We start from the raw sequence: 225,415 nt of genomic DNA, 5'->3' as shown, positions 1-225,415 counted from the left end.
ACGTCCTCCGTGTGGACGTAGAACTCGACCGTGTTCGCGCCCTCGTCCACCTGCTTCAGGGAGAACGGCGACAGCGCCGGCGGTCCCGTACGGATCAGCGCGATCAGTTCCTCGTACGGCTTCTCCGCGAACTCCGCCTGCACCCGGTCGAGCCGGGCCTTCAGCATCGGCACCACCGTCCCCGCCGCCGCGTCGGGACGCCGCTCCCGTACCACCACATGGGCCGCGAGGTCCCGCGTCCGCCAGCCCGCGCACAACGTCGGCGCGTCCGGGCCCGCCGCCTCCAACAGGTCCGCCAGAAGGAGCCGTTCACGCTTCGCATGGGTCGACATGCCCGCCAGCGTACGGTGATACGGATCGGTCCGCCCAGTGGACGGCGACCCGGGAAAAGTCCCCGATCGCGGCACAATGGCCGCATGACCAGCACGCCCCGGACCCCCAGCGACCTCGACCCGGCCCTCGCCGCCCGCCTCAAGCGCAGCCCCGACGGTCTCATCCCCGCCATCGCCCAGCAGCACGACACCGGCGAGGTGCTCATGCTCGGCTGGATGGACGACGAGGCGCTGCACCGCACCCTCACCACCGGCCGCGCCACCTACTGGTCGCGCAGCCGCCAGGAGTACTGGGTCAAGGGCGACACCTCCGGGCACGTCCAGCACGTCAAGTCCGTCGCCCTCGACTGCGACGCCGACACCGTGCTCGTCAAGGTCGACCAGGTCGGCGCCGCATGCCACACCGGCGCACGGACCTGCTTCGACGCCGACGTGCTCCCGGTCTCCCAGTAAGGTCAGCCGCCATGGATCTCGAGACGTTCCGCAAGCTGGCGGCCGACCGCCGCGTCATCCCCGTCAGCCGCCGCCTCCTCGCGGACGGCGACACCCCGGTCGCGCTCTACCGCAAGCTCGCCGCCGAACGCCCCGGCACCTTCCTCCTCGAATCCGCGGAGAACGGCCGCACCTGGTCGCGGTACTCCTTCATCGGCGTCCGCTCCCACGCCACCCTCACCGTCCGCGACGGCGAGGCCCACTGGCTCGGCGTCCCGCCCGTCGGCGTCCCCGTCGACGGCGACCCGCTGGCCGCCCTGCGCGCCACCGTCGAGGCCCTGCACACCCCGCGCGACCTCGCGTCCGGGATGCCGCCCTTCACCGGCGGCATGGTCGGCTACCTCGGCTACGACATCGTCCGCCGCCTGGAGCGCATCGGTGACTCCACCGCGGACGACCTGCGGCTTCCCGAGCTCACCATGCTCCTGACCAGCGACCTCGCCGTCCTCGACCACTGGGACGGCACGGTCCTGCTGATCGCCAACGCGATCAACCACAACGACCTCGACACCGGCGTCGACGAGGCGTACGCCGGCGCCGTCGCCCGCCTCGACGCCATGGAGGCGGACCTCGCCCGCCCCGTCGAGACCGTGCCCGTCGCCCTGCCGCGCTCCGAACTGCCCGAGTTCTCCGCCCTCTGGGGCGGCACGGCGTACCAGGACGCCGTCGAGGACATCAAGGAGCGCATCCGCGCCGGCGAGGCCTTCCAGGTCGTGCCCTCCCAGCGCTTCGAGACCCCCTGCACCGCCTCCGCCCTCGACGTGTACCGGGTCCTGCGGGCCACCAACCCGTCCCCGTACATGTACCTCTTCCGCTTCGAGAACGGCTTCGACGTCGTCGGCTCCTCGCCCGAGGCGCTGGTCAAGGTCGAGGACGGGCACGCGATGGTCCACCCCATCGCCGGCACCCGCCCCCGCGGCGCCACCCCGCAGGAGGACCACGACCTCGCCGAGGAGCTCCTCGCCGACCCCAAGGAGCGCGCCGAGCACCTGATGCTCGTCGACCTCGGCCGCAACGACCTGGGCCGCGTCTGCGAGCCCGGCTCCGTCGAGGTCGTCGACTTCATGTCGATCGAGCGGTACTCGCACGTCATGCACATCGTCTCCACGGTGACCGGCCGCGTCGCCGAGGGGAAGACCGCCTTCGACGTGCTCACCGCCTGCTTCCCGGCCGGCACCCTCTCCGGCGCGCCCAAGCCCCGCGCGATGCAGATCATCGAGGAGCTGGAGCCCACCCGGCGCGGACTGTACGGCGGCTGCGTCGGCTACCTGGACTTCGCCGGCGACTCCGACACGGCCATCGCCATCCGCACCGCCCTGCTCCGCGACGGCACCGCGTACGTGCAGGCCGGAGCCGGTGTCGTCGCCGACTCCGACCCGGTCGCCGAGGACACCGAGTGCCGCAACAAGGCCGCCGCGGTGCTCCGCGCCGTCCACAGCGCGAACCGGATGCACGCACGCTGACGGCGTAGGGGATAGTGGGGTATGTGAGTGCTGTACCCGTACCCCAGCCCCGCGCCGCCGGCGCAGGCGCCCCCGCCGCCCGCTCCGGCGGCCGTCGCAGCCTGGCCGCGGCCCTCCTCCTGGGCGCCCTCGGTGCCGCCGTCGTACTGCTCTCCTCGGGCCAGATCTGGGCCGAGGGCACGGCCGCCGTCGGTGGCGGCACCGTGCCCGTCGAGGCCGAGGGCGGCACCGTGACCGGCGTCCCGACCGCCCTGGCCGTCGTCGGCCTGGCGGCCCTCGTCGCCGTCTTCGCGGTCCGCCGCACCGGCCGCGCCCTGGTCTCCGGACTGCTGGCGCTCAGCGGCGCCGGCGCCGTCCTGGCCGCCCTGCTCGGCGCCTCCGACAGAGCCGCGCTGAACGCGGAGGCCGCCCGCATCACCGGCGACGCCGCGGCGGGCGTGCAGCAGCTCGGCCACACCGCCTGGCCGTACGTCACGGCCGGCGGCGCCGCGCTCATCCTGCTCGCCGGACTCCTCGCGCTCCGCTTCGGCAGCGGCTGGCCCGCGATGGGCGGCCGCTACGAGCGGACCGGAGGCCCCCGTTCGGCCGCACGCCGTCCGGCCGGCGCGAGCGTCGACCCGGACCGTCCCGAGGACCTGTGGAAGGCCCTCGACCGCGGCGAGGACCCGACGCGCGAAGCGTGACCCCGGTGCACCCAGTGACCCAGCGTGCGGGACAATGGCGACGAGTGTCCGCGCACGTGGGCCTCACCCAGAGCCACAGCGAGCTACAGCTATCGAGGAGCAACTCATGGCGGGCCAAGCCCACGGACACACCCCTGCCGCCTGGACCGGTGTCGTCATTTCCTTCATCGGCTTCTGCGTTGCCAGCGTCTTCATGGTCGCGGCCAACGTGGCCGGCTTCTGGGCCGGCGTGGCCCTGATCGGCCTGGGCGCCGTGGTCGGCGGCGTCATGAAGATGATGGGGCTCGGCACGCCGAAGGAGACCGAGGCCCAGGCCGCTGCCCGCGCCCGCGCGGCCGCCGCCGCCACGGCCCGCATCACCGCCTGACGCCCGGCCGACGAACGCGACCGACGAAGGCGCGGCCCGGTACACGCACCGGGCTGCGCCTTCGCGCCGTTACGGGGAGAATCACCGCGTGGACCCGAACCCGACACCTTCCGTGACCGCCGACGCCCCGGCCTGGCCGCAGGGCGGGCGGTACGTCCCGCCCCCGCCGCCCCCGCCCTCCTCCCGCCCCCTCGGCCGGCGGCTGCTGGCCCCGCTGGGCACCCTGGCGGGCGTCGCGGCGGCGTTCGCGTACGTCGGCACCGTCGACCCCAACGAGCCCGGCCACTACCCGGTCTGCCCGCTGCTCCGCCTCACCGGCGTGTACTGCCCCGGCTGCGGCGGACTGCGCAGCGCGCACGCCTTCGTCCACGGCGAGTTCGGCACCGCGTTCGGGTCCAACGCCCTGGCCGTGATCGGCTACGGCGTGTTCGCCGTCCTGATCGTCCTGTGGCTGATTCGCGCCGTCCGCGGACTGCCCGTACGGACCGGTCTGCCCAACCGCTGGTGGTGGGCGATCGGGGCGCTCGTGGCGGTGTTCACGCTGGTCCGGAACCTGCCGTTCGGGGCCGCGCTCGCCCCCTGAGCGCCTCCGGAGTGATCCCAGCACGTGGGACGCTCGTCAACCGGATGCGAGCGCTACGCCGTCGTGCGGATACCATCGACTTGGCTGAACAAGACCGCACGAACTGTCACCGTCCCGGAAGGGGGCCTCTCGCGTGAGTGTGCTCGACGAGATCATCGAAGGCGTGCGCGCCGACCTCGCAGAGCGGCAGGCGCGGGTCACCCTCGACGAGCTCAAGGAGCGCGCCGCGAAGGCGCCGCAGGCCAAGGACGGCGTCGCCGCACTGCGCGGCGACGGCGTCAAGGTGATCTGCGAGGTCAAGCGCTCCAGCCCGTCCAAGGGCGCGCTCGCCGCGATCGCCGACCCGGCCGGACTCGCCGCGGACTACGAGGCGGGCGGCGCGGCCGTCATCTCGGTCCTGACCGAGCAGCGCCGCTTCGGCGGCTCGCTCGCCGACCTGGAGGCCGTCCGGGCCCGGGTCGACATCCCCGTGCTGCGCAAGGACTTCATCGTCACCGCGTACCAGTTGTGGGAGGCCCGCGCGTACGGCGCCGACCTCGCGCTGCTGATCGTGGCCGCGCTGGAGCAGGAGGCGCTGGTCTCCCTCATCGAGCGCGCCGAGTCCATCGGCCTGACGCCGCTGGTCGAGGTGCACGACGAGGACGAGGTCGAGCGTGCCGTCGAGGCGGGCGCACGGGTGATCGGCGTGAACGCGCGCAACCTGAAGACCCTCGAGGTCGACCGCTCCACGTTCGAGCGGGTCTGCCCGGAGATCCCGGACGGGATCGTCAAGATCGCGGAGTCCGGCATCCGGGGCCCGCACGACCTGATCGCGTACGCCAACACCGGCGCGGACGCCGTGCTGGTGGGCGAGTCCCTGGTGACCGGTCGCGACCCGAAGGCGGCCGTGGCCGACCTGGTCGCCGCCGGTGCGCACCCGGCGCTGCGGCACGGGCGGAGCTGATCCCGTGTCCCGTCGTGACGCCGCGCGTATCGCCGTCGGGCCCGCAGCCGCGCCTCTGGCGCGCGGCTGCCGCCCGCGCGGCTGCCGCGCGCCGGCCCGACGGGTCCACGGCCGGCAGTGCCGCTACGTGATCGGCGACGAGCCGGGCCAGGTCAACGGCATGCGATGGCGCGCGACGCCCGCGCACATTCCTTCCTCCTGACCCCCTGGGCCGTGCGGCCCGCAGTGCCTGCGGCCCGCACGCCCACCCCCGTGTGGGCAATCGTCCGCTCGGCGGGACGGGTGGTGGACGTCCACCCGGAGGATCCGCCCTGCGGCGAACCGCCGCTGTGCCCACCCGTTCCGCCCTGCGGAACGATTGCCCACAGCGAGGGGGAGCCCCGCAGGCGGCGGGCCCGGCGTTGCCGGGAGGGCGGCGTGTGCGCGCATACCGTGACCATCACCCGAACGTCACCCGGGGCACCCGCCCCGCGAGGAGCGCATCGCATGTCCAGCACGTCCAGCGAGTTCTTCATCCCCGACCCGGAGGGTCAAGTCCCCACCGCCGAGGGCTACTTCGGCGCATTCGGCGGAAAGTTCATCCCCGAGGCCCTGGTCGCCGCGGTCGACGAGGTCGCCGTCGAGTACGACAAGGCCAAGGCAGACCCCGAGTTCGCCCGCGAGCTCAACGACCTGATGGTCGACTACACGGGCCGGCCGTCCGCCCTCACCGAGGTCCCCCGGTTCGCCGAACACGCCGGCGGCGCCCGTGTGTTCCTCAAGCGCGAGGACCTCAACCACACCGGCTCGCACAAGATCAACAACGTGCTCGGCCAGGCCCTGCTCACCAAGCGCATGGGCAAGACCCGCGTCATCGCCGAGACCGGCGCCGGTCAGCACGGCGTCGCCACCGCCACCGCCTGCGCCCTCTTCGGCCTCGAGTGCACCATCTACATGGGCGAGATCGACACCCAGCGCCAGGCGCTGAACGTCGCCCGGATGCGCATGCTCGGCGCCGAGGTCATCCCCGTGAAGTCCGGCAGCCGCACCCTCAAGGACGCCATCAACGAGGCGTTCCGCGACTGGGTCGCCAACGTCGACCGCACGCACTACCTCTTCGGCACCGTCGCCGGACCCCACCCCTTCCCGGCCATGGTCCGCGACTTCCACCGTGTCATCGGGGTCGAGGCCCGCCGCCAGATCCTGGAGCGGGCCGGCCGGCTCCCCGACGCGGCCGTCGCCTGCGTCGGCGGCGGCTCCAACGCCATCGGCCTCTTCCACGCCTTCATCCCGGACGCCGGCGTCCGCCTGATCGGCTGCGAGCCGGCCGGCCACGGCGTCGAGACCGGCGAGCACGCGGCCACCCTCACCGCCGGCGAGCCCGGCATCCTGCACGGCTCGCGCAGCTACGTCCTGCAGGACGACGAGGGCCAGATCACCGAGCCGTACTCCATCTCCGCCGGCCTGGACTACCCCGGCATCGGCCCGGAGCACTCGTACCTCAAGGACATCGGCCGCGGCGAGTACCGCGCGGTCACCGACGACGCGGCCATGCAGGCGCTCCGGCTGCTCTCCCGCACCGAGGGCATCATCCCGGCCATCGAGTCGGCGCACGCCCTCGCCGGCGCGCTCGAGGTCGGCAAGGAGCTCGGCAAGGACGGGCTGCTCGTCGTCAACCTCTCCGGTCGCGGTGACAAGGACATGGACACGGCGGCCCGCTACTTCGGGCTGTACGACAACGGGGCCGAGGGGGACCAGAAGTGACCACCGGGAACATCCACCTGCTCAGCGACACCCTGGCCGCGGCGAAGGCCGAGAACCGTGCCGCGCTCGTCGCGTACCTGCCGGCCGGCTTCCCGACCGTCGACGGCGGCATCGAGGCGATCAAGGCCGTCTTCGACGGCGGCGCCGACGTCGTCGAGGTCGGACTGCCGCACAGCGACCCGGTCCTCGACGGCCCGGTCATCCAGACCGCCGACGACATCGCCCTGCGCGGCGGCGTACGGATCGCCGACGTCATGCGCACGGTGAAGGAGGCCCACGCGGCCACCGGCAAGCCGGTCCTGGTCATGACGTACTGGAACCCCATCGACCGCTACGGCGTCGAGCGGTTCACCGAGGAGCTGGCCGCGGCCGGCGGCGCGGGCTGCATCCTGCCCGACCTGCCGGTCCAGGAGTCCGCGCTGTGGCGCGAGCACGCCGACAAGCACGGTCTCGCGACCGTCTTCGTCGTCGCGCCCAGCAGCAAGGACGCACGGCTCGCCACCATCACCGCCGCCGGCTCCGGTTTCGTCTACGCCGCCTCGCTGATGGGCGTCACCGGCACCCGCGCGTCCGTCGGCGCCGAGGCCGCCGACCTGGTCCGCCGCACCCGCGCGACCACCGATCTGCCGGTCTGCGTCGGCCTCGGCGTCTCCGACGCCGAACAGGCCCGTGAGGTCGCCGACTTCGCCGACGGCGTCATCGTCGGCTCCGCCTTCGTCAAGCGGATCCTGGACGCCGACGGCGACCAGGCGGCCGCCCTGAAGGCCGTAAGGGAACTGGCGGCCGAACTGGCCGCGGGAGTGCGCCGCGGCGCGTAACCCGTACGGGTGGATCTGGGACCGGGGAGGCACGCGCGTGCCTCCCCGGTTCGTTTGAGGAGCGTGAGCGAGAACAACCGTGACGGAAACCGGAGCGCCCGGGCGCGACTCCAGCAGCAGCGAGAGCGCGAGAAGGCGCGGGAGAAGCAGCGGCGGGTGCTGATCGTGTCGGCCGCGATCGTCGGCGTCCTCGGCCTGGCCGCCGTGGTCGGCGTGATCGCCGCCAGCGGCGACGGCGACAGCTCCGACAAGGCCGGCCCGGTCGTCGCCCCCAGCGGGGCGACCGGCGACGACAAGCCCGCCATCCCCACCGGCTCGGCGGACGCCCCGTCCACGCTCTCCATCTGGGAGGACTTCCGCTGCCCGGCGTGCGCCCAGTTCGAGAACGCCTTCCGGGACACCATCCACGAGCTGGAGGCCGAGGGCGCGATCAAGACCGAATACCATCTCGCCACCCTGATCGACGGCAACATGGGCGGCAGCGGCTCGCTGCGCGCGGCGAACGCGGCGGCCTGCGCCCAGGACGCCGGGAAGTTCACGCCGTATCACGACGTCCTCTACATGAACCAGCCCGAGGAGACGGACGACGCCTTCGCGGACAACGCCAAGCTGATCGAGCTGGCGGCCAAGGTCGAGGGCCTCGACACCCCCGCCTTCCGCAGCTGCGTCGAGAACGGCACGCACGACAGCTGGGTGGAGAAGTCGCACGAGGCGTTCCGCAGCAGCGCGTTCCAGGGCACCCCGTCCGTGCTGCTCAACGGAGAATCGATCTTCCCGGCGAAGGGGAACGAACAGATCTCCCCGGCGAACCTGCGCAAGTGGGTCGAGCAGGCGAACAAGGGCAAGCAGACGGGCGGCGCCGCCACCCCGTCCACCACCAGCTGAGGCCCCCGGGACGGACGGGGACGGCGGGGCGGGCGGGGTTAGTTACGCAGACGTTGCCGGGTGGGCTGCCGCCCCGGCCGCCCGGCAGGGTAGCGTCGGACCTGCCATGGACCTTGCCTACATTCCCAGCCCGTCGACCGGTGTGATCAACCTCGGACCGGTCCCGCTGCGCGGCTATGCCTTCTGCATCATCATCGGTGTCTTCGTCGCCGTCTGGTACGGCAACAAGCGCTGGATCGCCCGCGGCGGCAAAGCCGGCACCGTCGCCGACATCGCCGTCTGGGCGGTGCCCTTCGGCCTGATCGGCGGCCGGCTCTACCACGTCGTCACCGACTACCAGCTGTACTTCAGCGAGGGTGAGGACTGGGTCGACGCCTTCAAGATCTGGGAGGGTGGCCTCGGTATCTGGGGCGCCATCGCGCTCGGCGCGGTCGGTGCCTGGATCGGCTGCCGCCGCCGCGGCATCCCGCTGCCCGCGTACGCGGACGCCATCGCACCCGGCATCGCCTTCGCCCAGGCCATCGGACGCTGGGGCAACTGGTTCAACCAGGAGCTCTACGGCAAGCCGACCGACCTGCCGTGGGGCCTGAAGATCTCCGCGAGCGCGACCCGTGAGGCCGGGATCTACCACCCGACCTTCCTCTACGAGTCGCTCTGGTGCATCGGCGTCGCGCTCCTGGTCATCTGGGCCGACCGCCGCTTCACGATGGGCCACGGCCGGGCGTTCGCGCTGTATGTCGCCGCCTACTGCGCGGGGCGCGGGTGGATCGAGTACATGCGCATCGACGACGCGCACCACATCCTCGGCCTGCGGCTGAACGTCTGGACGGCGATCATCGTCTTCCTGCTCGCGGTGATCTACATCGCCGTCTCGGCGAAGCTCCGCCCGGGCCGCGAGGAGGTCGTCGAGCCGGCGGCCGCGGCCGAGAGGGCGGCGGCGGAGAAGGACGAGACGTCCGAGACGTCCGAGACGTCCGAGACGTCCGAGAAGGACGCGGACGGGGCGGGCGACGGGGACGCGCCGAAGGACGCCGCTCCGAAGGACGACGTCGCGAAGGACGACGCGGCTGCGGAGAAGCCGGAGAAGCCGGAGAAGACCGTCTCCGGCGACGCCGCCGAGGACCTCGCCGACGGCGACACCGACGACTCCGTGGACCTGTCGAAGGACGGTGCCGGCAACGGCGCCAAGGGCTGAGCGCCGAAGACACCGGCAGAGCGACGGGCCGCCCGGGGACCGAAGGGTCCCGGGCGGCCCGTCGCTCGTTTCCGGGGGCCGGTCAGTCCCGGCGGGCGGCCAGGGTCAGGACGCGGCGGGCGCCCTCGACCACGGCCGCGTCGACGAACCGGCCGTCGGGCAGGGCGAGGGCCCCGCTCTCGGTCTCGGCGGCCTTGACGACCTCCTCGGCGGCGGCGATCTCGTCGGGCGTGGGCAGATAGGCCTGTTCGATGATCGGGAGCTGCCGCGGATGGATCGCGGCCCGGCCGAGGAAGCCCAGGCCGCGCCCCCGCGCACAGCTCGCCGAGAGGGACTCCAGGTCGCGGACGTCCGGGTGGACGGACTGCGCCGGCGGCGGCAGGGCCGCGGCGCGGGCCGCCACCACGAGCCGGCTGCGCGGCCAGTCGAGCCCGCGGTCCTCGCGTACGCCCAGGTCGACGCGGAGGTCCGCCTCGCCCAGGGCGATCCCGTGCACCGCCGGATGGGCGCCGGCGATGGCGTACGCGTGCTCCACGGCCAGCGCCGTCTCCAGGAGCGGGTAGAGCGGGACACCGGGGACGAACTCGGCGATCCGGCGGATGTCAGTGGCGTGTGCCACCTTGGGAACACGGAAACCGCCGAGGCCGGGGAGGGAGGCCAGCGGGGGGATGTCGCGCTGTGTGTGGATGCGGACGTGCACCGGGACCGGGTGCGGGTCGGAGAGCAGATCGACGGTGGCGTCGAGGGCGTACGCCTTGCGCTCCGGGGCGACCGCGTCCTCCAGATCCACGATGACCACGTCGGCGCCGGAGGCGAGCGCCTTGCGGACGACCGCGGGCCGGTCGCCGGGGGCGTACAGCCAGGTGAGGGGGAAGCTCATACGGATCCCCGGCTCCGCAGGCCGGTGATCTCGTCGGGCGTCAGCCCGAGCTCGGCGAGGACCTCGTCGGTGTCCGCCCCGTGCGGGCGGCCGGTCCAGCGGATCGCGCCGGGGGTCTCGGAGAGCCGGAAGAGGACGTTCTGCATGCGGATCGGGCCCAGCTCGGGGTCGGGGACCTCGGTGACGGTGTCCAGGGCGCGGTACTGGGGGTCGGCCAGCACGTCCCGGACGTCGTAGACCGGGGCGATCGCGGCCTCCGCCTTCTCGAACGCGTCGAGCGCCTCGTCCCGGGTGTGCCGGGCGATCCAGGAGCCGACGGCCTCGTCGAGGACGTCCGCGTGGGCGGCCCGTCCGGTGCCGTCGGCGAACCACGGCTCGTCGATCAGCTCGGGGCGGCCGACCAGGCGCAGCACGCGCTCGGCGATGGACTGCGCGGAGGTGGAGACGGCGACCCAGGAGCCGTCCGACGTGCGGTACGTGTTGCGGGGGGCGTTGTTGCGGGAGCGGTTGCCGGTGCGGGGCTGCACATAGCCGAGCTGGTCGTACCAGAGGGCGTGCGGGCCGATGACGGCGAGCATCGGCTCGATGATCGCCATGTCGACGACCTGGCCGCGGCCGGTGGCGGTGCGGGCGGTGAGCGCGGTGGTCACCGCGTACGCCGTCGCGAGCGCGGCGATCGAGTCGGCGAGACCGAAAGGGGGGAGCGTGGGCGGGCCGTCGGGCTCGCCGGTGATGGCGGCGAAACCGCTCATCGCCTCGGCGAGGGTGCCGAAGCCGGGGCGGTGGGAGTACGGGCCGAACTGGCCGAAGCCGGTGACGCGGGCGAGGACGAGGCGGGGGTTGACCGTGGACAGCTCCTCCCAGCCGAGGCCCCAGCGTTCCAGGGTGCCGGGGCGGAAGTTCTCGACGACGACGTCGGCGTCGGCGACGAGCCTGAGCAGGGTGTCGCGGCCGCCGGGGGAGGACAGGTCGAGGGTGATGGTCCGCTTGTTGCGGCCGAGCACCTTCCACCACAGGCCCACCCCGTCCTTGGCGGGGCCGTGCCCGCGGGAGGGGTCGGGCTTGCGGGGGTGCTCGACCTTGATCACGTCCGCCCCGAAGTCGCCGAGCATCATGGCGGCGAGGGGGCCGGCGAACAGGGTCGCGAGATCGAGGACGCGCAGACCGTGGAGAGGAGGGTGTGGCGCGGAGGCTGTGGGGGCGGTCGTGCGGGGGGTCATACGGCGTCGGACTCCCGGGGATCGTCGTTTACGGGGGCGAAGGCGGCGTCGATCTCGGCGCGGTACGGCATCGAGGACGAGGCGCCGGGGCGCTGTACGGAGAGCGCGGCGGCGGCCGAGGCCCAGGCGAGCGCCTGGGGGACCGGGCGGCCGTCGCCCAGGGCGACGGCGAGGGCGCCGACGAAGGTGTCGCCGGCGGCGGTGGAGTCCACGGCCCGGACCCGCGGCGCGGAGACGGTGACGGGGGTGGCGCCGCGGGCCGCGTACAGGCAGCCGGCCGCGCCGAGGGTGACCACGACCTCGGGCACCTTGTGCAGCAGGGCCTCGGCGGCGGCGTGCGGGTCGGCGATGCCGGTGAGAGCGGCGGCCTCGTGCTCGTTCGGCACCAACAGGTCCGTGGCGGCGAGGAGTTCGTCGGGCAGGGGCTGCACAGGGGCGGGGGTGAGGACGGTGCGGACGCCCAGCCCGCGGGCGGTGACCGCGCCGGCGGTGACGGCGGAGAGGGGCAGTTCGAGCTGGAGCAGCAGGGCGTCGGCGGTGGCGATCAGCGCCTCGTCGCCGTGGTCGAGTGAGGTGACGGTGCCGTTGGCGCCGGGGACCACGACGATCGCGTTGCCGCCCTCGTCGTCGACGACGATGTGGGCGGTGCCGGAGGGGCCTTCGGAGGTGCGGAGCAGGTCGGTGTCGACGCCGGAGTGGTCGAGAGCGTCGCGGAGGCGGACGCCGAAGTCGTCCGAGCCGACCGCGCCGATCATCGCGACGTCCGCGCCGGCGCGTGCGGCGGCGACGGCCTGGTTGGCGCCCTTGCCGCCGGGGACGGTGCGGAACTCGCGGCCGGTGACGGTCTCGCCGAGGGCGGGCGGTTTCGCCACGTACGCGACGAGGTCCATGTTCGTGCTGCCGAGCACGACGATGCTGGTCATGGGCGTACGGCCTCCAGATGGGTCAGGTCGGCGAGGGCGTCGAAGCCGATGCCGTCGAAGGACGGGACCGAGGTCGAGAGCCGGTTCTTGAGGGGGGAGGTCCAGCGTTCGGGTAGCCGGTCGGGGTGACCGGCGAGCAGGCCCGCGAGCGAGCCCGCGGTCGCGCCGTTGGAGTCGGTGTCCCAGCCGCCGGAGACCGCGGCGCAGATGGAGCGGGTGAAGTCGCCGTCGGCGTGGGTGAGGGCGGCGGCGAGCAGCGCGGCGTTGGGGACGGCATGGACCCAGTGGTACCCGCCGAGCGCGGCGTGCAGGCGGTCCACGACGGCGTCGAAGTCCCGCGTGGCGCGGGCGGTTTCGATGCCGAGACGGACGGCGCGGGCGAGCCGGGAGCGGGGCGGGACGACGGTGAGCCCTGCGGCCAGGCACTGGTGGACGTCGGTCGCGCCGGTCGCGGCGGTGGCGAGGGCGGCGGCGGTGAACATCGCGCCGTACAGGCCGTTGGCGGTGTGGGTGAGGGCGGCGTCCCGGTACGCCTGCTCGGCGGCGGCGTGCGGGTCGCCGGGGTTCGTCCAGCCGTGGACGTCGGCGCGGATCGTCGCGCCGATCCACTCGCGGAAGGGGTTGCGGCGGCTTGCCGTGAGCGGGGGTTCGATGCCGTCGAGGAGGTTGCGGTAGGCGATCCGCTCGGCCGTGAAGGTACGGCCGGCGGGGAGCTCGTCGAGCCAGAGCCGGGCGACGTCGGCGGTGGTGAAGGCGCGGCCGTGGCGCTGGAGGAGGAGCAGGTTGAGGAGGGGGTAGTTGAGGTCGTCGTCCTCGGGCATCCCGTCGATGTTCTCGGCCAGGGAGGTTGGTGCGGAGCGGCGGTTCCAGGGGTGTTCGGCGAGCAGGTGGTCCGGCACGCCGCGGGCGGTGAACCAGTCGCCCAGCGGCCAGTTGCCGCTCGCCCGGGCCAGCGCCCGGATCCCGTCCAGCGGCAGCTTCTCGACGGGCTTCCCGAGCAGACACCCGACGGCCCGCCCGAGCCAGGCGGCGTGCAGCCGGTCGCGCAGGGGCGACACCTCCTCCGCCCCGCCCTCCCCCAGAGCTGCCTCTGGGAGGTGCCCCCATCCCGAAACTCTGACGAGACCGGGGGCTCCGCCGCCGGGTCCGGGGGGCGTTGCCCGGCGGATGTCGGGCCAGGCGGAGGGTTCGTCCTCGGACGTGGGGGTGGGGAGGGCCGGCAGGGCGTCCAGGAGTTGTGCGGCCAGGGGGCGCAGGTCCGGGCGGGGGAGGGGGGAGGCGCCTGCCATGGGTGGGGCCTCCGGGCCGCCCGCCGCCGCCCAGCGCGCGGCGAGCGCCGTCGCGTCGCGGCCGTCCTCCTCCGCCTGGCGGAGTTCGTGGCCGACCAGATCCTCCGGCTGGACCCACGTCACGCGCAGGTTCGTGGGGTCGGCGCCGGTGGGGCGCACCGTCTCGCGCGGGTTCGTGGCGCGGATCCCGGCAAGGTGCCCCGCGTCGTGCGGGTTCGCGGGTGCGGTGTCGGCGTGCCGCCCCGCAGCGCGCGGGGTCATCGGTCCGCTTCCGTGAGGGTGGCGTAGGCCGACTCGTGGGCCTGGCGGCGGGTTGCGTCCTGTGCGAAGACTTCGCGGGTGACCGCCGCCAGCGTCGTCGCCGGGGCGTGCAGGTCCAGGCGGCTGGCTTCTGCCACCCGCTTCGCCCACTCGGCCGGGATCGCCGCCTCGCCCTGCAGCGCGCCCACCAGCGCGCCGGCCATCGTGGCGATGGAGTCGCAGTCGCGGCCGTAGTTCACCGCGCCCAGGACCGTACGCCGGTAGTCCCCGTCGCCGACCAGCAACATGCCCAGGGCCACCGGGAGTTCCTCGATCGCGTGGAGGCGGGAGGGGCGGCGGGCGCCGAGGGACGGGGCGCGGTAGTCCGGGCCGACCGTGTCGAACGGCGCGACCGCCGCGCGCAGCGGGACCAGGGCCGACTCGAAGTCGGTGTAGCGGGCGCCCGCCTCCGCCGCCGCCTCGATCGCCGCCGCGGTGCCGTCCTTCGCCAGCTCGAGCGCCGTGTCCACGACCGACCCCGGCGTCGCCCCCGGCGTGCACGCCGCGGCCACCGCCGCCGCGAACACGCCGGCGGCCTCGCGCCCGTACGAGGACTGGTGCGCGCCCGCGACGTCCAGCGCCTCCGCGTACGCGCCCGCCGGGTTCGCCGCGTTGACCAGGCCGACCGGTGCCATGTACATCGCCGCACCGCAGTTGACGATGTTGCCGCTGCCCGCCTCGCGCGGGTCGACGTGGCCGTAGTGCAGCCGCGTCACCAGCCACTTCTCGGCGAGGAAGATCCGCTGCAGCGGCAGCGCCTCCGCCTCCAGCTCGGGGATCCAGACCGGGGTGCCCATGAGGTCGGGCACCAGGTGGTCGGCGACCGCGTACGCGTCGAGGTGGTCGCGGACCTTCGCGTACACGCGGATCAGGGCGTGCGTCATCAACGTGTCGTCGGTGACGTGCCCGTCGCCCTTGTGGTACGGCGCGATCGGGCGCGCCGTGCGCCAGTCCTCGCCGTTCCAGGGGCCGACGATGCCGGTGACGCGGCCGCTGTGGCGCTCCAGGATCTGGTCGGGGGTGTACCCCTCGACCGGGCCGCCGAGGGCGTCGCCCACGGCGGCGCCGACGAGGCTGCCGGTGATGCGGTCGTCGAGTGTGATGCCCGAGGGTGTCATGCCCGAATTGTCCACCCGGGGCCCCTGGTTGCCCCAGGGAACACGCCCTAGTGCTCGTGGCGGTCCCGGGAGAGCCGCGCGTGGGCGAGGAGTTGGGACAGCTCCACGAGATCCGTGCCGGCGAGGTGCGGCAGCGCGCAGCCGGCAAGGGTGCGGCAGGCGTCGCGCCAGGTCACCGGGAGCGAGGCGGCGCCGCCGAGCGCGCCGGCGAGCGCACCGACCAGGGCGGGGGCGGAGTCCGCGACCCGCGACAGGCAGGCCGCGGCCGGCACCGCCGCCGACGCCTCACCGCGCGCGGCCGTCGCCAGCGCGAGGGCGACCGGGACGGTCTCGGCGGCGGCGATGCCGTAGCTGTACACGTGGTCGACGATCTGGTGCTCCAGGAGCGGGACCAGCTCGAAGGCCGTCGCCGCGTCGCGGGCCATCTTCACGGCGTGGCGGCCGTTGCGGCCGATCTCGGTGGCGGGCGGGAGCTGGTCGAGCGCGGCGTCGACGGCGGCGTCCACGGACGCGCCGCCGAGCGCGGCGGCGACCGCCGCGGCCGTGGCACGGGCGCCGTGGACGCCGTCGCCGTCCTGCGTGTACCGGGCGTCGAACTCGGCGAGTTCCGCGGCGGCGGCCGGGTCGCCGGGGTGGACCAGGGCGAGGACGGCGGCGCGTACGCAGGCGGCGTCGTCGAAGTAGTGCGGGTTGTCGTGGCCGGTGGCGGGCGGGCGCAGGCCCGCGGCGAGGTTGCCGAGGCCGGCCCGTACCGAGATCCGGGCGCGCAGCGGGAGCACCGCGGACTCGACCTCGGGGGCGCGGTCGGCGGCCGCGGCGACCTGGCCGGCCAGGGAGTTCCACGCCAGGTCGACGGCGGCGCGCAGCCGGTGGGCGGGGGCGAGCCCGCGGAACAGCGGGCCGTCGGAGGCGAGCACCGCCTCGGCGGTGAACACCGCCCACTCGGCGTCGTCGGAGGGGCCGAGGCGGAGCGGCTCGGGGGGCTGGTTGAGGGCGATGGGGACGGGGAGGGTGGTGGTCGCGTTCTGCTCGGCGAAGGTGTCGAGCTCGCGGGTGAGCCGGCGGGTCCACTCGGGCATCCGCGCGGCCCGGTGCCGGGCGGCGGGCCAGCCCGCGGCGTCCCCGGCGGAGATCCCGAGCAGCAGTCCCTCGACGCGCGCGGCGAACCCGGGGTCCGGCGACCGCTGCCCGCCCGGCACGGCCACCCGGAATCCCGCCCCGAGATACCCGTACGCGGGCCCGGCCCCTTCCTGCACGCCCTCCCACGCCCCGACGCCCCCCTCCCCGGGAGCCCGGTACGCCGCCACGTACCCGCCGGAGACGACACCCCCGACCCCACCGCCCAGCCCGATGTACCCGCCGACCGCGGCCCGAGAACGACCGTCCCCGCCCGCTCGACCACCCGCCTCCCCGTCTCGGTACGCGTCGAGCACGGCCTGCGAGTCCGCGCCCCCGGGCGGCCGGGCGCTCGTGTCCCCGTACGCGCCCGGTTCAGCCTCCACGTCCCCGTACGCGCCGAGTCCCGCCTGCGCGTCTCCGCCCGCTCGGCCACCCGCGTCCCCGTACGCGCCGAGTCCCGCTTCCGCGTCCCCGTCCGCTCGGCCACCCGCCTCCCCGTCCCGGTACGCGTCGGGCACCGCCTCCGCGTCCCCGCCCTCGTACGGCAGGGCGCTCGCGCCGGCGACGCCGCCCACGTGTCCCGTCCGTCCCGTGTCCGCGGCCGGGGCGCTCCCGCCGGGTGCGTCCGTCGTCGTCTCCGTCGTGTTCCTGGGGTCCGTGGTGGTCATGCGGCCTCCTCCTCGTCGGGGGTCAGCAGGTCGGCGATGTCCAGGACGTGGTAGCCGCGCATGGAGGGGAGGCAGCTGCCGGTGACCGGGGCGATGGCGGTGGCCCACTCCTCGGGGATCGCCGAGACGCCGCGGCTCGCGCCCGCCAGGGCGCCGGCCACCGCGGCCGTCGTGTCCGCGTCGCGGCCCATGTTGACCGCGGTCAGGACCGCCGTGCGGAAGTCACCGCGGGCCGCCGCGTACGCGCCGAACGCGAGGGCGACCGCCTCCGGCGCCAGGTCCGTCCACGGGTAGCCGCCGATCACCACCGCCGAGCGGACCGTCCGTTCGCGGATCAGCGGGTCCGGCTGCAGCCGCTGCGCCGCGACCACCGCGCGCCGCATCGAGCGCGCCGTCCACGAGTCCATCGGCACCACCGACAGCGCCGCCGCGATGACCGACGTCACCGACGCCCCCGCCATCGCCGCCGCGACGCCCGCCGCCACCGCCTGGCCGCCGTAGATGCCCTCGCCGTCGTGGCTGACCGTGCCGTCGATGGCGACGAGCCGCGCGGCCTCGGCCGGCCGGCCCGCCGCGAACACCCCGAACGGGGCCGCCCGCATGGCCAGTCCGTCGCTCCACGCGTGCCGGTGCTGCGCCGAGATGGGGGCCGCCAGGCCCCGGCGGAGGTTCTCCAGCGTGCCGCGTTCGCTGAAGCCCGCTCCGCGGAACGGGCCTTCGTCGAGGTCCGCGATCCAGTGGTGCCAGGCCCGTTCGACGTGCGAGACCGTCAGCGCCGAGCCGTGCCGGGCCAGCAGCAGCCCCGAGAAGATCGCGTACTCCGTGTCGTCCGTCCCCGCCGGACTGTCCGTCACGAAGCCCTCGATCCGCCCCCATCGGCGGCGGATCTCCGAGGGCCGCAGGTTCTCGGCCGGCGCCCCGAGCGCGTCCCCGACCGCGAGACCGAGCAGCGCGCCCCGGGCGCGCTCCCGCAGATCGCATGCCGTCGTCACCATGTCGCCCGCCTTTCCCTCGCCGCTTCGCTCGATCCCTGCCACGCCCGCGCCCGCAGTTGTCCGGAGAAACGTCTCTGTCACCCGGGTGACACCCCGTCCGAACGGGTCAGGTGGGCCTTACTAAGTACGGCCTGCCTTGCTGGCGGACCCCTTACATCGGGCGTATTTTCGAGGAGTCGAGGGGCGGCGGGTGTGCCAACCCGCCGCAAGCACAGGGGAGAAGCATGTCCATCATCGAGACCGAGGCGACGCTCCACGAGGCGCACCGCGACAACCACACCCACCGCGACGTCAACGGCGGCTGGTTGCGCCCGGCCGTCTTCGGCGCGATGGACGGGCTCGTGTCCAACCTCGCCCTGATGACCGGCGTCGCCGGCGGCGCGGTCTCGTCCCAGACCATCGTGATCACCGGACTCGCCGGACTCGCCGCCGGCGCCTTTTCCATGGCCGCCGGCGAGTACACCTCCGTCGCCTCCCAGCGTGAGCTGGTCCAGGCCGAACTGGACGTCGAGCGGCGGCAGTTGCGCAAGCACCCGGTGGACGAGATGGAAGAGCTCGCCGCACTGTACGTGTCCCGCGGCGTCGAGCCCGCGCTCGCCCGCGAGGTCGCCATGCAGCTCTCCCGCGACCCCGAGCAGGCGCTGGAGATCCACGCCCGCGAGGAGCTCGGCATCGACCCCGACGACCTGCCGTCGCCGGTGGTCGCCGCGGTCTCGTCGTTCGGCGCCTTCGCGCTGGGCGCGCTGCTGCCCGTCCTGCCGTACCTGCTCGGCGCCACGTCCCTGTGGCCGGCCGTGCTGCTGGCGCTCGTCGGCCTCTTCGGCTGCGGCGCGCTCGTCGCCCGGGTCACGGCGCGCAGCTGGTGGTACAGCGGTCTGCGCCAGCTGCTGCTCGGCGGCGCCGCGGCGGCCGTCACGTACGGCCTCGGCATGGCCTTCGGCGCGGCGCTGTAGCGCCTGTATCCACCCGCGGGACCGCCCCGGTCTCGCCTCCGCCCCCGCACACATCCCGCATGTCCGGAAATCCCCCACCCCGCGGTGGGGGATTTCCGCAGGTCAGGCCGCTGTGACAAATCTCCCTGGGCAGTTTCGGCCACTCGGTGGGACACTATGCAGAGCGCCACATAGCTAGCCACTAGCCGTTACCCGGCAGTTTCGAAATCATGTCCGCCGGGCATGAGCCAGAGGCGCCGCGGGCAACGAAGCCCGCATCGTGCGACGGGTCGCCGATGACCCCCACAAACCCCTTGCCGCAGCCCTGCGGTGTCCGCATGTTGGAACGAGCTATCCGCTTCGCGAGAAGCCAGCCATCATGTAACCTGCACGAAATTTCGCGGAGGGCCAACGTCGTCCCTCGGCAAGCACATGCCACGACGACGACGGGAGAGCCGATGCGTTCCGACGCCTGGTCGCCCATGGACGGTCGCCCCGCCCCGCAGGGGATGTACGACCCCCGTAACGAACACGACGCCTGCGGTGTCGGGTTCGTGGCCACCCTCACCGGTGTAGCCAGCCATGAGCTGGTCGAGCAGGCGCTGACCGTTCTGCGCAATCTTGAGCACCGTGGCGCCACCGGTTCGGAGCCCGACTCCGGGGACGGCGCCGGAATCCTGCTCCAGGTCCCGGACGCGTTCCTGCGCGAGGTCGCCGGATTCGAGCTCCCCGAGGCCGGCGCGTACGCGGTCGGCATCGCCTTCCTGCCCGCCGACGGCTCCGCACAGGCCGTCGCGCAGATCGAGGCGATCGCCGCCGAGGAGGGCCTGACCGTCCTCGGCTGGCGCGAGGTCCCCGTCGCCCCCGAGCTGCTCGGCGCCTCCGCCCGCTCCACGATGCCGGTCTTCAGCCAGCTCTTCGTGGGCGACGGGGAGAGCACGGGCATCGCCCTGGACCGCAAGGCGTTCGTGCTGCGCAAGCGCGCCGAGCGCGAGGCCGGCACGTACTTCCCGTCGCTCTCCGCCCGCACCATCGTCTACAAGGGCATGCTGACCACCGGCCAGCTGGAGCCCTTCTTCCCGGACCTGTCGGACCGCCGCTGCGCCACCGCCGTGGCCCTGGTCCACTCCCGGTTCTCCACCAACACCTTCCCGAGCTGGCCGCTCGCCCACCCGTACCGCTTCGTCGCGCACAACGGCGAGATCAACACGGTCAAGGGCAACCGCAACTGGATGCGCGCCCGCGAGTCCCAGCTCGCCTCCGACCTGTTCGGCACCGGCAAGGACCTGGAGCGGATCTTCCCGGTCTGCACCCCCGACGCCTCCGACTCCGCCTCCTTCGACGAGGTCCTGGAGCTGCTGCACCTCGGTGGCCGCTCGCTGCCGCACAGCGTCCTGATGATGGTCCCCGAGGCGTGGGAGAACCACGACTCCATGGACCCGGCCCGGCGCGCCTTCTACCAGTACCACTCCACGATGATGGAGCCCTGGGACGGCCCGGCCTGCGTCACGTTCACCGACGGCGTCCAGGTCGGCGCGGTCCTCGACCGCAACGGTCTGCGCCCCGGCCGCTACTGGGTCACCGACGAGGGCCTCGTCGTGCTCTCCTCCGAGGTCGGCGTCCTCGACATCGACCCCGCGAAGGTCGTCCGCAAGGGCCGCCTGCAGCCCGGCAAGATGTTCCTCGTCGACACGGCCGAGCACCGGATCATCGAGGACGACGAGATCAAGGCCGGCCTCGCCGCCGAGCAGCCGTACGCGGAGTGGCTCGACACCGGCGAGATCGAGCTCTCCGACCTGCCCGAGCGCGAGCACATCGTGCACACCCACGCCTCGGTCACCCGCCGCCAGCAGACCTTCGGCTACACCGAGGAAGAGCTCCGCGTCATCCTCGCCCCGATGGCCCGCACCGGCATGGAGCCGATCGGCTCCATGGGCACGGACTCGCCGATCGCGGCCCTGTCCGACCGCCCGCGGCTGCTGTTCGACTACTTCACCCAGCTGTTCGCGCAGGTCACCAACCCGCCGCTGGACGCCATCCGCGAGGAGCTGGTCACCTCGCTGCGCTCCTCGCTCGGTCCCCAGGGCAACCTGCTCGACCCCACCGCGGCCTCCTGCCGCTCGGTCACCCTGCCCTTCCCGGTGATCGACAACGACGAGCTGGCCAAGCTCATCCACATCAACGCCGACGGCGACATGCCCGGCATGAAGGCCGTGACCCTGTCCGGCCTGTACCGGGTCTCCGGCGGCGGCGAGGCCCTCGCCGCCCGCATCGAGGAGATCTGCGCCGAGACCGACGCCGCCCTCGAGGACGGCGCCCGCCTCATCGTGCTGTCCGACCGGCACTCCGACGCCGAGCACGCGCCGATCCCGTCGCTGCTGCTCACCGCGGCCGTCCACCACCACCTCATCCGCACCAAGCAGCGCACCAAGGTGGGTCTGCTGGTCGAGGCCGGCGACGTCCGCGAGGTCCACCACGTGGCCCTGCTGATCGGCTTCGGCGCCGCCGCGGTCAACCCGTACCTGGCCATGGAGTCCGTCGAGGACCTGGTCCGGGCCGGCACCTTCATCACGGACACGGAGGCCGAGCAGGCCATCCGCAACCTGATCTACGCCCTCGGCAAGGGTGTCCTGAAGGTCATGTCCAAGATGGGCATCTCGACCGTCGCCTCCTACCGCGGCGCCCAGGTCTTCGAGGCCGTCGGCCTCGAGGCCGCCTTCGTCGAGAAGTACTTCGACGGCACCGCCAGCAAGATCGGCGGCGCCGGCCTCGACATCGTCGCCCAGGAGGTCGCCGCCCGCCACGCCAAGGCGTACCCCGCCTCCGGCATCGCCTCGGCGCACCGCGCCCTGGAGATCGGCGGCGAGTACCAGTGGCGCCGCGAGGGCGAGCCGCACCTGTTCGACCCGGAGACCGTCTTCCGCCTGCAGCACGCCACGCGCAACAAGCGGTACGACGTCTTCAAGCAGTACACCTCGCGCGTCGACGAGCAGTCCGAGCGCCTGATGACGCTCCGTGGCCTGTTCGGCTTCCATTCGGACCGCCCGTCGATCTCCGTCGACGAGGTCGAGCCGGTCTCCGAGATCGTCAAGCGCTTCTCCACCGGCGCCATGTCGTACGGCTCCATCTCCCGCGAGGCCCACGAGACCCTCGCCATCGCCATGAACCAGCTGGGCGGCAAGTCCAACACCGGTGAGGGCGGCGAGGACCCGGAGCGCCTGTACGACCCGGCGCGCCGCTCCTCGATCAAGCAGGTCGCCTCCGGCCGCTTCGGCGTGACGTCCGAGTACCTGGTCAACGCGGACGACATCCAGATCAAGATGGCCCAGGGCGCCAAGCCCGGCGAGGGCGGCCAGCTGCCCGGCCACAAGGTCTACCCGTGGGTCGCCAAGACGCGTCACTCGACGCCCGGCGTCGGCCTGATCTCCCCGCCGCCGCACCACGACATCTACTCCATCGAGGACCTGGCTCAGCTGATCCACGACCTCAAGAACGCCAACCCGGTCGCCCGCATCCACGTGAAGCTGGTCTCCGAGGTCGGCGTCGGCACGGTCGCGGCCGGCGTGTCCAAGGCCCACGCGGACGTCGTGCTCATCTCCGGCCACGACGGCGGTACGGGTGCCTCGCCGCTCACCTCGCTGAAGCACGCGGGCGGCCCCTGGGAGCTCGGCCTCGCCGAGACCCAGCAGACGCTGCTGCTCAACGGCCTGCGCGACCGCATCGTCGTCCAGACCGACGGCCAGCTGAAGACCGGCCGTGACGTCGTCATCGCCGCGCTGCTCGGCGCCGAGGAGTTCGGTTTCGCGACCGCGCCGCTCGTCGTCTCCGGCTGCGTCATGATGCGCGTCTGCCACCTGGACACCTGCCCGGTCGGCATCGCCACCCAGAACCCGGTGCTGCGCGACCGGTTCTCCGGCAAGGCCGAGTTCGTCGTCAACTTCTTCGAGTTCATCGCCGAGGAGGTCCGCGAGCTCCTCGCCGAACTGGGCTTCCGCTCGATCGAGGAGGCCGTCGGCCACGCCGAGCTGCTCGACACGAGCCGCGCCGTGGACCACTGGAAGGCGCAGGGCCTGGACCTGGAGCCGCTGTTCCACGTCCCCGCGCTGCCCGACGGCGCCGTGCGCCACCAGCTGATCGAGCAGGACCACGGTCTGGAGAAGGCCCTCGACAACGAGCTGATCGAGCTCGCCGCCGAGGCCCTGGGCGCGGCCTCCGCCGAGGACGCCCAGCCGGTCCGTGCCCAGGTCCAGATCCGCAACATCAACCGGACCGTCGGCACCATGCTCGGCCACCAGGTGACGAAGAAGTTCGGCGGCGCGGGCCTGCCCGCCGACACCATCGACATCACGTTCACCGGCTCCGCCGGCCAGTCGTTCGGCGCCTTCCTGCCGGCCGGTGTCACGCTCCGCCTGGAGGGCGACGCCAACGACTACGTCGGCAAGGGCCTCTCCGGCGGCCGTGTGATCGTCCGCCCGGACCGCGGCGCCGACCACCTGGCCGAGTACTCCACCATCGCGGGCAACACCATCGCGTACGGCGCGACCGGCGGCGAGCTGTTCCTGCGCGGCCGCACCGGCGAGCGCTTCTGCGTCCGCAACTCCGGTGCCCTGGTCGTCTCGGAGGGCGTGGGCGACCACGGCTGCGAGTACATGACCGGCGGTACGGCGGTCGTCCTCGGCGAGACCGGGCGCAACTTCGCGGCCGGTATGTCGGGCGGTGTCGCCTACGTGATCGACCTCGACCGGGACAACGTCAACTCCGGCAACCTGGGAGCGGTCGAGGCCCCGTCGGACTCCGACAAGGCGTGGCTGCACGACGTCGTGCGCCGCCACCAGGAGGAGACCGGCTCGACCGTCGCCGAGAAGCTGCTCGCCGACTGGGACACGGCCGCGGACCGCTTCAGCAAGATCATCCCGACCACGTACAAGGCAGTGCTCGCCGCCAAGGACGCCGCTGAGCTCGCCGGCCTCTCCGAGCAGGAGACCACCGAGAAGATGATGGAGGCGGCGACCAATGGCTGACCCCAAGGGCTTCCTGACCACCGGGCGCGAGGTCGCCGAGACCCGCCCCGTGGGCGAGCGCGTCAAGGACTGGAACGAGGTCTACGTCCCCGGCTCCCTGCTGCCGATCATCAGCAAGCAGGCCGGCCGCTGCATGGACTGCGGCATCCCGTTCTGCCACAACGGCTGCCCGCTCGGGAACCTGATCCCGGAGTGGAACGACTACGCCTACCGCGAGGACTGGTCGGCGGCGTCGGAGCGGCTGCACGCCACGAACAACTTCCCGGAGTTCACCGGCCGTCTGTGCCCGGCTCCGTGCGAGTCGGCGTGCGTGCTCGGCATCAACCAGCCGGCCGTCACCATCAAGAACGTCGAAGTCTCCATCATCGACAAGGCGTGGGACGCGAACGACGTCAAGCCGCAGGCGCCCGACCGCCTCTCCGGCAAGACCGCCGCGGTCATCGGCTCGGGCCCGGCGGGCCTGGCCGCCGCCCAGCAGCTGACCCGGGCCGGCCACACCGTGGTCGTGTACGAGCGCGCCGACCGCATCGGCGGCCTGCTGCGCTACGGCATCCCCGAGTTCAAGATGGAGAAGCGGCACATCAACCGCCGCATCGAGCAGATGCGCGCGGAGGGCACCAAGTTCCGCACCGGCATCGAGATCGGCCGCGACCTGACGGCGACGGACCTGCGCAAGCGGTTCGACGCGGTGGTCATCGCCGCCGGCGCCACCACCGCCCGCGACCTGCCCGTGCCGGGCCGCGAGTTCAAGGGCATCCACCAGGCGATGGAGTACCTGCCGCTCGCCAACAAGGTCGTCGAGGGCGACTTCGTGACCTCGCCGATCACGGCCGAGGGCAAGCACGTCGTGGTCATCGGCGGCGGCGACACCGGCGCGGACTGCGTCGGCACCGCCCACCGCCAGGGCGCGGCCTCGGTCACGCAGCTGGAGATCATGCCGCGGCCGGGCGAGGAGCGGAACGCGGGCCAGCCGTGGCCGACGTTCCCCATGCTGTACAAGGTCACCTCGGCGCACGAGGAGGGCGGCGAGCGGGTCTACTCCGTCTCCACCACCCACTTCGAGGGCGACGAGGAGGGCAACGTCCAGTTCCTGCACCTGGTCGAGGTCGAGTTCGTCGACGGCAAGCTGACCCAGAAGCCGGGCACGGAGCGCAAGATCCCCGCGCAGCTCGTCACCCTGGCGATGGGCTTCACGGGCACGGACGTCGAGAACGGTCTGGTCGGCCAGTTTGGTCTGGACCTCGACGCACGCGGTAACATCGCCCGCGACGCGGACTTCGCCACCAACGTCGATGGCGTCTTCGTCGCCGGTGACGCCGGTCGCGGCCAGTCCCTGATCGTCTGGGCGATCGCCGAGGGCCGCTCGGCGGCCCGCGGAGTCGACCGGTACCTGACGGGCACCAGCTCCCTCCCGGCCCCGATCCGCCCGACGGACCGCTCCCTGGTGGTCTGACGCCGGACGGCCCCCGGGGCCGTCCCCCTGAATGTCCCGTACAACGACGTACGGAACTGCACGGCGCTCGCCCTGTCCCCGACCGGACACTGGGCGGGCGCCGTGGTTTCTTGTGCTGCGCGACGGGGGCGCGCTTACTGCATCGCCATCCGGTGGGGGTGCGTCGGGTCGGCGGGGCAGACGAAGGCGCGGTACTCGCCGTCGCGGCCGACCTTGATTCCGGTGGACGGCGCGACGAGCGGATACGGCCCCCAGCTGCCTCCGGAGTCGTACGAGTCGATGGTCAGCAGCACCCGCATCTCCGTTCCGCAGGTGTCGCAGTACACCCGGATCAGATCCGTCTTGTGCCACGAGTCCCAGCCGCCGATCTTCCAGCCGGGGGCCATGGACAGGTCGTACTGGTACCAGGGCGCCGCATCGCCGAGCCGCGCCTGGTACGCGTCCTCCCAGCTCTCGATCCGCCCGGCGAGTTCCTCCGGGAGATAGTCAGGGAAGGGGTACTCGACGACCTGCTCGGGGTGCAGCGCACAGGGGTCGGGCAGGTACCCGCCCTCGACGACCGCCGGCTCGGGCTGGACGGCGAGCGGCTCGGTCACGTCCGCGGCCCGCCGCCAGAACAGCCGGGTGTGCGGGCCGAAGTGGCTGAAGGGTCCGTCCTCGTGCTCGTAGAACGGGCACCACAGCACCTGCAGCAGGTCCGCGCCGGGCGGGGCGAACGGGGCGAGGTCCGGCACGTCGCGCGTGAAGAACTGGGCGAGGGCGAGCAGCGGCACCGGGCCGCCGTCGTGACGGTCGGGCCGGTGCCAGGGCTCGGCGGACAGCGTGTCGATCTCGGCCCGCTCCTCCGGGGTGTACGCGAGCCCGCCGTCCGCTGTGCGCGGCCGGTCGTACACCTCCCGCAGGAGGCGGCGGTAGCGCCGCTCGCGCCCGGGCGCGATGCCCGGCGTCCCTGCCGCGTGCTCCTCGCACACGGGCCACGCCTCGTCCGCCGGCCAGAGCACCGGTCCGCCCACCGAACTGTCGGCCCGGCCGGGCGTGCCCGCGCGCGGGTGCAGGCGCGCCGCGGTGCGGGCCCAGGCCTTCAGCTCGGGGAACGGGACGGTGATGTCGAGCGGACGGTACGGGGTGCGGATGGTCACCCGGTGAGGGTAGACAGCCAGGCCGCGGCCCCGTCCAGTGCTTTGTCCGCCTCCGGCAGGATGCCGCGGGCGCCGAGGAAGCCGTGGAACATGCCGGTGTGGAGGCGGACTTCCGCGGTGACCCCGGCGGCCGACAGCCGGCGCGCGTAGGCGAGGCCCTCGTCGCGCAGCGGGTCGCAGTCGGCCAGGACGACCAGGGCCGGAGGGAGTCCGGTGAGGTCGGCGGCGAGGCCGGGGGAGGCGGCGACCGGGTCGCCGTGCGGGCCCAGGTACTGCTCCCAGTACCAGCGCATGTGGGCGGCGGTGTGGAAGAAGCCCTCCGCGTACGCCTCCGCCGACACCCCGTCGAGCCGGTGGTCGAGCACCGGGTAGAACAGCAACTGCCCGGCGAGGGCGGGCCCGTCGCCGTCCCGTGCGCGGAGCGCCACGGCCGCGGCGAGGTTGCCGCCGCTGGAGTCCCCGGCGACGACGAGCACCCGCCCCGGGTACGCGCCGGCGGCCCAGGTCAGGACGGTGTGCACGTCGTCCTCGGCCGCCGGGAACCGGTGCTCCGGCGCACGCCGGTAGTCGACGGACACGACGGTCGCGCCGCTCCGTTCGACCAGCGCGCGGCAGAGCCCGTCGTGCGTGTCCAGGTCGCACAGCACCCAGCCGCCGCCGTGGGCGAGGACGACGACGGGCGGCGAGGCGGCGCCCGGGCCGGGACACCGGCCGTCGTGCGCGGTGGCGCCGGGGAGGGGACGGCCGACGTGCGCGACGGGGTCGAGAGGAGGGCCGCCGTCCGCGCGGCCGGGCGTGCGTGTCGGTTCCCCTCGGGGGCGGCCGGCGCGCCTGCTGCCGTCCGGCGACGGCCCGCGGTCCGGCGTTGGCGCGGCGTCCGTGCGGGCCTCGCTCGTCGACGCGCTCGCTGTGCGGCCCGGCTCGTCCGCCGTGCCCGGACCGCCGCCGTGACCGCGTCCGCCGGCTGTCGTCGTGTACACCCGCACGCGTACCCCCGCCGCCACCCCGTCCCGCGCCGTCACCGACGACGGCGCCGGTGGGCGGACGCCCGCGCGGGCCGCCGCCCGCAGGGCCTCCGGGTCGCCCGGCGGGGGGAACGCGGCGCTCATCGCGTCGCAGAGCGCGCGGGCCTTCGGGGTCAGGGGGTCCGTCATCCGGTCGTCAGCCCCCCGTCCACCGTGAACTCCGTGCCCGTGACGTACGACGACGCGTCCGAGACGAGGAAGGCGATCAGTTCGCCGACCTCCTGCGGGTGGCCCATGCGGCCCAGGGGTACGTGCGACCAGTCGCGGCCCGCCACCGCCGCCGTCATCGGGGTGTCGATCGCCCCGGGGTGGACCGAGTTGACGCGGATGCCGTACGCCGCGAGGTCCAGGGCCGACGACCGCGTCAGGCCGCGGAGGCCGAACTTCGAGGAGCCGTACGCCGCGTGCCCGGGGATGCCGATCAGTCCGGCGGTCGACGAGACGTTCACGATCGAGCCGCCGCCCGCCTCCCGCAGTGCCGGCACCACCGCCCGCATGCCCAGGAAGGGGCCCAGCAGGTTGACCCGGAGCAGGAGTGCGAAGCTCTCCTCCGTCTCCTCCTGCACCGGCGCCGTGCGCCACAGCGCCGCGTTGTTCACCAGGGCGTCCAGCCGGCCGTACGTCTCCGTCGCCGTCGACGCGACCCGCGTCCAGTCCTCCGCCGACGTCACGTCGTGCCGGACGAACACCGCCGCCCCGCCCAGCTCCGCCGCGACCGCCCGGCCCTCCTCCTCGCGCACGTCCGTCAGGACGACCCGCGCGCCCGCCGCCGTCAGCAGCGCGGCCTCCGCCGCGCCCTGGCCGCGGGCCGCGCCCGTCACGATCACGACCTTGCCGTCGAGGGTCTTCACGCCGGCGTCCCTTCCAGCGCGCGGAAGTGCGGGATGACCGTCTCGCCCCACTGCCGGATCGTCTCCATGCAGACCTCCTGCGGCACCGTGCCCATCTGGATCAGGCACATCACCTCGTCCACGCCGATCTGCCGCAGCCGTTCCACGTAGTCGATCGCGGTCGCCGCGTCGCCGTACGCGTGCTCCGCGTTGAACGTGCCGGTGTCCACCGGCCGCGCCGGGATGTTCGCCTCGTGCAGCCGGGCCACCAGCTCCTCGCGGCCCCGGGCCAGCGCCGCCACATGCTCCTCGGCGCCCGCGTCGTCCGCGTAGCCCGTCGGCGCGGGCGCGTTGCCGTACCAGTGTGCGATCGACTCGGCGAAGAACCGCTGCCCGCGCGTGCCGATCCGCAGCGCGGCCGCCGCGTCGTCCAGCACGACCGTCGGGCAGAGCGCCGAGAAGTGGTCGTTGACCTCCGTCGACACCAGCCGGTCCGTGCCCCGGCCGGCGATCGCCTCGTCGTACACCTTGCGCATCGCGCGCACGTCGTCGGCCCCGGCGAAGCCCATCACCAGCGCGCCGATGCCGAGTTCGGCGGCCAGCTTGAGCGTGTCGTGCTTCGAGCACGCCATGAACAGGGGAGGGTGCGGGCCCTGGACGGGCCGCGGCAGGATCGCGCCCGGACCGATGTCGAGCGACCCGTGCCACTCGAACTCCTCCGCGCGCCAGGCGGCGGAGAAGATCCGCAGCGCCTCCTCCATCTGCGGATACGTGTCCTCGGGGTCCACCCCGTACATCCGCATCTCCTGCTTGGTGGCGCCCCGTCCCGCGCCGATGTCGACGCGCCCGCCGGACAGCACGTCCAGCATCGCGGCCCGCTCGGCGACCCGGACCGGGTGCTGGTAGCCGAACGGCATGGTGACCACGCCGTGGCCGATGCGGATCCTCTCCGTCCGGGCGGCGACCCAGGTCAGGAAGATCTCGGAGGCGCTCATGTGCGCGTACTGGGTGAGGGAGTGGTGCTCGACCGCCCAGATCCGGTCGAAGCCCATCTCCTCGGCGAACACGGCCTGTTCGACGCAGTCGTGGATGACCTGGCGTTCGCGTTCGGGGGTGGGGTCGACGAGCTGGGCCTCGAAGATCATGGAGAACTTCATGGGACTCCTCTATTTCGAATAGGAATACTTCTAGCAGGCATAGGTGGGGGGTGGAAGGGGTGCGTAGACTTCGCCGGGTGATGGAGAAGAAGACCGCCGGGGGCGAAGAGGGGCAGGAGATCCCCGCGCTGCCCGCGACGAGCTGGGCCGTGCTCGGACTGCTCTCCTACGGCGAGGAGCTGTCCGGCTACGACCTGAAGAAGTGGTCCGACTGGTCGCTGCGCTTCTTCTACTGGAGCCCGTCGTTCAGCCAGATCTACGGCGAGCTGAAGCGCCTGGAGGCGGCCGGATTCGCGGCCTCCCGGATGGTCGCCCAGGAGACCGGCACCCGCGACAAGCGCGTCTACCGGATCACCGACGAGGGCATGGCGGCCGTACGCACCTGGGCCCGCACCGCGCCCGTCGACCCGCCGGTGCTCAAGCACGGGCCGATGCTGCGGCTGTGGCTCGGGCATCTCCTGGAGCCCGAGCAGATGCGCGAAGTCCTCGGCAAGCACCGGGAGTTCGCGGAGTCGATGCGGGTGCGCGCGGCGGCGGACGTGGCCGGCGCGGCGACCGAGGAGGCGTGGAAGTACCCCATGCTCACCCTCAAGTGGGCCGAGCGGTACTACGCCTCCGAGCGCGACCTCGCCGACGCCATGCTGGCCGACATCGAGGAGCTGGAGCGCGGCAACCGCCCGTAGGAGCGGCGGAAGTAGAGCAGCGGGGCGGCGCCGTCGCGGTGCGCGGTCAGTGAGGTGACCCGGCCGAGGGCGATGGCGTGGTCGCCGCCGTCCAGGACGTCCGCGAGCTCGCAGGCGATGCTCGCGAGCGCGCCGTCGAGCAGCGGCGCGCCGTTCGGGCCGGGACTCCAGCGCACCCCGGCGAACTTGTCGCCGCCGGTCACCGCGAACCGGCGGCACAGCTCCTCCTGGTCGTCGGCCAGCACGTTCACCGCGAACCGCCCGGCGGCGCGGATCACCGGCCAGGTGGCCGAGGTGTGCGCCGGGCAGAAGCAGACCAGGGGCGGGTCGAGCGAGACGGACGAGAACGACTGCACCGCCATGCCGGCCGGGCGGCCGTCCGGCGCGAGCGCGGTGACGACGGCGACTCCGGTGCAGAACCCGGAGAGCGCGGACCTGATGTCGGGCAGGGGTGTGGTGCTGGACGGGACGGTGGCGCCGGGCAGGGGCGGGGTGCCGGGCAGGGGTGTGGTGGGCATCGGCAGCCTCTCGGGAATATTCCTACTAGGTATATGCCTAACCGAAACACGTGTGATTGGATACCGGCCACGCTCATACGTCAAGTAGGGAGGGTGTCTCCTTGCAAGGCCGTATCTCCGCCCAACCACCCATCGTTCAGGCCGAGTTGCCTGCCACGATCGCGGCGCTGCCCGGCTGGGCCGCCGCCGTCCACGCCGGCCGCGAAGCCCTCGCCGACGGCGAGGAACGCTGGACCTTCGACCGGCTGCACCACGAGATCGCCGCCGCCGCACGGGCCGCGCTCGCACACGGCGTCGCGGCCGGCGACCGGGTCGCGATCTGGGCCCCCAACAGCCGCCACTGGATCACCGCCGCCCTCGGCGCGGTCGGCGTCGGCGCCGTCCTGGTCCCCGTCAACACCCGCTACAAGCCCGCCGAGGCCGCCGACATCATTCGCCGCAGCGGAGCCACCCTGCTCCTCACCGAGCACGACTTCCTCGGCACCGACTACGCCGCCGCCCTCCACGGCTCCGGCGAGGACCTCGGCGCCCTGCGCGCCACCGTCCCGCTGCACGGCCCCGGCTGGGCCGCGTACCTCGCCGCCGGCGCGACCGTGCCCGACGCCGAACGGGCCGCCCGCGCCGCCGCCGTACGCCCCGACGACCTCTGCGACGTGCTCTACACCTCCGGCACCACCGGCCGCTCCAAGGGCGTGATGAGCACCCACGCCCAGACCCTCCGCCTGTACGCCGACTGGGCCCGCCTCGTCACCCTGCGCCCCGGCGACCGGTACCTCCTCGTCAACCCGTTCTTCCACACCTTCGGCTACAAGGCCGGGGTGCTGGCCTGCCTGCTCACCGGCGTAGCCATGCTCCCCGAGCCGGTGTACGACGCCGACCGCATCCTGCGGCGCATGGCCGCCGAGCGCGTCACCTGCCTGATGGGCCCGCCGACCGTCTTCCACGGCCTGATCCACCACCCGCGGCGTGCCGACCACGACCTGTCCGCGCTGCGGCTCGCCGGCACCGGCGCGGCGTCGGTGCCCACCGCGCTCGTCGAGGAGATCCGCGAGGTGCTCGGCGCGCCCGACGTGTTCACCGCGTACGGGCTCACCGAGTCCGGCGGCGTCGTCTCCGTCTGCCCGACCGACGCCGACGCGCACACCGTCGCCCACACCGTCGGCCTGCCGCTGCCCGGCACCGAGGTCCGGATCGCCTCCCCGGCCGGCGAGGCGCAGCCGCCCGGCGCGCCGGGCGAGGTCCAGGTCCGCGGCTACCACGTGATGCGCGGCTACCTCGACGACCCGGCCGCCACCGCCGAGGCGACCACGGCCGACGGATGGCTGCGCACCGGCGACATCGGCGTCCTCGACGCGCGCGGCCACCTCGCCATCACCGACCGGCTCAAGGACATGTACGTCGTCGGCGGCTTCAACGCGTACCCGGCCGAGATCGAGAACGTGCTGCTGCAGCACGAGGCCGTCACCGACGCGGCCGTCGTCGGCGCGCCCGACGAACGCCTCGGCGAGGTCGGCGTCGCCTTCGTCGTCACCGCGCGCGAGGTGGACGCGGCCGAACTGACCGCCTGGAGCCGGGAACGGCTCGCCAACTTCAAGGTGCCGCGCCGCTTCGTACCGGTGCCCGTGCTGCCGCGCAACGCCGGTGGCAAGCTGCTCAAGGGCGAGCTGCGGCGCGCCGCGAGGGGAGAGTCATGAGGGACACGCCGGAGCAGTCCGAACTGCGGGCGTCGGTACGGTCGTTGCTGGCCCGCCACGAAGGTCACGCCGCCTGGCGCCCGCTCACGGAGCAGATCGGCGCGGCGGCCCTGGCGGTCCCGGAGGAGCAGGGCGGACTCGGCTGCGGGCTGCCGGAACAGGCCGTGGTGGCCGAGGAGTCGGGCCGTGCGCTGAGCCCGCTGCCGTACCTGGGCTCCGCGGTCCTCGCGGCCACGGCCCTCGCCGAGGCCGCCGCCCCCTTCCCGCCCGGCCTCGCCGCCGGCACCCGCGTCGCCGCGCTGGCCTGGGCGGAGGCGGGCGGCTGGGAGCCGGAGGCGATCACGACGACGGCGACCCGGGCGGCCTCCGGAGGCGAAGGCGGGCCCGACGCCGGCGGACGGGCCGCCGCTTCCGGGCCGGCCGGAGCCGGTGTCCGCGCGCCGGCCGCCGCCCCGCCCCGGGACGATGCGTCGGGCCGCACCCACGCAGCGGCCGCGGGCGGTCTCCCCGGCCCCGCCTGGTACCTCACCGGTGTGAAGGAGTACGTGCTCGCCGGCCCCGGCACCCCCGACCACCTGTACGCCTTCGCCCGCACCGGCTCCGGCGGGCGGCTCGGGCTGTTCGCGCTCGACGGGCCGGGCGTCGGGTGGGCCGCCGTGCCCGCGCTCGACCGGACCCGGCCGCTCGGCCGCGTCGTGCTCGACCGCGCGCACGCGCGGCTGCTCTGCGGCGACGGGGAGCGGGTGCTCGCGCGGGTCCGGGACGTCGGTGCCGTGGCGCTCGCCGCCGAGTGCGTGGGGGCGGCCGGGCGGGCGCTCGAGCTGACCGTCCGGTACGCCAAGGACCGCGTCCAGTTCGGCCGGCCCATCGGCGCGTTCCAGGCCGTGAAGCACCGGCTGGCCGATCTGCACGCCGAGGTCGAGGGGGCCCGCTCGCTCGCCCGGGCCGCCGCCCACGCCGACGGCACGCCCGCCTTCCCGCGGCTCGCCGCCGCCGCGAAGTCCGCGTGCACGGAGGCGTACCGGACGGTCGCCGCCGAGACCGTCCAGCTGCACGGAGGCATCGGCATCACCTGGGAGCACCCCGCTCACGACCACCTCAAACGCGCCCACGGCGCCGCCCTGCTGCTGGGCTCCCCGGAGGCCCACCGCGCCCGCCTCGCCACCCTGCTCGGGCTCAACGCCGCCTGAGCGGCGCGACCTTGGCGTACGCCCCGCCGCGTCCCGTACCCTCGGCAGCATCGCGACCGCCGTGTCGCCGTACGCCGAAACGGAGACCCGCACCCATGGCCCTGAGCCTGCGCAAGATCGAGGAGTCCGCCCCGGCCCTGGTCAGCCTCTACAAGACGGCCGGGGTCTCCGTCCAGAAGCACGGCCTGGAGGGCCAGCGCGTCGCCGTGTACCTGGTGGTCGACTACTCGGGCTCCATGAAGCCGTACTACAACGACGGCAGCGTGCAGGCGCTCGCGGACCGGGTCCTCGGGCTCTCCACGCACCTCGACGACGACGGCCGGGTGCCGGTGGTGTTCTTCTCCACCGACGTCGACGCCGAGACGGACATCGCGCTCGCCGACCACCAGGGCCGCATCGGCCGGATCGTGGCCGGCCTCGGCCACATGGGCAAGACCAGCTACCACCTCGCCATGGACGCGGTCATCGACCACTACCTCGACAGCGGCGCGACCGCCCCCGCGCTGGTCGTCTTCCAGACGGACGGCGGGCCGATCAACAAGCTCGCCGCGGAGAAGTACCTGTGCAAGGCGGCCAAGCTGCCGATCTTCTGGCAGTTCGTCGGCTTCGGCGACCCGCACAGCCGCCAGTTCGACTTCCTGCGCAAGCTGGACGAGCTCGACGTGCCCGGCCGGCGTCCCGTCGACAACGCCGGCTTCTTCCACGTCGGCCAGGACCCGCGCCGGGTGTCGGACGCGGAGCTGTACGAGCAGTTGGTCTCCGAGTTCCCGTCCTGGCTGCGGGCGGCGCGGGCGCAGGGCATCGTGCGGGACGGCGCCGTGGGCGTGGGCACGGGGTACTGATCCGGCCACCGCCCTCCTTATTGCGTGGCCCGCCGAGGCGACCCTCCGGGATAGTGGCGCGCATGGCTTCTCTCGTGCGACACGTGACGTTCGACTGTTCCGATGCCTACGCGCAGGCGGCCTTCTGGGCGCAGGTGCTGGAGGGCAGGGTCTCCGACGAGGACGCGCCGGGTGACCCGGAGGCGCTGGTGGAGGCGGACGGCATGGGCGTCCTGTTCGTCACCGTGCCCGAGGCGAAGTCGGTCAAGAACCGCGTCCACTTCGACCTCCAGCCGCAGGACCGCAGCCGCGACGAGGAGGTGGAGCGGCTGCTGAAGCTCGGCGCGACGCTGGTCGGCGACCACCGCCGGGCGGACGGCCTCGGCTGGGTGACGCTCGCCGACCCGGAGGGCAACGAGTTCTGCGTGGAGCGCAGCAAGGCGGAGCGCGCGGAGTAATCCGGCGTCCCGCGGAGTAATCCGGACGGAAGCTGTCGGGATTCTGCGGTTCGCTGGAGTCATGACGACGACCACCACCATGACCTGGCCGGAGTTCCAGCAGGCCGAGCCCGAGTTCGCCGCGACCGTGCGGGAGCGGTTCGGGAAGTACACGCACCACGTCCTCGCCACGCTCCGCAAGGACGGCTCGCCCCGGCTGAGCGGCCTGGAGGCGAAGTTCCCGCTGGACGAGCTGGTGCTGACGATGATGCCCGACTCCCGCAAGGCGCTGGACCTGCGGCGCGACCCGCGGTTCTCGCTGCTCGCCAACCCCGGGGAGGGCACGGCGATGGGCGGCGGCGACGTACGGGTCTCCGGGCGGGCGGTCGAGGTCACCGACCGGGCGACGCAGGAACGGTTCGCGGAGGCGCTGGGCGCGCCGCTGCCGTTCCACGTGTACCGGCTCGACCTGACGGAGGTCGTCCGTACGACCGTCGAGGACGACGAACTGGTCGTACGGACCTGGCGGCCGGGCCGCCCGGTCCGCACCCTCCGCCGTACCTGATCAGCCGCCGGTCTCCGCCGCGAGCACGGCCGCCCGGCACTGCGCGGGCGTGCCCCACGCGTCCCGCAGCGGACGGGCCTTGCGCAGCCAGAGCGAGAGGTCCAGCTCCTCCGTGTAGCCGATCGCGCCGTGCAGCTGGAGCGCGGCGCGGGCGGCGGCGTACGCGGCCTCGCCGGCCGTGACCTTGGCGGCCGCCACGTCCGACGCGCCGAGCGTGACCGCGGCCCCGTGCACCAGCGGCCGGGCGAACTCGAGCCCGATCAGCACATCGGCGAGCCGGTGCTTCACCGCCTGGAACGAGCCGACGGCCACTCCGAACTGCGTCCGCTGCGTCGTGTACGCGACGGTCCGCTCCAGCAACGCCCGCCCGACCCCCAGACACTGCGCGGCCGTGGCCAGCGCCGCCCACCGCCGCGCCCGCGCGACGGCGGCGGTGACGGCGGGCCCGGCCGCCAGTACCTCCCCGCCGGCCCCGGGCAACGCGAGCCGCCGCCCGGGATCGGCGGAGGCCCGTACGTCATGGACCCCGGCGGCGAGCACCAGCCGGTCGCCGTGTATTCCGAACACGAGGTCGGCGAGGTCGGCGTCCGCCGCGTACGGCCCGACCCCGCCCCCGTCCGTGTCCACCCACAGGGTCGCCACCGCCGCCCCCGACGCCAGGTCCGGCAGGAAGCGCTTCGCCGGCCCCTCGACGCCCGTCTCCGCCAGGCCCGTCAGCAGGGCCGCCGTCGCGACCGTCTCCGCCAGGGGCCCCGGGACGGCGTGGCGGCCCGCCTGCTCGAAGGCGACGACCGTCTCCACCGGCAGGGGGCCGACGCCGTCGTACGCCTCCGGCACCGCGAGCGCGAGGACGCCCGCCTCCGCGAGGCGCGTCCACAGGGCGCGCCACGGTGCCGGGTCGCCGGCCGAGCGGGCACGGATCAGCGACGGGGTGTCCGCGGCGGCGAGCATCGCGTCGAGCGAGCGCGCGAAGGCGTGCTGTTCGGCGGTGAGCAGGAATCCCATCAGCGGCGGCCCTTCGGCAGGCCGAGCAGACGCTCGGCGATGATGTCGCGCTGGATCTCGTTCGTCCCGGCGTAGATCGGGCCGGCGAGCGAGAAGACATGGCCCTCCGCCCACTCCCCGTCGGCGCGTTCGCCGTCCGCGCCCAGCAGGTCGAGCGCCGTCTCGTGCAGGGCGATGTCGTACTCGGACCAGAAGACCTTGTTGAGGCTGGACTCTGCCCCGATGGCCTGGCCGCCCGCGAACCGCGCCGCGCCGCCCGCCGTGAACAGCTGGTACGCCCGCGCCCCGATCACCGCGTCCGCGACCCGGTCCCGCAGCGCCGTGTCGGCGGGGTCGGCCGTCTCGCGCCAGAGCCGTACGAGCCGGTCCGCGGCGGCCAGGAAGCGGCCGGGGGAGCGAAGCGTCAGGCCGCGCTCGTTGCCGGTGGTCGACATGGCGATCCGCCAGCCCTGCCCCGGCTCGCCGATGACGTCCTCGTCCGGGACGAAGACCCCGTCGAGGAAGAGCTCGGCGAACGCCGGCTTGCCGTCGAGCCGGCCGATCGGCCGGACCGTGACGCCGGGCGCGCGCAGGTCGAACATCAGGTACGTGAGGCCCTGGTGCGGCTTGGCCGCCTCCGGGTCGGTACGGAAGATCCCGAACGCCCGGTCCGCGAACGCCGCCCGCGACGACCAGGTCTTCTGCCCCGACAGCAGCCAGCCGCCGTCCGTCCGCACGGCCCGCGAGGTCAGCGACGCCAGGTCGGAACCGGCCTCCGGCTCGGACCACGCCTGCGCCCACACCACCTCGCCGGTCGCCATCGAGGGCAGCACCCGCGCCCGCTGTTCCCCGGTCGCGTGGTCGAACAGGGTGGGGGCGAGGAGGTTGATGCCGTTCTGCGAGACCCGTCCGGGCGCGCCCGCCGCCCAGTACTCCTCCTCGAAGGCCAGCCAGTGGAAGAGGTCGACGCCCCGGCCGCCGTACTCCTCCGGCCAGGACACCACCGACCAGCGGGCGGCGGCCAGTTCGGCCTCCCACTCCCGGTGCGCGGCGAAGCCCTCGGCGGTCTCGAGGGACGGGAGCGGCACGGCGGGCACACGCCGGCGCAGCCAGTCGCGTGCCTCGGCCCTGAACTCCCGTATCTCCGGACTCTCGTGAAGATCCATCAGGCACTCGCCCTCCGCTTCATCGCCGCCACGTCCATGCCGCCGAGGGGGTCCGCCGCCGTCTCGGCGTTGTGCGCGTGGGCCAGGTGGTGCAGTCCGAAGACCGAGTCCATGCCGGAGTGCAGACCCTGCAGATCCTCGGCCTGGTTGACCGCGCGCTTCGTCAGCGCGAGACCCATCCGCGGCATCTCGGCGATCCGCAGCGCCAACGCGTCGACGGCCGCGCCGAGTTCGCCGCGGGGCACGACCCGGTTGACCATGCCGAGCTCGTACGCACGGCCGGCCGGCATCCGGTCCCCGGTGTACAGGAACTCCTTCGCGATCCGCGGCGGCATCGCCCACGGATGCGCGAAGTACTCCACCCCGGGGATCCCCATCCGCACCACCGGGTCCGCGAAGTACGCGTCCTCGCTCGCCACGATCAGGTCGCAGACCCAGGCGAGCATCAGCCCGCCCGCCACGCACGCCCCCTGCACCGCCGCGATCACCGGCTTCGGCAGCTCCCGCCAGCGCCGGCACATCCCCAGGTACACCTCCGACTCGCGGGCGAACCGCGCCTCCGCGCCGTGCTTGTCGGAGTGGTCCCACCACAGTCCGGCGCGCCGCTCGAAGGGGAGATGGGCGTCGCGCTCGGGGGTGCCGATGTCGTGGCCGGCCGAGAAGTGGTCCCCGGTGCCGGCCAGCACGATCACCTTCACCTCCGGGTCGTCGGCCGCCCGGTAGAAGGCCGCGTCGAGGGCGTAGGTCATGGCGGAGTTCTGGGCGTTGCGGTACCGGGGGCGGTCCATGGTGACGTACGCGACGGGGCCGCGGCGTGCGTACCGCACGGGCGTCCCGGGGGCTGTGGGGTCGACGGGATCCTGGGTCATTCCGAGCATCCTTCCCTAACAAGTGTTTGGTAGGTTAACGTACGGCCATGAGCACCGTCGAGGAGTTCCGCACCGAGGTCCGCGACTGGCTGCGGACCCACCTCACCGGCGAGTTCGCCGCCCTGAAGGGCCGCGGCGGACCCGGCCGCGAGCACGAGGCGTTCGCCGGACGCCTGGCCTGGGAGCGCCACATGGCCGCCCACGGCTGGACCTGCGTCGGCTGGCCGGAGCGGTACGGCGGACGCGGCGCGAGCCTCGAGCAGCAGGTCGCCTTCCACGAGGAGTACGCGCTCGCCGACGCCCCCGCGCGCGTCAACCACATCGGCGAACAGCTCCTCGGGCCCACCCTGATCGAGCACGGCACCGAGGAGCAGAAGGCCCGCTTCCTGCCGCCGATCCGGGCCGTCGAGGAACTCTGGTGCCAGGGCTACAGCGAGCCCGACGCCGGCTCCGACCTGGCGAACGTCCGCACCCGCGCGGAGCGTGACGGCGACGACTGGGTGGTCACCGGGCAGAAGATCTGGACCTCGCTCGCCCACGAGTCCCAGTGGTGCTTCGTCGTCGCCCGGACGGAGCCCGCCTCGCGCAGGCACGCGGGTCTCTCGTACCTCCTCGTCCCGCTGGATCGGCCCGGTGTCGAGATCCGGCCGATCGTGCAGCTCACCGGCACCAGCGAGTTCAACGAGGTCTTCTTCGACGGCGCCCGCACCCCCGCCTCCCACGTCGTCGGCGCGCCCGGCGACGGCTGGCGGATCGCCATGGCCACCCTCGGCCACGAACGCGGCGTCTCCACACTCGGCCAGCAGGTCGGTTTCCGGCGCGAGTGGGAGGGCCTGGCAGAGCTGGCCCGCCGCAACGGCGCCGCCGCCGATCCGCTGCTCCGGGACCGGCTCGTCCGGTCCTGGATCGGCCTGGAGACCCTGCGCGCCACCGCCCTGCGCGGCGACGTCGATGCCTCCACCGCCAAGCTGGCCTGGTCCCACTGGCACCGCGACCTCGGCGAGCTCGCCCTCGACGTGCGCGGCGCCGCGTCGCTGGTCGCCGCCGGGGAGCCGTACGAACTCGACGACGGGCAGCGGCTGTTCCTCTTCTCCCGCGCCGACACCGTCTACGCCGGGTCCAGCGAGATCCAGCGGAACATCATCGCCGAGCGGGTGCTCGGCCTGCCGAAGGAGGCACGCGCATGACACCCTCTCGCACGGCACCCCCGCCCTACGAGCCGGGCCACGGACTGCTGGAGGGCCGTACCGCCGTGATCACCGCCGCCGCGGGCGCGGGCATCGGCGGGGCGACGGCCCGGAAGTTCCTGGAGGAGGGGGCGCGGATCCTGATCGGCGACGCCCACGCCCGCCGCCTGAAGGAGACGGAGGAGGCGCTGGCGGAGGAGTTCGGCGCGGAGTACGTGTCGTCCCTGCCCTGCGACGTCACCGACGAGGAGCAGGTGGCCGCGCTGTTCGCGGAGGCCGCCCGGCTGCACGGGCGGCTCGACGTCGTCGTCAACAACGCCGGCCTCGGCGGCACCGCCGCGCTCGTCGACATGACCGACGAGCAGTGGACGAAGGTCCTCGACGTCACGCTGAACGGCACCTTCCGCTGCACCCGGGCGGCGCTGCGGCACTTCAGGGACTCCGGCAGCGGCGGCGTCGTCGTCAACAACGCCTCCGTCGTCGGCTGGCGCGCCCAGGCCGGCCAGGCCCACTACGCCGCGGCCAAGGCCGGCGTGATGGCGCTGACCCGGTGCGCGGCGATCGAGGCCGCCGACTACGGCGTGCGCGTCAACGCGGTCGCGCCGAGCCTCGCCATGCACCCGCACCTGGTGAAGGTCACCTCCGAGGAGCTGCTCGCCGAACTCACCGAGCGGGAGGCCTTCGGCCGGTACGCGCAGCCGTGGGAGATCGCCAACGTGATCGTCTTCCTGGCCAGCGGCTACTCCTCCTACATGACCGGCGAGACCGTCCCGGTCAGCAGCCAGCGGGCCTAGGGGCGGGAGCGACGACAATGAGAGCGTGCCGAACAAGAAGAAGACCCAGGTGACCGCCACTCCCGAGCGGCGCCGCGAACTCCTGGACACGGCGGCCGAGGTGTTCGCCGCACAGGGGTACAACGCCACCACCGTCCGCAAGATCGCGGACGAGGCCGGCATGCTCGCCGGCAGCCTCTACTACCACTTCGATTCCAAGGAATCGATGCTCGACGAGATCCTCTCCACCTTCCTGAACGAGCTGTGGGAACGGTACGACGCCGTGCTCGACGCCGGGCTCGGGCCCAGGGAGACGATCGAGGCCCTCGTCACCGAGTCCTTCCGGGAGATCGACCGGCACCGTGCCGCCGTCGCCATCTACCAGAAGGAGTCCCGGCACCTGAGCGCCCAGCCCCGCTTCCACTACCTCGCCGACTCGCAGCAGAAGTTCGAGAAGGCGTGGCTCGGGACGCTGGAGCGGGGGGTCGCCGCCGAGGTCTTCCGGGCGGACCTGGACATCCGGCTCACCTACCGCTTCGTGCGCGACACGGTGTGGGTGGCGGCGTCCTGGTACCGGCCGGGCGGGCAGCACAGCCCGGAGGAGATCGCCCGCCAGTACCTGTCGATGGTCCTGGACGGGATCGCCGTACGTATGTGACCGATGAAGGAGGAGCGATGCCCGAGGCCTACATAGTCGAAGCGGTACGGACCCCGGTGGGCCGCCGCCGAGGAGGACTCTCCTCGGTGCACCCGGCGGACCTGGGTGCCCATGTCCTGAAGGCCCTGGTGGAGCGGAGCGGCATCGACCCGGCGGCGGTCGAGGACGTCGTCTTCGGCTGCCTCGACACCGTGGGCCCGCAGGCCGGCGACATCGCCCGCACGGCCTGGCTGGCGGCGGGCCTGCCGGAGGAGGTCCCCGGGGTCACCGTCGACCGCCAGTGCGGCTCCTCGCAGCAGGCCGTGCACTTCGCCGCGCAGGGCGTGCTCTCCGGCACCCAGGACCTGGTGGTGGCCGGCGGCACGCAGAACATGTCGATGATCCCGATCGCCTTCGCCTCCCGGCAGGCGGCGGAGCCGCTGGGCCTCACGGAGGGCCCGTACGCGGGCAGCGAGGGCTGGCGGGCGCGCTACGGCGACGCTCCGGTGAACCAGTTCCACGGCGCGGAGCTGATCGCGAGCAAGTGGGGGATCACGCGCCGCGACCAGGAGGAGTTCGCCCTCCGCTCCCACGAGCGGGCGATCCGCGCCCTCGACGAGGGCCGCTTCGAGCGGGAGACGGTGCCGTACGGGGAGGTGACGGCGGACGAGGGCCCGCGCCGTGACACCTCGCTGGAGAAGATGGCCGGCCTGGCCACCGTGGTGCCGGGCGGCACGATCACCGCGGCCTGCTCCTCGCAGGTCTCGGACGGCGCGGCGGCGATGCTCCTCGCGAGCGAACGCGCGGTCCGCGAACACGGGCTCACGCCCCGGGCCCGCATCCACCATCTCTCGGTCCGCGGCGAGGACCCGATCCGGATGCTCTCCGCCCCGATCCCGGCGACGGCCCACGCCCTGAAGAAGACCGGCCTGACCATCGACGACATCGACCTCGTCGAGATCAACGAGGCCTTCGCCCCGGTCGTCCTCGCCTGGCTCAAGGAAACCGGCGCCGACCCGGCGCGCGTCAACGCCAACGGCGGCGCGATAGCCCTGGGCCACCCGCTGGGCGCCACGGGCGTGAAACTGATGACCACCCTCCTCCACGAACTGGAACGCACCGGCGGCCGCTTCGGTCTCCAGACGATGTGCGAGGGCGGCGGCCAGGCCAACGTCACGATCATCGAGCGGGTGTAAGGCGGTGCCCGTGCCGTCCGGCCGGAGGCCGGCGCAGGCGTGCGAAGCCCGGGAGGCCCCCCTGGGGCCGAGCGGTGCGAGCGGGCCGTGAAGGAGGGGACGATGTGCGAGGGCGGCGGCCAGGCGAACGTCACGATCATCGAACGGCTGTAGCCGGCTCCACGGCGGCCCGGGACGGCGGGCCGCCGGTGGTCAGTCGACCAGGCGGTTCTGGAGGGCCGACAGGGTGGGGACGTCCAGGCCGAGGCCGGCCGTCAGGTAGCGGAACAGGGAGCCGTAGGCGGACCGGACCTCGGAGAGGGCCGTGTTCAGGTACTCCGTGCGGACCTCCTGGAGGGGGATGAGGAGGTCCGGGTTCTGCATCATGCCGCTCTGCTTCAGGCCCTCGCGGACCTTCGCGTCGTGGGCGGCGCGGAAGGTGTTGGAGGCCAGGTAGTCGGAGACGGCCGACTGGTCCGGGACGCCCAGGGCCGTCAGGAGGAGGTAACTCGTCCAGCCCGTACGGTCCTTGCCCGACGTGCAGTGGTACAGGTACGGGCCCGTGCCGGGGCGGGACAGGTCGCGGAGCGTCGCGCCGAAGGCCGCGCGGTTCGCGGGGCTGGTGACGAACGTGCGGTAGACCTCGGTCATGAACGCGGCCGCCCGGCCGTTGCCCAGCATCTGCTCCTGCCGGACCGGGTCGCGCGAGCCGATCGCGGCGAGCAGTTGCCCGTACAGGCCGTTGTCGGTGATCTGACGGGAGACCGCGCGGACGCCGGCCGGGAGCCGGTCGGCTCCGTCGTACTGGACCTCCAGGGGGATGCGGAAGTCGACGGCCGTGACCAGGCCGAGCGACGCGACTGTCGTGACGTCGGCGTCCGTGAGCTTGCCGAGGGCATCCGCCCGGTACACCAGGCCCTGGCGGACCCGGTCGCCCGTGTACGTGAGGTAGCCGCCCAGGTCACGGACGTTGACCGCGCCCTGCAGGGGGATGTGGCGGACGGCGGTGGCGGTGCTTCCGGGGCGGCGGTGTGCGGCCGCCGCAGTGGGGGAGAGGACGGCCGCCACCGCCGTGGCGGTCGCGGCGCCCAGCAGTGCGCGTCTGGACAGGTGCATGGTCGAACTCCCTTGCGGGACGAGGAATCACCCTGGGGATGGCAGGGTGCGGAGCACGTGCTCGGCCTCGGCCATGACGCGGTCGACGAGTGCCGCGCAGGACGGCAGGTCCTCGATCACGCCGGCCACCTGGCCCGATGCCATGACGCCGAGGTCGGTGCGGCCCTCGACCATGGACGCCTTGAGGAGCATGGGGGTGTTCGCGGCGAGCAGGACCTGGCTCCACGACAGGTCCTTGCCGTGTTTCATCGCCAGCCCGTCGCGGACCATCCGGGTCCACGACAGGCCGGACACCTTGCGGAAGCCGGCCGCCCGGCGCACGGCCTGCGCCAGTGCCCGGGCCCGGCCCGCCCGTTCGAGCGCCGCGACCATCTCCGTACGGAGCATCCGGTGCGGCAGTCCGTCCACGGCGGTGGTCACCGTGATGTCCTTGACCGTCGCGGCCAGGTACTTCGCCTTCACCGCGTCCGGGACCGTCGAGTCCGAGGTGAGCAGGAAGCGGGTGCCCATCGCCACGCCTGCCGCGCCGTACGACAGTGCCGCCACCAGGCCGCGGCCGTCGTGGAAGCCGCCGGCCGCGACCACCGGGATGTCGACGGCGTCGACGACCTGCGGCAGCAGGACCGTCGTCGCCACCTCCCCGGTGTGCCCGCCGCCCTCGCCGCCCTGCACGATCACCGCGTCCGCGCCCCATGCCGCGACCTTCTCGGCGTGCCGCCGCGCCCCGACCGAGGGGATCACGACCACGCCCGCGTCCTTCAGCCGCGCGATCAGGTCCCGGGATGGTGCCAGGGCGAAGCTCGCGACCCCGACCCCCTCTTCCACGATGAGGTCGGTGCGCTCCCGCGCGTCCCCCGCGTCCGCCCGCAGGTTCACGCCGAACGGCTGGTCCGTGCGGGACTTGACCTCTCTGATCGCGGAACGCAGCTGCTCCACCGTCATCGTCGCCGAGGCCAGGATCCCCAGCGCCCCGGCCTCCGCCGTCGCCGACACCAGCCGGGGGCCGGCGACCCAGCCCATGCCGGTCTGGACGATCGGGTGCCGTACCCCGGTCAGCTTCGTGAGCGCCGTCTCCATCAGGACCGGACCTCCCGGTCCCGTACGCCCTTCGGGTCGATGACCTCGCGGATCAGGAGCAGTTCTGCGGGGGTCGGTTCGCGGGTGTACGGGATGTCGTCGGGGATCACGAGGTCGAAGCCCGTCGCCTTCCGCACCTCGTCCACCGTCACGCCCGGGTGCAGGCTCGCCAGGCGCATCGTCCGGTCCGGGGTGGCGAAGTCGAGGACACCCAGGTCGGTCACCACACGCGGGATGCGGTGGTACGGGCCCACCGCGTGGTCGTACCCGACGCCGCTGATCATGTCGACGCGCTCGACGAAGACCCGGGGGGAGTGCTTCGGGATCCAGTAACTCACCGGGTTGTTCAGCGTGTTGACCGGTGCGCCGCGGACTCCGAGGAGCTGGCGGTCCGGGCGTTCCCAGTCGCCGATGCACGAGATGTTCTGGTTGCCGAAGCGGTCGATCTGGCTCGCGCCCATCATCACGTGCCGGCTGCCGCCGGTGACCATCGTCAGGTGCCTGCGGTAGGGCAGCCAGCCCTCGACCGAGCCGTCCAGGCCGACCAGCATCGCCTCGCCGTCGGTGAGCAGCAGGTCGGGGGCGAAGCTGCGCTTGGCGAGCCGGGCGCCGAACGACGACACGGGGGCCATCGCCGCGGCCAGCACCTCGCCGTTGTCCCGCCAGGCCTCCGCGCAGGCCACGACACAGTATTCCGCTCGGGTGATCACTGCTGCCGCTCCTTGTGCCACGCCTGGACGGCGGACTGGTAGTCGTGCTCGTTCGCGCCGGAGAGGAACCGCTCGGCGAACTCGGGCCAGGGGGTGGTCGCGTACAGCTTCTGGAACGCCTCGTCGCGGTCGTGGTCGGGCACGCAGGAGGTGAAGTGCGCGCCGTTCGGGGTCTCGACGACACCGGTCACCGCGTGGCGGCTGACCAGCAGGGACTGCGGCGGGGCGTCCTTGGTGAGGTCCGCCGTCTCCACCAGCCGCTCGCAGGAGACGTACGCGGTGTCGGCGGCCTCGCAGAACAGGTCGTCGAAGTACGGGTCCGGGCCCAGGTACTGGCCGTTGCCGAGCCGGTCGGCGCGGTTGAGGTGGACGAGCGCGGCGTCCATGCGGAGTGCGGGGACGGCCACGAACTCCTCGTGCGCGCCGTCGTCGCCCGGGTAGGGGGACGTCACCGTGCGCAGCTCCGGATTGACCCGCATCACGTCCGAGCCGAGTCCGGCGCGGACCGGCATGAACGGGAGCCGGTTGGCGGCGGCGTGCAGGCCCCACATGAACATCGCCTCGTCGAGTTCGGTGAAGGCGAGGTCGCCGCGTTCGCGGGCGGCGCGGAAGTGGGGTTCGAGGGGGATCGAGTCGAGGGTGGCGAAGGCGGCGACGAGGCGGCGGATACGTCCGGCGGCGGCGAGCAGGCCCACGTCGGGGCCGCCGTACGAGATCACCGTGAGATCGGTGATATCGGACCGGAGCAGTGCTCTGACCAGGGCCATCGGCTTGCGCCGGGAGCCCCAGCCGCCGATCCCGATCGTCATGCCGGAGCGCAGCCGGCCCACGACGTCCTCGGGGGTCATGACCTTGTCGGTGCCGGTGGCGCCATGGGTCCTGTCCGTCATGCCTGCCGCTCCGTTCCGGAGGAGTCCTTGCCGAACGTGTCCCGGACGCGGTCCGCGACCCCGCTGAGGTTGGCCTCGAAGGTGAAGCCCTGCTCGAAGCGGTAGCTGCGGCGCACGTCCACGGGGTCGATGCCGTTGATCGCGGCCTTCGCCAGCCGGATCAGGTACGGATCCTTCCGCGCGATCTCCCGCGCCAACTCCAGTGCCGCGGCGTGGAGTCCGTCGCGCGGCACCACCCGCCACACCGAGCCGTGCGCCTGCAGCTCGGCGGCCGTGGCGGTGCGCGAGGTGTAGTACAGCGCCCGCATCAGGTGCTGCGGGACCAGCCGCGCCAGGTGCGTCGCCGCGCCGAGCGCGCCCCGGTCCAGCTCGGGCAGCCCGAACGTGGCGTCCTCGGAGGCGACGATCGCGTCGGCGTTGCCCACCAGACCGATCCCGCCGCCCAGGCAGAAGCCCTGCACCGCGGCGACGACCGGGACCTCGCACTCGTACACCGCGGCGAACGCGTCGGCGCAGCCGTGGTTGGCGCCGATCAGCGCCGCGTGCCCGCCCGTGCCGTCGTGCTCGCGCTGCATCTCCTTGATGTCGACGCCCGCGTTGAACCCGCGGCCCTCGGCGGCGAGCACCACGCAGCGGATCTCCGGATCGCGGCCGGCCGCGCGGACGGCGTCGGCGAGTTCGTGCCAGCCGCGTACCGGCAGGGCGTTGACGGGCGGGAAGTCGACGGTGACGAGGGCGACGCCCTTGTCCGGGCTTGAGGTGGAGACACCCATGAGCGGATCAGCTACCTTTCCACCAAACATTTGTTAGGTGACTGCTTGGTCAGGAAAGGTAGCAGCCGATGGAGCTGGACGGGAGGGTCGCCGTCGTCACCGGCGGCACACGGGGCGTCGGGGCGGGCATCGCCCGGGCGTTCCTGCGGGCCGGCGCACGGGTCGTGACCTGCGCACGGAGGCCGCCGGACGCACCGGTCGAAGAGGCGGGCCGGCGGGCCGAGTTCCGTCCCGTCGACCTGCGGGACGAGGGCGCGGTGAGGGAGTTCTTCGCCGACGTCGCGCAGTCGTACGGGCGGCTCGACGTACTCGTCAACAACGCGGGCGGTGCGCCGTACCGGCTGCTCGGGGAGGGCGGCGCGGAGCGCCACGCACGCGTGCTCGCGCTCAACCTCACCGCGCCGCTCACCGCCACGCTCGCCGCGTACGAGCAGCTGCGGGCGGCGCGCGGCTCGGTCGTGATGATCGGCAGCGTGAGCGGTGCGCGCCCCTCGCCGGGCACGGCGGCGTACGGGGCGGCCAAGGCCGGCCTGGAGCACCTGGCGCGCTCGATGGCCGTCGAATGGGCCCCGGAGGTACGGGTCAACACGCTCGTCCTCGGCATGGTCCGCACCGAACTGACGCACCTGCACTACGGGGACGAGGACGGGGTCGCGGCTGTCGCCCGCACCGTCCCGCTGGGCCGGCTCGCCGAGCCCGCCGACGTCGGCGAGGCCGCCGTGTTCCTCGCCTCGGACCGGGCCGCGTACGTCACCGGAGCCTCGCTCCTCGTCCACGGGGGAGGGGAGCGCCCCGCCTTCCTGGACGCCGCAACTGTCAACAAGGAGAGCTGAGATGGGTATCTGCGACGGACGCGTCGTGATCGTGACGGGCGCCGGACGGGGGCTCGGCCGGGCGCACGCCCTGGCCTTCGCCGCCGAGGGTGCGAAGGTCGTCGTCAACGACCTCGGGGTCGGCCTCGACGGCCGGCCCGGGGCGGACAGCCCGGCCGCGCAGGTCGTCGAGGAGATCCGTGCAGCGGGCGGCGAGGCCGTCGCGCACGGCGGCGACGTGGCGACGGCGGACGGGGCGGCGTCCCTGGTCGCGACCGCGGTCGACGCGTACGGACGGCTCGACGCGCTGGTCAACAACGCGGGCTTCCTGCGGGACCGGATGCTGGTCAACCTCGACGAGGACGACTGGGACGCGGTCATGCGGGTGCACGTGAAGGGCCACTTCCTGCCGCTGAAGCACGCGGCGGCGTACTGGCGCGCCGCGTCCAAGGCGGGCCGCGAGGTGACCGCGCGGGTCGTCAACACCACGTCGGGGGCGGGGCTGCTGGGCAGCGTCGGTCAGGGCAACTACGCGGCGGCGAAGGCGGGGATCGTCGGGCTGACGCTGGTCGCGTCGGCGGAGCTGGCCCGGTACGGCGTCCAGGTCAACGCGATCGCCCCGGCGGCCCGGACCCGGATGACCGAGGAGGTCTTCGGCGACCTGGACGCCGCGCCGGAGGACGTGTCGCCACTGGTGGTCTGGCTGGGCTCGGCCGCCTCGGCGGGGGTGACCGGGCGCGTCTTCGAGGCGGAAGGCGGGCGGATCACCGTCATGGAGGGCTGGCACGCCGGCCCGACGGTGCGGCGCGAGGGCCGGTGGAGTCCGGCGGAGTCCGGCGAGGCGACGCTCAAGCTGCTGGCCGACGCGCGGACGCCGGGAGCGGTGTACGGGGCGGGGTGACGCGCTCGGGGGCGGGAGGCCCTACTCCGTCAGCCGCGTCGTCGCGGCGCGCTGGCGGGCGGTCGCGCCGGTGAGGAAGCGGGTGACGGTCTCCAGCTGCTCGGTGGTGAACTCCTCGTAGAGTTCGTGCACTTCACGCGCCCAGTCGTCGAACAGCGGGGCGAGCTCGGCCAGTTTCTCCGGGCGGGGCTCGACGAGCACCCGGCGCTTGTCCGTCGGGTGCTTCACCCTGCGCACGTACCCCTTGCGCTCCAGCCGGTCGATCAGCCCGGTCACCGAGGCCGGGGCGAGGCCCGAGAACTCGGCCAACTCCTTCGCGGTGAGCGACCCGTGCCGCTGGAGCAGATCGAGCGTCTTGGTCTCGGTCGCGCCCAGGTCCTGCTTCGCCGCGACCGCCGTGTGGAAGGCGACGGCGGCGGCGCTGGAGTCGCGGCCGGCCTCGGTGAGGGCGGAGATCACCTCGGCCCGGTGGGGTGTCTGCTCGCTCATGACAGCAGCCTCTCACAGATGTTTCGTTCGATGGAACGAAGGATTTGCGGTCAGGGTGCCCGGGGTGCGGCCTGGCCTGCGGCGGTTGCGATGGTCATGGCGATCCATTTATTTCGTTCGAGCTAACGAAATAAACCTCGCGGACGGCGCCGCGGCCGCCCCTCCGTGCCGCTGGGCGGCGGTCGTCCCCACCACGGCCTGACTGCGGTACCGGCAACGCCCGGGCCCCGCAGATCCCCGCGCCCTGGCGGCGGTCAGCGGGCGGTGAGTTCCAGCGCTCGCAGGGCCAGCGCCCAGCCCAGCCGGGCCTCGCCGCACTCCGCGGGCAGGCCGGTCAGTTCGGCGACGCGGCCGATGCGGTTGAGGACCGTGTTCCGGTGGCAGTACAGCCGCTCCGCGGTCCGCGAGGCCGAGCAGCCGGTGTCCAGCCAGACGCGCAGCGTCTCCAGGAGCACCGGCCGCTCGGCCCCGCTGCGCAGCACCCCGTCGAGATGACGCAGCACCAGCCGCTCGGCGAGCTCCCGGTCCGCGCCGAGCAGCGCGTGCACCAGCCGCTCGTCGAGCTCGGCGACCTCGGCGCCGCCCGGCGGCAGCGTGCCCAGCGCCCGTACCGCGTGCCGGAGCCCCTGGTCGGCGAGGGCCAGCTCCTCGAAGGCCGGCGAGATCCCGGCCGTACGGCCGAGGTCCCGGCGCAGCGCCGCGGCCAGCGTCCGCGTACCGGCCGGGCCGAGCCGTACGAGCCCGGCCAGCCGCTCGCCGCGCGGCCGCCAGAACGACCACAGCCCCTCCGCCTCCAGGGCGGGCGCCGGATCCGCCGGGGCGGCCGGGTCCTGGGCGACGACCACCACGGCGTACCGGTCGCGCACCGGCGCGCCCAGCGCGTCGGCCGCCGCCGCGGCCACCGCCGGATCGCCGCCCCGGCCGTCGAGCAGCGCCTCGAACAGGGCGCCGCGCCGTGAGTCCTCCCGGTGCCGGAGCTCCAGGGCGGTGATCCGGTACGTGTCCGCCATCACCGACGAGTAGCGGTCGATGGTCTCCCACACCGCCCCGGCCATGTCGCCCACCATCCGCTGCTCGGCCGGCGACCGGTCGCGCATGCGGTCCGCCATCGCCTGCCAGATCACCCGCCCGCCGCGCCGGTACGCCTTCAGCACGGTGGCGAGCGGCATGCTCTGTTCGGCGCGCAGCCGCCCCGTCTCGGCGGCGGCCTCGTCGAGGCGGTCACCGGCCTCTCGCAGGCCGCCGAGGTCCTTCAGGGCCAGCTCCACGTTTCGGCGGCAGGCCAGCCGGAGATCCGCCCGCGCGACCGGCCTGCCCGACGCGTAGAGCGGGCTGTGTGCGTGGATGTCGTCGACCAGGGTGTCCGTGAGCCGGTCGAGATCGTCGAGCAGCGCCAGGGCCAGCTCACGCCGCAGACCCAGCTCGTCCTCGTTCATGGGCGCAGGTTAGGCGTCTGCACCGCCCTGCGGAAGGACCGAGGGCCGACGCCCATGAGCACCCCCCGCACCTTGGGCGTCTGCACATGGCCGTACGGGCGGCCCTGTCCGATTCTGAACCGACCCGCGAGAAACCGTAGGAGCCGTCATGTCGCTCAGTGCCGCCACCCTGCTCTCCGACTCCGCCCGCCGGCACCCCGGCCGCGTCGCCGTCGTCGAGGGCGACCTGCGTCTCACGTACGCCGCGCTGTGGGACGACGCCCTGCGGTTCGCCGCCGTCCTGCGGGAGCGGGGCGTCCGCCCCGGTGACCGCGTCGCGGTGCTGCTGCCCAACACGGCCGACTTCCCCCGCGCCTACTACGCGGTGCTCGCCGCCGGCGCGACGGTCGTACCCGTGCACGCGCTGCTCGTCCCCGACGAGGTCGCGTACGTCCTGCGGCACAGCGGTGCGAAGGCGCTCGTCAGCGGCGGGCCGCTGCGCCCGGTGGCGGTGGAGGCCGCGGCCGCGGCCGGCATCGCGGTGCTCGCGGTCACCACGGAGGCGGAACCGCTGCCGTACGCGGAGGAGCGCGACGCCTCCGACACCGCGGCCGTGCTCTACACCAGCGGCACCACGGGCCGCCCGAAGGGGGCCAGGCTCACCCATCTCAACCTCGTCCTCAACGCCTCCGTCTGCGCCGCCGACCTGCTGCGCCTGACGCCCGAGGACACGGTCCTCGGCTGTCTCCCGCTGTTCCACAGCTACGGTCAGAGCTGCGCCATGAACGCCACGCTGCGGACCGGCGCCACGCTCGTGCTGCTGCCCCGCTTCACCGGGCCCGCCGCCCTGGACATGATGATCCGCGAGCGGGTCACCGTGTTCATGGGCGTGCCGACGATGTACCACGCCCTCGCCGAGGCCGCGGCCGCCGACGAGCGCCGCCCCGAGGCCCTGCGGGTGGGCGTCTCCGGCGGCGCGGCGCTGCCGGTCGCGCTGCTCGAACGCTTCGAGGAGCTCTTCGGCACCGTGATCCTGGAGGGCTACGGGCTGACCGAGACCTCCCCGGTCGCCACCTTCAACCAGTTCTCCGGCCGCCGCCCCGGCACCGTCGGCCACCCCGTGTGGGGCGTCGACATCGCCGTCGCCGACCCCGAGCAGGACCGCACCGTGGTGCCGCTGCCCGACGGGGAGGTCGGCGAGGTGCTGGTGCGCGGGCACAACGTGTTCGCCGGCTATCTCGACGACCCCGAGGCCACCGCCGCCGTCCTGGTCGACGGCTGGTTCCGTACCGGCGACCTCGGTGTCCGCGACAAGGACGGCTACCTCAGCATCGTCGACCGCAAGAAGGACCTGATCATCCGCGGCGGCTACAACGTGTACCCGCGCGAGGTCGAGGAGGTCCTCGCCCGGCACCCGGCCGTCGCCCAGGTCGCCGTGATCGGACTGCCCGACCCGGTGCGCGGCGAGGAGATCTGCGCCGTGGTCGTGCCGCGCGGGGACGCCGCGGGGCCCGGCGCCGACGACGAGACGCGCCGGGCCGTCGCGGACGAGCTGGTGAGCTGGAGCCGCGAGCGGCTCGGCGGCCACAAGTACCCGCGGACCGTCCGCTTCCTGCCGGAGCTGCCGCTCGGCCCGAGCGGCAAGGTCCTCAAGCGGGACCTGCGGGAGAGCTGCGCGTGAGCGAGGCCGTCGCCACCCGGCCTGGAGTGCCGAACGTCCCGTGACGACGTTCGGAGGCCCGGAAGGCCCTGCCCGGCCCGCGCACGCCCCGCGCGAGGAGGACGGCGGGTCCGGGGCCCGTGACCCCGGGCCACGGGCCCCGCCCCGATTCCCGGACAGTGGGAAACCGCGCTCCCCGGACGGCCGGGGCGCTGCCTAGCCTCGGCGCACGGTCGGGAGCTCGTCGGCGCCCCGCACTCCGAGAAAGCAGAGGTGGACCTCCCGTGACTGCACTCGACGAAACCCCCCGGGTCATCGACGCCGGAACCCCGCCCACCCGCTTCGCCCGCGGCTGGCACTGCCTCGGCCTCGCCGACGACTTCAAGGACGGCGAGCCGCACGAGATCGAGGCCTTCGGCACCCGGCTCGTCGTCTTCCAGGGCGCCGACGACCGGGAACTCCACGTCCTCGATGCCTACTGCCCCCACATGGGCGGCAACCTCGCCCACGGCACGGTCAAGGGCGACGCCGTCGCCTGCCCGTTCCACGACTGGCGCTGGTCCGGCTCGGACGGCCGCTGCGCCGGCATCCCGTACGCCCGGCGCGTCCCGCCGCGCGCCCGCACCCGCGCCTGGCTCACCCTGGAGCGCAACCGGCAGCTCTTCGTCTGGCACGACCCCGAGGGCAACCCGCCCCCGCCGGAGGTCACCGTCCCCGAGATCGAGGGCATCGACAGCGGCGAGTGGTCCGGCTGGTCCTGGAACACCGCCCGGGTGGACGGCTCCCACTGCCGGGAGATCGTCGACAACATCGTCGACATGGCGCACTTCTACTACGTGCACTACGCCTTCCCGACGTACTTCAAGAACGTCTTCGACGGCCATGTCGCCACCCAGTACCTCGAGTCCACGCCCCGCGCGGACATGGAGCTCGGCAACCTCAGCGCCCCGCTGCGCTCCGACGCCTCCTACTACGGCCCGTCCTACATGATCGACCGGGTCTGGTCGGACATCGGCGGCGGCGTGGAGATGGAGAGCATCCTCATCAACTGCCACTACCCGGTGAGCGCGAACAGCTTCGTCCTGCTCTACGGCACGATCGTGAAGAAGCTCCCCGGCATGACGGACGAGCAGGCCGACGAGGCCGCGAAGCTCTTCACCTCGGGCCTCGCCGTCGGCTTCGAGCAGGACATCGAGGTCTGGCGGAACAAGACCCGCATCGACAACCCGCTGCTCAGCGAGGAGGACGGCCCGGTCTACCAGCTCCGGCGCTGGTACGAGCAGTTCTACGTGGACGCGGCCGACGTCACGGACCCGATGGTGCGCCGGTTCGAGTTCGAGATCGACACCGCCCGGGCCAACGAGGCCTGGCGCGCCGAGGTCGCCGAGAACCTCGCGAAGCGGGCGGCCGAGCAGGAGCGGGAGTCCTGATGCGCGCCGTGGCGTGCGGGGTCTGCGGCAACCGGGTGCTGTGCGAGAAGTACAGTCCCGCGCACACCGCCGTGCAGTGGACCGAGGAGGCCGCCGCGGTCTGTCCCCGCATCGCCGAGCGGGTCGCGGCCGGCGAGCCGTCGGCCCGGGTACGGGTCTGCGGCGCCCTCCGGGACAGCATCGACGCCGCCGTCGCGGCGGGGGAGCTGGAGGTGACGGGTGCCTGGTAGCCGCACGCTCCGGGTGGTGGAGGCGGTCCGCGAGACCGCCGACGCCGTCTCCCTGGTCCTGGACCCCGATGGTGTCGAACTCCCTTACCGTGCCGGGCAGTTCCTGACCGTCCGGATTCCCGGCGGCGGTGCGCGCTGCTACTCGCTCGCCAGCTCCCCGCACACCGGCGAGCCGCCCCGGATCACCGTCAAACGGGTCCCGGGCGGCGTCGGCTCGGCCTGGATCTGCGACCGGGTCGCGGTCGGCGACGCGCTGGAAGTGCTGCCGCCGGCCGGGACGTTCGGCCCCGCCGACCTCGACCGCGACCTGCTGCTCGTGGCCGGCGGCAGCGGCATCACCCCGGTCGTCTCGGTCGCCAAGTCGGCGCTGGCGGCCGGGCGCGCCCGGGTGGCGCTGGTGTACGCGAACCGCGCCGAGCCCGCCGTGATCTTCCGCGACGAGCTGCGGGAACTGGCCGAGGACTACCCGGCCCGCTTCACGCTGATCCACTGGCTGGAGTCCCTGCAGGGCCTGCCCACCGCCGACGCCCTCGCCGCCACCGTCGCCCCGTACGCCTCCCGCGACACCTACCTCTGCGGGCCCGTCCCGCTGATGGACGCGGCGGAGGCGGCGGTACGGGCCACCGGGGGCCGTACCGTGCACCGCGAGCGCTACTTCTCCCTCGCCGACGACGTGTTCGCGGCGCCGCCGCCCGTGACCGACGGGCACGGCTACACGGCCGCGGTCGTCCTCGACGGTACGGTCCACGAGGTCGCGGGCGGCCGGGAGACCCCGCTGCTCGACGCGCTCCTGGCGGCCGGCGTGGACGCGCCGTACTCCTGCCGGGAGGGCGCCTGCGCGGCCTGCACCTGCCGGATCGTCTCCGGCGAGACCAAGCTGCTGCGCAACGAGGTCCTCGACGACGCGGACCTCGCCGAGGGCTGGACGCTGGCCTGCCAGACGGTGCCCCTCGGCGACCGCGTCGAGGTCACGTACGACGCGTAGGCGACGGGCCCGCTCCGGAGGGCGGAGGGACCGGCGTCACATCCACTCGCTGGTCCCCAGCCAGCCCATCATCGTGTCCATCGCCTGCTCCGACATGTCCGGCGCGAGCACCGGCCCGGCCGGCGCGGCCGCCGTCCGCCGGGACGGGCGGCCGGGCCCGAACAGGTCCTGCCACACCGCACGGGCACAGGCGCGCACCGCCGGCGCGAGCCGCTCCAGGTCGCGGTGCGCGCCCCGGCCGGAGACCGAGACCGCGGCGATCGCCCGGCCCGAGCCGCGCAGCGGGGCGGCCACGCAGGACACCCCGCGACAGGTCTCCTCCAGGTCGAACGCCACCCCGCGGTCCCGCACCTCGGCGAGCCGTGAGCGCAGCCGCGCCGGTGCCACGACCGTGCGCGGCGTGTGCGCCCGCAGCCGCCCGGCGAGGACGGACTCGACGACCGCCGGGTCCCCGTGCGCGAGCAGCGCCTTGCCGGCGGCCGTGGAGTGCGCGGACATCCGCCCGCCGACGCGGGACGGGACGCCGGTGTCGGCGGAGCCGCCGATGCGTTCCAGGCAGACGATCTCGGCGCCGTCGAGTACGTACAGGTGCACCAGCGCACCCGTCGACTCGTGCAGCGCGTGCAGCCGCGGCAGCGCGGCCCGGCGCAGCCGGTTGTGGTGCGCGGCGAGCGCGCCGAGTTCCAGCATCCGCATGCCCATCCGGTAGTCCCGGCCCTCCCGGTCCAGCCAGCGCAGCCGGACCAGCTGGTCGAGGATGCGGTGGGCGGAGGAGCGGGGGAGGCCGGAGCGGCGGATCACCTCGGTGAGGGACAGGCGCGGCTCGGGCCCGTCGAAGGCGGCGAGCACGCGGGCCGCCTTGTCCAGGAGGGACGGTGCGGCCGGTGCGCCGACGAGCTCAGCGGTCATGGGCGTCTCCCGGGGGGACAGAGCGCCGCCGCGCCTTCGCGACGGGCTTGGCGTGACGTTGCGCAGACCCTGCCACGGCCCTTCCGGCCCGGGGAAGACACCTGCACCACTTATTTCTATTAGGCATATCGTCGGGTTCCCGCTCAGCGGGAACGCCGTATGTCGTTCCGAAACACCCCGGGCGTACGGTCCAGCCACTTCCACTCCTTCCGAAGAAGAGAGGACACGCGATGAGCGACGCCACCGGAGCCGTCCTCGAGGCGGTCCGGGCCCTGGCCCCCGCCCTGCGCGAGCGGGCCGCCGAGGCCGAGGCCGCACGCAGGGTCCCCGACGCCTCCGTCCGGGAGCTGGCGGAGACGGGCTTCTTCAAGCTGCTCCAGCCGCGCGCCCACGGCGGCCACGCCGCCGACCCCGCCGTCTTCTACGCCGCCGTCAAGGAGATCGCCCGGGCCTGCGGCTCCACCGGCTGGGTGGCCTCCGTCGTCGGCGTCCACCCCTGGCACGTCGCCCTGTACGAGGCGAAGGCGCAGGACGAGGTGTGGGGCGCCGACCCGGACGCCCGGATCTGCTCCTCGTACGCCCCCACCGGCACCGTCACCCCCGTCGACGGAGGCTTCCTGCTCGACGGCCGCTGGCACTTCTCCTCCGGCTGCGACCACACCGACTGGGCCCTGCTCGGCGGACTGGTCACCGACGCGGACGGCCGGCCCGTCGACATGCGCACCTTCCTCGTGCCGCGCGCCGAGTACCGGATCGACGACGTCTGGGACACCGTCGGGCTGCGCGGCTCCGGCTCCAACGACATCGTCTGCGAGGGCGTGTTCGTGCCCGAGCACCGGGCCCTCAGCTTCGGCCCGGTGACCGCGCTCGACACCCCCGGGCAGAAGGTCCACAGTGAGCCGCTGTACCGCCTGCCGTACGCGGCCGTCTTCACCACCACCATCTCCACCCCGATCGTCGGCATCGCCGAGGGCGCCCACGAGGCGTACGCCGCCGCCACCCGCGAACGGTTCCGCGTCTCGTACGGGCAGCAGGTCGCCCAGGACCCCTTCGCGCAGGTCCGGATCGCCCGCGCGGCGAGCGACATCGACGCCTCCTGGCTGCAGCTCACCCGGAACATCGCCGAGCTGTACGAACTGGCCGTGCGCGGCGAACCGCTGCCCATGGCGCTGCGCGCCCGCACCCGGCGCGACCAGGTGCTCGCCACCGAACGGGCCGTCGCCGCCGTCGACCTGCTGATGGAGAACGCCGGCGGCAGCGCGATGCGCACCGGGCCCAGCCCCGTCCAGCGCGCCTGGCGCGATGTGCACACCGGCCGCGGCCACGCCGCAAACGACCCCGAGCGCGCGCTCGCGCTGTACGGGCAGTCGGTGCTCGGCCTCGACATCGAGGACACGATGCTGTGATCACGTACGAGTCGACCTCCCGCACCGCGAAGGCCGCCGGCCTCACCCTGCACTACCACGAGGCGGGCCCCGGCGACCCGGACGCCCCGGTCGTCGTGATGCTGCACGGCGGCGGCCCCGGCGCCTCCGCCTGGTCCAACTTCGGCGGCAACCTGCCCGTCTTCGCGGAACACTTCCGCACCCTGCTGATCGACCAACCCTGCTTCGGCCGCTCCGACAAGCCCGAGCCCGACCGCGACTACTTCTCGTTCAGCGCCGCCGCGGTCGCCGCGCTGCTCGGCGAACTCGGGGTCGAGCGGGCCCACTTCCTCGGCAACTCGCTCGGCGGCGGCACCGCCGTCCGGGTCGCCCTCGACCACCCCCACCTGGTCGGCAAGCTGCTGCTCATGGGTCCCGGCGGGATCTCCGTCAACTTGTTCTCGCCCGACCCCACCGAGGGCATCAAGCAGCTCTTCGCCTTCAACTCCGCGCCCGCGCCCACCCGGGAGCAGATGCGGGCGTTCCTGCTGACCATGGCGTACGACCCGGCGATCGTCACCGACGCCTTCGTCGAGGAGCGCTACACCCGGGCCGTCGACCCAGAGTCCCGGCTCGGCGCGGCCCGCATGGGCGCCGCCTTCGCCGCCTGGCCGGCCGACACCATGCTCTGGCGCGAGGCCCACCGCATCACCCAGCCCACCCTGCTGACCTGGGGACGCGAGGACCGCACCAACCCGCTCGACGGCGCGCTGCTCGCCCTGCGCACCATCCCCGACGCCCGGCTGCACGTCTTCCCGCACTGCGGCCACTGGGCGCAGACCGAGGCGTTCGACGCGTTCAACCGCCTCGCCCTCGACTTCTTCTCGCACTGACCCACACGTGAGGACCCCCGCCATGGACATCCGCTCGCTCGGCTACCTCCGCATCGGCACCGCCGACCTGCCCGCCTGGCGCCGCTACGCCCTCGACATCCTCGGCATGGTCGAGGGCGAGGGCTCCGGCGACACCGTCCTGCACACCCGCATCGACGACCGGATCCGCCGCTTCTCCTTCGTCGCCGGCGACACCGACCGGCTGCTCGCCGCCGGCTTCGAACTGCCCAACGCCCGCGCCCTCGCCGAGGCCGCCGAGGAACTGGAGGCGCACGGCTTCCCCGTGAAGCACGCCGACGAGGCCACCCTCGCCGAGCGCCGCGTCCAGGGCCTGATCCACGTCGACGACCCGGCCGGCAATCCGCTGGAGCTGTACTGGGGACAGGCCCAGGACCACAGCCCGCTGGGCACCCCGTACGGCAACCGCTTCGTCACGGGCGACGACCTCGGCCTCGGCCATGTCGTGCTGCCCGCACCGGACATGGAGGCCGCGGTCGGCTTCTACGAGGCCCTGCTCGGCTTCCAGCTGCGCGACCGGATGAAGCTGCCGCCGGTCGCGGTGCCCACCGGCGAGCCCGGCCGCGACTTCTACTGGATGAACTTCCTCAGCCCCAACGCCCGCCACCACAGCCTCGGGCTGTACCCCGGCGCGCTGCCGCCCGGGATCGTCCACTTCATGGTCGAGACCGACTCGCTCGACGCCGTCGGCTACTGCCTGGACCGGATGAACGCGGCCGGCATCCCCATCGCCTCCACCCTCGGCCGGCACTCCAACGACCACATGGTCTCCTTCTACGCCCAGGCCCCCGGCGGCTTCCAGGTCGAGTACGGCTGGGACGGGCTGATCGTCGACCCGGCGGCCTGGACGACGAAGGAGATCACCTCCGACAGCCTCTGGGGCCACGCGTGGAACGGCTGACGGACCGGCGGACAGAACGCCCGACGGACCGCCGGATGAGGCACGTCCTCGGCCACTTCGCGACCGGCATCACCGTCGTCGCGGCCCTGGACGGCGACGGCCGGCCCACCGGTCTGGCCGTGCAGTCCTTCGCCTCGCTCTCCCTCGACCCGCCGCTCGTGCTGCTCTGCGTCGGGAAGCACTCCACCAGCTGGCCGAAGGTCGAGCGGGCGGGCCGGTTCGGGGTGTCGATCCTCGCCGAGGACCAGCGGGACGTCTGCGCCGCGCTCGGCCGCCCCGGCCCCGACAAGTTCGCCGGCCTCGACTGGACGGCCGGCGACGGCGGCGCCGTGCACGTCGGGGGCGCGCTCGCCACGCTCGACTGCTCGGTGCACACCGTCCAGGAGGCCGGCGACCACCACATGGTGACCGCCCGCGTCCTCGCCCTCGACGCCCGCGACGACGGCACGCCCCTCGTCTACTACCGCAGCGACTACGCGACAGGAGTGTTCTCGTGAAGGACGGCGTGCACACGTACGACGTCGTGGTCGTCGGCTCCGGCGCCGCCGGATTCGCCGCCGCGATCACCGCGCGGCTGCGCGGACTGTCCGCACTGGTCGTCGAGAAGACCGACCGGTACGGCGGCTCCACCGCGCTGTCCGGCGGCGCGATCTGGGTCCCCGGCAACCTGCACCTCGACGCGGCCGGTCTCGGCGACACGTACGAGAAGGCCCGCGCCTACCTCGACGCGACCGTCGGCGACCGCGTCCCGGACGCCCGCAAGGACGCGTATCTGCGCCACGGGCCGCGCATGGTGCGGGAGTTCCACGAGCGGACCGAGGTCCGCTTCATGTACACCCCGGGCTACGCGGACTACTACCCGGAGGCGCTCGGCGGCATGGCCCAGGGCCGCTCGGTCGAGCCGCGGCTGATGGACCTGCGGCGGCTCGGACCGCACGCCGCGACGATGCGGCGGGCCGGACTGCCCACGTACGGCCTGACGATGACGTCGTACGACTTCCGCCACCTGAACATGGTCACCCGCACCTGGGCCGGAAAGCGGACCGCACTGCGCGTCGGGCTGCGAGCCGTCAGGGCGAGGCTCACCGGCCGGAGGCCGCTCTCGCTCGGCGAGGCACTGATCGCACGGATGCGGTACGCGCTGGACCGGCTCGGCGGGGAGCTGTGGCTGTCGGCGCCGGTCGCGGAGCTGCTGACGGAGGACGGGCGGGTCACCGGAGTACGGCTCGCGGACGGCCGGACGGTGCGGGCGCGGGGCGGTGTCGTGCTGGCCTCCGGGGGCTACTCGCACGACCAGGAGCTGCGCGAGAAGCACCTGCCCGCGCCGACGTCCACGGACTGGACGCACGCCGCGGAGGGGCAGACGGGGGACGCGCTGCGGTTCGGCGAGGAGCTGGGCGCGGCGACGGACCTGCTCGACAAGGTGTGGGGCGCGCCGTCGGTCTGCCCGCCGGGCGAGAGGCCGTTCTTTCTGGTCGCGGACCGGGGCATCCCCGGGATGGTGATCGTGAACGCGGCGGGGGAGCGGTACGCGAACGAGGCGGCGCCGTACCACGAGTTCGTGGACCGCATGTACGCCTGCGACCGCCCGGACGCGACGACCGTGCCCTCGTGGCTGATCCTGGACGCCCGTTCCAAGGCGAGGTACGTCTTCGCGGGGCTGTTCCCGGGGCAGTCGTTCCCGAAGCGCTGGAAGGACTTCGTGGTCGGGGCCGGGTCGATCGCGGAACTGTCCCGCCGCATCGGCGCCCCCGGCCTCGAAGCGGCGGTCTCCCGCTTCAACGGCTTCGCCGAGGCGGGCCGGGACGAGGACTTCGGCCGCGGCGACTCGGTGTACGACCGCTACTACGGCGACCCGACCCTGAAGAACCCCAACCTCGCGCCCCTGGACAAGGCCCCGTACTACGCGATCCCGGTCCACCCCGGCGACATCGGCACCAAGGGCGGCCTGGTCACCGACCCCGACGCCCGCGTCCTGAGGGAGGACGGCACCCCCGTCCCCGGCCTCTACGCCGCCGGCAACTGCTCCTCCGCGGTCATGGGCGACACGTACCCGGGCCCGGGCGCCACGATAGGCCCGGCGATGGCCTTCGCCTGGGCGGCGGTCAACGCGATCGCGGAGGAGCGGGGGTAGGCGTTCCGGGCGTCAGCGCGGTGTCGTCCACTCCAGACGGGTCCGTACCCGGGAGTCCTGGACGAACTCCAGGGCCGCGAGGGCCGTGTCGCGGGCCGGGCTTTCCGGGGGTTCCGTGGCCAGGAGGCGGACCAGGGCCTCCACCGCTCGCGGGTCCTGGCGGATCGCCAGCCCGCGGGCGGCCTCCGCGGCCGTGTCCGTGTCGGAGTCCGCGAGCCGTGCCGCGAGCGCCTCGCGGACCGCCGGCGCGTCGCCCGGCGTCTCCGCGAGCGCCAGCGTCGCCCAGTCCCGCACCCCCGCGTCCGCGTCGCGGCTCAGCGCCACCAGCGCGTCCACCGACCGCGCGTCGCCCTCCGGCACCAGCCCCGTCGCCGCCACGGCGACCCGGCGGCGCACCTCCGGCTCCGGGTGGCCGGCGTGCCGCAGGATCTCCGGCAGCGCGGCCGGGTCCCCGAACTGGCCGAGCCCCGCCACCACCGCCTGCACCAGCGCACCGTCCCGCGCCTCCCGGGACAGCTCCCGCAGCAGCGGCAGCGCCCGCGGCGCGAAGTCCTTCAACTGCCCGAGCACGCCGGCCCCGAACGCCTGCCGCAGCTCGTCCCCCAGCCCGCAGTACGCGGCGGCCGCCCGGTACGTCTCCTCGTCGCCGCGCCGCCACAGCGCGGCCACCGACTCCGTCCAGTCGTCGAGCTCCGGGTCCCCGCACCGCAGCGCCCGGTCCGCGAGCTCCTCGAAGGGGGTGCGGAAGCCCAGCTCGCTCTCCAGGAGCGTGACGATCGCCGCGTGCCCGGTCTGCTGCTCGTTGCCCGCGCCCGGCGTGCCGTCCTCCCGCAGCAGTTCGACGACGACGGTGATCCCGCCGTCCTCCGGGATCCGCCGCACCACCGTCTCGTGCCCGGGCCCGTACGTCTCCGCCAGCGCGTTCCGCAGCCCCGCCTCGACGTCCGCGCCCAGCCACCGCCGCGCCTCGCGCAGGGCGTCCTCGACCGGGCCGGCGCCGAAGCCGAGCAGGGCGCGCACACAGCCGGTGGAGCCGCGGCGGGCCGCCGCGATCAGCGGCGGCAGACCGTCGGGGCCGGGCAGGTTGGCGTCCGCGCCGTGCTCCAGGAGCGCCTGGACGGTGTCCGCGTGGCCCTGCCGGACCGCCCAGGCCATCGCCGTGAAGCCGTACTCCTCCTGCCGGTCCGCCACCGCGCCCGCCGCGAGCAGCGTCCGGACCACCTCGGTGTGCCCGCCGCAGGCGGCCCCGCACAGCGGCAGGTCGCCGCCGTCCTGTCCGCTGCCCCGCTCCGGATCCGCCCCGGCGGCCAGCAGGGTCCGGACCGCTCCGGGGCGGTTCGACACCGCGGCGAGATAGAGGAGGGTCTGCCCGTCCTCGTCGGCCGCGTCGGCGGGGGCGCCGGAGCGCAGCAGCCGTACGAGGGCGTCGTCGTCCCCCTCGTACAGGGAGTCGAACAGATCGTTCATACACCGACCATCCCCCGCAAAGCCCCCGTTCGCCAAATCAGCCCGGCGACCGGTCCTACGGCTCGCAGTCCAGGACCGTCCGGCACAGCCCGCAGCGCGCCCGGACCCGCCGTCCGGCCGCCGGGATCCGGATCCGCTGCCGGCAGGTCGGGCAGGGGAACGAGACCCGCAGCGAGGGCCCGGTGCCCTCGAAGGAGTACGGCGCGTCGGGCGCGGCGAGGCCGTGCCGGCGCGCCTTGGCGTACCGGTGCCGGCGGGTCAGGCCCGCGCCCGCGAGCGGCGGCCGGCGGGCCTCGCGCCGCGCCCGGTCGCGGCCGCGGGCGTACGCCTCGTACCCCTGCGGACTGGTGAACCAGGGGGAGGGGTCCTCGTCGAAGACCTCGGCCCGCAGGGCGAGGACGTAGCCGAACTCCTCGGGCGTGAGATAGCCCAGCTTCTGGCTGGTCAGCTCGTCCTCGCGGAACGCGTCGAGCAGCAGCCAGCCCGCGCCGAGGTAGGTCGTCACGGTGTCGGTGAGCAGTTCGTTGTCGCGCCGGCCGGGGAACGCGAGGGCGAGCCGGTGCAGCAGCACATGGGTGATCTCGTGGGCGAGGGCCGCGCCGATGTCCCGGCGGTGCCGCCGGAACCGGTCGTTGAGTTCGACGAAGTACTCCGGTCCCGCGGCCAGTTCGACGGCGGCCGCGTGCTCCATGGCCCGGAAGCTCACGACCATCCGCGCCTCGGGCAGCCGCAGGTGCCGGACGAGGGTGCGGGCGACGCGCTGCGCGCCCAGATGGAGGTCCTCGTCGTCGCCGAGGGCCACGTCCTCCGGGGCGACGCTCGTCCCGTAGGTGCGCACGCCGTCCGCGGACAGGCGCTTGTAGAGCGCGGTGATCGCGCCGTGCACCGTGTCGAGGTGCGGGAACCCGTGCACGACCTCGTTACCGTTCGCCACGACCGGCCGCCCCCTCCGCGTGTCCGCTCCCCGTCTTCCACTGTACGTCCGTCCCGCGCCCTCCCCGTGGCCGAAAACGCGGCCTTGTGAGCCTCGCGCGCCGCTCCGCACAATCGGACCGCGACTTGACGGGCTCATGCCATTCGTGGGTCCCCGCCGAGCCGTGCAGCGAACAACCCCCCACGAAAGGCAGTCAGTTGAAGAACACGCTTGTGCGATTCCTGAAGAGAACGGTCGCGGCCGGCGCGGTCCTCCTCGCGGCCGTCAGCCTCCAGCCCAGCACCGCCAGCGCCGCGCCCGCGCCGGTCGTCGGCGGCACCCGGGCGGCCCAGGGCGAGTTCCCCTGGATGATCCGGCTCTCCATGGGCTGCGGCGGCTCGCTGCTGACCCCGCAGGTCGTCCTCACCGCCGCCCACTGCGTGAACGGCTCCGGCCCGAACACCGGCATCACCGCCACGGCCGGCGTCGTCGACCTGCAGAGCAGCAGCGCGATCAAGGTCAAGTCCACCAAGGTCCTCCAGGCCCCCGGCTACAACGGGACGGGCAAGGACTGGGCCCTGATCAAGCTCGCCTCGCCGATCACCTCGGTGCCCACCCTGAAGATCGCCGAGACCACCGCGTACAACAACGGCACGTTCACCGTCGCCGGCTGGGGCGCCACCCGCGAGGGCGGCGCGCAGCAGCGGTACCTGCGCAAGGCCACCGTGCCGTTCGTCTCCGACGCCACCTGCAAGAGCGCCTACAGCGAACTCGTCGCCGGCGAGGAGATCTGCGCCGGCTACAACGAGGGCGGCGTCGACACCTGCCAGGGCGACTCCGGCGGCCCCATGTTCCGCCGCGACAACGCCGGCGCCTGGATCCAGGTCGGCATCGTGAGCTGGGGCTACGGCTGCGCCCGCCCCGGCTACCCCGGGGTCTACACCGAGGTCTCCACCTTCGCCTCCGCCATCAAGTCGGCCGCGGCGACGCTGTAAAGAGCACCGTCCGGGGGCGGGCCGCCGCGAGCCGGCCCGCCCCCGGGCACGTCACGCCAACCGCACACCGGCGCCCGCCGGGCCCTCCAGCTCCAGGACCCACACCTCGTTCACGCCCTCCCGCAGCACCGGGCCCGGGACGTACAGGGAGAGCTGGGGACCCGTGGACCAGTAGCGGCCCAGGCAGAAGCCGTTGACCCAGACGAAGCCGCGCGTCCAGCCGGGGAGCGTCAGGTCCGCGTCGCCCGCTCCGGCGACCTCGACCGGCAGCCGGTACAGCCCCGGCCCGGCGTCCCCGCCCGCCGCCGCCCCGGCGTCCGCGCCCGCCGCCGCCCCGGCGTCCGAGCCCGCCGCCGCGAACGGGAGCTTCGCGACCGCCTCCGGCACGAAGGCGTCCAGGCGGAGCGCCCGCGCCCGTACGCCGTGCAGGTACTGCCGCTCGTGCCGCAGCCCGCCGGTGATCCCCTTCGGCTCCGCCAGCCGCGGCCCGTAGTTGACCCGGCCCAGCGACTCCACCCACAGCTCCACCGTCGCCGGCCCGGCCACCGGCTCCGGCAGCACCGCCTCCTCCGTGTCGAGCACGCCCGCGCGGAGCCCGTCCACGTACACCACCGCCCGGTCCCGCAGCCCCGACACCGCCAGCGGGTACGGCTGCCGCGGCCCCGGCACCCCGACCCGGTAGCGGACCAGGCCCCGGTCCACGCCCAGCTCCTCGAACGTCGGCGGCAGCGGCGCGCACCGCTCCTCGTCGCCCAGCCCCTCCAGGACCTCCGGCAGCGGCAGCCATGCGCCGACCGCCCCCGACACCGGCGCCGCCAGCCGCGCCGGCGGCTCCGGCACCTCGGGCAGCGGCCCGTCCGCGTACTCCGCGAGCACCTCGCGGAACCGCCGGAACTTCTCCGTCGGCCGCCCCCGCTCGTCCACCGGCGCGTCGTAGTCGTACGAGGTCACCGTCGCCCGCAGCGCCCCGTCGTGCGCCTCGCCCGCCCGGTTCGCGCCCGCCCGGCCGCCGAAGTTCGTGCCGCCGTGCGCCATGTAGACGTTCACCGACGCCCCGCACTCCAGGATCTCCCGCAGCGCCGCCGCCGCGTCCGCCGCGTCCCGCACCGTGTGCTCCGTGCCCCAGTGGTCGAACCAGCCGCACCAGAACTCCATGCACATCAGCGGCCCGCGCGGCTGATGCCGCCGCAGCACCCCGAACGCCTCCCGCGCCCCCGAACCGAAGTTCGCCGTGGCCAGGACGCCCGGCACCGACCCGCCCGTCAGCATGTGGTCCTCCGGCCCGTCCGAGGTGAACAGCGGCACCGTCACCCCGCACTCGACCAGCAGGTCCGCGATCCGCCGCAGATACCCCGCGTCACTGCCGTAGCTGCCGTACTCGTTCTCCACCTGCACCAGCACCACCGGCCCGCCCCGGTCGACCTGCCGCCCGACCACCTGCGGCAGCAGCCGCCGGAACCAGCCGTCCACCGGCCCCAGGAACCCCGGATCGTCCGTCCGCACCCGCCGCCCCAGCAGCCCGGTCAGCCAGTGCGGCAGCCCGCCGTTCTCCCACTCCGCGCAGATGTACGGACCGGGCCGCACGATCGCCCACAGCCCCGCCCGCTCCACCGCGTCCAGGAACCGGCCCAGCGCGGCCACGTCGCCGTACCGCCCCGGCTCCGGCTCGTACAGGTTCCACGGCACGTACGTCTCCACGCAGTTGAGCCCCATCGCGCGAAGCATCCCGAGCCGGTGCTCCCACTGGCCCTCGTGCACCCGGAAGTAGTGCAGCGCCCCCGACAGCAGCCGCACCGGCCGCCCGTCCAGCAGAAAATCCGTCTCACCCACCGCGAACTCGCTCATGGGCCCACCTTCGCCCTCTGGCGGAGGACGGGTCCATGGACAAAGATCGTCGCTGTTTGGACGTACCGGCGGCCGCACGACGAGCGGGAGGGCGCGGATGTACCACACCTGGATGCGCTACTTCACGCCCGGCCCGGTCCACCACCGGCTCGGCCTCGTCTGCCTCGGCGTCGGGCTCCAGCACGGCGCCCTGCCCACCGTCGGCCCCCGCACCCTCGACCACCACGTCGCCGTCGTCGTCAGCGCCGGCAGCGGCTGGTACCGCACCCCTGACGGCCGCCGCACCACCGTCACCGCGCCCGCGCTGCTCTGGCTCACCCCCGGCGTCCCGCACCACTACTCCGCCGACCCCGGTACCGGCTGGGACGAGGCGTTCGTCGACTTCACCGGACCGGCCACCGCCACGTACACCGAACTCGGCTGCATCGAGCCCGAGCGCCCCGTCGTCCCGCTCTCCGACGCCGGCGGTCCGCGCGCCGTCGTCGGCCGCATCGCCCGCGCCGCCCGGCGCGGCAACCCGCTCCTGGAGGTGGAGACCGCCGCCGCCGTCCACGAGCTCCTCGTCGCGCTGCGCCGGGCCCGCGCCGACACCAACGCCGAGGGCGACCCCGTCCTCACCGTCCTCGCCCGGGACGCCTTCCAGCCGCTGTCCGTCGCCGAGCACGCCGCCCGGCAGGGCATGACCCCCGCCGAGCTGCGCACCGCCGTGCGGCGGGCCGCCGGCTGCAGCCCGAAGGACTACCTGCTGACCATCCGGCTCGGCCGGGCGAAGGAACTCCTCGCCGCCACCGAACTGCCCGTCGCCGCGGTCGCCCGCCGCGTGGGCTACGACGACCCGGCGTACTTCTCCCGGCTGTTCACCCGGCGCGTCGGCATCGCCCCGGTCCGCTTCCGTGAGCAGCAAGGACGTGCGGTGCCGGGTGGCTGGAGCGACCGGATCCCGGATCCCGAACACCCTCCGACGATCGCCGGGTGATCGGGCTAGGCTCGCTGCCCATGAGCGACATCGACGAGTCCGTACGAGCCGAGCTGACCCGGCTGCGCGAGAGCATCGACAACATCGACGCCGCGGTCGTGCACATGCTCGCCGAGCGCTTCAAGTGCACCCAGCAGGTGGGCGTCCTCAAGGCGCAGCACCAGCTGCCGCCGGCCGACCCGGCCCGCGAGGCCCGGCAGATCACCCGGCTGCGGCAGCTGGCGGAGAACGCCAAACTGGATCCGGCGTTCGCCGAGAAGCTGCTGAACTTCATCATCGCGGAAGTCATCCGCCACCACGAGACGATCGCCGACGAGACGATCGCCGACGAGGCGACCGCCGACGAGACGGAGGCGGGTACGGACATGGAGGAGAAGGACTGATGGGCCGCGTCACCGTCTTCACGCTCGGAGGGACCATCTCGGCGCGGGGCGGTGACGCCACCAGGCTCAGCGGGGCCGAGGTCCTCGGCGCCGCCGCCGGCGACGACGTCGAACTGCGCGACTTCCGCCGGCTGCCCAGCTCCTCCCTCTCCCTCGCGGACCTGCACGCCCTCGCCGACGAGGTGCGCGCCACGGTCGCCGCCGGCTCCGGGGTGGTCGTCGTCCAGGGCACCGACACCCTGGAGGAGACCGCCTTCCTCCTCGACCTGCTGTGCGCGACCACGGAGCCGATCGCGGTCACCGGCGCCATGCGCCGCCCCGACCTGCCCGGCGCGGACGGCCCCGCCAACCTGGCCGCCGCGGTCGCCGTCGCCGCCGACCCCCGCTGCCGCGGACTCGGCGTCGTCGTGGTGCTCGCCGACGAGATCCATGCCGCCCGGCACGTCCGCAAGACCCACACCACCTCCGTGGCCACCTTCGGCTCGCCCGGCGCCGGCCCCCTCGGACAGGTCGTCGAGGGCGTCCCGCGGATCCTGCTCCGTCCCGCCGCCCCGGTCGCCGCCTGCCCGCTGACCCTGGACCCCGACGTACGGGTCGCCCTGGTCACCCTGTCGCTCGGCGACCGCGGCGAGCTCCTCGACGCCGTCGACGACCGCTTCGACGGACTGGTCGTCGCCGCCTTCGGCGCCGGCCACGTCCCGGCCTGGCTGGTCGAGCCCCTGGAGGCGCTGGCCGCCCGGATGCCCGTCGTCCTCGCCTCCCGCACCGGCTCCGGCGCCACCCTGTCCGAGACGTACCGCGGCCCCGGCTCCGAGTACGACGTGCTCCACCGCGGCCTCGTCCCCGCCGGCCCCCTGGACCCGCCCAAGGCCCGGCTGCTGCTGCAGACGCTGCTCTCCAGCGGCGCGAAGGGCCCGGCCGGCTACGACCGCCCGCGGATCACCGCCGCGTTCGCCCACCTGACGGGCACCGGCCTGGCCTGACGGGGGCGGCGCCTCGGCCGCCTGCTCGCCCACAGCGGAACCCGAGCCCCTGCCCCGCCGGTACGCCATCAGGCAGCATGGGCCCCATGTCCGTACTCACGCGCGACGAAGCGCAGACCCGTGCCCGGCTCCTCGACGTCCACCACTACGCCGTGGAGCTCGACCTCACCACCGGAGACGAGACCTTCGACTCCACCACCCTGATCCGGTTCACCGCCCGCACCCCCGGGGACACCTTCGTCGAGCTGAAGCCGGTCGCCCTGCGCTCGGCCACCCTGGACGGCACGCCGCTCGACCCCGCGGCCCTGACGGAGAACCGGCTGCCCCTCACGGGGCTCACCGAGGGCGAGCACGAGCTGCGGATCGACGCGTCGATGCGGTACTCCCGCACCGGCGAGGGCATGCACCGTTTCACCGACCCCACCGACGGCGAGTCGTACGTCTACACCCAGCTGTTCATGGAGGACGTGCAGCGGGTCTTCGCCGCCTTCGACCAGCCCGACCTGAAGGCCGTCTTCGAGCTGACCGTCACCGCCCCCGAGGGCTGGTCGGTGCTCACCAACACCGTCACCGAGCAGCAGGAGGACGGCCGCTGGACGTCCGCGCCGACCCAGCTGCTGTCCACGTACTTCGTCGCCGTCGCCGCCGGCCCCTGGCACTCGGTCCGCACCGAGCACGCCGGCCTGCCGTTCGGCATCCACTGCCGCCGCTCCCTCGCCCCGTACCTGGACGCGGACGCCGACGAGCTCCTCGACATCACCAAGGCCCTCTTCGACCGGTACCACGAGAAGTTCACCGAGCCGTACCCCTTCGACTCGTACGACCAGGCGTTCGTCCCCGAGTTCAACGCGGGCGCGATGGAGAACCCCGGCCTGGTCACCTTCCGCGACGAGTTCGTGTACCGCTCCGCCGTCACCGACACCGAGCGGCAGACCCGCGCCATGGTGATCGCCCACGAGATGGCGCACATGTGGTTCGGCGACCTGGTCACCCTGCGCTGGTGGGACGACATCTGGCTGAACGAGTCCTTCGCCGAGTACATGGGCTACCAGACCCTCAACGAGGCCTGCTCCGACCGCTTCCCCGACACCTGGATCGACTTCGGCGTCACCCGCAAGGCCTGGGGCTCCGACGCCGACCAGCGCCCCTCCACCCACCCCGTCGCCCCCGACCCGGACGCCGTCCCCGACACCGCCTCCGCGCTGCTCAACTTCGACGGCATCTCGTACGCGAAGGGCGCCTCCGCGCTGCGGCAGCTCGTCGCGTGGCTGGGCGAGAAGGACTTCCTCGCCGGCATCAACACCCACTTCCAGCGGCACAGGTTCGGCAACGCCACCCTCGCCGACTTCATCGACAACCTCGCCTCCGCCACCGACCGCGACGTCCACGGCTGGGCCGAGCAGTGGCTGCGCACGACGGGCGTCGACAAGCTGACCCCCCGCATCACCGGCGAGGGCCAGCACCTGCGGCTCGCCGTCGACCGGGACGGCAGCCGCCCGCACCGGATCGCCGTCGAGATCTACGACCGCGACGCCTCCGCCGCACTCGTGCTGCGCGAACGGCGCGAGCTCGACGTCCCGCAGCAGGAACCGGCCGAACTGACCGGCCCGCACCCGGCACTCGTGCTGCTCAACGGCGAGGACCTCACCTACGCCAAGGTCCGCTTCGACGAGACGTCCCTCGAGACGGTGCTGCGCTCCCTCTCCCGGATCCCGAACGCGCTGACCCGCGCCGTCGTCTGGAACGCGCTGCGCGACATGGTCCGCGACGGCGAACTGGAGCCCGTCGCCTATCTGGAGACCGCCCTCGCGCACCTGCCGGAGGAGACCGAACTCGCCGTCGTCCAAGGCGTGCTCGGCTTCGCCCGCACCTATGTCGCCGACCGCTACGTCACCGCAGAGGACCGCCCCGCCGCCCTCGGCACGATCCACGCGATCGCCCGCGACCTGCTGCGCCGCACCGAGGACGGCGACTCGCCGGGCCTGCGCCTGACGGCCGTGCGCACGCTCATCGACAGCGCCACCACGCCCGACAAGATCGCCTCCTGGCTCGACGAGGGCACCGTCCACGGAGGCCCCGAGCTCGACCCCGAACTGCGCTGGCGCATCCTCGCCCGGCTCGCCGTCCTCGGCGCGACCGACGAGGCCGCCGTCGAGGCCGAACTCGCCCGCGACCCCTCCGCCTCCGGCCAGGAGGGCGCGGCCCGCTGCCGCGCCTCCCTGCCGACGGCCGAGGCCAAGGAGGCGGCCTGGGCGTCGATGTTCACCTCGGACGACCTGTCGAACTACCTGTTCACGGCCACGGCCCACGGCTTCTGGCAACCGGAGCAGTCCGACCTGACGGCGGAGTACGTCACCCGCTTCTACGAGGACGCCCCCGCCCTGGCCGGCCGCCGCGGCCCCGCCATCGCCGAGGCCGCCGGCCGCTACGCCTTCCCGGCGTTCGCGATCGACGCGGACTCCCTGGCGAAGGGCGAGGCGAGCCTGACCGACCCCACCCTCACTCCCGCCCTCCACCGCAAGCTCGTCGACCAACTCGACGACCTGGCACGGGCCCTGAAGGTCAGGGGGTAGCACCCTCTACCCCGACGTCGGGTCCGGGCACAAGACCCAGTCCCTCGTTCGGGTTGCCCGGCCGCGGATCGCGGCAGGGCAACCCGAACGTACGGACACGCTGTCGTCCATGCGTGCCGAACCCCCGCTCCCACCCCTGGCCGGAGGCACCCCCGGCCCCGACGCCCTGCGTCCGCTCCTGGACACCGTCCTCGACGCCCTGCGTTCCGGCGCGGCCGAACGCGGCGGCCCACTGCCCGCGGGGGGACCGGACGGCGTCGCCCGGCGCGTACGGGACGCCCTGCCGAACCCCCTCCCGGAGCACGGCGCCGGCGCCGGCGAGGCGCTGCGGCTCCTGGTCCACACCCTGGCCGCCGGCGCCGCCGACCCCGCCGACCCGCTCTGCGTCGCGCACCTGCACACCCCGCCCCTCGCACTCGCCGTCGCCGCCGATCTCGCCGCGTCCGCGCTCAACCCGTCGATGGACTCGTGGGACCAGGCCCCCGCCGCCTCCGCGCTGGAAGCGCTGGTCACCGCCGCCCTCGCCGCCGAGGTCCACCCGGGCGCGCCGAGCCCCGACGCGCTCGTCACCAGCGGCGGCACCGAGTCCAACCAGCTCGCCCTGCTCCTCGCCCGGGAACGCCACGGCTCCGTCCGCGCGGTCGTCGGGGCCAACGCCCACCACTCCTTCGCCCGCGCCGCCTGGCTCCTCGGCCTGCCCGAGCCCGTCGTCGTGCCCACCCCCAACGGCACCATCGACCCCGTGGCCCTCGACGAGGCCCTGACCGACCTCACCGGCCCGCTCCTCGTCGCCGCCACCGCCGGCACCACCGACACCGGCAGCATCGACCCGCTCGCTCAGGTCGCCGACCTGTGCGACGCCCACGGCGCCGAACTCCACGTCGACGCGGCCTACGGCGGCCCGGTCCTGTTCAGCACCGCCCACCGCCACCTCCTCGCCGGACTCGACCGGGCCCGCAGCGTCACCCTCGACCTGCACAAGCTCGGCTGGCAGCCGGCCGCCGCCGGCCTGCTCGCCGTCCGCGACGCCGCCGACCTCGCGCCACTCGCCCACACCGCCGAGTACCTCAACGCCGACGACGACACCGACGCCGGACTGCCCGACCTCCTCGGCCGCTCCCTGCGCACCACCCGCCGCCCCGACGTGCTCAAGACCGCCGTCACCCTGCTCGCCCTCGGCCGCACCGGCCTCGGCGCGCTCGTCGACGCCTGCATGGCGCAGGCCCGGCTCCTCGCCGACCTGGTCGAGAAGACCCCTGCCCTGGAGCTGTACGCCCGCCCCACCCTCACCACCGTCCTGCTCCGGCCCGTGGCCGCCACGGACGACGCCGTCGCCGCGATCCGCCGCGACCTCCTCGCCGACGGCCGCGCCGTCCTCGGCCGGGCCCGCGCCGACGGCCGGCTCTGGCTCAAGGCCACCCTGCTCGACCCCCACACCGCCCCCGGCGACCTGGAAGAGATCCTCACCCTCGTGGAAGGCAGTACCGACCGATGACGGCCAGCACCCCCCGGAACGCCCACGAACACCCCCACGATCTGGTGGGCGTCGGCATCGGCCCGTTCAACCTCTCCCTCGCCGCCCTCGCCGACGGCGTGCCCGGCGGCCTCGACGCCGTGTTCTTCGAGCAGCGGCCGGACTTCCAGTGGCACCCGGGGCTGCTCATCGACGGCGCGACGCTCCAAGTCCCGTTCCTCGCCGATCTGGTGACCCTCGTCGACCCGGCCAGCCCCTGGTCGTTCCTCAGCTATCTGCGCGCGCTGGACCGGCTGTTCCCGTTCTACTTCGCCGAGACCTTCCACATCCAGCGGGCCGAGTACGACGCCTACTGCCGCTGGGCCGCCACCCGTCTCCCCGGCCTGCACTTCGGCCATCAGGTCGACGCGGTCCGCTGGAACCCCGAACGCGCCCTGTTCGAGATCGACCACACGCAGCTCGACGCGTCCGGCGAGGCCGAGGCCCTGGGCCGCGCGTACGCCCGCAACGTGGTCCTCGGCGTCGGCACCGAGCCGTACGTCCCCGAACCCCTGCGCCCCCTCGCCGACGCCCCCGGCGTCCCCGTGCTGCACTCCGCCGAGTACCTAGACCACCGCGAGCTGCTGACCCGCGCCGAGCACGTCACCGTCATCGGCTCCGGCCAGTCCGGCGCCGAGATCTTCCTCGACCTGCTGCGCGCCCGCCCCACCGGCGCGGAGAAGCTCCACTGGCTCACCCGCACCGAGGCGTTCGCCCCCATGGAGTACTCCAAACTGGGCCTGGAGCACTTCACCCCCGACTACACCCGCTACTTCCACGCCCTGCCCGAGCCGGTCCGCAACGACCTCGTGCCGCGCCAGTGGCAGCTCCACAAGGGCATCGACACCGACACCCTCGCCGCCGTCCACGAGGAGCTCTACCGCCGTACCCTGCACGGCGGCTGGCCCGACGCGGTCATCACCCCCGGCGTCCGGGTCCGCACCGCCGGCCGGGTCGCCGCCGGCAAGGTCGAGCTGCACCTGGAGCACCTGCAGCAGGGCCGCCGCTCCCGGCTCACCACCGACGCCGTCGTTCTCGCCACCGGCTACCGCGAGCGCTCCGTCGCGCGCATGCTCACCGGCCTCGCCCCGTACCTGCGGCACGACTCCGCCGGCCGGCCGCGCATCGACCGGGAGTACCGGCTCGTCCTCGACGAGTCCGTCACCGGGAGCGTGTACGTGCAGAACGCCGAGAAGCACACGCACGGCGTCGGCGCACCCGACCTCGGCCTCGCCGCCTGGCGCAGCGCCACCATCCTCAACGCGATCACCGGCAAGGAGCCCTACCCGCTGCCCCGCCGCACCGCGTTCACCCGCTTCGGCCTGGACGAGCGAGAGGCGCCGCGCATCCCGGCCAGGAGCCCGGAGCTGACGCCTCTCGCACAGGACTGACGGCTAGAACACCGGCACGCCGTCACGGGTCAGCTTCCAGCCCACGGACGCGAACTGCCCCGGGTCGACCGTGCCCTCGGCCTGCACCCACTGGATGATCGTGTTGCGGATCTCATCCGAGTTCGCCCACAGCTGCTGGGCCTTCGCGACGTGCGGGAACGCGCCGCCGCCGCTGGCCCGGTAGTTGTTCACGGCGAGCACGAACCGCGCCGCCGGGTCCAGCGGCGCGCCCTCGAAGGACAGGTTCACGATCCGCGAACCGGCCGGCTTCGCGATGTCGATCTCGTACGTCAGCCCGGACACGGCGTCGTAGTTGTAGTCCGGGATGCCGTCCGCGTTGGTGAGCTTCGCGGTGTCCACGGGCGCGCCGGCCGGCGTCTGCACGTAGTACCGCGCCGAGAACTCCAGGTACTCCTTCAGCTGGGCGCCCGTCATCAGCCGGGCCTCCAGCGTGTTCTCGAACGGGTAGAGGCCCGCCGCGTCCTTGATGGTGACCTGGCCGGCCGGGATCCGGGCGGTGCGGGAGAAGCAGGACGCCTGCGAGAGCACCGGCAGGGCCGCGTGAGCGCCGCCCGCGAGGGCGGCCTTCACCGTCTCGGCCTGGACGTGGTTGATCAGGTCGATGATCGGCTCGTCCTTCCACGGCGCGTCGGCCGTGGTCATCGAGGCGGTGGAGGTGCCGATGACCTGGTTCACGTACGCCACCACCTCGGCGTGCTCGTCGCCGAGCAGCTTGGTGATCGCCGGGTCCTCCGCCACCGTGTTGGAGTTGAGGACCTGCGCGGCGACCTTCTCGACCGTCCAGCGGCCCTTGTTCCACACCAGGTCGAAGTCGAACAGGGTGAGCCGCTGGCCCCACTTGAGCGGCTCGGACAGCACGACGTCCTGCCCGGTCGCCTTGTTCTTCACCCGGTACTCGGGGATCTCGGTGTGCGCGTGGCCGACGAGGATCGCGTCGATGCCGGGGACCTGCTCGGCGACCAGACCGGCCGCGTTCTCGACGTACGGGAGCTGGTCGCCGTACGAGGAGGTGCCGCTGGAGCCGGAGTGCGCGGAGACGACGACCACGTCCGCACCCATGGAGCGGAGCTTCGGCACCCACTTCGCGGCCTGCTCCTCGAGGCCGGGGAAGACCATCCTGCCGGTGACGTTGGCCTTGTCCCAGATGGCGATGCCGGGGTTGGTCAGGCCGAGGATCGCGACCTTGACGTCCCGGCCGTGCGGGGTGCGCAGCCGGTGGATGCTGTACGGGGCGAACGCGGGACGCAGGGTCTTCGCGTCCAGGGCGTTGGCGCCGAGCAGCGGGAAGTCGCACTGCTCCTCGAACTTCCGCAGCACGGGGATGCCGTAGTTGAACTCGTGGTTGCCGAGGGCGGCGGCGTCGTAGCCGATGGCGTTCATCGCCTGGGCCATCGGGTGCACCGGGCCGCCGGTCTTCGTGATCGGGTCGACCTTGGCGTAGTAGTACGACAGCTGGGTGCCCTGGATGGTGTCGCCGGCGTCGATGAGCAGCGTGTTGCGGCGGCCCTTCGCCTCGCGGACCTGGTTCACCAGGGTGGAGATCTTCGCCAGGCCGACGTCGTTGTGGGCCTTGTCGTCGAACTCCTTGTCCGTGAAGTAGTCCCAGTTGAAGACGTTGCCGTGCAGGTCGGTGGTGCCCATGACGGTGAAGGAGTACCGCTTGGGCCCGCGTCCGGGGGTGGGAGGGGCGGCGGGGGCGGCCTGGGCGGGGGCCGCGACGCCGGCCGCGAGGGCGGCTCCCGCTCCGGCGGCGACGGAGCTCTCGAGGAACGTCCGGCGGTTCAGCGGCATGGGTACTCCTTGATCTCGACTCTGCACAACGCGCGTAGATTCTGGCTCAGGAGTCACGCCGGGGAACACCCCTTTCAGGTGACGGAATGCGAAAGTCTGCGAAGGAGCGAGGCTGGAGACGTACGGACGAGCCCGGATACGTACGGACGAGGGGAGAGGCGACGCTCATGCCGACCGACGGATTCACCACCGAACCCAGCCCCCGGAGCCCGCGCGTCACCGTGCGCGGCGAGGCGCGCCTGGAGGTCGACCCCGAGCTCGCCCGCATCGGCGTCACCGTGGGCGCGCGGGGCACGGACCGGGACGCCACCCTGCGGGACCTGACGCGGCGCAACGCGGAGGCCCTGGACCTGATCCGGTCGTACGGCGAGGCCGTGGAACGGCTGGAGACCGGCGCGTTCACGCTCACGCCCGAGCCGGCCCGGCACGGCCGCGGCGAGCGCGTGCGCGCGTACAGCGGCCGGGTCCACCTCACCGCCGAGCTCACCGACTTCACCGCGCTGGGCGAACTCGCCACCCGACTGGCCGAACGCGAGCTGACCCGTGTCGACGGACCCTGGTGGGCCCTGCGCCCCGACTCCCCGGCGTACGCCCGGGTCCGCCGGCTGGCCGTCACGGCGGCCGTCCAGCGCGCCCGCGAGTACGCCGAGGCCCTCGGCACCACCCTCGACGCCCTGCTCGAACTCTCCGACACCGGTACGGACCTGGTCCCGCCGGCCCCGGCGGGCGGACTGCGCATGGCCTTCGCCGCCGAGGCCGTCGAGGCCGCGCCCCCGCTCACCCTCGAACCGCAGCTCCAGACGGCGTCGGCGGAGGTGACCGCCCGCTTCACCCTGCACCCGCCGGCGCTGTGAGGAAGCCCTCTCCGACGCTCATCAGAGCAAGGCCCCGCACATATTCAAGACTTGTCAACAACCTTTCATGTAAAGGTTGTTGGTCTGTCATGACGAGCCCATGTTCTACCCGTTGGTAATGCCTAGGCTCGACGCATGCGCCGAGCGAAAATCGTCTGCACCCTTGGTCCTGCCACTGCCACATACGACCAGATCAAGGCCCTCGTCGAGGCCGGAATGGACGTGGCCCGCCTCAACCTCAGCCACGGCACCTACGCCGAGCACGAGGAGCGCTACCGACATGTCCGCAAGGCCGCCGAGGAGACGGGGCGCGGCGTGGGTGTCCTCGCCGACCTTCAAGGCCCGAAGATCCGCCTCGGCCGTTTCCAGGAGGGTCCCGTACTCCTTGAACGCGGCGACGAGTTCACCATCACCGTCGAACCCGCCGCCCAGGGCGACCGCCACGGCTGCGGCACCACGTACGCCGGCCTCGCCGCCGACGTCACGCCCGGCGAGCGCATCCTCGTCGACGACGGTCGAGTCGCGCTCGACGTCGCCGAGGTCGACGGCCCCCGGGTCCGTACCGTCGTCGCCGAGGGCGGCGTGATCTCCGACCACAAGGGCCTGAACCTCCCCGGCGTCGCGGTCTCCGTCCCGGCCCTCTCCGAGAAGGACGTCGAGGACCTGCGCTGGGCGCTGCGCACCGGTGCGGACGTCGTCGCCCTGTCCTTCGTCCGCAGCGGCCGCGACATCGAGGACGTCCACCGGATCATGGACGAGGAGGGCCGTCGCGTCCCCGTCGTCGCCAAGGTCGAGAAGCCGCAGGCGGTCGAGAACATCGACGACATCGTCGCCGCCTTCGACGGCATCATGGTCGCCCGCGGCGACCTCGGCGTCGAAATGCCCCTGGAGCAGGTCCCGATCGTCCAGAAGCGCGCGATCAAGCTGGCCCGCCGCAACGCCAAGCCGGTCATCGTCGCCACCCAGATGCTGGACTCGATGATCGACAACTCCCGCCCCACGCGCGCCGAGGCGAGCGACGTCGCCAACGCCGTCATCGACGGCACCGACGCGGTGATGCTCTCCGGCGAGACCAGCGTCGGCCGGTACCCGGTGGAGACGGTCCGCACGATGAGCCGCATCGTGGAAGCGGCGGAGGAAGACATCCTGGCCAAGGGCCTCCCGCCGCTGACGGAACGGAACAAGCCCCGCACCCAGGGCGGCGCGGTGGCCCGCGCGGCGGCCGAGATCGGCGACTTCCTGGGCGCGCGGTTCCTGGTCGCCTTCACCCAGTCCGGCGACACGGTCAAGCGCCTGTCCCGCTACCGCTCGCCCATTCCGCTGCTCGCCTTCACCCCGGACCCGGCGACCCACGCCCAACTCAACCTGACCTGGGGCGTGGAGACCTTCCTGGGTCCGCATGTGGACTCGACGGACGCGATGGTGGCGCAGGTCGACGAACATCTGCTGAAGATCGGCCGCTGCAGGAAGGGCGACACGGTGGTCATCACCGCCGGTTCCCCGCCCGGCGTCCCCGGCTCGACGAACATGGTCCGCGTCCACCACATCGGCGACCCCGTCACCGGCTGAGGCGGGTGACGCCGACCGGGTGTACGGTTCGTGACCTTGGAAGTGAAGGGAAAGTGCCCCGGGTGGGATTCGAACCCACGCTGGATGGTGTTTGAGACCACTGCCTCTACCGCTGGGCTACCGGGGCGCGCCTTCGAAAGCAAGGGTGACGGTAACCCGTCGTGCCCCTACCTTACAGGAGGTGGGTAGGCTCGTGGTGAGCAGTATCGCCCCGCAACGAGGAGCCCCCGTGACCGCCCCCGAGTCGCCCCAGCCCGTCGCCGACGACGACAAGTCGCACGTCCCGCCGCTGACGACGCGAGTCGTCATCGCCGAGGACGAGGCCCTCATCCGCCTCGACCTCAAAGAGATGCTGGAGGAAGAGGGCTACTCGGTCGTCGGTGAGGCCGGCGACGGCGCCGCGGCCGTGGAGCTGGCCCGCGAGCACCGGCCCGACCTCGTGATCCTCGACGTGAAGATGCCCGTCCTCGACGGCATCTCCGCCGCCGAGAAGATCGCCGGCGAGTCCATCGCCCCGGTCCTCATGCTCACCGCCTTCTCGCAGCGCGAGCTCGTCGAGCGGGCCCGGGACGCCGGCGCCATGGCGTACCTGGTCAAGCCGTTCAGCAAGAGCGACGTCGTGCCGGCCATCGAGATGGCCGTCTCCCGGTTCGCCGAGCTGAAGGCCCTGGAGAAGGAGGTCGCGGACCTCGCGCAGCGCCTGGAGACCCGCAAGCTGGTCGACCGGGCCAAGAGCATCCTGCAGACCGAGTACGGGCTGACCGAGCCGGCCGCCTTCCGCTGGATCCAGAAGACGTCGATGGACCGCCGCATGTCGATGCAGCAGGTCGCCGAGGCCGTCATCGAGGACTCCGAGGAGAAGAAGGCCGCGAAGGGCCAGCAGTAGGCCCGGCCCCCGGACCCCTCCCGGTCCCTCCGCACGACATGGGAAGGCCCGCCCCACAACGCTGTGGGGCGGGCCTTCGTCTGTCGGGGACCGACTACTCCTCGCCGAGGTACGTCTTGCGCACCTCGTCGTCGACGAGCAGGTCCTGGCCGGTGCCGGAGAGCTTGATCTTGCCGACCTCGAGCACGTAGCCGTAGTCCGCGAGGGACAGGGCCGCCTGCGCGTTCTGCTCGATGAGCAGGATGGTCATGCCCTCCGCCTTGAGCGTGGCGATGGTCTCCATGATCTTCTGCATCATGATCGGGGAGAGACCCATCGACGGCTCGTCCAGCATCAGCAGCTTGGGCTGGGACATCAGCGCCCGGCCCATCGCCAGCATCTGCTGCTCACCGCCGGAGAGCGTGCCCGCGGCCTGCTTGCGACGCTCGCCCAGGATCGGGAAGAGCTCGTAGGCGCGCTGGACGTCCTTCTCGATGCCGTCCTTGTCCTTGCGGAGGAAGGCGCCGAGCTGGAGGTTCTCCGCGATGGTCAGCTTCGGGAAGATGTGCCGGCCCTCGGGGGAGTGGGCCAGACCCAGCGAGACGACCTTGTGGGCCGGGATGCCGTTGAGCACCTGGCCGTCGAAGGTGATCTTGCCGGAGTTCGGCTTGATCAGACCGGAGAGGGTCCGCAGGGTGGTGGTCTTGCCCGCGCCGTTGGTGCCGATCAGGGCGACGACCTGGCCGGCCTCGACGGAGAAGGAGATGCCCTTGACGGCCTCGATCTTGCCGTAGGCGACCCTGAGGTCCTCGACCTCGAGCAGAGCGGTCACTTGGAGTCTCCTTCGGTGGTGCTGTCCGCGTCCGAAGCGTTCTCGGCGGCAGATTCCGGAGCGTCGTCGGAGCCGGCGTCACCGGACTCGTCGGCCTCGTCGGACGCCTCGGCCGCGGCCTCGGTGTCGTCCGACGCGGTGTCCGCGGCCTCCGGCTCGGTGTCGGCCTGCGCCTCGGCGGCCTCGGCGGCCTCCTCCGCGTGCGCCTCCGCCGCCTCGACCTCGGCGACCTCCTCCGCGCCCGGAGCACCCTCGTACGGGGTGCCCAGGTACGCGGCCACGACGCGCTCGTCGCCCTGGACGACCTCGGACGTGCCCTCGACGAGCTTCTCGCCCTGGACGAGCACGGCGACCCGGTCGCACAGGTTGAAGATGAACTTCATGTCGTGCTCGATGACGAGGACGGCGATGCCCTTGTCGCGGATGGCGAAGACGAGCTCCTCGGTGGTGCGCGTCTCGTTCTGGTTCATGCCGGCCGTCGGCTCGTCGAGCAGCAGCAGACCGGGGTCGCTGGCGAGCGCCCGGGCGATCTCCAGCTTGCGCTGCTCGCCGTACGGCAGGTTGCGGGCCAGGTGCTCCGCCTTCGCGGCCAGGCCGACGAACTCCAGGAGTTCCATGGCCCGTTCGCGGGAGGCGAGCTCCGCCTTCTTGAAGCCGGGGCCGCGCAGCAGCGCGGACCACAGGCCCTCCTTGGTCCGGGTGTGACGTCCGACGAGGACGTTCTCCAGGACCGTCATGTTGGAGAAGAGGCGGATGTTCTGGAAGGTACGGGCGATGCCCGCCTTCGTGACCAGGTGCGGCTTGGGCGGCAGCACCGTGCCCTTGTAGCTGACCTGTCCCTCGGTGGGGACGTACAGACCGGTCAGGCAGTTGAAGAAGGTCGTCTTGCCGGCGCCGTTGGGGCCGATCAGACCGACGATCTCGCCCTCGCGGACGGTCAGGTCGACGCCGCGGACGGCGGTCAGGCCGCCGAAGCGCATGGTGACGCCGCTGGCATCGAGGACCGTGGCGGCCGTCGACGTGGCCGTGGCCGTGGTGGTGGTCGTCATGGCGTTCACGCACCCGCCTTCGCGGTACCGACACCGGACTCGGCGGAGACCCGCTGGTCCGGCACATCGAGCTGGTCGTCGTTCTCGTGGTACTCCAGCTGCGCCCGCTTGTTGGGGATGAGGCCCTCGGGGCGGAAGCGCATCAGGAGGATCAGCGCGAGACCGAACGCGAGGAGCTGGTAGTCCTTCAGGAAGGCCAGCTTCTCCGGGATCAGGAAGAGCAGCGCCGCGCCGAGGAGCGGGCCGCGGATGGTGCCCATGCCGCCGAGGATGACCGCCGCGAGCAGGAACGCGGAGTTCGGGGCGACGGGGCCGGCGAAGATGTACATCTCCGGGAGGACCGTGCCCTGGAAGTGGGCCTGGACCGTGCCGGCGACGCCGGCGAGCGTGGCGCCGAGGGCGAAGGCGATCAGCTTGACGCGGAAGCCGTTGATGCCCATGGCGGTGGCGGCGGTCTCGTCCTCGCGGATGGCGACCCAGGCGCGGCCGATCCGGGAGTCCTGCGCCCGGCTGAAGACCACGACCACGAAGACCATCACCAGCAGCATCAGCAGGTAGTAGCTGGCGTAGGTGCTGAGCTCCAGACCCAGGAAGCTGTGGGTCTCGCCGAAGTCGTAGCCGAAGATGTTCAGCGCCGGGATGTTCGGGATGCCGTTCGGGCCGTTGGTGATCTGCGGGCCGTTGTCGCCGTCCATGTTGTTGACGGTGATGCGGAAGATCTCACCGAAGCCGAGCGTCACGATGGCGAGGTAGTCACCGTGCAGCCGCAGGGTCGGTGCGCCGATGACGACGCCGAAGACCAGGGCGACGAACGCGCCGATGACGACCGTGGCCCAGAAGGGCAGCTGGATGTCGAAGGCGGAGGCCGTGGAGCCGGAGACCAGGGCCGCGGTGTACGCGCCGACGCCGAGGAAGGCGACGTAACCGAGGTCGAGCAGGCCGGCCAGACCGACGACCACGTTCAGGCCGAGGGCCACCGTCGCGAAGATCAGGATGTTCACCGCGATGACGGTGAAGGTGTCCGTGGTCTGCGTGAAGGGGAACGCGGCCGCGGCCGCGAAGGCGGCGATCGCGGCGACCTGGCGGTTCTTCGAGGCGATGGCCGAGAGACGGGCGACGAGGCCCGACTTGGACAGGCCCGCGGCACCCAGACCCGCGAGGATCAGGTAGCCGATGAACAGCTCGCCGTACTCGGTGGAGATGCCGTACGTGACGGCGTACATGCCGATGGCGAACGCGACGACCAGCAGCAGGATCTCGGCCCAGGAGGGGAGCTCACGGGGCTTCGACGGGACGCGGGTGTCGTCCGGCAGCGCGAAGGCGGCCAGCGGGATCAGCGAGGCGACCGCGGCGACGAAGCCGCCGGGCTCCAGGTGCGCGAGGCCGCCCAGCTGGACGGCGATCGCCAGCACGGTGTACCAGGTGGTGCCGAACGCGCCCAGCGCCAGGAAACGCAGCGCCTTGCTGGAGCCGGCCGGGGTCAGCCAGCGCATGCCCTTGACGCCGAGCCCGGAGAGGGCGAACAGCGTGACGAGCAGGCCGGCGACGAGGGAGAGGACCTGGAGACCGCCCGGGTACCCGTTGACCGTGAGGTTGCCGGGGAACTCGGTGGTGTAGGTCCAGGCGAGGAAGGTGCTCGCCAGGGTGGCGAGGCCACCGCCGGCGACGACCCAGTGGAGCAGGCCGGAGCCCTTGGCGTCGGCCGCCGGGGCCGCGGCCGCCACGGCGGTCTCGGTCTCCGGGGCCTGGTTCTCGGGGGTCCCGTTCTCGGGGGACTTGTTGAGGTCGGTCGTCATCACATCACGCCCTGTCCGCGCTGCGCTGTCCGAGGAGGCCCTGTGGCCGGAACAGCAGCACGAGGATGAGGAGGGAGAAGACCCAGATGTCCTTCCAGGCGCCGCCGCCGAACTGGTCCATCCCGGGGATGTGCTCGACGTAGGCGATGGAGAGCGTCTCGGCGATGCCGAGGACGACGCCGCCGATCATGGCGCCGTAGATGTTGCCGATACCGCCGAGGACGGCGGCGGTGAACGCCTTGAGGCCGAGCAGGAAGCCCATCTCGAAGCGGATCTGGCCCTTGTCGAGGCCCTCGGCGACCGCCGCGACGGCGGCGAACGCGGCGCCGATGGCGAAGGCCATCACGATGATGCGGTCGGTGTTGATGCCCATCAGCTTCGCGGTGTCCGGGTCCTGCGCCGTGGCCTGCATGGCGCGGCCGCTGCGGCTCTTCGAGACGAAGAGGCCGAGGGCGATCATGCAGAGAGGGGCGGCCACGAGGATGAAGGCGTCGGAGCGCGAGATGGCCAGGCCGTCGAGGAGCTGGAAGCTGTCCCCCTTGAACTCGGGGAAGCTGATCGGCTTCTTGGCGCCGGGGTAGAAGCCCCAGATGAGCTGCTGAAGCACGATCGACAGACCGATGGCCGTGATCAGTGGTGCGAGGCGGGGGGCGCCGCGCAGGGGGCGGTAGGCGAAGCGTTCGGCAGCCATGGCGACGGCCACGGAGACCACCGCGCCGCCGAGGAGCATCACGGGTATCGCGATCGCGAGGGACGTGCCCGAGGGCAGGATCGTGTACGTCGTGAGGGCGCCGAAGCCCCCGATCATGAAGATCTCGCCGTGGGCGAAGTTGATGAGCTGGACGATGCCGTAGACCATCGTGTAACCGATGGCGATCAGCCCGTAAAGGGCTCCGAGGGCAAGGCCGTCGGCCAGCTGTTGCGGCAGTTCGTGCACCGCAGGGCCTCCGATGAGCGTGTCGGATATGAGTCCGCGCGAGGGCGCTGTTTGCGCCCTCGCGCGGCTTGGATCAAGTAGTGCGGGGCTGTGCTGTGGTGGGTCAGTCCTCGAAGGTCGCGGACTTCACGTCGGCCCAGGCGCCGGACTTGACCTGGTAGACGGTGAGCTGCTTGTTCGTGGTGTCACCGAACTCGTCGAAGGCGACCTTGCCGGTCACGCCCTCGAAGGAGACCTTGGCCATGGCCTCGGTGACCTTGGCGCGGGCGTCCTCGGGGAGCTTGCCGTCGTTGGCGGCGACGACGGCCTTGACGGCCTGGATGATGGACCAGGCGGCGTCGTAGGAGTAACCGCCGTAGGCCGCGTACGCGTCCTTGTAGCCGGCCGCCTTGTAGTCCTCGATGAACTTCTTGGCGGTCGGGAGCTTCTCGACCGGGTAGCCGACCGAGGTGGCCAGGTCACCGTCGTTGGCCTCGCCGGACGCCTTGATGAACTCCGGGTCGTAGATGCCGTCGCCACCCATGGTGGGGATCTTGGCGCCGGCCTTCTTGACCTGGTCGGAGAGCAGGCCGCCCTCGGGGTACTGACCACCGAAGTAGACGGAGTCGGCGCCCGAGGCCTTGATCTTGTTGGCGGTGGAGGAGAAGTCGGTCTCCTTCACGGTCACGGAGTCGGTGTCGACGACCTTGCCGCCGAGGCGCTCGAACTCCTGGGAGAAGATCGCGGCGAGGCCGGCGCCGTAGGTCTGCTTGTCGTTGACGACGAAGACCTTGCGCTTCTTGGCGTCGTTGAACAGGTAGTTCGCGGCGAACTTGCCCTGGACGACGTCGGTGGTGGCGGTGCGGAAGTACGTCTTGAACGGACGCTTGAAGTCGCCCTTGCCCCAGTTGTCGCCCTGGGAGAGGGACGGGTTGGTGTTGGCCGGGGAGACCTGGGTCAGGTTGGCCTTCTCGAAGTCCGCCTGCATCGACTGGGCGACGCCCGAGTTCAGCGGGCCGACGACGCCGAGGACGTCCTTGATGCCGACGAGCTTGGTGGCGTTGGCCTTGCCGGTGGCCGGGGTGGCCTGGTCGTCGAGGGCCTCGATCTTGAAGGTGACGCCCGGGACTTCCTTGTTCTTGTTGGCGGTCTGGACCGCCAGGTCCACGGAGTTCTTGATGCCCTGGCCGAGCGCGGAGAGCGAGCCGGTGAGGGGAGCGTCGACGCCGATGACGACGGTCGTGCCGCCCTTGGCGTTGTCGCTGCCACCCTTGTCGTCGCGCGAACCGCAGGCGGTGAGGGTGAGTGCACCGGTGGTGAGCACGGTGGTGAGGACGAGCAACGAACGGTTGCGCACGATGAATCCTTTCCCTGGCGCGGCCCCCTCGAGCTGAGGTGCCGTGTAGCTGGGGTAGCTAGAGGTGCCGTATTTCAACGCCGGGCCGGTACGGGTTTCGTACCGGCCGTGCAAGGACGCGCCCGGCGGCGCGGTGACTGGCCGTGACTCTAGGCGCAGGTGGCGAAGTCGCGGGAGCGCCCAGGTCAGGATGTGACTGTCTTGTTATGCCGACGGGGAGACTCGGTGCTCAGGGGGTGGGCAAACTGGGGTAAACCGGGCGGTTGCCGGGTGTTCATATGCTGAGAACGCCCAGTTCCGCTCAGGGGCTTGACTAGATCATGGTCCTGACGTGGCCCCTTGGGGAGTGTCCGGATAGCGGACACGCGCCTGTTTGTGACCGGACGGATCGGCCGGTACGGGAACCCGCCCCTCCGGCCGCGCCGAGATCACTCAGCGTGATGGTGGCGCGGACGGCGCTCTCCAATTATCGGAACTCCCGGTGGCTCCGTTCGTCGCCGCGCACCGCCGGCGGGACTCCTCGTCCGCGAGGGCGAGCGCGGCCGCCCGGCCCGCGGTGCGCTCCTTCGCGCGGGCTGCGGCGAGCACCTCGTCGTGCAGGGCGAACTGCTCGTTGGAGAGCCCCTTTTGCTCCCAGTCGAGCCCCGCCCACTTGCTGCCGTTCAGGGCCTCTTTGACCCAGTACGCGACCAGGTTCGTGCAGAGCTCCGCAGGCGTGGTGGCCTGCGCGGTCGGCGTGGGCGCGGCGTCGCCGCCGGCGGCCGAGCAGGCGGTGAGCGTCCCCAGTACGGCGGTGGTGGTGAGTGCCGTACGCAGGGCGGTCGTGGCTCTGGTGTGCCGCGGAAGCCCCATGGGGGAACGCTAGGCGCTCGCCCCTCGATGCACAACAGGCATGGGGCGAGCGGTAGTTGGGAGGCGGCTGGGGCAGGGCGGGTCCAGGGCCGGGAAACACGAAGCCCCCGTCCGTCACCGTCGGTGACGCCGGGGGCTGCGGCTCGGGCGAGGGGTCAGGCCGAGGCGCCGGGGATGTTCTCCGCGTCCTTGGGGGTCACCTCGCGCAGCAGGCAGGTGAGCCGCGCGGTGCAGACCCGCTTGTCCGACTCGTCCGTGATCACGATCTCGTACGTCGCCGTCGACCGGCCGCGGTGCACCGGCGTGGCCACACCGGTCACCAGGCCGCTGCGCACCCCGCGGTGGTGGGTGCAGTTCAGGTCCACGCCCACGGCGATCCTGGAGACCCCGCCGTGCAGCATGGAGCCCACCGAGCCCAGGGTCTCCGCCAGCACCGCGGAGGCGCCGCCGTGCAGCAGCCCGTACGGCTGGGTGTTCCCCTCGACCGGCATCGTGCCGACGACCTTCTCGGCCGAGGCCTCGAGGATCTGCACGCCCATCCGGTTGCCCAGGTGCCCGGCCGAGAAGAGGGCGGGAAGATCGACGCCGAGTGCGGCGTACTCGTCGAGGACCTCCTGCGGGAACTTCACAGTCGTCTGCTCACCCATGGGCCCGGCTCCGTTCGTCGTCGTACGTCGTCGTACTGCGTCTCGGTCTGCGTCTCAGTGTGACGCACCGCCTGAGCAAACGCTTAGGCGGGCTGTGATTGTTCCAGACGCACGACGACGGACTTGCTGGCGGGGGTGTTGCTCACGTCCGCCGTGGAGTCCAGCGGCACCAGCACATTGGTCTCCGGGTAGTACGCCGCCGCGCAGCCCCGGGCCGTCGGGTAGTGCACCACCCGGAAACCGGGCGCCCGGCGCTCCACGCCATCCCGCCACTCGCTCACCAGGTCCACGTAGGAGCCGTCCGCGAGGCCGCCCAGCGCCGCCGCGTCCTCCGGGTGCACCAGGACCACCCGGCGGCCGCCCTTGATGCCGCGGTAGCGGTCGTCGAGCCCGTAGATCGTGGTGTTGTACTGGTCGTGCGAGCGCAGGGTCTGCAGCAGCAGCCGGCCTTCCGGCAGCTCCGGGTACTCCACCGGGGCGGCCGTGAAGTTGGCCTTGCCGGTGGCGGTGGGGAACCGGCGCTCGTCGCGCGGGGCGTGCGGCAGCGCGAAACCGCCCGGGTTCGCCGCGAGGCGGGCGTTGAAGTCCACGAAGCCCGGCACGACCCGGGCGATGCGGTCCCGGATCGTCGCGTAGTCCTGCTCGAACTCCTCCCACGGCGTCGCCGAGCCCTCGCCGAGGACCGCCCGCGCCAGCCGGGCCACGATCGCCGGCTCGGACAGCAGATGCGGGCTCGCCGGGGGCAGATTGCCGCGCGAGGCGTGCACCAGGCCCATGGAGTCCTCGACCGTGACGAACTGCCGTCCGCCCGCCTGCACGTCCCGGTCGGTGCGGCCGAGCGTCGGCAGGATCAGCGCCCGGGCCCCGGTCACCGCGTGCGAGCGGTTCAGCTTCGTCGAGACGTGGACGGTCAGCCGGGCGCGGCGCATCGCCGCCTCCGTCACCTCGGTGTCCGGCGTCGCCCCGACGAAATTGCCGCCCATCGCGAAGAACACCTTCGCCTCGCCGTCGCGCAGCGCCTGGATCGAGCGCACCACGTCGAAGCCGTGGTGCCGCGGCGAGACGATGCCGAACTCCTTGTCCAGCGCGTCGAGGAACGCGGGCGCGGGCCGCTCGAAGATCCCCATCGTGCGGTCGCCCTGCACATTGGAGTGACCGCGCACCGGGCAGACGCCCGCGCCCGGCCGGCCGATGTTGCCGCGCAGCAGCAGGAAGTTGACCACCTCGCGGATCGTCGGCACGGAGTGCTTGTGCTGGGTGAGCCCCATGGCCCAGCAGACGATCGTCCGCTCCGAGGCCAGTACCAGCTCCAGCATCCGCTCGATCTCGGCGCGGGTCAGCCCGGTCGCCGCCAGCGTCTCGTCCCAGTCGGCGGCCCGGGCGGCCGCGGCGAACTCCTCGTACCCGTGGGTGTGTTCCCGTACGAACGCCTCGTCGACGGCGCCGTCCGTCTCCAGTACCAGCTTGTTGAGCAGCCGGAACAGGGCCTGGTCGCCGCCGATGCGGATCTGCAGGAAGAGATCGGTGAGCGCGGCGCCCTTCAGCAGGCCCTGCGCGGTCTGCGGGTTCTTGAACCGCTCCAGACCCGCCTCCGGCAGCGGGTTCACCGAGACGATCCTCGCCCCGGCGGCCTTCGCCTTCTCCAGCGCCGAGAGCATCCGCGGATGGTTCGTCCCCGGGTTCTGCCCGGCCACGATGATCAGGTCCGCGCGGTGCAGGTCCTCCAGGGAGACGCTTCCCTTGCCGATGCCGATCGTCTCGGTCAGCGCCGAGCCGGACGACTCGTGGCACATGTTGGAGCAGTCCGGCAGGTTGTTGGTGCCGAACTCGCGGGCGAACAGCTGCAGCAGGAAGGCGGCCTCGTTGCTGGTGCGGCCCGAGGTGTAGAAGAGCGCCTCGTCCGGCGAGGCGAGGGCGCGCAGCTCCTCCGCGACGATCGCGAAGGCCCGCTCCCAGGTCACCGCCTCGTACCGGTCCGCGCCCTCGGGCAGGTACATCGGCTGCGTGATCCGGCCCTGCTGGCCCAGCCAGTAGCCGCTGCGCTCGGCCAGGTCCGCGAGCGGGTGGGCGGCGAAGAAGTCCGGCGTGACCCGGCGCAGCGTCGCCTCCTCGGCGACCGCCTTCGCCCCGTTCTCGCAGAACTCGGCCACATGCCGCTTGTCGCCCTCCGGCCAGGCGCAGCCGGGGCAGTCGAAGCCGTCCTTCTGGTTCACCTTGAGCAGCGTCCGCGCGGTGCGGCGCACGCCCATCTGCTGATGGGAGATCCGCAGGGTGTGCGCGACGGCCGCGAGCCCGGCGGCGGCGTGCGGCGGAGGGGTGACCTCCGGCGCGTCCTGCACCGGGTCGCCTGCGGGCGGCTTGCTGACCATCGCGCTCTCCTTCGAGCGGTCGAACCGAGGTGTACGTCCCGGTCCGGGTCGTACGTCTTCGATCCTGTCACGGACCGCCGACAACGTGGGCGGGCGGTCGGTGGGTCGTGATCGTCGGCGGCCGGCGGGCCGGGATTGTCAGCGGTCCGTGGGAGGATCCCTCCGTGGCCGAGACAGCATCGAAGAAGACCCAGAAGACCGAAGAAACCCGCCCGCGCCTGCTCCTCATGGACGGGCACTCCCTGGCGTACCGGGCGTTCTTCGCGCTGCCCGCGGAGAACTTCACGACCGCCATGGGGCAGCCCACGAACGCGATCTACGGATTCGCCTCGATGCTGGCGAACACGCTCCGCGACGAGGCGCCCACGCACTTCGCGGTGGCGTTCGACGTCTCCCGCAAGACCTGGCGGTCGACGGAGTTCCCCGAGTACAAGGCGAACCGCTCCAAGACCCCCGACGAGTTCAAGGGGCAGGTCGAGCTGATCGGCGAGCTGCTCGACGCCATGCACGCGCCGCGCTTCGCGATCGAGGGCTTCGAGGCCGACGACGTCATCGCCACGCTCGCCACGCAGGCCGAGGCGGCGGGCTTCGAGGTCCTGATCGTCACCGGCGACCGCGACTCCTTCCAGCTGATCACCGACCACGTGACGGTGCTCTACCCGACGAAGGGCGTCTCCGAGCTGACCCGGTTCACCCCGGAGAAGGTGCAGGAGAAGTACGGCCTGACCCCCTCCCAGTACCCCGACTTCGCGGCCCTGCGCGGCGACCCGTCGGACAACCTGCCGGGCATCCCCGGCGTGGGCGAGAAGACGGCCGCGAAGTGGATCAACCAGTTCGGCTCGTTCGCGGAGCTGGTCGAGCGGGTCGAGGAGGTCAAGGGCAAGGCCGGGCAGAACCTCCGGGACCACCTGGAGGCCGTCAAGCTCAACCGGGTGCTGACCGAGATGGTCCGCGACGTGGAGCTGCCGAAGACCGTGCAGGACCTGGCGCGCGTGCCGTACGACCGCACCGCCCTCGCCCTCGTCCTCGACACCCTGGAGATCCGCAACCCGTCGCTGCGCGAGCGGCTGCTCGCCGTCGACCCGGGCGCGGCGGACGAGGCCGCCGCCGAGCCGGCCCCCGGCGTGGAGCTGGACTTCACCGTCCTCGGCGCCGGCGAGGTGGCCCCCTGGCTGGCCGAGCACGGCACCGCGCCGCTGGGCGTCGCCACGGTCGACAGCTGGGCCCTCGGCACCGGCAGCGTCACCGAGGTCGCGCTGGCCTCCGGCACGGGCGCGGCCGCCTGGTTCGACCCCAGCGAGCTCGACGAGGCCGACGAGCGGGCCTGGGCCTCCTGGATCGCCGACCCCGAGCGGCCCAAGGTGCTGCACAACACCAAGGGCGCGATGCGGGTCTTCCCCGAGCACGGCTGGTCCGTCGCCGGCGTCACCATGGACACCGCCCTCGCCGCGTACCTGGTCAAGCCCGGCCGCCGCTCCTTCGCGCTGGACGCGCTGTCGGTCGAGTACCTGGGCCGCGAGCTCGCCCCGGCGGCCTCGGCGGACGGCCAGCTGGCCTTCGGCGCGGACGACACCGCGGAGGCCGAGGCCCTGATGTCCCAGGCCCGGGCGATCCTGGACCTCGGTGCCGCCTTCGAGGAGAAGCTGGGCGAGGTCGGCGCGCGGGACCTGCTGCACCAGGTCGAACTGCCCACCTCGGCGCTCCTGGCCCGTCTGGAGCGGCACGGCATCGCCGCCGACCGGGACCATCTGGAGGCGATGGAGCAGCAGTTCGCCGGCGCGGTCCAGCAGGCCGTGAAGGAGGCGCACGCCTCGGTGGGGCACGAGTTCAACCTCGGCTCCCCGAAGCAGCTGCAGGAGGTCTTCTTCGGCGAGCTGAACCTGCCGAAGACCAAGAAGACCAAGACCGGCTACACCACGGACGCCGACGCGCTCGCCTGGCTGGCGACCCAGACCGAGCACGAACTGCCGGTCATCATGCTCCGGCACCGTGAGCAGGCCCGGCTCCGCTCCACCGTCGAGGGCCTCATCAAGACGGTCGCCGCCGACGGCCGGATCCACACCACCTTCAGCCAGACCACCGCCGCCACCGGCCGGCTGTCGTCCACGGACCCCAACCTGCAGAACGTGCCGGTGCGCACCGACGAGGGCCGCGCGATCCGGCACGGCTTCGTCGTCGGCGAGGGCTTCGAGGCCCTGATGACCGCCGACTACAGCCAGATCGAACTGCGCGTCATGGCCCACCTGTCGGAGGACGCGGGCCTGATCGAGGCGTTCGCCTCCGGCGAGGACCTGCACACCACGGTCGCCTCGCAGGTCTTCGACGTCGAGCGGTCCGCCGTCGACGCCGAGATGCGCCGCAAGATCAAGGCCATGTCGTACGGCCTGGCGTACGGGCTCTCCCCGTTCGGGCTCTCGCAGCAGCTGGGCATCGAACCGGCCGAGGCCCGCGGGCTGATGGACACGTACTTCGAGCGCTTCGGCGGCGTGCGCGACTATCTGCGCCAGGTCGTCGACGAGGCCCGGGCCACCGGCTACACCGAGACCATGCTCGGCCGCCGCCGCTACCTGCCGGACCTCAACAGCGACAACCGGCAGCGCCGCGAGGCCGCCGAGCGGATGGCGCTCAACGCGCCGATCCAGGGCACGGCCGCCGACATCGTGAAGGTCGCCATGCTCGACGTCGACCGCGCGCTGACCGAGGCCGGCCTGGCGTCCCGGATGCTGCTCCAGGTCCACGACGAAATCGTGCTCGAACTGGCCCCGGGCGAGCGGGAGCAGGTCGAGGAGCTCGTCCGCCGCGAGATGGCCGGCGCCGTGGAACTGCGTGCGCCGCTGGACGTCTCGGTGGGCGTCGGCCCCGACTGGGACTCCGCCGCCCACTGACGTCCGTCCTGACGCCGGGGTCTTGAAGCCTGGCGTCAGCCGCCGTCGCCGGTGCCAGCGGCGGCGGCGGTCACGGGGGTCCGGTGCGCCGTGGGCGCACCGGGGCCCGGGCCGTCGCCGCGCCGCCGGCGCAGCCGGACCGCCGCCCCGTACAGCACGAGGCCGGCGGCCAGGCCCGCGCCCGCGCCGAAGCAGGCGGTCGGGATGATGTCCAGCGGGGTGTCGATCCGGCCCCAGTACGCGTACCAGCGCACGCAGCGGTGCACCACGCCCACCGTCACGCACCCGCCGAGCAGCGCCCACGCCGCCCAGCGGCCGCGGCGGCTCAGCACGGGGACGCCGTCCGCCGCTCCGGGCGCCGTGCGGCGCAGGCCGGTGGCGGTGAACCACACCAGCACGGCGAGCGCCACTGCCGAACTCCCGTACTGCAGGTACGTGTAGACGGGGAAGCCGGCCACCAGATCGCCGAGGACCGGGATCGCCCGGGTGCCCCAGCGGTCCAGGTGCGTGAACGAGTCCCAGACCACGTGCGTCGCCGCGCCGATCGCCGCCGAGACCACGAACCAGGCCGCCGTCCTGGCCTTCCCGGCGCGGTCGTGCCCCCGGGGCGTCCCGCGGACGAAGCCCAGCACCCGCCCGCGCCACCGCTGCGGCAGCAGCGCGACCAGCGGCTCGCGGACCATCAGCCACAACCCCACCAGCGCCGCCGTGATCGCCACATCGACGGTCAGCACGCCCCACAGCGCATGGGTGACGTCGCCGAACGGCATCGCCTGAGGGACCACACTCGCCGCGTAGTAGGTCATGTCGGGCGCGAACGAACCCGCCACGAGTGCCGACGGCAGCAACGGTCCGCGGCCCGAGCCGTCCCGCCGGATCCCCGGCAGCACGGCGGCCGCATGGCTGAGCGTGAACGGCATGCGCGAGTCCCCCTCGTGTCCCCTCCGGGCGGTCCGGGAGGCGTTGCCCAGTATGCGCGAACAGCCATTCCGAACAACGGACATGAGCATCGTGACGAAAGGATGAAAAGCGGTCAGGGGCCGGTGTCCCGTCCCGTGGAGTTGCCGTAGGGTCGCCTGAGGTCCGCGCGCGGGGAGCGCGAGTCGACAGGGGAGGGGACCCATACCTATGGCAGCGCAATTCGGCCGCCGGCTCCGCAGGGGCGCCACGACGACGGCGATCGCCGCCGCCGCGGTTGCCGCACTCTCCGCCTCGCAGGGCCCCGGGGCGATTCCGCCGCCCTCCGACATCGCGAGCGGGGACGGCTCCCTCGGCTCCGGCGACAGCAGCACCCCGCCGGGCGGCTCCGCCACCGGCGACTCGCCGTACTACACGGACCTGCCGCCGCTCAACACGCCGAACAAGCCTGGCACTTCCATAGACCTGCCGGTCATCACCGGCCCCGCCGAGGCGGGCATACCCGCGACCGTGCTCGCCGCCTACAAGCGGGCCGAGTCCGCGCTGCAGACGAGCGACCCGAGCTGCCACCTCCCCTGGCAGCTCCTCGCCGGCATCGGCAAGGTCGAGTCCGGCCAGGCCCGCGGCGGCCGCGTCGACGCCAACGGCACCACCCTGTCGCCGATCCTCGGGCCCGTCCTCAACGGCGTCGGCTTCGCGAACATCAGCGACACCGACGACGGCGCGTACGACGGCGACCGCACGCACGACCGGGCCGTCGGCCCGATGCAGTTCATCCCCGAGACCTGGGCGACCTGGGGCCGCGACGCCAACGGCGACGGCCGCAAGGACCCGAACAACATCTACGACGCCGCCCAGGCCGCCGCGCTCTACCTCTGCGCCGCCGACCGCGACCTCGCGGTGAAGGCCGACCTCGACAAGGCGATCCTCAGCTACAACCGGTCCACGGAGTACCTCCACACGGTGCTCTCCTGGTTCGAGTACTACAAGCGCGGCTCCCACCAGGTCCCGGACGGCACGGGCCAGCTGCCGGGCGACCGCAGCGACACCCCGGAGCGCGAGCTCCCCGTGACGCCGCCCGCGTCCACCCCGACGCCCACGCCGACCCCGGCCCCTCCGGCGACCCCGAAGCCGCCCGCGCCGAAGCCGACCCCCACGCCGACGCCGCCCGCGAAGCCCACCCCGGTGCCCACGCCGTCCGTGGTGCGCATCAAGGACAACGGCACCGGGACGCTGACCGCGACCACCGGCACGCTCTTCGCCGAGCGCCCCGCCGTCGCGGCCGTCGACGCGGCGGGCAAGCCGGTCGCCGGTGTCGCCCTGGAGTTCGAGCTCGTCGGCGACACGGACACCCGCTTCACCGGCGGCGCGGTCTCGGCGACCGTCAAGACCGCCTCGAACGGTGTGGCCGTCGCCCCCGTGCTCCGGGCCGGCGAGAAGACCGGCACGTTCACCGTCAAGGTCACCGTCACCGGCCGCACCCTCGCCGCCGTCCAGTACCAGGCGACCGTCTCCGCCCGCACCGCCGACACGCTCGCCCGCACCGACGAGAAGGCGCTCACCGCCGTCACCGGCACCGCGTTCGCCGACGCCCTCCAGGTCAAGGCCACCCTCGACGGCGCCGCCGCCTCCGGCGTCGCCCTCACCGCCACCCTGATCACCTCGGCCGAGGACCCGACGCCCCACGACCGCGGCCCGTACTTCAAGGACGCCGAGGGCAAGCCGGTCCGCACCCTCGCCGGTCTGAAGACCGACGAGAACGGCCTGCTCACGCTGCCCGCGCTGTACGCGGACGACCAGACCGGCACCTTCCTGCTCCGGCTGACCACGCCCGGCGGCGGCACCCTGACCGTCGAACTCAAGGTCACCGCCCCGGAGGCCCCGTCGGAGGGCCCGTCACCGACCCCGTCGGGCACCCCCGCCCCCTGACCGGGGTCTCACCACCTCCCGCTCCCGTTTCCCTCGCGCCCCTCCGTCCGCACCGGACGGAGGGGCGCTTGCTGTTCTCATCTCGCGGCCGCGTTGCTACGGTGCCCCAGCCCACCTGACGCCCTATCAGATCGAGCACCGGGAGGCCGACTTGCGCGCCCTCGCAGCCGCCGCCATCGGACTGGCCCCTGTCCTCCTCTTCGTGCTGCTCGTCGCCCTCGTCGAGCTGCCGCCCGAGGGCACCACCTCGCCCCGGCCCCTGCTCACCGCCGACCCCGGCCCCAAGAAGTAGGGGAGCACCCATGCGCCGCCGCGCCAGCCTCGTCCTCCTCGCCTTCGCCGTGTTCTTCGCCGCGATGGCCCCCACCCTGCGCTGGTACGCCTTCCCGAGGCTCGCCAAGATCCCCTCGAACCAGTACCAGGAGGTGGTCCTGGAGGCGAGGCCGGCGACCCTGCTCGACTACTCCACACTCACGGCCGAGCGGGTCGAGAAGATCACCGTCGTGCAGACCCTCAAGGGCAACGTGGAGGAGTCACGGCGCATCGAGCGCGACGCCGGCCGCGACGTCGTCGTCTGGGACGCCCTCTCCCACTTCATGGGCCCCGACGGGAAGATGGTCTCCCAGATCCCCGAGCGGTACATCTTCGACGCCCACACCCAGGACCCGGTCAACGCCACCGGCGAGATGGTCGACGGCGACCCGGTCCGCCGCCAGGGCATCGAGTACAAATGGCCCTTCCTCACCGAGAAGCGGGACTACCAGTACTTCGACGCCCAGACCCGCACCTCCGCCCCCATCCACTACAAGGGCACCCGTGACTTCCGCGGCCTGGAGGTCTACTACTTCGAGCAGACGATCCCGTGGACCAAGGTCCCCATGCCGAAGAAGATGCCGATCAAGGGCATCACCCCGCAGATCATCGAGAGCACCGGCATGACCCGCTGGTACACCACGAAGCGGATGTTCTGGGTCGAGCCCGTCACCGGCGCCCCGGTCAACGGCGAGGAGATCCACACGGAGGAGATGCGCAACGCCGAGAAGCTGATGGGCAAGCCCAAGGTGACCGCCTTCTCCGGCCATGTGAAGATCCGCGAGGACTATCTCGACGCCACCGTCGAGCTGGTGAAGTCCAACCGTCTGACGGTGCTCATGCTGGTCTCCTATCTGCCGTGGAGCTTCACCGTCCTGGCGCTGCTCCTCTTCGTCCTCGCCCTCCGGCTGGAGGCCAGAGGCCGCCGCTCCGCCGTCACTCCCTCCTGAGCCGCGCGTTGGTGTGCCGGGTCGCCGTGGCCGCCGCCGGGTCCTCCGGCCACGGGTGCTTCGGATAGCGCCCGCGCAGCTCCGCCCGCACCGCCCGGTACCCGTCCCGCCAGAACGAGGCCAGGTCCGAGGTCACCGCCGCCGGCCGCCCGGCGGGGGAGAGCAGGTGCACCAGCACCGGCACCCCCGCCACCCGCGGCGTCTCGGTCAGCCCGAACAGCTCCTGCAGCTTCACCGCGAGCACCGGCCGCTCGCCCGCGTAGTCCACCCGTATCCGCGAGCCGCTCGGCACCTCGATCCGCTCCGGCGCCAGCTCGTCCAGGCGCGTCGCCTCGCCCGACGCCCACGGCAGCAGCCGCCGCAGCGCCTCGCCCGCCGGTATCCGCCCCAGGTCCGCCCGCCGCCGGGCCCGCGACAGCTCCGGCTCCAGCCAGTCGTCGACCCGCGCGAGCAGCGCCGCGTCCGACACGTCCGGCCACGCCCCGCCGGCCTCCCGGTGCAGGAACGCCAGCCGCGCCCGTAGCTCCCTCGCCTCCCGGTTCCAGGCGAGCAGCCCGAGCCCCTCGCGCTCCAGGCCTTCGACCAGCGCCCGTCGTACCAGCCCGGCATCGGCGTCCGACCGCAGCGGCCGCACCGTCAGCTCCACGGCTCCCAGCCGCTCCACGGACCGGGCGACCACGTCGCCGTCCTCCCAGTGCACCTCCTCGCCCGAGGTCAGCAGCCGCTCCGCCGCCGCCCGCGCCGCGCCCTCGTCGAGCACCGCCGCCAGCCGCACCCGGGCCGTCGTGCTCCGCGCGGTCCGGTCCGCGACCGCCACCGCCAGCCACGGGGCGTCCCGCAGCCGCGAGCCCTCGGCCGGCTCCGCCGCGCCGCCGGACACCATCAGATACCCGCCGTGCTCCCGGCGTCTCGCCACCCGCTCCGGGAACGCCAGTGCCGTCACCAGCCCCGCCGCCGCGTCGTCGCTCCCCCCTTCCCTCGAACCGGCCCCGATGCCGGGACCGGACCCGCCGACCGCACCGCCCCGAGCCGCTGTGCCCGCCTCGCCCAGCGCCCGTTCCAGCCGCCGCGCCTCCGCCTTCCAGCGCGCCCCGTACCCGTCGCTGCCGCGTCGCGCCTCCCGCCAGGCCGCCACCAGGTCGTCCCCGTACTCCCGCGGCGGCTCCTCGCTCAGCAGCGCCACCACCTCGGCCGCCCGCCGCGCCCCGATCCGCGGCGCACTGTCCAGCAGCGCCCGCCCCAGCCGTGGATGCAACCCCAGCCGGGACATCCGCACCCCGCGCTCGGTGGCGCGTCCTTCCGCGTCCACCGCGCCGATCGCCGTCAGCACGGACCGCGCCGCCGCGAGCGCCCCCGCCGGAGGCGCGTCCAGGAGTGCCAGCCCCGTGGCCGCCGGGTCGCCCCAGCAGGCCGCCCGCAGCGCGAAGTCCGCCAGATCGGCGATCCGGATCTCGGGAGAGGGGAAGCGGGCACGCGCCCCGTCCTGCGCCTCCGCCCAGCACCGGTACACCACTCCGGGAGCCTCTCGCCCCGAACGGCCCGCGCGCTGCGTCGCCGCCGCTACCGACACCGACATCGTCGCCAGCGAACCCAGCCCCCGGGCGTGGTCCATGCGCGGCTCCCGCGCGAGCCCGGAGTCCACCACGATCCGCACCCCCGGCACCGTCAGACTGGACTCGGCCACCGATGTCGACAGCACCACCCGCCGCCGCCCGCCCGGCTCCGAGCCGCGCAGCACCGCGTCCTGCACCGCGGCGGGCGCCCGCCCGTGCAGCTGGAGCACCTCCGCGTCCAGGCCCGCCAGCAGCCCCGCCGTCCGAGCGATCTCGCCCGTCCCGGGCAGGAAGCAGAGCACGTCGCCCTCGTGCCGCTCCATCGCCAGCCGGACCGTCGCCGCCACGTGCCGCAGCAGCGCCGGATCCACCCAGGTGCCGTGCGCCGGCCTGATCCCCGCGGGCGGCGCGGCGAACCGCACCCCGTAGCCGTGCCCCTCGCCCTTCGCCCGCACGATCGGTGCCGGCCCGCTGCCGTCCAGCACCGTCAGGAGCTCCGCCCACGCCTCCGCGTCGCTCGTCGCCGAGGCCGCGATCAGCTTCAGCTCCGGCCGCAGCGTCGCCCGCACGTCCACCAGGAACGCCATCGCCGTGTCCGCGTCCAGATGCCGCTCGTGGCACTCGTCGAGCAGCACCACGTCCACGTTCGCCAGCTCCGGATCGCGCTGCAGCCGCTGCAGCAGGACGCCCGTGGTCACCACCTCGACCCGCGTCGCCGGACCCGCCCGCCGCTCGCCGCGCACCGAGAAGCCGACCGCCTCGCCGACCTCCTGGCCCAGCAGCCAGGCCATCCGCCGCGCCGCCGCCCGCACCGCCATCCGGCGCGGCTCGGCGACCAGCACCCGACGCTCCGGACCGTCCCCTATGAACCCGGCCAGCGCCAGCGGCACCAGCGTGGTCTTGCCGGTGCCGGGAGGCGCGTGCAGCACCGCCGTGCCGCGCTCCTCGAGCGCGCCGAGCAGCTCGGGGACGGCGTGACGGACGGGAAGCAGATCGAGTGCGTCGTTTCGGATCACGCACTCAGTCTCGTACGTCGCGCGAGAGCCGGGCTTCCTCCGTCCACAGCCCCGCGCGACTCGTACGACTTAACGACTAGTCGCGAACCCGGTCGCCGACACGGACCCGGATCCCGTCCCGACTCGGCCCTGGATCCCGTCGTCGATCCGCTCGCAGACGAAGATCGCCGTCCCCGGGATCAGATTCCCCCGCAGCGGAGACCAGCCGCCCCACTCCTGGCTGTTCCACTCCGGCCACTCCGGCTCGACCAGGTCCACCAGTCGGAACCCGCCGGCCACCACGTCCCGCACCCGGTCGCCGATCGTCCGGTGGTGCTCCACGTACACCGCGCGCCCCGACTCGTCCTGCTCCACGTACGGCGTGCGGTCGAAGTACGAGGCGGCGATGCTCAGCCCCTCCGGGCCCGGCTCGTCGGGGAACGCCCAGCGGATCGGGTGCGTCACCGAGAAGACCCAGCGCCCGCCCGGCCGCAGCACCCGGTGCACCTCGCGGAACACCCGCACCGGGTCCGCGACGAAGGGCACCGCGCCGTACGCCGAGCACGCCAGGTCGAAGGCGCCGTCCCGGAACGGCAGCGCCCCGGCGTCCGCCTCCACGAGCCGGACCGGCGGCACATCGCTGCCGCCGATGCGCAGCGCGTGCTGGAGCTGCCGGTGCGAGAGGTCCAGGGCCACCGCCCGGGCGCCCTGCGCCGCCAGCCAGCGCGAGCACTGTGCCGCTCCCGCGCCGATCTCCAGGACGTCCAGACCCTTCAGCGACTCCGCGGGACCCAGCAGCCCGGCCTCCGCCTCGTCGAGTCCCTCCGGCCCCCAGACGAACCGGGCGTCGCCCAGGAACGCTCCGTGCTCGCTCTGGTACTCGTCGGCGTTCCGGTCCCACCATCCGCGGCTCGCCCGGCTGCTCTCCGCGTCCCCGGCGTCACGGCGGGTCGCGTCGGCATCCTCGTACGGTCCGTGCTCTTGGTTCATCTCGCCCGTCGTTGTAGTTTGCGCTTCAGTGCCGGCGCGGGGCCGGCTCCCCCGGCCGGTATGGCCTGGGGAGTCATGAGTTGTGCCGGGTATGGGGCGAACTGCCCCGGCTGCGCGCTTCGCGCATTGACCGTGTCCGGCTGCCCCCGTATGCTAAAGGTTGCGCTGCGGGCCTGCGCGCCTCAGACGGAGCAGGCCGCGCTCGCAACTGTTGCAGTCCCCTCGGTTCTCGAGGCGCCCCCCGGTTGCCGGGAAGGCGCTTCCTTGGCTGTCCGGCTTCTTCAGTGCGATACGGGCTCTCGGCGTAGCAGTACCTACGACTTTCTGTCCGTAACCGGAGCCCTTTCCCACATGACGAGCAGCACCGAGACCACCGCCACCACCCCGCAGGTTGCGGTCAACGACATCGGTAACGAGGAAGCCTTCCTCGCCGCGATCGACGAGACGATCAAGTACTTCAACGACGGCGACATCGTCGACGGCGTCATCGTGAAGGTCGACCGGGACGAGGTCCTGCTCGACATCGGTTACAAGACCGAAGGTGTCATCCCGAGCCGCGAGCTCTCGATCAAGCACGACGTCGACCCGAACGAGGTCGTCAAGGTCGGCGACGAGATCGAGGCCCTGGTTCTCCAGAAGGAGGACAAGGAAGGCCGCCTGATCCTCTCGAAGAAGCGTGCCCAGTACGAGCGCGCCTGGGGCACCATCGAGAAGATCAAGGAAGAGGACGGCATCGTCACCGGTACCGTCATCGAGGTCGTCAAGGGTGGTCTCATCCTCGACATCGGCCTCCGCGGCTTCCTCCCGGCCTCCCTGGTCGAGATGCGTCGTGTCCGCGACCTCCAGCCCTACGTGGGCAAGGAGCTCGAGGCGAAGATCATCGAGCTGGACAAGAACCGCAACAACGTGGTCCTGTCCCGCCGTGCCTGGCTGGAGCAGACCCAGTCCGAGGTCCGCCAGACGTTCCTCACCACCCTGCAGAAGGGTCAGGTCCGCTCCGGCGTCGTCTCCTCGATCGTCAACTTCGGTGCCTTCGTGGACCTGGGTGGCGTCGACGGTCTCGTCCACGTCTCCGAGCTGTCCTGGAAGCACATCGACCACCCGTCCGAGGTCGTCGAGGTCGGCCAGGAGGTCACCGTCGAGGTTCTCGACGTGGACATGGACCGCGAGCGCGTCTCCCTGTCGCTGAAGGCGACCCAGGAGGACCCGTGGCAGCAGTTCGCCCGGACCCACCAGATCGGTCAGGTCGTCCCGGGTAAGGTCACCAAGCTGGTTCCGTTCGGTGCGTTCGTCCGCGTGGACGAGGGCATCGAGGGCCTGGTCCACATCTCCGAGCTGGCCGAGCGCCACGTGGAGATCCCGGAGCAGGTCGTCCAGGTCAACGACGAGATCTTCGTCAAGGTCATCGACATCGACCTCGAGCGTCGTCGCATCAGCCTCTCGCTGAAGCAGGCCAACGAGTCCTTCGGTGCCGACCCGGCCTCGGTCGAGTTCGACCCGACCCTGTACGGCATGGCCGCGTCCTACGACGACCAGGGCAACTACATCTACCCCGAGGGCTTCGACCCCGAGACCAACGACTGGCTCGAGGGCTACGAGACCCAGCGCGAGGCGTGGGAGACCCAGTACGCCGAGGCGCAGCAGCGCTTCGAGCAGCACCAGGCCCAGGTCATCAAGTCCCGCGAGGCCGACGAGGCCGCCGCTGCCGAGGGTGGCAACGCCGCTCCGGCCGCCGCGCCGACCGGTGGCTCCTACTCCTCGGAGTCGGACGACAACTCCGGCGCCCTGGCGTCGGACGAGGCCCTCGCCGCCCTGCGCGAGAAGCTGGCCGGCGGCCAGAGCTGAACAGGCTCTGAGCCGGCAGCCAGTAGCTAGCCGCTCGTACGGAGGCCCGCCTCCCGGTTCACCCCGGGAGGCGGGCCTCCGTCGTGTTCTCGGCATGGCGAGGCCACGCCGCTTTTCGGGATGGCGAAACCACGCCACGGGGGAATGCACCCCCTGTGACCGGCGTTGACACGTACGGACACGAGGAGGAGCGGTAATCGTGCTTGATCCCCAGGATTTGTACGCGTGGGACCCGAAGGGCCTGGCCGTGGTCGACATGGCGCTGGCGCAGGAGTCGGCCGGACTGGTCGTGCTCTACCACTTCGACGGATACATCGACGCGGGCGAGACGGGCGAGCAGATCGTCGACCGCATCCTCGACACCCTCCCGCACCAGGTCGTCGCCCGCTTCGACCACGACCGGCTGGTCGACTACCGGGCCCGCCGGCCCCTGCTGACCTTCCGCCGCGACCGCTGGACCGCGTACGAGACCCCGGCCATCGAGGTCCGCCTCGTGCAGGACGCCACCGGCGCGCCCTTCCTGCTGCTCTCCGGCCCGGAGCCGGACGTCGAATGGGAGCGTTTCGCGCTCGCGGTCCGCCAGATCGTCGAGCGGCTCGGCGTACGGCTCGCGGTGAACTTCCACGGCATCCCCATGGGCGTCCCGCACACCCGCCCCGTCGGCCTCACCCCGCACGGCAACCGCACCGACCTGATGCCCGGCCACCGCAGCCCCTTCGACGAGGCCCAGGTCCCGGGCAGCGCCGAGTCCCTGCTCGAGTTCCGGCTCATGGAGGCCGGTCACGACACGCTCGGCGTCGCCGCCCACGTCCCGCACTACGTGGCGCGCTCCCCGTACCCGGACGCCGCGCTGACCGCGCTCGAGGCGATCACCGCCGCCACCGGCCTCGTCCTGCCCGGTGTCGCGCACGCCCTGCGCACCGAGGCCCAGCGCACCCAGACCGAGATCGAGCGCCAGATGGGCGAAGGTGACGACGAGCTGACCTCGCTGGTCCAGGGCCTCGAGCACCAGTACGACGCCATGGCCGGCGCCGAGACCCGCGGCAACCTGGTCGCCGAGCCCGTCGACCTGCCGTCCGCCGACGAGATCGGCCGCGAGTTCGAGCGCTTCCTCGTGGAGCGGGAGGGCGAGGCCTGAGGCCCGGAAGCCCGGGGCTAAGCTGCCGCTCATGCTGAAGGTGGGCCTGACCGGCGGAATCGGCGCCGGCAAGAGCGAAGTGTCGCGGCTGTTCGTCTCGTACGGCGCCGTGCTGATCGACGCCGACAAGATCGCCCGCGAGGTCGTCGAGCCCGGCACCCCCGGGCTCGCGGCCGTCGTGGAGGAGTTCGGGGCCGACGTCCTCACCCCCGAGGGCGCCCTCGACCGGCCCAGGCTGGGCTCGCTGGTCTTCTCCGACGCCGGTCGGCTCGCCGCGCTGAACGCCATCGTCCACCCGCTGGTCGGGGCCCGGTCCGCCGAACTGGAGCAGCTCGCCGGCCCCGGCGACGTGGTGATCCACGACGTCCCGCTGCTCACCGAGAACGGCCTCGCCCCGTTGTACGACCTCGTGGTCGTCGTGGACGCGAGCCCCGGGACCCAGCTCGACCGCCTGGTCCGCCTCCGGGGCATGGACGAGACCGAGGCCCGCAACCGGATGGCCGCCCAGGCCACCCGCGAGCAGCGCCGCGCCGTCGCTGATCTGGTCATCGACAACGACGGTCCGCTGGAGGAGCTGGAACCCCAGGTCCGCAAGGTCTGGGAGCAGTTGCGCGAGCGGGCCGCGGAAGGCCGCTGACACAGGACGGATCTTTCGCGCGAGGCTTCCGGCTGGGTCCGCGCCCGGCTGGGTAGGGATCGCGCAGGGCCGGGCGGGCTCGTACGGCGTACGGAATACCGTTCCCCGGCCGAGGCGTTGCACCACCGGAGCGAGGGAAGGATCCAGTGTGGCCGAGCCGACCCCGGAGACCCACGTCATCGCCTTCCGTGCGGCCGAGCAGTTGCTCGACGCCCGGGATCCGCGCGGTGCCATCAGGCTGCTCGATTCCGTGATCGCCGCCCATCCCGAGAGCGGCGCGGCCCGGCTGCTGCGGGCGCGCGCCTATTTCGCCTCGGCGCAACTGCGGGCGGCGGAGCGGGAGTTCCAGTACATCGTGGATCAGGAACCGGACAACGCGTTCGCACACTTCGCGCTCGCCCGCACCTTGCAGCGGGCCGGCCGCGCCGAGCAGGCCACCCGGCACTTCCGGCTGGCCGCCGCCCTCGACCCCAAGCCCGAGTATCTGGAGGCGGCGGGGTTCGACGCCGCGGAGTGAGTCTTCAGCGCCGCCCGTGGCCGCCGTGGTCCGGCTCGTACGGGGGGATGTCCCGCCCCGGCTGGTAGTGCGGCCCCTGGCGCAGATGCCGCAGGATCATCGCCAGGTCCACGGTGACCACCACCAGCAGCACCCCGCAGGCCGCGGCCCAGCCCGGGCGGTCGAGCAGCGCGAACACGACAGTGCCGAAGACCGCCCAGATCAGACCCCATAGACTCATCAGCAACCGCATCCGCAGAGGACTGCGCGCGGTCGACGGCTCATTCCCGGTACGCATGACGCTCGCCTCTCCTACTGGAGTGGTACCCGCGCGTGTGCGGTTCACCGGTACGGATCGAAACGGGGGCGGAACGTGGTCGGTACGGGCGCCGGGAACGGGACGGACTGGCAGCGGACCGCGGTACGCCGCTCCCGGGTGCGTGGCTGTCTGCTGGGCGGTGCGATCGGAGACGCGCTCGGCAACCCGATCGAGTTCCTGTCCCTGGACGGCATCCGCCGCACGTACGGGGAACAGGGTGTCACCGGCATGGTGCCCGACGCGGAGGGCGTGACCGGCCGGATCACCGACGACACGCAGATGACTCTGTTCACCGCCGAGGGTTTGATCCGGGCGCACGCACGAAGTGCCGCCAAGGGCATCGGGGGTGCGGAGACGGCCTGTGTCCAGCGCGCGTACCGCCGCTGGCTCGACACCCAGAATCATGCGGCCCCGCCGGCACACGGCGGCGACGACCTCGTGCGCACCGGCCTGCTGCGCACCCGGCCCTGGCTGTACGCGCGCCGCGCGCCGGGCAACGCCTGTCTGACCGGGCTCGCCGCCGGCCATGTCCCGGACCCCTTCGGCCCGCCGGGGGAGCCCGGTCCGGTCAACCCGCAGTCCAAGGGCTGCGGCACGGTCATGCGCTCGGCGCCCTTCGGACTGACCGGCGCGCACCCCGACCGGATGTTCACACTGGCCGCCGCGGCCTCCCGGATCACCCACGGACACCCCACCGCCTCCCTCTCCGCAGGCACCTTCGCCGCGATCGTGGCCTACCTGCTGCAGGGCGAGTCCGGGCCCGCGGCCGTGCTGCGGGCGATGGACCTGCTGCGGCGGCACGCCGGCCACGAGGAGACCACCGCGGCGCTCCACAGGGCCGTCGATCTGGCGGGCGAGCGGGGCGGGCCGAGTGCCGAGCGGGTGGAGTCTCTGGGCGCGGCCTGGATCGCGGAGGAGGCGCTGGCCATCGCCGTGTACTGCTTCCTCGCACGGACCGGCTCGGTCGCCGAGGCGCTGCTGCTCTCGGTCAACCACTCCGGCGACAGCGACTCGACCGGCTCGCTCTGCGGCAATCTGCTCGGCGCGGCCCACGGCGACGTCCAACTGCCCCTGGAGTGGCTGATGCTGACGGAGGGACGGGCGGTGATCACCGAACTCGCCGACGACTTCAGCCTGCAGTTCGAGCACGGCGAGGCCGCCCCCGGGGTACCGGTGCACTCCTTCGACCGCTACCCGGGATTCTGAACGGGGAAAGTGCGTTCCCGGCGGAGAAAGTTCCTCCGGGAGCGATGAGTTCGGGCGGCCGGCCCTGTCTACCTCTGTGAAAAGCGCACGAGACGCCGACACGAGGAGCACACGATGACCGCCCTGATCCCCGAGGCCACCACCACCTCCGCCACCGCCGCTTCGGCGCGGCGCCTGGGCCGCAAGGCCGACATCTCGGTCCGCGTCCTGCAGTGGGTCCTCGCCCTGTTCTTCGCGGTCGCGAGCGCCGGGCCGAAGCTGATCGGCCACTCCTCGGCGGCGGAGGGCTTCGACACGATCGGCTGGGGCGACTGGTTCATGTACACGGTCGGCGGCCTGGAGCTGGCCGGGGCGATCGGCCTCGTGATCCCCGTGCTGTCCGGTGCGGCGGCGACGGCCCTGATCGGCCTGATGGCCGGCGCGTTCGTCTTCACGCTGACCTTCTTCGACGGGCAGAACGCGGCCACCCCGGTGATCTTCGCGGTGCTGCTGGCCGTGGTCGCCTGGATCCGCCGCGACCAGAACGTCCGCCTGCTCGCGCTGCTGTCGCGCCGCGGCTGACGCGACGACCGGCGGCATCGGGCGGTACGCGACGGCGCGCCGCGCCCGGGACAGGGGTCCGGGCGCGGCGCGCCGTCGTGTGTGCGGCCGCCGTCGGCCGCGTCAGTGGACGACCGAGTAACTGCGCCAGGGCAGCCTGCCCGGCACGATGGAGTCGGCGGTCTTGCTCGGAATGTAGGTGGAGAGCGGTCCGCGGCAGTCCCGGGTCGGGTAGGCGACGAGGTCGACCAGGGTGTCGTTCTCGATCCGCGTCGCGCCGGCGGGCCCGAGCCGGTGGCAGCCCTCGACCGGAGGGCTGGTCACGGTGACCACCAGCTCGCGTTCGGTCTCGTACGTGATCGTGCCCACGGCGCTGCGGCCGAGGCCGGAGCAGCCCGCGACGGCGAGGGGCAGGAGCGCGGCCGCGGCGGCGAGGCCGAGGCGCCGGTGAGTGGACATGGCGGATCCTCGTCTGTGGTGCTGGTCGGGACGGGGTCGGGACTCCTGGCCACCATGTCCCGCCGGGTACGGCCTGTCATGTGGTGCTGGGCCGCCCGGGCTACGCCGCGTCACCGGCCGTTGTCAGACCTCCCCCGTATGGTCGGAGGTCCAGGTCGTCGATGCCGTCGACGACGTCGTTCCTGCGCGGACCGGGAGGTGACCAGGTCGTGAGCCCCGCGTGGCACGGCTGTGCCGCCGTCTTCCTGCCCGCCGCGCTGCCCCGAGAGGGACGCGTCGCCTTCTGGTCGCCCGACGGCGGGCCCCTGCCCGAACCCCCCGACGGCTCCGGGACCCGCACCGAGATCACCGTCGCCCGCCGGCACGGCAACGGGGCCCGCGGCCGTACCGTCCCCGCCGTCGTCCTGCCCGTCGGTGAGGCCCTGCCGTACCTCGTCGCCGCCCGCCGGCACCCGGCCGCCCACCCCGCCGCGGCCTGCTGGGGCGCCGCCGCGCTGCACGCCCTGCAGCTCACCGCCCGGGGCCGGCTGCTGCCCGGACTGACCGCCGACGACCTCGACGCCTGGCGGGCCGGCCCGCTCGACCCGGCCGACATCGCCCACCTGCGGGCCGTCGCCGCCGCCATGCCGTACGAGGCGCACGCCGTACCCGTCCCCGGGACCGGCCCGTTGCGGCTGCCGGACCCCGAGGCGCTGGTCCGCGCCTTCCTCGACGCGGTCGCCGACACCCTGCCGCGCAGCCCGGCGGCCGCCCATGCCGCGGGCCGGCCCTTCGCCGCCCGGGAGCCGCAGCATCTGCCCGGGGCCCGCGCCTGGGCGGCGGAGGCCGCGGCCGGGATGGACGCAGGGGTGCGGGTGTCGCTGCGGCTCGACCTCTCCGGGTACGAGCTGTTCGACGTCGCGGAGGAGGGCGGCGCGGAGCGTCAGGCCGCGGCCGCGCTGCTCCAGGTGCACAGCCTGGCCGACCCCACGCTCGTCATCGACGCCGCCGCCCTGTGGGCCGGGGACGGCGACGAGACCTTCGGGCCGCGCGCCCGGATCGACGCGGTGCTCGCACTGCGCCGCGCGGCCCGCGTCTGGCCGCCGCTCGCCCGGCTCCTGGACCGGGACGTGCCCGACGTCCTGTCCGTCACCGAGGACGAGCTGTACGAGCTCCTGGGCCCGGCGGCGGCCCGGCTCGCCGACGCCGGGGTCGCCGTGCACTGGCCCCGCGAACTGGTCCGCTCGCTCACCGCGACGGCCGAGGTCCGCCCCGCCCGGTCCGCGCCCGGCTCCGCCACCGACGGCACCTCGTTCTTCGACAGCACGGAACTGCTCCGCTTCGACTGGCGGCTCGCCCTGGACGGCGACCCGCTGACCGAGCGGGAGATGGACGCGCTCGCCGAGTCGCACCGCCCCGTCGTCCGGCTGCGCGACCAGTGGGTGGTCGTCGACCCCGCCCTGGTACGCAAGGCCCGCAAGCGCGAACTGGGCCTGCTGGAACCGGCGGACGCCCTCGCGGTCGCCCTCACCGGCACGGCCGAGGTCGACGGCGAGACCGTGCCGGCCGTGCCCGTCGGCGCCCTCGCCGAGCTCCGGGACCGGCTCGCCGCAGGGCCCCAGGCGGTCCCGCCGCCGCCCGGACTGGACGCCACCCTGCGCGACTACCAGCTGCGCGGCCTCGCCTGGCTGGACCTCATGACCTCGCTCGGCCTCGGCGGCTGCCTCGCCGACGACATGGGCCTCGGCAAGACCGTCACCCTCATCGCCCTGCACCTGCGCCGCGCCCGCAGCGCCCCCACCCTCGTCGTCTGCCCGGCGTCCCTGCTCGGCAACTGGGAGCGCGAGGTACGGCGGTTCGCCCCCGGTGTGCCCGTCCGGCGCTTCCACGGCGCGGAGCGCTCCTTCGAGGGAACCGACGGCGGCTTCGTCCTCACCACCTACGGCACCATGCGCACCGGCGCCGCGGAACTCGCCGCGCGCGAATGGGGGATGGTCGTCGCCGACGAGGCGCAGCACGTGAAGAACCCGTTCTCGGCGACGGCCAAGGCCCTGCGGACGATCCCCGCGCCCGCCCGGGTCGCCCTCACCGGCACCCCCGTGGAGAACAACCTCTCCGAACTGTGGGCGCTGCTCGACTGGACCACCCCCGGACTCCTCGGCCCCCTCAAGGCGTTCCGTGCCCGGCACGCCAGGGCGGTGGAGAACAACGAGGAGATCGAGCACCGGGAGGCCGTCGAACGGCTCGCCCGGCTCGTCCGGCCCTTCCTGCTGCGCCGCCGCAAGTCCGACCCCGGCATCGTGCCCGAGCTGCCGCCCAAGACCGAGTCCGACCACCCCGTGGCACTCACCCGCGAACAGGCCTCGCTGTACGAGGCGGTGGTCCGCGAGACCCTGGGGCAGATCGAGGACGCCGAGGGCATGGCCCGCCGCGGTCTGGTGATGAAGCTGCTCACCTCCCTCAAGCAGGTCTGCAACCACCCCGCCCAGTACCTGAAGGAGTCCGCCGGACGCGGCGGGCACCGGCTGGCCGGCCGCTCCGGGAAGCTGGCCCTGCTCGACGAACTGCTCGACACGATCCTCGCCGAGGACGGCTCCGTCCTGGTCTTCACCCAGTACGTGTCCATGGCGCGGCTGCTCGCCGAGCATCTGGCCGCCCGCGGCATCACCGCCCAACTCCTGCACGGCGGGACGCCGGTGGCCGAGCGGGAGCGGATGGTCGACCGTTTCCAGTCCGGCGAGACCCCGGTGTTCCTGCTGTCCCTCAAGGCGGCCGGCACCGGCCTCAACCTGACCCGCGCCGGGCATGTCGTCCACTTCGACCGCTGGTGGAATCCGGCCGTCGAGGACCAGGCCACCGACCGCGCCTACCGCATCGGGCAGACCCAGCCGGTGCAGGTCCACCGGCTGGTCGCCGAGGGCACGGTCGAGGACCGCATCGCCGAACTGCTGCGCTCCAAGAAGGCCCTGGCCGACGCCGTCCTCGGCAGCGGCGAGGCGGCCCTGACCGAACTCACGGACCGTGAACTGGCCGACCTGGTGTCCCTGAGGAGGTCGTCGTGAACGCCCGCCGCCTCCCGGACGCCGGCCGCGTTCCGTCCGTGCGCTCCGGTGCCCGCGGCCGGTCGGCCCCGGCGGCCGGCGACGTGGCCGAGCCGGTGCTCCTGAGGAGGTCGTCGTGAACAGTCGCTTCGCCGCCGAGCGCCGTCTTCCGTCCGGCCGTCCCGGCGCCGTGGGCCGTCCCGGGCCGGCCGCCCGCCACGACGACCGGCGCCGTACCTTCCCGGCGGTGCCTCCCCGCGCGGCTCCCGACGGTCGCTTCGCCGCCACCTGGTGGGGCAACGCCTGGGTGGAGGCCTTGGAGGACACCGCCCTCGACCCGGCCCGGCTGGCTCGGGGCCGGGCGTACGCGGGCCGCGGCCAGGTCGACGCGATCACGGTCACGCCCGGCCGGGTCGTCGCGTACGTGCACGGCAGCCGGCCCCGCCCGTACCGCACCGAGATCCGGCTGCGGGTCCTCGGCGACAACGACTGGGAGCGGTTCCTCGACACGGCCGCCGACCGCCCCGAGCACATCGCCGCCCTCCTCGACAAGGACGTGCCGCACGCCCTGGCCGCCGTCGCCGACCTGCTGCCCGCCCCCGGCGACCTCGTCCCCGACTGCTCCTGCCCCGACGACGGCTTCCCCTGCAAGCACGCCGCCGCCCTCTGCTACCAGGCGTCCCGGCTGCTCGACGAGGACCCGTTCGTGCTCTTCCTGATGCGCGGCCGCGGCGAGCAGGAGCTCCTCGCCGCGCTCACCCGGCGCAACGCGGCCCGGTCCGCCACGGAGCGCACCGCCACGGCTCCGGAACTGCCCACGCTCCCGGCCCGCGCCGTACTGCCGCCGAGCACCGGAGGCCGGGCCCTGCCGCCGCTGCCCGAGCCCCTGCTCGCCCCCGCGCAGCCCGGCCGCCCACCGCTGCCGCCGCCGGACCGGGACGCCCCCGACCCCCTGGCGCTCGACCTGCTCGCCACCGAGGCCGCCGCCCGGGCGCACGCCTTCCTCACCACCGGACGGGACCCGGTGGCCGAGCTCGGCCCGTGGCAGGACGCCGTCCGGCTGGCCGCCGCGCACCCCGGCTCCGGCCTCACCGCCTCCACCCGCGCGCTCTACCGCGACCTCGCCGCCGCCCTCGACCGCACCCCCACCGACCTGGCCCGCGCGGTCGCCGCCTGGCGGCAGGGCGGCGCGGCCGGACTGGAGGTCCTGGAGGAGCCGTGGGACCCGCCCGCCGGCCCCTTCGACCGGGCCAGACCCGCGCTGCTCGCCGCGGACCTGCCCGCCTTCCGGCCCTGGCGCAACCGGCTGTCCACCCGCACGCTCCAGCTCCGCCTCGGCCGCGACGGCCTCTGGTACGGCTACGAGTCGGACGCCGACCGCGAGGACTGGTGGCCCCGGGGCGCCCCCGACGCCGACCCGGTCGGCGCCGTCACCGCGCTCATGGGCCGCTGACGGCCGCGCCCTTCCCGGCCGCCCCGCCGTGCTCCTCAGCCCAGCGCGTCAGGGTCAGGAAGTCGGCCTCGCGCAGGCCGCGCCGCGGATGGATCCGCAGCAGCAGCGCCGGGGCGTCGTGGCGGAGAGCCACATACGTCTCGTCCCGCCGCGTGATCATGTCGTCGACCCAGGCGAACGGCCGCCCCGCCGCCCACTCCAGGAGCGGGCGGGTCTTCCAGTACAGCCCGTCCTCGTTCTTCGCGAACAGCTCGGGCCACTCGATGACCGGCAGGTCGGACGGCAGCCCGACGGCCGGGGCGATCATCTCGTTCGCCTCGTGCATCCAGGTGGTCGCCCAGGCCAGTTCGTACGGCAGCGTCCGCAGCCGCGGCCCGTGCTCCGGGTTGAGCACGACCTTCAGGCCGCGCCGCAGCCGGCGGGACCCGGGGGCCTGCCGGGACGACCAGTTCGACGGCCGGAAGCGGTGCGTGGTGTAGCCGCGCAGTCGGGGGAACCGGGACGCGTACGGATTGAGCGGCCCGTCGACGTCGAGGAGGAGGAGCGGACGGTCGGTCATGGCAAGAGCGTTACCCCGAACGGCGGCCGACAAGTCCCCGGATGGCAGGGTCCCCGCCCCGTACTCACGGGCGGAGGCGAGGAAGGCTGCCCCGTCACGATCAACTCCAGTCCACCCGTTCGGGTGAAATGGTCGACGGGTCTCGTCCGGACGCCGCTGACGGGCGTTATTTCCGGTACGGGCGCATGCCCGTGATACCTCCGGAAGGCAGGAAGCCATGAGGCAGATTCGCCGAAGTGGTCTGGCCACACTGATGGTCACGGGCGGCGCGCTCGCCCTCTCCGCGGGCTACGCACACGCCGACTCGGCCGCGGAAGGCGCAGCCGTCGGTTCACCGGGCGTCGGCTCCGGCAACGCGGTCCAGCTGCCGGTGCACGTCCCGGTCAACGTCTGCGGGAACACGATCAACGTCGTCGGCGTGCTCAACCCGGCGTTCGGCAACGGCTGCGCGAACGGCTCCGGCGGCGCGCAGGCCGCCGGCGGCGCCGCGGCCCACAAGGACCAGCCGGGCAGCACCCGGTCCGGCGGCGGCCAGGCCGGCCACGGCGGCCAGAGCCAGGCCGGCCACGGCGGCCAGAGCCAGACCGGTCGGACCGGCGGCGGGCAGCAGGGCGGTTCCACGAACGGCGGCGGCGCGACCGCCGACGGCATCGCGGAGGGCTCGCCCGGCGTGCTCTCGGGGAACGGGATCCAGCTCCCGATCCACCTCCCGGCGAACGTCAGCGGGAACTCGGTCAACGTCGTCGGCATCGGCAACCCCGTGTTCGGCAACAGCTCGACCAACGGTCCGGTCACCCCCGAGACCCCCGAGACCCCCGAGGAGCCGACGGCCCCCGGCGCGCCGAAGCCCGTGCAGCCCGGCAAGAACGTGCCGCCGGCCCACGAGCCGCAGGCGGACTCCGTGCAGCTCGCCGAGACCGGTGCGGACGTGGCCGGCTACGGCATCCCCGCGAGCGCGGCCCTGCTGCTCGGCGGCGCGATCCTCTACCGCCGCTCCCGCACGGCCGACGCCCGCGTCTGACGCCCGCGTCTGACGCCCGCGTCTGACGCCCGCGTCCGACGCCCGGCGTCAGGCGTCCGACGCCCGAGTCCGGCGCGCGTACGCCGGACTCCCGCGTTCAGCCCCGCCAGGCCCGGAGCACCGTGTCGATGACCGGTGCCACCCTCGTCCGGGCCTGGTTGCGGGGCACGCCCCGCATCAGCAGCACGTCGTACTCCGTGTCCACGTGCCGTACCGACGCGCGCACCGCGGCCGTGACCGCGCCCCGGTCGAGCGCCCGGCCCGCCGCCGTCCGGCCCACCCGGCCGCTGCCGCGCTGCGAGGCGTGCGTCGCGATCTCGGCGACCCGGTCCTCCGGGCAGCGCGGGAAGAGCCGCCGGATCTCCGCGGCCAGCGTCTCCCGCACCCGTACGTCCTGGGCCGCGCGCCGCACCGCGTCCCGCGCCCGCCGCCGCGCCCGCACCTCCGCATCGGCCAGGCAGGCCGCCTCCGCCGCGGCCAGCGCGGCCTCCTCCACCAGCAGGCCCTGCCGCTCGTACCGGGTCCGCCGCCGGTTGTGCCGTACGACCAGCGCCCACAGCGCACTCCCCTCGCGCGCCCGACGGGTGAGCGCCGTGTCGCCGCGCGGCAGGAAGACCAGATGGCCGAGATCGGCGCAGTCCAGACAGAGCCGGGTGTTGAACTCCAGCACCATCCGCTCCAGCGGCCCCGCACCGCACTCGGCACAGCGCCGTCGGCGCAGCGGCTCGACGACGACGGGCGCGACGAGTTCCATGACGGCCTCCCTCGTTCGGCGGCGGTGGGATCCGGTCAGCGCACCCCGGGTGCGGCGGACTCGATGAACAGCGCGATCGCCTCCTTGGCCTGCGCCCCGCGGTTCGCCCGGTCCTCCGCGTCGGCCGCCTCGTGGATGCAGTTGGTCATTTCGTAGGCGCTCTCCGCCAGTTGGCGGGTCTTCGGATCGTCGCAGACCAGCTGGACCCGGAAGAGCGCCTGGCTGGCGGCGCGCCGCCGCGCGTACGAGGCGTAGCGCGCCTCCTCCGCCGTCTCGGTGCCCGGCTTCTCCAACGCCCGGTACCAGCGGTCGTTCTGGCTGTGCCGGTAGTCGACCAGGGCCCCGGCGAAGGCGCTGTACGTGGTGATCCGCTCCTGGCGCAACTGCTCGTCCCGGGCGAGCACCGCGGAGCGCTCGGTGGTCCGGCTCTGGAACCAGTGCGTGGCGGCGACGCCGAGCAGGGTTCCGAGGACGGCTATCAGCGCCGCGTCCATGTCTGCGTACTCCTTCAAAGTCCGTTCGGGCACGAACCCGCGATATTCGTTCGAGGTGTCGTCCGTGCGCCCGTTAGGGTCGGTCGCGTGGCAACGAAACTCAATCAGATCATCGCAGTCGAGAAGGGCGTCAAGTCCAAGGCACAGCAGGACCTGACGGCCGCGCACCAGGGACTGCAGAAGCCCGCGCTGCTCGCCGGCATCGCCCGGACCTATCAGCCCAAGGACGAGGAGGGCGAGCAGCTTCCGCCCGAGTCGACCCTGGTGCAGCTGAAGGCCGAGGAGGTCCTGAAGGACACGGCGAAGACGCTCACCCGGCTGTTCGATGTGACCGCCACCAAGGACTGGGCCAACTGCGAGGCCCGCGCCGACGTCGTCGTCGACGGCCGGGTCGTGATCGGCGAGGCGCCCGTCTCGTATCTCCTGTTCCTGGAGAAGCAGTTGGCGGAGCTGATGGCCTTCGTGCGCAGGCTGCCGGTGCTCGACGCGGCCGAGTCCTGGACACAGGACCCGTCGACCGACGCCTGGAAGACCGAGGCGGTGCGCACCGTCCGGACGAAGAAGGTGCCGCGCAACCACGTCAAGGCCGAGGCCACCGACAAGCACCCGGCACAGGTCGAGGTGTACTACGAGGACATCCCCGTCGGGTACTGGACGACCGTGAAGTTCTCCGGCGCGCTGCCCGCCCGCCGGGTGAACGAGCTGGTGGACCGGGTGGAGAAGCTCCAGCTGGCGGTGAAGTTCGCCCGCGAGGAGGCCAACGCCGCCGAGGTCACCGACCAGCGCGTCGGCGACGCCGTCTTCGGCTACCTGTTCGGGTAGCCTCATCAACTCCCCGGCCGTGCAAGGCGGCCGGGGTGCGCGAGGAGCGCAAAGCTGAAACTGAAGCTTGTCGTGAATCCGCGGCCCCGCTGACCGGGGGCGCGATCAGACTCAGACTCCTGCTCCAGACTCAGCATCCGCCGTTCATCGCCGGACGACCGGGCCCGGGCCCACACGCGTCGAAATGCTGGTTCGACTCCAGCCCGCGGAGCTCGATCTGCGGTGGTCCAAAGGTAGGACGCGGCGTCATGAGACTGACCCGGAGCCGCATGTCGTGCGGCGTGTGATGTGAACGGCACTCACAGGGCTCGGGGGTTGGCTACGCCCCCGGGCCCGCTCCTTTTGCGGCGCTACTGCTTGTAACCGCTCAGGAAGCGGCCGATCCGGCTGATCGCGGCGTCGAGGTCATCGGCGTAGGGGAGCGTCAGGATCCGGAAGTGGTCCGGCCGAGGCCAGTTGAAGCCGGTGCCCTGCACGACCTGGATCTTCTCGCGGAGCAGCAGGTCCAGCACGAACTTCTCGTCGTCGTGGATCGGGTGCACCTTCGGATCGAGGCGCGGGAAGGCGTACAGCGCGCCCTTCGGCTTGACGCAGGAGACGCCGGGGATCTCGTTGAGCTTCTCCCACGCCTTGTCGCGCTGCTCGTACAGCCGGCCGCCGGGGGCGGTGAGCTCGTGGATCGACTGCCGGCCGCCGAGCGCGGCCTGGATGGCGTACTGCGCGGGGGCGTTGGCGCACAGCCGCATGGAGGCGAGCATGGTGAGCCCCTCGAGGTAGCTCTTCGCGTGCTGCCGCGGACCGCTGACGACCAGCCAGCCGGAGCGGAAGCCCGCCACCCGGTAGGTCTTCGAGAGCCCGCCGAAGGTCAGCACGACGAGGTCCGGGGCGAGGGAGGCCGCCGGGTAGTGGACGGCGTCGTCGTAGACGATCTGGTCGTAGATCTCGTCGGCGAAGACCATCAGGCCGTGCCGGCGGGCCAGGTCGAGGATGCCCTCGACGATCTCCTTCGGATAGACCGCGCCGGTGGGGTTGTTGGGGTTGATGATCACGACGGCGCGGGTCCGGTCGGTGATCTTCGCGGCCATGTCGTCCAGGTCCGGGTACCAGTCGGCCGACTCGTCGCACAGGTAGTGCACCGGCTTGCCGCCGGCCAGGGTGGTGACGGCGGTCCACAGCGGGAAGTCCGGGGCGGGGATCAGGACCTCGTCGCCGTCCTCCAGGAGCGCCTGCACGGCCATCGAGACCAGTTCGGAGACGCCGTTGCCGAGGAAGACGTCGTCGACGTCGACGTCCGGCAGGCCCATGGCCTGGTAGCGCTGGGCGACCGCGCGGCGGGCCGAGAGGACGCCCCGCGAGTCGGTGTAGCCGTGCGCCCTGGGGAGCATCCGGATCATGTCCTGGACGATCTCCTCGGGGGCCTCGAAGCCGAAGAGCGCGGGGTTGCCGGTGTTGAGGCGCAGGACGCTGTGGCCCGCCTCCTCCAGGGCGTTGGCGTGCTCGATGACCGGGCCGCGGATCTCGTAGCAGACCTCGCTGAGCTTGCTCGACTGCCGGAACTCCATGCGACTGCCTCCCCAGAAGTGCTGTTGCTTGGTTTTACCAAGTTCGAGCTTGGAAAGTCCAACGACAATCTGTCTAGACTGCGTGCCATGCCACGTCAGCCCAGCCGGCCCCGCCGCCGGAGCTACGACCAGTACTGCGCCGCCGCCCGTGCCCTCGACGCCGTCGGCGACCGCTGGACGCTGCTGATCGTCCGTGAACTCCTCGCTGGCCCGCGCCGGTACACCGACCTGCACGCCGATCTGCCGGGCGTCAGCACCGACATGCTGGCCGGGCGGCTCAAGGACATGGAACGCGACGAGCTGGTGACGCGCCGTCGGCTCCCGGCGCCGGTCTCCGCGTCCGTGTACGAACTCACCGACCGGGGGCGCGCCCTGCTGCCCGTCCTGCGCGCCCTCGCCGAGTTCGGCGCGCCCGACCTCGGCGAGCCCCGGCCGACGGACGCGGTCCGCGCGCACTGGTTCGCCGTTCCGCTGCTGCGGGCGCTGGAGGGGACGCCGGGGCGGGTGGTCCAGGTGACGCTGGACGAGGGGGAGTTCCATGTACGGGCGGGGGATGACGGCCCGGCGTACGGCGACGGGCCCGCGGAGCAGCCCGACGCGTACCTGCGGACGGACACCGCCACCTGCCGGGCGCTCGCGAGCGGCGAACTCAGCCTCGCGGAGGCGATCGCGGCGGGCCGGGCCGAACTCACCGAGCGGGTGAGGACCGGGTGACGGCGGTCCGGGAACTGTGGGAGGCGCTGCCTCCGGCGGTGCGGGAGGAGGTGGACGCGTGCGTGGTCCGACGCCGCATGGTGGGGGCGGTTCACACGGTCCGTTCCTCGACGGAGGGCGCGGGGACGGGCCTCCACCTGGGCATGGACCTCGTCACCTGGCGCATGGAGGTCCTCGGCGACCGGGTCGAACCGCTGCCCGCCGACGACCTGGAGGCGCTGACCCGGCGGGCGCGGGAGCTGCCCGGAGGACCGCCGGCCGCGCTGCGTCTGGAGTGGGACGGGGACTCGTGGGGCTGGATGCTGGTGCTCACCGCCGAGACGACGGAGCAGGACGGACGGCTGCCGGCCCTCGCGGTGTGGCGGGAGGGCGGGGGCTGGACGGAGCCGACGGCGACCGCCGCCGCGCTCGCCGGACGGCTCGGGGTGCCCCTGCACGGTCCGGGCGGCGACGGACCGGCAGGATGGGACGGGTGAGATTCGAAGCGATCACCTGGGAGCGGCTGACGAAGGCCGTCGCCGGACGCGTCGACGCCGCCGAGCCCGGCGACGGCAGCGCGTGGCTGAAGGTCGGGATCGACGGCGCGCCCGCCGCGCAGACGGGGGAGACCGCGGAGCGGATCGCGCACGCGCTGCGGCTGCGCGGCCGCTCGGTCCTGGTCGTCGGCACCGGCGGCTTCCTGCGGCACGCGTCGCTGCGGTTCGAGTACGGCAAGCAGGACCCCGACGCGTACTACAGCGGCTGGTACGACACCGGGGCGCTGTGGCGCGAGGTGTTCCGGCCGCTGGAGGCGGGCGGCACGGGGCGGGTGCTGCCCGACCTGTGGGACCCGGTCAAGGACCGGGCGACCCGCAGCCCGTACACGGAACTGCCGGCCGGCGGCGTGCTGGTGCTGCACGGGCCGTTCCTCCAGGGGCACTGGTTCCCCTTCGACCTGACGGTCCATCTGCGGCTGTCGCGCGGGGCCCTGGCGCGCCGTACCGAGGACGCCTGGACCCTGCCCGCGTTCCAGCGGTACGAGGACGAGGTCGGCCCCGCCGACGCGGCCGACGTCGTCGTCCGTACCGACGACCCCCGCCACCCTGCCTGGAACGGCCTCCCTTCCTGACGGGCCTTCGCCCCCTTCCCGACGGCCTTCGCCCTCCTACGGTCTTCCTCCCACCCTCCCCACCGCCTCCGCTCCGGCCCGGCAGCCCGCCTCCGCCGCCGCCGACGGGGCGGCACCGCTCAGGCGGGCGGCGAGGAACGCGCCCGTGAACGCGTCGCCCGCGCCGGTGGTGTCGACCGGGCGGACCGAGGGCGCGGTGACCCGGGCGGTCACCGCGCCGGACTCCGCGACCAGCGCGCCTGCCGCGCCCAGGGTCATCGCGACCAGGGGGAAGCGCCGGCTCAGGGCGCGGGCCGCCGCCTCCGCCTCGTCCAGGCCCGTGAGCAGCCGGGCCTCGTCCGCGTTGGGGAGCAGTACGTCCACGCCCTCCGCCGCGGCCAGGAAGCGCGCCACACCCGTCTCCTTCAGGAACCCGGCCGACGCCGGGTCCACGCTCACCGGGACGCCCGCCGCCCGCGCGTCGCCCAGCGCGGCCCGCACCGCGCCCCGGCTGGTGTCCCCGAAGAAGAGATACCCCGAGACGTGCAGGTGGCCCACACCCTCCAGCAGGGTTGGCGACCAGTCGCCAACCGCGAGCCGAAGGGCCGCCCCGCTGTCGGTGAGGAAGGTCCGCTCGGCCGTCGCGTCGACCAGCGCCATCACCGTCGCCGTGGGGGCGGAGCCGTCGACGACCAGCAGGGGCCGCACGCCCGCCCGGCGCAGCGCGGTGTCGTGCCAGGACGCGTCCCCGGCCCCGACCCGGCCGAGCAGCCGCACGTCCGGGCAGCCCGAACGTGCCGCCCAGCAGGCCGCGTTGGCGCCCGCGCCGCCCGGCAGCGTACGGATCTCCGCCGCCGTGTCCGTCGCCGGCGCGATCGGCTCGCGGTGCCGGGCCACCACGTCCGTCACCACATCACCGACGACGAGCAGCGCCCCACCCGTCACGCGTACGCCGCCGCGATCCGCGCCGCGAGCCGCACGTTCCCGCGCACCGCCGCCAGGTTCGCCTCCAGGGAGGCCCCGCCGGTGTGCGTCATCAGGTACTCCAGCAGGAACGGTGTCACCGCCTGCCCCGTGATCCCGCGCTCCGCGCACGCGTCGAGCGCCGCGCCCAGGACGCGGTCGTGGACCCCCGGGTCCAACTGCTCGTCCTCCGGCACCGGGTTGGCGACGATCAGCGCCGCGTCCGGGCCGCCCAGCCCGTCCTGGGCGCGCAGGACGGCCGCGACCTCCTCGGGCGAGTCCAGCGTCCAGTCGACCCGCTCGCCCGACGACGTCAGGTAGAAGCCGGGGAACCGGTCCGTCCGATAGCCCACCACGCCCACGCCCAGCGTCTCCAGACGCTGCAGCGTCGCCGGCACGTCGAGGATCGACTTCACCCCCGCGCACACCACGGCGACCGGCGTCCGCGCGAGCAGCCGCAGGTCGGCCGACTCGTCCTGGGTCTCGGTCCAGCCGCGGTGCACCCCGCCCAGCCCGCCGGTCGCGAAGACCCGGATCCCGGCCCGCGCGGCCAGGAACGCCGTCGCGGACACCGTCGTCGCCCCGCTCGCGCCGGTCGCCAGCGCCGGCGCCAGGTCCCGGTGGCCCAGCTTCCGCACCGAGGGGTCCGACGCGACCCTCTCCACCTGCTCCTTGCCCAGGCCGACGCAGGCCGTGCCGTCGAGGACGGCGATCGTCGCGGGGACCGCGCCGCCCTCCCGTACCAGCGCCTCCAACTCCTGCGCCACGGCGAGATTGCGCGGCCGGGGCAGCCCGTGCGCGATGATCGTCGACTCCAGGGCGACGACCGGCCGCCGCGCGGCCAGCGCGTCCCGCACTTCTTCGGACAGTACGACTGTGGTCTCAGGCATGTCCCATCCCTGGCGCGGCCGGTCACCCCGCAAACCTCTGCCGTGCCGCGCCGTCCAAACCTCAGCCGCACCCCGGCAGCCGGAGCAGCCCGTCCGCGCGCACCACCCGGATCACCGCCCGCGCCCCCGCGGTCTTCGCGTCCCCCTCGCTGTACGCCACCGCGAGCGTGCCGCCGGCGCCCTGCGCGTACCCGTACGGCGGGGTGATCCGCGCGTACGAACCGGCCGCCGGCTCCAGGGCGTACGAGGTCTCCGAGGTGCGCCAGGTGACCAGCCGGCCGTTGACCCGTACCTGGTCGACGCCGTCCGCGCCGGGGGAGCCCGTCACGGCCGCCACGGGCCGGACGTCGTCCGTCCGCCACACCATCAGCCGCTGCTGCGGCTCGCCGGCCACCCACGCCCAGGTGGCGCCGTCGGAGGCGACCGCGCGTACGTCCCGCAGCGCGGCGACCGGCGCGGGCAGGGCGGCGGGCCGCAGCGTGGCCCGCTCCACCGCCGTCAGCCGGGTGCCCGTGCCGGACGACTCGCGCCAGACCAGCAGCCGGCCCGCGGCGAACGGCGCGTCCATGACGCCCGTGTGCACCGCGCGCGGCGGGCCGCCGGCCGCCGGGGCCGCGTACACGGTCGCCCGCCCGCCGCCGACGCCCTGCGCCCAGAAGACCGTGGCGTCGCGCAGCACCGGCCGCGGCAGCGGGCCCGGCCGGTCGGCGCGGGCGAGCCGGCGCGCCGCCGACGTGCGGGAGTCCCACAGGTACAGGCTCCACGGGCTGTCGAGCGTCCGGCCCTCCAGGACCGCGAACACGGCGTACCGGCCGTCGAAGTCGGCGCCGAGCAGCTGGTGTTCCACCGGGTCGGCGAGCGCGAGCAGGGTGCGCGGCGGGCCGCCGCCGCCGACGACGAGCGCGGCCCGCCGACGGCCGTCCTCGGTCAGCTGGACGGCCGTCCAGCCGGGCCCGGCGTCGGCGAGCACGGCGCGCGCGCCTCGCGGGGTACGGAGCGCGCCCGCGTCGAGCGCCGCCCGCCAGGCGGCCGGCAGCGGGACCTCACAGGCGCCGGCGAGGGTCCGCTGCGTCACGGGCGGCCGGGGCGGCGGCGCGGGGTCGGGCCGCGGTGCGGGCCCGGCCGACGTGCAGCCGGCCGTCTGGGCGGCCGCGAGGAGCAGGGCGGCCGCCCAGAGCGTCCGGCGGCGGTCACCAGACGTAGCCACGGCCGCCCATGATCGTGGTGAGGGTGTCGGAGGAGATCCGCGCCGACTTGGGGACACCGCCCGCCCACGAGATGACGCTGGTGCTCACCCCGCCCACCGGGTCGAGGTAGTTGACCTGGGCGGCCGCGGTGTCGGTGTTGTAGCCGTCGATCGAGACCCAGTGGAAGATCTCGATGTTCGGATGGCCGACGAGGTGCGGGCCGCCGGGCACCTCCCAGGCGTTGCCGGCGATGGCGTAGTCGTTGTCCGTGTTGTGTGTGATGTGGGCCTTGAAGTTGGCCTTGTCGGTGGCCGTAGGGGTGTACGGCAGCGCTTTCGGCACGTAACCGGAGCCGGGGAGGCGGTTGTTGAGCGCGTCGGCCATCGGATAGCCGGTCGGGTTCGGGACGTTGATGTTGATGCCGTACCAGGCGGTGCCGCTGGTGTTGGTCTTGAGCAACGTGGCTGCGGTCTGCTGGGAGCGGCCGGCCACCTCGTCGCGGGCGGACTGGGTGATGACCAGGGTCGCGGGGCCGCACCAGTAGGAGGTCTTCTGCGACTGGTGGATGCCGCCGGACAGCTTGTACCCGGCGAGGGCGCGGACCGGGGCGGTGCGCAGCCGGTCGTACGATCTCGCCGCCTCGGCCTGCTTCTTCGCCGACAGCGCGCGCTGACCGGCGGTGAGGCGCTGGGCGGGGAGCCGGTCGTGCGCGGCCTTGTACGCGGCGCCGGGCGCGGGTTCGGCGGCGGTGGAGGCGGCTGCTCCGGCGGCGGTGGCCGCGGGGCTCGCGGAGGCGAGGGCGGCGGCCGCGAGGAGTGCGGCGGCGGTCAGGGCGGTACCGCGGGTGAGGGGGGAGGTCATCGCAGGCTCCAGCAGTTGTGTGGGGGAGCTGAGAGGGTGCTCTGACCGTGAGTTTGACCGGTGCACGCCATGAACGGCAGGGTCGCGGCGACCCTGTGCCGAGCAACATTGGGCGCACCAAAGGCGCTGGTCGCGACCTGCGGTGTCGCTGTTCGGCATCACGTTCGGCGCATGCTGTTTTCGGCCGCGCGGGCCCGAAACGAATGTACGGAATCCGTGGTCGGAGTCCCGGACCGGCCCCGCGGCGGGGGGCCGTCGGCGTCATGACCTGCCGAGGGCTCGGCGGTGACCGCCCGCGGAATCCGTAGACGGGCGAATCCGCAGGTCGGAGGCGCTGCGGAGGGGGTCGTCCGGGCGGCTACAGTCACCCGCCATGACGACACACGATCAGCTGTCCTTCGCCGTGCACATCCCCGACGCCGAACTGGAGCCGGAGCCCCTGGACCCGGAGCAGATCGTCTCCGGCGAACCGGTCGTGACCGGCAAGGTGCTCTGGGAGTCCGCGGACGGCACGCAGGTGCGCGGCCTGTGGCAGATCACCCCGGGCGTGGTGACCGACACCGAGGCCGACGAACTGTTCGTCGTGGTGAGCGGGCGCGCCACCGTCGACATCGAGGGCGGCGGCACGCTGGAGCTCGGCCCGGGTGTCGCGGCCGTCATGCGCGAGGGGGAGCGGACCACCTGGACGGTCCACGAGACGCTCCGCAAGGCGTACCACATCAACCTCTGAGCGGCCCCGGCCGGCAAACCGGCCGGAGTCCGCCTGTGGATCGCCCTCCGTCAGACCTTCTCGGGGGCGGTCCGCCGGCTCGCGTCGCGCAGCGCGAGGGCCGCCATCGGGAGCAGCAGGCACGCCCCGACGAGGTTCAGCCAGCCGTAGCCGGCCTTGGCCACGATCAGACCCGCCATCAGACCGCCCAGGCCCGCCGCTGTGTTCATGATCGTGTCCGAGAGGCCCTGGACCGCGGCGCGGGCGGCCTGCGGTACCGCGTCGGTCAGCAGCGCCGATCCCGAGACGAGGCCGGCCGACCAGCCGAGCCCGAGCAGGAACAGGCCCGCCGCCGTCTGGGCGTGGCTCGGGCCCGCCGTGCCCGCGAGCAGCGCCGCGCCGACCAGCAGTCCGGCCGCGAGGCCGATCACCGAGAGCCGGCCCACCCGGTCCGCCAGCCAGCCCATCACCGGCGAGAACGCGTACATGCCCGCGATGTGCCCGCTGATGACCAGACCGATCAGCTCGATCCCCGCCCCGTGGTGACCCAGCGCCACCGGGGTCATCGACATGACCGACACCATCGTGGCGTGTGTGGCGGCCACGGTCACCAGGGCGAGGCGCGCCCGGGAGGACTCCCGCACCGCCTTCATCCCCGCCTTGAGCGAGCGTTCCTCCTCCGCCTCCGCGCCGTCCGTGGCACCGGCGAGGGCGCGCGCGGTCAGCAGCGGGTCGGGGCGCAGCAGCACCGTGACCATCAGGGCGCCCAACAGGAAGACGACCGCCGCCCACAGGAACGGCCCAGCCTCCGCCGGGATGCCGAACCCGGCGACGCTCTTCCCGGCCGGAGCCGCGATGTTCGGCCCGAGCACCGCGCCGATCGTCGTCGCCCACACCACCGTGGAGATCGCCCGGGCGCGCCGCTGCGGCTCCGCCAGATCGGCCGCCGCGAACCGTGCCTGGAGGTTCGCCGAGGACGCCCCGCCGAAGCCCACCATGCCCGCCAGGAGCAGTGGGAAGCTGCCCAGCGTCGCGCCCAGGACCACCACGCCCGCGCCGACCGCGCCGACGAGGTACGCGAGCGTCAGCCCGGCCCGGCGTCCCCGTGCATTCATCAGCGAGGCCAGGGGCATTGCGAGCAGCGCCGGTCCGGCGACCGTGGCGGTGGACGCGAGCCCGGCCAGCGCCTCCGTGCCGCTGACCTCCTTGGCCAGCACCGCGGCGAGCGCGACGCCGATGGCGATCCCGAGGCCGCCGAGGATCTGGCTGGCGACCAGGACGGCGTGCACCCGCCGGCGCAGCGCGGTCAGCTGCTCGGGCGTGACGGGCAGGGGCTTCGCGCCCCCGGATATGTCCGCGGGAGCGGCTGCGTCAGTGGCATCAGGCGTGTTGGTCACTGACGCAGTGTGTCAGGCGGACGACGGCCAGGGAATGGCTACCCCGGAGGGGTATGTCATCTCATCTGTCTCCGCCGACCCACCGGCCATCAGCGACCGCACCGGCCTCCGCCGCCCACCGGCCCTCACCGGCCCCACCGTTCCCGCTCAGAACAGCGGCTGCGGCAGCACGCCCTCCAGCGCCAGCAGCCGGCGCTTGGTCTCCAGACCGCCCCCGAAGCCGCCGAGGCCCCCGTCGCTCTCCACCACCCGGTGACACGGCACCACGACCGGGAGCGGATTGGCGCCCATCGCCGCCCCGACCGCCTGCGCGGCGCCCGGCTGCCCGACCCGCTCCGCGAGCTCTCCGTAGCCCACGACCGTTCCGTACGGCACCCCGGACGCCAGCTCCCGCAGCACCTGACGGTTGAAGCCCGTCGTCAGCGACCAGTCCAGCGGCAGGTCGAAGGCCGTCAGCCGGCCCTCGAAGTACGCGGCGAGCTGGCGTATCGGCTCCGCGAGCCGGCCCGCCGCCGACTCGACCGGCTCCGCGCCGAGCCTGGTCCCCAGCCGGGCCGGCTCCCGCTCCCGTACCGCGGCGCCGGCGTGGAAGGCGACGCTCACCAGCCCCTGCCCCGTCGCGGCCAGCAGCAGCGGGCCGATGTCGCTGGGCACGACCGTCCACTCCACACGCGGCGACTGCACTTCGCTGTCCATGCCGACCACCGTACGACCGGCCACTGACAGTCAGTCCCGGGCGACGGCCGCCGCGATCACGTCCGGGCGGTCGGTGATGATCCCGTCGACCCCGAGACCGGCCACCCGGCGCGCGTCCGCCGCGTCGTTCACCGTCCAGGCGCTCACCCGCAGGGGCACGCCGTGAGCGCCCTTGAGGGCGTGTACGGCGGCCACGTAGTCCGCGGTGACCGTGGTGCGGGAGGGATGGATCTGGTCGGTGAAGGCGGCGTACGCGGGCAGGTCGGCCACGGCGGGCGTGCCGAGGAAGCCGGTGACGACGTCCGGCCGCTGTGCGCGCACCGCCTTCAGCGCGGCCGCGCCGAAGCTCTGCACGACCAGTCCGTACCGGACGTGCCGGCGCTCCAGCCAGCCCTCCCGGCCCAGGACGCGCAGGATGTCCGCCTCGATCCCCGGGTACAGCTCCGGGTTCTTGACCTCCAGGAGCAGCCTCTGGCCGTGCGCGTCCAGCCGGTCCAGGTACTCCCGCAAGGTGGGCACCCGCTCACCCGCCCACCGCTCGCCGAACCAGCTCCCCGCGTCCAGCGTGGCGATCTCGGCCGCCGTGAAGTCCCGCACCCGCCACGGCGCGCGGCCCGGGTAGCGCTGCTCGACGTCCGTGGTGCGGGCCAGGGTCTCGTCGTGCACGACCACCAGCTCGCCGTCCCGGGTGCGCCGCACGTCGTTCTCCACCCACGCGCAGCCCAGCTCCCGGGCGGCGTCGACCGCGGCGAGGGTGTTCTCCGGGGCGTACGCGGACGCGCCGCGGTGCGCGATCACCAGGGGCGCCCCCTGCGTTCCGTCCCGCCCCGGCCCGGCCGTGACGGTTCCGGGGCCCAGCAGGGCGCTGACGCCGAGGAACGCCGCGGCGGCACGTACGCTCATCACCACTCCGAACAGAGGTTGAACGGTGGACGAGAATGAGCCTGGCAGGGCCGCCTCGGCACAGGGCGACCAGAGCCCGGCCGGAACGTGAACGGAACCGCCCGGACCACATCACGAGGCAGTCTCGGCCCAGGTGAATCGCCCCGCACATGTTTGCCTGCCGCCCCGGGCGCCATAATCTCGCCGGGGTGGGGGGACACAGCCGGTCCGGCGGTTTTCGGCCGTTGGGCCGTTCAGGGGTGGGAGGACACACAGCGATGCAGGGCACGGTCGACGGATTCAGCTACGGCCTCGTCACGCCCGTGGCCGCCTTTCTCATGGCGTGCCTCGGCGGAGCCCTGGGACTGCGCTGCACCACCAGATCGCTGCGCAACGGGGACAGCTTCAAGGCCGGCTGGCTGGCCCTCGGCGCCACCTCCATAGGGACCGGCATCTGGACCATGCACTTCATCGCGATGATGGGCTTCTCGGTGCAGCACGTTCCGATCGGCTACGACCGGCCGATCACCTTCGCCAGCCTCGCCGTCGCCATCGTCATGGTCGGCATCGGCATCTTCATCGTCGGCTACCGGGGAGCCACCGCGCTCGCGCTGGTCACCGGCGGCACCATCACCGGCCTCGGCGTCGCCACCATGCACTACCTGGGCATGGCCGGAATGCGGTTCCAAGGGCGGGTGGAGTACGACACCCTCACCGTCGCCCTGTCCGTGCTGATCGCCGTCGTCGCGGCCACCACCGCCCTGTGGGCCGCGGTCTCCGTGCACGGCTTCCTGGCCAGCCTCGGCGCCAGCCTGGTCATGGGGCTCGCCGTCAGCGGCATGCACTACACCGCCATGGCCGCCGTCCGCGTCCAGGTGCACGGCGCCCCGCCGTCCGGCACCGGCGACACCGCGGCCTCGCTGCTGCTGCCCATGCTCGTCGGACCCGCGGTCTTCCTGCTCCTGGCCGCCGTCGTGGTGATGTTCGACCCGCTGCTCGTCATGGGCGAGCCCGACTGGCAGAAGCCCTCCCGCCGGCCCGCCCCGCCCCGCCCCCGGTTCCCCGCCCCGGCCCGCCGCGCCGGACACCACCACCCCCAGGACTGGTGACGACGGGACCGCGGCCCGATCCGGGCCCGACTGTCAGTGGCGGGTCGTACGGTGGTTGCATGCGGCCCGTTTCCCAGATCGAACGCACGGTGGCGCCCTTCGAGGTCGTCAGCCCCTACAAGCCCAGCGGCGACCAGCCCACGGCCATCGACGACCTCGAGCGGCGCATCCGCGCCGGCGAGAAGGACGTCGTGCTGCTCGGCGCCACCGGCACCGGAAAGTCGGCGACCACCGCCTGGATGATCGAGCGCCTCCAGCGCCCGACGCTCGTCATGGCGCCGAACAAGACACTGGCCGCCCAGCTGGCGAACGAGTTCCGCGAGCTCCTGCCGAACAACGCGGTGGAGTACTTCGTCTCGTACTACGACTACTACCAGCCCGAGGCGTACGTCCCGCAGTCGGACACCTACATCGAGAAGGACTCCTCGATCAACGAGGAGGTCGAGCGGCTGCGCCACTCCGCGACGAACTCGCTGCTCACCCGGCGCGACGTCGTCGTGGTCGCCTCCGTGTCGTGCATCTACGGCCTCGGCACCCCGCAGGAGTACGTGGACCGGATGGTCCGGCTCAAGGTCGGCGAGGAGCTCGACCGGGACCAGCTGCTGCGCCGCTTCGTCGACATCCAGTACACCCGCAACGACCAGGCGTTCACCCGCGGCACCTTCCGGGTCCGCGGCGACACCATCGAGATCTTCCCGGTCTACGAGGAGCTCGCCGTCCGGATCGAGATGTTCGGTGACGAGATCGAGGCGCTGTCCACCCTCCACCCGCTCACCGGCGAGGTCATCAGCGACGACCGCGAGCTGTACGTGTTCCCCGCCAGCCACTACGTGGCCGGACCGGAGCGCATGGAGCGGGCGATCAACGACATCGAGCGCGAGCTGGAGCAGCGGCTCGCCGAGCTCGACAAGCAGGGCAAGCTCCTCGAGTCCCAGCGGCTGCGCATGCGCACCACCTACGACATCGAGATGATGCGTCAGATCGGCTCCTGCTCCGGCATCGAGAACTACTCGATGCACTTCGACGGCCGCGAGCCCGGCTCCCCGCCCAACACCCTGCTCGACTACTTCCCCGAGGACTTCCTGCTGGTCATCGACGAGTCCCACGTCACCGTGCCGCAGATCGGCGCGATGTTCGAGGGCGACGCCTCCCGCAAGCGGACCCTCGTCGACCACGGCTTCCGGCTGCCCTCCGCGCTCGACAACCGCCCGCTGAAGTGGGAGGAGTTTCAGGAGCGGATCGGCCAGACCGTGTACCTGTCGGCCACCCCCGGCACGTACGAGCTCTCCCGCGGCGACGGCTTCGTCGAGCAGATCATCCGCCCCACCGGCCTCGTCGACCCCGAGGTCGTCGTCAAGCCCACCGAGGGCCAGATCGACGACCTGGTGCACGAGATCCGGCTGCGGACCGAGCGGGACGAGCGGGTGCTGGTCACCACCCTCACCAAGAAGATGGCCGAGGACCTCACCGACTACTTCCTGGAGCTCGGCATCCAGGTCCGCTATCTGCACAGCGACGTCGACACGCTGCGCCGCATCGAGCTGCTGCGCGAGCTGCGCGCCGGGGAGTACGACGTCCTCGTCGGCATCAACCTGCTCCGCGAGGGCCTCGACCTGCCCGAGGTCTCCCTGGTCGCCATCCTCGACGCCGACAAGCAGGGCTTCCTGCGCTCCGGCACCTCGCTGATCCAGACCATCGGCCGCGCGGCCCGCAACGTCTCCGGCCAGGTCCACATGTACGCGGACACGATCACGCCGGCGATGGACAAGGCCATCGACGAGACCAACCGCCGCCGTGCCAAGCAGATCGCGTACAACACCGAGCACGGCATCGACCCGCAGCCGCTGCGCAAGAAGATCAACGACATCGTGGCCACCATCGCCCGCGAGGAGGTCGACACCGAGGAGCTCCTCGGCAGCGGCTACCGCAAGAGCAAGGACGGCAAGGGCGCCAAGGCCCCCGTGCCCTCGCTCGCGGCACACAGCCCGCGGAAGGCCGGGGCGGGCGCCAAGGGCGGCGCCCTCGACCTCGGCGAGCGTCCGGCCGCCGAACTGACCGCGCTCATCGAGGAGATGACGGAGCGGATGCGGGCGGCCGCCGCGGAGCTGCAGTTCGAGGTCGCCGCCCGGCTCCGTGACGAGGTGGGGGAGTTGAAGAAGGAGTTGCGCCAGATGAAGGAGGCGGGAATCGCCTGACGGTTCCACCCGCCCGGTCCGTGCGGTGTGTTGCAAGACCGACACAAAAACGGACCTCAACTGCTGCAGTGTCAGTGCCCCTGCGTAGGGTGCTGGACAACCGCATGCGGAAGGCTGCCGCGGGGGCGGCGCACGTACGGCGGAACGCAACGAGAGGGGACAGCGCGTGACGGTCAACATGACCAAGGGGCAGGCCATCAGCCTGGAGAAGAAGGACGGGGGCAGCCTCACCTCGGTCCGGATGGGTCTCGGCTGGCAGGCCGCGCCGCGCCGCGGACTGTTCGGCTCGCGCACCCGGGAGATCGACCTCGACGCCTCGGCGGTCCTCTTCGCCGACAAGCAGCCGGTGGACGTGGTTTTCTTCCGTCACCTGGTCAGCGACGACGGCTCCGTCCGGCACACCGGTGACAACCTGGTCGGCGGCGCCGGCCAGGGCGGCGACGACGAGGCCATCCTCGTCGACCTGCCGCGGGTCCCGGTCCACATCGACCAGATCGTCTTCACGGTGAACTCCTTCACCGGCCAGACGTTCCAGGAGGTGCAGAACGCGTTCTGCCGCATCGTCGACGAGACGACCGGCCAGGAGCTCGCGCGCTACACCCTGGACGGCGGCGGCCAGTACACCGCCCAGATCATGGCGAAGGTCCACCGCGTCGGCGGCGGCTGGCAGATGACGGCCCTGGGCAACCCGGCCAACGGCCGCACCTTCCAGGACCTGATGCCGGCGATCCTGCCGCACCTGTAAGCAGGACCGCAGCCGCACGAAACAGCTCCCGGAGGCAGCGGCCCCCGGGAGCTGTCCCGCATGGCCTCCACGCACCACACCGAGCACATCCGAACCACAGCTTCGAGGGGACACACGCCGATGACGGCCGAGCTGGTCCGGGGGCAGAACCACGCCCTGCCCGACACCCGACTGGAGATCCGCGTGTCGGCCGGTCATCCCGTCGTCGCCGGCGCCACGCTCGCCGACGAGGACGGCCGCGTGGCCGGCGTCGAGTGGATCGCCCACCCCGGTTCCCCGTCGCTGCCCGGCGTCGAGGTCTCCCAGCAGGCCGCCGCCGACCACCGGCTCGCGGTCGACCTGGAGGCGGTCCCCGCCTCGGTCCACCGTGTCTCGCTGCTGCTCGCGCTGCCCGTCGGCGTCGGCGGCCCGAGCCGCTTCGGCGCCCTCGCCGCGCCCTTCGTCGCCGTCACCGGCCTCGACGGCGCCGAGATCGCCAGCTACACCATCACCGGCCTCGAGGGCGAGTCCGCCGTCTTCGCCCTGGAGCTCTACCGCCGCCAGGGCGCCTGGAAGGTCCGCGCCATCGGCCAGGGCTACGAGGGCGGCCTCGCGGCCATGCTCGCCGACCAGGGCCTGCAGGGCTCCGCCGAGCTGGCCGGCACGATCCTCGACGCCGTCGCCCGCGGCCTCGCCCGCTCGGTGTCCGCGCCGCCGCCGCGCGTCCCCGAGGCCGAGCGGGTCCGCCACACGACACCGGCCGCCACACCGGACCAGACGGCCGCCGGGCGGCCCGCGCCCGCGCCCGAGCCCGCCGATCCGCCCGCGCCCGCGCAGAGCGGTGCGCCCGCGGGGGGCGGCCCCATCGACTACGCGCACCCGCGCCGCCGGCCCGCAGCCCCCGCCCCGCAGCCCGCGACCCCGCCGGCCGGTTCGCCGCAGGGCCCGCCGGTCCCCGTCGCCGGCGACGCCACCGGCTGGTCCATGGAGGAGCGGCTGTACAACCAGGTCTGGGGCATGTTCGAGGACCTGGCCCGCACCACCGCCGCGTACCGCAGCGCCTGCGACTTCGCCCAGTCGCGGATGGACCAGGAGCTCGACCGCGTCCTGTCCGACCCGCGCAGCCGCATCGGCGGTCAGGGCGACGCCGCCCGCGCCGAGGCCCGCGCCAAGCACGACGAGCTGACCGCCCGCGCCCGCGAGTCCCTGGACCGCGACCTCGCCCAGCTGGCCGCCGAGTCCGCCGTCGTGGAGCCCGCCCTGCCGGCCGCCTTCGCCGGCTGGGAGAACCCGGTCTGGCACGCGTACCGCGTCCCGATGGAGATCCCCATGGCGCTGCGCCTGGGCGATGTGCACCTGCCGGAACAGACCGATCTGCGCATCCCCATGCTCGTCCGGCTGCCGCTGGAGCGGGGTCTGTGGGTGGACTCCGGCCGCGGCCGCTCCGAGGCGGCCAACCTGCTCGACGAGGGCACGCTGCGCCGCCTTGCGCTGGACACCGCCGTCGCGCTCGCGTCCCGGCTGCTCGCCGTGTACCCGGCCGGCGAGTTCACCGTCCATGTCGTCGACGCGGCGGGCTCCGGCGCCGCCTCGCTCGCCCCGCTCGTCGAGAGCGATGTGCTCGCCGCCCCGCCCGCCGCCGGACCGGCCGCCGTCTCCGCCCTCCTCGCCCAGCTCACCGACCGCGTGGACCTGCTGCAGATGGCCGCGCGCGCCGGTGCGGCCGACGCGCTGCCGCCCGGTCTGGTCCCGGGCGAGCAGCTGCTGATCGTCCACGACTTCCCGCACGGCTTCGACGACCGCGCGGTCACCCAGCTCCGCTACCTCGCCGACGAGGGCCCGTCGGTCGGCGTGCATCTGATGATGGTGGCCGACCGGGACGAGGCCAGCGGCTACGGCCCGCTGCTCGACCCGATGTGGCGCAAGCTGCTGCGGCTCTCCCCGGTCGCGGACGACCACCTCGCCGACCCGTGGGTCGGGCACGCGTGGACGTACGAGCCTCCGCTGGTCCCCGAGGGCAGTCGGATCCTGTGGCAGGTCCTTGCCCAAGTCGCCCACGCCCGCCGCGAATGGGGGCGCTGACCAGGCCACTTGGTGGCTCTTTACCCTTCCCTTTACCTTCCCTTGGTCTTTCGGGTAACCTTCCGGGAGCGGAGGGGAGTACTCCCTGTGTGCGGCGTTCCCGTCAATACGGACCGATGACCTGAATCGGTCCCGGGGCGCCGGCCCGGAATCACCCGGGTGGAAGAGACCTCCGGCAGCGACGACGCTGATCACGAGCCGTACGACGCCGGAGGCGCAGTGGACGTATCCGTGACCCTGTGGGTGGTGACCATTCTCGGTCTCTCCGCCCTGATCGCGATCGACTTCTTCATCGGGCGCAAGCCCCATGACGTGTCGGTCAAGGAAGCCGGAATCTGGACGGTCGTGTGGATCGTCCTGGCCGCGCTCTTCGGCCTGGGCCTGCTGGTCTTCGGTGGCAGCCAGGCATCCGGCGAGTTCTTCGCCGGCTACATCACCGAGAAGTCCCTGAGTGTCGACAACCTCTTCGTCTTCGTCCTGATCATGGCGAAGTTCGCGGTGCCGTCCCACCTCCAGCAGCGGGTGCTGCTGGTCGGCGTGGTCATCGCCCTCGTGCTGCGGACGATCTTCATCGCCGCCGGCGCGGCGATCATCGCCAGCTTCTCCTGGGTCTTCTACATCTTCGGCGCGTTCCTCATCTACACCGCGTGGAAGCTGATCCAGGAGGCCCGCAAGGACGAGGAGGAGGACGACTGGGAGGAGAACCGCCTCCTCAAGTCGATCGAGAAGAAGTTCGGCGTCGCCGACCGGTACCACGACACCAAGCTGTTCATCCGGGTCAACGGCAAGCGGGTGCTGACCCCGCTGATGGTGGTCATGCTCGCCATCGGCACCACGGACATCCTGTTCGCGCTCGACTCGATCCCGGCGATCTTCGGCCTGACCCAGGACCCGTACATCGTCTTCACCGCCAACGCCTTCGCCCTCATGGGCCTGCGCCAGCTGTACTTCCTGATCGGCGGGCTGCTGAAGAAGCTGGTCCACCTGAGCTACGGCCTGTCGGTGATCCTCGGCTTCATCGGCGTGAAGCTGGTGCTGCACGCCCTGCACGAGTCCGGGGTGCACGTCCCGGAGATCTCCATCCCGTTCTCGCTCGCCTTCATCGGCGGCGTCCTGGTCATCACGACGATCACCAGCCTGATCGCCTCGAAGAAGCAGGAGAAGCTGGAGCAGCAGGAGAAGCAGAAGCCTCAGGAGGCCGAGAAGTCGGACCGGACCCCGAAGGCCGACATCGAGGCCTGACCGGACGAGGCCGCACCCGCCCTCACGAGCCCGCACCCGCCCCTCAGGCGGGTGCGGGCTCGGCCGGCTCCTCCCCGACGGGCAGCGTCTCCGGCAGCAGCGCGAAACAGCCGAGGCTCAGCAGCGCCACCAGCGTCAGATAGCCCGCCACCGCCCACGGCGGCCCCGAGCCGGCGCCACCCGACGCCGCCGTCGCCACGATCGGGGTCAGCGCCCCGCCCAGCACCCCCGCCAGGTTGTAGCCCACCGCCGCGCCCGTGCAGCGCACCCGCGGCTCGTACAGCTCCGGCAGATACGCGGCGACCACCGCGAACATCGTGATGAACGCCAGCAGCGCGCCCAGGAAGCCCAGGAACATCAGCAGCGGCTGCGCGGTGTGCAGCAGGCCCACCATCGGGAACATCCACACCGCCGAGGCCGCGCAGCCCGCCAGGCACAGCGGCCGCCGCCCGTACCGGTCACCCAGCATCGCCGCGAACGGCGTCACCGCGCCCTTGACCGCCACCGCCGCCATGATGCAGCCCAGCATCACCGTGCGGCTCACCCCGAGCCGCTCCGTGCCGTACGCCAGCGCCCACGTCGAGACCGCGTAGAAGACCGCGTACCCGACCGCCAGCGCGCCCGCAGTGAGCAGCACCAGTCGCCAGTGCCCGCGCGCCACCTCGGCCAGCGGCGCGCTCGCCCGCTCCCCGGCCTCGGCCAGCTCCGTGAACTGCGGGGTCTCCGCCAGCGAGGAGCGCAGCAGCAGCCCGCCCGCCGCGAGCAGCCCGGCCGCCCAGAACGGCACCCGCCACCCCCACGAGCGGAACTGCTCGTCGCTCAGGACCGCCGACAGGGTCAGCATCACCCCGTTCGCCAGCAGGAACCCCACCGACGGACCGATCTGCGGGAAGCTCGCCCAGAGCCCGCGCCGCTTCGCCGGGGCGTGCTCGGCGGTCAGCAGCACCGCCCCGCCCCACTCCCCGCCGAGCCCCAGGCCCTGCAGGAAGCGCAGCACCAGCAGCAGCGCCGGGGCGGCGATGCCGATCGAGGCGTACGAGGGCACGCAGCCGACCGCGACCGTGGCGCAGCCGGTCAGCAGCAGCGAGGCGAACATGACCGGCCGCCGCCCGTACCGGTCGCCGACGTGCCCGAACAGGGCGGAGCCGATGGGCCGGGAGAGGAAGCCCACCGCGAAGGTGCCCAGGGCGGCCAGGGTGCCCGCCAGCGGCGAGAAGGTGGGGAAGAACAGGGGGCCGAGCACCAGCGCGGCCGCGGTGCCGTAGACGAAGAAGTCGTAGAACTCGACGGCCGTGCCGGCCAGCGAGGCGGCGGCGAGCCGCCTCATGGAGGGCGCGCCGGGCGGGGCCGTGGCGTGGGGAGTGGAGTGCATGCCGCGCCAACTACCCGGGCGTCCCGCCGGTTACGGGGGCGTACGGAAGCGCGCGGCGCAGGGCCGCGCGCCCGTGTCCGTACGGCGTGCTACCAGCCGCGCTCGTGCCACTCCGGGAGCTTGGGCCGCTCGTCGCCGAGCGTGGTGTCCTTGCCGTGGCCGGGGTACACCCAGGTCTCGTCCGGGAGCACGTCGAAGAGCTTGGTCTCCACGTCGCGGATCAGGCTCGCGAAGGCCTCCGGGTCCTTCCAGGTGTTGCCCACCCCGCCGGGGAAGAGGCAGTCGCCGGTGAAGACGTGCGGGTGGCCGTGCGGGTCGTCGTAGACGAGGGCGATCGAGCCGGCGGTGTGGCCGACCAGATGGCGCGCGGTCAGCTCCACCCGGCCGACGAGGATCGTGTCGCCGTCCTCCACCCGGACGTCGGTGGTGACGGGGATGCCGTCCGCGTCGTGCGCCCCGGCGTACGTCGTGGCGCCGGTGGCGGCGACCACCTCGGCCAGGGCCTGCCAGTGGTCGCCGTGCTGGTGGGTGGTGACGACGGAGGAGATGCCGTCGTCACCGATCAGCGTGAGGAGGGTCTGCGGCTCGTTCGCCGCGTCGATGAGCAGCTGCTCGCCGGTGGCCCGGCAGCGCAGCAGATACGCGTTGTTGTCCATCGGGCCGACCGCGACCTTGGAGATCATCAGGTCCTTGAGCTCATGCACGTCCGCGGGTCCGCCGACCCTCACCGCTCCGCTGTACGTCATGGATTCAGCCTATAGCGGGGGGAGCTCCGGGAGACCGCTGCCGGAGAGCACGGCGAGGTGGGCGCCCTTCTCGCCGCGGCCGGACAGCCAGCCGAGCAGATCGGCGAAGGAGCCCTCCAGGACGACCGGAGTGCCCTCCGTGCCGCCGGTGGTCCAGCTCGGCCCGCCCTCGTAGGTCCGGAGGGTCACCGGGGGCACGTCGGGGCGGCCCGACCAGCGGTCGGCGAGGAAGGTGATCTCGCGCTCGGTGAACTCGTCGGGCAGGTCCTCCAGCTCGTACCCGACGCCGAGGTCCACGTGGTGCAGGTCCACCTCGACCCAGCGGCGGAAGGGGATGCGGGAGGCGCTGTCGGTGACCCCGTTGCGCAGCTCGACGGTCCGCTCCCAGTCGCCGGGCTCGGTGCCCTCCGCCAGGAAGCGCTCGGCGCTCTCCCGCAGGTCGGCGAGCTGGACGTCGAGCGGACGGCCGGAGTCGCGCTCGATGTCGGCGTCGCGGGTGGCGCCGTCCTTGTACATGGGCAGGCCGCGGAGCACGTTGACGAGGGCGTCGGCGTTGCGGGAGACATGGGCCAGGACATGGCCGCGGGTCCAGCCGGGGAGCCGTGACGGCTCGGCGAGTGCCGCGTTGTCCAGGGCGGCGGCCGCGTCGATGAGCCGCTGGGTCGCCTCGCGTACGGAGGCCAGGTCGCGCACATGGTCGATCATGGCGCCGACCCTAGCGCCGACCACTCGTTCGGGTGAAGCGGGCGAAGAGCGCACGGAAATCGAATGTGCGTGCTATAGGCTCGTCGGAAGCATCCGGCATCCTTGGTTGTTGGGTGTTCAGGCACATCCGCTCTCTCAAGAAAGGTGCGGACCGGCGTGGCCGACCGTCTCATCGTCCGTGGCGCTCGCGAGCACAACCTCAAGAACGTCTCGCTCGACCTCCCCCGTGACTCTCTCATCGTCTTCACCGGGCTCTCGGGGTCGGGCAAGTCGTCGCTCGCGTTCGACACGATCTTCGCGGAGGGGCAGCGCCGTTACGTCGAGTCCCTCTCCTCGTACGCCCGGCAGTTCCTCGGCCAGATGGACAAGCCGGACGTCGACTTCATCGAGGGGCTCTCGCCGGCCGTCTCGATCGACCAGAAGTCCACCTCGCGCAACCCGCGCTCGACGGTCGGCACCATCACGGAGGTCTACGACTACCTCCGGCTGCTGTTCGCCCGCATCGGCAAGCCGCACTGTCCCGAGTGCCGCCGCCCCATCTCCCGCCAGTCGCCGCAGGCCATCGTGGACAAGGTCCTGGAGCTGCCCGAGGGCAGCCGCTTCCAGGTGCTGTCCCCGCTGGTCCGCGAGCGCAAGGGCGAGTTCGTCGACCTCTTCTCCGACCTCCAGACCAAGGGCTACAGCCGCGCCCGGGTGGACGGGCAGACGATCCAGCTCAGCGAGCCGCCCACGCTGAAGAAGCAGGAGAAGCACACCATCGAGGTGGTCGTCGACCGCCTCACGGTCAAGGACTCCGCCAAGCGCCGCCTCACCGACTCCGTGGAGACCGCCCTCGGCCTGTCCGGCGGCATGGTCGTGCTCGACTTCGTCGACCTCCCCGAGGACGACCCCGAGCGCGAGCGGATGTACTCGGAGCATCTGTACTGCCCGTACGACGACCTCTCCTTCGAGGAGCTGGAGCCCCGCTCCTTCTCCTTCAACTCGCCCTTCGGTGCCTGCCCGGACTGCACCGGCATCGGCACCCGCATGGAGGTCGACCCCGAGCTGATCGTCCCGGACGAGGAGCGCTCGCTCGACGAGGGCGCGATCCACCCGTGGTCGCACGGTCACACCAAGGAATACTTCGGCCGGCTGATCGGCGGTCTCGCCCAGGCGCTGAACTTCCGTACCGACGTCCCGTACGCCGCCCTCCCGCAGCGGGCCAAGAAGGCCCTGATGCACGGGCACAAGACCCAGGTCGAGGTCCGTTACCGCAACCGGTACGGCCGTGAGCGGGCCTATGTCACCCCCGCCTTCGAGGGCGCGGTCTCCTTCGTCAAGCGGCGGCACAGCGACGCCGAGAGCGACAGCAGCCGCGAGCGCTTCGAGGGCTACATGCGCGAGGTGCCCTGCCCCACCTGTGAGGGCACGCGCCTGAAGCCGATCGTGCTCGCGGTCACGGTCATGGACCGGTCCATCGCCGAGGTCGCGGCGATGTCGATCAGCGAGTGCGCCGACTTCCTCGGCCGGATGAAGCTCACCGCGCGCGACAAGAAGATCGCCGAGCGGGTGCTCAAGGAGGTCAACGAGCGGCTGCGGTTCCTGGTCGACGTCGGCCTGGACTACCTCTCGCTCAACCGCGCGGCCGGCACGCTGTCCGGCGGCGAGGCCCAGCGCATCCGGCTCGCCACCCAGATCGGCTCCGGCCTGGTCGGCGTGCTGTACGTGCTCGACGAGCCGTCCATCGGCCTGCACCAGCGGGACAACCACCGGCTCATCGAGACCCTGGTCCGGCTCCGGGACATGGGCAACACGCTCATCGTCGTCGAGCACGACGAGGACACCATCAAGGTCGCCGACTGGGTCGTAGACATCGGCCCCGGCGCCGGTGAGCACGGCGGCAAGGTCGTCCACTCCGGCCCGCTGAAGGAGCTCCTGGCCAACGCGGAGTCGATGACCGGGCAGTACCTGTCCGGCAAGAAGGCCATCGCGACGCCGGACATCCGGCGGCCGGTGGACCCGACCCGGCGGCTCACCGTGCACGGCGCGCGGGAGAACAACCTGCGGGACATCGACGTGTCGTTCCCGCTCGGCGTGCTCACCGCGGTCACCGGGGTCTCCGGCTCCGGCAAGTCCACGCTCGTCAACGACATCCTCTACACCCACCTGGCGCGCGAGCTGAACGGCGCGAAGTCGGTGCCCGGCCGGCACACCCGGGTGGACGGCGACGACCTCGTCGACAAGGTCGTGCACGTCGACCAGTCGCCCATCGGCCGCACCCCGCGGTCCAACCCGGCGACGTACACCGGCGTCTTCGACCATGTCCGCAAGCTGTTCGCGGAGACGATGGAGGCCAAGGTCCGCGGCTACCTGCCGGGCCGGTTCTCCTTCAACGTCAAGGGCGGCCGCTGCGAGAACTGCTCCGGCGACGGCACGATCAAGATCGAGATGAACTTCCTCCCGGACGTGTACGTCCCGTGCGAGGTCTGCCACGGTGCCCGGTACAACCGGGAGACCCTGGAGGTCCACTACAAGGGCAAGTCCATCGCCGAGGTCCTGGACATGCCGATCGAGGAGGCCCTGGACTTCTTCGAGGCCGTCCCGACCATCGCCCGCCACCTGCGCACGCTCAACGAGGTCGGCCTCGGGTACGTGCGGCTCGGCCAGTCCGCGCCCACGCTGTCCGGCGGCGAGGCGCAGCGCGTCAAGCTCGCGAGCGAGCTGCAGAAGCGGTCCACGGGGCGGACGGTCTACGTGCTCGACGAGCCGACCACCGGCCTGCACTTCGAGGACATCTCGAAGCTGATCAAGGTCCTGTCGGGTCTGGTGGACAAGGGGAACTCGGTGATCGTCATCGAGCACAACCTGGACGTCATCAAGACCGCCGACTGGGTCGTCGACATGGGCCCCGAGGGCGGCAGCGGCGGCGGCCTGGTCATCGCCGAGGGCACCCCGGAGCAGGTCGCCTCGGTGCCGGCCAGCCACACCGGCAAGTTCCTCCGGGAGATCCTGGGCGCGGAGCGGGTCAGCGACGCCACCGTCCCGGCGGCCCGCAAGGCCCCGACGGCCAAGAAGGCCGTCAACTCCACGGCGGTGAAGAAGGCGGTCCCGGCGAAGAAGGCGGCGGCGAAGAAGACGGTCACCGCGAAGACGGCCGCGAAGAAGACGACCCGGGCCCGAAAGGCCTGACGTCCGGGCCCCCAGGGCCCTCAGCGGGGCGCGCGGGCGGGCACTGGGCCCTCTCCGCCCGCGCGCCGGGGGCCGGGAGCGTTCCCCGCCCCGCTACAGCCCAGGTACGGCCCGCAGCTCCGTCGCGTAGGGCGGTTCCGCACCTCGGCGGGTGCAGGTCAGGGCGGCTGCTTCGGCGGCGTACCCGAGCAGGTCCCGCCAGGCGTCGTCGCCGAGCGCAGCGAGCTCGTCCCTGCTCTGGTTCGCCAGGGCGTGCAGGAGGGCCGCGTTCACCGTGTCGCCCGCGCCGATGGTGTCCGCGACCGGCACCGGGACCCCGGGCACCGAGGCCGTCAGGGTGGGCGTGTACACGGTCAGGCCCGCCGCGCCCCGGGTCAGGACCACCGCCGCGGGACCGGCGGCCGCCCACTCCTCCGGAGTGCCGCCCAGCCAGCGCGCGTCCTCCTCGGAGAGCTTCAGCAGCGACACGTACGGCAGCCAGCGCCGGAACCGCGCCCGGTAGGCCGCCGCCTCCGGGATCAGCCCGGGCCGGATGTTCGGGTCCAGCAGGGTCAGCGCCCCGCGCCCCGCCTCGCGCCGCAGCAGCGCCTCGTACGCGCTCGCGCCCGGCTCCAGGGCCAGCGACAGCGTCCCGAACGACAGCGCCCGCACCCCGTCCGGCAGCCGCTCCGGCAGCGTGAACAGCCGGTCCGCCGTGCCCTCCGCGTAGAAGCCGTACCCGGCGGAGCCGTCCGCGCCCACCGTCGCCACCGCCAGCGTCGTCGGCTCCGGCCCACGCTGCACCAGATCCGTCCGCACGCCCGCGGCGTGCAGCCCGTCCATCAGCGCCGCGCCGAAGCCGTCCGTGGAGACCCGGGAGCAGAAGGCCACGTCCGCGCCGAGCCGCCCCAGGGCCACGGCCGTGTTGTACGGCCCGCCGCCGCGACGCGGCACCAACGGCCCCAGCGCGGTGGCGGCCCCGTCCGGGACCAGGTCGATCAGGGACTCACCGGCGACGACGATCACGTACCGGAACGTAGCCCATGCCGCCCACCCGGCACAGCCCGCCCGGCACAGCCCGGCCGCAGGACCGCGCAGACCCGCCGGTATCGTCGGATCGGTCACCGCTGGTGCCACCTTGCCCCGATCCGCCATGCCCCCGAGCCTCACCGTGGAGCCCTCATGTCCGGCCAGACCCCCGACCGCCGCACCGTCCTGAAGGGGGCCGCCCTCGCCGGCGCCGCCGGGCTCGGCGTCGCCGCGTGCTCCACCGAGTCCAAGCTGGGCCACGCCAAGAACCCCACCCCGACCGCCCCCGTCGAACTCGGTGCGGCCTCGGAGGTCCCGGTCGGCGGCGCGAAGCTCTACCGCGAGCAGCGGCTCATGGTGCACTGCCCGGCCCAGGGCCAGTACAAGGCGTTCAGCGCCCAGTGCACCCACGCCGGCTGCGTGCTCGACAAGATCGAGGACAACGAGGGCAACTGCCCCTGCCACGGCAGCCGCTTCGACGTGACCACCGGCAAGTCCCTCAAGGGTCCGGCGACCGCCCCGCTGCCCGCCGTCCCGGTCAAGGTCGTCGGCGGCAAGCTGATCGCCGGCCCCGACGCGTAACCGCCGGCCCGGACGCGTAAGCGCCGGCCCGGACGCGTAACCGCCGGCCCCGAGGCGTAAGCCCCGGCCCGTCACCGCGCCAGGTACCCGCCGTCCACCGGCAGGATCGCCCCGGTGACGAAACTCGCCTCGTCCGAGGCGAGGAACAGGATCGCGGCGGCGACCTCCTCCGGGTCGCCGAAGCGGCCCATCGGGTGCGCGCGGGCCACCTCCTCCAGGTACTCCGGGCCGCCCGGCTCCACCCGTGCGGCGGCCACCCGCTCCGTCTCGATGGTGCCGGGGGCCACCGCGTTCACCCGGATCCCGCGCGCCGCCCACTCCACCGCCAGGTGCTTGGTCAGGCCGCTCGCCACGAACTTCGCCGGTCCGTAGACCGCCTGGCGGGCCTGGCCGGCCATCCCCGAGATCGACGACGTGCACACGATCGCGCCGCCGCCGTCCTGCGCCACCATCGCCTCGATCGCGTACTTGCAGGTCAGGAACATCCCCCTGCCGTCCACGTCCATCACGCGGTCCCAGTCCGCGGCGGTCGCCTCCACGATGTCCAGGAGCGGGATCACCCCCGCGTTGGCGACCAGGACGTCGATCCGTCCGAACCGCTCCACCGCCGTCGCGATCATCCGCCGGGCGTCCTCCTCCCGTGCGACGTCGCCCACCACCTGCACCGTTCCGTCGAGCGTCCCGAGCCGCTCCCCGTCCAGGTCCGCGGCCACCACCCGCGCCCCCTCGCGGAGGAAGCGCTCCGCCGTCGCCCGTCCGATCCCGCTCGCCGCGCCCGTGATCACGCACACCCGGTCCGCCAGCCGCCCCGCGGCCTCGTTCGTCATGCCCGGGCAACGAGTGACGGGGTGTCCGGGCAACGCACCAGGCGGCCCCGGAGTGTCGGCGCCCGCCAGTAGGGTGGGAGCCATGGCCGACCCCTCCAGCTACCGCCCCAAGCCGGGAGAGATCCCCGACTCTCCGGGGGTCTACAAGTTCCGCGACGAGCACCGCCGGGTGATCTACGTCGGCAAGGCCAAGTCCCTGCGCCAGCGCCTCGCCAACTACTTCCAGCCGCTGGCGAGCCTGCACCCGCGCACGGCCACCATGGTCACCACCGCCGCCTCCGTCGAGTGGACGGTCGTCTCCACCGAGGTCGAGGCGCTGCAGCTGGAGTACTCCTGGATCAAGGAGTTCGACCCCCGGTTCAACGTCAAGTACCGGGACGACAAGAGCTATCCCTACCTCGCCGTCACGCTGAACGAGGAGTACCCGCGCGTCCAGGTCATGCGCGGCCAGAAGAAGAAGGGCGTGCGCTACTTCGGGCCGTACGCGCACGCCTGGGCGATCCGCGAGACCGTCGACCTGATGCTGCGCGTCTTCCCCGTCCGCACCTGCTCCGCCGGGGTGTTCCGCAACGCCGCCTCGGCCGGCCGGCCCTGTCTGCTGGGCTACATCGGCAAGTGCTCCGCGCCCTGCGTCGGCCGGATCGACGCCGAGGAGCACCGCGAACTGGCCGAGGAGTTCTGCGACTTCATGACCGGCCGCACGGGCACGTACCTGCGCCGCCTGGAGAAGCAGATGGCGCTGGCGGCCGAGGACATGGAGTACGAGAGGGCCGCCCGGCTCCGCGACGACATAGCGGCCCTGCGCCGGGCCATGGAGAAGAACGCGGTGGTCCTCGCCGACGCCACCGACGCCGACCTGATCGCCCTGGCCGAGGACGAGTTGGAGGCCGCCGTCCAGATCTTCCACGTCCGCGGCGGCCGGGTGCGCGGCCAGCGCGGCTGGGTCACCGACAAGGTCGAGGCCGTCGACACCGCCGGGCTGGTCGAGCACGCCCTGCAGCAGCTGTACGGCGAGGAGCGCGGCGACGCGGTCCCCAAGGAGGTCCTGGTCCCGGCCCTGCCCGAGGACGCCGACGCCGTCGGGCAGTGGCTCTCGGAGCGGCGCGGCTCCCAGGTGTCGCTGCGGGTCCCGCAGCGCGGCGACAAGAAGGACCTGATGGCCACCGTCGCGCGCAACGCGCAGCAGGCCCTGGTGCTGCACAAGACCAAGCGCGCCAGCGACCTCACCACCCGCTCCCGCGCCCTGGAGGAGATCGCCGAGGCCCTCGACCTGGACTCGGCGCCGCTGCGCATCGAGTGCTTCGACATCTCGCACCTCCAGGGCGAGGACGTGGTGGCGTCCATGGTCGTCTTCGAGGACGGGCTGCCGCGCAAGGGCGAGTACCGGCGCTTCCAGATCAAGGGCTTCGAGGGCCAGGACGACGTCCGCTCGATGCACGAGGTGATCAGCCGCCGCTTCAAGCGGTATCTCGCGGAGAAGGAGAAGACGGGGGAGTGGGCCGTCCCGGTCGACGGCGAGGCCCAGGGCGACGCCCTGGGCGACGGCGTGAACGGGTCCGGCGAGGTGCCCGCCCCCGGCGAGGGCCGGGACGAGGACGGCCGCCCCAAGCGTTTCGCGTACCCGCCGCAGCTCGTCGTCGTCGACGGCGGGCAGCCGCAGGTGGCCGCCGCCCGGCGGGCCCTGGACGAGCTGGGGATCGACGACATCGCGGTCTGCGGCCTCGCCAAGCGGCTCGAGGAGGTCTGGCTGCCGGGCGAGGACGACCCGGTCGTGCTGCCCCGCTCCAGCGAGGGGCTGTACCTGCTCCAGCGGGTCCGTGACACGGCTCACGATTTCGCCATCCGCTATCAGCGGCAGAAGCGGAGCAAGCGGGTCCGCAGCAGCCCCCTGGACGACGTCCGGGGCCTCGGCGACACCCGCAAACAGGCGTTGATCAAGCATTTCGGCTCGGTGAAGCGGCTCCGGCAGGCGACAATCGAGCAGATCTGCGAGGTGCCCGGCATGGGGCGCAAGACGGCCGAGGCCGTCGCCGCCGCTCTGGCACAGGCCGCCCCGGCCGCGCCCGCGGTGAACACCGCGACAGGAGAGATCATGGAAGACGGGGGCAGCACGGAATGACCGAGCACGACCGAGTAGACGGAGCAGGAGACGTGAACACGGGCACGACGAAGGAGCCCGGCGATGCCGCCGACGCGGCCATCCCCGAGCTGGTGATCATCTCCGGCATGTCCGGCGCCGGCCGGTCCACCGCGGCCAAGTGCCTGGAGGACCTCGGCTGGTTCGTCGTCGACAACCTGCCGCCCGCGCTGATCCCCACCATGGTGGAGCTCGGCGCCCGCTCCCAGGGCAACGTGGCCCGCATCGCCGTCGTCGTGGACGTCCGCGGCCGGCGCTTCTTCGACAACCTCCGGGAGTCCCTCGCCGACCTCGACGCCAAGCAGGTCACCCGGCGGATCGTCTTCCTGGAGTCCTCCGACGAGGCGCTGGTCCGCCGCTTCGAGTCGGTCCGCCGCCCCCACCCGCTGCAGGGCGACGGCCGCATCGTCGACGGCATCGCCGCCGAGCGCGACCTGCTGCGCGAGCTGCGCGGCGACGCCGACCTGGTGATCGACACCTCCAGCCTCAACGTCCACGAGCTGCGCGCCAAGATGGACGCCCAGTTCGCCGGCGACGAGGAGCCGGAGCTCCGGGCCACCGTCATGTCCTTCGGGTTCAAGTACGGCCTGCCGGTCGACGCCGACCTCGTCGTCGACATGCGCTTCCTGCCGAACCCGCACTGGGTCCCCGAGCTGCGCCCCTTCACCGGGCTCAACCCGGAGGTCTCGAACTACGTCTACAACCAGCCCGGCGCCAAGGAGTTCCTGGACCGCTACACCGAGCTGCTCCAGCTCATCGCCGCCGGCTACCGCCGCGAGGGCAAGCGCTACGTGACCATCGCCGTCGGCTGCACGGGCGGCAAGCACCGCTCCGTCGCCACCGCCGAGAAGCTCGCCGCCCGCCTCGCCGCGGAAGGGGTCGAGACCGTCGTCGTCCACCGGGACATGGGGCGCGAGTGAGGCCGTACCGTCGGCGTGCGTCCACCCTGTCGGTACGTACGCTCCGCAGGCGCGGCGCCCAGCCGAAGGTCGTCGCGCTGGGCGGGGGCATGGGCCTGTCCGCCTCCCTCGCCGCCCTGCGCCGGATCACCGGGGACCTCACCGCGGTGGTCACGGTCGCCGACGACGGCGGCTCCAGCGGCCGGCTCCGGGAGGAGCTCGGCGTGCTGCCGCCCGGCGACCTGCGCAAGGCCCTGGCCGCGCTCTGCGGCGACGACGACTGGGGCCAGACCTGGGCCAGGGTCATCCAGCACCGCTTCCAGTCGCAGGGCGAGATGCACGGCCACGCGGTCGGCAACCTGCTGATCGTCGCGCTCTGGGAGCAGCTCGGCGACCCCGTGCAGGCCCTGGACCTGGTCGGCCGGCTGCTCGGCGCGCAGGGCCGGGTGCTGCCGATGTCGGCGGTACCGCTGGAGCTGCGCGCGCTGGTGAAGGGCCACGATCCGGCGCGCCCGGACGACGTGGACACCGTGCGGGGCCAGGCGACGGTGGCGCTCACCCCGGGCGAGGTGCAGTCGGTGCACCTGGTGCCGAACGACCCGCCGGCCGTGCCGGAGGCCGTCGCCGCCGTGCTGGACGCCGACTGGGTGGTCCTGGGCCCGGGGTCCTGGTTCTCCTCGGTGATCCCGCACCTGCTGGTGCCGGAGCTGCTCGACGCGCTGGTGGAGACGAAGGCCCGCAAGGTGCTCTCGCTGAACCTCGCTCCGCAACCGGGCGAAACAGAGGGCTTCTCCCCGCAGCGTCATTTGGAGGTTTTGGGGCGACACGCCCCTAAACTCGCCCTGGACGTGGTGCTGGCCGACGAGGCCGCCGTGCCCGACGCGACAGCAGGGGAGCCCCTGGTCGACGCCGCCAAGCGGCTCGGCGCCGCGCTCGAGCTGGCGCCCGTGGCCCGGCCCGACGGCGCTCCGAAGCACGATCCGGAGCTTCTGGCCGCCGCGTACGACCGTATTTTTCGGATGCATGGAAGGATCGGCCCATGGCGATGACGGCAGCGGTGAAGGACGAGATCTCCCGGCTCCCCGTCACCCGGACCTGCTGCAGGAAGGCCGAGGTCTCGTCGATCCTGCGGTTCGCGGGCGGGCTGCACCTGGTGAGCGGCCGGATCGTGATCGAGGCGGAGCTGGACACCGCGATGGCGGCCCGCCGGCTCAAGCGGGACATCCTGGAGATCTTCGGCCACAGCTCCGAGCTGATCGTGATGGCTCCGGGCGGGCTGCGGCGCGGCTCCCGGTTCGTGGTGCGGGTGGTGGCGGGCGGCGACCAGCTGGCTCGGCAGACCGGACTGGTCGACGGCCGCGGCCGGCCGATCCGCGGGCTGCCCCCGCAGGTCGTCTCCGGGGCGACCTGCGACGCCGAGGCGGCCTGGCGCGGCGCGTTCCTGGCGCACGGCTCGCTGACCGAGCCGGGGCGCTCCTCCTCCCTGGAGGTCACCTGCCCGGGTCCGGAGGCGGCCCTCGCGCTGGTCGGGGCGGCCCGGCGGCTGTCCATCGCGGCGAAGGCCCGTGAGGTGCGCGGGGTGGACCGCGTCGTGGTCCGCGACGGCGACGCCATCGGCGCGCTGCTGACCCGGCTCGGCGCCCACGAGTCCGTCCTGGCCTGGGAGGAGCGGCGGATGCGCCGCGAGGTCCGGGCGACGGCCAACCGGCTGGCCAACTTCGACGACGCCAACCTGCGGCGCTCGGCCCGTGCGGCGGTCGCCGCCGGCGCCCGGGTGCAGCGGGCCCTGGAGATCCTGGCGGACGAGGTGCCCGAGCACCTCGCGGCCGCGGGCCGGCTGCGCATGGAGCACAAGCAGGCCTCCCTGGAGGAGCTGGGCGCGCTCGCCGACCCGCCGCTGACCAAGGACGCGGTGGCCGGCCGGATCCGCCGGCTGCTCGCGATGGCCGACAAGCGGGCCACGGACCTGGGCATCCCGGGGACGGAGCACAACCTGACGGAGGAGCTGGACGACAGCCTGGTCGGCTGAGACCGGCCTCCGTACCGCCGCTGCCGGCGCCCGCGACGGGGTGCCGGCAGCGGCGTTTCCGCGTCCCTGGGACCCCCGCCCGGAACCCCCAACACCCGGAACCCCCGCGTCCGTCCGCGTGAACCGGCCGCCGCGCCCGCAGGCGTTCTTGACATGATCATGAATGGTCATGAGCCTGGCGTCTGTTGACTTTCGTGGCAGACAACTGCAAGGGGGGCCAATGAGACGAAGGGCGAGAGCGATTCTCGCGACGGCTTCACTCCTGATCGCCGGACTGGCCGCAGCACCCGCCGCCGGAGCGGCGCAGAACGACGGGGACGACGACGGACTCTCCGTATGGCGCGCCCAGGTCACCAGGGAACAGGTGCCGTTACTCCTCGAAGCCGGTACCGACGGGCACGAACTCACCGAGCAGGTCCCCGACCGGGGGACCGCGACCGTCGAGCTCCACCTCACCGACCGCCAGGCGGCACAGCTCCGCGACAAGGGCGTCGACCTCGCCCGGCACACGCTCTCCGACCGGTCGCGGCAGCGCGTCGCCGCCGCGGGTGACGGCGTCTTCCGGCCGTACGGCGGCCCGGACGGCCTCAAGCAGGAGATCCTGGCCACCGCGCAGGCGCACCCGGCGCTCACCAAGGTCGTCTCCATCGGCAAGAGCCTCAAGGGCCAGGACATCCTCGCCCTCAAGATCGCGAAGAACGCCGACACCGTCCGCGACGGCGCCAAGCCCGCCACTCTCTACATGTCCAACCAGCACGCCCGCGAGTGGATCACCCCGGAGATGACCCGGCGGCTGATGCACCACTACCTCGACGGCTACGGCAAGGACCCGCGGTTGACCCGGATCGTCGACTCCACCGAACTGTGGTTCGTGCTCTCCGCCAACCCGGACGGCTACGACTACACCCACAGCCCCGACGGCGACCGCCAGTGGCGCAAGAACCTGCGCGACACCAACGGCGACGGCCGCACCGGCCCCGGCGACGGCATCGACCTCAACCGCAACTTCGCCTACAAGTGGGGCTACGACAACGAGGGTTCGTCGCCCGACCCGGCCGACGAGACCTACCGCGGCCCTGCGGCCATGTCCGAGCCCGAGACCCGCGCCGTGGACGCCTTCCAGCGCCGCATCGGCTTCCGGTACGGCGTCAACTACCACTCCGCCGCCCAGCTGCTGCTCTACGGCGTCGGCTGGCAGGTCGCCACCGACACCCCCGACGACATCGCGCTCAAGGCCCTCGCCGGCACCCCGCAGAACTCGGCGATCCCCGGCTACCGGCCGCAGGTCTCCTCCGAGCTCTACACCACCAACGGCGAGGCCGACGGCCACGCGGCGAACGTCAACGGGATGCAGATGTTCACCCCGGAGATGTCCACCTGCGCCACCGCCTCCCGCGTCGACCCGAACGACGCCTGGGAGCCCGCCGACTGCGCCTCGGTCTTCACCTTCCCGGACGACGAGAAGCTGATCCGGCAGGAGTTCGCCAAGAACGTCCCGTTCGCGCTGGCCGTCGCCGAGTCCGCCGTCCGCGCCGACGACCCCGTCTCGCCGGTCGGCACGCCCGCCGCCGCCCTCACCCCGGACGCCTTCACCACCTCCTACGCCCGCGGCGGCGACCAGGAGGTCCGGGTGACCGCCCGGAAGTCGCTGCGCGACAAGCAGCTCAAGTACCGGATCAACGGCGGCCGTACGCACTCCGAGAGCCTGGAGCGCTGGAAGGGCGGCGAGGTCTACGGCGGCGAGGACAACCTGTACTTCGACCGCTACCGGGCCGAGGTCGAGGGCGCCCGCCCCGGCGACTCCGTCGAGGTCTGGTTCACCGGTCGCGGCCGCGACGGCGCCCGCGCCTCCTCCGTCCCGTTCACCTACCGGGTCGCCGAACGGCCGCGCGGGGACGTCCTGGTGCTCGCCGAGGAGGGCGGCACCACCGCCGCGCAGCACGCCGCGGCGTACGTGAGGGCCCTCGCCGCGAACGGCCGCGGCGCCGCCGTCTGGGACGTGGCGACGCAGGGGGCCCCGCACCCCCTCGGCGTCCTGGACCACTTCCGCACCGTCGTCTGGTACACCGGCGCGGAGCGGCCCTCCGGTTCGGTGACGCTGGCCGTGCGGGACTACCTCAACGAGGGCGGAAAGCTCGTCAACGCCGGTGAGAAGTCCGGAGGTTCGGTGAACATCGGCCGCGCCGACTCCAACGACTTCGCCCAGTACTACCTCGGCGCCTTCCACCGCGCCGGGCTGAAGAACGCCGGCTCGTTCGCCGGATCGGGTGGCTTCACCGGCGCGAAGGCGACGCTCGGCCCCGCCGCCGGAAACCCGCTCGACAACGCCGGCGCGTACACCGTCACCTCCGACACCCTGGACCCGAAGGAGTTCCCGCAGTTCCGCAGCGCCTCCGGCGGCGACTACCCCGGCGTGCGCACCCCCTTCGAGCCGTACGAGGGCACGTCGTTCGCGGCCGCCCGGCACGCCGACAACGCCTGGATGCGGCTCAGCCGCACCGTCGACCTCACCTCGGTCGACGCCGCGGCGAAGCCCGCTCTGCAGTTCCAGGTCAGCTACGACACGGAGGAGGGCTACGACAACCTCGTCGTCGAGGCCCGCACCGCGGGCCAGGACGACTGGACCACGCTGCCCGACGCCAACGGCGGCACCTCGGACGCCGCCCCGGCCGACTGCGGCGAGGGCTACTACGTCCGCGGTCACCCCCACCTCGCCCGCTACCTCACCGTCGGCCAGGACGGCTGCGCCACCACCGGGACCAGCGGCTCCTGGCACGCCTTCACCGGCTCCTCCAACGGCTGGCAGCAGGCGTCGATCGACCTGAGCGGCTACGCCGGCAAGCAGGTCGAGCTGTCGATCTCGTACATCTCCGACCCCGGCACCAACGAGATGGGCGCGTTCGTCGACGACACCCGGCTCGTCGTCGGGGGCGCGGCCACCGGCGCCGAGGGCTTCGAGACTTCGCTCGGCGCCTGGTCCGTACCGGGTCCGCCGGCCGGAAGTCCGGGTAACGGCAAGGACTGGGCGCGCTCTCCCGGCCTGTTCCACTCGCAGGCGTCGGTCACCACCCGTGACACCGTTCTGCTGGGCTTCGGGCTCGAACACGTACTGCGCACAGATGAGCGCAGCGCGCTCATGCGAGAGGCGTTCGACGTCCTGCACGGCTGAGCGGGCGCCCGCACTTTTGATCACGGTGAGTGATCAGGACGAATGCCGCGTCATGGCCCGAACTAGTCGGTAGCCACGGGCCATGACGCAATTTCAAGGGTTCCGACCTGTACGCGATGTCACTCTCAGGCGTTGGGAGAGGTAGGGTCGGAGGCGGTCGGGGACATCCCTAAAAAAGAACTCGCCGGCGTCGAAACCCGGCGTACTCTCACGAGGAGATCGGTTCGTGACGATCCGCGTAGGCATCAACGGCTTCGGCCGCATCGGTCGCAACTACTTCCGCGCGCTCCTTGAGCAGGGTGCCGACATCGAGATCGTGGCTGTCAACGACCTGGGTGACACCGCGACCACCGCTCACCTGCTGAAGTACGACACGATTCTGGGTCGCCTCAAGGCCGAGGTGACCCACACCGAGGACACCATCACCGTCGACGGCCACACCATCAAGGTGCTGTCCGAGCGCAACCCGGCGGACATTCCGTGGGGCGAGCTGGGCGTCGACATCGTCATCGAGTCCACCGGCATCTTCACCAAGCGCGAGGACGCGGCCAAGCACCTCGCCGGCGGCGCCAAGAAGGTCCTCATCTCGGCTCCGGCCAAGGACGAGGACATCACCATCGTCATGGGCGTCAACCAGGACAAGTACGACGCGGCCGAGCACCACGTCATCTCCAACGCGTCCTGCACCACCAACTGCGTCGCCCCGATGGCCAAGGTCCTCGACGAGAACTTCGGCATCGTCCGCGGCCTGATGACGACGGTCCACGCCTACACCAACGACCAGCGCATCCTGGACTTCCCGCACAAGGACCTGCGCCGCGCCCGCGCCGCCGCGGAGAACATCATCCCGACCACGACGGGCGCCGCCAAGGCCACCGCCCTGGTCCTCCCGCAGCTCAAGGGCAAGCTCGACGGCATGGCCATGCGCGTCCCGGTCCCGACCGGCTCGGCCACCGACCTCGTCGTGGAACTCCAGCGCGAGGTCACCAAGGACGAGGTCAACGCCGCGTTCAAGAAGGCCGCGGAAGGCGAACTGCAGGGCATCCTCTACTACACCGAGGACCCGATCGTCTCCTCCGACATCGTCAGCGACCCGGCCTCCTGCACCTTCGACGCCTCCCTGACCATGGTTCAGGAAGGCAACTCGGTGAAGATCCTGGGCTGGTACGACAACGAGTGGGGCTACTCCAACCGCCTCGTCGACCTCACGGTCTTCGTCGGCAACCAGCTCTGAACCGTTTCGAGCTAGGCATCCGGATGTAACCGCAGGGCTCGGGCAGTGCAAAGATGCACTGTCCGGGCCCTGCCGTGTGTGCTGCCCGTTCCGACCTGCAAGGAGTGCGTAACCCCATGAAGACGATCGACGAGCTGCTCGCCGAGGGCGTGGCCGGCAAGCGGGTGTTCGTCCGCGCCGACCTCAACGTGCCGCTGGACGGCGACACGATCACCGACGACGGGCGCATCCGCGCCGTGCAGCCCACGATCAAGGCGCTGGCCGAGGCCGGTGCCAAGGTGGTCGTCGCTTCGCACCTGGGCCGCCCCAAGGGCGCGCCGGACCCGGCCTTCTCCCTCGCCCCGGCGGCCGCGCGGCTCGGCGAGCTGCTCGGCACCGAGGTCGCCTTCGCCACCGACACGGTCGGCGAGTCCGCGAAGGCCACCGTCGCCGGCCTGGCCGACGGACAGGTCGCGGTCATCGAGAACCTGCGCTTCAACCCCGGCGAGACCTCCAAGGACGACGCCGAGCGCGACGCCTTCGCCGCCCGGCTCGCCGAGCTCGCCGACCTCTACGTCGGCGACGGCTTCGGCGCCGTGCACCGCAAGCACGCCTCGGTCTACGACCTCCCCGGCAAGCTGCCGCACGCGGCCGGCTTCCTCATCTCCACCGAGGTCGGCGTCCTGAAGAAGCTCACCGACGACGTCCAGCGGCCGTACGTGGTCGTCCTCGGCGGCGCCAAGGTCTCCGACAAGCTGGGCGTGATCGACAACCTGCTCAAGAAGGCCGACCGCATCCTCATCGGCGGCGGCATGGCCTACACCTTCCTGGCCGCCAAGGGCCACGAGGTCGGCATCTCGCTGCTCCAGGCCGACCAGAAGGACACGTGCCTGGAGTACCTGGCGGAGGCGGAGAAGCGCGGCGTCGAGTTCGTGCTGCCCGTCGACGTCCTGGTCTCCTCCGAGTTCCCGGACCTCAAGACCAAGGCCCCGGCCCACCCCGACACCGTCGCCGCGGACGCCATTCCGGCGGACCAGGAGGGCCTCGACATCGGCCCGAAGACGCGTGAGCTCTACGCGGCCAAGCTCGCCGACGCGGGCACCGTGTTCTGGAACGGCCCGATGGGCGTCTTCGAGCACCCCGACTACGCGAACGGCACCAAGGCCGTCGCGCAGGCCCTGCTCGACTCGCCCGGCTTCACCGTCGTGGGCGGCGGAGACTCCGCCGCCGCCGTGCGCACGCTCGGCTTCGACGAGACCGCTTTCGGCCACATCTCGACCGGTGGCGGCGCCAGCCTCGAATACCTCGAGGGCAAGACGCTCCCCGGCCTCGCCGCACTGGAGGACTGATCCCCCGATGACCACCCGCACCCCGCTGATGGCGGGCAACTGGAAGATGAACCTCAACCACCTCGAGGCCATCGCGCAGGTCCAGAAGCTCGCCTTCGCCATGAACGACAAGGACTACGCCGCCGTCGAGGTCGCGGTCCTGGCGCCCTTCACCGACCTGCGGTCCGTCCAGACCGTGATCGAGGGCGACAAGCTGAAGATCAAGTTCGGTGCGCAGGACCTCTCGCCGCACGACTCCGGCGCGTACACCGGTGACATCTCCGGTGCCATGCTCGCCAAGCTGAACTGCGCCTACGTGACCGTCGGCCACTCCGAGCGACGGGAGTACCACGGCGAGACGGACGAGCTCTGCAACGCCAAGGTCAAGGCCGCCTTCAAGCACGGCCTGACCCCGATCCTGTGCATCGGCGAGGGCCTGGACGTCCGCAAGGCCGGCAACCAGGTCGCGTACACCCTCGCCCAGCTCGACGGCGGCCTGAAGGACGTCCCGGCCGAGCAGGCCGAGACGATCGTGATCGCGTACGAGCCTGTCTGGGCCATCGGTACCGGCGAGGTCGCCACCCCCGAGGACGCCCAGGAGGTCTGCGGGGCGATCCGCGGCCGCCTCGCGGAGCTGTACTCGCAGGAGCTGGCCGACAAGGTCCGAATCCAGTACGGCGGCTCCGTGAAGTCGGGCAACGTGGCCGCGATCATGGCGCAGCCGGACGTCGACGGCGCCCTGGTGGGCGGCGCGGCGCTGGACCCGGAGGAGTTCGTCAAGATCGTCCGGTTCCGCGACCAGTGACGCGACCAGTGAGTATGCGGTAGCGACGATCCGTCGTACTCTTGCGGGGGCCGCCGGGCTGTGCGCCTGTCGGCCCCCGTCGTACACATTCCGAGAATTGCCAGGAAGTAGGGTCCAGCCGTGGTTATGGGGTTCTCGATCGCCCTGATCGTCTTCAGCCTGCTGCTGATGCTGCTCGTGCTGATGCACAAGGGGAAGGGCGGCGGCCTCTCCGACATGTTCGGCGGCGGCATGCAGTCGTCCGTGGGCGGCTCCTCGGTCGCCGAGCGCAATCTGGACCGGATCACCATCGTGGTCGGTCTGCTGTGGTTCGCGTGCATTGTCGTACTTGCCCTGCTGATGAAGTTGGACGTGTAACTCCAATCACTGGACGCGCGTTGGGCCTTACGTAGACTGGTGCATCTTCGAGCACCATCACGCAGGGAGTTACGACCGTGGCAAGTGGCAACGCGATCCGGGGAAGCCGGGTCGGAGCGGGGCCGATGGGGGAGGCCGAGCGGGGCGAGTCGGCACCGCGCCTCCGCATCTCCTTCTGGTGCTCGAACGGGCACGAGACGCAGCCGAGCTTCGCCAGTGACGCGCAGGTCCCCGACACCTGGGACTGCCCGCGCTGCGGATTCCCGGCCGGCCAGGACCGGGACAACCCGCCGGACCCGCCCCGCACCGAGCCCTACAAGACGCACCTCGCGTACGTGCGCGAGCGGCGCAGCGACGCGGACGGCGAGGCGATCCTCGCCGAGGCTCTCGCCAAGCTCCGCGGCGAGATCTGAGCAGTACATACGAACAGCACACACGGGCCCGGCCCGCGACATCACGTCGCGGGCCGGGCCCGTCCGCTCGGCGTCGCACGCCCGCCCCGCCCGATCAACTAGGTTGGACACAGCGGGGCAAGAAGGCACGAGAAGAAGTGGGCGATGTCCGAGATGAACACCAGGAGCAGGCTCGACCGGATGCCGGAATGGGCCGCCCTCGGCAAGCACCGTGAGCAGCTGGGCGACACCCGGCTGCGCGATCTGTTCGCCGCCGACGCCGACCGCGGCGCCGCGTACACCCTGCGCGTCGGCGACCTCCACCTCGACTACTCCAAGAACCTGGTCACCGACGAGACCCTCGCCCTGCTGCGCGAACTGGCCGCCGCCACCGGCGTCGCCGAGCTGCGCGACGCGATGTTCCGCGGCGAGAAGATCAACACCACCGAGGACCGTGCGGTCCTGCACACCGCCCTGCGCGCCCCGCGCGACGCCGTGATCGAGGTCGACGGCGAGAACGTGGTGCCCGGCGTGCACGCCGTCCTCGACAAGATGGCGGCCTTCTCCGAGCGGGTCCGCTCCGGCGCGTGGACCGGCCACACCGGCCGGCCGATCCGCAACGTCGTCAACATCGGCATCGGCGGCTCCGACCTCGGCCCGGCGATGGCCCACGAGGCGCTGCGCTCGTACACCGACCGGGACCTGACGCTCCGTTTCGTCTCCAACGTGGACGGCGCGGACCTGCACGAGGCGGTCCGCGACCTCGACCCCGCCGAGACGCTGTTCGTCATCGCGTCCAAGACCTTCACCACCATCGAGACCATCACCAACGCCACCTCCGCCCGGGACTGGCTGCTGACCGGTCTGAACGCCGGTCAGGAGGCCGTCGCCAAGCACTTCGTGGCGCTGTCGACGAACGCCGAGAAGGTCCACGACTTCGGCATCGACACGGCCAACATGTTCGAGTTCTGGGACTGGGTCGGCGGCCGCTACTCGTACGACTCCGCCATCGGCCTCTCCCTGATGATCGCCATCGGGCCGGAGCACTTCCGCGCGATGCTCGACGGCTTCCACCTGGTCGACGAGCACTTCCGCACCGCCCCGCCGGAGCGGAACGCGCCGCTGCTGCTCGGTCTGCTCGGCGTCTGGTACGGCGCGTTCTTCGACGCCCAGTCGCACGCGGTGCTGCCGTACTCGCACTATCTGTCGAAGTTCACCGCGTATCTGCAGCAGCTCGACATGGAGTCCAACGGCAAGTCCGTCGACCGCGACGGCCGGCCCGTCGACTGGCAGACCGGACCGGTGGTCTGGGGCACCCCCGGCACCAACGGGCAGCACGCGTACTACCAGTTGATCCACCAGGGCACCAAGTTCATCCCCGCCGACTTCATCGGCTTCGCCCGGCCCGTCGCAGACCTGCGGCCCCGACTGGTGGCCCAGCACGACCTGCTGATGGCGAACTTCTTCGCCCAGACCCAGGCGCTGGCCTTCGGCAAGACCCCGGAGGAGGTGCGCGCCGAGGGCGTGGCCGAGGAACTCGTCCCGCACAAGACCTTCCGCGGCAACCACCCCACCACCACGATCCTCGCCGAGGAGCTGACGCCGTCGGTCCTCGGCCAGCTGATCGCGCTCTACGAACACAAAGTCTTCGTTCAGGGAGCGATCTGGAACATTGATTCGTTCGATCAGTGGGGGGTCGAGCTCGGCAAGGTCCTCGCCAAGCGGATCGAACCGGTCCTGCTGACCGGCGAGGGCACGGACGCGCTGGACGGCTCCACCGCCGGCCTCGTCTCGGTCTACCGGACGCTGCGGGGCCGCTGACCCACAAGGCCATGACGGGGGAGGACCAAGTGCAGGGCGAGGTACGGCTGCGGCCGCCGAGGAACGAGCTCGACGGCCGGGCGGTCGGATGGTGGCGGACCCAGCTGCTCATCACGACCGCGGTTCCGGTGCTGATTCTCGGCGTGCTCGGCGCGTTGATCGCGCCGGCCCGGTTCTGGCTGCTGCTGCCGGCGGCGGTGCTCGCCGCGGTGGGCCTCGCCTGCACGGCGTTCTTCCCCCTCTGGTGGTACCGGGTGCACCGCTGGGAGGTCACCGACGACGCGGTGTACGTGCGCACCGGGGCGCTGTGGCAGGAGTGGCGGATCGCGCCGATGTCCCGGATCCAGACCGTGGACACCGTGCGCGGCCCGCTGGAGCAGGCCTTCCGGCTCGCCACGGTGACGGTCACCACCGCCTCCTCCAAGGGCGCGATCCGGATCGAGGGGCTCGACCACGAGCTCGCCGCCCAGCTGGCCGAACGGCTCACGCTGATCACCGGCGATACGCCCGGGGACGCCACGTGACGGGCACGGCCGGCCTGCCCGCCCCGGCGGCCGAGGGCACGGAGGACGACTGGCAGCGGCTCGACCGGCGGATGGTGCCGGCCGGCGCCGCCGTCACCGGCGGAGTCGCCGTCGGCGCGGCCGTCCCCACCGCCGTCGGTCTGGCGGGCGGCATGCCGTTCTGGCAGGCCGTGGCCTGGGTGGCGGCCGGCGTGGTGGTGCTGACCCTGGGCGGCGCCGCCGCCGACTACGTCCGCTGGCGCCGCACCCGCTACCGGATCGGCCCCGAGCGGGCCGAGCTGCACACCGGCCTGTTCCTGCGCACCCGCCGGTCGCTGGCCCGCGAGCGGATCCGCAGCGTCGACCTCACCGCCCCTCTGCTGCTGCGGATGCTCGGCCTGGTCAAGGTCCGCATCGGCACCGGCGAGCACTCCGGCGGCGAGTCCACCCTCGAACTCGACCCGGTCGCGCGGACCGAGGGCGAGCGGCTGCGCCGGCTGCTCCTCGACCGGCCCGCGGCCGCCGGCGCGGATCCCGTCCACGACGGCCCGCTCGCCGTGCTCGACCCGGGCTGGATCCGCTACGCCCCGGTCTCCTTCGTCGCCCCCGCGCTCGGAGGCGCGGCGGCCGGGGCGGTGATGCAGGTCAGCGAGTGGTTCGGGGCGCAGGCCGCGGTGATCGACTGGGTGGGCGACCGCTTCGAGGACACCTCGATCGTCACGATGATCCTCGTCCTCGTGGCGGCCGCGCTGGTCGTCGGCACCGCCGGAGCGCTCGGCCTGTGGGTCGAGATGTGGTGGAACTACCGCCTGGAGCGCGAGCCCGGAGGCACGCTCAGGGTCCGCCGCGGTCTGCTCACCGCCCGCTCCATATCCGTCGAGGAACGGCGACTGCGCGGCGTGGAGCTGATCGAGCCGCTCGGCGTACGGACCTTCGGCGCCGCCCGGGTCGACGCGGTCGCCACCGGCATCGCCGAGGACGACGAGAGCGAGCACGCCGACCACAAGACGCTGCTGCCGCCCGCGCCCCGCGCCGTCGCCGACGAGGTCGCCGCCCAGGTGCTGCGCGAGCGGGTCGCCCCGACGGGCGCCCCGCTGACCGCCCACCCGCGCGCCGCCCGGCAGCGGAGGATCCGCTGGGCGCTCGGCTCCGCTGCCGTACCCGTCGTGGTCCTCGCCGTCCTCGGCGCGCTGCTCGACGTCGACGTGCTCGGATACGTGGCCGGAGCCTGCGCCCTCGTCCTCGTCCCGCTCGCCCTGCTCGGCGCCCGGGACGCCTACCGCAACCTGGGCCACGGCATCACGGGCGAGTACCTGGTCGCCCGCTCCGGCCTCCTGCGCCGCAGTACCGTCGCCCTGCAGCGCGGCGGGGTCATCGGCTGGACGGTCAAGCAGTCCTGGTTCCAGCGCCGGGCCGGCGTCCTCACCCTGACGGCGACCACCGCCGCCGGCTCGGGTGCGTACAGCGTCCACGACGCCGACGCGTCCGAGGGCCTGACCTTCGCCGCCGAGTCCGTACCGGACCTGCTCGCACCGTTCCTGGAACGACATGAGGGCTGAAGCCCCGCAGACGCCGAAGGCCCGGACCGCAGTCGCCGCGATCCGGGCCTTCGGGTGTGCCGGGGTGTGTCAGGCCGAGGCCGGGGGGTACAGCTCGCGCGGCAGGGCCGAGGCCGCGGCCGCGTCCATCAGCCACAGGGTGCGGGAGCGGCCGTACGCGCCGGCCGCCGGGACCTGTACCTCGCCCGCGCCGGACAGCGCCAGCGCGGCGGCCTTCGCCTTGTCCTCGCCGGCGGCGAGCAGCCAGACCTCGCGGGCCGCGCGGATCGCCGGCAGGGAAAGCGAGACCCGGGTCGGCGGCGGCTTCGGCGCGCTGTGCACGCCCACCACCGTCAGCTCGGTCTCCCGCGCGCCCGGCGACTCCGGGAACAGCGAGGCGACATGGGTGTCCGGGCCCACGCCCAGCATGAGCACGTCGAACTCCGGGACGCCGGTCCGGTCCCCGGGGCCGGCCGCGGCGGCCAGCTCCGCGGCGTACCCGGCGGCCGCGGCGTCGGCGTCGGGGCCGTACGGGCCGTCCGACGCCGGCATCGCGTGCACCCGCGCCGGGTCCAGCGGAACCAGGTCGAGCAGCGCCTCACGGGCCTGGGTGACGTTCCGGTCCGGATGACCCTCCGGCAGGAACCGCTCGTCGCCCCACCACAGGTCGATCCGCGACCAGTCGATCGCGTCCCGGGCCGGGGCCGAACCCAGCGCCGCGAGCAGGCCGTTGCCGTTCCGCCCGCCGGTGAGCACCACCGACGCCGAGCCGCGGGCGGCCTGGGCGTCGACCACCTCGGTGATCAGCCGGGCCGCCGCGGCCTGCGCCATCAGCTCCTTGTCGCGGTGGACGACGAGCTGGGGAGTGCTCACTTGCCCGCCGCCTTCTTGGCCGGGGCCTTCTTCGCCGCGGCCGGCTTCGGCGCCTCCTCGGCGGCGGCCGGGGCCGCCTCCGCCTTCTTCACCGGCGGGTTCGGAGCCTTCTCCTCGCCCAGCCGCGCCACGCCGTACCGCAGCGCCGACGCGTACGTGTCGTCCGGGTCGAGGCGGCGCAGCTCCTCCGCGATCAACTCGGCCGTCTCGCGGCGCTTCAGCGCCACGGCACGGTCCGGCTGCCCCTGGATCGAGAGCGTGGCCAGCGAGCCGTCCGGCCGGTCGAGCACGATCGGACCGCAGTCCGAGTCGAGCCGCACCGAGGTGAGCCCGGGACCGGCCGACACCAGCCGCTTCACCGGCACCTTCAGCCGGTCCGCCAGCCACATGCCGAGCAGCTCGACGCTCGGGTTGAACTCCTCGCCCTCCACCTCGGCCGAGGTGACCTGGCAGGTCACCTGGTCGAGCGCGGCGGCCAGCATCGAGCGCCACGGCGTGATCCGCGTCCAGGCCAGGTCGGTGTCGCCCGGCGTGTACGCGTCGCTGCGCGCGTCCAGCTCCTCGACCGGCTGCTCGCAGGCGTACGCGTCGGTCACCCGGCGCTGCGCCAGCGAGCCCAGGGGGTCGTTCGCCGGGTCGGCCGGCGCGTTCACCGGCCACCAGACGACGACCGGGGCGTCCGGCAGCAGCAGCGGCAGGACCACGGACTGGGCGTGGTCGATGACCTCGCCGTACAGCCGCAGCACAACCGTTTCGCCGGTGGACGCGTCCGCGCCGAGCCGCACCTCGGCGTCCAGCCGGGCCTTGGCCCGGTCGCGCGCCGAGCGGGCGGCGCGCTTGATGACCACGAGGGTCCGCGAGGGGTGCTCGCGGGACGCGTCGTTGGCGGCCTTCAGCGCGTCGTACGCGTTCTCCTCGTCGGTGACGATGACGAGGGTCAGCACCATGCCGACGGCCGGCGTGCCGAGTGCCCGCCGTCCGAGCACCAGCGCCTTGTTGATCTTGCTTGACGTGGTGTCAGTCAGGTCGGTCTTCATGGCCGGCGCCAGCTCCGTCCGTCTCGTGCGAGCATTTCGTCCGCCTCGTCCGGCCCCCAGGTCCCGGCCTGGTACTGCGCCGGCTTGCCGTGCCTGTCCCAGTACTGCTCGATCGGGTCGAGGATGTTCCAGGACAGCTCGACCTCCTCCACCCGCGGGAACAGGTTGGAGTCGCCGAGCAGGACGTCGAGGATGAGGCGCTCGTACGCCTCCGGGCTGGACTCGGTGAAGGACTCGCCGTACGCGAAGTCCATCGAGACGTCCCGGACCTCCATCTGCGTGCCCGGCACCTTCGCGCCGAACCGCAGCGTCACGCCCTCGTCCGGCTGGACGCGGATGACCAGGGCGTTCTGGCCCAGCTCCTCCGTCGCCGTGTGGTCGAAGGGGGAGTGCGGGGCGCGCTGGAAGACCACCGCGATCTCGGTGACGCGGCGGCCCAGCCGCTTGCCGGTCCGCAGATAGAAGGGGACGCCCGCCCAGCGGCGATTGTCGATCTCCAGCTTGATGGCCGCGTAGGTGTCGGTCTTCGACTTGGGGTCGATGCCCTCCTCCTGCAGATAGCCGACGGCCTTCGCGCCGCCCTGCCATCCGGCGGTGTACTGCGCGCGCACCGTGTGCGCCCCGAGGTCGTCGGGCAGCTTCACCGCGCCGAGGACCTTGGTCTTCTCCGCCGCCAGCGCGTCCGCGTCGAAGGAGGCGGGCTCCTCCATCGCGGTCAGCGCGAGCAGCTGCAGGAGGTGGTTCTGGATGACGTCACGGGCCGCGCCGATGCCGTCGTAGTACCCGGCCCGGCCGCCGATGCCGATGTCCTCGGCCATCGTGATCTGGACGTGGTCGACGTACGACCGGTTCCAGAGCGGCTCGAACAGGGTGTTGGCGAAGCGGAGCGCCAGGATGTTCTGGACGGTCTCCTTGCCCAGGTAGTGGTCGATGCGGAAGACCTGGTCCGGGGCGAACACCTCATGCACGACCTCGTTGAGCTCCTTGGCGGAGACCAGGTCGTGCCCGAAGGGCTTCTCGATGACCGCGCGCCGCCAGGAGCCGGCCGGCGCGTCGGCCAGACCGTGCTTCTTCAGCTGCTGCACGACCTTGGGGAAGAACTTCGGCGGCACGGACAGGTAGAACGCGAAGTTCCCACCGGTGCCCTGCGCCTTGTCCAGCTCCTCGACGGTGGACTTCAGCTGGTCGAAGGCGTCGTCGTCGTCGAAGTCGCCCTGGACGAAGCGCATCCCCTGGATCAGCTGGTGCCACACCTCCTCGCGGAACGGGGTGCGGGAGTGCTGCTTGACCGCTTCGTAGACCTCTTGGGCGAAGTCCTCGTCCTGCCACTCGCGACGGGCGAAGCCGATGAGCGAGAAGCCCGGCGGCAGCAGACCGCGGTTGGCCAGGTCGTAGACGGCGGGCATCAGCTTCTTACGGGACAGATCGCCCGTGACACCGAAGATCACCAGGCCCGACGGCCCCGCGATGCGCGGGAGCCGTCGGTCTGCGGCGTCACGGAGCGGGTTGGCTCCGTGGACTGCGCTCAAGGTGTTACGCCTCCGAAGGTGCGAGGCGGTTCAGCTCTGCCTCGGTGGACTTGAGCAGGTCGTTCCAGGACGCCTCGAACTTCTCGACGCCCTCGTCCTCCAGGAGCTGGACGACCTCGTCGTACGAGATGCCCAGCTTCTCGATCGCGGCCAGCTCGGCACGGGCCTGCTCGTACGTGCCGCGGACGGTGTCGCCGCTCACCACGCCGTGGTCGGCGGTGGCGTCCAGAGTGGCCTCCGGCATGGTGTTCACCGTGCCCGGGGCGACCAGGTCGACCACGTACAGGGTGTCCTTGTACGCCGGGTCCTTGACGCCGGTCGAGGCCCACAGCGGACGCTGCTTGTTGGCCTGCGCCTTGTCGAGGGCGGCCCAGCGGTCCGAGGAGAAGACCTCCTCGTACGCCTCGTAGGCCAGCCGGGCGTTGGCCAGCGCGGCCTTGCCGCGGGCGGCCTTGGCCTCGTCGGTGCCGAGGGCGTCGAGCCGCTTGTCGATCTCGGTGTCCACACGGGACACGAAGAAGGACGCCACGGAGTGGATCTTGGAGAGGTCCAGGCCGCGCTCGCGGGCCTTCTCCAGGCCGGCCAGGTAGGCGTCCATGACCGCGCGGTAGCGCTCCAGCGAGAAGATCAGCGTCACGTTGACGCTGATGCCGAGGCCGATGACCTCGGTGATCGCCGGCAGACCCGCCTGGGTGGCCGGGATCTTGATCAGGGTGTTGGGACGGTCCACCAGCCAGGCCAGCTGCTTGGCCTCGGCGATCGTGGCCGCCGTGTTGTGGGCGAGGCGCGGGTCGACCTCGATCGACACCCGGCCGTCCTGGCCCTGGGTGGCGTCGAAGACCGGCCGCAGGATGTCGGCGGCGTCGCGGACGTCCGCCGTCGTGATCATGCGGATGGCCTCGTCGACCGTCACCTTGCGGGCCGCCAGGTCGGCGAGCTGCTGCTCGTACCCGTCGCCGTGGCTGATGGCCTTCTGGAAGATGGACGGGTTGGTGGTCACGCCGACCACATGGCTCTGGTCGATCAGCTCGGCCAGGTTGCCGGACGTGATCCGCTTGCGCGACAGGTCGTCGAGCCAGATCGCGACGCCTTCGTCGGAGAGGCGCTTGAGTGCGTCTGTCATGAGAGGTTCTCCAAAAATCGTGTCTGTCGGCGTCAGCGCGCGGCGGCTTCGAGAGATTCCCGCGCCGCGGCGGCCACCGCGTCGGCCGTGAAGCCGAACTCGCGGAAGAGGACCTTCGCGTCGGCCGAGGCACCGAAGTGCTCCAGCGAGACGATCCGGCCGGCGTCGCCGACGTACTTGTGCCAGGTCAGGCCGATCCCGGCCTCGACCGCGACCCGCGCCTTCACGGACGGCGGCAGGACGGAGTCCTTGTACGCCTGGTCCTGCTCCTCGAACCACTCCACCGACGGCATCGAGACCACCCGGGTCGGGACGCCGGCGGCCTGGAGCTGCTCGCGCGCCTCGACGGCGAGGTGCACCTCGGAGCCGGTACCGATGAGGACCACCTGCGGCTCGCCACCGTCGGCGTCGAACAGCACGTAGCCGCCCTTGGCCGCGTCCTCGTTCGGCGCGTAGGTCGGCACGCCCTGACGGGTGAGGGCCAGACCGTGCGGGGCGCCCTTGCCGAAGTCCTTCGTGTGCCGCTTGAGGATCTCGCGCCAGACGATCGAGGTCTCGTTGGCGTCCGCCGGACGGACCACGTTCAGACCCGGGATCGCGCGCAGCGAGGCCAGGTGCTCCACCGGCTGGTGGGTCGGGCCGTCCTCGCCGAGACCGATCGAGTCGTGCGTCCAGACGAACGTCACCGGCAGGTGCATCAGGGCCGACAGACGCACCGCGTTGCGCATGTAGTCGGAGAACACCAGGAAGGTGCCGCCGTAGATCCGGGTGTGGCCGTGCAGCGCGATGCCGTTCATGGCCGCGGCCATGGCGTGCTCGCGGATGCCGAAGTGGATCGTGCGGCCGTACGGGTCGGCCTCCGGCAGCGGGTTGCCCGCCGGCAAAAAGGACGAGCCCTTGTCGATCGTGGTGTTGTTCGAGCCGGCCAGGTCGGCCGAGCCGCCCCACAGCTCCGGGATCACCGCGCCGAGCGCCTGCAGCACCTTGCCGGAGGCGGCGCGGGTCGCGATGCCCTTGCCGGTCTCGAAGACAGGGAGCCTGTCCTCCCAGCCCTCGGGGAGCTCGTTGGCCTGGATGCGGTCGAACTCGGCCGCCCGCTCAGGGTTGGCGGTGCGCCACTCGGCCAGCGACTTCTCCCACTCGGCGCGGGCCTCGCGGCCGCGGTCGCCCAGCGAACGGGTGTGCCCGATGACCTCGTCGGAGACCTCGAAGGACTGCTCCGGGTCGAAGCCGAGGACGCGCTTGGTGGCCGCGACCTCCTCGTCGCCCAGCGCCGAGCCGTGCGCGGCCTCGGTGTTCTGGGCGTTCGGCGCGGGCCAGGCGATGATCGAACGCATCGCGATGAACGACGGGCGCTCGGTCTCCGCCTCGGCGGCACGGATCGCCGCGTACAGCGCGGCCGGGTCCAGGTCGCCGTTGGCCTGCGGCTCCACGCGCTGGACGTGCCAGCCGTACGCCTCGTACCGCTTCACCGTGTCCTCGGACACGGCGGTCTCGGTGTCGCCCTCGATCGAGATGTGGTTGTCGTCCCACAGCATGATCAGGTTGCCGAGCTTCTGGTGACCCGCCAGCGAGGAGGCCTCGGCGGCGATGCCTTCCTGGAGGCAGCCGTCACCGGCGATCACGTAGACGTGGTGGTCGAACGGGGAGGTGCCGGGGGCCGCCTCCGGGTCGAACAGGCCGCGCTCGTAGCGGGCGGCCATCGCCATGCCGACCGCGTTGGCGACACCCTGGCCCAGCGGGCCCGTGGTCGTCTCGACGCCGGCGGTGTGGCCGTACTCCGGGTGACCCGGGGTCTTCGATCCCCAGGTGCGGAACGCCTTCAGGTCGTCCAGCTCGAGACCGAAGCCGCCGAGGTACAGCTGCGTGTAAAGGGTCAGGGAAGAGTGCCCCGCGGAGAGCACGAACCGGTCGCGCCCCACCCACTCGGGGTCGGCCGGGTCGTGGCGCATCACCTTCTGGAAGAGGGTGTACGCGGCGGGGGCCAGGCTCATGGCCGTACCCGGATGGCCGTTTCCGACCTTCTGTACGGCGTCCGCTGCCAGGACGCGGGCAGTGTCCACGGCCCGCTGGTCCACTTCGGTCCACTCGAGGTCTGTGGTGGTCGGCATAGTGCTCACCCTGGGTCAGGGCTCCTCTCCACATGGTCAGTAGCCGGTGACGGAGGGTGTACCGGCGGTGCCGAGCCTACCCCCGACACATCGCCCCTCATCTTCGCCACCGGGGCCCTCAAATGAGCGGATACAGCCAGAGTGCCGGTGACTCTGTCAGTTCGCCTCCCGAGGCGGTCCACCCCTTGGGACGACCCTGCCCAACACGACACCACCCCGGCGAAGAACGGCGTATGGGCAACGTCTACAGTGGCGTGGTACGCGCAAGTCTTCACCCCGTCTTCATCCGGGGAGCTTGCTGGGAATTTCTCTGTCAGGGGTGTGCGTGACGGCCGTCGAGAACCGACCCGCCGGGGTCGTCTTGACCCCCAGCCCGGGAGGCCATCGGCCGTTCGGGGCTCGCGTCAAGGCATTCGTGGCGCTGACGAAGCCGCGAATCATCGAACTGCTGCTCATCACCACCGTCCCGGTGATGTTCCTCGCCGAGCAGGGCGTGCCGGACCTGTGGCTGGTGGTCGCCACCTGCACCGGCGGCTACCTCTCCGCGGGCGGCGCCAACGCGCTGAACATGTACATCGACCGGGACATCGACGCCCTGATGGACCGGACGTCCCAACGGCCGCTGGTCACCGGCGTGCTCACCCCGCGTGAGGGCCTGGTCTTCGGCATCTCCCTCGCCGTGATCTCGACCCTCTGGTTCGGCCTGCTGGTCAACTGGCTCTCCGCCTGGCTGTCGCTCGGCGCGCTGCTGTTCTACGTCGTGATCTACACGATGATCCTCAAGCGCCGCACCGCGCAGAACATCGTCTGGGGCGGCATCGCCGGCTGCATGCCGGTCCTCATCGGCTGGTCGGCCGTCACCGACTCGATGTCCTGGGCCGCCGTCATCCTCTTCCTCGTCATCTTCTTCTGGACGCCGCCGCACTACTGGCCGCTGTCCATGAAGGTGAAGGACGACTACGCGCGCGCCGGCGTGCCGATGCTGCCGGTCATCGCCTCCAACAAGGTGGTCGCCAAGCAGATCGTCGCCTACAGCTGGGTCATGGTCGCGGTCTCGCTCCTGCTCACCCCGCTGGGCTACACCGGCTGGTTCTACACCGCCGTGGCGCTGGTCGCCGGCGGCTGGTGGCTCTGGGAGGCGCACGCGCTGCACGAGCGGGCGAAGTCCGAGGTGACCGGTCCCAAGCTCAAGGAGATGCGGCTCTTCCACTGGTCCATCACCTACGTCTCGCTGCTCTTCGTGGCGGTCGCGGTGGACCCCTTCCTGCGCTAGCTCCCGCGCCGGCCGTTCCTGAGGCAGACGCCACACGGACCGGCCGTCGCCAGTGGATCTACCGCTGGGTAGCATCCTTGTCATGGCAGACACGAAGCAGGCGGAGCGCCGGGCGACCCGGCTCGCCAAGCAGATCAAGGCGTTCTCCAAGGACCACGGCGGCGCCGAGGGGCAACTGGCCTACATCGGCCAGATGGGCACCCGGATCGTGCTCGTCGGTGAGGACGGCGGCTGGGGCGACCTGGTGGCTCCCTCCTTCGACGTCGCGGTCAGCGCCGCGGAGAAGGCCGGGCTGACCCTCCACGACGAGTTCGACGGCGAGTTCGCCGCCAAGGTCGTCACCGGTCCGTACGAGTGGACCCGGATGGCCGGTATCCAGCTCGGCGGCCCGGCCAACAAGTAGGCGGAATCAGGTCGGGGCAATCGGCCCGGGGGCAACACCTCGCGCGGGGCTCACCCGTTAGGACGGGTGGAAGCACGTCCACGCAGGGAGCCCCCGACATGATCGAGACCCCGACTCTGGTGGACCAGTACTGCCACGGGGTGCTCCGCACGGAGCTCGGCCTCGGCACCTTCGAGGCCCACCTCGGCAGGACCACCGGGCCGCCCGCGCCCGGCACCACCTTCTTCGACACCCAGACCGGCTTCGCGGTACGCCGCTGGTGCCCGCCGTTGCTCGGTCTGGAACCGCACTGCCCGCCCGCCCGCTACCTCGCCCGCCGCCGCGAGCTGGGTGTCCTGGAGTCGGGCCGGCGGCTGCTCCGCGCCTCCGGCATCTCCACGTATCTGGTCGACACCGGCCTGCCCGGCGACCTCACCGGACCCGCCGAGATCGCCGCCGCCGCGGCCGCCCGGGCGCACGAGATCGTCCGCCTCGAACTCCTCGCCGAACAGGTCGCCGACACCTCCGGCACCGTCGACGGGCTGCTCGCCAATCTCGCCGAGGCCGTGCACGGCGCGGCCGCGCACGCCGTCGCCTTCACCTCCGTGGCAGGAGTACGCCAGGGGCTCGCCCCCGCGCCCGAGCCGCCCGGACCGGGCGAGGTGCGCGGCGCCGCCGGGCGCTGGCTGGCCGGCCGCCGGGCCGGCGAGCCGCTGACCGACCCCGTCCTGCTGCGCCATCTGCTGTGGATCGCCGTCGCCTCGGGGCGGCCGCTGCAGCTCCGGGTGGGCGTCGAGGACCCGATGGTGCTGGGCGACTTCGCCGCCGCGACCGCTGGCCTGGGCACGGACCTGGTGCTGCTCCACGGCTACCCGTACCACCGGCAGGCGGCGCATCTCGCGAGCGTGTTCCCGCACGTGTACGCCGATCTGGGCCCGGCTCTCGCGCAGACGGGGGCCCGCGCGGCGGCCGTGCTCGCGGAGACCCTGGAACTGGCCCCGTTCGGCAAGCTGCTCTTCTCCAGCGGCGCGCACGGGCTGCCCGAACTCCACGTGGTGGCCGCGGCCACGTTCCGCAGCGCGCTGGGCCGGGTCCTCGGCGACTGGGTCCGCGACGGTGCCTGGTCCCTCACCGACGCCCAGCGCGTCGCCACGATGATCGCCTCGGGCACGGCCCGGAGGGTGTACGGGCTCGCGTGAGCGTCACGCGGCGGTGAGCGTCACGGGGCAGCGGGCCTGGGACGGGACGGGCCTTACGCGGCGGTGAGCGCCGGGTCCGACTGGGCGGGGATCTCCGGGGCGGTCACCGGGCGCTCGCGCAGGCTCAGGGCCAGGCGGAGCACGGCGATCCACATCAGCGAGGAGCCCAGCATGTGCAGGCCGACCAGGAGCTCCGGGACCCCGGTGAAGTACTGGACGTAGCCGAGGCCGCCCTGGGCCAGCAGCACGATCAGCAGGTCGCGCGCCCGGGCCCGGGTGTCGTCGGGGGCGTCCACGACGCGCAGGACCAGCCACATCGCGACGGCCAGCGCGCAGACCACCCAGGCGGCGATCGCGTGGAGGTGGGCCGCGTCGGTCCAGTCCCACGGCATGCGCGGCACGTCGCTGCTGTCGCCGGCGTGCTTGCCCGCGCCGGTGACCGTGGTGCCGAGCGCGATCAGCAGGCCGGAGACGATCGTGATCCCCCAGGACAGCTTGCGGACCGGCTTCGGGACACGGGGCCGGGGCGTGGTGTCGCCCTCGCCGGCGCGGTGCCAGGTGAGCACGGCGACCGTGAGCAGTGCGTTGGCGGCCAGGAAGTGGCCGGCCACGGTCCACGGGTTGAGGCCCATCCACACGGTGACGCCGCCGATGACGGCGTTGCTCATCACCAGCCAGAACTGCGCCCAGGCCAGCCGGGTCAGCCCGCGCCGGCGCGGCTTCACGGCGCGTGCGGCGATGATCGCCCAGCCGACCGCGGCCGACAGCACGTACGTCAGCATCCGGTTGCCGAACTCGACGTAGCCGTGGAAGCCCTGCTCGGCGGTGACGATCAGGCTGTCGTCGGTGCACTTCGGCCACGTGTCGCAGCCGAGACCGGAGCCGGTCAGACGGACCGCGCCGCCGGTGACGATGATGAGCACGCTCATCACGACGGCGGAGAGCGCGGCGCGCCGGAGCGTCCGGGGGGACGGCGTCCAGCGCTGGGCGATGTAGGCGAGGGGGGTCTGCACGGGCCCTATCGTAGGGCGGCGCTTGTGCACGGTTTCACGAGGGGTGGGGTTACGCGCGGGGTTGTCCGGGAACGTCACTCCCCGGAACTCCGGGAGCGCTCCGCGTGACTCCCGGGCGCCGACTCCCGGGCCGTCACTCCCGGGCCGTCACTCCCACCGGAAGAACTTCGCCGCCGCGCCGAGGCCGAGCACGGCCCAGACCGCGAGGATTCCGGCCGCGCCCCACGGCATCGCCGCCCCGCCCTGGAGCACGTCGCGCAGCCCGTCGGAGAGCGCCGAGATCGGCAGCAGTTCCAGGACCGCGCGGGCGGCGTCGGGGAACTTCTCCAGCGGCACGATCACACCACCGCCGACGAGCAGCAGCAGGAAGACCAGGTTCGCGGCCGCCAGGGTGGCCTCCGCGCGCAGGGTTCCGGCCATCAGCAGCCCGAGGCCGGAGAACGCGGCGGTGCCGAGGACGAGCAGCAGCGCCACGGCCGCCGGGTTGCCCTGCGGGGACCAGCCGAGCCCGAGCGCGATCACCGTGAGCAGGGCGATCTGGAGCAGCTCGGTGGCCAGGACGGAGAGCGTCTTGGCGGTCATCAGCGCCCAGCGGGGGAGCGGCGAGGCGGCGAGTCGCTTGAGGACGCCGTAGCGGCGCTCGAAGCCGGTGGCGATGGCCTGGCCGGTGAAGGCGGTGGACATCACGGCGAGGGCGAGCACGCCGGGGGCCAGGAAGTCCACCGGCTCTCCCGCGCCCGTGTCCACGATGTCGACGGTCGAGAAGAGCACCAGGAGCAGGGACGGGATGATCACCGTCAGGAGCAGCTGCTCGCCGTTGCGGAGCAGCATCTTCGTCTCGAACGCGGCCTGCGCGGCGATCATGCGTCCGACCGGCGCGGCGCCGGGCCTCGGCGCGTACGCGCCCGTGCCCGCGGTCGTACCCGTACTCATCCGCGCAGCTCCTTGCCGGTCAGCTCCAGGCTGCGCTTTTCCGGGGGGCGACCCCCGGACCCCCGGCGGATTTCGGTGTCGTCGCGCTTCATCCGCGCAGCTCCTTGCCGGTCAGCTCCAGAAAGACGTCTTCGAGGGTGTGGCGCTCCACCGCGATGCCGTCCGGCATCACGCCGTGCTGGGCGCACCAGGTGGTGACGGTGGCCAGCAGTTGGGGGTCGACGGTGCCGGTGATCCGGTACGTGCCGGGGGTCGGCTCGGCGGCCTGGGCGCCGTCGGGGAGGGCCTTGAGCAGCGAGCCGAGGTCGAGGCCGGGGCGGCCGGTGAAGCGCAGGGTGTTCTCGGCGCCGCCGCGGCACAGCTCCTCGGGGCTGCCCTGGGCGGCGACCCGGCCGGCGTCGATGATCGCGACGTCGTCGGCGAGCTCCTCGGCCTCGTCCATGAAGTGGGTGGTGAGCACGACCGTCACGCCGTCCGCGCGCAGCTCCCGGACCAGGTCCCAGGTGGCCCGGCGGGCCTGCGGGTCGAGGCCGGCGGTGGGCTCGTCCAGGAAGACCAGCTCGGGGCGGCCGACCACGGCCATCGCCAGCGCGAGCCGCTGCTGCTGGCCGCCCGAGAGCCGGCGGTAGGTCGTACGGCCGCAGGAGCCGAGGCCGAGCCGCTCGATCAGGGCGTCCACGTCCAGCGGGTGGGCGTGCAGCTTCGCGGTGTGGCGGAGCATCTCGTCGGCGCGGGCGCCGGAGTACACGCCGCCGGACTGGAGCATCACGCCGATCCGGGGCCGCAGGGCCTCGCCCTCGGCGACCGGGTCCAGGCCGAGGACGCGGACGGTGCCCGCGTCGGGCCTGCGGTAGCCCTCGCAGGTCTCGATCGTGGTGGTCTTGCCGGCGCCGTTGGGGCCGAGGACGGCGGTGACCGAGCCGCCCCGGACGTCGAGGTCGAGGCCGTCGACTGCGGTCTTCGTCCCGTACCGCTTCACCAGGCTCCGGACCTGCACGACGGACTCGTTGTTCATGCCGGGAAGTCTAGAGAGCCGTCGGGTGCCTGCGGCCGCCGGGGAGAACCCTGGGGCCAACGAGCCAGGAATGACCGGAAGTTGTCCCCCGATTCGCCCACATGTACCTGCCAATTCCTTCACGATCGGACAACGGTACGCACCGATCCGCGCACCATCCGTGAAGGGAGAGTCCGTGGCGATACGCCCCAGAGCAGATTCCGGACCGAGACGCACACGATCGCTCGCCGCACTGACCGCCGCCCTCGTCGTCCTGCCCCTCGCACTGAGTGCCGCTCCCGCGCAGGCACAGGACCCGGAGGCCCGGCAGCCCGCCGCCTACGCGCAGAAGACCGAGGCCGCGCTCCGCAGCGCGCTGGGCACCCGGAAGACCGCGGTCTTCTGGGTCAGCCTCGCGGCCGAGGCCGACACCACCACCGCGCGCAAGGCCGCCGGCAAGGCCGCCAAGGCCCGCGCCCTGCGCGCCGCCAAGACCGCGCACGCCGAGAAGAGCCAGGCCGGGCTGCGGGCGCTGATCAAGGACGCCGGCGGCAGGTACGAGTCCTTCTGGATCGCCAACACCCTCAAGGTCACCGGCGACGAGGCGCTCGCCCGGAAGCTCGCCGCCCGCCCCGAGGTCGCCGCCCTGGAGGCCGACGACCCGGTCCGGCTGCCCGACCCGCTGCCCGGCGAGGCGGAGCCGCGCACCGACGCCGTCGAGTGGAACGTGGAGCGGATCAACGCCCCGCGGGTCTGGTCCGAGCTGGGCGTACGCGGCGAGGGGATCACCGTCGCCAACATCGACTCCGGCGTCCAGTACGACCACCCGGCCGTGAAGGCCGCCTACCGGGGCCTGAAGGCGGACGGCACGTACGACCACGCCTACCACTGGTTCGACCCGGCCCAGGTCTGCACCGGCACCGCGCCCTGCGACAACAACGGCCACGGCACGCACACCATGGGCACCATGGTCGGCGACGACGGCGCCGGCAACCAGGTCGGCGTCGCGCCCGGCGCCCGTTGGATCGCCGCCAAGGGCTGCGAGTCCAGCTCCTGCTCCCGCGACTCGCTGCTCCGTTCCGGCCAGTGGATCGTCGCCCCCACCGACGCGGCTGGCCAGAACCCCCGGCCCGAGCTCGCCCCGGACGTGGTGAACAACTCCTGGGGCAGCGCCGTCCTGGACACCTGGTACAAGACCACCGTCCAGGCCTGGCGGGACGCCGGGATCTTCCCGGCCTTCTCCAACGGCAACAGCGGCCCCGGCTGCAACACCGCCGGCTCCCCGGGCTCGTACGTGAACAGCTACTCCTCCGGGGCCTTCGACAGCAACAACGCGATCGCCTCGTTCTCCTCGCGCGGCACCGGCGAGACCGGCGCGATCAAGCCGAACCTGGCCGCGCCCGGCGTCAACGTCCGCGCGTCCTGGAACAACGGCGGCTACAACGCCATCTCCGGCACCTCGATGGCCTCCCCGCACACCGCGGCCACCGTGGCCCTGATGTGGTCCGCCTCGCCCGCGATCCGCGGCGACGTGACGCAGACCGAGAAGCTCCTCGACTCCACCGCGATCGACGTCGACGCCACCACCTGCGGCGGCACCCCGGCCGACAACAACGTCTTCGGCGAGGGCCGGCTCGACGCGTACGCGGCCGTCACCGCCGCCCCGCGCGGCCCCCTCGGCGCGGTCGCCGGCAAGGTCACCGCCGCCGGCACGCCGGTCGCCGACGCCGTGCTGCGCTTCGACGGCCCGATGAAGGCCACCGTCACCACCGGCGCGGACGGCGGCTACGCCCTGCCCAAGCTCATGGTCGGCGACTACACGGTCGGCGTGACCAAGTTCGGCCACCTCGCCGCCACCGGCGCCGTGACCGTCACCGAGAACGGCTCCGCCGTGAAGGACTTCGCCCTCGACGAGGCCCCGTCGGCCGACGTCACCGGCGTGGTCACCGGCGCGACCGGTCCCGAGGGCCACGCGGTGCTCACCGCCCAGGGCACGCCCGTGACCGGCAAGACGGGCCCGGACGGCCGCTACACGCTGCGCCTGCCGCACGGCACGTACCAGCTGAACGTCGTGCCCGCGCACCGCTGCGCCTCGGCGACCACCGTCCAGGTCGAGGTCACCGGGGCCACCACGAAGAACATCGCGCTGCCGGCCCGTACCGACGCCTTCGGCACCGCCTGCGCGGTCTCCGCCGCCGCGGACTTCCCGACGGGCGCGACCAAGCTGGCGTACTCCAGCACCACCTTCGGCACCGCCACCTTCGCGCTGCCGTTCCCGGTGCCCTTCTACGGGAGGACCTACCGCCAGGCGACCGCGTCCGTGGACGGCGTGCTCTCCTTCGGGGCGTCCTCCACGTCCAGCTCCAACACCACCCTGCCGACCGCCTCGACCCCGAACGGCGCGCTGTACCCGTTCTGGGACAACCTCACGGTCGACGCCGAGGCGGGCGTGTACTGGGGGACCACCGGCACGGCCCCGCACCGCCGGCTCGTCGTCGAGTGGCGCAACGCGCTGATCGCCGGTTCGGCCTCCGGCGAGCGGATCTCCTTCGCCGCCGCGCTGAGCGAGGACGGCTCCGCGTCCCTGCACTACAAGGACGTCTCCGGGGCCGGCCTGGAGAACGGCTCCACGGCGACGATCGGCGCCGAGAGCCACACCGGCACGGACGCGCTGCTGTACTCGTACAACGAGGGCACGCTGACCGACGGGACCGTGATCGCCCTGCGGCAGACCACGACCGCCGTCGTCACCGGCCGGGTCGTCGACGCCAACGACCTCCAGCCGGTCGCCAGCGCGCGGGTCTTCGCCAGCAGCGGCGGCCTCGGCCCGACCGAGGACACCGACGCGAACGGCGTCTACCTGCTCCAGATGCCGGCCGGGTGGCGCGACTACGACATCGGCATCAGCGCCGGCCACTACTGGCCCGACGGCAGCTCGATCACGGCCCGGAACGGCGAGGTGTACGTGGTGAACGGCGAGCTCGGCACCGGCCGGGTCACCGCCGACACCGAGGCGCTCACCGTGATCGCCCCGGCCGGCCAGACCCGGACCCGGACGCTGAACCTGGCCAACACGGGCAGCCTCGCCGCCTGGTTCAAGGTGGCCGAGAAGGACGGCAAGAGCTGGGTCTCCGTCTCGCCGGCCGCCGGTGACCTGGAGCCCGAGGGCGTGAGCCCGTACGACAAGGCCCAGGTGGCGCTCTCGTTCGACACCACGGGCGTGGCTCCCGGCACCGTCCTCACCGGCACCCTCCAGGTGACCTCGCAGAGCGGGCGCCGGCCCGTGATCGACATCCCGGTGAAGCTGGTGGTCCCGGCCTACCGCACCGCCGTCGACGCGGGTGCGACCGGCCAGTCCGTGGACGCGCTGGGCGACGCCTGGGGACCGGACCGCAAGCACGCGGCGGGCTCGTACGGCTGGCTCGGTTCGACCACCACGCCGTCCACCACCCGGGAGATCACCGGCGCCGCCGACCCGACGCTGTACCGCACGGCCCGCCAGGGCATGTACGAGTACCGCTTCGACGGGCTGCCGGACGGCACGTACCAGGTCGAGCTGGGCTTCGCCGAGCTCGCGGCCAAGGGCCCGACGGACCGGGTCTTCGACGTGATGGCGGAGGGGCAGCAGGTCGTGCCCAATCTGGACCTCGCCCTGGAGGCGGGGGTGCGGGTGGCGCACGACCGGAGCTTCACCGTGAAGGTCACGGACGGGCAGCTCAATCTGCGCTTCGTGGCGAACGCCGGAAAGCCGCTGGTCAACTCGGTCCGGGTGACGGAGCGCCCTGATCTGACCGGCTGACATCGCCTGCCCGACGCCTGCGGCCGCTTCCTCCGGGACGCGGCCGCAGGACGTTCGGAGATCATTTCCGCAGGTCAGGTAAGCCTTACCTGAGTGATGCACCGCACCATCCGCCCGGCGGGACGCGGCTTGTCAGCTTCCGAAGAATTACGCAACAATGGCGTTGTGAAAAACGTCGGCGAGGCTCCGGAGGAACTCGCGACCGGTGAACGATCGACGCGTAACCGGGTCGCGCGGTCCATCCTTGACCACGGACCCTCCACCGTCGCCGACCTCGCGGAGCGGCTCGGCCTCACCCAGGCCGCCGTCCGCCGCCATCTGGACTCGCTCGTCGCCGACAACGTGGTGGAAGCGCGTGAGAAGCGCGTCTACGGGACCCGTACCCGCGGACGCCCGGCCAAGGTCTTCGCACTGACCGACTGCGGCCGGGACGCCTTCGACCAGTCGTACGACACGCTGGCCGTCGAGGCGCTGCGCTGGATCGAGCGGAACGCCGGAGGGGAGGCCGCCGTGGCCGCCTTCGCCCGGGACCGCATCGAGGCGCAGGCCGAGACGTACCGGCGGGCCGTCGAGTCGGCGGAGCCCGCGGAGCGCACCGAGGCGCTGGCCAAGGCGCTCACGGCGGACGGGTACGCTGCCACTGCGCGGCAGGCGCCCGTCGGCGAACAGCTCTGCCAGCACCACTGCCCGGTCGCCCACGTCGCCGAGCAGTACCCACAGCTGTGCGAGGCGGAGACGGAGATCTTCTCCCGCCTCCTGGGAACGCACGTCCAGCGTCTGGCCACCATCGCGCATGGTGACGGCGTCTGTACCACGTTCATCCCGCACGGCGCCCCACAGACCACTTCTTCATCAGCATCCGCAAGCACGGCCGGGAGGAACCCCGCATGACCACCGAGATCAGCCACCCCGAGCTCGAGGGCCTGGGTCGGTACGAGTACGGCTGGGCCGACTCGGACGCGGCCGGTGCCGCCGCTCAGCGAGGACTCTCCGAGGCCGTCGTCCGCGACATCTCGGAGAAGAAGAACGAGCCCGAGTGGATGCTGAAGCTCCGGCTCAAGGGTCTGCGGCTCTTCGGCAAGAAGCCCATGCCGACCTGGGGCTCCGACCTGTCCGGCATCGACTTCGACAACATCAAGTACTTCGTGCGGTCCACCGAGAAGCAGGCCGAGTCCTGGGAGGACCTGCCGGAGGACATCAAGAACACGTACGACAAGCTCGGCATCCCGGAGGCGGAGAAGCAGCGCCTGGTCGCCGGCGTCGCCGCCCAGTACGAGTCCGAGGTCGTCTACCACCAGATCCGCGAGGACCTGGAGGAGCAGGGCGTCATCTTCGTCGACACCGACACCGCGCTGAAGGAGCACGAGGAGCTCTTCAAGGAGTACTTCGGCACCGTCATCCCGGTCGGCGACAACAAGTTCGCCTCCCTGAACACCGCCGTCTGGTCCGGCGGATCGTTCATCTACGTGCCGAAGGGCGTGCACGTCGAGATCCCGCTGCAGGCCTACTTCCGCATCAACACGGAGAACATGGGCCAGTTCGAGCGGACGCTGATCATCGTCGACGAGGACGCCTACGTCCACTACGTCGAGGGCTGCACCGCCCCGATCTACTCCTCCGACTCGCTGCACTCCGCGGTCGTGGAGATCATCGTCAAGAAGGGCGGCCGCTGCCGCTACACGACGATCCAGAACTGGTCGAACAACGTCTACAACCTGGTGACCAAGCGCGCCGTCGCCTACGAGGGCGCGACGATGGAGTGGGTCGACGGCAACATCGGCTCCAAGGTCACCATGAAGTACCCGGCCGTCTACCTGATGGGCGAGCACGCCAAGGGCGAGACCCTGTCCATCGCCTTCGCCGGCGAGGGCCAGCACCAGGACGCCGGCGCGAAGATGGTCCACATGGCGCCGAACACCTCGTCGAGCATCGTCTCGAAGTCGGTGGCCCGCGGCGGCGGCCGTACCTCCTACCGCGGTCTGATCGAGATCGGCGAGGGCGCCCCGGGCGCCAAGTCGAACGTGCTCTGCGACGCACTGCTCGTCGACACGATCTCCCGCTCCGACACCTACCCCTACGTGGACGTCCGCGAGGACGACGTCACGATGGGCCACGAGGCGACCGTCTCCAAGGTCTCCGAGGACCAGCTCTTCTACCTGATGCAGCGCGGCCTGACCGAGCAGGAGGCCATGGCGATGATCGTGCGCGGCTTCGTCGAGCCGATCGCCAAGGAGCTGCCGATGGAGTACGCGCTGGAGCTGAACCGGCTGATCGAGCTGCAGATGGAAGGCGCGGTCGGCTGAGGCCCTCGCCCCCTTTCGTACGCAGCGACCGATTCACAACGCAGGAAGAGAGCACTACGACAGCCATGGCTGACGCTCAGAACATCCCCGCGGGCTCCACCACCGCGGGCTCGATCGCGGTGGCCGCAGAGTCCACCGTCGCCACGCGCATGAGCGCCCCGCCCTCCTTCGACGTCGCGGACTTCCCGGTCCCGCACGGTCGCGAGGAGGAGTGGCGGTTCACCCCGCTGGAGCGCCTGCGCGGCCTGCACGACGGCACCGCCGTCGCCACCGGCGAAGGCGTCCGCGTCGAGGTCGAGGCCCCCGAGGGCGTCACCGTGGAGACCGTGGGCCGCGACGACTCCCGGCTGCACAAGGCCGGCACGCCCGTCGACCGGGTCGCCGCCCAGGCGTACTCCGGCTTCGAGAAGGCCTCGGTCGTCACCGTCGCCAAGGAGGCCGTGCTCAGCGAGCCGATCCGCATCGCCGTGCACGGCGAGGGCGGCGTCGCCTTCGGCCACCAGGTGATCGAGCTCGGCGCCTTCGCCGAGGCCCTGGTCGTCATCGACCACACCGGCGACGCGGTGCTCGCCGCCAACGTGGACTACGTCCTCGGCGACGGCGCGAAGCTCACCGTCGTCTCCGTCCAGGACTGGGACGAGAAGGCCGTCCACGTCGCCCAGCACAACGCGCTGCTCGGCCGCGACGCCTCCTTCAAGTCCGTCGTCGTCACCTTCGGCGGCGACCTGGTGCGCATCCACCCGCGCGTCGAGTACGCCGGCCCCGGCGGCGAGGCCGAGCTGCTCGGCCTGTACTTCACCGACGCCGGCCAGCACCACGAGCACCGCCTGCTCGTCGACCACAACACCCCGCACTGCAAGTCCAACGTGGCCTACAAGGGCGCGCTGCAGGGCCAGGACGCGCACGCGGTGTGGATCGGCGACGTCCTGATCCAGGCCGCGGCCGAGGGCACCGACACCTACGAGCTGAACCGGAACCTCGTCCTTACCGACGGCGCCCGGGTCGACTCGGTGCCGAACCTCGAGATCGAGACCGGTGAGATCGCCGGCGCCGGCCACGCCTCGGCCACCGGCCGCTTCGACGACGAGCAGCTCTTCTACCTGATGGCCCGCGGCATCCCGGAGAAGGAGGCCCGCCGTCTGGTCGTGCGCGGCTTCTTCGCCGAGCTGGTGCAGCAGATCGGCCTGCCGGACGTCGAGGAGCGGCTGATCGCCAAGATCGAGGCCGAGCTGGAGGCTTCCGTCTGATGGCCTTCGTCCGCGTCTGCGCGCTGAGCGAGCTGGAGACCGACACCCCCAAGCGGGTCGAGGTCGACGGCACGCCGGTGTCCGTCGTCCGCGCCGAGGGCGAGGTGTTCGCGATCAACGACATCTGCTCGCACGCGAACGTCTCCCTCTCGGAGGGCGAGGTCGAGGACTGCGCCATCGAGTGCTGGCTGCACGGCTCCAGCTTCGACCTCCGCACCGGCAAGCCGTCCGGTCTTCCCGCGACGCGCCCCGTCCCCGTGTACCCCGTAAAGATCGAAGGGGACGATGTGCTCGTCTCCGTCACCCAGGAGTCCTGAGTCACCCATGGCAACGCTTGAAATCCACGACCTGCACGTCTCCGTCGAGGCCGAGAACGGTCCGCGCGAGATCCTCAAGGGTGTCGACCTGACCATCAAGCAGGGCGAGACCCACGCCGTCATGGGCCCCAACGGCTCCGGCAAGTCGACCCTGGCGTACTCGCTGGCCGGCCACCCGAAGTACACGATCACCGGCGGCACCGTCACCCTTGACGGTGAGGACGTCCTGGAGATGTCGGTCGACGAGCGCGCCCGCGCCGGCCTCTTCCTCGCCATGCAGTACCCGGTCGAGGTCCCCGGCGTCTCGGTCTCCAACTTCCTGCGCACCTCCGCCACCGCCATCCGCGGCGAGGCCCCCAAGCTGCGCACCTGGGTCAAGGAGGTGAAGGAGGCCATGGAGCAGCTCCAGATGGACCCCTCCTTCGCCGAGCGCAACGTCAACGAGGGCTTCTCCGGCGGTGAGAAGAAGCGCCACGAGATCCTGCAGCTGGAGCTCCTCAAGCCGAAGCTCGCGATCCTCGACGAGACCGACTCCGGCCTCGACGTCGACGCCCTGCGCATCGTCTCCGAGGGCGTCAACCGCGTCCGCGAGACCGGCGAGGTCGGCACCCTGCTGATCACCCACTACACGCGGATCCTCCGCTACATCAAGCCCGACTTCGTGCACGTGTTCGCGAACGGCCGCATCGTCGAGTCCGGCGGCGCCGAGCTCGCGGACCAGCTGGAGAACGAGGGCTACGACAAGTACGTGAAGGGCGGCGCATCCGCGTGACACAGCTGCCGGGCCTCCTCGACACCGAGGCGATCCGCAAGGACTTCCCCCTGCTGGATCGAGTGGTCCACGACGGGAAGAAGATCGTCTACCTGGACTCCGCCGCGACCTCGCAGAAGCCGCGCCAGGTGCTCGACGCGCTCAACGCGTACTACGAGCGGCACAACGCGAACGTGCACCGCGGCGTGTACACGGTCGCCGAGGAGGCCACGGCGCTGTACGAAGGCGCTCGCGACAAGGTCGCCGCCTTCATCAACGCGCCGAGCCGCGACGAGGTGATCTTCACCAAGAACGCCTCCGAGTCGCTCAACCTCGTGGCCAACATGCTGGGCTGGGCCGACGAGCCCTACCGGGTGGACCACGAGACCGAGATCGCCATCACGGAGATGGAGCACCACTCCAACATCGTGCCGTGGCAGCTGCTTTCGCAGCGCACCGGCGCGAAGCTGAAGTGGTTCGGCCTCACCGACGACGGCCGGCTCGACCTGTCGAACATCGACGAGATCATCACCGAGAAGACGAAGATCGTCTCCTTCACGCTGGTCTCCAACCTGCTCGGCACCGTCAACCCGGTCGAGACGATCATCCGCCGCGCCCAGGAGGTCGGCGCCCTCGTCTGCATCGACGCCTCGCAGGCGGCCCCGCACATGGTGCTGGACGTGCAGGCGCTGCAGGCCGACTTCGTGGCCTTCACCGGCCACAAGATGTGCGCCCCGACCGGTATCGGCGTGCTGTGGGGACGGCAGGAGCTCCTCGAGGACCTGCCGCCGTTCCTCGGCGGCGGCGAGATGATCGAGACCGTGTCGATGCACTCGTCGACGTACGCGCCGGCCCCGCACAAGTTCGAGGCGGGCACGCCCCCGATCGCGCAGGCCGTCGGCCTCGGCGCGGCCGTGGACTACCTGTCGGCGATCGGCATGGAGAACATCGCGCGCCACGAGCACGCGATCACCGAGTACGCCGTACGGCGTCTGCAGGAGGTCCCCGACCTGCGGATCATCGGCCCCACCACGGCCGAGGACCGCGGCGCCGCGATCTCCTTCGTGCTCGGCGACATCCACCCGCACGACGTGGGCCAGGTGCTCGACGAGCAGGGCATCGCGGTCCGGGTCGGCCACCACTGCGCGCGGCCCGTCTGCCTGCGGTACGGAATTCCTGCGACCACGCGGGCGTCGTTCTATCTGTACTCCACTCCGGCCGAGGTCGACGCCCTGGTCGAGGGGCTGGAGCACGTCCGTAACTTCTTCGGATAGGGCTGACCTGTGAAGCTGGATTCGATGTACCAGGACGTCATCCTGGACCACTACAAGCACCCGCACGGGCGGGGCTTGCGGGACGGCGACGCCGAGGTGCACCACGTCAACCCGACGTGCGGCGACGAGATCACGCTGCGCGTGAAGTACGACGGCTCGCGCATCGAGGACGTGTCGTACGAGGGCCAGGGCTGCTCGATCAGCCAGGCCTCGGCGTCCGTCCTGAACGAGCTGCTCGTCGGCAAGGAGCTGGCCGAGGCGCAGAAGATCCAGGGCACGTTCCTGGAGCTGATGCAGTCCAAGGGCCAGATCCAGCCGGACGACGCGATGGAGGAGATCCTGGAGGACGCGGTCGCGTTCGCCGGAGTCTCCAAGTACCCGGCCCGGGTGAAGTGCGCGCTGCTCAGCTGGATGGCGTGGAAGGACGCGACGGCCCAGGCTCTGGGCGGCGCGGCGGAAGGGAAGTCGGCATGACCGAGAACGCAGAGGCCACCACGGCCACGACGGAGCAGGCCGCCGAGGCCGTGGCGCTCAAGCCGGCCTCCGAGGAGGAGGTCCGCGAGGCGCTGTACGACGTCGTCGACCCCGAGCTGGGCATCGACGTGGTCAACCTCGGCCTGATCTACGGCATTCACATCGACGACGCGAACATCGCGACGCTCGACATGACGCTGACGTCGGCGGCCTGTCCGCTGACCGACGTGATCGAGGACCAGGCGAAGGCGGCCACCGACGGCATCGTCAACGAGCTGCGGATCAACTGGGTCTGGATGCCGCCGTGGGGCCCCGACAAGATCACCGACGACGGCCGTGAGCAGCTGCGCGCGCTCGGCTTCAACGTCTGATCGGCCACGTGTGAAGGGCCGCACCCCTCGGGGTGCGGCCCTTTCGCATGCGCGAGCTCAGAAGCCCGGTGTCCCGGGCGTCCCCGGCGTCCGGTGCGCCGCGGCGCTCTCGGCGAGCGCCGGGGCCAGGTTCTCGTTGCGGATCCGCTGGTCCACGTAGAGCAGGCCGTTGACCAGGGGCGGGAACGTGGTCTGGATGAGGTAGCCGACCAGCTGGGCCACCAGGACGATCACGACGTACACGGAGACCACCGACACGACGTCGGACACCTGCGGATCCGGGCCGAGGTCGGAGGCGGCCGTCATCAGCGGGACCATGCCGACCATGACGAGGACCTGCTGGACCACGCCGGCGATCACACCGGCGATGAGCGCGACCAGGATCGTGATGCCGAAGACCGGCCACCAGCGGCCGCGCACCAGCCGGGAGGAGCGGCGCAGCGCCGCGATCGGCCCCTGCTTCTCGAAGACCACGGCGGCCGGGGCCAGGATGAACTTCACGTACAGCCAGATCGCCGGGACGGCGGTGACCAGCGCGCCGAGCAGGCCGACGACGAGGATCACGCCCGCGGCCGCCCCGTCGTCACCGTCCCCGGACACCGCGGCCACCGAGGTGCCGATCACGACGACCGAGAAGGCGACGACGGCCAGGACCGTCGGGATCATGGCGATCAGCCCGCTCAGCAGGGTGGTGCCGATCAGCGCAGGCACCCGGGGCAGCGCCTCGCGCCACACGGAGCCGAAGGTCGCCGGGCGGCCGACCACCGCGCTCTGGAGGACGGCGAGCATGGCGGCCTGCACCGTCGCGACCGCGATCACATAGCCGACCGTCAGCACGGCGATCACACTGACGAACGCGACGACGAACGGCTGGAACACCTCCCACGGGGGCGGCTCCGTGCGGGACGGGTCGTCGACGGCGTCGACGAAGTCGGGAACGGCGTCGGCGACCCCCGAGACGGCGAGGAGCACGGCCACGCCGACCACCACCGAGTACACGCCGAAGACGACCAGCGGTATGCCGAACACCGCGCTCTTGTACCGGCCGATCGCCGACATGGCGCCGCCCAGCAGATCACCGATGCCGAGCGGCCGCAGCGGGATCACCCCGGGCTGCGGCGGGGGCGGCGGACCCCAGCCCGCGCCCCGGCCCGGATCGCCGTACGGGCCCCACCCCTGGTTCTGCGACATTCCCCGCTCCCTGCGTCCTGTTCCCGCCACCGATGGGTGACCCGCACACGGTATCCGGAGGGGACATGCCAAGGACATGGGCGCGTTGTGTACGCTCGTACGCATGGGTTACGGACTGCTCGCCGGAGCGATCGCCGCGGAGATCGTCGCCACGCTCTCCATGAAGTACAGCGAGGGCTTCTCCCGGCTCGTTCCCTCCCTCGTCACCTGCGCGGGCTACGTCCTCGCCTTCGGCCTGCTCGCGCAGGCGCTGAAGACCCTTCAGATCGGCACCGCCTACGCCATCTGGTCCGGAGTCGGCACGGCCGCCGTCGCGGCGATCGGCGCCCTCTTCCTCGGCGAGGGCATGAACCTCGCCAAGATCGCCGGCATCGGCATGATCATCGCCGGGGTCGCGGTCCTCAACCTCGGCGGCGCCCACTGATGGCCCGGGCCCGCCGGTACGACCCGGACCGCCGCCGCCGGATCGTCGACGCGGCCCTGCGGGTGGTCGGCCGGGACGGCATCGCCGGGCTCAGCCACCGCACCGCGGCCGCCGAGGCGGACGTGCCGCTGGGCTCCACCACGTACCACTTCGGCTCCCTCGACGAACTGCTGGTCGCCGCACTGCGCCAGGCCAACGAGGGCTTCGCCGCCATTCTCCGCGAGAGCGAGACGCTGGCCGACCCCTCGGCCGACCTGGCCGCGGAACTCGCCCGGCTCACCGGCGTCTGGCTCCGCGGCGACCGCACCGGCGTGGAGCTGGAGTACGAGCTCTATCTCGCCGCGCTGCGCCGCCCCGCCCTCCGCCCGGTCGCGGCCGAGTGGACGGAGCAGGTCACCACGCTGCTGACCCGCCGCACCGACCCCGCCACCGCCCGCGCCGTGGCCGCCCTGATGGACGGCATCGGCCTCCAGGTGCTGCTGACGGGCGGCGCGTACGACGAGGCGTACGCGCGCGAGATGCTGGCGCGGATCATCCGCTGACGCGGCCGTGAACCCGTTCCGGCGCTGCGGGCAACAACGGGTGTGACAGCTATCGACTACGGAACAGGAGCGGCCGTGACCGGGCCCTCGGAGTCCGCGGACGCGGATGTCGTCGCCGCGTCGCGCGAACGGCCAGAGCTCTTCGCGGAGTTGTACAGCCGCCACGCGGCCGACATACACCGCTACGCCGCCCGTCGCCTCGGGGACGAGGTGGCCGACGACATCACGGCCGAGACCTTCCTGACGGCCTTCCGGATCAGGCACCGCTACGACACGACCCGTGGCAGCGCCCGGCCCTGGCTGTACGGCATCGCCGCCAACCTCATCGGCCGGCACCGCCGCACCGAGGTCCGTGCGCTGAAGGCCCTGGCCCGCACCGGCCACGACCCGGTCGCCGAGGCATGGTCGGACCGGGCCGACGACCGGCTCGCCGCTCAGGCCGCGCACGGTCCCCTCGCCGCCGCGCTGGCCCGGCTGTCGGCCCGGGACCGGCACACGCTGCTCCTGGTCGCCTGGGCGGACCTCAGCTACCAGGAGGTCGCGGAGGCCCTCGACATCCCCGTCGGGACGGTCAGGTCCCGGCTCAACCGCGCCCGCACGACCCTGCGCGGCGCGCTCGGAGACGCCGATCCCACGCGCGTCCACGACAGTGCCCCGGAGGCGGCCCATGGATGAGATGAAGACCCTCCGGGACTTCCGGGCGGACGCCCCGGCCCCGGACCGCGCCCGGCTCACCCCCGGCCGCCAACGCCTCCTCGACGCGACCGCGCGCCGGGACCCGGGCTGGGGGGAGCGTCTGCGCCTGAAGATCGTCGCGCCGGTCGGGGCGGCGGCGCTGACAGCCTTGGTGGTGCTCGGCGTCCAGACCTGGTCCGGGCCGCCCCGCGACGAGGTCCGGCCGGCGAGCGGCGTCACGTTCCTGGAGGAGGCGGCGCGGGGCATCGAGAGGACGGGGGACGGGAAGCCGGCGCCGCGGCTGGGGCCGGACGAGTGGGCGTACAGGATCTCGGCCGACCTCTGGCGGCCGGAGCCCGAGAAGAAGTCCGAGTTCCCGCCCCTGCCGAAGGACTGCGCCGTCGATCTTCCGGGCGGCCTCGGGCCGGGGGTCGTGCAGGTCCAGGTCGACGAGTTCTGGCGCAGGGGCGACGGGACGAAAGGAGGGGGCGCGACCCACCGCGCGGGCAAGTGCGGCAAGACGGACTCCTTCAACATGTCCGCAGGGCCCTACCCCAAATACGGCAGGCCGATCGGGTACTACTACGACTTCGTCGCCAAGCCACGCACGCCGGAGCACCTCGTGGACGAGCTGCGCGGGTCGGGAATCAGCGGCGACTTCAGCACCAAGGCGGACGACGCAGGGGACTTCCAGACGCTCGTCGGCCTGTTCCACATGCCGCTGGAGACCACGCCCGAGTTCACCGCCACCGTGTACCGGGCCATGGCGAGGATCCCCGGTGTCATGGTGACCCAGGAGCAGGACGCGATGTTCGGGCGGAAGGTCGCGGTCGTCGCCCACAAGGGGGATGCGCAGTCCGCGAAGCAGCCGCGGAGCGAACTGCTCCTGGACCTCAAGACGTACCGGGTGCTCGGAATGCGCACGAGGATCGGCACCGAGCCGATCAAGCAGCTGGGCCCCTTCGGGAAGCCGGGCAGCCTGATCGACTACACAGCCCTCGTCGACGTCGGGATCTCCGACGAACTCGGCGACTGGCGCTGACCGACCTGGGTGAACACCCGAACCCGGCCCGCCCGCTCCGGCGGAACCGCCGACGCCCCGACCGGGAGCTGAGACCGGTTCGCCCGGGGGAGGGCGGGCCGGTTAGGTTTCCCTCATGACCGACACCACTGCTCCTCGCACCACCGGCGCCGTCGCCGCCGGCCTCGCCACCGTCGCCGGCGACGGCACCGTACTCGACACCTGGTTCCCCGCCCCCGAGCTCACCGAGGCCCCCGGCCCGGCCGGCACCGAGCGGCTGTCCGCCGAGGCCGCCGTCAACGCCCTCGGCGCGGGCGCCGCCAAGGCGCTCGGCGTGGACGCGCGGCGTGGCGTCGAGGTCGTCGCCGTGCGGACGGTCATCTCCTCGCTCGACGACAAGCCGCTCGACGCCCACGACGCCTACCTGCGTCTGCACCTGCTCTCGCACCGCCTGGTCAAGCCGCACGGCCAGAGCCTGGACGGCGTCTTCGGCCTGCTGGCCAACGTCGCCTGGACCTCGCTCGGCCCGGTCGCCGTGGACGACATCGAGAAGGTGCGGCTCAACGCCCGCGCCGAGGGCCTGCACCTCCAGGTCACGTCGATCGACAAGTTCCCGCGGATGACCGACTACGTCGTCCCGTCCGGCGTTCGGATCGCCGACGCGGACCGCGTCCGGCTCGGCGCGCACCTCGCCGCGGGCACCACCGTCATGCACGAGGGCTTCGTCAACTTCAACGCCGGCACCCTCGGCACCTCCATGGTCGAGGGCCGCATCTCCGCCGGCGTCGTCGTCGGTAACGGCTCCGACATCGGCGGCGGCGCGTCCACCATGGGCACCCTGTCCGGCGGCGGCAACGTGGTCATCTCCATCGGCGAGCGCTGCCTGATCGGCGCCGAGGCGGGCGTCGGCATCGCGCTCGGCGACGAGGTCGTCGTGGAGGCCGGTCTGTACGTGACCGCCGGCACCCGCGTCACCATGCCGGACGGACAGGTCGTCAAGGCCCGTGAGCTGTCCGGCGCGTCGAACATCCTCTTCCGCCGCAACTCGGTCACCGGCGCCGTCGAGGCCCGCCCGAACAACGCGGTCTGGGGCGGTCTGAACGACATCCTCCACAGCCACAACTGAGCGTGACCGATCGCGGTGACTCTGCGTTAGCGATACAAGGCGGAGTCACCCGATCGGACAAGCGGAGGAGCGGGCATGAGGACGAGGGACATCATCGGCAGGGCGTGCGTGGTCGCGGCGGCGGTGCTGCTGCCGGCCGCCGGGACCGCGGTGGCGGACGAGACGCACAGCGGCTCGCACAACGGCCCCGCCGTCTCGAACGGCCCCAGCCTCGCGCTCCACACGGGTCAGATCGACGACCCCCTGGAGGACGTCCTCGAGCACGCGGCGCTGTTCGGCAGCACCTACGTGTACGACTGAACCAGCTCCTCGTACGCCGCGCGCAGCCCGTCGACCGCCTCGCGGCCGGCGGGCTGCAGCGGTTCGCGGACCGGCATCCCGAGCAGCGCCTTGGCGGTGACCGTGCCGGGCAGGCCCGAGGCCATCATCAGCTCGGCGAGCGGCAGGTTCAGCGCGTTGAGCCGGGCCGCCTCCGCCGTGTCGCCCCGGTCGAACGCGTCCAGGACCGCGCGCAGCGGACCCGGGACCACGTTCGCGACCGTGCTGATGTAGCCGCTGCCGCCGAGCGCGTACAGCGGCAGGTTCAGCTCCTCGCAGCCGGAGTAGTACGCCAGCGAGGTCCGCGCGAGCACCTTCGTCGAACCCAGCAGGTCGTAGGCGCAGTCCTTCACCGCCACGATCCGCGGGTGCGCGGCCAGCCGGATCATCGTCTCCGGCTCGATACGGGTCGCCGTGCGGCCGGGGATGTCGTACAGCATCACCGGCAGGCCCGTCGCGTCCGCCACCTTCAGGAAGTGCGCCTCCACGGCGGCCTGCGGGGGCCTGCTGTAGTACGGCGGGATCACCAGCAGCCCGTCCGCGCCCGCGTCCTCGGCCTGCCGGGCCAGTTCGACGGTGTGCCGGGTGTCGGCGGTGCCGACGCCTGCGACGAGGGCCGGTCCGGGACCGACGGCCTCCCGCACCGCGCGGATCAGCGCCGCCTTCTCGGCGTCCGAGGTGGTGGGGGACTCGCCCGTGGTGCCGTTGAGGACGAGCCCGTCGCAGCCCTCGGTGACCAGCGTGGCGGCCAGCTTCGCCGCCGCGCCGAGGTCCGGTCCGCCGGCGGCGTCGAAGGGGGTGACCATGGCGCACAGGGCCCGGCCGAAGGGGCGGCGGCGTTCGGTGAGGTGAGTGCTCATCACTCCAGTCTTGGCAGCTCCGACCGTGAAGGTCCACTTAGATCTTCTTGGGGGGAGGGGTAAGCGACGGTGAAGTGTCGGACCCGTCTGATCCAATGGACCCATGAGCGACCCCAAGCCGTCCACCGCTCTGCCGGAGGACCTCGACCTGCTGCGCACCCGCCTGTCCGCAGGCCACGACCGTGAACCCCTCGGCTGGGACGGGGTGCGCGCCTTCGAGGCCGCGCACGACGTCGTGCTGCCCGAGCCGTACCGCACGTACGTGGCGGAGATAGGTGACGGCTGGGCCGGCGGGGTCGTTCCCCTCGGCGAGCAGCCCGCCGACTTCCCGACGCCGGCCGCCGAGCGCGACCTGGCCGCGCCCTTCCCGCTCACCGAGGCGTGGACGTGGGAGGACGACGAGGAGCACGACGAGGACGAGCTGGAGGTGCTGGTCGACCCGGTCTACGACCACGGCTCGCTCGTGCTCGGCACGGACGGCTGCGGGCTGTACTGGCACCTCGTCGTCAGCGGCCCGCAGCGCGGCCGCGTGTGGTGCGTCGCCGACGTCGGCGCGGGACCGTTCGGTCCGGACTTCGGGTACGAGGGAGAGGGCGAGCCCGGCTTCGCGCAGTGGGCGGTGCACTGGACGGGAGAGTGAACGGGGTTGACCTCAAGCGTGCTTGAGGTCGGAGGGTGGGGTTCTCGACGAACGAAGGAGCCCTCCGTGAACGCCGTCATCCACCCGCACGCCCGTCCCGACCTGCGCCGCGCCGACCTCGGGCTCGTCATGGCCAGCACCTGGCGCGTCGGCACGCCGGAACGGCAGCGGGCGGCCGTGGACGCCATCGCCAGGGCCTGGCAGGCCCGTGACTGGCCGGACGTCGGCCTGCTCTCGTACTCCGTGTACATCGGCGACGACGGCGACACCCTGCTGCACTACTCGCAGTGGACCGGCGAGCAGGAGTACCAGGACTTCGTGGGGCGCCACCGGGACGACCGCAACGGGGAGATCGACGCGGCGGTGCCCGGCATCGAGCGGGTCGTGCTGCACCGCTACCACCCGCCGTACCGCTCCCTGGCGACGGGCGAGCCCCGCGTCCCGGGCTGCGTGGTCGCCGTGGACGTGGAGTTCGACGGGCCCGACGCCGCACGGCAGCGGGACTGGGTGGACACCGTCGTCGAGGCCCGGGCGGCAGACCCGGACCCGGCGCCGGGCGGCATCTCCGCGCACTTCCACCTGGGCGTCGACGGCGCCCGCGTCCTCAACTACACCGAGTGGGAGAGCCGTCAGGCCCACGTCGGGGCGCTCGCCCGAAGGCGCGACGGCTCCGCGACACCGCAGTGGGCGAAGGTGCAGGAGTACCCGGGTGTCGTCCGCACCACGGTGACGCGCTACGCGCCCGCGCTGAGCCTCAGCGCGGGCGCGTAGCCTCCGGCGGATCGTGCCGCCCGTCCGTCCTTACGGGCGGAAGCGCAGCACCTGCGGGTCGTGGTCGCTGTTCTGCTCGGCGAACTCCGCGTTGATGTGCACGCTGTCGTACTCGAAGTGGTGCACCCCGGGGCTGGTCAGGATCTGGTCGAGAACCTGGCTGTTGCCCTGGAAGACGTACGAGTAGCGCTCGTCGCGGGGCAGCGACTTCACGGCCGGGTAGAGCACCCCGCCGTCGGTCAGCGCCTCGGTGGTGGCGGAGAACTCGAAGTCGTTGATGTCGCCGAGGACGACGACGTCGGCCTGCTTCTGGACGGCCAGGACGTCCTTGACGAAGGCGTTCACGGCCTGCGCCTGGAGCAGACGCTTCGCCTCGGAGGAACGGTTCGGCGGCTGGCGGTGCGAGACCAGCGACTCGTCGCCGCCCTTGGAGCCGAAGTGGTTGGCGACCACGAACACCGTCCGGCCGCGGAAGACGAACTCGCCGGCCAACGGCTTGCGGCTGCTCTCCCAGGCGGTGTTCGCCGGGTCGATCCGGCCGGGGGAGTGGGTCAGCTCCGCGCCGTACGCGCCCTTCACGACACCGGTCGCGGTCGTCGCGTCGCCGCCGGCGCGGTCGATGAAGTCGACCCGCTCCGGGTTGAAGAGGAAGACCTGGCGGATGTTGCCGCCGGGCTCGCCGCCGTCCTTGTTGTTCTCCGGGTCGATCGAGCGCCACTGGTAGCGCGGGCCGCCGGCGGCGACGATCGCATCGGCGAACTTCTGCAGGGTCTGGCCCGCCGCGACGGTGCCGTCGTTCTTGGCGCCGTTGTCGTCCTGGATCTCCTCCAGGGCGACGATGTCGGGCGAGGCCAGGTTCTCGACGACGGCCTTCGCCAGCGCGTCGAACTTCGCCTGCGGGTCCGACGGGTCGAGGTTCTCCACGTTGTACGTGGCCACCGCCAGCTCGTTCTTGTGCTGGCGGTCGGTGACCTCGCGCTCCAGGCCGCGGTCGACGACCGTGCCCAGGGTGCGGGCGGTCAGCGTGTAGCCGCCGTACTGGTTGAAGTCCAGCGGGCCCTCGGTCGTGCCGGACAGTACGTCGCCGACGTTCGCCTTCGGGAAGGGCTGTTCGGCGATCGGGGTCAGCGACTGGATCTGCAGCCGGCCGGTGTTCTGCGAGGTGTACGAGCCGTAGACGGCGCCGCCGCGCTCGGAGCGGTTCTCCCACGGCTTCACCGTGACCCACAGCTCGGAGTACGGGTCGGTCGCGCCGACCACGCGGGAGGTGCCGACGCGGACGTTCGTGCCCTCGAGGGACTCGTAGTAGTCCAGGGCGTAGGTCTCCGGGTCCAGCTGCAGCCCGTTGATCGAGCCCTGGGCGGCCGGGTCGCCCTCGGGGGCGTACGCGTCGGGCACGGAGAAGCCGTCGATGGTGACGGCCTCCGGCACCGGGTTGCCCGAGGAGAGCACGGTGACCGTCGGCTTGGAGATCTGGGTCAGCGACTGGTTGCCCGAGTTGAGCCCGCCCGGGACGTACTCGCCGACCGTGCCGGCGACGCTGACCGAGTCGCCGACGGCGACCTTCGGGACGGAGCTGGTGAAGACGAACAGGCCCTCGCTGGTGGTGGGGTTGCCGTCGCCCTGCGGGTCCTGGATCCAGAAGCCGCGCGAGCCGTAGGTGCGCACCCCGGTGACGATGCCGGTGACGCCGGTGACCTGCTGGCCCACCAGCGGCGAGATCCGGGTGGTCCCCTGGATGTCGTGGATGCGGACGTCGGCGGCGGAGGCGGTGCCGGAAGCGGCGAGCAGGCCCGCGGCCAGGGCAGCGGCGACGACGGAGGAGACCGCGGCGGATCTCGGTATGGAGGAAGGCATCAAGAAGCTCCGGTAACGCTTGGAGAATCGGTCGATTGATCTACGCGCGTCAATCTCTTGGCAGAGCCCCCCACTTGTCAAGGGTCCGCAGGTGTACGAGGGCTGACGGAATCGTGAACCGGCGGACGCGGCCGCAAATGCGTCTACGCTGAAGGCCGCCTGGCACCGCACCTCTGAGGAGAAGACCCCGATGGCATCGGACCGCCCCACCCTGCCCCCCGTTCGACTGCGCTCGGACGCGGAGCTGGCGCGGGCCGCGCTCGCCGCGCCGCTGCTGGCCGGGGCCGTGCGACTGGCCCGCTGGGCCGGTCCGGAGACCCGGGTCGGCGCGGGCGGCGAACTCGCTGACGACCAACTGCCCGCAGCGGCGGAGGCGTTGGGCCTGGAGCCGGACGAGGACGGCGCGGCGCACGCCAGCGAGGCGTGGCGGGTGGCCGTCGACACCGGGCTCGTGACGGTGCCCGAGCCGGAGGACGACGAGGACGAGGCGGCCGGCGTCACGGCCGGCGAGCAGCTGGAGCTGCTCACCAAGGGCTCCCCGGCCGACGTGCTCGCGGTGTGGCTGGACGGCTTCGACGCGGTGTTCGCGGACGCCACGGCGCCGGTCTTCGACGACCTGGCCGACCTCATCGGCGAGGACGGCGAGATCGACGTCTCCCGGCTGGACTGGGACCCGGAGGCGGAGACCGCGTTCCTGGAGGGCGTGCTCGGCAACCTGTACCTGCTGACCGTCAGTGAGGGCGGCTCGGGGGAGAGCCCGGTGCCGCTGCCGGCGCTCGCCGCGTCGATGATCGTGCCGGACGACATGGGCGAGCCGACGGACGACGTCCTGGAGCAGGTCTCCGAGGCGATGATGCGCCTCGACGACCAGTTCCGCGTGCTCGAGCCGATCGGTCTCGTCGAGTACCAGCCGGTGGACGAGGCGCTGATGGCCGAGGAGGGCGACGAGCCCGCGCCGGCCATGGACGACGAGGACGTGTCCCGGTACGGGCTGGTCCGGCTGACCCCGCTCGGCCTGTACGGCATCCGGACGCGGATGCTGGAGGCCGGGGTGGACGCGCCGGCGGTCGGTGACCTGACCGGCAAGGGCGCGGAGGCGCTGCTCGACGGGGTCGGGCACTACCCGTCCGAGGCCGCGCGCGCCGAGATCGAGCTGTGGCTGGCGGGCCGCGAGCCGGTGGCGGCGGCGCGCGAGCTGCTCGCCGCGGCGCGCGGCGCGGACGCGGGCTCGCCGCTGCGGCGGCTGCACTGCCAGCAGGCGCTGTCGCTGGTCGGCGCGGACGCGGAGCCGGCGGTGCGGGAGGTGCTGGCCGACTCCGAGCTGGGCGGACTCGCGCGGGTGTGGCTGGCGGAGCGGGGCGCGGCGGACGTGCCGGCGCCGCCGGAGGAGATGATCTTCTGGCTGGCCGTGGACACGATCGCGGCGCAGCTGGAGATGGACGGCGACCTGGAGGAACTCCAGGACCTCATCGAGGGCCTGACGGGCCGCCACGACGGTTTCTTCGACGCGGTCTGGCGCGTCGAGCACCCGGCCACGGCGGACGTCCTGGAGGCGATGGGCCGCCTCCACCGCGACAAGCGGATCGCCAAGGAGGCCCGCAAGTCCGCCTTCAAGGCCCGCTCCCGCACCGAGGGCTGAGCCGCTCCCGCACCGACGGCTGAGCCGGGCCGGCGCCGACGCCGAGTCGGGCCCGCGCGCGACCGCGACGGCTGTACCGTCGCCGTCCGCAAGCAGTTCGGTCCCGACGAGGTCACCCGGGCCCGCAAGCTGGAGGGCATGTGGTGGGGCGACGGGGGCGCGTACATCGTCTCCTCCTACGCCCGCGAGGAGAGCCCCGGCGCCCCGCACGACGGCCAGGTCTGGTTCTACGACCCGCGCCGCCGGACACCCTCAAGGCGCTGATCGGCGTCGCCACCGGCTACGACGGCCCCGACAACATCACCGTCTCGCCGTACGGCGGGCTGGTCATCGCCGAGGACGGCGAGGGCGCCCAGCACCTGTTCGGGGCGACCGACCGCGGGCGTACCTACCCGATCGCCCGCAACCAGCTCAACGACAGCGAGTTCACCGGCGTGGTCTTCTCGCCCGACGGCGAGACGCTGTACGCCGGCATCCAGACGCCGGGCATCCTGCTCGCCGTCACCGGGCCCTGGCGGCGGCAGCCGCAGCGCTGACCGCCACCGCCCCGAGCCGGCCGTCCGACTACAGCGCCTGGGCGGCCGGCTTCACCATGCCCCGCACCGTACGGGCCTTCACGAACTCGCCCATCGCCGTCATCTCCCACTCGCCGGAGAACTGGCGGATCAGCTTGCACATCATCACGCCGGTCTGCGCCTCGGCGTTCGTCAGGTCGAAGCGGACCAGCTCCTCGCCGGTCGCGGCGTCCATGAGCCGGCAGTATGCCTTGGCGACCTCGGTGAACTTCTGCCCGGAGAACGAGTTCACGGTGAAGACCAGGCCCGTCGCCTCCGCCGGCAGCCGGCCGAGGTCGACGGTGATGACCTCGTCGTCGCCCGCGCCCTCGCCGGTCAGGTTGTCCCCGGAGTGGCGGACGGCGCCGCCGAGGATGGTCAGCTTGCCGAAGTAGCAGCTGTCCAGGTGGTTGCGCTGGGGGCCGTACGCGATGACCGAGGCGTCCAGGTCGATGTCCTTGCCGCGGTACGCGGGCTCCCAGCCGAGGCCCATCTTGACCGCGGACAGCAGCGGGCGGCCGCCCTTGACCAGCGACACCGTCTGGTTCTTCTGCAGGCTGACCCGGCCCTTGTCCAGGTTGATCTTCCCGGTGGCGGGCGGGGCCGGGGGAGCGGCCGGCGGGGCGGCGGGCGCCTGCGGGGCCGGGATCCTCGGGTCCACGGCCGGGGCGGGCGGCGCGACCGGGGCCGGCGGGGCGACCGGGGCGGCGGCCGCGGGCTCCTCGTCCACCGAGACGCCGAAGTCCGTCGCGATGCCGGCGAGCCCGTTCGCGTACCCCTGGCCCACCGCGCGCGCCTTCCAGGCTCCGTTGCGCAGGTAGATCTCCACCACGACCAGCGCCGTCTCCGCGCCGAGCTGCGGCGGGGTGAACGTGGCGAGCACGGCGCCGCTGTCGGCGTCGCGGAGCGTGGCGGTCGGCTCGATGCCCTGGAAGGTCTGGCCCGCCGCGTCCGGACTGGCGGTCACGACGATCTTCTCGATCCCGGCCGGCACCGCCGCGGTGTCCACCAGGATCGCGTCCGGCGCCGTGCCGCCGCCCGAGCGGTACGTCACGCCGGGCCCTGACGGCTGGTTGTAGAAGATGAAGTCGGCGTCGGAGCGGACCTTGCCGTCGGGGGTGAGCAGCAGGCCGGAGACATCGAGGCGTACCGGGGCGGCGACGTCCACCGCGACGCGCGGGGCGGCGAGCGGGATGTTCGAGCCGGGGGTCATTGCGGTCATGTCCCGGGTAACGAGCGACGCCGCTTTGCCGTTCCCTTACCTACGCCCACCCTGGTGACGCGGATGCGAACGGGCCGTGCGCTCGTTGCCGAACTTGTACGAGCCGGTCCAGCGGGCCATGACGAGCTGTGCGTCACCGGACGCCACGGCCGTCAGGAACTTCTCCGCGCGGTCGCCGCGCAGGGTCGCGGCGGCGCGGCCGCGGTGCACGATCTCGACGCGGCCGTCGCCGAACCGCTGGTAGCTGAAGCCCTCGGGTCTGCCCATGGCGGCATCCTCCCGCCGTCCGGTCCGGCGGCGCACCCGAATATCCTTCCGCCCTGTGGGTGGGGACACGGGGAGCTCGTTCCGTACGCGGGACGTGGACGAGGCGCGGCGGGAGATCGGCGCGCGGTACTACGCGAACTTCATGGACGTGGTCGAGACGAGACGTCCCTTCGCGGCCCGCTTCGACATCGTCGACCTCGGTCCGCTGGTCCTCGGCGAGCTGATCTGCGGCGCGGACGTCCGGATGCGCTTCGGCGAGCTGGGCCAGTACCACGTCGACGCGCCGCTGACCGGCAGCATCGACTGGCGCCAGGGCGGGCGCGGCGCCGGCACCATGGATCCCGCCTCGGGCGTCGTCTTCGACCCGGCCGGCGACACGGCCCTCGACCGCTGGGGCGGCGACTGCCGGGTCCTCGCCGTGAAGATCGACGCGGACGCGCTGCGGGCCCGCCTGGACGCGCTGCTCGGGCGTCCCGCGGGCCGCCGGCTCGCCTTCGCGCCGCGGTTCGACCTCACCGGCGGCCCCGGCCTCGGCTGGCTCCGCCTGGCCCGCCGGGCCTTCGGCGAGACCCTCGCCGACGAGGGCCTGGCCCGCCACCCCCTGATCGCCGCGCCGCTCCAGGAAGCGCTGCTCAACGGGCTGCTGCTCGCCGCCGACCACCCGTACCGCGAGGAGCTGGCGCACCCCGGCGAGCCGCGCCGTCCCGCCCCGGTCAGGCGCGCCATGGACGCGGTGCGAGCCCGCCCCGAACACCCGCACACCACGGCGGAACTCGCCGCCCTCGCCCGCGTCGGCGTGCGCCGCCTCCAGGAGTCCTTCCGCGAATACCTGGGCATGACCCCGATGGCGTACGTACGCCAGGTCCGCCTCGACCGGGTGCGCGACGAACTGCGCACCGCCGAGCCGGACGAGGTCACCGTCGGCGAGGTGGCCTGGCGCTGGGGCTTCACCCACCCGGGCCGGTTCGCCGCCCAGTACCGCGAGCGCTACGGCGAGACCCCCTCGCAGACGCTCCGCGGCACGTCAGCCGCCTGAACCCGCAAGGGAGTTCGTTTTCCGGACAGTCACCGCGCTCCGCGGATCGCGCCGCGCGCATCGCCTCCGTAGATTTGCCGCTGTCACGTGCGCCGGCTCGCGCACGGACTTGAGCCCCGGCCGGCTCCCCCGCAACGGCTCGGCCGGGTCTCACACCCTCACCCCCTCGGCCGTCGCCGGCGGCGCCACCGCGGCGGCCGGACACACCTGCACCGTCCGTCTCATGGCCGCAGCGTGGCGGCTGAGGCCCCCTCGGCGGATCGGGCGGATCGCCCAGGCAGGAGGGGCGGATCCGTGTCGCGCCCGGGTCCGACGACGTCCGTCCCCCGTCCGGGTCGGACCTGTGCGTCGCGCCCGTCCATCGGAGGTACTCCCGCGCGCGCCTGGCCGTGCCCCGGAAGACGCGGACCCTACGTTACTCACGGCGACCAGGGCTCCTCGTTCCCGGGGAGCCCTTCGACGAAGCCGTCCCCCCTTGCGTCGAAAGGACCCACTCCCATGACCGTCACCACATCTGATGCCAAGGTGTTCAAGAACGCGATCAAGTCCAAGGTGAAGACCTGGCATTCCATGCCCTTCACGAGCATGGACGAGGCCGTCAACTTCGTGAACCTCGAGCCCGCCCAGCAGGCGGGAGAGGTCTGTTTCTCCCACACCCCGGACGGCCGGATCGAGCTGATGTACTTCCTGTAGAGCGCGCCGCGCAGCACGTCGCCCCGTCGGTCTCACGACCGGCGGGGCGACGTGCTGGGGAGGTTCATGCCACGGCACTCTGCCGCGCCCTGGTCTCCCACCACAGGGCGGCGCCGGTCGCCAGGGCGCCCGCTCCCTCCCACAGGCCGACGCCGAGGAAGCCGGAGGGGGCGCGGTCGGTGAGGACGGCGAGGGTGAAGACCGTGCAGGTCAGGAGCCGGAACGGGACGGTCCAGCGGAAGAAGGAGCGCCAGTCCGCCAGGGCGGCCAGGACGTAGTACACGCCCATGTTGAGCGCGGCCATGGACGACGCCGTCATGAAGACCAGCGTGTGGTCTCCGTCCGCGCGTCCCCCGTCGGGTATGGGGTCGAAGCCCATCATGGTGAGCAGGGCGTCGGGGGAGATCAGCCCCACCACCCCCAGCGCGGCGGCGAGCACGCCGAAGACCGCCATGGTCCAGCCGGACAGGGAACGGGGCAGGCGACGCACGGCAGTCCTCCGGTTGAGCACTCAACTTGTGTCCCCGCGAGGCTACTTCAGTGCCGCCCGCATCATTCTCTCGGCCACCGGTGCCGCGAGCCCGTTGCCGCTGACCTCGGAGCGGGCCGCGCCGGAGTCCTCGATCAGCACCGCCACGGCGACCTCCTTGCCGGTCGCCGGATCCTTCGCGTACGAGGTGAACCAGGCGTACGGCGTCTTGCTGTTGTTCTCGCCGTGCTGGGCGGTGCCGGTCTTGCCGCCGACCTCCACGCCTTCGATCGCCGCATTGCTCCCGGTGCCCTGCTCCACGACCGTCTGCATGGCGCTGCGCAGCTGCTCGGCGGTGCCGGACGACATGATCCGGGTGGTGTCGCCGTCCTTGTAGGACTGCAGGGCGTTGCCGTCGGCGTCGACGACCGAGGAGACCATGTGCGGCGCGGCCATGAGGCCGTCGTTGGCGATGGCCGCGGACACCATGGCCATCTGGAGCGGCGTGGCGGTGACGTCGAACTGGCCGATGCCGCTGAGCGCCGTCTGCGCCCGGTCCATGCCGGAGGGGTACACGCTGGGGTACGCCCGTACCGGCACGTCCAGTTCCTTGTCGTTGAAGCCGAACTTCTCCGCCGTGGCCCGGACCTTGTCCTGACCGAGGTCGACGGCGAGCTTCCCGAAGACGTTGTTGCAGGAGTACCGGAGCGCGGTGCGCAGGGTCGCGTTCTCGCAGGGCGCGGAGGCGTTCTCGTTCTTCAGCACGGTCCGCGTGCCGGGCAGCGTGTACGGGTCGGGGCTGCGCGTCGGCGTGTCCACGTCCGGGTACAGCCCCTCCTCGAGCGCCGCCGCGGCGACGACCAGCTTGAACGTGGAGCCCGGCGGCAGCGGCTGCCGCAGCGCCCGGTTGACCAGCGGCTTGTCCGGGTCGTCGGAGAGCTTGCGCCAGACCTCGCCGTCCGAGAGGCCGGCGATCTTCGACGGGTCGTACGACGGGGTGGACACCATCCCGAGGATCCGGCCGGTCTTCGGGTCGATCGCGACGGCCGCGCCCTTCTTGTCGCCGAGCGCCTCGAAGCCGGCCTTCTGCACGGCCGGGTCGATCGTGGTGAGCACGTCGCCCGGCTCCTGCTGCTTGCCGGTGAGCGCGTCCACCGGGTTCTTCAGCCGGATGTCGGTGCCGTCCAGGACACCGGACCAGATGCCCTCCAGCTGGGTGGCCCCGTACGCCTGGGAGCTGTAGCCGGTCACCGCCGCGTACAGCTCGCCGTCGGTGTACGACCTCTTGTACGCGAGGTCGCCGCCCGTCGTCGGCTTCGAGCCGGTGACCGGGGACCCGGCCACGACGATGTCGCCGAGCGGCTGCGCGTACTGCGCGATCGTGTTCCGCCGGTTCTTCTTGTCGTCCGCGAGGGCCCGGCCTTCGTACGCCTGCAGCCAGGTGGCCCGCAGCAGTACCGCGAGCACCAGCAGCAGCGCGAAGACCGAGGCGCGCCTGATCGTCTTGTTCATCCCACGGAAGGACGAACCGACGGGAGGTGGACGTTCCGGAATCGGCCGGTTTCTCAGATGATCCTCATGTATCACCCCTTGTGGTGCGGTGCTCAGCCCGGCGTGATGAACCCCGACTCGTACGCCATGATCACCGCTTGCGTCCGGTCCCGCGCCCCGGTCTTCGCGAGCACCGCCGCCACATGCGTCTTCACCGTCGCCGGGCCCACCGACAGCCGCCCCGCGATCTCCGCGTTGGTCATCCCGGTCGCCATCAAGCGCAGCACCTCCGCCTCCCGGTCGGTCAGCCGCCCGGCCCAGGGCGGCGCGGTCCGCGGCGCCCGCCGGGCGTGCTCGGCGGCCAGCCCGCGCACCGCCGCCGGGTACAGCAGCGAGTCGCTGCGCGCGACCAGCCGCACCGCGCCCACCAGCTCCTCCGCGGCCGCCCGCTTCAGCAGGAACCCGGCGGCCCCGACGCGCAGCGCGTCGTACACGTACGCGTCGTTCTCGAAGGTCGTCACCACCACGATCCGCGGCGGCTCCGGCAGCCCGGCGAGGATCTGCTCGGTGGCCCGGATCCCGTCCACCTCCGGCATCCGTACGTCCATCAGGACCACGTCCGGCCGCAGCGCGCGCACCACGGACACCGCCTCCGCCCCGGTCGCCGCCTCCCCGACCACCTCCAGGTCCGGCTCCGCGTCGAGGATGACCCGCAGTGCGGTCCGCACCATCCGCTCGTCGTCGGCGAGCACCACCCTGATCGCGGTCACCGTGCGCCTCCCGGCCGTGCGCCGCCTGTCCGCGCGCCGCCCAGCGGCAGCCGGGCGGTCAGCCGCCACACGCCGTCGACCGGCCCGGCCGCGGACGAGCCGCCGAGCAGCCGCGCCCGCTCCGCGACGCCGCGCAGCCCGCGGCCGCCGCCGGGGCGGACCGGCGCCGGTCGGCCGGACAGCGGGTTCTCCATGGTGATCTCCAACTCCTCTTCCTCCAGCGTCAGATGCGCCTTCACCGGTGCGCCGCCCGCATACCGGGCGGCGTTCGTCAGCCCCTCCTGGACGATCCGGTACGCCTCCCGGGACACCGTCCGCGGCACCCGCTCCAGATCGCCCGCCCAGGTCACCGACGCGGCCGCGCCCGCGCCCTTCGCCAGCGCGGCCAGCGCCTCCAGACCCGGCCCGGGCAGCTCGCCGGACGACGCCTCGTCGTCGCCGTGGCGCAACAGGCCCAGGACGTGGTCGAGTTCGCCGACCGTGCGCCGGGTGGTCTCCTCGATCGCGGTCAGCGCCTCTCGGACGAACTCCCGGTCGTCCGGCGCGTCGCTGTCGAGCAGCCGACGGGCCGCGCCCGCCTGCAGGGTCACCGCGCTCAACGCGTGCCCCACCGAGTCGTGCAGCTCACGGGCGAGCCGGTTGCGCACCGCCAGCTCCTCGGCCCGCCGCTCAGCCGCCGCGAGCCGGTCCGCCGGGCTCGGCCCGAGCAGCCGGGGCGCGCAGGCGGCGAGCAGCGCGCCCGCCCCGGCCGCGACCGCGGCCAGGGCCGCCAGCATCAGCAGGCCCCCGGGGACGCCCGCCCAGTGCACCCACGGCGCGTCCACGCCCCAGAACCGGCTGAGTTCGGAGTTCCGCAGCCGCTCCGAGAACGGCAGCACCAGCATCGCCAGCGCGAACGGCGGCAGCGCCAGCGTCGCCCCGCTCACCAGACCGCCGAGGCCCACGTGCAGCACGAGCCAGCCGGCCGTCCGGGCCCGTGCGTCCCGCCCCCGCGCCGGGCCGTCCGCGAGCTCCTCGCCCCGTACCCCGCACAGCGCCCGCGCGACCGCCACCGACATCGGCCGGGCGAGCGGGAACAGCGCGGTCACCGCGACCAGCGGCAGCGCGAACGCGTACGCCCCGAACTGCATCGCCACGGGCGCCGCGAACAGGCCCGGCCCGTCGAACAGCGGCGACAGGAGCACCGTGCCGAGCAGCCAGTACGGCATCAACAGGGCGCCGCCGAGGATCAGATGGACCCAGCGCAGCACCGCCCGCCGGCCGAACACCGCGGTGACCGCGCGTCTCATGCGCCGCGCCGGCGCAGGAAGACGGTCAGACAGCCGGCCAGCAGGAACCCCGTGATCATCTCTCCAGCGTAGGAGGTGATCATCAGTGCCGTGGGCTCCTTCGCCGGATCCGAGGCCGGCATCAGCGCACCCAGCATCATCCACGCGCCCCAGCAGCCCACGCCGCCCGTGCCCACCCAGGCCAGGGCCAGCGGGGTCCCCACCCGGCGGGCCTTCCCGAGCCGGAAGACCAGTGTCAGGACGGCGGCCACCGCGACCAGCAGGAAGGCGACCCGCACCGCCTCGAGGACGTGGAAGTCCGAGGTGCGGTCGGCGATCCGGCCGGCCGAGAGGCCCCGCTCCGCGCCCGAGGCCCACAGCAGGTGCAGGGCGGCCGGCAGGAGCGCGAGCACCGAGGCGGTCACCGCGGTCGCCCGCGTCGCCCGCCCGGTCAGATCCGGGGCCAGGTCGCCGATCCGGCCCGCCCACAGGTGCGACCAGCGGCCGCGTGCGTACAGGACGAACAGCGTGCCCAGCGCGAGGGCCTGGACGATGAACCCGCCGTACACGACGGAGAAGACCCACTCGTCGAGGAACGGCCGCCCGCCCGCCGTGTGCTGCTCGGCCCCGGCGATCGCGGTGGTCGCCAGCTGGGCGGGGAAGCCGATCACGATCGGTGCGAGCAGTCCGGTCGCCGCCCACATCGGCAGGCCGAGCAGCCAGGACCTCACCCGCAGGCCCCAGGTCTGGGTGAGCAGCAGGGCGAGCACCACGACACCGGCGTCCATCAGGATCGTGACGGCGTTCACGGCGGCCATCAGCCCGGGGTCGTCGAGCAGCACGCTGTTCTCGGGGATGCCGATCCTGCTGCCCGCCACCCAGGCGATCTTCAGTGAGATGTACGGCAGCGTGGCCAGGACGGCCAGGGCGCGGAGTGTCTTCTTCATGGCCCTCACCCTCCTGTTCGACGTGCCCACGACACCTCCTGCGCGAAGAGGAACCGCCTCCGCCGCGTGGGGGAGGGAGAGCGGGGCGAGGGGGAGCGCCAGGGAACCGCGGGGCGGAAATTGACCCGGAAAACAAGGCGTCGAATGCACCCTGTGCTGGGCCACTCACCCCCCTAGGCTGATCTTCATGAACTCGCAGACGCCGCCCTTCGCCCCCGTCCTCACCCGCGCCGCCCAGGCCGAGACCACCGCCGACCCGAGCGCCGTGATGACCCTCCTCGCCGACTCCGACGCCACCGGCGGCGCGCTCACCAGCTACCGCTCCACCTTCGCGAAGGGCGCGGTCGGCGCCCCGGCGCACTTCCACACCAGGGCCTCGGAGATGTTCTTCGTCCTCGACGGCTCGCTCCAGGTGCTGCTCGGCGAGGAACTCACCGTCCTGGAGCGCGGCGACTTCCTGCTGGTGCCGCCGCACACCGCGCACGCCTTCGCCGCCGCGCCCGGCGACACCGCCGACGTGCTGTTCGTCTTCACCCCGGGCATGCCCCGCTTCGACTATCTGCGGCTGCTCGGCCGGGTCATGCGCGGCGAGGCGAGCGTCCAGGAGATCAAGGACTCCTCGGAGCGCTACGACAACCACTACGTCGACAGCCCCGTCTGGCAGTCCGCCCTCGCCGCCCGCTGACGGGTCGTTCGCCGTCATGGGCGCAACCGCCGCATCCGCCCCCGCGTCCCTCACGTCATGATCAGAGCCGCCACCGCCGACGACATCGACGCCATAGCCGCCCTGCACCGCGAGGCCCGCGCCACCTACTACCGGGACCGGCTCCCCGAGGACGCGTACGCCGGACCGGAGGAGACGGCCCGCTCCCGCGCGGCCTGGGCGGCGGCCGTCGCCCAGGGGCGGGTGCTGTGCGCCGAGCGGGACGGGGTGCTCGCCGGGGTGGCGTCCAGCGGCGTGCGCGACGGCGTCATGTACCTCGGCCAGCTGCACGTCGCGCCCGCGCAGTGGCGGCGCGGCGTCGGCGGCGAGCTGCACCGGGCCTGCGTCGACGCCTGGCGCGCGCAGGGCGTCACGGCCGTGCGTCTCGACGTGTACGAACACAACACCCGCGCCCAGGCCTTCTACGCGGCCCACGGCTGGCAGCCCGACCCGGACGTGCCGCGCAGCTCCACCCACCTCGTGCTCCGCCTCACACTGGAGCCGTCCGCGGAATGAGACGCGCGCGGTCCGCGTTGGCACGGGAAGTGAGCGGAGGGTTGCCCTCCGGGTCGTGCGAGAGGGAGAGAACCGGACACATGCGCGTCGAGATCTGGAGCGACATCGCCTGCCCCTGGTGCTACATCGGGAAGGCGCGCTTCGAGAAGGGCCTGGCGGCCTTCGCCCACCGCGACGAGGTCGAGGTCGTGCACCGTTCCTTCGAGCTCGACCCGCACCGCGCCAAGGGCGACACCGGGCCCGTCCTGGAGATGCTGGCGAAGAAGTACGGCCGCACCCTCGACGAGGCCCGCGCCATGGAGGAGCACGTCGCCTCCAACGCGCGTTCCGAGGGCCTGGAGTACCGCACCGACGGCCGCGACCACGGCAACACCTTCGACATCCACCGGCTGCTCCACCTCGCCCGCGAGCGCGGCCGGCAGAACGAGCTGCTCGACCTCGCCTACCGGGCGAACTTCGCCGAGGAGCGGTCCGTCTTCGACGACGAGAGCCTGATCGGGCTGGCCGTCGAGGCGGGCCTCGACGAGGCCGAGGCGCGTGCCGTGCTCGCCGACCCGGCCGCGTATGCCGACGCCGTCCGCGCCGACGAGCGCGAGGCCGCCGAGCTGGGCGCCAACGGGGTGCCGTTCTTCGTGCTCGACCGGCGCTACGGGGTCTCCGGCGGCCAGCCCGCCGAGCTGTTCACCCAGGCCCTGGAGCAGGCGTGGGAGAGCCGCGTCCTGCAGCCGGTCGCCGTGACCGCTACCGCCGGCGACGCCGACGCGCCCGCCTGCGACGTGAACGGCACGTGCGCGCCCTGACCCTATTCATAAGCGTTCCTTGGGAGTGCCCCTCAACTTCTCGTAATTGACTTTGAGTTGAGGGTTCTCCAGGGTGGAGGCATGGATGACGAGCATCTTGGTGGCGACGAGTTCGCCCCGACGCAGACGTATCTGAACACCTCCACCTGCGGCCTGCTGCCCCGCCGCGCGGTCGACGCCGTGACGGCCCTGGCGGCGGAGCTCGCCGCCGGGCGGCCCGGCGGCTCCGGCGACTCCGAAGCCGTCGAGGCGGCGCGGGAGTCCTTCGCCCGGATCGCCGGCGTGCACCCCGACCGGGTCGCCGTCGGCGGCTCGGTCGCCGTGCACGTGGGCCTGATCGCGCAGTCGTTGCCCGCCGGGGCCGAAGTCCTCTTCCCCGAGGGCGACTTCAGCTCGGTGATCGACCCGTTCCTGGTCCGCGGCGACCTGAAGCTGCGCTACGCGCCTCTGGAGCGGCTCGCCGAGGCCGTCCGCCCCGGTACCGACCTCGTGGCCCTGTCCTCCGTGCAGTCCGCCGACGGACGCATCGCCGACCTCGCGGCCGTGCGTGCCGCGGCCGCCGCGCACGGGGCGCGGACCCTGCTCGACGCCACCCAGTCGGTCGGCTGGATGCCGCTGGACGCGGGCGCGTACGACTTCACCGTCACCGGCGGCTTCAAGTACCTGCTCTGCCCCCGCGGGGTCTCGTTCCTCACCGTCGCCCAGGAGGCCCAGGAGGCCCTGGCGCCCCTCCACGCGGGCATGTCTGCGGCCGAGGACGTCTGGGGCAGCGTGTACGGGCCGCTCGCCGAACTCGCCCGCTCAGCCCGCCGGTACGACGAGCCCCCGGCGTTCCTCTCGTACCACGGTGCCGCCGCGTCCCTGGCGCTCGTCGAGGAGGTCGGAGTCGGGCGCATCGGCCCGCACGCCACCGCCCTGGCCGACCGCCTCCGCGCGGGCCTCGACCGGACCGGCCACGCGTACGTCCCCGCCGGGCCGAGCGTGATCGTCGCCGTGCCCGGCCTCGGCGACCGTCACCCCGATCTGCTGCGCGCCGGGGTCGTCACCTCGGCGCGGGCGGGCAATCTGCGGCTCTCGTTCCACCTGTACAACACGGCCGCGGACGTGGACCGCGCGCTGGACGTGCTCGCGGGCTGAGGCCCTGGGCCGAGGCCCCGGACCGGCGGGCCGAGGCGCTAGACCGGCGGGCAGTCGTACGGGCCCTCCGCCTCGCACAGCCCCTCCTCGACCCGGACGAGCAGCCGCTCGAGCGTGGCGGCCTCCTCCGGGTCGAGGTTCTTCAGCGTCTGCTGCTCCAGGGCCGCCCAGGCCCCGGCCACCTGGGCGCGCAGCGCCTCGCTGCGCTCCGTCGGCTCCACGAGCACCGCGCGCCGGTCGCCGGGGTCGGGGGAGCGGCGGACATGGCCCGCCTGCTCCAGGCGCTGGAGCATCTTCGTCATCGTCGACGGGTCGATGCCCATCTCCTTGATCAGCTCCGACTGGCGCGCCGGGCCGCCCTCCCACAGGCGCATCATCAGGAACTCCTGGCCCGGGTAGAGCCCCAGGTCGCGCAGCAGCCGGGCCGCGGTCATCCGGTGCACCCGGAACGCCCGGGCCAGCGTGCAGCTCACCGGGGCGTGGTCCGCGACCGGTGCCCGGTGCGGGGTACAGGCGGGGTCGCCCTCGTGGGCGGGGCTCTCGACGGACATCGGCTCTCCTCGGACGGGTTCTTCCGCCGCTCTCCTCGGGCAGGCTCTTCCCCCCAGATTACCTTGGTCGGCCAAAGAATGGGTTACAGTGGCACCCGGACCAAATAGTTGGCCGACCAATCCGGTCATTTATTTGGTCGGCCACATAAATTCTTGCCCCTGATCCCCCCGCCCCGGAGGCAGAGATGACCACCGCATTCGACCCCGTCGACCTCGCCGGCGCCCCGCTCGCCAACCGCATCGCCATGGCCCCGATGACCCGCAGCCGGGCCGAGGGCGACAGCCGCACCCCCACCCCGCTCGTCGCCGAGTACTACGCCCAGCGCGCCACCGCCGGCCTGATCATCACCGAGGGCGTCCAGCCGACCGCCGTCGGCCAGGGCTACCCGAACACCCCCGGGCTGCACACCGACGAGCAGATCGCCGCCTGGCGCGAGGTCACCGACGCCGTCCACGAGCGCGGCGGCAGGATCTTCGCTCAGTTGATGCACGCCGGCCGGATCAGCCACCCCCAGGTCCTCGGCGAGGGCCGCCACCCCGTCGGCCCCTCCCCGGTCACCCCGGCCGGCCAGCTGTTCGCCGGGACCGGCCTCATCGACTTCGTCGCCCCGCGCGAGCTCACCGGCGACGAGGTGCTCGAGACCATCGAGGGCTTCGCCCAGGCCGCCCGCAACGCCGTCGCCGCCGGTTTCGACGGCGTCGAGGTCCACGGTGCCAACGGCTATCTGATCCAGCAGTTCCTCGCCACCGGCTCCAACCAGCGCACCGACGAGTGGGGCGGCTCCGTCGAGAACCGCATCCGCTTCGCCGTCGAGGTCGTCAAGGCCGTCTCCGCCGCGATCGGCCCGGAGCGCACCGGCCTGCGGATCTCCCCGGCCAACACCTACAACGACATCGCCGAGTCCGACCCCGACGAGGTCTACCCGGCCCTCGTCGCCGCGATCGAACCGTTCGGCATCGCCTACCTGCACGTCAGTGAGATCGCGGCCGAGGTCCGCGAGCTGACCCTCGCCCTGCGCAAGCAGTTCTCCGGGACCTTCGTCCTCAACCCGGCCACCGAGGGTCCCACCGGCCACGACGCGCTCACGCTGATCGAGGACGGCACCGCCGACCTCGTCGCCTTCGGCGCGCTGTTCCTCGCCAACCCCGACCTGCCCGCCCGCCTCAAGGCCCGCGGCCCGTACAACACCCCGGACCCCGCCACCTTCTTCGGCGGCGACGCCCGCGGCTACACCGACTACCCGGCGCTCACGCCCACCGCGTAGCACCGAAGCCGAAGGGGCCCGCCGCAGCCGGCGGCGGGCCCCTTCGCAGGACAGGCCGCGCCTACGCCCACGCCTCCGTGACCGCCCGGCGGGCGCCCTCCAGGTCCACCGTGCGGCCCGTCTCGCCGAGCGCGGCGCCCAGCGCCGCCAGCGAGGACTGCACGGCCCCCGGGGCGGCGTCCACGCCGTAGTGGTTCACCCGGATCATCTCCTTCGCCAGCGCGCCTCCGCCCGCCGCCAGCGGCAGCGACGGGTCCGCCGCCAGCGCCTTCGCCACCAGTTCCGAGGCGTCCACCCCGGCCGGCGCGCGCAGGGTCGTCGCCACCGGCGCGGCGTCCTTCGCCTCGTACACGTACGGCTCCAGGCCGCCGCCGAGCGCCACCGCGCCCGCCCGCGTCGCCGCGGCCGCCGCCGCGTGCCGGGCCGTCAGCGCGTCCAGGCCCTCCGCCTCGATCCGCTCCAGGCACGCCTCCAGGGCGAGCATCTCCAGCTGCGCCGGCGCGTGCAGCAGCGTCGTGCGGCCGCCGTCGATCCAGCGCTCCTTCCAGTCGAGCAGCGACAGGTACGAGCGGCGCGGCGCCGCCGGGTTGGCGGCGAACCGCTCCCAGGCCCGCGCGCTCACCGACACCGCCGAGACGCCCGCCGGGCCGCCCATGGCCTTCTGCGCGCCGATGATGCACAGGTCCACGCCCCAGGCGTCCGGCAGCACCGGCTCCGCGCCGATCGACGCGACCGCGTCCAGGTAGAACAGCGCGCCGTGCGCGCGCACCACCTCGCCGATCTCCGCGACCGGGTTGGTGTTCCCGGTCGCCGCCTCAGCGTGCACCAGCGACACGAACTCGATCTCCGGGTGCTCCGCGAACGCACGCTCCACCTGAGCGGCCGTCACCGCCGTGTGGAACGGCACCTCCAGGTCGACCACGGTCGCCCCGCAGTCCCGCAGCCAGTTCCCGAAGGTCTGCCCGTACGGACCGGTCACCACGTTCAGCGCCGTCGAACCGGCCCGCGCGCCGCTGCGGATGCAGCCCTCCAGCGGCAGCAGCGCCTCGCCCTGCGCGATCACCACGTCCTGCTCGGTGGCGAGCAGGGCGGCGACCCGGCGCTCGATCGACGCGAAGTGCGCGGCGGTCAGCGGAGCCAGGTCGAGGAGCGGGTGTGTCACGGTCACGGCGGTGCCTTCTTCGTCTTCGTCTGCTGCGTCTGCGGGCGCGTATGTGTATGCGTATGGGCGGAAACCCGGCCCAGCCTACCGAGCGGCCTCTCGTACAGTGCAGGCATGAGCGATCACGTGGTGCTGCATGTGAAGGGGCGGGTGCTCGTCGGCCCGGAGGACGTCCGGGACGAGCTGTGGGTGGTCGACGGCCGGATCACGTACGACCGTCCCACCGGGGCGGACGACATCCGTACCGTACGGGGCTGGGCGCTGCCCGGTCTCGTCGACGCGCACTGCCACGTCGGTCTCGACGCGCACGGGCCGGTCGACGCGGCCACCGCCGAGAAGCAGGCCGTGACCGACCGGGACGCCGGCACACTGCTGATCCGGGACGCCGGCTCGCCGTCCGACACCCGCTGGATCGACGACCGCGACGACCTGCCGAAGATCGTCCGGGCCGGCCGCCACATCGCCCGCACCCGCCGCTACATCCGCAACTTCGCCCACGAGATCGAGCCCGACGAGCTCGTCGCGTACGTGGCCCGGGAGGCCCGGCGCGGAGACGGCTGGGTCAAGCTGGTCGGCGACTGGATCGACCGCGGCGTCGGCGACCTCACCGCCTGCTGGCCGCGGGCCGCGGCCGAGGCCGCGATAGCGGAGGCGCACCGGCTCGGTGCGCGCGTCACCGCGCACTGCTTCGCCGAGGACTCGCTGCGGGACCTGGTGGAGGCGGGCATCGACTGCATCGAGCACGCGACCGGTCTGACCGAGGACACGATCCCGCTGTTCGCCGAGCGGGGCGTGGCGATCGTGCCCACGCTCGTCAACATCGCCACCTTCCCGAAGCTGGCGGCGGGCGGCGACGAGAAGTTCCCCCGCTGGTCCGCGCACATGCGGCGGCTGCACGAGCGCCGGTACGACACGGTCCGCTCGGCGTACGACGCGGGCGTCCCGGTCTTCGTCGGGACCGACGCGGGCGGCTCGCTGCCGCACGGGCTGGTCGCGGCGGAGGTCGAGGAGCTGGTCAAGGCCGGCATCCCGCCCATCGAGGCCCTCTCGGCGACCGCCTGGCGCGCCCGCACCTGGCTCGGCCGCCCGGGCCTGGACGAGGGCGCCCCGGCCGACCTCGTCGTCTACGACGACGACCCGCGCGCCGACGTCCGCGCCCTCGCGGGCCCGCGACGGGTCGTCGTCAACGGCCGCGTGATCGCCTGAGGCAGGCAGGCAGGCGGGCAAGGCAGGCGCGGGGCGGGCCGGGGCGTGCCCCGCCGCGCGTCCTACCGGGTCAGGAACGCCAGCCGGGCCTTCTTCTCCGGGATGAACACCTCCGGCAGGTCCACCTCCGGCAGCACGACCTCCGGCCCCACCTCGAACCCGGCCCGGGCGAGTCGGGCGATCGCCTTCTCGTTGGCGGCGTCCGGGTCGGCCACGAGCCGGGTGCGGCCGGTCAGGGCGTACGTGGTCAGGGCCGTGAGCAGGTTCGCGGTGAAGCCGGGCCGCGGGGCGTCGCTCGGGGCGAGCAGGAAGTGCACGCCGAGGTCGCCGGGGCGCGCCTCGTAGCACTCCGAGACGCGGTCGGCCTCCGGCTCGTACGTCTGGAACAGCGCGACGGGCTCGCCGTCCAGGCGGGCCAGGAAGCCGTGGTGGGTGTCGAGCGAGTCCAGGTGCGCGTAGATCTCCCGGACCTGGTCGACGGTGGTCTCCTTCATGCCCCAGAAGCGGGCCCGCTCGTTCGCGACCCAGCCGTGGATCAGCGCGGCGTCGCGGTCGGGGTCGACGCGCTCGACACGGACCGTGCCGAAGCCGTCGACGGCCTGCTCGTACTCGTACTCGTGCTCAGTGGTCGCGGTCATGGTGCTCCCTCTTCAGGCGGGTCCAGTCGGTGACGACGGGGGTGAGTTCGCCGCGCAGCCACAGCGGCAGCTGGTCGCGGTGGTGGGGGTCGCCGGGCACACCGGACGCGCCGAACGGCACGATCCACAGGGAGCGTTCGCGGTCCGCGAGGTCCCAGACGTAGCGGGCCGCCGAGGCCCGCGCGGAGCGGTCGGTCCAGCCGGGCACGCTGGACGTCGACAGCACGCAGTCGTGGTCGCCGGAGAGGCCGGGCCACTGCGCGTCGTCCTCGTCCGGCAGCGCCTGCCAGGGAGCGAGCCGGTGCGTCACGCCCCATGCCGGGGGCGTCTCGCCGGCCGCGATCTCCTCCAGGGCCTCGCGCACGATCCGCGCCATGTCCCCGGCCGGGACCGGCCCGGCGACCAGCAGGGTCTCCAGGGCGTACGCGACGCGCGGCCCGAGCGCCAGCCAGGGCGCGAACACCGCCGGGTACGGGGCGGGTTCGCGCAGCGGCCGGAACGCCTCGTGCGCGGCGGTGCGGCGGACGACGGCGCCGCGGACGGCCGCGTACAGCCCGGCGTCCGCGCTGTCGGCGTCCATCCGCCGGTCCCAGGCGAGCAGCCGCTCCCGTACGGCCGCGGCGGCCGGCGGGAGCGCGGCCGGGTCCGCGGCGCGCACGGCGTCGAGGAGCCGGGCGGCGGACGGGTTGTCGGTGTCGCGGTGGACGGCGGCCGTCGCGGCGGGCGTCCAGCCCGCCCCGGCCGACAGCAGCGCGTCGATCCGCGCGGCGCGGTGCGGCGGGGCGAACTCCACGCCCAGCGGGGCCGCGAGGCCCCGGGCGTTGGCCATCACGGCGTGGCCCTCGACCGCGGCGCGCGGCAGCGGCGCCGGCTCCGCCTCCCAGGCGTGCCGGGCGTCCCAGGCGGGCACCACCCGCAGCGAGTTGGCCCGGTCGCGCACCGGCACGTGCCCGGCGACCCGGTGCAGCAGCCCGCCCTCGGTGTCGGCCGCCTGCACGACGTTCACCGGCTCGACCCACCCGTCGAGCGCCCGGTCCACGTCCCCGACGCTCCGCGCCGCGAGCAACGCCGGCAACGCGGAGAACCCGAGCTCCCCGGTCACCCGCGGCGGATACCGCAGACTGAGCGCCGCGCCGCCCACGGCCGGCCCGCGTCCCGCTCCGACCTCGCCCGCGCCGACTCCGGTCGGTGCGCCGCTCGTACTCGTCTCCGCCGGGCGGTCGCCCGCGTCGCCGCCGGGCAGGCCGTGGTCCGCGTCCGCTGCGACCGGGCCGTTGCCCGGGTCTGGCTCCGCCGGGGCGTCACCGGCGCCGATCCCGTCCGCGTCGGCCTCCTCCGGACCCCCCGCGATCACCGGGCCCCGCTCCGTCTCGATCACCTCGACCTCGACCGGCTCGCCGCCCGCGACCTCCACCGTCTCGGTGTGCACCGTCGCCGGGTGCCAGCCGGTCGGGCCGAGGGCCTCGACGCCGCCGTCCGCCGTGCGGCGCAGGCGTTCGCGGTAGACGTCCTGGTAGTCGGCCATGGCGTTGGTGATGGCCCAGGCGGCCGTGCCCGTGTGGCCGAAGTGGGGGAGGCCGGGGATGCCGGGGACGGCGAGGCCGACCACGTCGTACTCCGGGCAGGACAGGCGGATCTGCTGGTAGACGCCGGGGTCCTCGATGAAGCGGTGCGGGTCGCCCGCGATCAGCGCCGCGCCGCTCGCGGTGCGCTCGCCGGCGACCACCCAGCCGTTGGAGCCGGCCGTGCCGGGACCGTCCGTGGCGAACAGCTCCGTCCACTCCGCGCCGAGCCGCGTCGCGACCTCCTCGCGCCACAGCTTGGTCGGGAAGCCGGCGAACAGGATGTGCGTGGACAGCCACACCGCCAGCGGCGTCCACGGCTCCCACCGCCCCGGTACGAGCCCGGTCGCGGCGAACTCCGGTGCACGGGCGGCCCCTTCGGCGAGGCCCGCGCCGACGCCGTCGGCGTACGCGCGCAGCCAGTCCGCGGTCTCCGGGTCCCGCTCGTCCAGCCGGTCGAAGCAGCGGCGCGCGGTGTCCGCGAGCCGCACGCGGCGCGCGAAGACGTCCCAGTCGACGGACTCCGGGCCCAGGAACGCGGCCGAGGTCCCCAGCGCCCGGCACCGCTCGACCTCCAGCTGCCAGGCCCGGTCGACCGCGGTCACCCGTCCCTGCGCGAAGGCGAGTTCGCGCGGGTCGCCGGCCCGCAGATGCGGAATGCCCCGGGCGTCCCGGTAGACCTCGATACTCACGCTCGCCCCGATCTCTCTTAGGTTAGGCTGGCCTAAATTAAGTCACGACCGCCCGGGAAGCAATCCGGGCGTCGAGGGGGAGGAGACCCGGGTGGGGCAGGGCCATGGCTGGGAGGGCGTCGTCCTCAAGCTGTTCCGCGGCAAGGACTTCACGTTCACCGTGACCGGCGCGGAGCAGGTCACCGAGCACTACCGCCGGGTGCGGATGACCGACGGCGGGCTGCTCGCCGCCGCCGGCGTCCACCCCACGATGTGGGTCCGGCTCTGGTTCGAGAACAACGGGAAACCGCACCAGCGCGGCTACACCCTCGTCGACCCGGACCCGGCCGCCGGCACCTTCTCCGTGGAGTTCGCCCTGCACGACGGGCCCGCGAGCACCTGGGCCGAGCGCTGCGCCCCCGGCGACACCATCGAGGCCACCCTCCAGGGCACCGGCTTCACCGCCCCCGAACCGGGACCGAGCCGGCTCTTCCTGATCGGCGACCCGGCCTCGCTGCCCGCGATCAACTCCCTGCTCGACGCCCTCCCGGACGTCCCCGCCACGCTCTGGTTCGAGACCAGCCGCCCCGACCACGACGACCTGCCCGTACGGCTCGACGCGGACCGCCACGAACTGCGCCGGGTGCCGCGCCGCGACGGCGGCGCGGGCCTCGTCGAGCGGGTCCGCGCCGAACTGCCCGCCCTGCTGGCCGCCGAGCCCCACCCGTACGTCTGGATCGCCTGCGACACCGCGACCACCCGCACCCTCTCCGCGTACACACGCAAGGAACTCGGCGTGGCCAAGGACCGCGTGCACGCGCTCGGGTACTGGCGGCCGTAGCGCACACAGCGGCCGTCGCCGCCGAAGTACGCGTCCAGGACGGTCACCTTCGAGACGTTCCCGTCCTCGTCGGTGACCGTGGCACGCAGGCGAGGCTCTTCCCGCCGCCCCCGAGGTTCTCCCCGGCGGGCCCGGTCGAAGTGCAGGGGGGTGGGGGCGCCGCCACGGAGAGCACCGCGGCCGCGCAGGCGGCCGCGGCGACGGGGGAGTGGTACCGGGCTCCGTTCCTTCTCTGCAACTGTCCTCCTGCTCAAGGGCGTTCGCGTGTCCGAGGCTCGCTGCCCCGTGGCTGTTGTTGCCCGGAGGGGGGGAGAAGGGTTTCTGGTCTGCGTGGGAACAGTGGTGCAGGCGAATCGAATATGGGCGCGGAAACCACCCTTTGGGGTGAACTCACCCCAGGTGTCTCCCCGTTCACTCTTCGTACGTAAGGATTCCCCTGTCTCAAGTCGCCGAGGCCGCACCGACCCGCCGTCCCCGCGGTGAGCGGCCGGCGACGCCATGTCTCCTTGGGGGTTTCACCACCTTGAACAGCAACGCCTTCCGCATGCCCGCACGCCGTACCGCCGCCGCCGCGACCGTCGCCGCGCTGGCCGTCGGTCCTGTCGTCCTCGCCGCGCCCACGGCGCACGCCACCGGCGGCGGGAGCGGCGAGGGGCGTGCGAGCGCCGTCGTCCTGCGGACCGGCCTCGACGTCTCCCTGCTCGACAAGACGCTGCAGGTGCCGCTGAAGACCTCCCTCAACGAGGTGCAGGCCCCGGCCAGCGCGGACAGGACCGCGCTCACCGTGGAACTCGAAGGCGTCGACCGGGGGAAGCCGTTCAGCGTGCTGCGCGCCGACGTCGCCACCGCCCGGGCGACGGTCGACGCGAAGAAGGCGGAGGGGTACGCGAACCTCGCCAAGGCACGGCTGCACGTGCCCGGACTGCCGCTGCTGTCCCTGATCGAGGTCGAGAAGGTCACGTCCAAGGCGGTCTGCGAGACGGGGAGGCAGCCGGTCGCCGAGTCGAACGTGCTGGGCCATGTCACCGTGCTCGGCCGCAAGACCAGGCTGACGAGCGGCGGTACGACGCGGGTGGCCGTGCCCGGGGTCGGCGAGGTCACCCTCGACCTGTCCAGGACGTCCACCACCTCGCGTACCGCCGCGGCGACCGCACTGCAGCTGAAGGTCGCGGTGAACCCGCTGAAGCTGAACGTGGCCGAGGTGAACGGCGAGGTGACGCTCGCCGAGGCGACGTGCGAGACCCCGAAGGCGGCGGAGCCGAGTGCGCCGGCGGAGCCGAGCAAGGCGGCGGAGCCGGCCGAGAAGCCCGACGGCACGGGGATCTCGACGCAGAGCGGGGGCGGCGAGGACCTCGCCGAGACCGGTGGCAGCGCCATGACGCCGTACCTGGCCGGCGGCGGTCTCGCCCTGCTCCTCGCGGGCGGCGCGGCCGTGGCCGTGACGCGGGCGCGCCGGAGCGGTACGGGCGCCTGACGTCGTCGGGCGGCCGCCCGACGCCTGATGGTGTCGGGCGGCCGCTCCTCAGCCGCTCGCCGAGCCCGCCATGACCAGGGCCTGGTCCAGGGCCTGGAGGAAGCGGTTCGTCGTCGGTCTGTCCCGGACCGCGAGCCGCAGCCAGTCGTGGTCCAGGCCCGGGAAGGTGTCGCCGCGGCGGGCGGCGAAGCCCAGGTCGCGCAGCCTGCGGCGGACCACGTCCGCGCGGTCCACCCGGATCAGCACGAACGGCCCCTCCGCCGCCGTCACCGCCCGTACCTCGTCGAACTCCGCGAGCCCGGCGAGCAGATGGGCCCGCTCCACCGCGATCCGGCCCGCCGCGTGCTCCGCCTCCGCGAGCGCCGCGCGCGACATGCACGCCTCCGCCGCCACCAGCGCCGGCGCCGACACCGGCCACAGCGGCTGCGCGTGCCCCAGCGTCGCGATCGTCTCCGGGGCGGCCAGCACGTAACCGATCCGCAGCCCCGCCAGACCCCAGGTCTTCGTCAGGCTGCGCAGCACCACGAGCCCCGGTACGTCCGTCCGCCCCGCCAGCGCCTCCCGCTCACCCGGCACCGCGTCCATGAACGCCTCGTCGACCACCAGTGTCCGCCCCGGCCGGGCCAGCGCGGCGATGGTCTCCGCCGGATGCAGCACCGACGTCGGGTTCGTCGGGTTGCCGATCATCACCAGATCCGCGTCCTCCGGCACCGCCGCCGGATCCAGCCGGAAACCGTCCGCCTCCCGCAGCAGCACCCGGCCCACTTCGTGGCCCGCGTCCCGCAGCGCCGCCTCCGGCTCGGTGAACTGCGGGTGCACCACCACCGGCTGGCGCACCGGCAGCGCCCGTGCCAGCAGCACGAACGCCTCGGCCGCGCCCGCCGTCAGCAGCACCCGCTCGGCCGGCACGTCGTGCCGCTCCGCCACCGCGGCGCGCGCCGCCCGCGGGTCCGGATAGGCGGCCAGGTCGAACAGGGAGGCCGCGATGCGCTCGCGGAGCCAGTCCGGCGGCGTGTTCGTCCGGACGTTGACCGCGAGGTCGATCAGCTTCTCGTCCCGGACCTCGGCGTCACCGTGGTGCCGCAGGTCGTGGACATCTGTGTGGGTATACATGGCCGCCGTGGGGTGAGTGGGGGGTGGACGGCGGTCCGTGGGTTGCGGACCGCCGGTGGAGCCGAGGGGACAGGTCCCGTAACTCCTCGCTGGATCCGTGCGTCTCGGCGGAACGCTCCCGGACTCGGGGTGTCCGCCCGCGCGCGGTGTGCACGACGGGCGCGCCGGGTGCGCTCTCACCACCGCTGTACCCGCGTCGCTCCGACAACAACCGTGCGCCCAGGGCGCCTTCGTACGAAACAGCGGGCATGACCGGCGCATTCGGGGCGCACCGGGCGATCGCACACGTCGCGCGTGCGCCCCGCGCCCCGTCCGTACGCGACGTCCGCTTCGGTACGAGCAGCAGACCGCCCGGCCCCGCGGCCGCCAGCGCCGCCGCCTCGGCCACCGACGGCGTCCCGGCCGCCGCGGCCACGGCCGCCGAGGGGTGCGGCACCGCGATCCGCGCCAGCCGCTCGGCCGTGAACACCCGCAGCGGCAGCCCCAGGCGGGCCGCCGCGCCCACCACGCCCGGCTCGTCCGCCTTCCCGGCGACCGTCGCCAGCGCCACGAGCCGGCCCGCCCCCGGGCCCGCCGCCCGCAGACACTCCGTCACCAGCCCCGCCACCTCGTCCACGGACACGCCACGGCGCGCCCCCACGCCGGCGACGATGTGCGCCGGACGCCGTCCATCCGATAGCAAAGGCCCATGGCCGTACTCGTCGCGCTCGGCGCGTTCCTGATGACGCTCGTCGGCGGCTGGACCGCGCAGCGCGTCACCGACCGCCGTCACCTCGTGCTCGGCCTGGCCGGCGGCCTGATGCTCGGCGTCGTCGGTCTCGATCTGCTGCCGGAGGCCCTGGAGGCCGCGGGCGACGAGGTCTTCGGCGTGCCCAAGGCGCTGCTGCTGTTCGTCGGCGGCTTCCTCTTCGCCCACGCCGTGGAACGACTTCTCGCCGTCCGCCGGGCGGCGCACGGTCTGGAGGCGGGGGAGCGGGTCCCGCAGGTGGGACTCACCGCGGCCGCGGCCATGGTCGTGCACAGCCTGATGGACGGCATCGCGCTCGGCGCCGCGTTCCAGGTCGGCGGCGGCATGGGCATCGCCGTCGCGCTCGCCGTCATCAGCCACGACTTCGCCGACGGCTTCAACACGTACACGATCACCAGCCTGTACGGGAACGCCCGCCGCCGGGCCGTCGCCATGCTGGTCGCGGACGCGGTCGCGCCGGTCGTCGGCGCCGCGTCCACCCTGCTGTTCACTCTTCCGGAGGAACTTCTCGGCGGCTATCTCGGCTTCTTCGGCGGCGCGCTGCTCTACCTCGCCGCCGCCGAGATCCTGCCCGAGGCCCACCACGAACACCCGGCGCTCTCCACCCTGCTGTGCACGGTGGCGGGCGTGGGCTTCATCTGGCTCGTGGTGGGCCTGGCGGGCTGAACTCAACGGCAGGCCTCCACGAACCGCAGCGCGGTCTGCGGCGCGCCCGCCCAGTGCGTGTGCACGTAACTGGCGTGCACGCCCTGCTGCACGAAGCCCTCCACCCGCCGCTCCGGCTGCCGCAGCCCCCACGCGGGCGCCGCGCCCGCGCCCGGCTCGATGACCGTCCGGTGGAACTCGTGCCCGCGCATCCGCGTACCGGCCGCGGCCAGGGAACTGTCGCCGATCGCCACGGCGTCCCGGTAGCCGAGCGTCAGCCGCTCGGACATCCGCGCGTCGGCGTCGAGAACACCGCACATGGGGTGCCCGTCCAGCGACCGCGCGAGGTACAGCAGCCCCGCGCACTCGGCCGCGATCGGCGCGCCGGAGGCGGCGAGCTCGGCGACGGCCTTGCGGAGGGGTTCGTTGGCGGACAGCTGCTCGCCGTACACCTCGGGAAAGCCACCGCCTATGACGAGGCCGCTCGTCCCCTCGGGGAGGGCTTCGTCGCGGAGGGGATCGAAGGCGACGACCTCCGCGCCGGCTGCTTCCAGCAGCTCCGTGTGCTCGGCGTACGAGAACGTGAACGCGGCCCCGCCGGCGACGGCGACGACGGGACCACCGGCGAGCGGCCGCCCGACAACCTCAGCCGACCACGGCGCGACGCGCAGATCCGGCGCACTCCGCGCAAGGGCCAGAAGCGCGTCCAGGTCGCACCCCTGGAGCACCTGCTCCGCCTGCGCCGCGACAGCGGCCACGGCCTGCGACTGCCGCTCGGCAACCGGCACCAACCCTAGATGCCGCGACGGCGTCGCAACGGCGGGCGCGCGTCGCAGCACGCCGAGGACCGGCACCCCCGACTCCCCGAGCGCCTCCCGCAGCAGATGCTCGTGCCGGTCCGACGCGACCTTGTTGAGGATCACGCCCCCGATCCGCACCTCCGGGTCCCAGGACGCGAAGCCGTGCACCAGCGCCGCCACCGACCTCGACTGCGACGAGGCGTCGACCACCAGGACCACCGGGGCCTTCAGGAGCTTCGCCACCTGCGCGGTGGAGGCCAGTTCGCCCTGGTCGGCGGCCCCGTCGTACAGCCCCATCACGCCCTCGACGACGGCCAGGTCGCAGCCCTGCGCGCCGTGAGCGAAGAGCGGCGCGACGAGGTCCGTCCCGCACATGTACGCGTCGAGGTTGCGGCCCGGCCGGCCGGTGGCCAGCGCGTGGTACCCCGGGTCGATGTAGTCCGGGCCGACCTTGTGCGGGGACACCGCGAGACCACGGCCGGCGAACGCGGCCATCAGGCCGGTCGCGACCGTGGTCTTGCCCGCGCCGGACGACGGCGCGGCGATGACGAGACGTGCTACCACTCGATGCCCCGCTGCCCCTTCTGACCGGCGTCCATCGGGTGCTTGACCTTGGACATGTCGGTCACCAGGTCCGCGAAGTCCAGCAGTTCCTGCGGGGCGTTGCGGCCGGTGATGACGACGTGCTGCTGACCGGGCCGGTCGCGCAGCACCTCGACGACCTCCTTGACGTCGATCCAGCCCCAGTGCAGCAGGTACGCGAACTCGTCGAGGACGTAGAACTTGTACCTCTCCTCGGCCAGGTCCCGCTTGACCTGCTCCCAGCCCTCGCGGGCCTTGTCCTCGTGGGACTGCTCGCCCTCGGCGACCTCGCGCTGGATCCAGGACCAGCCCTCGCCCATCTTGTTCCAGGTGACCGTGCCGCCCTTGCAGGTCTCGCCGAGGGCCTTCAGCGCGTTCTCCTCGCCGACCTTCCACTTCGCCGACTTGACGAACTGGAACACCCCGATCGGCCAGCCCTGGTTCCAGGCGCGCAGCGCCATGCCGAACGCGGCGGTCGACTTCCCCTTGCCGACGCCGGTGTGCACCATCACCAGCGCGCGGTTACGGCGCTGGCGGGTGGTGAGACCGTCGTCGGGGATGACGGTCGGCTGTCCCTGCGGCATTACGCGGCCCTCCTGGTGGCGTTGGCGCTCTCTGCTTGTACGTTCCTGACGAGCCCGGCGATGGAGTCGGCGCGCAACTCGTCCAAGGTGACGGCGGTGCCGCCGAGTTCGCGGGCGAGGTGCCCGGCGAGGCCGAGCCGGACCGGCCCGGTCTCGCAGTCCACGACGACGCTGGCGGTGCCCTCGGCGGCGTGCAGCCGCGCGGCGCGGGTGGCGAGGGCCAGCGGGTCGGCGCCGCCGCCGGTGGCCCGGCCGTCGGTCACGACGACGAGCAGCGGGCGGCGGGACGGGTCGCGCAACCGCTCGACGCGCAGCACGTCGTGGGCCTTCAGCAGCCCGGCGGAGAGCGGGGTGCGGCCGCCGGTCGGGAGCTGTTCGAGCCGGGCCGCCGCAGCGTCCACGGACGAGGTCGGCGGCAGCGCGACCTCGGCGCCGCGGCCGCGGAAGGTGATCAGGCCGACCTTGTCGCGGCGCTGGTACGCGTCGAGGAGCAGCGAGAGCACGGCGCCCTTGACGGCGCTCATGCGCTGCCGGGCGGCCATGGAGCCGGAGGCGTCCACGGCGAAGAGGACGAGGTTGCCCTCGCGGCCCTCGCGGGTCGCCTGCCGCAGGTCGTCGCGCCGGACGACGAGGCCCGGGCCGGAGCGGCCGCGCGCCTTCTGGTGCGGGGCGGCGGCGGTGACGGTGGCGGTGAGGTGGAGCTTGGTCAGCGTGCCGCGGGGGCGGGTCGCGCCGGTCGTCCGCCCGTGCGCGGTACGCGCCCGGGAGCGGCGGCCGGCGGCGCCCTCGCCGAGGCCGGGGACGCTCAGCATCTTCGTACGGAACGGCTCGGCGGCCTTCACGGCGGCGCGGTCACCGGCACCGGGCCCGCCGGGCGCGGGGGCCTGGGCAGGCGCGTCGGCCGGTGCGGGGCTCTCGGGGGCGGCGTCGGGGCCTTCGCCCTGCGGGGGAACGCCCCCGCCGCCGGGTCCGCCGTCGCCGGGCCCGTCCGGATCGGGATCGGGCTCGTCGTCGTCCTTGAACTGCTCCAGGGTCTCGTCGAGCTTGTCCTCGTCGAGGCCCGGGGCGTCGAACGGGTTGCGTCGCCGGCGGTGCGGAAGCGCGAGCAGCGCGGCCTGCCGTACGTCGTCGGAGGTCACCTCGGTCCGCCCCGCCCAGGCGGCGAGGGCGGTCGCGGTGCGGGCCATGACGATGTCGGCGCGCATGCCGTCGACCTCGAACGCGGCGCAGGTCGCGGCGATCTGGAGCAGCGCGGCGTCCCCGAGCACGACCTGCGGCAGCAGGGCGCGCGCGGCGACGATCCGGTCCCGCAGCGCGGCCTCCTCGTCCGCCCAGCGGGCGGCGAACACGGCCGGGTCGTCCTCGAACGCCAGCCGCCGGCGCACCACTTCGACCCGCTGCTCGGGCTCGCGCGAGGCGGCGACCTCGACGGTGAGCCCGAAGCGGTCGAGCAACTGCGGCCGCAGCTCGCCCTCCTCGGGGTTCATCGTCCCCACGAGCAGGAACCGTGCGGCGTGCCGCACGGACACGCCCTCGCGCTCGACGTAGGAGGACCCCATGGCGGCGGCGTCGAGCAGCAGATCGATCAGGTGGTCATGCAGCAGGTTGACCTCGTCGACGTAGAGGATCCCCCGGTGCGCGTCGGCCAGCAGCCCCGGCTCGAACGCCTTCACCCCGTCCGCGAGCGCCTTCTCGATGTCCAGCGCCCCGACGAGCCGGTCCTCGGACGCGCCGACGGGGAGCTCGACCATGCGCGCGGCGCGGGAGCCGGAAGCGTCCCCCTGGTGCGGCCCGTCGGGACACCCCGGATCGGGCGCCCCCGGATCACAGCTGAACCGGCACCCGGCGACGACCGGTACCGCCGGCAGCAGATCGGCGAGCGCCCGCACGGCGGTCGACTTGGCGGTCCCCTTCTCGCCCCGCACGAGCACCCCGCCCACGGCGGGGCTGACGGCGTTCAGCAGCAGCGCGAGACGTAGATCGTCCATGCCGACGACGGCCGTGAACGGGTAGCGGGTGCTCATCGGGTGATCGCTCCTTCGCGGTGGGCGTCGAGTACGAAGTGGGTGCGGGGGGCGGAGGGTCGGATGCGGTCGGCGGGCGCGGCGGGCCGTGCGCCTGCGGCGGGCTCTTGCCCCACCCCGCCCCTCCCCGTGACCAGGGGCCCCGCCCCTGGACCCCGCCGGGGCCGAACAGGCAGGCACCACGCCGGGGCGGTGCCCGGCGCGCGCCCCGCCCCCCGGCCCGCAGCCGCCCCCCGGGCCGTCCTCACGGCGCCCCCGGCGGCACGAACGGCAGGCCCTCGGGCGGGCCCTGCTCGATCAGCCGCAGGAGTGCGTCCGTGTCCGCGTGTTCCTCGATCAGGTCGCCGAGGCGGTCCAGCTGGTCCTCCCGCAGCGCGCCGAACGACGTGTCCGGGGCCGGGACGAAGCGGCGGCCAGCGGCCGCCGCGACCTCGCGGAGGAAAGCGCGGCGGAAGCCGTCGCTCTCCAGCGAGCCGTGCCAGTGCGTGCCCCACACCGCGCCCACCCGGCAGCCGTCCAGGAACGGCTCCCCGCCCTGTACGTCCGCGACGCCGTGGTGGATCTCGTAGCCCTCGACGCGCTCGCCGAGCGCCTCGCCGACCGGGCGGGCCAGGGTCTTCTCCACCGCGAAGCGGACCTGTACGGGCAGCAGCCCGAGCCCGGCCACGCTGCCCGCCTTGGACTCGACCTCGTCCTCGATGTGCTCCGACAGGGCTTGGAAGCCGCCGCAGATGCCGAGGACCGGCCGGCCCTCCGCCGCGCGCCGCGCGAGCGCGTCCGCGAGGCCCCGCTCCCGCAGCCAGGCCAGCGCCTTCACAGTCCCGCGCGTCCCCGGTACGACGACCAGGTCCGCGTCGACGAGCTCCTCCGCGCGGTCCACGAACCGCACCACCACGCCCGGCTCGGCCGCCAGCGCGTCCACGTCCGTGAAGTTGGACATCAGCGGGACCGCGCACACCGCGACCCGCAGCACGTCCTCGCCGACCGGCGGCGCGACGACCGACTCCCGCACCGCGCCGCGCAGCGAGACCCGCAGGCCGTCCTCCTCGTCGATGCCGAGCCCGTGCGCGTACGGCAGGACGCCGAGGGTCCGCCGCCCGGTCAGGCCGTGCAGCATGTCGAGCCCCGGTTCCAGCAGCGTCACGTCGCCGCGGAACTTGTTCACCAGGTATCCGGCGATCAGCCGCTGGTCCTCCGGCGCGAGCAGCGCCGTCGTGCCGAAGAACTGGGCGAACACCCCGCCCCGGTCGATGTCCCCGACGACCACCACCGGCAGCTCCGCCGCCCGCGCGATGCCCATGTTGACGATGTCCGTGCGCCGCAGGTTGATCTCGGCGGGGCTGCCCGCGCCCTCGCAGATCACCGCGTCGTACGTGCTCCGCAGCTCATCCAGGCAGGCGAGCACCGGCTCGAACAGCTCCTTCTGCCGGCCCCCGTGGTACCCGCGGGCGCTCAGTTCGCCGACCGGCCTGCCCATCAGCACGACCTGGCTGGACCGGTCGCTCCCGGGCTTCAGCAGCACCGGGTTCATCAGCGCGGTCGGCTCGACCCGCGCCGCCTGCGCCTGCATGGCCTGCGCCCGGCCGATCTCCGCGCCCTCCCGGGTCACGAAGGAGTTCAGGGACATGTTCTGTCCCTTGAACGGCGCGACCTTGATCCCCTGCCGGACCAGCCAGCGGCAGATGCCGGCCGTGACGACGCTCTTGCCCGCGTCGGACGTGGTCCCGGCGACCAGCAGCCCCCCGCCTCTCATGCACCCCTCCGCTTCATCGCGTTCACGATCATCCGGCCGCCCACACAGACCCCCAGCGTCAGTGCCGTCACCCGGCGCGACAGCGTCACCGCCCGCTCGATGTCGGCGACCGCCACCGCCCGTCCCGCCCCGTTGAGCACCGGCCGGTGCTCGACCCGGCCGCCGTACGCGAGCGTGCCCCCGAGACGTACCCCGAGCGCCCCCGCGAACGACGCCTCCACCGGGCCCGCGTTGGGGCTCGGGTGCTTCGCCGCGTCCGCGCGCCAGGCGCGGACCGCGCCGCGCGGGTCGCCGCCGGCGGCGACGGCGAGCGCCGCGGTCAGCCGGGCGCCGGGCCAGCCGGCCAGGTCGTCGAGCCGCGCCGAGGCCCAGCCGAACCGGCGGTACCGCGGCGACTTGTGGCCGACCATCGCGTCCAGGGTGTTCACCGCGCGGAAGCCGACGAGGCCCGGCACGCCCGCCACCGCACCCCAGACCAGCGCGCCCACCACCGCGTCGGAGGTGTTCTCGGCGACCGACTCCACGACCGCGCGGGCCATCGCCGGACCGTCCAGGGACTGCGGGTCGCGGCCGCACAGATGCGGCAGCCGCTCGCGGGCGACGTCCAGGTCGCCGGCGGCGAGTGCGCCGCCGATGGCGCGGGCCTCCCGGCCCAGGGTGGTGCCGCCGACGACGGCCCAGACGGAGGCGGCGGTCAGCGCCACGGACGCGGCGCCCCGGCCTCGTACGGCCCGGGCCGCGAGCGCCCCCGCGGCGGCCGCGCCGCCCGCGCAGACGGCGGTGTGCAGCGCGCCCCAGCCGCGGTGGTCGCGCCAGAGCAGCCGCTCGACCGCTCCGGCGGCGCGGCCGAAAGCGGCGACGGGGTGGCCCCGGCGGGGGTCGCCCAGGGCGAGATCGGCCACCAGACCGGCGGTGGCGCCGTACGCGTAGACAGCTGTGGCTGTGCTGCGGCCAGGCATGGCGCATTGTCCTCACTCAGGGTCCGCGCCCTGGCTCGACGTGACCGGCGGCGAGAGTTCCTGGCTCCCGGGGGACTGTCTCGTACCCCGGTCACAGTGGCGGGACCGCGCCGGATTCGCACCGGGCTTCCTCTTCGTTGCCGCCGTAATGGCCCCGTGAGTCCACCACGCCCCGCGAACAGCCGTCAACTCACCCTTGACCTGCGACGGGTCACTGTGCGAAGCACCACAGACACGACGGCCGGGCGGGCCGCACCCGAAGGTGCGGCCCGCCCGGCCGGTGGTTCCCGGATCGTCAGGCGACGATCAGATAGATGCCGTACGCGACGGCCGCCGCGCACAGTGCGAAGCAGGCGTACGCGCCGGTGCGCGCCAGGGTGGCGGAGCCGCCCTGCGCGGCGGCCTGCTCCTGCTTGGAGAGGCCGACGACGCCGAGGGTGAAGAGGCCCACGAGGGCGACGGTCGCCACGAGGCTGACTCCGAAGACGGAGCCGAGAGCTGCCCAGTCGATCTTCATGTCGTTCGTTCCTTACACCGCGGCGGCGGAGGCCGGGGGAGCTGCCGGGTCCGTGGGGGCCGGCGTGGGGATGGTGGTCTTGAGGCCCTCGTCCGCGACGGCGGCGACGGAGCCGGCCGGCGGCGGGGTGACGGCGGCGATGGCCGTGGTGACGACGCCCGCGGGCTCGTCGTCGACGTCGTTGACGTTGGTGTGGTCGACGACCTGGCGGCGGGAGATGACCCAGATGGCCAGGCAGGAGGTGATCAGGAAGGCCGTGACGGCGGCCACGCCCCAGTCGCCCTGGCGGGCGACGTACTCGGCGCCGGCGCCGACCAGCGCCGCGGCCGGAAGGGTCAGGCCCCAGGCCACGAACATCCGGGTGGCCGTCGACCAGCGGACGACACCGCCCTTGCGGCCCAGACCCGCGCCCATGACGGCGCCGGAGCAGGAGTGCGTGGTGGAGAGGGAGAAGCCCAGGTGGGAGGAGGCCAGGATGACCGTGGCCGCGCTGGTCTGGGCGGCGAAGCCCTGCTTCGGCTCGAGGTCCGTCAGGCCCTTGCCCATCGTGCGGATGATGCGCCAGCCGCCGAGGTAGGTGCCGAGCGCGATCGCCAGACCGGCGGAGACGATGACCCAGACCGGCGGGTTGGAGCCGGGGGCGAGGACGCCGCCGGCGACCAGGGCGAGGGTGATGATGCCCATCGTCTTCTGCGCGTCGTTGGTGCCGTGCGCGAGGGAGACGAGACCGGCGGACGCGATCTGGCCGGCCCGGTAGCCCTTCTCCGTCGTCTTGCCGCCGGCGTTCCGGTCGAGCCGGTACGAGAGGCGGGTGGCGAACATCGCGGCGAGGCCGGCGACCAGCGGGGCGGCGATGGCCGGGAGGAGGACCTTCGTGAGGACGACGTCGCCGTTGACGCCGCTGACGCCGATCGAGGCGACGGTCGCGCCGATGAGGCCGCCCATCAGGGCGTGGGAGGAGCTGGACGGCAGGCCGACCAGCCAGGTCACCAGGTTCCAGAGGATGGCGCCGACGAGTGCCGCGAGGATGACTTCCGGTTGGATGCCCTCCTCGTTGACGAGTCCCTTGGAGATCGTGTTGGCGACCTCGACGGACAGGAAGGCGCCGACGAGGTTCAGCACGGCGGACATGGCCACCGCCGTCTTCGGCTTGAGTGCACCGGTCGAGATGGTGGTGGCCATCGCGTTCGCGGTGTCGTGGAAACCGTTCGTGAAATCGAACACGAGAGCTGTCACGACCACAATGGCGAGCAGCAGCGTGATGTGTTCCATTTACCCAGGCAATCGTTTGACGTCAGTGGCTGGTTGAACGTAGGCAACCTGGGTGAACGGAAGATGAACTGGGCCAGGCGGTGGGGTGTCTCCATCCGGTATCCAGTGGTTCCGCTTCGCCCTCGGGGTGCCCGTGGGTCACTCGAACGAGAGGGGTGCGACCGCCGGTCACGCCCGCAGTCGCGGGAGAGCGGGCGGCATGTGCCGGTTTTGCCGCACTCGTCCACCCTGCCGGAAACCCCGCCCGGACCCGCCCCGATGAGATTCTGGTCACTCCGCCGGCCCCGCGTCCGCTGGCACGCCGCGGCACCCGTGCCGACACTGGAACGGTGCGCCCGGCTACAGCGACGGCAGCGGCCGTCACCACCCTGATCGGTGTCGGTGCGGCCCTCTACGCGGCCGGCCGGTACGCCAGCGACGCGGCCCTCAACCTGCCGCCCGGCCGGGCCCTGCCCGGCGACCCGAGACTCACCGTGCACGCCACCGGCCCCGGCCGGATCACCCTCACCCGCAGCCTCGCCGCACTGCGGCCCGGCACGTACGGCATCGAGGGCCCCGAGACGCACGCCGTCGTCGGCCCCGTCCTCGACCACGTCCCGCACAGCCCCGACACCGTCGTACGCCGCCTCGAACGCGTCGAACTGGGGGACCTGCGGACCGGCGCCCGGGTCCGGCTCACCCCGCAGCTGCACACCGGCACCCCGCTCAGCGCCCTCGGCATCGACTACCAGGACGTCGAGATCGCCGGCGAGCTCGGCACCCTGCCCGCCTGGTACGTGCCCGGACCCCGCCGCACCTGGGTGATCACCCTGCACGGCCTCGGCACCACCCGGCAGCACCCGCTGAACCTGCTGCCCTTCCTGCACCGCCGGCAGATCCCCGTCCTGCTGCCCGCCTACCGCGGCGACCCCGGCGCCCCCGGCTCGCCCGACGGCCTCGGCCACCTCGGCGACTCCGAGTGGCGCGACGTCGACGCGGCGATCCGGCACGCGGTACGGCACGGTGCCGAGAAGGTCGTCCTGTACGGCTGGTCCACCGGCGCCACCATGGCGCTGCACGCCGCCGTCGGCTCCGGGCTGCGCGAACGGGTCGCCGGGCTCGTGCTCGACTCCCCGGTCCTCGACCAGGAGGCCACCCTGCGCGCCCTCGCCGCCGCCCGCGGCACCCCGAGCCTCCTCGTACCGCTCGCCGTCCGCGCCGCGCGCAGCCGGACCGGGCTGTACGGCGACACCCTCCAGGAGTCCGCCGACCCGCAGGCGCTGCGCGTCCCCGCGCTCCTCTTCCACGGCCCCGACGACACCCTCGCGCCCTGGGAGCCGTCCCGCGAACTCGCCGCCCTCCGCCCGGATCTGGTCACCCTTCGCTCCGTCCCGCACGCCCCGCACGCGGCCATGTGGAACGCCGATCCGAACCGCTATGAAGAGGCCCTGCGCCGCTTCCTCGTGCCCCTGCTCTAGGGCCTCTGAGGATTCCGATTGGGCTTTCGGGCCGTCAGCGGGAAGACTGCCCCCGTGACGTCTCGAAAGCCTGATGAGGAATTGGCGCGCAACTCCAGACTCCGACTCGTCCGCCCGCGGGCACTCGCCACGGCCCGCAGGGCCGTGACGACCCGGCGGACCCGGCCGGCGCCGCGGCCCCCCGAGGGCACACCGCCCCGCCAGGAACTGGCCCGCCAGGCGCGGACCGTCCTCGGCGACGCCGTCCGGATCGCCCGCTGGGCCTCCGGCGCCCGGGCCCCCGAGGTCCTCCCGGCGCGGGAACGGGCCGCCGCGGCGCTCGACCTGACGCCCGACCAGATCCGGGCCGGCTGGGACCGCGCCCGGCTCGCCGGTCTCGTCGAGCTGCACGGCGGGACCGCCCGCCCCGGCTGGCGGCTGCACGCCTGGGACCGTGACGACTCGGCCGTCCTGCGCGGCTGGGTCGCCCTCTTCGACGCCTGGTCGCTGGTGCACCCCACGCCGGAGGACGTCGCCCCCGG

Annotated in this window: 206 protein-coding genes, 1 tRNA gene, 1 pseudogene and 1 riboswitch (2 of these 209 only partly in view); of the genes and pseudogenes, 119 read left to right on the top strand and 89 right to left on the bottom strand. The window is 73.0% G+C overall.

Annotated features, from left to right (window positions below; all coding sequences use genetic code 11):
* Positions 1-332 carry the 5' portion of a TIGR03085 family metal-binding protein gene (locus ABZO31_RS07920; protein ID WP_406860387.1) on the bottom strand. 304 nt of this gene lie to the left of the window's left edge, so only the first 332 of its 636 coding nucleotides appear in the window; it begins with the start codon at positions 330-332; its stop codon lies beyond the left edge, outside the window.
* 84 nt (positions 333-416) lie between these two features.
* Between ABZO31_RS07920 and hisI the strand changes: the two genes are divergently transcribed.
* From hisI to lgt, 11 genes are all read left to right on the top strand, one after another.
* Positions 417-785 (top strand): phosphoribosyl-AMP cyclohydrolase, encoded by a 369-nt coding sequence (gene hisI, locus ABZO31_RS07915; protein WP_406860386.1) that lies wholly within the window; start codon positions 417-419, stop codon positions 783-785.
* 11 nt (positions 786-796) lie between these two features.
* Positions 797-2,287, top strand: coding sequence for an anthranilate synthase component I (locus tag ABZO31_RS07910; protein WP_406860385.1), 1,491 nt, complete (start codon positions 797-799; stop codon positions 2,285-2,287).
* Positions 2,288-2,301: 14 nt separating this feature from the next.
* Positions 2,302-2,970 (top strand): TIGR02234 family membrane protein, encoded by a 669-nt coding sequence (locus ABZO31_RS07905; protein ID WP_406860384.1) that lies wholly within the window; start codon positions 2,302-2,304, stop codon positions 2,968-2,970.
* A 106-nt stretch (positions 2,971-3,076) separates the two neighbouring features.
* Positions 3,077-3,337 (top strand): HGxxPAAW family protein, encoded by a 261-nt coding sequence (locus ABZO31_RS07900; RefSeq protein ID WP_406860383.1) that lies wholly within the window; start codon positions 3,077-3,079, stop codon positions 3,335-3,337.
* An 88-nt stretch (positions 3,338-3,425) separates the two neighbouring features.
* Entirely contained in the window at positions 3,426-3,920 is a 495-nt protein-coding gene (locus ABZO31_RS07895) for a DUF2752 domain-containing protein (protein WP_406860382.1), read from the top strand.
* Positions 3,921-4,053: 133 nt separating this feature from the next.
* A complete protein-coding gene (trpC, locus tag ABZO31_RS07890) occupies positions 4,054-4,863 on the top strand; it encodes an indole-3-glycerol phosphate synthase TrpC (RefSeq protein ID WP_406860381.1) in 810 nt (269 codons plus the stop codon).
* A 4-nt stretch (positions 4,864-4,867) separates the two neighbouring features.
* Positions 4,868-5,065, top strand: coding sequence for a tryptophan biosynthesis modulator TrpM (gene trpM / locus ABZO31_RS07885; protein WP_406860380.1), 198 nt, complete (start codon positions 4,868-4,870; stop codon positions 5,063-5,065).
* 284 nt (positions 5,066-5,349) lie between these two features.
* Positions 5,350-6,606, top strand: a complete 1,257-nt coding sequence (gene trpB, locus ABZO31_RS07880; RefSeq protein WP_406860379.1) for a tryptophan synthase subunit beta — start codon at positions 5,350-5,352, stop codon at positions 6,604-6,606.
* A complete protein-coding gene (trpA, locus tag ABZO31_RS07875; protein ID WP_406860378.1) occupies positions 6,603-7,424 on the top strand; it encodes a tryptophan synthase subunit alpha in 822 nt (273 codons plus the stop codon). Before trpB ends, trpA begins: the two co-directional genes overlap by 4 nt.
* 63 nt (positions 7,425-7,487) lie before the next feature.
* On the top strand, positions 7,488-8,309 hold the full coding sequence (locus ABZO31_RS07870; protein ID WP_406860377.1) for a DsbA family protein: 822 nt from the start codon (positions 7,488-7,490) through the stop codon (positions 8,307-8,309).
* A gap of 106 nt (positions 8,310-8,415) precedes the next feature.
* Positions 8,416-9,504 carry a prolipoprotein diacylglyceryl transferase gene (lgt, locus tag ABZO31_RS07865; protein ID WP_406860376.1) on the top strand — a complete coding sequence of 363 codons (1,089 nt, stop codon included), beginning with the start codon at positions 8,416-8,418 and terminating at the stop codon, positions 9,502-9,504.
* A gap of 82 nt (positions 9,505-9,586) precedes the next feature.
* Here lgt and ABZO31_RS07860 read toward each other — a convergent pair whose 3' ends face one another.
* From ABZO31_RS07860 to ABZO31_RS07830, 7 genes are read right to left on the bottom strand one after another with little or no spacing between them, the layout of a single operon-like run.
* Positions 9,587-10,384 carry an HpcH/HpaI aldolase/citrate lyase family protein gene (locus ABZO31_RS07860; protein ID WP_406860375.1) on the bottom strand — a complete coding sequence of 266 codons (798 nt, stop codon included), beginning with the start codon at positions 10,382-10,384 and terminating at the stop codon, positions 9,587-9,589.
* Positions 10,381-11,604, bottom strand: coding sequence for a CaiB/BaiF CoA transferase family protein (locus tag ABZO31_RS07855; RefSeq protein WP_406860374.1), 1,224 nt, complete (start codon positions 11,602-11,604; stop codon positions 10,381-10,383). The genes ABZO31_RS07860 and ABZO31_RS07855 overlap by 4 nt, the downstream gene beginning before the upstream one ends.
* Positions 11,601-12,527, bottom strand: coding sequence for a ribokinase (gene rbsK, locus ABZO31_RS07850; RefSeq protein ID WP_406860373.1), 927 nt, complete (start codon positions 12,525-12,527; stop codon positions 11,601-11,603). Before rbsK ends, ABZO31_RS07855 begins: the two co-directional genes overlap by 4 nt.
* Positions 12,524-14,077, bottom strand: a complete 1,554-nt coding sequence (locus ABZO31_RS07845; RefSeq protein ID WP_406860372.1) for an ADP-ribosylglycohydrolase family protein — start codon at positions 14,075-14,077, stop codon at positions 12,524-12,526. Before ABZO31_RS07845 ends, rbsK begins: the two co-directional genes overlap by 4 nt.
* A complete protein-coding gene (locus tag ABZO31_RS07840) occupies positions 14,074-15,234 on the bottom strand; it encodes an ADP-ribosylglycohydrolase family protein (protein ID WP_406860371.1) in 1,161 nt (386 codons plus the stop codon). The genes ABZO31_RS07845 and ABZO31_RS07840 overlap by 4 nt, the downstream gene beginning before the upstream one ends.
* Positions 15,235-15,281: 47 nt before the next feature.
* Entirely contained in the window at positions 15,282-17,021 is a 1,740-nt protein-coding gene (locus ABZO31_RS07835) for an ADP-ribosylglycohydrolase family protein (protein ID WP_406860370.1), read from the bottom strand.
* Entirely contained in the window at positions 17,018-18,016 is a 999-nt protein-coding gene (locus tag ABZO31_RS07830; RefSeq protein ID WP_406860369.1) for an ADP-ribosylglycohydrolase family protein, read from the bottom strand. Before ABZO31_RS07830 ends, ABZO31_RS07835 begins: the two co-directional genes overlap by 4 nt.
* Positions 18,017-18,240: 224 nt before the next feature.
* Between ABZO31_RS07830 and ABZO31_RS07825 the strand changes: the two genes are divergently transcribed.
* The 3 genes from ABZO31_RS07825 to ABZO31_RS07815 all read left to right on the top strand — a co-directional run bounded on the left by ABZO31_RS07825 (position 18,241) and on the right by ABZO31_RS07815 (position 25,422).
* Positions 18,241-18,969 carry a VIT1/CCC1 transporter family protein gene (locus tag ABZO31_RS07825; RefSeq protein ID WP_406860368.1) on the top strand — a complete coding sequence of 243 codons (729 nt, stop codon included), beginning with the start codon at positions 18,241-18,243 and terminating at the stop codon, positions 18,967-18,969.
* Between the two features lie 437 nt (positions 18,970-19,406).
* Positions 19,407-23,969: a glutamate synthase large subunit gene (gltB, locus tag ABZO31_RS07820; RefSeq protein ID WP_406860367.1), complete on the top strand. Its 4,563-nt coding sequence runs from the start codon at positions 19,407-19,409 to the stop codon at positions 23,967-23,969.
* Complete coding sequence (locus tag ABZO31_RS07815) at positions 23,962-25,422, top strand: glutamate synthase subunit beta (protein ID WP_406860366.1); 1,461 nt, start codon at positions 23,962-23,964, stop codon at positions 25,420-25,422. Before gltB ends, ABZO31_RS07815 begins: the two co-directional genes overlap by 8 nt.
* 134 nt (positions 25,423-25,556) lie before the next feature.
* Here the strand turns inward: ABZO31_RS07815 and ABZO31_RS07810 are convergent, their stop codons facing one another.
* From ABZO31_RS07810 to ABZO31_RS07795, 4 genes are read right to left on the bottom strand one after another with little or no spacing between them, the layout of a single operon-like run.
* Positions 25,557-26,561, bottom strand: a complete 1,005-nt coding sequence (locus ABZO31_RS07810; protein WP_406860365.1) for a hypothetical protein — start codon at positions 26,559-26,561, stop codon at positions 25,557-25,559.
* Positions 26,558-27,715: an alpha/beta hydrolase gene (locus tag ABZO31_RS07805; RefSeq protein WP_406860364.1), complete on the bottom strand. Its 1,158-nt coding sequence runs from the start codon at positions 27,713-27,715 to the stop codon at positions 26,558-26,560. Before ABZO31_RS07805 ends, ABZO31_RS07810 begins: the two co-directional genes overlap by 4 nt.
* A complete protein-coding gene (locus ABZO31_RS07800) occupies positions 27,712-28,437 on the bottom strand; it encodes a glucose 1-dehydrogenase (RefSeq protein ID WP_406860363.1) in 726 nt (241 codons plus the stop codon). The genes ABZO31_RS07805 and ABZO31_RS07800 overlap by 4 nt, the downstream gene beginning before the upstream one ends.
* Positions 28,434-29,573: an LLM class flavin-dependent oxidoreductase gene (locus ABZO31_RS07795; protein ID WP_406860362.1), complete on the bottom strand. Its 1,140-nt coding sequence runs from the start codon at positions 29,571-29,573 to the stop codon at positions 28,434-28,436. Before ABZO31_RS07795 ends, ABZO31_RS07800 begins: the two co-directional genes overlap by 4 nt.
* Positions 29,574-29,653: 80 nt before the next feature.
* On the opposite strand from ABZO31_RS07795, the gene ABZO31_RS07790 reads away from it, so the two are divergent.
* Complete coding sequence (locus ABZO31_RS07790) at positions 29,654-30,256, top strand: helix-turn-helix transcriptional regulator (protein WP_406865286.1); 603 nt, start codon at positions 29,654-29,656, stop codon at positions 30,254-30,256.
* On the opposite strand, the gene ABZO31_RS07785 is transcribed toward ABZO31_RS07790, so the two are convergent.
* Positions 30,181-30,774 (bottom strand): flavin reductase family protein, encoded by a 594-nt coding sequence (locus tag ABZO31_RS07785; protein WP_406860361.1) that lies wholly within the window; start codon positions 30,772-30,774, stop codon positions 30,181-30,183. The two genes, ABZO31_RS07790 and ABZO31_RS07785, sit on opposite strands and share 76 nt — an antisense overlap.
* 146 nt (positions 30,775-30,920) lie before the next feature.
* Between ABZO31_RS07785 and ABZO31_RS07780 the strand changes: the two genes are divergently transcribed.
* The 5 genes from ABZO31_RS07780 (at position 30,921) to ABZO31_RS07760 (ending at position 35,481) form a co-directional block, all read left to right on the top strand.
* Positions 30,921-32,468 carry a FadD3 family acyl-CoA ligase gene (locus tag ABZO31_RS07780; protein WP_406860360.1) on the top strand — a complete coding sequence of 516 codons (1,548 nt, stop codon included), beginning with the start codon at positions 30,921-30,923 and terminating at the stop codon, positions 32,466-32,468.
* Complete coding sequence (locus ABZO31_RS07775; protein ID WP_406860359.1) at positions 32,465-33,658, top strand: acyl-CoA dehydrogenase family protein; 1,194 nt, start codon at positions 32,465-32,467, stop codon at positions 33,656-33,658. Before ABZO31_RS07780 ends, ABZO31_RS07775 begins: the two co-directional genes overlap by 4 nt.
* A 95-nt stretch (positions 33,659-33,753) precedes the next feature.
* Positions 33,754-34,500: a vWA domain-containing protein gene (locus ABZO31_RS07770; RefSeq protein WP_406860358.1), complete on the top strand. Its 747-nt coding sequence runs from the start codon at positions 33,754-33,756 to the stop codon at positions 34,498-34,500.
* Positions 34,501-34,562: 62 nt separating this feature from the next.
* Entirely contained in the window at positions 34,563-34,937 is a 375-nt protein-coding gene (locus ABZO31_RS07765; protein WP_406860357.1) for a VOC family protein, read from the top strand.
* 61 nt (positions 34,938-34,998) lie between these two features.
* Positions 34,999-35,481 (top strand): pyridoxamine 5'-phosphate oxidase family protein, encoded by a 483-nt coding sequence (locus tag ABZO31_RS07760; protein ID WP_406860356.1) that lies wholly within the window; start codon positions 34,999-35,001, stop codon positions 35,479-35,481.
* Here ABZO31_RS07760 and ABZO31_RS07755 read toward each other — a convergent pair whose 3' ends face one another.
* From ABZO31_RS07755 to ABZO31_RS07745, 3 genes are read right to left on the bottom strand one after another with little or no spacing between them, the layout of a single operon-like run.
* Positions 35,482-36,486 carry an acyl-CoA dehydrogenase family protein gene (locus ABZO31_RS07755; protein WP_406860355.1) on the bottom strand — a complete coding sequence of 335 codons (1,005 nt, stop codon included), beginning with the start codon at positions 36,484-36,486 and terminating at the stop codon, positions 35,482-35,484.
* Positions 36,486-37,631, bottom strand: a complete 1,146-nt coding sequence (locus tag ABZO31_RS07750; RefSeq protein WP_406860354.1) for an acyl-CoA dehydrogenase family protein — start codon at positions 37,629-37,631, stop codon at positions 36,486-36,488. The genes ABZO31_RS07755 and ABZO31_RS07750 overlap by 1 nt, the downstream gene beginning before the upstream one ends.
* A complete protein-coding gene (locus ABZO31_RS07745) occupies positions 37,631-38,500 on the bottom strand; it encodes an enoyl-CoA hydratase (RefSeq protein WP_406860353.1) in 870 nt (289 codons plus the stop codon). Before ABZO31_RS07745 ends, ABZO31_RS07750 begins: the two co-directional genes overlap by 1 nt.
* Before the next feature lie 47 nt (positions 38,501-38,547).
* Here ABZO31_RS07745 and ABZO31_RS07740 point away from each other — a divergent pair, with 47 nt between their 5' ends.
* From ABZO31_RS07740 to ABZO31_RS07725, 4 genes are read left to right on the top strand one after another with little or no spacing between them, the layout of a single operon-like run.
* A complete protein-coding gene (locus tag ABZO31_RS07740; protein ID WP_406860352.1) occupies positions 38,548-39,687 on the top strand; it encodes an acyl-CoA dehydrogenase family protein in 1,140 nt (379 codons plus the stop codon).
* Positions 39,684-40,481 (top strand): SDR family oxidoreductase, encoded by a 798-nt coding sequence (locus ABZO31_RS07735; protein ID WP_406860351.1) that lies wholly within the window; start codon positions 39,684-39,686, stop codon positions 40,479-40,481. Before ABZO31_RS07740 ends, ABZO31_RS07735 begins: the two co-directional genes overlap by 4 nt.
* Before the next feature lie 25 nt (positions 40,482-40,506).
* Positions 40,507-41,118 (top strand): TetR/AcrR family transcriptional regulator, encoded by a 612-nt coding sequence (locus ABZO31_RS07730; RefSeq protein ID WP_406860350.1) that lies wholly within the window; start codon positions 40,507-40,509, stop codon positions 41,116-41,118.
* 17 nt (positions 41,119-41,135) lie between these two features.
* Positions 41,136-42,293 (top strand): acetyl-CoA C-acetyltransferase, encoded by a 1,158-nt coding sequence (locus tag ABZO31_RS07725; protein ID WP_406860349.1) that lies wholly within the window; start codon positions 41,136-41,138, stop codon positions 42,291-42,293.
* Between the two features lie 192 nt (positions 42,294-42,485).
* Here ABZO31_RS07725 and ABZO31_RS07720 read toward each other — a convergent pair whose 3' ends face one another.
* Genes ABZO31_RS07720 through ABZO31_RS07700 form a run of 5 tightly spaced genes read right to left on the bottom strand, consistent with a single transcriptional unit; the run spans position 42,486 to position 46,838 of the window.
* Positions 42,486-43,388: a tyrosine-protein phosphatase gene (locus tag ABZO31_RS07720; RefSeq protein ID WP_406860348.1), complete on the bottom strand. Its 903-nt coding sequence runs from the start codon at positions 43,386-43,388 to the stop codon at positions 42,486-42,488.
* 27 nt (positions 43,389-43,415) lie between these two features.
* Entirely contained in the window at positions 43,416-44,465 is a 1,050-nt protein-coding gene (locus ABZO31_RS07715; protein WP_406860347.1) for an NAD(P)H-dependent flavin oxidoreductase, read from the bottom strand.
* Positions 44,465-45,175 (bottom strand): CoA-transferase subunit beta, encoded by a 711-nt coding sequence (locus tag ABZO31_RS07710; RefSeq protein ID WP_406860346.1) that lies wholly within the window; start codon positions 45,173-45,175, stop codon positions 44,465-44,467. Before ABZO31_RS07710 ends, ABZO31_RS07715 begins: the two co-directional genes overlap by 1 nt.
* A complete protein-coding gene (locus ABZO31_RS07705) occupies positions 45,172-46,065 on the bottom strand; it encodes a CoA transferase subunit A (protein WP_406860345.1) in 894 nt (297 codons plus the stop codon). Before ABZO31_RS07705 ends, ABZO31_RS07710 begins: the two co-directional genes overlap by 4 nt.
* Positions 46,062-46,838: an enoyl-CoA hydratase family protein gene (locus ABZO31_RS07700; RefSeq protein WP_406860344.1), complete on the bottom strand. Its 777-nt coding sequence runs from the start codon at positions 46,836-46,838 to the stop codon at positions 46,062-46,064. Before ABZO31_RS07700 ends, ABZO31_RS07705 begins: the two co-directional genes overlap by 4 nt.
* A gap of 68 nt (positions 46,839-46,906) precedes the next feature.
* Between ABZO31_RS07700 and ABZO31_RS07695 the strand changes: the two genes are divergently transcribed.
* The gene (locus ABZO31_RS07695; RefSeq protein WP_406860343.1) at positions 46,907-47,671 is read left to right on the top strand and encodes an SDR family oxidoreductase; all 765 of its coding nucleotides are present in this window, start codon (positions 46,907-46,909) and stop codon (positions 47,669-47,671) included.
* Position 47,672: 1 nt separating this feature from the next.
* Positions 47,673-48,551 carry an SDR family oxidoreductase gene (locus tag ABZO31_RS07690; protein ID WP_406860342.1) on the top strand — a complete coding sequence of 293 codons (879 nt, stop codon included), beginning with the start codon at positions 47,673-47,675 and terminating at the stop codon, positions 48,549-48,551.
* Between the two features lie 21 nt (positions 48,552-48,572).
* On the opposite strand, the gene ABZO31_RS07685 is transcribed toward ABZO31_RS07690, so the two are convergent.
* Together ABZO31_RS07685 and ABZO31_RS07680 are read right to left on the bottom strand one after the other, a co-directional pair.
* Positions 48,573-49,040 (bottom strand): MarR family winged helix-turn-helix transcriptional regulator, encoded by a 468-nt coding sequence (locus ABZO31_RS07685; RefSeq protein WP_406860341.1) that lies wholly within the window; start codon positions 49,038-49,040, stop codon positions 48,573-48,575.
* A gap of 254 nt (positions 49,041-49,294) precedes the next feature.
* Entirely contained in the window at positions 49,295-50,476 is a 1,182-nt protein-coding gene (locus tag ABZO31_RS07680; protein WP_406860340.1) for a PucR family transcriptional regulator, read from the bottom strand.
* A 148-nt stretch (positions 50,477-50,624) separates the two neighbouring features.
* Here ABZO31_RS07680 and ABZO31_RS07675 point away from each other — a divergent pair, with 148 nt between their 5' ends.
* The 4 genes from ABZO31_RS07675 to ABZO31_RS07660 all read left to right on the top strand — a co-directional run bounded on the left by ABZO31_RS07675 (position 50,625) and on the right by ABZO31_RS07660 (position 54,760).
* The gene (locus ABZO31_RS07675; protein WP_406860339.1) at positions 50,625-52,136 is read left to right on the top strand and encodes a long-chain-fatty-acid--CoA ligase; all 1,512 of its coding nucleotides are present in this window, start codon (positions 50,625-50,627) and stop codon (positions 52,134-52,136) included.
* A gap of 263 nt (positions 52,137-52,399) precedes the next feature.
* On the top strand, positions 52,400-53,545 hold the full coding sequence (locus ABZO31_RS07670; RefSeq protein ID WP_406860338.1) for a Rieske 2Fe-2S domain-containing protein: 1,146 nt from the start codon (positions 52,400-52,402) through the stop codon (positions 53,543-53,545).
* A complete protein-coding gene (locus tag ABZO31_RS07665; RefSeq protein WP_406860337.1) occupies positions 53,545-53,775 on the top strand; it encodes a hypothetical protein in 231 nt (76 codons plus the stop codon). Before ABZO31_RS07670 ends, ABZO31_RS07665 begins: the two co-directional genes overlap by 1 nt.
* Entirely contained in the window at positions 53,765-54,760 is a 996-nt protein-coding gene (locus ABZO31_RS07660; RefSeq protein ID WP_406860336.1) for a 2Fe-2S iron-sulfur cluster-binding protein, read from the top strand. Before ABZO31_RS07665 ends, ABZO31_RS07660 begins: the two co-directional genes overlap by 11 nt.
* A gap of 36 nt (positions 54,761-54,796) precedes the next feature.
* Here the strand turns inward: ABZO31_RS07660 and ABZO31_RS07655 are convergent, their stop codons facing one another.
* Positions 54,797-55,669 (bottom strand): IclR family transcriptional regulator, encoded by an 873-nt coding sequence (locus ABZO31_RS07655; protein WP_406860335.1) that lies wholly within the window; start codon positions 55,667-55,669, stop codon positions 54,797-54,799.
* A gap of 230 nt (positions 55,670-55,899) precedes the next feature.
* On the opposite strand from ABZO31_RS07655, the gene hsaA reads away from it, so the two are divergent.
* From hsaA to ABZO31_RS07630, 5 genes are read left to right on the top strand one after another with little or no spacing between them, the layout of a single operon-like run.
* Entirely contained in the window at positions 55,900-57,075 is a 1,176-nt protein-coding gene (gene hsaA, locus ABZO31_RS07650; RefSeq protein ID WP_406860333.1) for a 3-hydroxy-9,10-secoandrosta-1,3,5(10)-triene-9,17-dione monooxygenase oxygenase subunit, read from the top strand.
* On the top strand, positions 57,072-57,926 hold the full coding sequence (gene hsaD / locus ABZO31_RS07645; RefSeq protein ID WP_406860332.1) for a 4,5:9,10-diseco-3-hydroxy-5,9,17-trioxoandrosta-1(10),2-diene-4-oate hydrolase: 855 nt from the start codon (positions 57,072-57,074) through the stop codon (positions 57,924-57,926). Before hsaA ends, hsaD begins: the two co-directional genes overlap by 4 nt.
* Positions 57,927-57,948: 22 nt before the next feature.
* Positions 57,949-58,845: a VOC family protein gene (locus ABZO31_RS07640; RefSeq protein WP_406860331.1), complete on the top strand. Its 897-nt coding sequence runs from the start codon at positions 57,949-57,951 to the stop codon at positions 58,843-58,845.
* Positions 58,846-58,880: 35 nt separating this feature from the next.
* Entirely contained in the window at positions 58,881-59,342 is a 462-nt protein-coding gene (locus tag ABZO31_RS07635) for a flavin reductase family protein (protein WP_406860330.1), read from the top strand.
* Positions 59,339-60,979 carry an FAD-dependent oxidoreductase gene (locus ABZO31_RS07630; protein ID WP_406860329.1) on the top strand — a complete coding sequence of 547 codons (1,641 nt, stop codon included), beginning with the start codon at positions 59,339-59,341 and terminating at the stop codon, positions 60,977-60,979. Before ABZO31_RS07635 ends, ABZO31_RS07630 begins: the two co-directional genes overlap by 4 nt.
* Before the next feature lie 12 nt (positions 60,980-60,991).
* On the opposite strand, the gene ABZO31_RS07625 is transcribed toward ABZO31_RS07630, so the two are convergent.
* On the bottom strand, positions 60,992-62,446 hold the full coding sequence (locus ABZO31_RS07625) for an ankyrin repeat domain-containing protein (protein ID WP_406860328.1): 1,455 nt from the start codon (positions 62,444-62,446) through the stop codon (positions 60,992-60,994).
* 55 nt (positions 62,447-62,501) lie between these two features.
* On the bottom strand, positions 62,502-63,380 hold the full coding sequence (locus tag ABZO31_RS07620) for a hypothetical protein (RefSeq protein ID WP_406860327.1): 879 nt from the start codon (positions 63,378-63,380) through the stop codon (positions 62,502-62,504).
* A 212-nt stretch (positions 63,381-63,592) separates the two neighbouring features.
* On the opposite strand from ABZO31_RS07620, the gene ABZO31_RS07615 reads away from it, so the two are divergent.
* Complete coding sequence (locus tag ABZO31_RS07615) at positions 63,593-64,354, top strand: S1 family peptidase (protein ID WP_406860326.1); 762 nt, start codon at positions 63,593-63,595, stop codon at positions 64,352-64,354.
* A gap of 51 nt (positions 64,355-64,405) precedes the next feature.
* Here ABZO31_RS07615 and ABZO31_RS07610 read toward each other — a convergent pair whose 3' ends face one another.
* A complete protein-coding gene (locus ABZO31_RS07610; RefSeq protein ID WP_406860324.1) occupies positions 64,406-66,199 on the bottom strand; it encodes a glycoside hydrolase family 35 protein in 1,794 nt (597 codons plus the stop codon).
* Between the two features lie 97 nt (positions 66,200-66,296).
* Between ABZO31_RS07610 and ABZO31_RS07605 the strand changes: the two genes are divergently transcribed.
* The 6 genes from ABZO31_RS07605 (at position 66,297) to ABZO31_RS07580 (ending at position 74,018) form a co-directional block, all read left to right on the top strand.
* The gene (locus ABZO31_RS07605; RefSeq protein WP_406860323.1) at positions 66,297-67,175 is read left to right on the top strand and encodes a helix-turn-helix domain-containing protein; all 879 of its coding nucleotides are present in this window, start codon (positions 66,297-66,299) and stop codon (positions 67,173-67,175) included.
* A gap of 20 nt (positions 67,176-67,195) precedes the next feature.
* The gene (locus tag ABZO31_RS07600; protein ID WP_406860321.1) at positions 67,196-67,558 is read left to right on the top strand and encodes a chorismate mutase; all 363 of its coding nucleotides are present in this window, start codon (positions 67,196-67,198) and stop codon (positions 67,556-67,558) included.
* Positions 67,558-68,541: an asparaginase gene (locus ABZO31_RS07595; RefSeq protein WP_406860320.1), complete on the top strand. Its 984-nt coding sequence runs from the start codon at positions 67,558-67,560 to the stop codon at positions 68,539-68,541. Before ABZO31_RS07600 ends, ABZO31_RS07595 begins: the two co-directional genes overlap by 1 nt.
* A gap of 86 nt (positions 68,542-68,627) precedes the next feature.
* Positions 68,628-71,114, top strand: coding sequence for an aminopeptidase N (gene pepN, locus ABZO31_RS07590; RefSeq protein ID WP_406860319.1), 2,487 nt, complete (start codon positions 68,628-68,630; stop codon positions 71,112-71,114).
* Between the two features lie 109 nt (positions 71,115-71,223).
* A complete protein-coding gene (locus tag ABZO31_RS07585) occupies positions 71,224-72,609 on the top strand; it encodes a pyridoxal phosphate-dependent decarboxylase family protein (protein ID WP_406860317.1) in 1,386 nt (461 codons plus the stop codon).
* On the top strand, positions 72,606-74,018 hold the full coding sequence (locus tag ABZO31_RS07580) for a lysine N(6)-hydroxylase/L-ornithine N(5)-oxygenase family protein (RefSeq protein ID WP_406860316.1): 1,413 nt from the start codon (positions 72,606-72,608) through the stop codon (positions 74,016-74,018). The genes ABZO31_RS07585 and ABZO31_RS07580 overlap by 4 nt, the downstream gene beginning before the upstream one ends.
* 3 nt (positions 74,019-74,021) lie before the next feature.
* Here ABZO31_RS07580 and ABZO31_RS07575 read toward each other — a convergent pair whose 3' ends face one another.
* A complete protein-coding gene (locus ABZO31_RS07575; protein WP_406860315.1) occupies positions 74,022-75,830 on the bottom strand; it encodes a bifunctional metallophosphatase/5'-nucleotidase in 1,809 nt (602 codons plus the stop codon).
* A 167-nt stretch (positions 75,831-75,997) separates the two neighbouring features.
* Between ABZO31_RS07575 and ABZO31_RS07570 the strand changes: the two genes are divergently transcribed.
* Both ABZO31_RS07570 and pyk read left to right on the top strand, forming a co-directional pair.
* Positions 75,998-76,684 (top strand): SIMPL domain-containing protein, encoded by a 687-nt coding sequence (locus ABZO31_RS07570; RefSeq protein WP_406860314.1) that lies wholly within the window; start codon positions 75,998-76,000, stop codon positions 76,682-76,684.
* Positions 76,685-76,819: 135 nt separating this feature from the next.
* A complete protein-coding gene (gene pyk / locus ABZO31_RS07565) occupies positions 76,820-78,253 on the top strand; it encodes a pyruvate kinase (protein WP_406860313.1) in 1,434 nt (477 codons plus the stop codon).
* A gap of 54 nt (positions 78,254-78,307) precedes the next feature.
* Here pyk and ABZO31_RS07560 read toward each other — a convergent pair.
* A tRNA-Leu gene (locus ABZO31_RS07560) sits at positions 78,308-78,380 on the bottom strand.
* 102 nt (positions 78,381-78,482) lie between these two features.
* Here ABZO31_RS07560 and ABZO31_RS07555 point away from each other — a divergent pair.
* Positions 78,483-79,139, top strand: a complete 657-nt coding sequence (locus ABZO31_RS07555; protein WP_406860312.1) for an ANTAR domain-containing response regulator — start codon at positions 78,483-78,485, stop codon at positions 79,137-79,139.
* Between the two features lie 94 nt (positions 79,140-79,233).
* On the opposite strand, the gene ABZO31_RS07550 is transcribed toward ABZO31_RS07555, so the two are convergent.
* The 8 genes from ABZO31_RS07550 to ABZO31_RS07515 form a co-directional block, all read right to left on the bottom strand.
* Positions 79,234-79,950, bottom strand: coding sequence for an ABC transporter ATP-binding protein (locus ABZO31_RS07550; RefSeq protein ID WP_406860310.1), 717 nt, complete (start codon positions 79,948-79,950; stop codon positions 79,234-79,236).
* Positions 79,947-80,999, bottom strand: coding sequence for an ABC transporter ATP-binding protein (locus ABZO31_RS07545; RefSeq protein WP_406860308.1), 1,053 nt, complete (start codon positions 80,997-80,999; stop codon positions 79,947-79,949). The genes ABZO31_RS07550 and ABZO31_RS07545 overlap by 4 nt, the downstream gene beginning before the upstream one ends.
* 5 nt (positions 81,000-81,004) lie before the next feature.
* On the bottom strand, positions 81,005-82,795 hold the full coding sequence (locus ABZO31_RS07540; protein WP_406860307.1) for a branched-chain amino acid ABC transporter permease: 1,791 nt from the start codon (positions 82,793-82,795) through the stop codon (positions 81,005-81,007).
* 4 nt (positions 82,796-82,799) lie between these two features.
* Positions 82,800-83,732 carry a branched-chain amino acid ABC transporter permease gene (locus tag ABZO31_RS07535; RefSeq protein WP_393647086.1) on the bottom strand — a complete coding sequence of 311 codons (933 nt, stop codon included), beginning with the start codon at positions 83,730-83,732 and terminating at the stop codon, positions 82,800-82,802.
* Between the two features lie 103 nt (positions 83,733-83,835).
* Positions 83,836-85,068 carry a branched-chain amino acid ABC transporter substrate-binding protein gene (locus ABZO31_RS07530; RefSeq protein WP_406860306.1) on the bottom strand — a complete coding sequence of 411 codons (1,233 nt, stop codon included), beginning with the start codon at positions 85,066-85,068 and terminating at the stop codon, positions 83,836-83,838.
* 432 nt (positions 85,069-85,500) lie between these two features.
* Positions 85,501-85,920 carry a hypothetical protein gene (locus ABZO31_RS07525; RefSeq protein ID WP_406860305.1) on the bottom strand — a complete coding sequence of 140 codons (420 nt, stop codon included), beginning with the start codon at positions 85,918-85,920 and terminating at the stop codon, positions 85,501-85,503.
* A gap of 155 nt (positions 85,921-86,075) precedes the next feature.
* Complete coding sequence (locus ABZO31_RS07520; protein ID WP_406860304.1) at positions 86,076-86,567, bottom strand: PaaI family thioesterase; 492 nt, start codon at positions 86,565-86,567, stop codon at positions 86,076-86,078.
* Between the two features lie 83 nt (positions 86,568-86,650).
* Entirely contained in the window at positions 86,651-88,936 is a 2,286-nt protein-coding gene (locus ABZO31_RS07515) for an FdhF/YdeP family oxidoreductase (protein ID WP_406860303.1), read from the bottom strand.
* A gap of 164 nt (positions 88,937-89,100) precedes the next feature.
* Here ABZO31_RS07515 and polA point away from each other — a divergent pair, with 164 nt between their 5' ends.
* On the top strand, positions 89,101-91,821 hold the full coding sequence (polA, locus tag ABZO31_RS07510; RefSeq protein WP_406860302.1) for a DNA polymerase I: 2,721 nt from the start codon (positions 89,101-89,103) through the stop codon (positions 91,819-91,821).
* A gap of 35 nt (positions 91,822-91,856) precedes the next feature.
* On the opposite strand, the gene ABZO31_RS07505 is transcribed toward polA, so the two are convergent.
* Positions 91,857-92,741, bottom strand: coding sequence for a DUF4184 family protein (locus ABZO31_RS07505; RefSeq protein WP_406860301.1), 885 nt, complete (start codon positions 92,739-92,741; stop codon positions 91,857-91,859).
* Positions 92,742-92,949: 208 nt separating this feature from the next.
* Here ABZO31_RS07505 and ABZO31_RS07500 point away from each other — a divergent pair, with 208 nt between their 5' ends.
* The 3 genes from ABZO31_RS07500 (at position 92,950) to ABZO31_RS07490 (ending at position 95,930) form a co-directional block, all read left to right on the top strand.
* Positions 92,950-94,668, top strand: a complete 1,719-nt coding sequence (locus ABZO31_RS07500) for a lytic murein transglycosylase (protein ID WP_406860299.1) — start codon at positions 92,950-92,952, stop codon at positions 94,666-94,668.
* A 151-nt stretch (positions 94,669-94,819) separates the two neighbouring features.
* Positions 94,820-94,960: an SPW_0924 family protein gene (locus tag ABZO31_RS07495; protein WP_406860298.1), complete on the top strand. Its 141-nt coding sequence runs from the start codon at positions 94,820-94,822 to the stop codon at positions 94,958-94,960.
* Between the two features lie 10 nt (positions 94,961-94,970).
* Positions 94,971-95,930: a DUF3068 domain-containing protein gene (locus tag ABZO31_RS07490; RefSeq protein WP_406860297.1), complete on the top strand. Its 960-nt coding sequence runs from the start codon at positions 94,971-94,973 to the stop codon at positions 95,928-95,930.
* On the opposite strand, the gene hrpB is transcribed toward ABZO31_RS07490, so the two are convergent.
* Entirely contained in the window at positions 95,917-98,499 is a 2,583-nt protein-coding gene (gene hrpB / locus ABZO31_RS07485; protein ID WP_406860295.1) for an ATP-dependent helicase HrpB, read from the bottom strand. The two genes, ABZO31_RS07490 and hrpB, sit on opposite strands and share 14 nt — an antisense overlap.
* Before the next feature lie 69 nt (positions 98,500-98,568).
* The gene (locus ABZO31_RS07480; RefSeq protein ID WP_406860293.1) at positions 98,569-99,468 is read right to left on the bottom strand and encodes a class I SAM-dependent methyltransferase; all 900 of its coding nucleotides are present in this window, start codon (positions 99,466-99,468) and stop codon (positions 98,569-98,571) included.
* 351 nt (positions 99,469-99,819) lie between these two features.
* Between ABZO31_RS07480 and rpsA the strand changes: the two genes are divergently transcribed.
* The 4 genes from rpsA (at position 99,820) to ABZO31_RS07460 (ending at position 103,605) form a co-directional block, all read left to right on the top strand.
* Positions 99,820-101,313 carry a 30S ribosomal protein S1 gene (gene rpsA, locus ABZO31_RS07475; protein ID WP_362531081.1) on the top strand — a complete coding sequence of 498 codons (1,494 nt, stop codon included), beginning with the start codon at positions 99,820-99,822 and terminating at the stop codon, positions 101,311-101,313.
* Positions 101,314-101,512: 199 nt separating this feature from the next.
* Positions 101,513-102,451: a PAC2 family protein gene (locus ABZO31_RS07470; RefSeq protein WP_406860291.1), complete on the top strand. Its 939-nt coding sequence runs from the start codon at positions 101,513-101,515 to the stop codon at positions 102,449-102,451.
* Positions 102,452-102,482: 31 nt separating this feature from the next.
* Positions 102,483-103,088 (top strand): dephospho-CoA kinase, encoded by a 606-nt coding sequence (coaE, locus tag ABZO31_RS07465; RefSeq protein ID WP_406860289.1) that lies wholly within the window; start codon positions 102,483-102,485, stop codon positions 103,086-103,088.
* Between the two features lie 148 nt (positions 103,089-103,236).
* Positions 103,237-103,605, top strand: coding sequence for a tetratricopeptide repeat protein (locus ABZO31_RS07460; protein ID WP_406860287.1), 369 nt, complete (start codon positions 103,237-103,239; stop codon positions 103,603-103,605).
* 4 nt (positions 103,606-103,609) lie between these two features.
* Here ABZO31_RS07460 and ABZO31_RS07455 read toward each other — a convergent pair whose 3' ends face one another.
* Positions 103,610-103,882: a DUF6343 family protein gene (locus ABZO31_RS07455; protein WP_406860285.1), complete on the bottom strand. Its 273-nt coding sequence runs from the start codon at positions 103,880-103,882 to the stop codon at positions 103,610-103,612.
* A gap of 75 nt (positions 103,883-103,957) precedes the next feature.
* Between ABZO31_RS07455 and ABZO31_RS07450 the strand changes: the two genes are divergently transcribed.
* Together ABZO31_RS07450 and ABZO31_RS07445 are read left to right on the top strand one after the other, a co-directional pair.
* Positions 103,958-105,109, top strand: a complete 1,152-nt coding sequence (locus ABZO31_RS07450; RefSeq protein WP_406860283.1) for an ADP-ribosylglycohydrolase family protein — start codon at positions 103,958-103,960, stop codon at positions 105,107-105,109.
* A gap of 114 nt (positions 105,110-105,223) precedes the next feature.
* Positions 105,224-105,670, top strand: a complete 447-nt coding sequence (locus ABZO31_RS07445; RefSeq protein WP_406860282.1) for a DoxX family protein — start codon at positions 105,224-105,226, stop codon at positions 105,668-105,670.
* A 102-nt stretch (positions 105,671-105,772) separates the two neighbouring features.
* Here the strand turns inward: ABZO31_RS07445 and ABZO31_RS07440 are convergent, their stop codons facing one another.
* Positions 105,773-106,108: a hypothetical protein gene (locus tag ABZO31_RS07440; protein WP_406860280.1), complete on the bottom strand. Its 336-nt coding sequence runs from the start codon at positions 106,106-106,108 to the stop codon at positions 105,773-105,775.
* Positions 106,109-106,269: 161 nt separating this feature from the next.
* Here ABZO31_RS07440 and ABZO31_RS07435 point away from each other — a divergent pair, with 161 nt between their 5' ends.
* Genes ABZO31_RS07435 through ABZO31_RS07425 form a run of 3 tightly spaced genes read left to right on the top strand, consistent with a single transcriptional unit; the run spans position 106,270 to position 110,581 of the window.
* The gene (locus ABZO31_RS07435) at positions 106,270-109,149 is read left to right on the top strand and encodes a DEAD/DEAH box helicase (RefSeq protein ID WP_406860279.1); all 2,880 of its coding nucleotides are present in this window, start codon (positions 106,270-106,272) and stop codon (positions 109,147-109,149) included.
* Positions 109,146-109,268 (top strand): hypothetical protein, encoded by a 123-nt coding sequence (locus ABZO31_RS07430; RefSeq protein ID WP_406860277.1) that lies wholly within the window; start codon positions 109,146-109,148, stop codon positions 109,266-109,268. The genes ABZO31_RS07435 and ABZO31_RS07430 overlap by 4 nt, the downstream gene beginning before the upstream one ends.
* Positions 109,265-110,581: an SWIM zinc finger family protein gene (locus ABZO31_RS07425; RefSeq protein ID WP_406860275.1), complete on the top strand. Its 1,317-nt coding sequence runs from the start codon at positions 109,265-109,267 to the stop codon at positions 110,579-110,581. Before ABZO31_RS07430 ends, ABZO31_RS07425 begins: the two co-directional genes overlap by 4 nt.
* Here ABZO31_RS07425 and ABZO31_RS07420 read toward each other — a convergent pair.
* Positions 110,568-111,140 carry a hypothetical protein gene (locus ABZO31_RS07420; RefSeq protein WP_406860273.1) on the bottom strand — a complete coding sequence of 191 codons (573 nt, stop codon included), beginning with the start codon at positions 111,138-111,140 and terminating at the stop codon, positions 110,568-110,570. The genes ABZO31_RS07425 and ABZO31_RS07420 overlap by 14 nt on opposite strands.
* Positions 111,141-111,357: 217 nt before the next feature.
* Between ABZO31_RS07420 and ABZO31_RS07415 the strand changes: the two genes are divergently transcribed.
* Complete coding sequence (locus tag ABZO31_RS07415) at positions 111,358-112,161, top strand: chaplin (RefSeq protein WP_406860271.1); 804 nt, start codon at positions 111,358-111,360, stop codon at positions 112,159-112,161.
* 97 nt (positions 112,162-112,258) lie between these two features.
* Here the strand turns inward: ABZO31_RS07415 and ABZO31_RS07410 are convergent, their stop codons facing one another.
* Positions 112,259-112,915: a DUF2293 domain-containing protein gene (locus ABZO31_RS07410; protein WP_406860270.1), complete on the bottom strand. Its 657-nt coding sequence runs from the start codon at positions 112,913-112,915 to the stop codon at positions 112,259-112,261.
* Positions 112,916-112,950: 35 nt separating this feature from the next.
* The gene (locus ABZO31_RS07405; protein WP_406860269.1) at positions 112,951-113,409 is read right to left on the bottom strand and encodes a hypothetical protein; all 459 of its coding nucleotides are present in this window, start codon (positions 113,407-113,409) and stop codon (positions 112,951-112,953) included.
* Between the two features lie 87 nt (positions 113,410-113,496).
* Here ABZO31_RS07405 and ABZO31_RS07400 point away from each other — a divergent pair, with 87 nt between their 5' ends.
* The gene (locus tag ABZO31_RS07400) at positions 113,497-114,231 is read left to right on the top strand and encodes a hypothetical protein (RefSeq protein WP_406860267.1); all 735 of its coding nucleotides are present in this window, start codon (positions 113,497-113,499) and stop codon (positions 114,229-114,231) included.
* 350 nt (positions 114,232-114,581) lie between these two features.
* Here the strand turns inward: ABZO31_RS07400 and ABZO31_RS07395 are convergent, their stop codons facing one another.
* Positions 114,582-115,793 (bottom strand): pyridoxal phosphate-dependent aminotransferase, encoded by a 1,212-nt coding sequence (locus tag ABZO31_RS07395; RefSeq protein ID WP_406860265.1) that lies wholly within the window; start codon positions 115,791-115,793, stop codon positions 114,582-114,584.
* 87 nt (positions 115,794-115,880) lie between these two features.
* Between ABZO31_RS07395 and ABZO31_RS07390 the strand changes: the two genes are divergently transcribed.
* From ABZO31_RS07390 to ABZO31_RS07380, 3 genes are read left to right on the top strand one after another with little or no spacing between them, the layout of a single operon-like run.
* Positions 115,881-116,507: a winged helix-turn-helix transcriptional regulator gene (locus tag ABZO31_RS07390; RefSeq protein WP_406860264.1), complete on the top strand. Its 627-nt coding sequence runs from the start codon at positions 115,881-115,883 to the stop codon at positions 116,505-116,507.
* The gene (locus ABZO31_RS07385) at positions 116,504-116,983 is read left to right on the top strand and encodes a hypothetical protein (RefSeq protein WP_406860263.1); all 480 of its coding nucleotides are present in this window, start codon (positions 116,504-116,506) and stop codon (positions 116,981-116,983) included. The genes ABZO31_RS07390 and ABZO31_RS07385 overlap by 4 nt, the downstream gene beginning before the upstream one ends.
* Positions 116,980-117,615: a uridine kinase gene (locus ABZO31_RS07380; protein ID WP_406860262.1), complete on the top strand. Its 636-nt coding sequence runs from the start codon at positions 116,980-116,982 to the stop codon at positions 117,613-117,615. The genes ABZO31_RS07385 and ABZO31_RS07380 overlap by 4 nt, the downstream gene beginning before the upstream one ends.
* A gap of 36 nt (positions 117,616-117,651) precedes the next feature.
* On the opposite strand, the gene ABZO31_RS07375 is transcribed toward ABZO31_RS07380, so the two are convergent.
* From ABZO31_RS07375 to ABZO31_RS07360, 4 genes are all read right to left on the bottom strand, one after another.
* Positions 117,652-118,539 carry a carbohydrate kinase family protein gene (locus tag ABZO31_RS07375; RefSeq protein WP_406860261.1) on the bottom strand — a complete coding sequence of 296 codons (888 nt, stop codon included), beginning with the start codon at positions 118,537-118,539 and terminating at the stop codon, positions 117,652-117,654.
* Positions 118,536-119,447: a pseudouridine-5'-phosphate glycosidase gene (locus ABZO31_RS07370; protein WP_406860259.1), complete on the bottom strand. Its 912-nt coding sequence runs from the start codon at positions 119,445-119,447 to the stop codon at positions 118,536-118,538. The genes ABZO31_RS07375 and ABZO31_RS07370 overlap by 4 nt, the downstream gene beginning before the upstream one ends.
* Positions 119,448-119,508: 61 nt before the next feature.
* On the bottom strand, positions 119,509-120,654 hold the full coding sequence (locus ABZO31_RS07365; RefSeq protein ID WP_406860258.1) for a hypothetical protein: 1,146 nt from the start codon (positions 120,652-120,654) through the stop codon (positions 119,509-119,511).
* Positions 120,638-121,495, bottom strand: a complete 858-nt coding sequence (locus ABZO31_RS07360; protein ID WP_406860256.1) for a hypothetical protein — start codon at positions 121,493-121,495, stop codon at positions 120,638-120,640. The genes ABZO31_RS07365 and ABZO31_RS07360 overlap by 17 nt, the downstream gene beginning before the upstream one ends.
* A 373-nt stretch (positions 121,496-121,868) precedes the next feature.
* Here ABZO31_RS07360 and ABZO31_RS07355 point away from each other — a divergent pair, with 373 nt between their 5' ends.
* A complete protein-coding gene (locus ABZO31_RS07355) occupies positions 121,869-122,225 on the top strand; it encodes a cupin domain-containing protein (RefSeq protein WP_406860255.1) in 357 nt (118 codons plus the stop codon).
* A 50-nt stretch (positions 122,226-122,275) separates the two neighbouring features.
* On the opposite strand, the gene ABZO31_RS07350 is transcribed toward ABZO31_RS07355, so the two are convergent.
* The 3 genes from ABZO31_RS07350 to ABZO31_RS07340 all read right to left on the bottom strand — a co-directional run bounded on the left by ABZO31_RS07350 (position 122,276) and on the right by ABZO31_RS07340 (position 125,200).
* Positions 122,276-123,601, bottom strand: a complete 1,326-nt coding sequence (locus ABZO31_RS07350) for an MFS transporter (protein ID WP_406860254.1) — start codon at positions 123,599-123,601, stop codon at positions 122,276-122,278.
* Between the two features lie 147 nt (positions 123,602-123,748).
* Positions 123,749-124,297, bottom strand: coding sequence for a methylated-DNA--[protein]-cysteine S-methyltransferase (locus ABZO31_RS07345; RefSeq protein ID WP_406860253.1), 549 nt, complete (start codon positions 124,295-124,297; stop codon positions 123,749-123,751).
* A gap of 30 nt (positions 124,298-124,327) precedes the next feature.
* A complete protein-coding gene (locus ABZO31_RS07340) occupies positions 124,328-125,200 on the bottom strand; it encodes a glycerophosphodiester phosphodiesterase (protein ID WP_406860252.1) in 873 nt (290 codons plus the stop codon).
* Positions 125,201-125,457: 257 nt separating this feature from the next.
* On the opposite strand from ABZO31_RS07340, the gene ABZO31_RS07335 reads away from it, so the two are divergent.
* The 5 genes from ABZO31_RS07335 to ABZO31_RS07315 all read left to right on the top strand — a co-directional run bounded on the left by ABZO31_RS07335 (position 125,458) and on the right by ABZO31_RS07315 (position 132,531).
* Entirely contained in the window at positions 125,458-126,288 is an 831-nt protein-coding gene (locus ABZO31_RS07335) for an MHYT domain-containing protein (protein ID WP_406860251.1), read from the top strand.
* A 59-nt stretch (positions 126,289-126,347) separates the two neighbouring features.
* On the top strand, positions 126,348-128,483 hold the full coding sequence (gene uvrB, locus ABZO31_RS07330; RefSeq protein ID WP_406860250.1) for an excinuclease ABC subunit UvrB: 2,136 nt from the start codon (positions 126,348-126,350) through the stop codon (positions 128,481-128,483).
* 166 nt (positions 128,484-128,649) lie between these two features.
* Positions 128,650-129,228 (top strand): TerD family protein, encoded by a 579-nt coding sequence (locus ABZO31_RS07325; RefSeq protein WP_406860249.1) that lies wholly within the window; start codon positions 128,650-128,652, stop codon positions 129,226-129,228.
* A 120-nt stretch (positions 129,229-129,348) separates the two neighbouring features.
* A complete protein-coding gene (locus ABZO31_RS07320) occupies positions 129,349-131,289 on the top strand; it encodes a TerD family protein (protein ID WP_406865285.1) in 1,941 nt (646 codons plus the stop codon).
* A gap of 219 nt (positions 131,290-131,508) precedes the next feature.
* The gene (locus ABZO31_RS07315; RefSeq protein ID WP_406860248.1) at positions 131,509-132,531 is read left to right on the top strand and encodes a TerC family protein; all 1,023 of its coding nucleotides are present in this window, start codon (positions 131,509-131,511) and stop codon (positions 132,529-132,531) included.
* Positions 132,532-132,574: 43 nt separating this feature from the next.
* On the opposite strand, the gene ABZO31_RS07310 is transcribed toward ABZO31_RS07315, so the two are convergent.
* The 3 genes from ABZO31_RS07310 to ABZO31_RS07300 form a co-directional block, all read right to left on the bottom strand.
* On the bottom strand, positions 132,575-133,858 hold the full coding sequence (locus ABZO31_RS07310; protein ID WP_406865284.1) for an MFS transporter: 1,284 nt from the start codon (positions 133,856-133,858) through the stop codon (positions 132,575-132,577).
* Between the two features lie 134 nt (positions 133,859-133,992).
* Positions 133,993-134,649: an MBL fold metallo-hydrolase gene (locus ABZO31_RS07305; RefSeq protein WP_406860247.1), complete on the bottom strand. Its 657-nt coding sequence runs from the start codon at positions 134,647-134,649 to the stop codon at positions 133,993-133,995.
* 9 nt (positions 134,650-134,658) lie between these two features.
* Positions 134,659-135,354, bottom strand: coding sequence for a maleylpyruvate isomerase family mycothiol-dependent enzyme (locus ABZO31_RS07300; RefSeq protein WP_406860246.1), 696 nt, complete (start codon positions 135,352-135,354; stop codon positions 134,659-134,661).
* Between the two features lie 156 nt (positions 135,355-135,510).
* On the opposite strand from ABZO31_RS07300, the gene uvrA reads away from it, so the two are divergent.
* On the top strand, positions 135,511-138,522 hold the full coding sequence (uvrA, locus tag ABZO31_RS07295; protein ID WP_406860245.1) for an excinuclease ABC subunit UvrA: 3,012 nt from the start codon (positions 135,511-135,513) through the stop codon (positions 138,520-138,522).
* 93 nt (positions 138,523-138,615) lie between these two features.
* Here uvrA and ABZO31_RS07290 read toward each other — a convergent pair whose 3' ends face one another.
* Entirely contained in the window at positions 138,616-139,527 is a 912-nt protein-coding gene (locus ABZO31_RS07290) for a carbohydrate kinase family protein (protein WP_406865283.1), read from the bottom strand.
* Between the two features lie 156 nt (positions 139,528-139,683).
* Between ABZO31_RS07290 and ABZO31_RS07285 the strand changes: the two genes are divergently transcribed.
* Positions 139,684-140,112, top strand: coding sequence for a Rieske (2Fe-2S) protein (locus ABZO31_RS07285; RefSeq protein WP_406860244.1), 429 nt, complete (start codon positions 139,684-139,686; stop codon positions 140,110-140,112).
* A gap of 71 nt (positions 140,113-140,183) precedes the next feature.
* Here the strand turns inward: ABZO31_RS07285 and ABZO31_RS07280 are convergent, their stop codons facing one another.
* Entirely contained in the window at positions 140,184-140,939 is a 756-nt protein-coding gene (locus ABZO31_RS07280; protein WP_406860243.1) for an SDR family NAD(P)-dependent oxidoreductase, read from the bottom strand.
* A gap of 82 nt (positions 140,940-141,021) precedes the next feature.
* Here ABZO31_RS07280 and uvrC point away from each other — a divergent pair, with 82 nt between their 5' ends.
* The 13 genes from uvrC to ABZO31_RS07215 all read left to right on the top strand — a co-directional run bounded on the left by uvrC (position 141,022) and on the right by ABZO31_RS07215 (position 157,151).
* Positions 141,022-143,058, top strand: a complete 2,037-nt coding sequence (gene uvrC / locus ABZO31_RS07275) for an excinuclease ABC subunit UvrC (protein WP_406860242.1) — start codon at positions 141,022-141,024, stop codon at positions 143,056-143,058.
* Complete coding sequence (gene rapZ, locus ABZO31_RS07270) at positions 143,055-143,996, top strand: RNase adapter RapZ (protein WP_406860241.1); 942 nt, start codon at positions 143,055-143,057, stop codon at positions 143,994-143,996. The genes uvrC and rapZ overlap by 4 nt, the downstream gene beginning before the upstream one ends.
* Entirely contained in the window at positions 143,993-145,024 is a 1,032-nt protein-coding gene (locus ABZO31_RS07265) for a gluconeogenesis factor YvcK family protein (protein ID WP_406860239.1), read from the top strand. The genes rapZ and ABZO31_RS07265 overlap by 4 nt, the downstream gene beginning before the upstream one ends.
* The gene (gene whiA / locus ABZO31_RS07260) at positions 145,015-146,004 is read left to right on the top strand and encodes a DNA-binding protein WhiA (protein ID WP_406860238.1); all 990 of its coding nucleotides are present in this window, start codon (positions 145,015-145,017) and stop codon (positions 146,002-146,004) included. The genes ABZO31_RS07265 and whiA overlap by 10 nt, the downstream gene beginning before the upstream one ends.
* A 220-nt stretch (positions 146,005-146,224) precedes the next feature.
* Positions 146,225-149,173 carry a M14 family metallopeptidase gene (locus ABZO31_RS07255; protein WP_406860236.1) on the top strand — a complete coding sequence of 983 codons (2,949 nt, stop codon included), beginning with the start codon at positions 146,225-146,227 and terminating at the stop codon, positions 149,171-149,173.
* 226 nt (positions 149,174-149,399) lie between these two features.
* The gene (gap, locus tag ABZO31_RS07250; RefSeq protein WP_406860235.1) at positions 149,400-150,407 is read left to right on the top strand and encodes a type I glyceraldehyde-3-phosphate dehydrogenase; all 1,008 of its coding nucleotides are present in this window, start codon (positions 149,400-149,402) and stop codon (positions 150,405-150,407) included.
* Between the two features lie 116 nt (positions 150,408-150,523).
* Positions 150,524-151,735: a phosphoglycerate kinase gene (locus tag ABZO31_RS07245; RefSeq protein WP_406860234.1), complete on the top strand. Its 1,212-nt coding sequence runs from the start codon at positions 150,524-150,526 to the stop codon at positions 151,733-151,735.
* 7 nt (positions 151,736-151,742) lie between these two features.
* Positions 151,743-152,519 (top strand): triose-phosphate isomerase, encoded by a 777-nt coding sequence (gene tpiA / locus ABZO31_RS07240; protein ID WP_406860233.1) that lies wholly within the window; start codon positions 151,743-151,745, stop codon positions 152,517-152,519.
* Between the two features lie 126 nt (positions 152,520-152,645).
* Positions 152,646-152,876 (top strand): preprotein translocase subunit SecG, encoded by a 231-nt coding sequence (secG, locus tag ABZO31_RS07235; protein WP_393647274.1) that lies wholly within the window; start codon positions 152,646-152,648, stop codon positions 152,874-152,876.
* Between the two features lie 77 nt (positions 152,877-152,953).
* Complete coding sequence (locus tag ABZO31_RS07230; RefSeq protein WP_003957010.1) at positions 152,954-153,289, top strand: RNA polymerase-binding protein RbpA; 336 nt, start codon at positions 152,954-152,956, stop codon at positions 153,287-153,289.
* A 153-nt stretch (positions 153,290-153,442) separates the two neighbouring features.
* Positions 153,443-155,089 carry a glucose-6-phosphate isomerase gene (gene pgi, locus ABZO31_RS07225; protein ID WP_406865282.1) on the top strand — a complete coding sequence of 549 codons (1,647 nt, stop codon included), beginning with the start codon at positions 153,443-153,445 and terminating at the stop codon, positions 155,087-155,089.
* Positions 155,090-155,100: 11 nt separating this feature from the next.
* Positions 155,101-155,613: a PH domain-containing protein gene (locus ABZO31_RS07220; protein ID WP_406860232.1), complete on the top strand. Its 513-nt coding sequence runs from the start codon at positions 155,101-155,103 to the stop codon at positions 155,611-155,613.
* A 71-nt stretch (positions 155,614-155,684) separates the two neighbouring features.
* Positions 155,685-157,151: a PH domain-containing protein gene (locus tag ABZO31_RS07215; RefSeq protein WP_406865281.1), complete on the top strand. Its 1,467-nt coding sequence runs from the start codon at positions 155,685-155,687 to the stop codon at positions 157,149-157,151.
* 69 nt (positions 157,152-157,220) lie between these two features.
* Here ABZO31_RS07215 and pgl read toward each other — a convergent pair whose 3' ends face one another.
* From pgl to tkt, 5 genes are read right to left on the bottom strand one after another with little or no spacing between them, the layout of a single operon-like run.
* On the bottom strand, positions 157,221-158,003 hold the full coding sequence (gene pgl, locus ABZO31_RS07210; RefSeq protein WP_406860230.1) for a 6-phosphogluconolactonase: 783 nt from the start codon (positions 158,001-158,003) through the stop codon (positions 157,221-157,223).
* Complete coding sequence (gene opcA / locus ABZO31_RS07205) at positions 158,000-159,040, bottom strand: glucose-6-phosphate dehydrogenase assembly protein OpcA (protein WP_406860229.1); 1,041 nt, start codon at positions 159,038-159,040, stop codon at positions 158,000-158,002. The genes pgl and opcA overlap by 4 nt, the downstream gene beginning before the upstream one ends.
* The gene (gene zwf, locus ABZO31_RS07200; protein ID WP_406860228.1) at positions 159,037-160,569 is read right to left on the bottom strand and encodes a glucose-6-phosphate dehydrogenase; all 1,533 of its coding nucleotides are present in this window, start codon (positions 160,567-160,569) and stop codon (positions 159,037-159,039) included. Before zwf ends, opcA begins: the two co-directional genes overlap by 4 nt.
* Before the next feature lie 4 nt (positions 160,570-160,573).
* Entirely contained in the window at positions 160,574-161,692 is a 1,119-nt protein-coding gene (gene tal / locus ABZO31_RS07195) for a transaldolase (protein ID WP_406860227.1), read from the bottom strand.
* 32 nt (positions 161,693-161,724) lie between these two features.
* A complete protein-coding gene (tkt, locus tag ABZO31_RS07190; protein ID WP_406860226.1) occupies positions 161,725-163,812 on the bottom strand; it encodes a transketolase in 2,088 nt (695 codons plus the stop codon).
* Positions 163,813-164,128: 316 nt separating this feature from the next.
* On the opposite strand from tkt, the gene ABZO31_RS07185 reads away from it, so the two are divergent.
* The 3 genes from ABZO31_RS07185 (at position 164,129) to ABZO31_RS07175 (ending at position 166,657) form a co-directional block, all read left to right on the top strand.
* Positions 164,129-165,076: a heme o synthase gene (locus ABZO31_RS07185; protein WP_406860224.1), complete on the top strand. Its 948-nt coding sequence runs from the start codon at positions 164,129-164,131 to the stop codon at positions 165,074-165,076.
* 82 nt (positions 165,077-165,158) lie between these two features.
* Positions 165,159-165,479, top strand: coding sequence for a hypothetical protein (locus ABZO31_RS07180; protein ID WP_406860222.1), 321 nt, complete (start codon positions 165,159-165,161; stop codon positions 165,477-165,479).
* Positions 165,480-165,577: 98 nt separating this feature from the next.
* Positions 165,578-166,657, top strand: coding sequence for an amidohydrolase (locus ABZO31_RS07175; protein WP_406860220.1), 1,080 nt, complete (start codon positions 165,578-165,580; stop codon positions 166,655-166,657).
* A 53-nt stretch (positions 166,658-166,710) separates the two neighbouring features.
* Here the strand turns inward: ABZO31_RS07175 and ABZO31_RS07170 are convergent, their stop codons facing one another.
* The 3 genes from ABZO31_RS07170 to ABZO31_RS07160 form a co-directional block, all read right to left on the bottom strand.
* On the bottom strand, positions 166,711-167,679 hold the full coding sequence (locus ABZO31_RS07170) for a COX15/CtaA family protein (protein ID WP_406865280.1): 969 nt from the start codon (positions 167,677-167,679) through the stop codon (positions 166,711-166,713).
* Positions 167,680-167,817: 138 nt separating this feature from the next.
* A complete protein-coding gene (locus ABZO31_RS07165; protein WP_406860218.1) occupies positions 167,818-168,603 on the bottom strand; it encodes an ABC transporter permease in 786 nt (261 codons plus the stop codon).
* An 88-nt stretch (positions 168,604-168,691) separates the two neighbouring features.
* Positions 168,692-169,618 carry an ABC transporter ATP-binding protein gene (locus ABZO31_RS07160; RefSeq protein ID WP_406860216.1) on the bottom strand — a complete coding sequence of 309 codons (927 nt, stop codon included), beginning with the start codon at positions 169,616-169,618 and terminating at the stop codon, positions 168,692-168,694.
* Between the two features lie 175 nt (positions 169,619-169,793).
* On the opposite strand from ABZO31_RS07160, the gene ABZO31_RS07155 reads away from it, so the two are divergent.
* The 9 genes from ABZO31_RS07155 to ABZO31_RS07115 all read left to right on the top strand — a co-directional run bounded on the left by ABZO31_RS07155 (position 169,794) and on the right by ABZO31_RS07115 (position 180,133).
* Positions 169,794-173,396, top strand: coding sequence for a S8 family serine peptidase (locus ABZO31_RS07155; protein WP_406860215.1), 3,603 nt, complete (start codon positions 169,794-169,796; stop codon positions 173,394-173,396).
* 165 nt (positions 173,397-173,561) lie between these two features.
* Entirely contained in the window at positions 173,562-174,287 is a 726-nt protein-coding gene (locus ABZO31_RS07150; protein WP_406860214.1) for a helix-turn-helix transcriptional regulator, read from the top strand.
* Positions 174,284-175,699, top strand: a complete 1,416-nt coding sequence (gene sufB, locus ABZO31_RS07145; RefSeq protein ID WP_406860213.1) for a Fe-S cluster assembly protein SufB — start codon at positions 174,284-174,286, stop codon at positions 175,697-175,699. Before ABZO31_RS07150 ends, sufB begins: the two co-directional genes overlap by 4 nt.
* Positions 175,700-175,764: 65 nt before the next feature.
* Entirely contained in the window at positions 175,765-176,946 is a 1,182-nt protein-coding gene (gene sufD / locus ABZO31_RS07140) for a Fe-S cluster assembly protein SufD (protein ID WP_406860212.1), read from the top strand.
* Complete coding sequence (locus tag ABZO31_RS07135; RefSeq protein ID WP_393647158.1) at positions 176,946-177,263, top strand: bifunctional 3-phenylpropionate/cinnamic acid dioxygenase ferredoxin subunit; 318 nt, start codon at positions 176,946-176,948, stop codon at positions 177,261-177,263. The genes sufD and ABZO31_RS07135 overlap by 1 nt, the downstream gene beginning before the upstream one ends.
* A gap of 7 nt (positions 177,264-177,270) precedes the next feature.
* On the top strand, positions 177,271-178,035 hold the full coding sequence (sufC, locus tag ABZO31_RS07130; RefSeq protein ID WP_406860211.1) for a Fe-S cluster assembly ATPase SufC: 765 nt from the start codon (positions 177,271-177,273) through the stop codon (positions 178,033-178,035).
* Positions 178,032-179,288 carry a cysteine desulfurase gene (locus ABZO31_RS07125; protein WP_406860210.1) on the top strand — a complete coding sequence of 419 codons (1,257 nt, stop codon included), beginning with the start codon at positions 178,032-178,034 and terminating at the stop codon, positions 179,286-179,288. Before sufC ends, ABZO31_RS07125 begins: the two co-directional genes overlap by 4 nt.
* Before the next feature lie 9 nt (positions 179,289-179,297).
* A complete protein-coding gene (gene sufU, locus ABZO31_RS07120; protein ID WP_406860209.1) occupies positions 179,298-179,762 on the top strand; it encodes a Fe-S cluster assembly sulfur transfer protein SufU in 465 nt (154 codons plus the stop codon).
* On the top strand, positions 179,759-180,133 hold the full coding sequence (locus tag ABZO31_RS07115) for a metal-sulfur cluster assembly factor (RefSeq protein ID WP_393647162.1): 375 nt from the start codon (positions 179,759-179,761) through the stop codon (positions 180,131-180,133). Before sufU ends, ABZO31_RS07115 begins: the two co-directional genes overlap by 4 nt.
* A gap of 57 nt (positions 180,134-180,190) precedes the next feature.
* On the opposite strand, the gene ABZO31_RS07110 is transcribed toward ABZO31_RS07115, so the two are convergent.
* Positions 180,191-181,324, bottom strand: a complete 1,134-nt coding sequence (locus ABZO31_RS07110) for a hypothetical protein (RefSeq protein WP_406860208.1) — start codon at positions 181,322-181,324, stop codon at positions 180,191-180,193.
* A gap of 103 nt (positions 181,325-181,427) precedes the next feature.
* Here ABZO31_RS07110 and ABZO31_RS07105 point away from each other — a divergent pair, with 103 nt between their 5' ends.
* The 6 genes from ABZO31_RS07105 to ABZO31_RS07080 all read left to right on the top strand — a co-directional run bounded on the left by ABZO31_RS07105 (position 181,428) and on the right by ABZO31_RS07080 (position 185,412).
* Positions 181,428-181,748, top strand: coding sequence for a DMT family transporter (locus ABZO31_RS07105; protein ID WP_406860207.1), 321 nt, complete (start codon positions 181,428-181,430; stop codon positions 181,746-181,748).
* On the top strand, positions 181,748-182,290 hold the full coding sequence (locus ABZO31_RS07100) for a TetR/AcrR family transcriptional regulator (RefSeq protein WP_406860206.1): 543 nt from the start codon (positions 181,748-181,750) through the stop codon (positions 182,288-182,290). The genes ABZO31_RS07105 and ABZO31_RS07100 overlap by 1 nt, the downstream gene beginning before the upstream one ends.
* A gap of 75 nt (positions 182,291-182,365) precedes the next feature.
* Complete coding sequence (locus ABZO31_RS07095) at positions 182,366-182,965, top strand: RNA polymerase sigma factor (protein ID WP_406860205.1); 600 nt, start codon at positions 182,366-182,368, stop codon at positions 182,963-182,965.
* Positions 182,958-184,007 (top strand): hypothetical protein, encoded by a 1,050-nt coding sequence (locus ABZO31_RS07090; RefSeq protein WP_406860204.1) that lies wholly within the window; start codon positions 182,958-182,960, stop codon positions 184,005-184,007. Before ABZO31_RS07095 ends, ABZO31_RS07090 begins: the two co-directional genes overlap by 8 nt.
* 115 nt (positions 184,008-184,122) lie before the next feature.
* A complete protein-coding gene (dapD, locus tag ABZO31_RS07085) occupies positions 184,123-185,112 on the top strand; it encodes a 2,3,4,5-tetrahydropyridine-2,6-dicarboxylate N-succinyltransferase (protein ID WP_406860203.1) in 990 nt (329 codons plus the stop codon).
* Between the two features lie 75 nt (positions 185,113-185,187).
* Positions 185,188-185,412, top strand: coding sequence for a hypothetical protein (locus ABZO31_RS07080; RefSeq protein ID WP_406860201.1), 225 nt, complete (start codon positions 185,188-185,190; stop codon positions 185,410-185,412).
* Here ABZO31_RS07080 and dapA read toward each other — a convergent pair.
* Positions 185,397-186,290: a 4-hydroxy-tetrahydrodipicolinate synthase gene (gene dapA, locus ABZO31_RS07075; RefSeq protein ID WP_406860200.1), complete on the bottom strand. Its 894-nt coding sequence runs from the start codon at positions 186,288-186,290 to the stop codon at positions 185,397-185,399. The two genes, ABZO31_RS07080 and dapA, sit on opposite strands and share 16 nt — an antisense overlap.
* A gap of 103 nt (positions 186,291-186,393) precedes the next feature.
* Here dapA and ABZO31_RS07070 point away from each other — a divergent pair, with 103 nt between their 5' ends.
* Positions 186,394-186,930, top strand: coding sequence for an SMI1/KNR4 family protein (locus ABZO31_RS07070; protein WP_406860199.1), 537 nt, complete (start codon positions 186,394-186,396; stop codon positions 186,928-186,930).
* A gap of 66 nt (positions 186,931-186,996) precedes the next feature.
* Positions 186,997-187,701: an antibiotic biosynthesis monooxygenase gene (locus ABZO31_RS07065; RefSeq protein WP_406860198.1), complete on the top strand. Its 705-nt coding sequence runs from the start codon at positions 186,997-186,999 to the stop codon at positions 187,699-187,701.
* A gap of 30 nt (positions 187,702-187,731) precedes the next feature.
* Here ABZO31_RS07065 and ABZO31_RS07060 read toward each other — a convergent pair whose 3' ends face one another.
* Positions 187,732-189,558, bottom strand: coding sequence for an endonuclease/exonuclease/phosphatase family protein (locus ABZO31_RS07060; RefSeq protein WP_406860196.1), 1,827 nt, complete (start codon positions 189,556-189,558; stop codon positions 187,732-187,734).
* Positions 189,559-189,748: 190 nt separating this feature from the next.
* Here ABZO31_RS07060 and ABZO31_RS07055 point away from each other — a divergent pair, with 190 nt between their 5' ends.
* Both ABZO31_RS07055 and ABZO31_RS07050 read left to right on the top strand, forming a co-directional pair.
* Positions 189,749-191,197, top strand: a complete 1,449-nt coding sequence (locus tag ABZO31_RS07055) for a hypothetical protein (RefSeq protein WP_406860194.1) — start codon at positions 189,749-189,751, stop codon at positions 191,195-191,197.
* 60 nt (positions 191,198-191,257) lie between these two features.
* Positions 191,258-191,733 (top strand): annotated as a pseudogene (locus tag ABZO31_RS07050) (alkaline phosphatase PhoX); the annotation flags it as partial.
* A gap of 28 nt (positions 191,734-191,761) precedes the next feature.
* On the opposite strand, the gene ABZO31_RS07045 reads toward ABZO31_RS07050, so the two are convergent.
* Positions 191,762-192,973: a TerD family protein gene (locus tag ABZO31_RS07045; protein ID WP_406860193.1), complete on the bottom strand. Its 1,212-nt coding sequence runs from the start codon at positions 192,971-192,973 to the stop codon at positions 191,762-191,764.
* A gap of 36 nt (positions 192,974-193,009) precedes the next feature.
* Positions 193,010-193,240, bottom strand: a complete 231-nt coding sequence (locus ABZO31_RS07040; protein WP_406860192.1) for a hypothetical protein — start codon at positions 193,238-193,240, stop codon at positions 193,010-193,012.
* A gap of 55 nt (positions 193,241-193,295) precedes the next feature.
* Here ABZO31_RS07040 and ABZO31_RS07035 point away from each other — a divergent pair, with 55 nt between their 5' ends.
* Positions 193,296-194,276, top strand: coding sequence for an AraC family transcriptional regulator (locus tag ABZO31_RS07035; RefSeq protein ID WP_406860191.1), 981 nt, complete (start codon positions 193,296-193,298; stop codon positions 194,274-194,276).
* A 498-nt stretch (positions 194,277-194,774) separates the two neighbouring features.
* Positions 194,775-194,969 (top strand): hypothetical protein, encoded by a 195-nt coding sequence (locus tag ABZO31_RS07030; RefSeq protein WP_406860190.1) that lies wholly within the window; start codon positions 194,775-194,777, stop codon positions 194,967-194,969.
* Positions 194,970-195,033: 64 nt separating this feature from the next.
* On the opposite strand, the gene ABZO31_RS07025 is transcribed toward ABZO31_RS07030, so the two are convergent.
* From ABZO31_RS07025 to ABZO31_RS07005, 5 genes are all read right to left on the bottom strand, one after another.
* On the bottom strand, positions 195,034-195,423 hold the full coding sequence (locus ABZO31_RS07025) for a hypothetical protein (RefSeq protein WP_406865279.1): 390 nt from the start codon (positions 195,421-195,423) through the stop codon (positions 195,034-195,036).
* Positions 195,424-195,501: 78 nt separating this feature from the next.
* On the bottom strand, positions 195,502-196,950 hold the full coding sequence (locus tag ABZO31_RS07020; protein WP_406860189.1) for a peptidoglycan D,D-transpeptidase FtsI family protein: 1,449 nt from the start codon (positions 196,948-196,950) through the stop codon (positions 195,502-195,504).
* 92 nt (positions 196,951-197,042) lie between these two features.
* Positions 197,043-197,660: a response regulator gene (locus tag ABZO31_RS07015; RefSeq protein ID WP_406865278.1), complete on the bottom strand. Its 618-nt coding sequence runs from the start codon at positions 197,658-197,660 to the stop codon at positions 197,043-197,045.
* A 35-nt stretch (positions 197,661-197,695) separates the two neighbouring features.
* A complete protein-coding gene (locus ABZO31_RS07010; RefSeq protein WP_406860188.1) occupies positions 197,696-198,988 on the bottom strand; it encodes a sensor histidine kinase in 1,293 nt (430 codons plus the stop codon).
* Entirely contained in the window at positions 198,985-199,914 is a 930-nt protein-coding gene (locus ABZO31_RS07005; RefSeq protein WP_406860186.1) for a hypothetical protein, read from the bottom strand. Before ABZO31_RS07005 ends, ABZO31_RS07010 begins: the two co-directional genes overlap by 4 nt.
* Before the next feature lie 187 nt (positions 199,915-200,101).
* On the opposite strand from ABZO31_RS07005, the gene ABZO31_RS07000 reads away from it, so the two are divergent.
* The 4 genes from ABZO31_RS07000 (at position 200,102) to ABZO31_RS06985 (ending at position 203,070) form a co-directional block, all read left to right on the top strand.
* Positions 200,102-200,599, top strand: coding sequence for a cupin domain-containing protein (locus ABZO31_RS07000; RefSeq protein WP_406860185.1), 498 nt, complete (start codon positions 200,102-200,104; stop codon positions 200,597-200,599).
* A 57-nt stretch (positions 200,600-200,656) separates the two neighbouring features.
* Positions 200,657-201,133, top strand: a complete 477-nt coding sequence (locus ABZO31_RS06995) for a GNAT family N-acetyltransferase (protein WP_406860184.1) — start codon at positions 200,657-200,659, stop codon at positions 201,131-201,133.
* An 80-nt stretch (positions 201,134-201,213) separates the two neighbouring features.
* Positions 201,214-201,933 (top strand): DsbA family oxidoreductase, encoded by a 720-nt coding sequence (locus ABZO31_RS06990; RefSeq protein WP_406860183.1) that lies wholly within the window; start codon positions 201,214-201,216, stop codon positions 201,931-201,933.
* 81 nt (positions 201,934-202,014) lie between these two features.
* Entirely contained in the window at positions 202,015-203,070 is a 1,056-nt protein-coding gene (locus tag ABZO31_RS06985; protein ID WP_406860182.1) for an aminotransferase class V-fold PLP-dependent enzyme, read from the top strand.
* A 38-nt stretch (positions 203,071-203,108) separates the two neighbouring features.
* Here the strand turns inward: ABZO31_RS06985 and ABZO31_RS06980 are convergent, their stop codons facing one another.
* A complete protein-coding gene (locus tag ABZO31_RS06980; protein ID WP_406860181.1) occupies positions 203,109-203,621 on the bottom strand; it encodes a MarR family winged helix-turn-helix transcriptional regulator in 513 nt (170 codons plus the stop codon).
* 185 nt (positions 203,622-203,806) lie between these two features.
* Here ABZO31_RS06980 and ABZO31_RS06975 point away from each other — a divergent pair, with 185 nt between their 5' ends.
* Positions 203,807-204,886, top strand: coding sequence for an alkene reductase (locus ABZO31_RS06975; protein WP_406860179.1), 1,080 nt, complete (start codon positions 203,807-203,809; stop codon positions 204,884-204,886).
* Positions 204,887-204,947: 61 nt separating this feature from the next.
* Here ABZO31_RS06975 and ABZO31_RS06970 read toward each other — a convergent pair whose 3' ends face one another.
* Complete coding sequence (locus tag ABZO31_RS06970; protein ID WP_406865277.1) at positions 204,948-206,048, bottom strand: pyridoxal-phosphate-dependent aminotransferase family protein; 1,101 nt, start codon at positions 206,046-206,048, stop codon at positions 204,948-204,950.
* A 114-nt stretch (positions 206,049-206,162) separates the two neighbouring features.
* Here ABZO31_RS06970 and ABZO31_RS06965 point away from each other — a divergent pair, with 114 nt between their 5' ends.
* Positions 206,163-207,254 carry an amidohydrolase family protein gene (locus tag ABZO31_RS06965; RefSeq protein ID WP_406860178.1) on the top strand — a complete coding sequence of 364 codons (1,092 nt, stop codon included), beginning with the start codon at positions 206,163-206,165 and terminating at the stop codon, positions 207,252-207,254.
* Positions 207,255-207,316: 62 nt separating this feature from the next.
* On the opposite strand, the gene ABZO31_RS06960 is transcribed toward ABZO31_RS06965, so the two are convergent.
* A complete protein-coding gene (locus ABZO31_RS06960) occupies positions 207,317-207,892 on the bottom strand; it encodes a GNAT family N-acetyltransferase (RefSeq protein WP_406860177.1) in 576 nt (191 codons plus the stop codon).
* Positions 207,876-210,146, bottom strand: coding sequence for a penicillin acylase family protein (locus ABZO31_RS06955; RefSeq protein WP_406860176.1), 2,271 nt, complete (start codon positions 210,144-210,146; stop codon positions 207,876-207,878). The genes ABZO31_RS06960 and ABZO31_RS06955 overlap by 17 nt, the downstream gene beginning before the upstream one ends.
* Positions 210,147-210,237: 91 nt before the next feature.
* On the opposite strand from ABZO31_RS06955, the gene ABZO31_RS06950 reads away from it, so the two are divergent.
* Both ABZO31_RS06950 and ABZO31_RS06945 read left to right on the top strand, forming a co-directional pair.
* On the top strand, positions 210,238-210,966 hold the full coding sequence (locus ABZO31_RS06950) for a siderophore-interacting protein (RefSeq protein WP_406860175.1): 729 nt from the start codon (positions 210,238-210,240) through the stop codon (positions 210,964-210,966).
* Between the two features lie 523 nt (positions 210,967-211,489).
* Complete coding sequence (locus ABZO31_RS06945; protein ID WP_406860174.1) at positions 211,490-212,440, top strand: SCO1860 family LAETG-anchored protein; 951 nt, start codon at positions 211,490-211,492, stop codon at positions 212,438-212,440.
* A 48-nt stretch (positions 212,441-212,488) separates the two neighbouring features.
* Here ABZO31_RS06945 and cobC read toward each other — a convergent pair whose 3' ends face one another.
* Both cobC and ABZO31_RS06935 read right to left on the bottom strand, forming a co-directional pair.
* The gene (gene cobC, locus ABZO31_RS06940) at positions 212,489-213,553 is read right to left on the bottom strand and encodes an Rv2231c family pyridoxal phosphate-dependent protein CobC (RefSeq protein WP_406860173.1); all 1,065 of its coding nucleotides are present in this window, start codon (positions 213,551-213,553) and stop codon (positions 212,489-212,491) included.
* Positions 213,510-214,148: a cobalamin biosynthesis protein gene (locus ABZO31_RS06935; protein WP_406865276.1), complete on the bottom strand. Its 639-nt coding sequence runs from the start codon at positions 214,146-214,148 to the stop codon at positions 213,510-213,512. Before ABZO31_RS06935 ends, cobC begins: the two co-directional genes overlap by 44 nt.
* A 93-nt stretch (positions 214,149-214,241) precedes the next feature.
* Between ABZO31_RS06935 and ABZO31_RS06930 the strand changes: the two genes are divergently transcribed.
* A complete protein-coding gene (locus ABZO31_RS06930; RefSeq protein WP_406860172.1) occupies positions 214,242-214,967 on the top strand; it encodes a ZIP family metal transporter in 726 nt (241 codons plus the stop codon).
* 2 nt (positions 214,968-214,969) lie between these two features.
* Here ABZO31_RS06930 and ABZO31_RS06925 read toward each other — a convergent pair whose 3' ends face one another.
* From ABZO31_RS06925 to ABZO31_RS06895, 7 genes are all read right to left on the bottom strand, one after another.
* On the bottom strand, positions 214,970-216,310 hold the full coding sequence (locus tag ABZO31_RS06925) for a cobyrinate a,c-diamide synthase (RefSeq protein WP_406860171.1): 1,341 nt from the start codon (positions 216,308-216,310) through the stop codon (positions 214,970-214,972).
* Positions 216,304-216,912, bottom strand: a complete 609-nt coding sequence (gene cobO / locus ABZO31_RS06920) for a cob(I)yrinic acid a,c-diamide adenosyltransferase (RefSeq protein ID WP_406860170.1) — start codon at positions 216,910-216,912, stop codon at positions 216,304-216,306. Before cobO ends, ABZO31_RS06925 begins: the two co-directional genes overlap by 7 nt.
* The gene (locus tag ABZO31_RS06915) at positions 216,912-218,936 is read right to left on the bottom strand and encodes a putative cobaltochelatase (protein WP_406860169.1); all 2,025 of its coding nucleotides are present in this window, start codon (positions 218,934-218,936) and stop codon (positions 216,912-216,914) included. Before ABZO31_RS06915 ends, cobO begins: the two co-directional genes overlap by 1 nt.
* 244 nt (positions 218,937-219,180) lie before the next feature.
* A complete protein-coding gene (locus ABZO31_RS06910) occupies positions 219,181-220,689 on the bottom strand; it encodes a cobyric acid synthase (RefSeq protein ID WP_406860168.1) in 1,509 nt (502 codons plus the stop codon).
* Complete coding sequence (locus ABZO31_RS06905; RefSeq protein WP_406860167.1) at positions 220,686-221,648, bottom strand: cobalamin biosynthesis protein; 963 nt, start codon at positions 221,646-221,648, stop codon at positions 220,686-220,688. Before ABZO31_RS06905 ends, ABZO31_RS06910 begins: the two co-directional genes overlap by 4 nt.
* A 31-nt stretch (positions 221,649-221,679) precedes the next feature.
* A riboswitch (cobalamin riboswitch) is annotated at positions 221,680-221,808 on the bottom strand.
* A gap of 135 nt (positions 221,809-221,943) precedes the next feature.
* Positions 221,944-222,165 carry a hypothetical protein gene (locus ABZO31_RS06900; RefSeq protein WP_406860166.1) on the bottom strand — a complete coding sequence of 74 codons (222 nt, stop codon included), beginning with the start codon at positions 222,163-222,165 and terminating at the stop codon, positions 221,944-221,946.
* A 12-nt stretch (positions 222,166-222,177) separates the two neighbouring features.
* Positions 222,178-223,437 carry an inorganic phosphate transporter gene (locus ABZO31_RS06895; RefSeq protein WP_406860165.1) on the bottom strand — a complete coding sequence of 420 codons (1,260 nt, stop codon included), beginning with the start codon at positions 223,435-223,437 and terminating at the stop codon, positions 222,178-222,180.
* Positions 223,438-223,766: 329 nt separating this feature from the next.
* Here ABZO31_RS06895 and ABZO31_RS06890 point away from each other — a divergent pair, with 329 nt between their 5' ends.
* Together ABZO31_RS06890 and ABZO31_RS06885 are read left to right on the top strand one after the other, a co-directional pair.
* Positions 223,767-224,894, top strand: a complete 1,128-nt coding sequence (locus tag ABZO31_RS06890; RefSeq protein ID WP_406860163.1) for an alpha/beta hydrolase — start codon at positions 223,767-223,769, stop codon at positions 224,892-224,894.
* 54 nt (positions 224,895-224,948) lie between these two features.
* On the top strand, positions 224,949-225,415 hold the start of the coding sequence (locus ABZO31_RS06885; protein ID WP_406860161.1) for a hypothetical protein. Its footprint extends 997 nt past the window's final position; the window shows 467 of its 1,464 coding nt (coding positions 1-467); its start codon is at positions 224,949-224,951; its stop codon lies off the right edge, out of view.

This window comes from Streptomyces solicamelliae, from assembly GCF_045348655.1.
Taxonomy (GTDB): Bacteria; Actinomycetota; Actinomycetes; order Streptomycetales; family Streptomycetaceae; genus Streptomyces; species Streptomyces solicamelliae.
Note: the sequence above shows the minus strand (reverse complement) of the source record. Positions and strands in the feature narration are given on the sequence as shown.

What these genes read in the sequence shown, in the direction of transcription:
- hisI (WP_406860386.1), top strand. Translation starts at nt 417, where the DNA reads ATGACCAGCACGCCCCGGACCCCCAGCGACCTCGACCCGGCCCTCGCC.
- ABZO31_RS07910 (WP_406860385.1), top strand. Translation starts at nt 797, where the DNA reads ATGGATCTCGAGACGTTCCGCAAGCTGGCGGCCGACCGCCGCGTCATC.
- ABZO31_RS07900 (WP_406860383.1), top strand. Translation starts at nt 3,077, where the DNA reads ATGGCGGGCCAAGCCCACGGACACACCCCTGCCGCCTGGACCGGTGTC.
- trpB (WP_406860379.1), top strand. Translation starts at nt 5,350, where the DNA reads ATGTCCAGCACGTCCAGCGAGTTCTTCATCCCCGACCCGGAGGGTCAA.
- lgt (WP_406860376.1), top strand. Translation starts at nt 8,416, where the DNA reads ATGGACCTTGCCTACATTCCCAGCCCGTCGACCGGTGTGATCAACCTC.
- ABZO31_RS07860 (WP_406860375.1), bottom strand. Translation starts at nt 10,384, where the DNA reads ATGAGCTTCCCCCTCACCTGGCTGTACGCCCCCGGCGACCGGCCCGCG.
- ABZO31_RS07855 (WP_406860374.1), bottom strand. Translation starts at nt 11,604, where the DNA reads ATGACCCCCCGCACGACCGCCCCCACAGCCTCCGCGCCACACCCTCCT.
- rbsK (WP_406860373.1), bottom strand. Translation starts at nt 12,527, where the DNA reads ATGACCAGCATCGTCGTGCTCGGCAGCACGAACATGGACCTCGTCGCG.
- ABZO31_RS07845 (WP_406860372.1), bottom strand. Translation starts at nt 14,077, where the DNA reads ATGACCCCGCGCGCTGCGGGGCGGCACGCCGACACCGCACCCGCGAAC.
- ABZO31_RS07840 (WP_406860371.1), bottom strand. Translation starts at nt 15,234, where the DNA reads ATGACACCCTCGGGCATCACACTCGACGACCGCATCACCGGCAGCCTC.
- ABZO31_RS07835 (WP_406860370.1), bottom strand. Translation starts at nt 17,021, where the DNA reads ATGACCACCACGGACCCCAGGAACACGACGGAGACGACGACGGACGCA.
- ABZO31_RS07830 (WP_406860369.1), bottom strand. Translation starts at nt 18,016, where the DNA reads ATGGTGACGACGGCATGCGATCTGCGGGAGCGCGCCCGGGGCGCGCTG.
- ABZO31_RS07825 (WP_406860368.1), top strand. Translation starts at nt 18,241, where the DNA reads ATGTCCATCATCGAGACCGAGGCGACGCTCCACGAGGCGCACCGCGAC.
- gltB (WP_406860367.1), top strand. Translation starts at nt 19,407, where the DNA reads ATGCGTTCCGACGCCTGGTCGCCCATGGACGGTCGCCCCGCCCCGCAG.
- ABZO31_RS07815 (WP_406860366.1), top strand. Translation starts at nt 23,962, where the DNA reads ATGGCTGACCCCAAGGGCTTCCTGACCACCGGGCGCGAGGTCGCCGAG.
- ABZO31_RS07805 (WP_406860364.1), bottom strand. Translation starts at nt 27,715, where the DNA reads ATGACGGACCCCCTGACCCCGAAGGCCCGCGCGCTCTGCGACGCGATG.
- ABZO31_RS07795 (WP_406860362.1), bottom strand. Translation starts at nt 29,573, where the DNA reads ATGAAGTTCTCCATGATCTTCGAGGCCCAGCTCGTCGACCCCACCCCC.
- ABZO31_RS07790 (WP_406865286.1), top strand. Translation starts at nt 29,654, where the DNA reads ATGGAGAAGAAGACCGCCGGGGGCGAAGAGGGGCAGGAGATCCCCGCG.
- ABZO31_RS07785 (WP_406860361.1), bottom strand. Translation starts at nt 30,774, where the DNA reads ATGCCCACCACACCCCTGCCCGGCACCCCGCCCCTGCCCGGCGCCACC.
- ABZO31_RS07775 (WP_406860359.1), top strand. Translation starts at nt 32,465, where the DNA reads ATGAGGGACACGCCGGAGCAGTCCGAACTGCGGGCGTCGGTACGGTCG.
- ABZO31_RS07770 (WP_406860358.1), top strand. Translation starts at nt 33,754, where the DNA reads ATGGCCCTGAGCCTGCGCAAGATCGAGGAGTCCGCCCCGGCCCTGGTC.
- ABZO31_RS07765 (WP_406860357.1), top strand. Translation starts at nt 34,563, where the DNA reads ATGGCTTCTCTCGTGCGACACGTGACGTTCGACTGTTCCGATGCCTAC.
- ABZO31_RS07760 (WP_406860356.1), top strand. Translation starts at nt 34,999, where the DNA reads ATGACGACGACCACCACCATGACCTGGCCGGAGTTCCAGCAGGCCGAG.
- ABZO31_RS07755 (WP_406860355.1), bottom strand. Translation starts at nt 36,486, where the DNA reads ATGGGATTCCTGCTCACCGCCGAACAGCACGCCTTCGCGCGCTCGCTC.
- ABZO31_RS07750 (WP_406860354.1), bottom strand. Translation starts at nt 37,631, where the DNA reads ATGGATCTTCACGAGAGTCCGGAGATACGGGAGTTCAGGGCCGAGGCA.
- ABZO31_RS07745 (WP_406860353.1), bottom strand. Translation starts at nt 38,500, where the DNA reads ATGACCCAGGATCCCGTCGACCCCACAGCCCCCGGGACGCCCGTGCGG.
- ABZO31_RS07740 (WP_406860352.1), top strand. Translation starts at nt 38,548, where the DNA reads ATGAGCACCGTCGAGGAGTTCCGCACCGAGGTCCGCGACTGGCTGCGG.
- ABZO31_RS07735 (WP_406860351.1), top strand. Translation starts at nt 39,684, where the DNA reads ATGACACCCTCTCGCACGGCACCCCCGCCCTACGAGCCGGGCCACGGA.
- ABZO31_RS07725 (WP_406860349.1), top strand. Translation starts at nt 41,136, where the DNA reads ATGCCCGAGGCCTACATAGTCGAAGCGGTACGGACCCCGGTGGGCCGC.
- ABZO31_RS07720 (WP_406860348.1), bottom strand. Translation starts at nt 43,388, where the DNA reads ATGCACCTGTCCAGACGCGCACTGCTGGGCGCCGCGACCGCCACGGCG.
- ABZO31_RS07715 (WP_406860347.1), bottom strand. Translation starts at nt 44,465, where the DNA reads ATGGAGACGGCGCTCACGAAGCTGACCGGGGTACGGCACCCGATCGTC.
- ABZO31_RS07705 (WP_406860345.1), bottom strand. Translation starts at nt 46,065, where the DNA reads ATGACGGACAGGACCCATGGCGCCACCGGCACCGACAAGGTCATGACC.
- ABZO31_RS07700 (WP_406860344.1), bottom strand. Translation starts at nt 46,838, where the DNA reads ATGGGTGTCTCCACCTCAAGCCCGGACAAGGGCGTCGCCCTCGTCACC.
- ABZO31_RS07695 (WP_406860343.1), top strand. Translation starts at nt 46,907, where the DNA reads ATGGAGCTGGACGGGAGGGTCGCCGTCGTCACCGGCGGCACACGGGGC.
- ABZO31_RS07690 (WP_406860342.1), top strand. Translation starts at nt 47,673, where the DNA reads ATGGGTATCTGCGACGGACGCGTCGTGATCGTGACGGGCGCCGGACGG.
- ABZO31_RS07685 (WP_406860341.1), bottom strand. Translation starts at nt 49,040, where the DNA reads ATGAGCGAGCAGACACCCCACCGGGCCGAGGTGATCTCCGCCCTCACC.
- ABZO31_RS07680 (WP_406860340.1), bottom strand. Translation starts at nt 50,476, where the DNA reads ATGAACGAGGACGAGCTGGGTCTGCGGCGTGAGCTGGCCCTGGCGCTG.
- ABZO31_RS07675 (WP_406860339.1), top strand. Translation starts at nt 50,625, where the DNA reads ATGTCGCTCAGTGCCGCCACCCTGCTCTCCGACTCCGCCCGCCGGCAC.
- ABZO31_RS07665 (WP_406860337.1), top strand. Translation starts at nt 53,545, where the DNA reads ATGCGCGCCGTGGCGTGCGGGGTCTGCGGCAACCGGGTGCTGTGCGAG.
- ABZO31_RS07655 (WP_406860335.1), bottom strand. Translation starts at nt 55,669, where the DNA reads ATGACCGCTGAGCTCGTCGGCGCACCGGCCGCACCGTCCCTCCTGGAC.
- hsaA (WP_406860333.1), top strand. Translation starts at nt 55,900, where the DNA reads ATGAGCGACGCCACCGGAGCCGTCCTCGAGGCGGTCCGGGCCCTGGCC.
- ABZO31_RS07640 (WP_406860331.1), top strand. Translation starts at nt 57,949, where the DNA reads ATGGACATCCGCTCGCTCGGCTACCTCCGCATCGGCACCGCCGACCTG.
- ABZO31_RS07635 (WP_406860330.1), top strand. Translation starts at nt 58,881, where the DNA reads ATGAGGCACGTCCTCGGCCACTTCGCGACCGGCATCACCGTCGTCGCG.
- ABZO31_RS07625 (WP_406860328.1), bottom strand. Translation starts at nt 62,446, where the DNA reads ATGAACGATCTGTTCGACTCCCTGTACGAGGGGGACGACGACGCCCTC.
- ABZO31_RS07610 (WP_406860324.1), bottom strand. Translation starts at nt 66,199, where the DNA reads ATGAGCGAGTTCGCGGTGGGTGAGACGGATTTTCTGCTGGACGGGCGG.
- ABZO31_RS07605 (WP_406860323.1), top strand. Translation starts at nt 66,297, where the DNA reads ATGTACCACACCTGGATGCGCTACTTCACGCCCGGCCCGGTCCACCAC.
- ABZO31_RS07600 (WP_406860321.1), top strand. Translation starts at nt 67,196, where the DNA reads ATGAGCGACATCGACGAGTCCGTACGAGCCGAGCTGACCCGGCTGCGC.
- ABZO31_RS07595 (WP_406860320.1), top strand. Translation starts at nt 67,558, where the DNA reads ATGGGCCGCGTCACCGTCTTCACGCTCGGAGGGACCATCTCGGCGCGG.
- pepN (WP_406860319.1), top strand. Translation starts at nt 68,628, where the DNA reads ATGTCCGTACTCACGCGCGACGAAGCGCAGACCCGTGCCCGGCTCCTC.
- ABZO31_RS07585 (WP_406860317.1), top strand. Translation starts at nt 71,224, where the DNA reads ATGCGTGCCGAACCCCCGCTCCCACCCCTGGCCGGAGGCACCCCCGGC.
- ABZO31_RS07580 (WP_406860316.1), top strand. Translation starts at nt 72,606, where the DNA reads ATGACGGCCAGCACCCCCCGGAACGCCCACGAACACCCCCACGATCTG.
- ABZO31_RS07575 (WP_406860315.1), bottom strand. Translation starts at nt 75,830, where the DNA reads ATGCCGCTGAACCGCCGGACGTTCCTCGAGAGCTCCGTCGCCGCCGGA.
- ABZO31_RS07570 (WP_406860314.1), top strand. Translation starts at nt 75,998, where the DNA reads ATGCCGACCGACGGATTCACCACCGAACCCAGCCCCCGGAGCCCGCGC.
- pyk (WP_406860313.1), top strand. Translation starts at nt 76,820, where the DNA reads ATGCGCCGAGCGAAAATCGTCTGCACCCTTGGTCCTGCCACTGCCACA.
- ABZO31_RS07545 (WP_406860308.1), bottom strand. Translation starts at nt 80,999, where the DNA reads ATGACGACCACCACCACGGCCACGGCCACGTCGACGGCCGCCACGGTC.
- ABZO31_RS07540 (WP_406860307.1), bottom strand. Translation starts at nt 82,795, where the DNA reads ATGACGACCGACCTCAACAAGTCCCCCGAGAACGGGACCCCCGAGAAC.
- ABZO31_RS07525 (WP_406860305.1), bottom strand. Translation starts at nt 85,920, where the DNA reads ATGGGGCTTCCGCGGCACACCAGAGCCACGACCGCCCTGCGTACGGCA.
- ABZO31_RS07520 (WP_406860304.1), bottom strand. Translation starts at nt 86,567, where the DNA reads ATGGGTGAGCAGACGACTGTGAAGTTCCCGCAGGAGGTCCTCGACGAG.
- ABZO31_RS07515 (WP_406860303.1), bottom strand. Translation starts at nt 88,936, where the DNA reads ATGGTCAGCAAGCCGCCCGCAGGCGACCCGGTGCAGGACGCGCCGGAG.
- ABZO31_RS07505 (WP_406860301.1), bottom strand. Translation starts at nt 92,741, where the DNA reads ATGCCGTTCACGCTCAGCCATGCGGCCGCCGTGCTGCCGGGGATCCGG.
- ABZO31_RS07500 (WP_406860299.1), top strand. Translation starts at nt 92,950, where the DNA reads ATGGCAGCGCAATTCGGCCGCCGGCTCCGCAGGGGCGCCACGACGACG.
- ABZO31_RS07490 (WP_406860297.1), top strand. Translation starts at nt 94,971, where the DNA reads ATGCGCCGCCGCGCCAGCCTCGTCCTCCTCGCCTTCGCCGTGTTCTTC.
- ABZO31_RS07480 (WP_406860293.1), bottom strand. Translation starts at nt 99,468, where the DNA reads ATGAACCAAGAGCACGGACCGTACGAGGATGCCGACGCGACCCGCCGT.
- rpsA (WP_362531081.1), top strand. Translation starts at nt 99,820, where the DNA reads ATGACGAGCAGCACCGAGACCACCGCCACCACCCCGCAGGTTGCGGTC.
- coaE (WP_406860289.1), top strand. Translation starts at nt 102,483, where the DNA reads ATGCTGAAGGTGGGCCTGACCGGCGGAATCGGCGCCGGCAAGAGCGAA.
- ABZO31_RS07455 (WP_406860285.1), bottom strand. Translation starts at nt 103,882, where the DNA reads ATGCGTACCGGGAATGAGCCGTCGACCGCGCGCAGTCCTCTGCGGATG.
- ABZO31_RS07445 (WP_406860282.1), top strand. Translation starts at nt 105,224, where the DNA reads ATGACCGCCCTGATCCCCGAGGCCACCACCACCTCCGCCACCGCCGCT.
- ABZO31_RS07440 (WP_406860280.1), bottom strand. Translation starts at nt 106,108, where the DNA reads ATGTCCACTCACCGGCGCCTCGGCCTCGCCGCCGCGGCCGCGCTCCTG.
- ABZO31_RS07435 (WP_406860279.1), top strand. Translation starts at nt 106,270, where the DNA reads ATGCCGTCGACGACGTCGTTCCTGCGCGGACCGGGAGGTGACCAGGTC.
- ABZO31_RS07420 (WP_406860273.1), bottom strand. Translation starts at nt 111,140, where the DNA reads ATGACCGACCGTCCGCTCCTCCTCCTCGACGTCGACGGGCCGCTCAAT.
- ABZO31_RS07415 (WP_406860271.1), top strand. Translation starts at nt 111,358, where the DNA reads ATGAGGCAGATTCGCCGAAGTGGTCTGGCCACACTGATGGTCACGGGC.
- ABZO31_RS07410 (WP_406860270.1), bottom strand. Translation starts at nt 112,915, where the DNA reads ATGGAACTCGTCGCGCCCGTCGTCGTCGAGCCGCTGCGCCGACGGCGC.
- ABZO31_RS07405 (WP_406860269.1), bottom strand. Translation starts at nt 113,409, where the DNA reads ATGGACGCGGCGCTGATAGCCGTCCTCGGAACCCTGCTCGGCGTCGCC.
- ABZO31_RS07395 (WP_406860265.1), bottom strand. Translation starts at nt 115,793, where the DNA reads ATGGAGTTCCGGCAGTCGAGCAAGCTCAGCGAGGTCTGCTACGAGATC.
- ABZO31_RS07390 (WP_406860264.1), top strand. Translation starts at nt 115,881, where the DNA reads ATGCCACGTCAGCCCAGCCGGCCCCGCCGCCGGAGCTACGACCAGTAC.
- ABZO31_RS07370 (WP_406860259.1), bottom strand. Translation starts at nt 119,447, where the DNA reads ATGCCTGAGACCACAGTCGTACTGTCCGAAGAAGTGCGGGACGCGCTG.
- ABZO31_RS07360 (WP_406860256.1), bottom strand. Translation starts at nt 121,495, where the DNA reads ATGACCTCCCCCCTCACCCGCGGTACCGCCCTGACCGCCGCCGCACTC.
- ABZO31_RS07355 (WP_406860255.1), top strand. Translation starts at nt 121,869, where the DNA reads ATGACGACACACGATCAGCTGTCCTTCGCCGTGCACATCCCCGACGCC.
- ABZO31_RS07345 (WP_406860253.1), bottom strand. Translation starts at nt 124,297, where the DNA reads ATGGACAGCGAAGTGCAGTCGCCGCGTGTGGAGTGGACGGTCGTGCCC.
- ABZO31_RS07340 (WP_406860252.1), bottom strand. Translation starts at nt 125,200, where the DNA reads ATGAGCGTACGTGCCGCCGCGGCGTTCCTCGGCGTCAGCGCCCTGCTG.
- ABZO31_RS07335 (WP_406860251.1), top strand. Translation starts at nt 125,458, where the DNA reads ATGCAGGGCACGGTCGACGGATTCAGCTACGGCCTCGTCACGCCCGTG.
- uvrB (WP_406860250.1), top strand. Translation starts at nt 126,348, where the DNA reads ATGCGGCCCGTTTCCCAGATCGAACGCACGGTGGCGCCCTTCGAGGTC.
- ABZO31_RS07320 (WP_406865285.1), top strand. Translation starts at nt 129,349, where the DNA reads ATGACGGCCGAGCTGGTCCGGGGGCAGAACCACGCCCTGCCCGACACC.
- ABZO31_RS07310 (WP_406865284.1), bottom strand. Translation starts at nt 133,858, where the DNA reads ATGAGGCGGCTCGCCGCCGCCTCGCTGGCCGGCACGGCCGTCGAGTTC.
- ABZO31_RS07305 (WP_406860247.1), bottom strand. Translation starts at nt 134,649, where the DNA reads ATGACGTACAGCGGAGCGGTGAGGGTCGGCGGACCCGCGGACGTGCAT.
- ABZO31_RS07300 (WP_406860246.1), bottom strand. Translation starts at nt 135,354, where the DNA reads ATGATCGACCATGTGCGCGACCTGGCCTCCGTACGCGAGGCGACCCAG.
- ABZO31_RS07285 (WP_406860244.1), top strand. Translation starts at nt 139,684, where the DNA reads ATGTCCGGCCAGACCCCCGACCGCCGCACCGTCCTGAAGGGGGCCGCC.
- ABZO31_RS07280 (WP_406860243.1), bottom strand. Translation starts at nt 140,939, where the DNA reads ATGACGAACGAGGCCGCGGGGCGGCTGGCGGACCGGGTGTGCGTGATC.
- uvrC (WP_406860242.1), top strand. Translation starts at nt 141,022, where the DNA reads ATGGCCGACCCCTCCAGCTACCGCCCCAAGCCGGGAGAGATCCCCGAC.
- rapZ (WP_406860241.1), top strand. Translation starts at nt 143,055, where the DNA reads ATGACCGAGCACGACCGAGTAGACGGAGCAGGAGACGTGAACACGGGC.
- whiA (WP_406860238.1), top strand. Translation starts at nt 145,015, where the DNA reads ATGGCGATGACGGCAGCGGTGAAGGACGAGATCTCCCGGCTCCCCGTC.
- ABZO31_RS07255 (WP_406860236.1), top strand. Translation starts at nt 146,225, where the DNA reads ATGAGACGAAGGGCGAGAGCGATTCTCGCGACGGCTTCACTCCTGATC.
- ABZO31_RS07245 (WP_406860234.1), top strand. Translation starts at nt 150,524, where the DNA reads ATGAAGACGATCGACGAGCTGCTCGCCGAGGGCGTGGCCGGCAAGCGG.
- tpiA (WP_406860233.1), top strand. Translation starts at nt 151,743, where the DNA reads ATGACCACCCGCACCCCGCTGATGGCGGGCAACTGGAAGATGAACCTC.
- secG (WP_393647274.1), top strand. Translation starts at nt 152,646, where the DNA reads ATGGGGTTCTCGATCGCCCTGATCGTCTTCAGCCTGCTGCTGATGCTG.
- pgi (WP_406865282.1), top strand. Translation starts at nt 153,443, where the DNA reads ATGAACACCAGGAGCAGGCTCGACCGGATGCCGGAATGGGCCGCCCTC.
- ABZO31_RS07220 (WP_406860232.1), top strand. Translation starts at nt 155,101, where the DNA reads ATGACGGGGGAGGACCAAGTGCAGGGCGAGGTACGGCTGCGGCCGCCG.
- ABZO31_RS07215 (WP_406865281.1), top strand. Translation starts at nt 155,685, where the DNA reads ATGGTGCCGGCCGGCGCCGCCGTCACCGGCGGAGTCGCCGTCGGCGCG.
- opcA (WP_406860229.1), bottom strand. Translation starts at nt 159,040, where the DNA reads ATGAAGACCGACCTGACTGACACCACGTCAAGCAAGATCAACAAGGCG.
- tal (WP_406860227.1), bottom strand. Translation starts at nt 161,692, where the DNA reads ATGACAGACGCACTCAAGCGCCTCTCCGACGAAGGCGTCGCGATCTGG.
- ABZO31_RS07180 (WP_406860222.1), top strand. Translation starts at nt 165,159, where the DNA reads ATGGCAGACACGAAGCAGGCGGAGCGCCGGGCGACCCGGCTCGCCAAG.
- ABZO31_RS07175 (WP_406860220.1), top strand. Translation starts at nt 165,578, where the DNA reads ATGATCGAGACCCCGACTCTGGTGGACCAGTACTGCCACGGGGTGCTC.
- ABZO31_RS07165 (WP_406860218.1), bottom strand. Translation starts at nt 168,603, where the DNA reads ATGAGTACGGGTACGACCGCGGGCACGGGCGCGTACGCGCCGAGGCCC.
- ABZO31_RS07160 (WP_406860216.1), bottom strand. Translation starts at nt 169,618, where the DNA reads ATGAACAACGAGTCCGTCGTGCAGGTCCGGAGCCTGGTGAAGCGGTAC.
- sufB (WP_406860213.1), top strand. Translation starts at nt 174,284, where the DNA reads ATGACCACCGAGATCAGCCACCCCGAGCTCGAGGGCCTGGGTCGGTAC.
- sufD (WP_406860212.1), top strand. Translation starts at nt 175,765, where the DNA reads ATGGCTGACGCTCAGAACATCCCCGCGGGCTCCACCACCGCGGGCTCG.
- ABZO31_RS07135 (WP_393647158.1), top strand. Translation starts at nt 176,946, where the DNA reads ATGGCCTTCGTCCGCGTCTGCGCGCTGAGCGAGCTGGAGACCGACACC.
- sufC (WP_406860211.1), top strand. Translation starts at nt 177,271, where the DNA reads ATGGCAACGCTTGAAATCCACGACCTGCACGTCTCCGTCGAGGCCGAG.
- ABZO31_RS07115 (WP_393647162.1), top strand. Translation starts at nt 179,759, where the DNA reads ATGACCGAGAACGCAGAGGCCACCACGGCCACGACGGAGCAGGCCGCC.
- ABZO31_RS07110 (WP_406860208.1), bottom strand. Translation starts at nt 181,324, where the DNA reads ATGTCGCAGAACCAGGGGTGGGGCCCGTACGGCGATCCGGGCCGGGGC.
- ABZO31_RS07105 (WP_406860207.1), top strand. Translation starts at nt 181,428, where the DNA reads ATGGGTTACGGACTGCTCGCCGGAGCGATCGCCGCGGAGATCGTCGCC.
- ABZO31_RS07100 (WP_406860206.1), top strand. Translation starts at nt 181,748, where the DNA reads ATGGCCCGGGCCCGCCGGTACGACCCGGACCGCCGCCGCCGGATCGTC.
- ABZO31_RS07090 (WP_406860204.1), top strand. Translation starts at nt 182,958, where the DNA reads ATGGATGAGATGAAGACCCTCCGGGACTTCCGGGCGGACGCCCCGGCC.
- dapD (WP_406860203.1), top strand. Translation starts at nt 184,123, where the DNA reads ATGACCGACACCACTGCTCCTCGCACCACCGGCGCCGTCGCCGCCGGC.
- ABZO31_RS07080 (WP_406860201.1), top strand. Translation starts at nt 185,188, where the DNA reads ATGAGGACGAGGGACATCATCGGCAGGGCGTGCGTGGTCGCGGCGGCG.
- dapA (WP_406860200.1), bottom strand. Translation starts at nt 186,290, where the DNA reads ATGAGCACTCACCTCACCGAACGCCGCCGCCCCTTCGGCCGGGCCCTG.
- ABZO31_RS07070 (WP_406860199.1), top strand. Translation starts at nt 186,394, where the DNA reads ATGAGCGACCCCAAGCCGTCCACCGCTCTGCCGGAGGACCTCGACCTG.
- ABZO31_RS07060 (WP_406860196.1), bottom strand. Translation starts at nt 189,558, where the DNA reads ATGCCTTCCTCCATACCGAGATCCGCCGCGGTCTCCTCCGTCGTCGCC.
- ABZO31_RS07055 (WP_406860194.1), top strand. Translation starts at nt 189,749, where the DNA reads ATGGCATCGGACCGCCCCACCCTGCCCCCCGTTCGACTGCGCTCGGAC.
- ABZO31_RS07045 (WP_406860193.1), bottom strand. Translation starts at nt 192,973, where the DNA reads ATGACCGCAATGACCCCCGGCTCGAACATCCCGCTCGCCGCCCCGCGC.
- ABZO31_RS07040 (WP_406860192.1), bottom strand. Translation starts at nt 193,240, where the DNA reads ATGGGCAGACCCGAGGGCTTCAGCTACCAGCGGTTCGGCGACGGCCGC.
- ABZO31_RS07030 (WP_406860190.1), top strand. Translation starts at nt 194,775, where the DNA reads ATGACCGTCACCACATCTGATGCCAAGGTGTTCAAGAACGCGATCAAG.
- ABZO31_RS07025 (WP_406865279.1), bottom strand. Translation starts at nt 195,423, where the DNA reads ATGGCGGTCTTCGGCGTGCTCGCCGCCGCGCTGGGGGTGGTGGGGCTG.
- ABZO31_RS07020 (WP_406860189.1), bottom strand. Translation starts at nt 196,950, where the DNA reads ATGAACAAGACGATCAGGCGCGCCTCGGTCTTCGCGCTGCTGCTGGTG.
- ABZO31_RS07015 (WP_406865278.1), bottom strand. Translation starts at nt 197,660, where the DNA reads ATGGTGCGGACCGCACTGCGGGTCATCCTCGACGCGGAGCCGGACCTG.
- ABZO31_RS07010 (WP_406860188.1), bottom strand. Translation starts at nt 198,988, where the DNA reads ATGAGACGCGCGGTCACCGCGGTGTTCGGCCGGCGGGCGGTGCTGCGC.
- ABZO31_RS07005 (WP_406860186.1), bottom strand. Translation starts at nt 199,914, where the DNA reads ATGAAGAAGACACTCCGCGCCCTGGCCGTCCTGGCCACGCTGCCGTAC.
- ABZO31_RS07000 (WP_406860185.1), top strand. Translation starts at nt 200,102, where the DNA reads ATGAACTCGCAGACGCCGCCCTTCGCCCCCGTCCTCACCCGCGCCGCC.
- ABZO31_RS06995 (WP_406860184.1), top strand. Translation starts at nt 200,657, where the DNA reads ATGATCAGAGCCGCCACCGCCGACGACATCGACGCCATAGCCGCCCTG.
- ABZO31_RS06990 (WP_406860183.1), top strand. Translation starts at nt 201,214, where the DNA reads ATGCGCGTCGAGATCTGGAGCGACATCGCCTGCCCCTGGTGCTACATC.
- ABZO31_RS06985 (WP_406860182.1), top strand. Translation starts at nt 202,015, where the DNA reads ATGGATGACGAGCATCTTGGTGGCGACGAGTTCGCCCCGACGCAGACG.
- ABZO31_RS06980 (WP_406860181.1), bottom strand. Translation starts at nt 203,621, where the DNA reads ATGTCCGTCGAGAGCCCCGCCCACGAGGGCGACCCCGCCTGTACCCCG.
- ABZO31_RS06975 (WP_406860179.1), top strand. Translation starts at nt 203,807, where the DNA reads ATGACCACCGCATTCGACCCCGTCGACCTCGCCGGCGCCCCGCTCGCC.
- ABZO31_RS06965 (WP_406860178.1), top strand. Translation starts at nt 206,163, where the DNA reads ATGAGCGATCACGTGGTGCTGCATGTGAAGGGGCGGGTGCTCGTCGGC.
- ABZO31_RS06960 (WP_406860177.1), bottom strand. Translation starts at nt 207,892, where the DNA reads ATGACCGCGACCACTGAGCACGAGTACGAGTACGAGCAGGCCGTCGAC.
- cobC (WP_406860173.1), bottom strand. Translation starts at nt 213,553, where the DNA reads ATGTATACCCACACAGATGTCCACGACCTGCGGCACCACGGTGACGCC.
- ABZO31_RS06930 (WP_406860172.1), top strand. Translation starts at nt 214,242, where the DNA reads ATGGCCGTACTCGTCGCGCTCGGCGCGTTCCTGATGACGCTCGTCGGC.
- cobO (WP_406860170.1), bottom strand. Translation starts at nt 216,912, where the DNA reads ATGCCGCAGGGACAGCCGACCGTCATCCCCGACGACGGTCTCACCACC.
- ABZO31_RS06915 (WP_406860169.1), bottom strand. Translation starts at nt 218,936, where the DNA reads ATGAGCACCCGCTACCCGTTCACGGCCGTCGTCGGCATGGACGATCTA.
- ABZO31_RS06910 (WP_406860168.1), bottom strand. Translation starts at nt 220,689, where the DNA reads ATGAGAGGCGGGGGGCTGCTGGTCGCCGGGACCACGTCCGACGCGGGC.
- ABZO31_RS06905 (WP_406860167.1), bottom strand. Translation starts at nt 221,648, where the DNA reads ATGCCTGGCCGCAGCACAGCCACAGCTGTCTACGCGTACGGCGCCACC.
- ABZO31_RS06900 (WP_406860166.1), bottom strand. Translation starts at nt 222,165, where the DNA reads ATGAAGATCGACTGGGCAGCTCTCGGCTCCGTCTTCGGAGTCAGCCTC.
- ABZO31_RS06895 (WP_406860165.1), bottom strand. Translation starts at nt 223,437, where the DNA reads ATGGAACACATCACGCTGCTGCTCGCCATTGTGGTCGTGACAGCTCTC.